Genomic DNA, 230,686 nt, shown 5'->3' on the forward strand with positions numbered 1-230,686 from the left:
TGCTGCATAGGCGCGTAATTGGCTTTAGACCCCATGGTATTTATTTCTCTTCCCATTTCCTGGGAGATAAAACCTAGTTTTTTTCCATTGGATTCCTTAGAGCTCAGCGTGGTGATAAAATATTCCAGGTGATTGGCCAGACGTACTTTTTCTTCGGTAATATCGAATTTTTCAAGGTAGTAGATCAGCTCCTGTTCAAAACGATTAGCATCGACATTTTCCTTGATCTCGGAAACTGCTTTTTCCAGGCGAACCCTTATCTGATCCATACGTTCCGGATCTATCTTTTTTACCTCTTCCAACAGAGCTGTGATATTGTTTACCCTCAATGTAAAATCGCTTTCCAGTGCTTTTCCTTCAGACCCTCTGAACTTATTAATTTCCTCCAGGGCGTCTTTTACAGCTTCCTTGATGGCCTTGTATTCTTTTTCGTCAATTTCATCCCGTTCCGTTTTCAGTGCATCCGGCATACGTACTGCCATCTTCAACAATTCGACATCCTGATCACTCCCGACACCCGGAAGGGATAATCCTTTTAATTGTTTGATGTATTCATTTACAACCCCTTCATTTACCCGGGTAGAAGTTTCTTCCCCGGTAATTTCAATGTACAGTCCAAAATCGATCTTACCTCTGACCAGCGATTTTGCTATCATGTTCCGAAGTTCCAGCTCCTTTTCCCTGTAAATTGAAGGGATACGGGCATTCAAGTCCAGGTTTTTACTGTTGAGTGATTTTAACTCCACTGTTATTTTCTTGGTCGGAAGCTGAATAACATTTTTACCGAAACCGGTCATCGATTTTATCATAGGTACTAATTAAAAGTTGCACAAAGGTAAACAAAACCAAAAGTATTGAAAATATGTAGCTGAGCCTAATTAAGAATCTATTCCTGATTGATAAGAGTCTGGAGATACCCCTCTTGTTTTCTCCCCTCCAGGGGAGAACAAATCCTCCTGTCACCCTGAGCGCAGTCGAAGGGAGGAAGATTCCTGCTTTTAAGTGGGTGGGAGGTTTTTTACACCCCTGAAGTCCCCTCAAGGGGACAATCTGTATAATGAGGAATCATTTAGCAATCGTCAATCCGAAATCGTAAATTATACTAACCCCTCTTTTTTCAAAAAAAGCTCCTGTTTAAAGATATTTATCTCCTCTCCCGCTGGGAGAGGATTAAGGTGAGGGCTGCCCCTCATCCCAACCTGCCTTTTGGCAGGCCGACCTTCTCCCACGGGGAGAAGGGGAATTATATGAAGATCTTTTTCTGTATTATTAAAAACTTTTTAAAACAACCACATAAATAAACAGATCCTTTTCAAAGACTATTCTCACCTCTAGTCCTCAAAAAGGATCCTTCATCAGATCAACAATAACTGGTACGGGAATTTACAGCTCTCGTACCCAGATGTTTCTGTAACTTACAGGATTGCTGTGGTCCTGAAGCTTGATGATATCTTTTCCGTGTGCTGCGTTTTTGGGCCAGCCTATATATTCTGTTGTTCCCTGTATTTCTACATGATCCTGTACAAGAACCCCGTTGTGAATAACCGTGAACGTTCCCGATCTTGTCTTATTTCCCTCCGCATCAAATTCCGGCTCATGAAAAATAATGTCATAGGTCTGCCATTCGGTATTCGGTTTGGTGGCATTCACCAGGGGAATGTGCTGCTTGTAAACAGAGGTTGCCTGTCCGTTAGAATAGGTCCTGTTCTGATAGCTGTCCAGGATCTGCACTTCATACCTGTTCTGAAAGAACACCCCACTGTTTCCGCGACCCTGTCCTTCACCTTCAATAACTGCCGGAGCTTTCCATTCGAGATGTAATTGTATGCTTCCGAATTTTGCTTTGGTCTGTATATCTCCCGTCCCTGGTTTAACGCTCATAGAGCCATCGTCGTTGATGATCCAGCCCGCTGCTTCTCCTGGGCTTTTACTGCTTTCCCAGGCATCGAGGCTGGTGCCGTCAAAAAGCACCACTGCGTCTGAGGGAACATTATTGGCATTAAAGGAAATTGGAGCAGGTTCCGGTTCCCATACTTCCGTCTCTTCAGGTTTGGTAGGTTCCTGTTTCTGCTCTTCCACCTTGGCGGTTTCTTCCTGTTTTTCTTCTTTGGTCTGTGTCTGGCCGCAGGCTGTAACCATGATGGCGGCTATGATAAGAATGCTAAGTTTTTTCATCGTTTTGTTTTTATTCGTTAAGGCCTAATATTTTTCTGAGTTGTTCTTTATCGATATCCCCTCCGGCAAAATCATCAAAAGCCTTCTGCGTGGCTTCTATGATATGGTTTTTAATAAAGGGTGCCCCTTCACGAGCTCCCTGCTCGGGGCTTTTTATACAACATTCCCATTCCATTACCGCCCATACATCGCATCCGTATTGGGTGAGCTTGGAAAAAATGGTCTTAAAGTCTATTTGCCCGTCTCCCGGAGAGCGATACCTTCCGGCACGGTCAATCCAATCGCCGTAACCCCCGAAAGCTCCTTTTTTTCCGGTAGGGTTGAATTCGGAATCTTTTACATGAAAAGCCTTGATGAATTCGTGATAGTGATCTATGTATTCAATATAATCCAGTTGCTGAAGCACAAAATGACTCGGGTCGTACAGGATATTCACCCTTTTGTGATTTCCCGTAGCTTCCAGGAAACGCTCGAAGGTAACTCCATCGTGAATGTCTTCTCCGGGATGTACTTCGTAGCAGACATCAACCCCGTTCTCTTCAAAAACATCCAGGATAGGAAGCCATCGTTTGGCCAGTTCCTCAAAGCCCATTTCTACCAGCCCCGGCGGTCTTTGCGGCCAGGGATGAAATGTGTGCCATAAGAGAGCTCCCGAAAAGGTGGCGTGTACATTTAATCCCAGTCTTCTGCTGGCAACAGCAGCCTTCTTTACGGTCTCTACAGCCCATTCCGTACGGGCTTTCGGGTTGTTCTTAACGGCATCGGGTGCAAAGTTATCGAACATAAGATCATAGGCCGGATGTACGGCTACCAACTGCCCCTGAAGGTGGGTAGACAGCTCTGTGATCTCCAGTCCGTATGAGTTGATCTTTCCCTTGAGTTCATCGCAATACGTCTGACTTTCCGCAGCCTTGTCCAGGTCTATCAGAAAGTTTTCCCAGGTGGGGATCTGTATTCCTTTATATCCTAAATCTGCAGCCCATTTGCACATCCCGTCCAGGGTATTGAAGGGAGCTTTGCTATCGACAAACTGTGCGAGAAAGACCGCAGGTCCTTTTATTGTTTTCATCCTACTATATTAATTGATCTTGGTCCAGGCAGCGTTGTTCTTATCGCTTTCCACTGCCGCGTAAATAAATTTAACTCCTCTTACGCCATCGCTTACCGAAGGGTAATCGGGTCTTTCGATACTATCTCCGTTCATAACGGCCATCAGGTGAGTGGCAAAATTCCTGTATACCGTTGCAAAGGCTTCCAGGTATCCTTCGGGATGTCCTGAAGGGATACGGCTAGCAGAAGCCGCTTCATCATAAAGATCATTTCCTCCCGGGGTGAATACCTTCATTGGTTTGTCCAGCCATCGGGTAAAAAGTTTGTTGGGATCTTCCTGATGCCATTCCAGGCTTCCCTTTTCTCCGTAAACCCGTATTGCCAGGTTGTTTTCCTCTCCGGTTGCGATCTGTGAGAAAGACATGGTGCCTTTGGCCCCGTTCTCCAATCTTAGCAGAAGATTCCCGTCGTCGTCCAGGATCCTGCCTTCTCCGAACCTCCCGAGGTCGGCTGCCAGTTCTTCTATCTGCAAACCGGTAATAAACTCTACCAGGTTTTCGGCATGGGTTCCTATATCCCCCAGGGCACCTCCGATCCCGGAACGCTTGGGATCTACTCTCCATGAGGCCTGTTTCTGACCTGTCTTTTCGACCGCTGTGGCCATCCATCCCTGCAGGTATTGTACCTGCACTTTCCGGATATCCCCGAGGTCGCCTTTGGCTACCATTGCCCGGGCCTGTTTAACCATAGGGTTTCCCGGATAATTATGAGTAAGCCCGAAAAGAAGGCCCGTTTGTTTTACCAGTGCTTCCAGCTCTACTGCTTCCTCAATAGTTAAGGTCATAGGTTTGTCACAAACCACAGGAAAACCGTTTTCCAGAGCCATTTTTGCAGGCGCAAAGTGCATGTGATTCGGAGTTACGATAGAAACAAAATCCATGCGTTCTCCCGGAGCCAATTCCTTTTCTGCGAGGATCATTTCCTCAAAGTTGGCATAGCATCTTTCTTCCGGCAGGAAAAGTGCTTTTCCTGACGCTTTTGATTTTTCAGCACTGCTGCTGAAAGCTCCGCATACCAGTTCTATCATCCCGTCTATAGCGGCCGCTTTTCTATGAACATCGCCGATGAAGGAACCTTGTCCTCCACCTATCATTCCCATTCTGAGTTTTCGCATCAGTTATTGTATTCTATTTTTTCGTTTTTAAACAAGACTCCAAAAAGCAACATCACCGCAAAGGCAAAAGCTGCCGGGTAGATCCAGATGGTTTCCCATACATGGGTGTTATCGGGTCTTGCGAATTCGTCTGTAATTTTTCCGGCTACCCAGAATCCTATCAGCATCCCGACACCGTAGGTGGCAAGGGTAATAAGGCCCTGAGCGGCACTTTTAAATTTTTCTCCTGCCTTGCTGTCCGTATAGATCTGCCCCGATACAAAAAAGAAATCATAACAGATCCCATGCAGAACGATCCCAAGGACCAGCATAAAGAAAAGAGAATCTCCATTTCCGTAAGCAAATAGCACGTATCTGACTGCCCAGGCGATCATTCCCACCAAAATAGTTTTTTTGAAACCGTATTTTTTAAAGAAGAATGGCAACAGCAACATAAAGAGCACCTCCGAGATCTGACCTGCGGATGCCCAGGCGGTTGAATTCTCCACTTTAGACTCGGTGAGGAAAGGACTCAGGTTCTGATAATAGAACGCCAGAGGAATACATATGAGTACCGATGAAATAAAGAACACCAGGAAATTCCTGTCCTTAAGTAATTTCAAGGCGTCGAGCCCCAGAATGTCTGAAACCGTTACTTTTTCATCTTTGTTTACTTTAGGAGGGGTCTTGGGAAGACTGAAACTCAGAAGCCCGAGAATAGCAGAAGCTACTGCAGTCATCATAAAAGTATTTGCCAGCAGGCCATTCTCTATATTTTCGAGAGAATCCCATTTAAATGCAAAGCTTATTAACAGTCCGGCTACGATCCATCCTACAGTTCCCCATACTCTTATAAACGGAAATTGTTTTGCCGGATCTTTCATCTGATTAAAGGAAACCGAATTAACCAGGGCCAGAGTTGGCATGTACAGGATCATATATCCCAGTACATATGGATAAAATACATTAAAATCTGTGGCATTTGACATCTGATACATCAAAAATGCGCCTACCAGATGGAGTATTCCCAGAATACGTTCGGCATTAAAATAGCGATCGGCAATTAACCCAATAATGAACGGGGCGATAATTGCTCCCCAGGACTGCGTGGAAAAAGCTTGGGCTATTTCACCTCCACTGGCATTCAGGTTGTTTCCTAAAAAAGTTCCCAGGGTTACGAACCATCCTCCCCAGATAAAGAATTCCAGGAACATCATTAACGAGAGTTGAAACTGTATTTTTCTATTCATCTGTTTGATTATTTAGCTTAGTTTTTTGGCTGCTGAAATTAAAAGATCCCTTGTGGCAATTATTCCTTCTTCCTCACTTAGCCTGCTTCCTTCGTATTCCACTCCGATAAATCCTTTATAACCGGCATCCTTTACAATTTGAAGCATTTTCTGGTAATCTATAGTAGTTTCATTTCCGTTCGCATCAAAATCATAGGACTTTGCACTTACTGCCTTGGCGTACGGCATAAGTTCTTCAACTCCCTTGTATTTATCGTACTCTTCCACACAGGAAGCTTCCCAGCGGGCGCCACCTTCTCTTTTAAGGCAGAAATTCCCGAAATCCGGAAGGGTACCACAATTATCCATATTAACCATTTTCATCACCTCGGTAAGTAATTGTCCGTGAGACGACAGGTATCCGTGGTTTTCAACCAGGACATTGATATTGCTTTTGGCAGCATAGGCCGATATCTTACTCAGGGAATCTGCAGAGACTTCTTTCCAGATCTCCGGATCGGTCTCCCCGAAAAGATTCACTCGGATAGAATGACATCCGAGTCCGCTGGCTGCATCTACCCATCTTTTGTGGTTTTCAACTGCCTGACTTCGGTCGGCTTCACTCTTAACGGAAAAATCGCCTTCCCCATCAATCATGATAAGCAGGTTCTGTATCCCTGCATCGCTACTTCTCATATTGAGTTCCTTGATCAGCGTATCCATCGGCATCATTAAAGTGCGGTTGTTCTCATCGCCGGTGTTGTATAATTGGCTTACAAACTCGATACCTTCAAATCCGAGTGCTTTTGCCTTGGCAGCAAAGTCCATCGGGTTTAAGGAATTATCGAAAATAGCTTTGTGTAATGACCATTGTGCCAGGGAAAGTTTAAAAAACGGAGCAGCCTCCTGCAATGCGTTTTCTTCCGATAGCTGTTCTTCTTTTTTATCTTTAGATCTTGCACAGGCTGCAAGTCCCAGTACCGATAGCGCCAGTCCGAATTGCGCGCTGTTCTTAACAAAATCTCTTCTTTGCATGATGGTGTGTTTTGGTTGTGTTGAGTATATTAAATTTCGTATTCAGATGCCCTGATCCTGATGCGTTTTCCACCATTATTTATGGCATCGTGGATCTTATAGATGCAAACCTCACTCTTATAAGATTCCACCGCGTCATAGTTGAGGGTTTCATTTCCTCTTACGGTCTCTATAAAGTTCTTCAGGTGAGCGGTATGGGCGGGCAGGTTATATACCACATCCATATCCTTGATCTGATCTATTTTATAACTGATCTGTGGTGCGGTTTCCTTGATCCCGGAATCCCCCACTTCTTTTGCTTTATACTTTGCCAGGCCGGCTTCATTTTCAATATATCCCTTGTCTATATATTTCTGCCATTTACTGGCTTCTACTGCCGATTCCCTGTATATCTTATTGTCTTTGCCTTCAGAAATTATAAAAGCTCCCTGATCGCCAATAAAACGTTCATAGACTCCTATGGCGCGTGAATTGGAGATATTCTCATAGATCCCTATGGCCGGTCCGGAAGGAGTGTCATATTCCAGGATGGTAGCCATGGTATCGGCCTGCTCATAACCAAAATAAGAATTGTTTCCGGTAGCATATACCGTTTTCGGATATGCATTGAAGAACCAGTTAAAGATATCTATCTGATGGGACCCCAGATCGGAAACTACTCCGCCTCCCAGTTTTTTGTAATTCCTCCAGTTGTATACCTGGTCAATAGATTCAAAGCCGTATTTCCTTAATTTATTAAGGTCGATATTGTCCTTTTTATTGGGCATTTGAGTCCATATTTTGGAGCGGTTCCATTGGCCCGTAGCATGGGTGAGGCGCCCGAACATCTTTTCTTTCTGGATGAGGTTCTTATAGGTAAACCTGTACCTGTCGTTGCTGCGCCTCTGTCTTCCTATCTGAAGGTATTTCCCGGTTTTTTTCATGGTTTCTGCCATTTTTCGGGCATCCTTCAATCTGTTGGACATGGCTTTTTCACAATACACGTGCAAACCTGCATTAAGGGCATCGATAGCATGTGGTGCATGCCAGAAATCCGGAGTTGCCAGTACCACGGCATCCAGTTTTTCCTTCTCCAGCATTTCGTAAAAGTCCTCATAGGCATTTACCGTTTTTCCGTGTTGTTCTTTAAAGCGGCGTTTAGCGTTTTCGCGCCTGCTTTCAATAACATCGCATACGGCTACCAGGTTGCAACCCTCTATTTTAGGGATATTGCTGAAGATGATCCCGCTTCCGCGGCCCCCACATCCCACGACGGCTACATTTACCTGGTCAAAAACCGAAAAAGTACTTGCCCTTATTCCGAAAGGTCGTGCCAGAATGATCCCGGTTCCGAAAACGGACGTCTTTTTAATAAAATCCCTCCTGCTTTCTTTGGATGTTTTCTTTTCGGATGGTGTTTGATTTGACATGCTTCGTTCTTTTATATTAAATTTCTAATGTATGTGCGTTATCCGATATAAAATGGATCTCTCCATCTTTACTGTATGCGCCCCAATTAATGGTGTCTGTGCTTTTAATGACTTCTCTTATCTCTGCTTCATTCATTAAAAAGAAAGCTGTGGAATATGCATCCGAATAGGCTGCCTCATCACAGCTTAACCACACTCTTTCGAATTCGGGGGTCTGGTCGTTATTTCCCGTTCTGGGATTAAAAATATGCCGGTCGTTCCAGTAAAAACCGGATGCGCTTACGGCTGTATCTTTTAGTTTTAATTCTTTTTCGCTTTTCATGCTGGCAATTCCGTATTCCCAAAACGGCTTCCGGTCGGGATGATTCTTTACCAGTACGGTACTTTCTCCTGCATTAAGAGCATAGCTGTCTATGCGATGTTCATTCAGGATCAGTGCGATCTGATCCAGGGCATAGCCCTTTCCGATCCCGCCCAGATCTATTTTAATACCTTCTTTTATACAGTATATTTTCTTCTCATCCGGATCCAGGTAAATGCTTCCCTGTTGCTTTTCCTCAAATACTTCCTTAATGGCATTTTTGTATTCGGCCATATTCAGGATCCCTTTTTTAAAGCCTCTGAACACATCCGTTAATTTTGCCATTCCTATATCGAAGATCCCGTTGGTAAGCTGCATGACCTCTATAGATTTTTTCAGGCAGTCATAGGTTTCGTAATCCAGGAGGAGTTCGGTACCATCCTGCATTTTGTTGATCCTGGAAATATCGCTGTCGGGAATAAAGCGACTCAGTTTTAATTCGAGTTCATCGATCCTCATAAAGCAGCTTTGTGCCACACTCTGAGCGTATTCCTTATCCTCATGTATTAACTGGATGGAAAACTGAGTGGCCATTGCCTGATGTTCGAAATGATGAAGCTGATCCATGGTCTTAACTAAAGTCACTTTCTACATTAATTTACTGTAGCGAAAATTTTTTTAAAAAAAATTGAAAAAGGCTCCTTTCGAGGCTCTATTTTTTGGAATTTCTGCCGAAAATGAAAGCGGGCGAAAAAAAGTTTTGTTAAAATTTTAACAACGAAAACGTTTTAGTACGAAATTCTCAATAAACAAGCCAGATAAATGTAAAAAAATAATTTAATTTTTAATAAATTTCAATAATATTCAAAAAACCAATAACATCTTATGTTTTACTATAATGAACCTTTAGAAGAATACGATGCAATAGTGGTTGGAACCGGTATTAGCGGGGGATGGGCGGCAAAAGAGCTCTGTGAAAAAGGCTTAAAAACCCTGGTTTTGGAGCGTGGCCGTATGGTTAAGCATGTGGAGGACTATCCGACCATGCACAAAGACCCCTGGGAGTTTAAAAACGGAGGGCAATTACCTCAGGAAGAACTCCAGAAACAACTTAAACAGAACCGAACCGGATATACTACTAACAAGGCACACAATCACTGGTTTGTTAACGACCTCGAACACCCTTATAATGAAGACAAGCGATTTGACTGGATGAGAGGGTATCATGTAGGGGGACGTTCCATCATGTGGGGACGTCAGAGTTACAGATTAAGCGATTTTGATTTTGAAGCGAATGCGAAGGAAGGAGTAGCAGTAGACTGGCCTATAAGATATAAGGACCTGAAGCCCTGGTATGATTACGTAGAGAGTTATATAGGGGTGAGTGGTGAGAATCTCGGATTACCTCAGCTTCCGGACGGGAATTTCCTTCCGCCTATGGAGCTGAACTGTGTGGAGGATCACCTTAAACAATCTATTGCCAGTAATTATAATGACAGAGTACTTACCATAGGAAGAACAGCACATATTACGCAGGGATCCAAACCCGGAAGAAGCCAGTGTCAGTTCAGGGACCGCTGTATGAGAGGATGTCCGTTTGGAGGATACTTCAGCAGTAACTCCTCTACTTTACCGGCAGCGGCAGAAACGGGAAATATGACCCTTCGCCCTAATTCGGTGGTTTATGAAGTAATGTATGATAAGGATACAAAGCGTGCCACCGGGGTAAAAGTGATCGATGCGGAAACCATGCAGACCTATGAGTTCAAAGCCAAGGTTATTTTCCTTTGTGCTTCGGCAGTAGCTTCTGCTTCTATTCTGATGCAATCGGTATCGGAAAGGTTCCCTAACGGAATGGGGAATGATTCCGGAGAGCTGGGACACAATATTATGGATCACCACTTTAAGGCCGGGGCGGTTGCCAAGTTCGATGGTTTTCAGGATAAGTATTATACGGGAAGACGCCCTAACGGGATCTATATTCCAAGATTCCGGAACCTTGGAGGAGATACGGATCAGAAGGATTTCCTCAGAGGATACGGATACCAGGGTGGAGCAAGCCGCCAGGACTGGTCGGAGAGTATCAGGGAGCTCAGCTACGGAAAAGAGCTGAAAGATGCGATCCTGAAACCCGGAGGCTGGCAGATGGGACTTATGGGATTCGGAGAGACCCTTCCGTACCATGAGAACAAAATGTACCTGGATTACAATAAAAAAGACAAATGGGGATTACCTACAATTACCTTTGACGCAGACTTTAAGGAAAACGAACTTAAGATGCGTAAGGATATGATAGCTCAGGGGATGGAGATGCTGGATAAGGCAGGATTTAAGGAAATTGAACCCTGGGATGATATCGGAGCCATAGGCCTCGGGATCCATGAAATGGGAACTGCCCGTATGGGTCGGGATCCTAAAACTTCGGTGCTTAACGCGAATAACCAATTGCATGCGGTGCCTAATGTTTATGTAACCGACGGAGCGGCGATGACCTCTGCTGCATGTCAGAACCCTTCGCTTACCTATATGGCACTAACGGCAAGGGCCGCAGACCACGCGGTGAAGGAATTAAAAAAGATGAACCTTTAATATTTCAATAATGGATAGAAGAAAGGCGATAAAGAATTTAGGGCTATCGATGGGGTTTGTAGTAGCAACTCCAACGGTACTGAGCATATTACAGAGTTGTCAGAATGAAAAATATCCTGCATGGACCCCGCAGTTCTTTTCGGAAGGTGAAGGCAGGACCGTACAGCAACTGGTAGACATTATTTTGCCGGTAACAGATACTCCCGGAGGAATTGAGGTAAATGTTCCTCAGTTCGTAGATACTTTTGCTTTTGAGGTTTTTGAACCGGAGCAGCAGGTGCTGATGAAGAAAGGTCTGGAGGTTTTTACAGCTAAGGCTTTAAGTGCATCAGAAAAGGAAGATGCCTCTAAATTAAAGGCAGAAGATATTGAAGCTGTTCTGGCAGGATCACTTAAAGTAAGCAAGGAAGAACAGGAAGCTATTTATGAGAAGTTAGGCGAATATATACAGGCTATGGAGGCAGGAGAAGATGCTTCTATTGACGATGATACACTAACCTTTGTCTTTTTAGACAATATTCGTTCTCTGGCCATTTTCGGCTATAAGACCAATGAGATTGTCGGGAAAGAAGTACTGGCTTATGATCCGGTTCCCGGAAGACAGGAAGGTTGTGTTGATCTAAACGAAACTACCCAGGGTAAAGCTTGGTCTCTTTAATTATAAATTATAGTGTTTTTTAGAAAAGCCCTGGCGGTAAAACGTCAGGGCTTTTTGATTTGAATATATTGAGTAAATATCTATTCTACGATAAATTTTCCCTGCATAAGGCCATAGTGTCCGGGAAAGCTGCAAAGGAAATCATAAGTACCCTTGGCAGGGGCCTCAAATTCTATAACATCTGTTTCTCCTCCGCCTATTAGTTTGGTATGTACAATAACTTCGGTAGTGTTTTCCGGGATGTACTCATTATCCCTGGCTGTAGCAGCAACAGTAGCAAATGAAACAAGATCGGTTCCTTGCGTGAGCAGTACAAAATTATGCCCCATGATCTTCTTGTCAAGCTTACCTGTATGCTTTAGGGTTAAAGTAACTTTCTGCCCGGCTTTTACCCTGATCTCCTTCAAATTGAACTTCATCAGGTCGTCGGAAACCAACACAATGTTATTGGAAGTCTTATCCTCTTTTGAAGTTTCTGTTTTTTTAGTTCGGTCGTACTGGAATCCTTCTTTTTTCTCTTCTTTTCCACCACAACTTATCAATAGGGAAAAAACTACAATTGTGGCGGCTTTGTGTAAATTTTTCATAAGGTGATATTTTAGCCTACTAAGATACTAAATAGCGTTCTCATTAATGAATTCCAGCGCTCTTTTTTCATTGTAATAAACCCTGTTTCCGGCATAAAAACCGACATGGCCTCCGTGATCTGGAATTTCGAGGAACAAATTGCTGTTTTTTTCCGCTTCCTTCATCGGGAAACACTCTTCGGAGAGAAAAGAATCGTTCCTGGCGTTGAGGATAAGGGTAGGGATCTTTATGTTGTGCAGATGCGGTAATGAACTGGCTTTTTCGTAATAATCGAGCGCATCCTTAAAGCCGTGAGCCTTTGAAGTGTATACGTCGTCAAAATCCTTTAAGGTTATTATTTTACTGATATCGGTACCGTTTATTTTTTCGGGGAACTTTTTTTGTTTCTCTTTCAGTTTTTCAAGCAAATGTTGTTTGAACCTCCTGGCATAAAGGAAGTTTTTCCTCTTGTGAAGCTCAAGCATCGATCCGTACAGATAACAGGGGACGGATACGGCAATAATGGCTTTTAACTGTTCCGGAATAGGATTCCCTTCTCCGGCATATTTAAGGCTGAGGTTGCCTCCCAGGCTAAAACCGTTAATATAGATATCCGTATACTTTTTATGGGTTGTTATATGATCCATGATCTCCACCAGATCTTCGGTAGCCCCGGAATGATAGGACCGGAACAATTTATTCACCTCTCCGCTGCAACTTCTGAGGTTTACGCATACCGCATCGATGCCGTTCTGATTAAACAGACGGGCCACCCCGGTTACATACGGGCGCTGTGCATTTCCTTCCAGGCCGTGTATGACCACGATCAGTTTACCCGTTTCCGAAGCGGAGAAACTCCAGTCCAGGTCTATAAAATCGCCATCGGAAAGATCTATGCGTTCCCGTTCCTGCCGAATCCCGTTAACCTTTCGGACAAGGCCGGAATAGATGGTTGAAAAATGCCCGTTTTTAAAAAGATGAGGTGGCTTGTAGTCAGATCTGATCAGTGGCATGTATTTAACTTTAAAGGCTCTAAAATAATAAAAGCTCCCTTAGTTGCCGTGTTTTTTACTGATGTATTCTGAAGGCGTCATTTGAGTGTGCTTTTTAAAAGCTCTGTAAAAACTGGCTTTGTTGTTAAATCCGCACTCTTCCCCGATGGCCTGAATGGAAAGTTTCTCCAGGGTGGCAGAGCACAATAACTCCCGGGCCCTGTCTACACGGTATTTATTGATGATATCGTAAAAACCTGCCTGCATACTGTGGTTAAGCACTTGCGAAATATGATGAGAAGGAGTTTCTATGGCTTTTGCCAGATCGCCGATCTTTAAATTGGGATTGAGGTATAGTTCCTCACCTTCTATGGCATTCCGTATTCGCTTCTGTATCTGCCGGCTCTGTTCGTCCGATAGCGGAGAGGTCCTGTATTTGTTTTTGTCGCCCAAAGGCAACACCTGTTTGATGTCTACGATCCAATACCCCAGCAATAATATGCTGATAGATAAAACCCCCGACAGAACGATCTCTGATGTAATGGCAGAAGCTCCCGAAAGGAGGAAGCCCGTTTGCAGTAAAAGATCTAAAAATGCCAGCAGGATCAGAAGAAGACTGATCCTTTTAAGTAATATACTGTTCTTTTTGTCTTTGCGATGTAGGTACACAAAAGAACCGACGGCATATGCAAATAACAGCAGCATATATAAACTGGCGAGGAACCAGTCTGTAAAGGAAACACCTCCCTGAGGCAGGATATTGTAATAATAATCGATGAGTTTTTGCTTCTCTTCTATTCCTTGAAAATGAAGGGGCAGATAGAAAACAAACATGATAAGAAAGGGAAGGATATGGATCAGGTATACCGGTTTAAAGCGGAAAGAACTATCCCCGTAACTCCTGACAAAAAAATAGAAGGCGGGACCCACCAGAAAGAGAAGAGGATAACCAAGCCCGAACAAATGAGGCCACTGTTTTATCAGTTCTGTGGTGAACAGCAAATAGGTAAAGAGATGTTGAATGAGCCCGAAAATTATAAAGGCGAGAAAATAGCGGGAGAATCCCAGACCCGAGCTTCTCAGTACCACACTTAAGATAAAGATCCCGATAAGGATAATACCTCCGAGGAAAAAAGTAACGATAAATGAAAAAGACTCTATGCTGTTCATAGTATAAAAATAGTAATGCTTAATTAAACGAGAACTATAGGGAATTTTAAAAAGGTCTCTAAGGAGTTTCAATTAATTAAGAGCGCCTTATTTCCCGGAAAACGCCCTCTTTTCCGGCTTAATTTTACCTGAAAACAAAAAGATCATGATACGAAAAATTTTAAAGATCACTGTACTGACCCTCGCCTCCCTTATCGTGGCATTGCTGGTCTACGGAGGGATTCAGTACCCTAAGACCAAAGGACTAAATCACTTTACGGCAGAACGGATCGTCCATGCACATGTCGATGAAGTATGGGATATTATTTCGGATGTGGGGAATTACCATGAGGTTACCGCAGCCGGAATAGATAAAGTAAGGATACTGGAAGGAAACGGACTCGGGATGAAACGGGAATGTGCAGACCCTGCCGGAAACAGCTGGGAAGAAGTGTGTACCCTGTGGGAGCCCGGAGTTCAGTTTAAGTTCAGGGTAAATACCGAAAGAGAAGATTACAGATTTCCTTTTAAATCCTTATCGGGTTTATGGAGGGTAGATTCTATTGCGCCTACAAGCACCAGGATCTCCCTGGATTTTGCCTATGAATTCGAAAATCCCTTTCTGAGCGGTTTCTTTATTTCGGCAGGAAGCAAGCAGGCAGAAGAGGATATGAAGATCTTGCTGGACAACTGGCAACAACTGGCCGAAGGAAATACAATCAATTAAAACGAACATTATGAAAAAATCAATCATCATCACACTTTGTGTTTTAAGCTTCCAAATGTATTCGCAGGAAGTTCCGGCCTGGTTTACAGAAAATATGGAAGCCTCCGTAGGAATATGGATTGCAGATAATTCAGCCTATCAGAATGAGAGAGAACCTTTTGATCAATATCTGATGGAATGGGAATGGGGAGTTGGTAAACAGAGTATCAACGGAAAACTCTTCGGAATGATAAAGGGGAAAAAACAGCAACTATTCTGGGAATTCAGGCAGTTTTGGGATTTCGACAGAAAGGAGGGGATCCTTATTCAATACGGAATAGACGGAACCATAGGGAAAGGCCCCTTGCGAATGAGGGATGCCAATATTTCCGAACTAAAGCAGGAGTTCGTATCTTCAAAAGGTGTAAAAAGTATGCACGGGCACCATTCCGATTTACAGGCCGATGTGCTCACCACCACCTCCTTTGACATTGCGAAGGACGGAAGCTGGATCAAAAAAAGAATATATAAGTGGAACCGTAAAAAAAATAAAATGGACTTAGGTAATTTTTCGCTTTCCCTGACGGTAAAGGATATTGGGGAATCTATCTCGTTTTACAAAAAACTGGGCTTTGAGGTCATCGATGGTAACCCCGATCAACGCTGGGTGATCTTAAAGAACAAAGAAAGTAAAATAGGTCTTTTTCAGGGAATGTTCCCTAAAAACACCCTGACGTTTAATCCCGGAAATAATGCGAGAGAGATCTACAGGAGTATGGATGATAACGGGATCAAAACAGTCATGGCCAACGGAATGGATAAAAAAGAAGGCCCTGCATCCTTTATGGTCACCGATCCGGATGGAAATCCGATCTTAATAGATCAGCATTGATAACAAAAAGGGCCTTAAAGCCCTTTTTTTTAATACAGTATATTGTCTTTAGGCTGAATTTTTTCAGGTAATTCCTCTTCATCCAACATATCCCTCAGGTCGATCTCTATGGTTCTGCAAAGAGCGGTCATCGGAACATCATTGATCCTGCCCTCAAACGGATCTTCGCTATTACTGCCCACTTTTTCCATAGTGATAAAGATCCAGGAGATCAATACCGAAAAAGGGATCATAAGGATCAGGAACAACTCCTTCGTAAAGGTTGTTTTCAGTTCACTCAATTCGGATTCGAAAACAGACAGGAGTCCGAAAGGAAGCAACAGGATAAAGATCCATGTGAAGACCGTACTGAAATAAGCATACTGCCTGGGAAAAGGTGTGTTTTTAATACGTTCGCATTTTCCCTGCAAGGTGTACAGCTCTTCCAGGGTTGAGTGAAAGATCTGTTTATCGAACTCGGTGATCTTTTCTTCCTTCAGCAACTGCCGAACAGCCAACCCCTGATCTTTGATAAGATGAGTAGCTACATTCTTTCGCTTTTTTAGCTGATTGAATTCTTCTTCCTCCACAAAAGGGAGGATGGCATCGCAGGCGGGATTTTGTTCGCCATGCCGGTTTACCAGGCGTTCCACATCCGGATTTTCCTTCATGGTAAAAGAGGTGGATTGCCTTAACTGAATTCTCAGGGCATTGATCCATGCCAATTGCCGGTAGATCAGTTCTTTCTTGACTTTATGATCGGCTTCTACCAGGGAAATGACCTGGTTTCCCCAGGTTCTGGAAGAATTGACAATGCCTCCCCAGATCTTCCGGGCTTCCCAGAAGCGATCATAACTCTGACTGTTCTTAAAACCGACGTAAAAGGCTACGGCAATACCGATAACGCTTAGCGGTTGAAAGGGAATGTCAATAAACTTCCATCCTAAATAAAAGTAGGCGCTGTATACAGCACCGGCCCAAAGGGCAAAGAACAGAAGATTGCGCCATGCAAAGCGCAAAATAATTTTCAGGTCTAAATTTCTTTTGATATACATGAGCGAGCTTTTGTGCACTTAAATTTAGTAAAAACACAGAAAGAAATAAAACTATGCATGCATAGTAATTTCTTTTGTATTTTAGCGCAAAATTCCAGGAAGAGATGTACTTAAAAGATTTTGAAATACGATGGAACGATCTGGATGCGAACAGGCACCTTGCCAATGCTTCCTATCTGAGTTTTGCAGCACATACAAGAATGTCGTTCCTAACCGAATGCGGCTTCGACCAGAAGCTGCTGGTAACCCATAATATTGGCCCGGTTGTTTTTTACGAGCATATGTATTATTTCAGGGAGGTGTTTATGGGACAGCCCATTAAGGTTTCCCTCGAACTGGTAGGCCTGAGTGAAGACGGGATGTTTTTTGAATTCAGACATAATTACTACGATCGCAAGGGCCGGAATTTCGGGCATTGTGAGATCCTGGGAGGCTGGATAGACCTGGAAAGCCGAAAACTGATCCCTTTACCACAGGAGATCGCTCACTTTTTTGATAAGATAGAACGTCCGGACGATTTTAAGGTCCTCACCAGGGAAGACACCAGGAAATATGCTAAAAAACCTGTAGATCTAAGCTGATTCTTTTGGCTTTTTGGTTACCAGATATACTCCGAGAAATACCAGCGCCGCTGCCGAGATCTTAACGGGATTCAGGGAGTCTGCTCCTACCATCAATGCAAAAATAATAGCCAGTAGGGGTTGAAGATATATAAAGGCTCCGATGGTAGAGGCCTTTAATTCTTTTAAGGCATAGATATTAAGTAAATAGGTAAGGAAGGTCGTTCCCACAACTACAAATGTCATTTTCCAGATAGCTTCAAAAGGCAGTTCTGCCCATTGTACCGCACTGAATTCTGATATGGTGACCGGAAAATTAAAGAAGATAGCCACCAGGAAGATCCATTTCATCAGAGTGATAGAATGGTATTTAGCGGTTAACGGTTTAACCATTATAAGGTAAATACTGTATGAAATAGCATTAATGATAAAAAGAGAATTACCCAAAGGAATGTTGGGGGCATCCTGCCGCACTTCCGCTCCGAAGAGGATAAGGGATAATGCTCCTGCAAAACCTATGATAATCCCAAGGGTTTTGACCAAAGTGATCTTTTCATTGATCATAATGGCCGAGAGGATCAGTACTATGATGGGGGAAATGGTAATAATTACCGAACTGTTAATAGGAGTGGAAAGGCTTAAACCTTTAAAGAACATCAGCATATTGATCACCATTCCGAAAATAGCAGAACCGATGAGGCGCGGCCAGTCGCTTTTTGCGATCTTTTCCCTGGGACCCCAGAAACTGATGATCCAGAAAAGTACCGACGCCCCGACCACTCTCAGGAGAATGATCCCGAATGCTCCGATATAGGTAGGCATAAGCCCCTTGGCTATGGTATGATTAATAGCGTAAATGGCACTGGCACCAAAGGCAGCCAGTAAGGCCAGCGTTCTCTTACCCATGAATTGCTGTTTTAGCTGCGGCAACCACATTTTTGCTGTTACCGATAAAGATCTGCCCTTCTGTAATGATCACCGGGCGTTTTAGGAATGTGTAGTGTTCCAGAATAAACCCCTTATAATCATTTTCATTCAGCACTTCATTCTTAAGATCACGTTCCTTGTACAGTTTAGCCCTTTTGCTGAAAAGAGACTCATAACTTCCGGAAAGCTCATGCATTTCCTCCAGCTGTTTAACCGTAATTTCTTCTTCTTTAATGTCCTGAAGCGTAAAACCGTTAAGCGGTTGTAACTCGTTAAGGATCCTTTTACAAGTATCACAGGTCTTAAGGTAATAGATCTTTTTCACAGGTCTTTGTTTTAAGAATTAGCATTCCTTGTTTTCCAGTGCAAAGAAAAACCATTTCCAAAGGAAATCTTCTATATTTAGCAAAAAATCACAAAATGGAGACCGCATTTGATATTGCTATGCAGAACAGAAAAGCTTTTTCCGGCTTTCTTAAAAACACCCCTTATGATGACCTGGTAAAAATACCCCCGGGCTTTAGAAATAATATTTTCTGGAATATTGCACATGTGGTGGCTATTCAGCAGCAACTCCTGTACAAAAGGTCGGGACTGGAGATGATGATAGACAGTGATCTGGAAAAGAAATACGGCAATGGTTCCGTTCCTGAAGAAAGGGTTTCACAGGAGGAAATAGAAAGGATAGACAGTTTGTTATTGAACTGTATCCGCCAAAGCAGGGAGGATTATTCCAAAAATATATTCAGGGAATACAAAGAGCTTACCACCCGTGCCGGAGTGGTACTGAAAAATATAGACGATGCCATCCACTTTAACACCTATCACGAGGGGTTACACCTGGGATATATCTTCAGTTTGTTTAAGGCCATTAATAATTGAGGAAACGCTTAACCTCTTCCAGTGGTAATTCGAGGATTTTAGGACCCTCTGCATAGGAAGCTATCTCGTATTGATTGTAGTGAAGGACAATATGACTATCTGTGAATCCGATATTTTCCGGCAGGTGGAATTTATCATTCTCAAACATAAATCCACTGCTGTTAATATTAGAAGCGGCGCTTATATTTTCCTGTTTTCTGAATTCTTTTTCCGCAAGGGCCATAAATCCCTTCCTGTCTTTAAAGAGATCTGAATGTTCCAGTAATTTTCCGCTTTTTGCATCGAAATTAAGGAAAGAGGTCGCCCCGTAACCATGTGCACCACCGGTAAACATATAGGAGTTGATACGAATGCAGATAAGATCTTTTTTCTCCTTGCTCACCTCTCCGTCTATCGTTGCTTCCCAGTCCGGGCTATCCGGAAATTCGTCTTTAAGCTCTTTAAAAGCCGATTGAAATTCTTCGATAGCCTCTTCTATGGTTTCCGGTTGTTTTTCTTCCGCAAAGTTCAGGATCTCGATAACCAGCTCCGAAACTGCCGTATTTATATTCTTCCCGATATCGTCTGCTGATTCGGCTCTGGGGATATTGACTTCTACCGGTAAACAGCTTTCACAATTGACCGGATCAAATGAAATATCATTAAATGTAAGTTTTTGGTTTTCAGAGCAACTAAGGAGCAGGTTCAGTAATAAGAACACCGAGGTGAAGCGTTTCATGATCAGGCGGTTTAAATGAATTTATCTCTAAAGGTATAAGCTTCATTGCAATCACCAAAAGGAAACGGTACATTTGTGAAAATTTTTGAAATTAATTCATCAGATCTGTTATCTGAAAAATAAAATTAACAACAACGTCCATGAAATTTAATACTAAAACAATACACGGTGGGCAGGAGCACGATAAGGCTTACGGTGCTGTAATGCCACCTATCTATCAAACTTCTACTTATGCTCAGACCACTCCCGGAGGGCATAAGGGATACGAATACAGCCGTACTCATAATCCGACCAGGAATGCTTTGGAAAATTCACTGGCGAGTATAGAGAACGGAACATATGGCCTTGCCTTCGGGAGCGGCCTGGCAGCAATCGATGCTGTTCTTAAATTACTTAAGCCCGGAGATGAGGTAATATCTACCAACGATCTTTACGGTGGAAGCTACAGATTGTTTACACAGATCTTCCAGGATTTCGGGATCAAATTCCATTTTACAGGAATGGAAAATGCAGCCAAGATCGAAAGCTTTGTAAATGATAATACAAAGTTGATCTGGGTGGAAACTCCCACTAACCCTATGATGAATATCATAGACATTGAGGCGGTTTCCGGAGTAGCTAAGAAGCACAATTTACTCCTGGCGGTAGATAATACTTTTGCAACACCTTACCTTCAGAGACCTTTGGATCTGGGAGCGGATATTGTGATGCACTCGGCAACAAAATACCTGGGTGGACATAGTGATGTTGTGATGGGAGCCCTGATCGTAAAGGACAAGGAAATTGCAGATAAGCTTTATTTTATCCAGAATGCCAGTGGTGCGGTTTGCGGACCTATGGACAGTTTCCTGGTACTTAGAGGAATAAAGACCCTTCATATAAGAATGCAGCGTCATTGTGAAAACGGAAAAGCGGTAGCCGAATACCTGGCGTCACATCCGAAAATCGAAAAAGTATACTGGCCTGGTTTTGAAAACCACCCGAACCATGATATTGCTAAAAGGCAGATGGACGATTTTGGCGGGATGATCTCCTTTGTTACCAAAGGGAGCAGCTATGAAGATGCTATTAAGATCGTAGAAAAGCTCAGGATCTTTACACTGGCCGAATCTCTTGGAGGAGTTGAATCGCTGGCTGGACACCCGGCAAGTATGACACACGCGAGTATTCCGAAAGAAGAAAGAGAAAAAAGCGGAGTGGTTGATGCACTTATCAGATTAAGTGTAGGAATAGAGGATGCCGATGATCTTATAAAAGACCTCGAACAGGCAATAGGATAAATTCGATACCGAAATAAAATAGATTTACAAGGTCCGCTGAAAGGCGGATCTTTTTTTAATTTTCCAGGTAGAAGATGTAACCTACATTGATAAAAAACATCCAGTCGTTGGCTCTGTTTTCGGGGAAACGGGTTTCATCCGGAGCAAGTCCATCGACAAAATCGGAAAAGAAAAGCTGCCATTTTGCCTGTAACAGGATATCTTCCAACGGGGAGATCTTATATCTTAAACCAAGACTTCCCACCAAAGAAATAGCCGAACCACTATCGTTGGTAAAGGCATCGATAAATTTTTCCGGAGTTACGGCAGGATCTCCCAGAACACCCAGTTCCGAAAAGGCTTTCGGGGTGTAAAAACTATAGTGGATACCTGCTCCTATATGAGGTGAAAGCTTAGGGCCTCCACTTTCAAAATCTTTAATGCTAAAAGGATAGAACTCTATACTTGAACCCAGGCTAAATACCGTGCTCTCTCCTCTCATACCCCTTAACTGCTGGGCGAACAGAGAAGTTTTATCCGGAGCTACAAATTCCCCGAAATGCTGAAGGTTAACATTGGTGTATGAAAGTTCATTACGGATCTTAAAATGATCTTTTATGTAGTTGAGCGGAGAATAGATATCGTATCCGCTGGTATACGAAAAGTTCATATAATGGACCAAACCGATAGAGAATCCTACGTTTCCTATATTCGTATCGAAGTTCTGACGCTGCCCATAGTCGGAATAAAAAGCTACAGGGCCTACATAGGCACCTATCTCATTCGAAAACGATTGGGATTTGACTAGTTGAGGAACCAGCACAAAAGCAGACAGAAAAAAGAATAAATTTTTTTTCATTGGTTATTTCCTTGGGGCGCTACTTAAAGCAAATATATACAAAAACTTAAATAACAAAAAAAAATTGTATTGATCTACAATTTAATACGTAAATACTTCTGGAAAAAAATCTTTTCCTCCAGGATGCTTGCGAATTATTAATTAATTGTGAAATTAAAAAAAATACGCACTTTTTTTTGCATAAAACGTATATTTGCGTCCGAATATTATAAATCGATTAAATACTATATAGTAGAAGCTTTCATATGGAAGAAAAAATAAATGCTTTTTTAGAGCTCGTTAAGGAGAGAAACGGACACGAGCCTGAATTTTTACAAGCAGTAAGTGAAGTTGCCGAGGCGGTAATTCCTTACATCGTTGACAATGATATCTACAAGGGGAAGAATATCCTGTTGCGTATGGTAGAACCGGAGAGAGTTGTGATGTTCAGAGTTCCATGGGTAGATGATTCCGGTGAAGTACAGGTTAACAGAGGGTACAGGATAGAAATGAATTCGGCTATCGGCCCTTATAAGGGAGGTCTTCGTTTTCACCCTTCCGTAAACCTCAGTATATTAAAATTCCTCGCTTTTGAGCAAGTCTTCAAAAACAGTTTGACCACACTTCCTATGGGAGGTGGAAAAGGAGGATCTGATTTTGACCCTAAAGGAAAATCAGATAATGAGGTAATGCGTTTTTGCCAGAGCTTTATGTCTGAACTATACAGGCATATCGGGCCGAATACAGATGTTCCTGCAGGAGATATAGGTGTTGGAGGAAGAGAGATAGGATATTTATTCGGACAGTATAAGAAACTTAAAAATGAGTTTACCGGAGTACTTACCGGAAAAGGTATAAGCTGGGGTGGATCCTTGATCCGTCCGGAAGCAACAGGATACGGAAACGTGTATTTTGCGGAAAACATGTTGAAGACCCAAGGAGAATCCATAGACGGGAAGACCGTAGTGATCTCAGGTTCCGGTAATGTTGCCCAGTATGCAGCAGAAAAAGTAATTCAATTAGGAGGTAAAGTAGTTACCCTTTCCGATTCTTCAGGATATATCTATGACAAAGACGGAATAGATACGGAAAAACTTGCCTTTGTAATGGAGCTTAAGAACGTTAAACGCGGAAGAGTTTCCGAGTATGTTGAAAAATATCCTTCGGCAGAGTTTGTTGCAGGAAAAACCCCATGGGGTGTAAAATGTGACGTTGCTCTACCTTGTGCTACTCAAAATGAGTTAAACGGAGAAGATGCCGAGCAGCTTGTTGCTAACGGATGTATTTGTGTGAGTGAAGGAGCTAATATGCCTTCTACTCCCGAAGCTATTGAGGTTTTCCATAAAGGAAAGATCCTTTTTGCTCCCGGAAAAGCATCTAATGCAGGAGGTGTTGCCGTATCCGGACTGGAAATGGCTCAGAACTCACTTCGTTACAGCTGGACAAGAGAAGAAGTTGATGAGAAACTTAAAGGTATCATGAACGATATTCACAATTCCTGCCTGGAATTCGGAAATAACGGAGATTATACAAACTACGTAAAAGGAGCTAATATTGCCGGTTTTGTAAAGGTAGCTGATGCTATGCTTGCACAGGGAATCGTTTAAGCTTCTTTTTGTATATAAAATAATAGGAGGCTCCTCAGAATATTGAGGGGCCTTTGTTTTTGTAAAAAGAGCATGTATTTTGCAGATGCTAACAATTCACGGCATATAAATGATCGTCGCTACCAAAGCCATAGTAATATCTACCGTTAAATACGGCGATTCCAGTCTGATCGTCAAGTGTTTTACGGCTTCAGACGGGGTGAAATCCTATTTGCTCAAAGGAGTCAGGGCATCCAAAAAAGGGAAACTGAAAGCAGCTTATTTTCAGCCCCTGACCCAACTCGAGATCATTGCCCGTCATAAAGGGAAAGGTACCCTGGAAAGCCTGAGAGAAGCCAGGATCAGCTTTCCTTATGCATCTATACATACCGATATTAAAAAAAATGCCATTGCGTTTTTCCTGGCCGAAGTACTGAGTGTTTCCATCAGGGAAGAGGAAGAAGATGCGGGACTTTTCAGTTTTCTGGAAACTGCCTTTCAATGGCTGGACACTCATGACGAGATCTCTAATTTTCATATCCTCTTTTTGTTTAACCTGACACGTTATTTCGGATTTTATCCGGATGACACTCAAAGAGACCTTCCATATTTTGATCTGGTTGAGGGGGAATTTACCGGAGAACCGTCATTAAATACTGTTAAAGATGAGAATTTAACACTGTTGAGGCAGTTCTTAGGCATAAATTTTGATGATGTCCAAAAGATCAAATTGACAAAAAAGCAAAGACATTCCTTACTTAACCTGTTAATCGTATATTTTGAGTTACATTTGCAGGGTTTTAGGAAACCTAAGTCACTTTTAATATTGAATGAAGTTTTTAATTGAAATGAGAAAGGCCGTAGCGATACTTTTATTCTTTTTTACTTATATATCATATTCCCAATCGGTAAAAGTGATAGATTCTGAAACAAACGAGCCTGTTCCGAATGTTGTAGTTTACAATCAGGGGAAAACCAAGACCCGAAGTACAGATGTTAATGGTGCCGTAGATCTTTCGATTTTCTCCGATAATGAGAAGATCATTTTCAGATTGTTTGGGTACAGGGAGAAGAGAGTGTCGAAAAAACAAGCCTTATCCGATAATGGAGTAGTTAAGCTGATACCTCAGTCTGAAAAACTTGACGAGGTGGTCCTTTCTATTTCCAAATGGGAACAACAGAAGAGAGATATCCCCCAGAAAATAAACAGTATTAAAAGTGAGGAAATTGCGTTTGCAAATCCACAAACCTCGGCAGACCTCCTGCAAAACAGCGGTCAGGTGTATGTTCAGAAAAGCCAGTTGGGTGGAGGAAGTCCGATTATCCGTGGTTTTGCTACGAACAGACTGTTGTTAACGGTAGACGGGGTTCGGATGAACACGGCTATCTTCAGGGGAGGGAATGTACAAAACGTGATCTCTATAGATCCGTTTACCATACAAAGGACCGAAGTGATTTTCGGCCCCGGTTCGGTTATCTACGGAAGTGATGCCATAGGTGGGGTGCTTAATTTTTATACCAAAGAAGCGCAACAGTCGCGAACAGATTCTCTGCTGGTCCATGGAAATGCCTTTACCCGTTATGCAACAGCAAATGATGAGAAGACAGTTCACGCCGATCTGAATTTCGGCTGGAAAAAATGGGCTTTTCTTTCGAGTTTCAGTTATTCCGATTTCGACGACCTCCGTCAGGGGAGACACGGTCCTGATGAATTTCTGAGAACTTTTTTCGTAGATCGTGTAAACGGAGAAGATGTAGTTGTACAGAATGACGATCCGTTAATACAAAGACCTTCGGGCTACAGCCAGATTAACTTTCTTCAGAAAGTGAAGTTTACTCCCAATGAAACATGGGATTTTAACCTGGGTCTTATCTATACATCAACATCAAACTATGCCCGATATGACCGCCTTATAGAACTCATAGATGGCCTTCCCAGATCTGCGGAGTGGTTCTACGGCCCCCAGCGATGGTTTATGGGGAATTTTCAGGTCAACAAAAAAGGAAATACAAAATGGTATGATAATGCGAGGTTGACCCTGGCTTATCAGCATTTCGAAGAAAGCCGTAACGACCGGAATTTTCAGAGCGATATCTTTAACCGCAATGTAGAGAATGTAGATGCCTATTCTGCTAACCTCGACCTGGAAAAGAAGTTTGATGATAAGACCAAGCTGTTTTACGGATTGGAATATGTGTTGAATACGGTAGACTCCGAAGGAAGCGAACGAAATATAGTTAGCGGGGAACTTTCGGAAGCACAATCCAGATATCCCGATGGATCTACCTGGCAGACCTTTGCAGCTTTTGTAAATCTCGAGCATAAAATAAAACCGAATCTGAGCCTCCTGTCCGGAGTGCGTTACAGTTATGTTTCGCTGGATGCCGATTTTGACAATCGCTTTTTCGACTTTCCTTTTACGGAGGCAAACGTAAAAACAGGAGCATTTACCGGAAGTGTGGGGATCAGCTGGTTGCCGGAAGAAAATCTTCAGATCACCTTAAACGGAAGTACCGCTTTCAGAGCGCCAAATATAGATGATGTAGGAAGGATATTCGATTCGGAACCGGGATCGGTAGTTGTACCGAATCCGGACCTGGAGCCGGAATACGCATATAATGCCGAATTCGGGATTCGCAAGAATTTCAATAATCGCGTTTCCTTCAGCTTTGCAACTTTTTACACCTTACTGGACAATGCCCTGGTACGAAGGGACTTTGAGTTAAACGGACAACGGATAATCGATTTTCAGGGAGAACCCAGTAATGTACAAGCGATACAAAATGCAGCAAGAGCTTTCTCTTATGGTTTCGAGTTTGGGCTGGATGCTTATTTTACCGACAGGCTTTCCTTTATGTCAAACCTTACCCTTACCAAGGGAAGGGAGGAACTGGACGACGGTTCTGAAGCAGCTCTTCGCCATGTAGCACCCCTGTTTGCAGATGCACATCTGGTATGGGATAACAATAAACTCAAACTTGATTTCTTTCTGAATTATAACGGGGAAATTTCTTTTGAAGACCTGGCGCCGTCCGAGCGGAACAAGCCTTTTTTATACGCTATAGATGAGAACGGGAATCCGTTTGCCGCTTCGTGGTACACGCTTAATCTGAGATCTCAATACAAGATCACACAAAACCTGGAGTCGAATGTTTCTCTGGAAAATATTACAGACCAGCGATACCGTACCTATTCGTCAGGAATATCGGCCGCCGGAAGGAACCTGATCCTGGGACTTAAATATTATTTCTAAAAAAGAAAAAAGCAGATAGAATACCTACCTGCTTTTTCCAGCTGAAATTGTTCTGTTCTCGTAATTGCTTATTATGCTTGCTCTTTTCCTAAATAAAAAGAGATGATCTTAACAAGGTCTTGCTGCTTGCTGATCTTTAATTTGTTCTTCTTTACGAACTGCTGTACTTCTTTTTCTTTACCTTCAAATAAAGCGTAGAACTTTTTCTTTTTGGTAGAGATTTCTTTTAAAACGCCGTTGGTTCCTTTAAAGAAGAAAACGTCTTTTACTCTCTTGTACTTTGCAGGTTGATCTTTGGAGTAGCTACTAACTGCAGGTTGTCTTGGAATAAATTCTACTCGCTCTTTCAGATACAATCCGCTTTTGGAATCTTCATCATTCCATAACAGTACTGCAAAACCTCTTTTACCGCTGTCGAAAGTAACGGTCTGATAGGTTTTTTTATCTGCAGTTGCAAAAGAAATAGTATACTCGCTTAATTTGTCTAATACCAGGATCTTATCATCGCTGCTTTTAAACTCCATAGCATCAACAGCCCCGTTATAACGTACAGAATAAATTTCGTTAAAGGCGTTTACCTTAGCCGGGATGAAGTTCTCTGAAATATAAGGAGATCCCAATGCTCCGTCTACCGGTTGATTGGAATTATTCCTCAGGATAACATCTATCTGGCCTCCTCTGCTGTTGTCTACAATGTTCTGGGCCTTTACCGGAGCAATAAATAAGATTAAAAGGGTTAGTAAAGCAATTTTTCTCATAATAATTTGAATTGATGTGTTTTAAAAGTGAAACTTATGGTTGCATATCGGTATCTCAAAAAACAGAGACGCGTTTTATGCTTTTTTTAAGGTTTTAACTATGAACCCCAACAAATAAAACCCTTAAACAGGTAAATACCCTACCGGAAATTTTTTTTTAACAGAATTTTAAAAAAAAAGCCAGTTTTTTGTTACAAAAACCGGCTTAAATAAAGGGGAGTGTTATATTTTTTCAATGTCGGAATACCCTTTCTTCCGAATAAAAATGGTCTTTAAGAAAAAATAGCTAAAAGTTTAACTATTCTCCTGAATAAAATTCAATGATCTTAACAATATCTTCCTGTTTGGAGATCTTGAGTTTGTTTTTCTTAACAAATTGCTGTACTTCTTTTTCCTTGCCTTTAAAAGCAGCAAAAAACTTCTTTTTATTTGTGGGAAGTTCAGTCATTTCAGAACCGTCTTTCAGGTACAATACATCCTTAACTCTTTTGTATTTGGCAGGCTGATCTTTGGAATAACTGCTGGCAGCCGGTTTTTTAGGAACAAACTCTATACGCTCCCTTAAAAATAAAGAGGTGTTTGAGTCATCACTTTTCCATAACAATACGGCATAACCTCTTTTCCCGTTGCTATAGGTAACGGTCTGGTAAATTTTGTTCGAGCCGTTAAGTGTTATGGTATAATCGTTCATCTTGTTCAGCACAAGGATCTCATTCTTGCGATTCTTGAACTCCATAGCATCTGAGGCGGCATTGTAACGGATAACGTGAAGGTCCTGGAACTGGTTTATTTTTGCCGGAGCAAAACTTTCCATAACATACGGACTCCCGATAGCGCCTTCAACAGGAACATCTGCTGTGCTCCTCATGATCACATCAATTCCTCCGGCAGCTCCCCTGCTGGTATCCAGGATGTTCTGCGAATACATGCCTGTACTTAATAAAGCGATTAAGTTTAATAATGCAATTTTTTTCATAATGGTTTTAATAATGTTAAATAAATTCTTGTCGTAAAAATAGTACAAATAACTTTTCTGTGCTAAAAGCACTTTAAAAGAAAAGCCAGTCGGAAATTTCTGAATGGCTTTTCTTCGATTCTTCTTCTTATAATTTATTGTTGTACTTCCTTTTTTTGCTCCTGAAAAGTTCAGAGAAAATGGGGAGATCGAACAAGATCAAGAAGTGTAAAAATCCAGGATCTTTATTATATCTTCCTGATCGGTGATCTTAAGCTTATTTTTCTTTGCAAATTGCTGCACTTCTTTCTCCCTGTCTTTAAAAAGGGCAAAAAACTTCTTTTTGCCGGTGGGGATCTCAATTAGCTCAGCACCATCTTTCAGGTATAATACATCCTTAAGTCGTTTAAACTCGGCCGGCTGATCTTTTGAATAGCTGCTTGCTGCCGGTTTTTTAGGAATAAACTCTATGCGCTCCCTTAAAAATAAGGAAGTATTTGAATCCTTGCTTTTCCACAACAATACGGCAAACCCTCTTTTTCCGTTGGGATGAAGTATCGTTTGATACACTTTTCTGGAACTGTTAAGCGTAACTGTGTAATCATTAGATTTGTTCAGGACGAAGATCTCATCTTTGCCGTTCTTGAATTCCATATCATCGGTAGAGGCATTGTACCTTACCAGATGAACGTCTTTAAAATGATTGATTTTAGCAGTGACGAAATTTTCCAGAATATACGAACTTCCGTTAATTTCTTCATTTTGCCCGGTCAGCTGGCTGTAACGGATAGTTTCCAGATACATTCGCTTCAGATCGGTCAGGTCGTCTGTAGAAATAGGGCCGTCAACTCCCTGAAGAGGTGGTTGCGCAAAGATGAAAATAGTGGTGAACATCATTGCCAGTGTGGAAATAAGAATTTTTTTCATAATGGTTTGTTTGAATAAGGTTAAATATGTTTTGTCTAAGGAATAGTATAAATAGCTTTTCGGGGGACAAAAGCACCTTAAAAGAAAAGCCAATCGGAATCCCGGAATGGCTTTTCTTCAATTATTCTTAACGGGATATTAATGTTCCTGGACGAATGCCAGGACTTTTTTAATATCTTCCTGTTTGCGGATCTTCAGATTATTCTTCTTTATATATTGTTGTACTTCCTTTTCCTTACCCTTGAACATTTCGGAGAATTTCTTTTTACCTAAAGGAACCTCTGCAAGGGTTCCGTCAGCACCTCTCAGGTACAGAACGTCTTTGAGTTTTTCGTATTTGGCAGGTTGATCATTGCCATAACTGTTAGACGTTACCTTCTTAGGTATAAATTCCTTTCGTTCTTTAAGGAACAAAGCATTTTCAGAATCTTTATCTCCCCATAATAGTACGGCAAACCCCCTTTTTCCATTGGTATAGGTTACCGTTTGATATACTTTTTTGGAGTTATTAAGAGTAATCGTGTAATCGTTGAGTTTGTTCAGGACCAGAATATCATTTTTGCTGTTCCTGAACTCCATATTATCCGAAGCTGCATTATAACGAACCAGCTGAGTGGTTGTAAAATGATTGATCTTGGCCGGAACAAAATCTTCTGCCATATACGGGCTCCCCAAAGGTTTAGGAAGCTCCGTGTTCAGACTGCTGCGAAGCATATTGTCTATGTATTCACGCTTTCCGTCAAAACCAGGTCTGGTGTCTGAGCTTTGAGCATAGAGCGGAAGGACAAATACCAACAGCAATACAAATAGCCATGTATTTCTCATAATTTCTCGATTTAAGATTGTTGATTTTCAGTGAATTATAAAAATACAAAGAAAATCGGGGAGATCAAAGCTGTGATCAGGAAGTGTAAAAATCAAGGATCTTGATAATATCACTCTCCTTATTGATCTTTAACTTGTTCTTCTTTGCAAACTGCTGTACCTCTTTTTCCTTACCTTCAAATATGCTGAAAAACTTCTTTTTGTTGGTAGGTACCTCGGTCATTGTCCCGTTAGAGTTTTTAAAGAATAAGACATCTTTAAGCTTCTTGTATTCGGCCTTCTTTTCGCTGGAATAACTATTAGTGGCAGCTCTTTTAGGGATAAATTCTACTTGCTGTCTCATATACAAAGCGCTTTTTGAATCGCTGCTCTCCCATAATAATTCGGCAAAGCCTCTGGTGTCATCGCCATAAGTTACACTGTGGTATACCTTTTTAGGATGTGTAAAGCTGATAACATAGTCGTTGGATTTGTTTAAAACCAGGATCTGATCCTTGCTGTTCTTAAACTCCATATCGTCTGTAGAAGCATTGTATCTTACCAGGTGAACGTCTTTAAAATGGTTGATCTTGGCGGTGATGAAGTTTTCCAGGATATAAGGACTCCCGTTAACATCTTCTCCGGCTGCGATCTGCCTGTTGTGCTGGAACGCTTCCAGATATTCTCTTTTAAGGTCGAATTGATTTCTACTTGCGGCTCCGTTGGTTGCTGAAAGAGGAGGTTGTTGAGCTAGAACGGAAATTGTGGTAAATAACATTACCAGGGTGGTCAAAGCAAAGTTTTTCATAATCATTTTGATTTAAATTAGTTATAAAGTTAAAAATTTGTTATAAAACACCACAAAAACTATGCCTCAACTTAAAATCTTTTCAATTTTATATCTCTTTCAATTCACTGAAATTTAGTAATTTCGCACACTTAATTAATTGCACAAAGGAATATTTGAAAATGAAGTTTAGCGAGTATAAAGGACTTGATCTTCCAAAAGTTGCTGATGAAATCCTGAACTATTGGGAGGAAAACAACATCTTTGAAAAGAGTATTACAACCAGGGAAGGAAAAGATCCCTATGTGTTTTTTGAGGGACCTCCGTCTGCAAACGGGCTTCCGGGAATTCACCACGTAATGGCCCGTGCAATTAAAGATATTTTTTGCCGCTATAAGACGCAGAAAGGATATCAGGTAAAACGTAAGGCCGGGTGGGATACTCACGGGCTTCCGGTAGAACTCGGTGTGGAGAAAGAGCTCGGGATCACCAAGGAAGATATCGGAAAGAAGATCACCATAGAAGAATACAACGAAGCTTGTAAAAAAGCGGTAATGCGCTATACGGATATCTGGAACGACATGACCCGTAAGATCGGTTATTGGGTGGATATGGAAGATCCGTATGTGACCTACAAATCCAAATATATGGAGACCGTATGGTGGCTACTTAAGCAGATATACGATAAAGAGCTTTTGTACAAAGGTTACACCATACAGCCTTATTCCCCAAAAGCAGGTACCGGACTTAGTTCACACGAATTAAATCAGCCGGGAACATATCAGGATGTAACAGATACTACTGTAGTGGCTCAGTTTAAGACCATTGCAGATAGCCTTCCGGAATTCCTGAAAGAGGTGGAAGGGGATGTTCATATCCTGGCCTGGACCACTACCCCGTGGACCCTGCCATCGAATACCGCCCTGACCGTTGGTCCGAAAATAGATTATGTACTGGTTCAAAGCTTTAACCAGTATACGCATAAGCCGATTAATGTGATCCTGGCCAAAGCCCTGGTGGGAAAACAATTTTCAGGCAAATTCTTCCAGGCAGAGAATGCAGAAGAACTCGGCAATTATAAAAGCGGAGATAAAAAGATACCTTTCTTTATACTAAAGGAATTTAAGGGAGCGGATCTGGAAGAAATAAGATACGAGCAGTTATGGAGTCAGGGACCGCTTCCGTATCAGAACCCGGAAAATGCCTTCAGGGTAATTACCGGAGATTTTGTAACTACCGAAGACGGTACCGGAATTGTACATACCTCACCTACCTTTGGTGCGGACGATGCCAAAGTAGCCAGGGAAGCTTCACCCGAAGTTCCTCCGCTGCTGGTACTGGATGAAAATAATAACCCTGTTCCCCTGGTCGATCTTCAGGGAAGATTCAGACCTGAAATGGGAGAACTGGGAGGAAAATATGTTAAGAATGAATACTATGCCGACGGAGAAGCTCCGGAGCGATCGGTAGATGTAGAGATAGCTATTCAACTTAAGGAAGAGAACAAGGCCTTTAAGGTAGAGAAATACGTGCACAGCTATCCTAATTGCTGGCGTACCGATAAACCTATCCTTTATTATCCGTTGGATTCCTGGTTTATAAAGGCCACGGATGTAAAAGAAAGAATGTTCCAGTTAAACCAGACCATCAACTGGAAGCCCAAGGCAACCGGTGAAGGGCGCTTCGGTAACTGGCTGGCCAATGCAAACGACTGGAACCTTTCCCGTTCCCGTTTCTGGGGGATCCCATTACCGATCTGGAGAACGGAAGACGGAAAAGAAGAGATCATTATAGGTTCTGTTGAAGAGCTTAAGGCCGAGATTGGGAAAGCGGTTTCTGCCGGTGTAATGGAGAAGGATATTTTTGCCGATTTTGTGGTGGGCGATATGAGTGAGGAGAATTATGACAAGGTAGACCTTCATAAAAATGTAGTAGACAGGATTACCCTCTTATCTCCGTCAGGAAAACCCATGAGAAGAGAACCGGATCTGATAGATGTGTGGTTCGACAGTGGTTCTATGCCTTATGCACAGTGGCACTACCCTTTTGAGAATAAGGAAAAAATAGACGGAGGAAGTTCTTTCCCCGCAGATTATATAGCCGAAGGTGTCGATCAGACCAGAGGATGGTTTTATACGCTGCATGCAATCGGGACCATGGTGTTCGATTCCGTAGCTTATAAGAATGTAGTATCTAACGGCCTGGTGCTTGATAAGAACGGACAGAAGATGTCTAAAAGACTGGGGAATGCCGTAGATCCGTTCGAAACTCTTGAGAAATACGGCCCGGATGCCACACGCTGGTATATGATCAGCAATGCGAATCCATGGGATAACCTGAAATTCGATATAGAAGGTATTGCAGAAGTAAGAAGGAAGTTCTTCGGAACTCTTTATAATACCTACTCCTTCTTCAGCCTTTACGCAAACATCGATAACTTTAGTTATGCCGAAGAGGATATAGCATTGTCTGAAAGACCCGAAATAGACAGATGGATCCTGTCGGAATTGCATTCCCTGATAAAAAAGGTAGACGAATTTTATGCAGATTACGAACCTACCAAAGCTACCAGGGCTATTTCTGAGTTCGTTCAGGAGAACCTGAGTAACTGGTTCGTACGCCTGAGCAGAAGGCGTTTCTGGAAAGGAGATTACGGAAAGGATAAGATTTCTGCATATCAGACGTTATACACTTGTCTGATTAATGTTGCAAAGCTGGGAGCTCCGGTTGCTCCGTTCTTTATGGATCAACTTTACAGAGATTTAACCAGGGCAACACAGAAAGAAAATGTAGAGAGTGTACATTTGGCTGATTTTCCGGTTTACCGACCCGAAATGGTCGATAGTAAACTGGAGAGCAAAATGGAAAAAGCTCAGACGATCTCTTCTTTGGTCCTTTCGCTTCGCAAGAAGGAAATGATCAAAGTTCGACAGCCTTTACAGAAGATCATGATCCCTGTACTGGATGAAGGGCAAAGAGAAGAAATAATGGCGGTATCAGATCTGATCAAGGCCGAAGTTAATGTGAAGGAAATTAGTTTACTTGATGATGCTTCAGGTATTTTAGTCAAGCAGATCAAACCTAATTTTAAAGTATTAGGGCCGCGTTTCGGTAAAGATATTAAGCTGATAGTCAGTGAGATAGCAGGTTTTGATCAAAAAGATATTCAAACAATTGAACAAAACGGATCTATTTCTCTTGAAATTAATGGAAAAAGTATTAATTTAGGATTGGATGAAGTGGAAATTTCATCTCAAGATATCGAAGGGTGGTTGGTAGCGAATTCAGGAGCACTGACCGTTGCCTTAGATGTTACGATCACCGATGAATTGAGGAAGGAAGGAGTTGCCAGAGAACTGGTAAACCGTATACAGAACCTTCGCAAGGAATCCGGTTTTGAAGTAACAGACAAGATAGATGTTAAATTGCAGAAAGACGGCTTTTTAGAGCAGGCAGTTTCGAGTAACCTTAGCTATATAAAGACTGAAACCCTGACTGCAGAGCTGGATTTTGAAGACACTATGGAAAAAGGCACGGAAATAGCTTTTGATGACGTAAATACCAAATTGTTTATTCAAAAACACTAAAACTATGTCAGACACAAAAATAAGATATTCGGATAAGGATCTTGAAGAGTTCAGAGTTCTGATTGAAGCAAAGATCGAGAAAGCAAAAAAAGACCTTGAGCTGTTGAGAAGTTCATACATGAACGATGGTAATAATGGAACCGACGATACTTCTCCTACCTTTAAAGCGTTTGAGGAAGGCTCTGAAACTATGAGTAAGGAAGCGAATACGGCTCTGGCCATCAGACAGGAAAAGTTTATCAGAGATCTTAAGAATGCTTTGTCAAGAATAGAGAATAAAACCTATGGAATTTGCCGTGTAACCGGTAAATTGATCAATAAAGAACGTTTAAAACTCGTTCCTCATGCTACTTTGAGTATTGAAGCAAAAAATATGCAGTCTTAAAAAGTAGAGAAAAACTTATTAGATCTTAAAACGCGCTGTATTCCTACAGTGCGTTTTTTGATCAGACCTAATTTAAAATTGTTGAGACCAAGGTTTATCATAGCGTTCTTTCTTCTGAGTTCCTCTTTACTGTTTGCACAGAAAACAGTAGAGAAGACAGTAGTGGGTACACTTTTAAAAGGTATTAAGGTAGATGCTCATAACTGTTTTAAAATAGAGATAGGAACTCATGCTTCACCTAAGATCAGGGTAGAATCTTCTATAGACGGAGAATATAGCGACGACCTGGTCATATCGGTCCTGGAAAAGGAGGATCACCTGGTGATCAGAGCAGGCTTTAGTCCGCTTTTTAAAAATCCGAACGATAAATTAAGTGCCCATAAGGTAATTTCTATTTACCTGAACATTCTGGTGCCTGAAGGTTTTGAAGTTGACCTGCTGGGCGGAGGTGTGAGAACCGATATTTCGGGGAAAATAAAGGACCTTAAGGTGGTATTGGATAATGGTATTTGCTCTATCCGGGATTTTTACGGCAATGCAGAGGTGTCTACGCGTAACGGGAATATTTTTCTGGAAGCCCGACAGGCGGAAGTAGAATCCGAATCCAGATACGGGCAGGTGAAAAGCGAGGATATAGAACCCGGGAAATCTAAAATCACCCTAAAGACCGTCAATGGAGATATCTATGTCTCCAAACCCAAATAATATTCTTATTTTTGACGCTTTAAATTCATAAAGTCTCAGGAGATTACCGTCTTTATGAAATATCACTGAATTATGTCATTAAAAAAAGCGACACTTGTTATTGTACTGGTCCTTCTGGTAGATCAGATAAGTAAGATATATGTAAAAACGCATTTTGAACTTCACGAACACGTAGATGTGTTTTCCTGGTTTAAGATTTTATTTATCGAGAATGAAGGAGCTGCATGGGGAGCTAAAATAAGTGACATCTTACCGCTTTCAGACAGGGCAGGGAAACTAATGCTTACCATTTTCAGGATCTTTGCGATCATCGGGATCGGCTACTGGCTGATGGATTCGATCAAAAAGAAAGGCTCTCAAACCCTTATCCTGGCCATAGCCCTGATCTTTGCAGGAGCTTTTGGAAATATCATCGACTCTGTATTTTACGGGGTTATCTTTAATGACAGTTACGGGCAGGTTGCTACCATGTTTTCAGACGATCCTTACGGAAGCCTTTTTCACGGTAAGGTAGTAGATATGCTTTCCTTTCCTATGATAGATACGACCTGGCCCGAGTGGGTTCCGGTAGTGGGAGGTGATCCTTTTACGTTTTTCGATCCTATCTTTAATATTGCCGATATGGCCATCAGTATAGGAGTGGGGATCCTGCTGGTATTCAATAAAAAAGCCTTTCCGAAGAAAAAGGAAGCTTAAAAGCTCTTTTTTCTGAAAAGATCTTCGAGTTCTCCCGGCTTTACCGGTTTTATAATATAGCCGGAGATTGAAGAGAGTTTATTGGCTTTACCTATATCGACCGGATCGATGGAGGAACTCACAATGTAGAGGGTAATGATCTTCTTGAATTTCTTTTCTATCTTCATGAAGTGCTCGAGAAACTGCCATCCGTCCATAACCGGCATATTCAGGTCCAGAAAAATAATATTCGGAACCTTATAAGCTTCAAAATTGTTAAACAGGTATTCAAAGTAATCCAGAGCTTCTTTCCCGTTGCTGAAGATCAGCAGATCCTTGCTCAATGCCCTCGACTCAATGACTTTTCGGATCAGGTTTACATATATTTTATCGTCGTCAATTATACAGGCAAGATCAATTACGGGTTTGCTCATTGTGTTTAGAAGTTAATTATAAAAGTGGTTCCGGTGCCTACTTCGCTTTGAACGTCTATGGAACCGTTGAGAGATTCTATCTGGTTTTTGGTCAGAAACAATCCTATCCCCACGGCATTGTCTGCCTGGTGGAAAGTCTTGTACATTCCGAATATTTTGGAGCCGAAAGTTTCCAGGTCTATCCCTATTCCGTTATCACTCACTTCCATCCTTATTTTTTCGCCCTTCCTGTATGACCTGATCTTTATATGAGGGATCCGGTCGGGGTGTTTGTATTTAATAGCATTGGTGATCAGATTAAGCATAATGCTTTCCAGGTAGGCCGGGATATAGGTTAACTCGTCTACCTCGGAGAAATCCGATTCTATAATGGCTTTTTCCTGCATTACGATCTGTTTAATGGAAGCCATCACCAATTGCAGGGTTTTGCTCAGCTGTACCCGCTCCATTTTTTTGTTGATACGGGTATGAATGGCAGCCACTTCATTCAGGTGCTCGATAGTCTTATTCAGGCTGTATGAGATCTCCGTTACCGTATTAAAAAGTTCATCTTTTTCGGCAGGATCGTTGGTTCCTTTGAACAATTCCGAAACCAATTCGAGGTTGCTGGAATGCGAACGCAGGTTGTGCGAAACAATATGTGCAAAATTGTATAACCTGGAATTCTGGGAGGCGATAATATCCATCGATTTCTGAATACTGATCTCCTTGATCTTAAGTTCGTATATATCCTGGATAACTCCCCGGATCCCGATTATTTTTCTGGTAGAAGGCTGGTAAATAGGCCGGCCTATAATAATGGCCCAGAAGGTACGCCCTCTGGAAGTATTCAGTTTAACCTCAATATGAAAAGGGAAACCGTTAAGAGAACAGTCCAGAAAATGTTTCATGGCCTTAAAGCGGTATCCTTTTGCAAAAAAGGAGATCCCGTTCTTTATGGTGGGCTTTACGTCCTTGCCGATCTCGAGTATTTTACGGGTACCCCGGTCCCAATATGTTTTTTTGTGTTCAAAATCTATAAACCAACCACCTGTTCTTGTCATTTCGGCGCTTTCCTGATAGAAGAACTTATTCTCATCATAGCGCATTTTATATTTTTTCTGCGCATTGATATCAACAAAAACAATAAGGTGTTCCTTCGGGCACAGTGTATCGTTTATCTTATCTGCAGATTTGCATTGGAGCCAGTAATAATTGCCGTTCTTTTTGCGAACACGGATCTCCATTTCAAAAGGCGACTGGTACTCCATATAGTTTTCAATGGCCTCGATAAAAGGATGCTGATCGTTCTCGTGAACAAAGCTGATCGTAAATTCGTGTATGGAAAAAGAGGAGGAAGGATCTTCCCGGATAATGTCATAGATCTCACCGGACCAAAATTCTTCTCCCGATATCTTGTTTTTGGTCCAATAGTAAAAGCCCAGAGCTTTTGATAAACCGGAAAGCGTTAAGTCCTTGACCATTTTTTGGCGGTAGGGTTTGAGGTTGTAATGCAAAAATTATGTGACCCGAATATAAACAAAATTTGTTAAAAATTTGAATAATTAGTTACACGTCTAACAATTGTTTAAAAAAACTGATATACTTTCTGGGGGGTCACACAATAATCCAGGTTGACATCATTGATGTCGGTATCTTCTATAGTATCTTCCACCTCAAAGAAGGAAAGTCCAATTTTAAGCGTTTCCTGCCTGCATTTGGCAAGGAACCTGTCGTAGAATCCTTTTCCGTAACCTACTCTGTTCCCATTTTTGTCGAATGCCAGCAGCGGAACAAATACTACCTCTATCCTGTCTTCCGAGATCTCTATCCCGTCCTCAGGTTCGGGGATATTGTATTTGTTTTTCCGGATTCGCGTATTATCCGTTAATAAAAAATGTCTCATCTCCCCGCTGTTAAAATCACTTTGAGAGATGAGTACTTCCTTGTCCTTTCCCTGAAGGACATTTAATATAAAACTGGTTTCAACTTCCTTTTGTTCGCGTATGGATAAAAAAAGATGAAAATATGTTTTGTTCCAGATGGGGAGTGTTAAGATCTGATTTGCTATCTGAATACTATAGGTATCTATAAGCTCTTCCGAGAGTCCTCTTCTAAATAGCTTATATTTTTTCCGCAAATCAAATTTCTTCATTTATTCACTAACAACCAATCCTTTGCTACCTGCAATAGCATTCTTTAACACTGTCCATTTAGTGCCTACAGCCTTTACAAAATCACTGATAAATCTTCTGAAATTTGCACTTGTGAAGTACGTAGATACGATAAAAAGTACAAAATAAATGGCTAAAGCAATAAGATAATAATCCATGATAATAAAATTTGGGTTACGCTAATATAGATATTTATTCCTGTTTGAGCAAATTGTCAACCGTTTTTCGATGAACGGTAGCTTAGGTGTAGACGGATAAAAATGATTTTGGGTTACGGATGGCACTTTATCGACCCTAAAGCCTTTTCCAAACCGCATCAGCTGTCTTCACCTGGCTTTCCCTGTTCAATATTTTAATATATACGGCCCGAAGGCCTTAAACGGTTCATTATCAGTGAAATTTTAAGAAATAAAATCAGAAGCAGACAGACTTGTCTGTTTTTAGAAGTTTTTACTATATTTGCCTTATGATTTCAAATTTGTCGGTACGGGAACGCTTAATTCATACAGCTTCGCAACTTTTCTATGAGAAGGGCTATGCGAATACCGGTATTAATGAAGTTATCGAAAAGGCAGGAGTTGCCAAGGCGAGCTTGTACAGCCATTTCCGGACCAAGGACGATTTGCTTATCGCGTACCTCAATGAAAGAGAGGAGCAGCTGCTTTACAGCCTGGAACAATTTGTAGGCAAAAGAAAGAAAGGAAAGGACAAGATACTGTCCGTATTCGATTTTTTGCTGGATTTCTATAGTTCTGACGAGTACAGGGGTTGCTGGTGTATCAATACCCTGGCCGAAATACCCAAAGACAATACAAGGGTAAAGACGGTTATAAGAGGGCATAAGAAAAAGTTGATGACATTCCTGGATCAACTCATAGACGAAAACCTGGACGCATCGGAAGACCCGGGTCTGGCAAAACAGATCTACCTTCTGTACGAAGCTGCTGTAATGGAGAGTTATCTTCAGGGAGATAACTGGCCGATACAGCAGGCAGCCAATATTACACAAAAGATCATTTAAAATTTTTTATATATAAACCATACAGACTTGTCTGTTCAAAAATTAAATTAACTATGACAAAAAGAGCATTAATTATCGGAGGTAGCAGCGGGATCGGAAGAGCTACTGCAGAAATTTTATTTAACAAAGATGTTGAGGTTCATGTAGTGGGAACCAACGAAACCAAACTGCAATCTGTAAAAGAACAGTTTTCGGGTGATGTACAGACCCATAAGGTGAATATCTCAGACACAGCTGAGGTGGATGGCCTTGTAGGGCAAATAGGTAACTGGGACAATCTGGATTATCTGGTAAATGCTTCGGGGATATTCGGACCCAAAGCTTTTTTGGATCACAGCCGGGAGGATTACGATTCCTATATGAACCTTAACAGGGGCTTTTTCTTTATTACCCAGGCCGCGGCAAAGAAAATGAAAGACACCGGAGGAGGATCTATCGTTAATGTCGGCTCTATGTGGGCGAAACAGGCAGTAAAAGCCACTCCTTCATCGGCATACTCCATGCAAAAGGCCGGATTGCATTCGCTTACCCAGCACCTGGCCATGGAACTGGCCGATCATAATATACGTGTTAATGCAGTTTCTCCTGCAGTGGTTGAGACCCCGGTTTATGAGAGCGTTTTCGGAGGTAAGCAGGAAGCGCACGATGCCCTGCAGAATTTTCACGGTTTCCATCCCATAGGAAGGAACGGAAAGGCACAGGATGTAGCCAATACGATTAACTTCCTGCTTTCTGATGAAGCCGCCTGGGTTACCGGAGCTATCTGGGATACGGACGGAGGTGTTATGGCAGGAAGAAATTAATAGCCGATCGATCTCTTTAGAAAGCTCCTCCTACAGGAGCTTTTTTTGTTTCCAATAAAATGTAAAGAAAGGTGAGTACAGAACCGAATTAATAGTAATTTTGTTTATATGAGTAAGCCGTCTTTAGAATTGCAATTACAAACGCTACCCAACAGCCCGGGAGTGTATCAGTACTACGATAAAGATGATAAGATCCTTTATGTGGGCAAGGCAAAGAATCTTAAGAAAAGGGTGTCTTCCTATTTTCAGAAAACCCATGAGTACGGGAAAACACGTGTGCTGGTAAAGAAGATCGCTACCATTAAACACATTGTGGTACCTACCGAAACCGATGCCCTTTTGCTGGAAAACAATCTTATCAAAAAATACCAGCCCAGATACAATGTAATGCTTAAGGACGATAAGACCTATCCGTGGATCTGTATCAAAAAAGAACGCTTCCCGAGGGTGTTTCAAACCCGTAACCTCTTTAGGGACGGCTCGGAATACTATGGGCCGTATACCAGTGTTAAGACCGTAAGGACCTTACTCGATCTGATCAGGGGGCTTTATCCTTTAAGGACCTGTAATTACGACTTGTCTGCGGAGAAAATAGAGGCGGGAAAATACAAAGTATGTCTGGAATACCATCTTGGCAATTGCCTTGGGCCCTGTGAAGACCTGCAATCTGCAAAAGACTATGACGAGCAGATCAAAGCGATCCGTCAGATCATTAAAGGGAATTTTAAGGATTCTCTTCAGCAGTTCAAACAACAGATGAAGCAACTGGCAGCGGAAATGAAATTTGAAGAAGCCCAGAAGGTCAAGGAAAAGATAGATGTCCTTGAGAACTATCAGGCCAAATCAACTATCGTTAATCCGAAGATCAGTAATGTTGATGTATTCTCCATCGTCTCCGATGAGAGTTATGGCTATGTGAACTTCCTGCAATTGTCTTACGGTTCTATTATCCGGTCGCATACTATAGAGATGAAAAAGAAACTGGAAGAATCCGACCGGGAATTGCTCGAACTGGCCATCACGGAGATCAGGCAGCGTTTCAACTCTCAGTCCAAAGAAATATTTGTGCCTTTTGAAGTGGAAGTGGGTAAAGGCATCAAAGTAAGTATTCCCAAACTTGGTGATAAAAAACGTATCCTCGACCTGTCTGAACGGAATGCGAAATTTTACAGACAGGAACGCTTTAAGCAGGTAAAGATCACCGATCCGGACCGGCATGTAAAGCGTATTATGACCCAAATGCAGAAAGACCTCCGGCTATCGGAAGAACCCAGGCATATTGAGTGTTTCGACAACTCCAATATACAGGGAACCAATCCGGTTGCAGCCTGCGTGGTGTTTAAGGACGGGAAGCCCAGTAAAAAGGATTACAGGCATTTTAATATTAAGACGGTAGAGGGGCCGGACGATTTTGCATCCATGGAGGAAGTGGTGTACCGCAGGTATAAAAGACTGAAGGAAGAAGAGCAACCCCTGCCTCAGCTTATTGTTATAGACGGAGGGAAAGGGCAGTTGTCTTCGGCTTTGAAAAGCCTGGATATGCTTGAGCTTAGAGGAAAGATCGCTATCATAGGAATAGCAAAGCGCCTGGAGGAGATCTATTATCCCGACGATCCCATCCCCATGTACCTCGATAAGAAATCGGAGAGCCTCAAGATCATTCAGCACCTCAGGAATGAAGCTCATCGTTTCGGGATCACTTTCCACAGAAATAAAAGGAGTAGCGCAGCCATAAATTCGGAATTGGAAACCATTGAGGGGATAGGCGAAAAGACCATTGTAGAGCTCTTAAAACACTTTAAATCCGTAAAAAGAGTAAAAGAGGCTTCCCTCGAAAGTTTAACGGCCGTTGTGGGGGCATCCAGGGCACAGAAAATTTATAGTAATTTTCATTAAAAAAATGAATATCTTCATACTGTGAAATAAAAATAAACTTTTTAAGCAAAAATTATCCGCAGCGATATATTCTTAATGATGAAAAACATACTGTTTGCATTACCCTTTTTATTCCTTTGCTTTTCCCTTTCCGCTCAAACGGAAAAAGAAGACGATATTAAGGTAGGGCTGGTATTGAGTGGTGGTGGAGCAAAAGGATTTGCGCATATCGGAGCTCTTAAGGTCATTGAAGAATCCGGCCTTCGGATAGATTATATAGGCGGAACCAGTATGGGGGCTATCATAGGAGCTTTATACGCTTCCGGTTATTCGGCCCATCAGCTCGATTCTATCTTTAACTCTGTAAATTTCGAAACCCTTATTCAGGATCAGATCCCGAGAAGTGCCAAGACATTTTATGAAAAAGCAGATCAGGAACGTTATGCACTGACATTGCCTTTCGATGATTTTAAGATCAAATTCCCTTCGGCTATTTCCAAGGGACAAAATGTATACAATCTCCTTTCCAAACTGCTGCAGCATGTGAGTGATGTGGACGATTTTAATAAGTTGCCCATTCCCTTCTTCTGTATAGCTACCAATGTAGAAACGGGAGAACCCGTGCTCCTGGACAAAGGATACCTGCCGGAAGCTATCAGCGCCAGCGGGGCCTTTCCTTCTCTTTTTGAGCCGGTGGATATAGATGGAAAATTACTCATAGACGGAGGAGTGGTCAATAATTACCCCATAGATGAGGTAAAGGCCATGGGGGCCGATATTATTGTGGGAGTAGATGTTCAGGCAGGCCTGGCAGACCGGGAAACCCTTAATTCTGCCACTTCTGTTTTACTGCAGATAAATAATTACCGCACCGTAAATGCCATGAAGGTAAAATCCAAACAAACCGATATCTATATCAAACCGGATATTGAGGATTTTACCGTGATCTCTTTTGCAGACGGAAAGCAGATCATAGACAATGGAGAGAAAGGTGCCCGTCTTAAAAAGGAGGACCTGGTGGCCCTGGCCAATAAACAGAAGAAGCCGCCCAGAGATCCTATGCAGATGATCGATAATGATTCTCTACTGATCAACCGTTTAACACTTTCGGGAAATGAGAATTACACCCGGGGATATATTAAAGGGAAACTCAGGCTTAAGCTGAATGAGAAAACAACCTATGAAAAATTCCACCAGGGGATAAACAACCTTTCTGCCACCAATAATTTTAGAGGGATCCGGTACAGGCTTACTCCCTTCGAGAATGGCCAGGAACTTAGTATGAACCTGCAGGAAAAAAAGAACAATACCCTTTTGAGGTTGGGAGTGCATTATGACGACCTCTATAAGAGTGCTGCCCTGGTCAATATAACTCAGAAAAACCTTTTGTTCGGCGATGATGTGGCATCCCTCGATATCGTTCTGGGAGATAATGTGCGTTATAATTTTGAGTATTACCTGGATAAAGGCTTCTACTGGAGTTTCGGGATCAATTCCCGCTTTAATTCCTTCGATAAGGATGTGGATTTCGAACTTATAGAAGAAGATGATATAAATACCGGGGTAGAAGTAAACCGCATTAATATTGATGTAAGCGATTTTACCAATCAGGTATATATACAAACAGTAGTGCGGGAAGAATTTGCCTTCGGATTCGGTTTGGAGCATAAGCGTTACAAAATAGAGACCTCTACCATTCGCAACGGGAATGAGAACCTGATTTTTGACCGGAGCGATTACGGGAGTGTGTACAGCTTTCTTAGGCTGGATACGTACGACAATAAATATTTCCCTAAAAAGGGGATCTATTTTGACGGCGATTTTCACCTCTACCTATTCTCTTCCGATTTTAACGACGAGTTTAACGAGTATTCCATCGGGAGGGCAAAGATCGGATTTGCCACCTCCTTTTTTGATCGCTTTGCGCTTAACCTCACCACAGAAGGAGGCTTTACCCTGGGGAACACAAACGTAACTTCTTTTGATTTTGTACTAGGGGGTTACGGGAACGAATTCATCAATAATTTTATCCCCTTTCTGGGATATGATTTTATCAGTTTCGGAGGTGACAGTTTTGTAAAAGCCACGGCATCTCTCGATTATGAGTTTGCCAGGAAGAATCACATTAACTTTACGGCTAATTTTGCCAATGCCGATAATAATATATTTGAGAATGGCGAATGGTTTACCACACCCGATTTTACAGGCTATGCCATTGGCTACGGGTTGGAGACATTTATCGGGCCCGTGGAGATCAAATATTCCTGGTCTCCGGAGAACAGGGCACGCTGGTTCTTTAATGTCGGATTCTGGTTCTAAGCTTTTTTAGAAATCAATCAAATATTTACGATATTTGTATTTAGGGCAGTATCGGGATACACCCGGAAAGCCGTATTCATAATTATTGGAAGATACAGATGATATCTTTTTGGGCAGGATTATTAGCGCATTTACATTACCTCATCAAGAGAAATCCGGAATGAGAAGGTTACTTTTTGTCTTGTAATAAGTATAACCTTTAAAAAATATAATTATGCCATTCTATCATAAATTAGGAGAAATTCCACCAAAACGACATACCATTTTCAGAAAGCCAAATGGAGATCTCTACTATGAACAATTGTTCGGGACCATAGGCTTTGACGGGATGTCCACCAATATGTATCACGAGCACCGCCCCACTCAGGTAAAAGAGATCAAGGGAAGTTACAGTGTGGCTCCCAAAGTTGCTTTAAAGAACCATATGAAATCCTACCGTTTTCACGGCTTCAAGATAAAACCCGAAAAGGATTATCTGGAAAGCAGGAAGGCAGTACTGACTAACAGCGATTGTACCATTATCCTTGCTGCTCCTCAGGAATCGGTAAAGGATTATTTTTATAAAAACACAGATGCGGATGAACTGATCTTCATCCATAAAGGATCGGGTAAACTGAGGACTTTCCTCGGAAACCTGGATTTTAAATACGGAGACTATCTCCTGGTTCCCAGGGGGGTGATCTATAAAATAGATTTCGATACCGATGATAACCGTTTGTTTATTGTCGAGTCGAGAAGGCCTATCTATACCCCTAAAAGGTACAGGAACTGGTTCGGGCAGCTGCTGGAGCATTCTCCTTTTTGCGAGCGCGATATCAGAAGGCCGGAAGAACTGGAAACCCATAATGAAAAAGGGGAGTTCCTTATAAAAGTGAGAAAGCAGGATGAGATCTTCGATATGGTCTATGCCACGCACCCTTTTGATGTGGTGGGTTATGACGGCTTTAATTATCCGTATGCCTTCTCCATTCACGATTTTGAGCCTATAACGGGACGAGTTCACCAGCCGCCTCCGGTGCATCAGACATTCGAGACCGATGCCTTTGTAGTGTGTAGTTTTGTTCCGCGTATATATGACTATCACCCTCAGGCTATTCCCGCACCTTACAATCACAGTAATATAGACAGTGATGAGGTGCTGTACTATGTAGACGGCGATTTTATGAGTCGTAATGATATAGGACCCGGACACATTTCACTGCATCCTGCCGGAATTCCGCACGGACCGCATCCCGGGGCTGTTGAAAGAAGCATAGGTCAGGAAAAAACAGATGAGCTGGCCGTAATGGTCGATACCTTTAAACCTTTACAGGTTACGGAAGAAGCCCTGCAGATCGCAGACGATAATTATCATAAATCCTGGCTGGAATAAGATGCTTAAGAACAGAATAGATATAACCGCTCATTTAAGAGCCATGTGGTAAGTTTGATTGTTATTCGGCTTAGTAGAATTTCAAATCAATAATAATCAATTCCCGTTGGAACGGGATTTAAAAAATATCAGATCATGGCAATTGATAAAACATCTTTAGAATTAGAAAAAACAGTTCCGGACGCAGAAGACTTTCTGCCTTTATTAGGAACGGACTATGTTGAACTTTATGTAGGCAATGCAAAGCAGGCGGCACATTATTATCAGGCAGCCTGGGGCTTCCAGCCTGTGGCCTATGCCGGCCTGGAGACGGGTTTAAAAGACCGGGTTTCCTATGTGTTGCAACAGGATAAAATAAGATTGGTCTTAACGTCTCCCTTGCAATCGGGAGGAGATATTAACCGCCATATAGATGCGCACGGAGATGGAGTGAAAGTAGTGGCCCTTTGGGTAGACGACGCTGCGAAAAGTCACGAAGAAACCGTTAAAAGGGGTGCAAAGAGTTATATGGAACCTGAAAAGTTCACCGACGAACACGGGGAAGCTGTAATTTCGGGAATTCACACCTACGGAGAGACTGTTCACCTATTTGTGGAGCGTAAAAACTATAAAGGAGCTTTCCTTCCGGGTTATAAGGAATGGAACCCTTCTTATAAACCGGCTCCCTTAGGATTGAAATATATAGACCATATGGTGGGGAATGTTGGCTGGAATGAAATGAACAAATGGTGCGAGTTCTACGCCAAGGTGATGGGCTTTGCCCAGTTGATATCTTTTGATGACAGCGACATCTCTACAGATTATACAGCCCTGATGAGTAAGGTGATGAGTAACGGGAACGGACGCATTAAATTCCCTATTAACGAACCGGCAGAGGGAAGGAAAAAATCCCAGATTGAAGAATATATCGATTTTTATAACGGTGCCGGAGTGCAGCATATAGCACTGGCAACCGATAATATCATAGAAACGGTCGGCGAACTTAAAGCAAGAGGTGTTGAATTCCTCTATGTTCCGGAAACCTATTACGATACGGTACTGGACAGGGTTGGAGAGATAGATGAGGACCTGGAGCCTTTAAAGGAATTGGGAATACTCATAGACAGGGATGATGAAGGTTATCTGCTGCAGTTATTCACCAAGCCGGTACTCGACAGACCGACCATGTTTTTTGAGATCATTCAGCGAAAAGGTGCTCAATCTTTCGGAAAAGGAAACTTTAAAGCACTTTTTGAAGCTATAGAACGCGAACAGGAAATGCGAGGTACATTATAAAAACTTCGTTTTTTTGAGAAATTATCAATATTTCGAATCAAAACTTAACAACTTAATTCACATTGTGTTAAAGTCAATTTGAGAGCTTGCAAAATTCAAAAGCGGTCGTACCTTTGCATCCGCAAAAAGGGTGGTGCCTTTTTGTAATTTTAAGTAAAGTTTTCATAATTTAAAGTTTTGGTTGGTTAATAAAAAAAGCCCTGGCGAAAATGTCAGGGCTTTTTTTGTACAATTTTTTGGAACAGAAATTGTTTAACATAGTATTACGACAAATAATGTAGTTGTTTTTTTTATTTTTATGCTATTAAAGAGAATGATGAAAAAAATATTAGGAATTCTGTTTCTATTGTTATTATCAACCGGTTTTAGTGTTCAGAATAACAATACAAACTATAAGGCCTTTAAATCCGGCGAGTGGTTTCAGTTCCGGATACATTACGGGATCTTCAATGCCAGCTATGCTACCTTGGAGGTCAAGGATGAGTATATGGACGGAGTACCTGTACATCATGTTATCGGGAAAGGAAGGACCACGGGTCTGGCAAGGTTGTTCTTTAAGGTAGATGATACCTACGAAACCTTTATAGACAAGGAAGACGGGCGCCCCTATCGCTTTATCAGGAATATAAACGAAGGCGGGCACACCAAGGATGTGGAGATCAATTTTGATTACGAGAATAATACGGCTTTATATCACGATAAAAAAAGGGATAGAAAGAAAATAGTGGCTATTCACGACGAGATCCACGATATGGTCTCTACCTTCTATTACCTGAGGAATGAGGTTAATATCGATAGCCTTCGGATAAACGATGAGTTTACCCTGGATATGCTGTATGACGATGATGAAACCTTTAAGTTTCGTCTGAAATATTTGGGGAAAGAAACTATCAGAACCAAGTTTGGAAAAGTAAATTGCTTAAAATTCAGGCCCTACGTACAATCGGGAAGGGTCTTTAAAGAAAAAGAAAGTTTAACTATTTGGGTCTCAAATGATCAAAATAAGATACCTTTGCGGGTGAAAGCAGACCTTGCTGTGGGTAGTATTAAAGCAGACCTGAATGCCTATAAAGGTTTGAGGCATCAGTTTAAAATAGTAGTTAAATAATTTCCATGAAAATACAACCTGATATTGCTCAGCGTATTCACAGACTTGAAGAAAAATACAGAAACTCAGGTCAGGATCTGGGCTCTTACCTCGATGGATTATTACATCAAAGATATCTTACCTACTGGGATTATATTCACCTGGATACCCTTCTGAGTCTTCAGATCCCCAGAACGCATTTTCCCGATGAGGAAATATTTATCATGTACCATCAGATTACGGAGCTTTACTTTAAACTGATCATTCATGAGCAAAAGCAGATCATTGATGACAAACTTCAGAGAGCCACCTTTTTTACGCAGAAAATAAACAGGATAAACAGTTATTTTAAAACCCTTATTTCCTCTTTTGAGATCATGATCAATGGGATGGAGAGGGAGCAATTCCTGCAGTACAGGATGTCTTTGCTGCCTGCCAGCGGATTTCAATCGGCTCAATTCAGGATGATAGAATTTTATTCGACACCCCTGGAAAACCTGGTGCACTTTACCGTAAGAGATCGCTTTTCCGAAAACGACAGCCCGGAAGACCTTTATGAGCATATGTACTGGAAAAAGGGGGCAACCGATATGGAAACAGGCGAAAAAACACTTACCCTTAAGCAGTTTGAATACCGCTATACCCCGAGATTTATGAGGATCGCCAGGGAAGTGAAAAATGCCACCATTTACCATAAGTTTCTGCAGCTGCCGGAAAAGGAGAAAACCCCGGAACTGATAGAGGCTATGAAGCAGCTGGATACCAATGCCAATGTGCATTGGCCGCTTATGCATATGGGCTCTGCCTATCGTTATTTAAGAAGAGAAAAAAACGCTATAGACGCCACCGGAGGAACTAACTGGAAAGATTATTTACCTCCAAGTTTTCAAAAAGTCATCTTTTTTCCTGAAATTTGGAACAATTCAGAAAAAGAAAACTGGGGAAAACAGTGGGTAGATCATATGTTTAATCCTGAAAAAAAATAATTTGATAGAAATGAAAAGGATACCGGTATTTATGCTAATGGCTTTGGCATTTGCTTGTAAAGGAAAGAAAGAAGAGCTCATTGTTGATCAGACGGAAGAAATAGTTGAGGAGGCCCCTGTGGAGGTTGTGGAGTTCGGTTATAATCTCAATGATTATACAGTACAGAAAGACACCGTTAAATCTGGCGACAGCTTTGGAGAGATCCTTCTTAATCACCGCATCGGCTACAGTAAAATAGCAGAGATAGCGGCTCAGGTGAAGGATACTTTTGATGTAACCAAAATAAGAGCAGGAAAAACCTATACCCTCCTGAAAACAAAAGACACCACCGAAAAGGCACAGGTGTTTATCTATAAGCACGACAATATTAATTACACCATTGTAGATTTCAAGGATTCCCTGGTAAATGCCGTACGCTATAAAAAGCCGGTAAAGATCGTAGAGAGAGAAGCTACAGGAGTTATAGAAACAACCCTTTCGGATGCCGTACTCGAACAGGGAATAGATTATGAGATCATCAATAAGATGTCTGATGTTTATGCCTGGACCGTCGACTTTTTCCGATTGCAGAAAGGAGACAGGTTTAAGGTGATCTATAAGGAAAAATATATTGAAGACAGTATCTATGCCGGGTCGGGTGAGATAATAGCGGCCTATTTTGAGCATAAGGAACAACCATTCTATGCTTTCAGGTATGAGAACGATTCTATTCTCGGCACCGTAGATTATTACGACGATGAGGCCAATACCCTGAGAAGGGCTTTCCTGAGAGCCCCGGTTAAGTTTAGCAGGATCTCTTCCCGCTATAACCTGAGAAGAAGGATTGCCTATTACGGAAACCGTGTACGCCCCCACAAAGGAACAGATTATGCGGCCAATGTCGGAACACCTATTCTGGCTACTGCCAACGGAACCGTAGTAGCTTCGTCCTATACCAGAGGAAACGGGAAATATGTAAAAATAAGACATAACAGCACTTACAGCACCCAGTACCTGCACATGCAGAACAGGAATGTGAAAGTTGGGGATTTTGTAAAGCAGGGAGATGTGATCGGATGGGTTGGAATGACCGGTAATACCAGTGGTCCGCACGTATGCTACCGCTTCTGGAAAAATGGAAGACAGGTAGACCCTTACAAGCAGGATCTTCCCGCTGCAGAACCGATCAAACCGGAAATTAAGGACAGTTACCTGAAGTTTATCCGTCCGTTGGTTACCCAGTTAGATTGTATTGAGTTTCATGAAAAGAAGGAAGTGCAGGAGGAATACCTAACAGAACTAAACGATATAAACGAAACAGATAATGTCACTAACAACCGCCAATCCAAATAAAACCGCTGCATGGAGTAAACTACAAGCCCATTTCAATCAAATAAAGGAAACCCATTTAAAGGAGTTGTTTGCCCAGGATAAGGAACGGGCAGATAAACTGACGCTCCGCTGGAATGACTTCTACGCAGATTTTTCAAAGAACAGAATTACCACAGAAACCTTGGAGTTGCTTTTTGAGCTGGCCAGGGAAATGGACCTGGAGAATGCCATTGAAAAGTATTTTACAGGCGATATAATTAACCAGACCGAGAAAAGAGCGGTCCTGCATACGGCTTTAAGAGCTGCCGAAAATGATGAAATACTGGTAAACGGCCGGAATGTGGTTCCGGAAGTTTACAGGGTAAAAGAACATATAAAAAAATTCAGTGATTCCGTTATCTCCGGTGAACTTAAGGGATATACCGGAAAAGCTTTTACCGATATTGTGAATATCGGTATCGGGGGCTCGGATCTGGGCCCGGCCATGGTTACCGAAGCTCTAGCTTATTACGGGAACCACCTGAAAACACATTTTGTCAGTAATGTAGATGGAGACCACGTACACGAATGCCTTAAAAAGCTCGATCCGGAGACCACGCTCTTCGTTATCGTCTCCAAAACCTTTACTACCCAGGAAACACTGAGCAATGCCACTACTGTAAAAAAATGGTTCCTGAAGCACGGAACCCCCGCAGATATTGCCAAACACTTTGTGGCTGTATCTACCAATCTGGAAAAAATTGCCGAATTCGGTATTGCAGACGAGAATGTTTTTCCGATGTGGGACTGGGTTGGTGGCCGTTTTTCTCTGTGGAGTGCCGTAGGCCTTTCGATCAGCCTGGCGATCGGTTATGAGAATTTCGACCAGATGCTGAAGGGGGCTCATGCCATGGACAAGCATTTCAGGACGACGGAATTTGATAAAAATATCCCGGTCGTTTCTGCCCTGCTTACGGTATGGTATAACAATTTCTTCGGGGCCGAAAGTGAAGCCATCATTCCTTATACCCAATACCTGCACCGTTTTGCCGCTTATCTGCAACAGGGCATTATGGAAAGTAACGGTAAGAGCGTAGACCGCGGTGGGAGCCGTGTTGGTTATGAAACGGGGACCATCATCTGGGGAGAACCCGGAACCAATTCGCAACATGCCTTTTTTCAGCTGATACATCAGGGAACCAAGCTTATTCCTGCCGACTTTATAGGCTATGTTCGCCCGCTTCATGGTGACAAGGAGCATCACGACAAGTTGATGGCTAATTTCTTTGCGCAGACCGAAGCTCTGATGAATGGAAAAACTTCAGAGCAAGTACTTTCGGAGCTAAAAGAGCAGCAATTACCACAGGAACAGATAGATTTACTTCTTCCTTTTAAAGTTTTTGAAGGCAATAAGCCCACGACCACCCTACTTATTAACAAACTCACCCCTCATAGCCTGGGAGCACTGATTGCCATGTACGAACACAAGATATTTGTACAGGGAATTGTATGGAACATTTTTAGCTATGACCAGTGGGGAGTGGAGCTCGGAAAGCAGCTTGCCAATAAAATCTTAAAGGACATTCAGGCTGATGATATTGCAAAACATGACGAATCTACCCTCAATTTATTGCGATATTTCAAGAATTATTAACAATTTTTGTCAATAACTCATTTAACAAGTTAAATCGATGTTAAAGAAACAAGTGTGTTAAATAATTAAATTTGTTGATATTGTTAAAATATTTAACATTGGCTTAATATTAGGATTTCTAAATAGCCGCAATTTTGCATCCACAAACAAATTATAATTAACACATGAAAACAATTTACAATTGGTTTTTGACGGCAGTTTTCACGTTAGTGGCAACTGCTGCATTTTCTCAAGGGGTTACGACCTCTGCTTTAGGGGGTAAAGTTACTGACAATGTCGGAGAGCCATTGGCAGGAGCGAACGTAGTTGCCATTCACGTACCTTCTGGTACCAAGTATGGGGCAGTGACCGATTTTGACGGATTGTATAGAATTTCCAATATGCGTGTTGGAGGTCCTTATACAGTTACTATTTCTTATGTAGGATTTAATGATTTTGTAAGATCAAATCAATTCTTAGACTTAGGTCAGACAAAAAGGATCAGTACACAATTGTCTGAATCTACTACAGCACTAGATGAGGTGGTGATCACCGCTCAGGCTGCTGGAGGGGTATTCAGTGCTAACAAAACTGGTTCTGAAACAACAATTAACAGAAGACAAATTCAAACACAACCTGCTGCTTCGAGATCTATTGCAGATTTCGTAAGGTTAACACCTGAAGCGCAGATCACTGAAGGAAACGATGGTTTCTCAGTTTCTTTTGCAGGACAGAACAACAGATTAAACGCTATCTACATTGACGGAGCGATCAGTAATGACGTATTCGGTCTTGCAGGTTCCGGTACTAACGGAGGGCAGACAGGAGCGAATCCTTTCTCTGTAGATGCTATCGAATCTTTCCAGGTTCAGTTAGCGCCGTTTGATGTTCGTATTGCAGGTTTTGCCGGAGGTGCGATCAGTGCGGTTACACGTTCAGGTACAAACAACTGGGAAGGATCTACTTACTACTTCCTTAGAAACGAAAGCCTTGCGGGAAAAACGCCGCCGGATCTGGTAGGTGACGGGGAAAGCCGTGAAAAGCTTGACGACTTTACTGCTCAGACTTACGGGTTCAGAGTTGGTGGTCCGATCGTAAAAGATAAATTATTCTTCTTCCTGAACTATGAAAGACAGGACGACGAAACTCCACAGCCATTCCAGTTCTCTAACTATACTGGAGATACTGACCAGGCTGGGATCGATAACTTAAGACAATTCCTTATCAATACTTACGGATACGATCCGGGAGGATTCTCAAACAATACACGTACACTTGTAAGAGATAACATTACTGCAAGATTAGACTGGAACATCAACGATAACCACAAACTATCTTTCAGGTATAGCTGGAACAGTATTGATAACCTGGAAGCAAGAAGTTCTAACAACTTCAACATCGGGTTCATTAACGGATCTGAGTTCTTCGAGTCTGTTACCAATACAGCGTCTTTAGAGTGGAATGCACAGTTCGGTAATAAATTTGCCAACAGTCTTATTTTAGGATATACAAGAGTTAGAGATGACAGGGATCCTTCAGGAAGCCCGTTCCCAACTGTAGATATCCGAGATGGTAACGGTACTATTTCTTTCGGTGCTGAGCCTTTCTCAACTGCTAACCTATTAGATCAGGACATCTTCACGATTACGAATAACTTCGAGATCTATGCAGGAAAGCACACTATTACTTTAGGTACACACAACGAGTTTGCAAGCATCAAGAACTTATTCTTCGCTTTCAACTTCGGAGATTATACATATAACAGTGTTCAGGATTTCATCAACAACGAAAACCTTGACTTCTACCAGAGAGGATATTCTTTACTACCTGGAACAGGTATCGGAGATGACTCTTCAGGAGCTGCAGAATTCGATGTTGCTCAGTTAGGATTCTACGTTCAGGATGAGATCCAGTTTACAGATAACTTCAGACTATCTGCTGGTATCCGTTTCGACCTTCCATTATGGGAAGACGGAATTGTAAACGACGACTTTAACAACAGAACTATTCCGATCCTTGAGGCAGCTGGAAAAGACCTTCAGGGAGCAAGAGTAGGTAGAGGAGTAAGTCCTATCCTTCACGTTTCTCCAAGAGTTGGATTTAACTGGGATGTAAACGGAGACAGAAGCACTCAGGTACGTGGTGGATTCGGTATCTTTACTTCAAGACTTCCATTGGTATGGCCTGGAGGTACTTATAACAACAACGGTGTTACCGGTGGATTCGGGGCTAGCTTTAATATCCCCGGAGATATTACCTTCAACCCTGATGTAAACAATCAGCCTGTAAACGTAGCTCCCGGAACTGGTGGAGTAGGTGGAAATGTTGACCTTTTCGCTTCAGGATTCAGACTTCCACAGGTACTTAAGTACAGTGTTGGTGTTGACCAGAGATTACCTTGGTGGGGCTTAATCGCTTCCTTCGACGGGATCTTCAACGACAATATCCAGACTGTATTCTATGAGAACCTTAACATCGGAGACCCTGTAAGTTTCTACGAAGGAGCAGATAACCGTCCGCGTTACAGCGACAGCTTCGGAGATCTTCTTGATAATACTTACGGTAGAGTAATCCTGGCTTCTAACACAAATGCTGGATCTTCTTATACAGCTTCTGTTACCATTAGAAAGCCATTCACAAACGGTTTTGCCGGTAGTGCAACTTACTCTTACGGTAATGCTTTTGCGATCTTCGATCTTACTTCTTCTCAGAACAGTTCTCAGTGGAGAAACCACGAAACTGTTAACGGTAAGAACTCTAACCTTCCAACTACACGTTCGGACTTTGCACAAGGTCACAGAATCGTTGCTAACGTTTCTTACGAGCACAAGTGGAATGATAATGTAAAGAGTACTATCGGACTTTTCTATGAAGGATCTCAGGCGCAGCCATTCAGCTACATCTACAGAGAAGGACCGGATCTTCTTAACGACGATTCAAGAGATAACGCATTGATCTATGTTCCTGCTAACCAGAACGAAATTACTTTGGTAGAGCGTAACGGAGTTAGCCCTGAAGCTCAGTGGCAGGCATTAAACGCTTTTATCGAAGGTAATGACTACCTGAGAAGCAGAAGAGGTGACTATGCTGAGAGAAACGGAGACAGAGGACCATGGAGCCACGTGGTAGACCTTAAGTTCCTACAGGATTTCTCAATCAACGCATGGGGTAAAAAACACACCCTTCAGCTTACAGCAGATATCTTTAACTTCACTAACCTGCTTAACAGCGACTGGGGAGTACGTAGATTCCGTTCCAGGAAGCGTTGGTCTGATCAGAACAGAGAGTACAGGTACTACTCCTACTTTCAGTTTCGATCCTACTATTGTTGACAGACTTGAAATTATCGATGATGCTGGTATCCAGTCTTCAAGATGGCAAATGCAGATCGGTATCAGATATATCTTCGAATAAGGTATAGATACTGACAAGCGTTAAAATATAAAGGAAAAGCCCCTGACTTGAGAGTCGGGGGTTTTTTTATGCATTAAATCCTTATTTTTGTTACACACTAAAAAAATTAACCATGTACGAAACTGTTAGAGTACTTCATTCCTATTGGGCGTATCTGGCCCTTTTAATTTTATTATTTGCCAGTATAAATGCTGTTCTCGGGTTTAGCGGGAACAGAGATTTTAAGAACAAAGACCTTAGAATAAGCCTGTTCGGACTTATCTTCTCGCATATCCAGCTACTTATAGGCCTTGTATTGTATTTTGTATCCGCACGTTTTGCCATGTGGAGCGAAATAGGGATGGGCGGAATTATGAAAGACAGTGTTTCCAGACTGTATCTGGTAGAACACCCTATAGTTAATATCCTGGCCATTGTGCTGATTACCATTGGTTGGTCCAAGCATAAAAAACAGGAAACCTCCAAAAAGAAATTCGGAAAGATAGGCCTCTTCTATACATTGGGGCTGATCCTTATTTTAAGCCGTATCCCGTGGGATGTATGGTTTAGCTAGGGAAATAAGATATAAATACAGAAAAAGCGCCGCTAAGGCGCTTTTTTTATGTGTAGGGTGATGATAATTACCCGTCCGGTGGTATACCTTCGGCATTTCCATGATCCGACCTGCCGCCGTAAATTAGCTGAGGATCCCGGATCTCATATTGTTTAAATGATTCCAACATAATGTATTTGTTAAATGATTAGGAACAAGATAGAAAATAAAAACAGATCTAAGCTTGCTTTAAAAAAGGTGTTTTTTCAGGCTTATCCGTTAGGCGGGATACAAGGCTTGTTCTTTGCCTTTTGCTTTACGGAAAAATCTTTGTCAATACCTGCCTTTACCGCATCGTACTGAAAAGCCGAAATAATTTTTTTGTTGAGCTTAAGGCTCCTGATAGATTTTTTCATTGTATGAAGTTTAATGGTGATTAAAGTATAAATATATCGATAATTAAAAGAAAATACTTACGGAAAAACCACAATATCAGATGCGGTAAAATGCAGGGAAACAATGCGATAAATGCCTGATCTATTGATAAAGCGAATAAATCTACCCGAAAATAATAAGATTTGAACAGGATGCCGGAACCAAAAGTTAAACTATTTATAAAGTAAAGTCAACCCTCTTCCTGCCATAATAAAAATACTACATTTAAAAAGGAGATACACAAGCCGCATCAGGCAAAAAACAGCTTGCCGTATTTCTGTTTAGCCCTCCTTCAATAATGTTTTTAACAGACACAAAATGCGAGTGTCTATAAATGTTCGCACCAACTTTAATTTTTAAAATTATGTTATGTTAAAAGACATTTTGAACTTAAGCGGCTCAAAGAAGCTAAGCAAAGACGAACAAAAGAAAGTAAACGGAGGGGCAGGTCCGATCTGTGATCCTTTTACTCCCTGCCCTATAGCACCTCCATGCCCTCCCGGGACCATTGAAGTTTGCTGCCAATGTGTTCCCTGCTATTAATTAAAGGAACTACATATAAAAAGGAACCCGAGGCAATGGCTTCGGGTTTTTTATTCTGTTTTTCGTATCAGATAAATATATACCGGGAAATGATCGCTATAACCCCCTGTATAACTCCCGTGGGTATAGCCTCGTAAAGGATAACCCTTATATCTGCCGGAAGCAGTGCGCAACCAGAGTTTGTTAAAAATACCGGCTTTCCAGTAACGGTAACCTTCATCTTTTACCAGCAGGGAAGAACTGAGAAAGATCTGATCGAATAGATTCCACGTATCCCGATAAGCCAGGGAACCATATCCTTTTTTATAGAGTTTTTCCATAGGATTAAAAAGAAAAGGCGAATTGCGTAGCTCTTTTTTGCCTCTTACCTGAAGTATCTTCCGAATGCTGCGATCTGTAGGGTTGTCGTTAAAATCGCCCATGCTTATAATCCTGGCCTGAATATCTGTCTTTAAGATCGAATCGATGATCTTTTTGTTTAAACGTGCGGCCTTAATACGCTTATGTTCGTTTTTTAATATCCCTCCTCTTCGGGAAGGCCAATGATTAATAATTAAAAATACTTCCTCTCCATCCAGATAACCGCAGACTACCAATAGATCCCTGCTGTGGTATGAATAACCTGCTTCATTGAGTAATTCCAGAGGATAACTCTTAAAAGCCGATACTATAAAACAGTCCTCCTTATAGAGGAGCGCTACATCAATCCCTCTTGGATCTTTGGAATCCTGATGCACTATTCGGTAAACAACCCCCGCCTTCCTTAATTCCTTTGTGATGTCATCGAGCACGGCTTTGTTTTCAATTTCTGCCAGCCCGATAATGTCAGGAGGGCTGCCGCTGGTTTCCTTTCCAATTTGTCCAATGACTTTCGAAATCTTCCTTATTTTGTCTTTATATGAGATCGAATTCCATTTGTATTTGCCCGAAGGGGTGTATGCATCATCAAAAGTATCCGGATGGTCAATGGTATCGAATAAATTTTCCACATTATAAAAAGCCACGGTTCTTATAAGGTAGGCTGAATTGTTCTGTGAATAAAGATCAAAACCACATAAACAGATAAAAGCAACAGACCAATAATATATGGATTGCAAAACCTCATTATTTAAAGAATACATTGTAATAAAAGTAGGAAAAATAATATAAAAAATTATATATTAGCACCTCAATACACAAGAAATGAGTAAAAGCAATTACACTTTATTGTTTTTAGTCGTTCCTGCTTTTGTCATCTCCCAGTCAACAGCTTCCGTTAGAGGCAGGATTGAAGATAAAAGACTGAAGAAGGGAATAACAAACGCCTTTCTGACCATTGAAAGCCTGGATCTTAAGCAAAGGTCTGATATAAGTGGGAATTTCAATCTCCATGGACTTCCGGAGGGTGTTTTCGTTCTTCTGATCAAAGCTGAGACTTATGAATCTTTGAGGATTCCTGTAAAATTACAGGCAGGTATAAGCCTTGATCTGGGGGTGCTGTTTATGGAAAAGAATATAAGGCAGCAATTGGATAACCTGATCTTACTCTCTGATAACGATTTTCAGGCCGAAGAAGAAGTGAGTTTTTCCCCTGGTATTTTGCAGGCTTCCAGAGATATTTTTGTTCGGAAGGCAGCCTTCGATTTCGGACAGGCTTTTTTTAGGATCAGAGGCTATGATTCGAGAGAAGCCAGGGTATTTATAAATGGAGTCCTCATGAATAAGCTGTTTAACGGCAGGCCCAACTGGAATAATTGGGGAGGCCTGAATACTGTTATGAGCAACCAGGATTATACACATGGGTTATCTCCGGGACCCCACAATATTAATGGGCTTCTGGGAACAACTTATATCTCTACCCGGGCATCTGAATACAGAAAAGGATTCAGGTTTTCGGTTTCAGGATCAGACAGGGCATATTCAGGCCGCCTGATGGCAAGCTATAATTCAGGTTTTAAAGCTGACGGACTCTCCTACTCTGTTTCAGCTTCCAGAAGATGGACTAATGAAGGGTATGTTGATGGTACTTTGTACGATGCTTATTCCTTTTTTATATCTGCAGAATATAAAGCGGGAAACAAATCGGCTGTTAGCCTGACGTCTGTTCTTGCAAATAACAGAAGAGGACAATCCACTGCCATTACCGATGAAGTTTTTAAACTTGGAGGAAGGCGCTACAATCCTTTTTGGGGCGAGCAGGAAGGGAAGAACAGGAACTCCAGGATCAGAACAATTCGGGAACCCGTAATTATGTTGAATTATTTCTTTGATGGTGATAAGGTAAAATGGAATTCAGGCCTTAGTTATCAACTCGGATCTTTTGGTCGCAGCAGACTTGCCTATTTTAATGCTCCCGATCCCAGTCCGGTGTACTTTCGTAAGCTACCAAGTTTCTATATCAATAGCCCTGGCAGTCCTAATTTTGAGAATGCTAAACTTGCAAAGGAAGCCTTTCTGGATGATCCCCAAATAGACTGGAATGCGATCTATCTGGCTAACCGGAACCGTGAAAAAAGCGCGTACCTTATTCAGGAAGACCGGACGGATGATCGTCAGCTTACCGTAAATACAAATGTTTTTTTCAGGATAAGCAATACTTTAAATTTTACGGGAGATTTTTTATACCGAACACTTGAATCAGATAATTATGCGCTGATCAAGGATCTGCTCGGCAGTGACTTTCACGAAGACCTGGATCCTTTCAGCAATACGAGGAATGATATGGAAAACCCTCCGGTAAAGAAAGAAGACGACAGGTTTTCCTATAGTTATCTTTTAAGCGCAAAAGAGTTTATATTTTCTCCCCGTATCCGGTTGAAACCCGGAAAATGGGATGCTTATCTGTCCGGAGAATTTTCCCGGACTTTTTTTGAGAGAGCAGGAGAATTTTTAAATGAACGTTTCCCGCTAAATTCACTTGGGAAAAGCAAAGAGATCGGATTCTCGACTCATAGGGTTAAAAGCGGAATTGAATACAAACTATCCGAAAGGCATTTTGTTAATGCCCATGCAGTATATGGAAAGAGAGCTCCCGTTTTAAGAGATATCTGGATCAATCCCAGAGAACACAATTCTTCTGTTCCCGGGATAAAACCTGAAAGAATATTTGGAACAGAGATCGCATACTTAATGCGTCTTCCGGAGATAAAGGCAAGGCTTACCGCCTATTACACCAGCTTTGCGGACCAGACAGATATAAGCTTCTTTTTTGTTGAAGGAGGCTTTGGTTCTGATTTTGTACAGGAGGTTGTTAGCGGAATAGATAAACAACATAAAGGGTTGGAATTGGGTTTTGAATATCAGGCTTCGCCTTTAATAAAACTTACAGTGGCAGCGGCTCTCGGAAACTTTATTTATAAGGATGATGCATTGCTGAACATAAACTTTGATACAGCCGGAGATCAGCTGCCTATTAATAAGGAAGGGAAATTAGATTTAAGTCTAACCAATATTAAGGGAGCCCGTTTGGGTAATGGCCCACAACAGGCATGTTCTGTTGGTGTTGAGTATCGGGCTCCTGAATATTGGTGGATAGGTCTTAGTGCAAATCACTTAAGCCATAATTACCTCGGTATTTCTAAAATATTGAGAACTGAAAGTTTTAAAACAGATCCGGAAACCGGAAAGCCTCATCCGGATGCTTCCGAAGAAAGCATAAAAAACCTTTTGCAACAGGAGCGTCTGCCAGATGTTTATTTGCTGAATATGACGGGAGGCAAATCCTGGTTGATCAAAAATAAATATATAAGCCTGTTTGCCAGTATTAATAATGTGTTTGATATGATCTATAAGACCGGGGGTTTTGAACAGAGCAGAAAAGGGAATTTCGGGCAATTTGTCCGGGATCGCTCCCGCGAAACTCCTTCTTTTGGTTCCCGATACTGGTTTGGACAGGGAAGAACATTCTTTATCAACCTGGGGGTTAGTTTTTAACAGGAAAGAGAATGTGTATTAAACATACAGCTATATGGATGCTGTTTTTGGCAGTAATTTTCGGCTGTGTTCAAAATAATGATTTTGATACACCAGATGCTATTTGCCTGGAGAAGGGACTGGTGCCGAATGCAACTTTTGCACAGGTCAAAGAACTGTACAATGGGGAGGTGGTTAGGATCAGGAAGGAAATGATCATAGAAGCATATGTGATTTCCAGTGACAAATCGGGAAATTTTTATGGCAGCCTGCATTTTCAGGATGCCCCACAAGATCCTGATGAGGGATTTCAGATAGACCTCGATATGCGAAGCACTCATCTTTTTTATCCCCCAGGGACTAAGCTGTTTATAAAGTTAAAGGGTCTTTACCTGGGTAAAACCAGAGATGTATTCAAGTTGGGAGGGGTATTTACAAACCCGGGCGGGAATCTTTCGGTAGGGAGATTACCTTCAGCTAAGATCAGATCTCATGTATTTGTTTCCTGTGCATCTCCCGAAATTATTATTCCTCAGACAAGAACAATCGCATCTTTAAATGATTCCCTGATCAATACATTGATCCGGTTGGATGGAGTACAGTTTAAAGATACCAAAGGTTTTTATGCCGAAGATCATAGTATCACCAATTGCGATCTAAGCCTGCCGCTGGAAGGGAGTCCCTATGCCGATTTCGCTACAAAGCCGGTCAATCCGTTGAACGGCTCCCTGACGGGTATTGTGTTGCCGTTTAAAGATGGATATCTCCTGCGTATAAGAGATACCAATGATGTTGTTTTTGATAATGAATACAGGATTTGCGCTGTAAACAAGACCGAAAATGTTTTTTTCTCCGAACTGGCCGACCCTGATAATAATCCGGGAGCCAGGTTTATAGAACTGTACAATTCCGAGGAGGTAGACCTAGACTTGCAAAACTGGCAGATCAGAAGATATACGAACAACAGCCCTGAAGTGAGTTCTACTCTGGATCTTTCCGGGCATAAAATAAAGGCGGATGAGACATTTGTAATTGCAGCCAATGCAGAAGAATTTGAGAGTGTATTCGGTTTTGCACCCGACCTGCATGGAGGAGCCAATGGCCCTGCGGGTTCTAATGGTGATGATAACCTGGAACTGGTTGATCCGGACGGTAAAGTAATTGATGTTTTTGGCCGGATAGGGGAAAATGGTTCCGGAACAGATCATGAATTTGAAGATGGGAAAGCCGTGCGTAAACCGGAGATCGTAAAGGGAAATTCAATCTACACTTTTAAAGAATGGATCATCTACAACGATGAAGGGAAGGCCGGTACGATCCGGGCTCCTCAAAATGCTCCTGAGGATTTTAACCCGGGAATACGATAATCTTAAAAACAAAAAGGGAAAAGAAAAGCGAACCGAAGTTCGCTTGTTAATTATTGATGGTTGCAACCGGGTCTTTCCGAAGGTGCCTGTGGACAGTCGTCTGTTCCGCATATACACGACCCTGTACCAAGGCGTCCTCCTTTTAACTCTTGAGATGATAAGTTACTGATCAGTTTTTTCTGAAGTTTTAGACTTTTAAGATTTCTTTTTTTCATGATTTAATGTTTTGATTAAGACATAAATATAGAGTAAAAGCTCATGAAACTGCTGTGGCAAAACCGCAATAATAGTGCGATTTTCTTACATAGAATAAATAGGGTGAAAAGTGGAAAAATTTGCATTCCGATCACAAATTAAAATAGATTATATCTGATCTGATTGCTTTGAAGATTTTAGCCCCGGACGAAAATAAATTTTGCAGGAGTCACTATGTGTTTCATGATACAAAATTATAACTGGTGAATATTAGTAATTTGATTTTCAGTCAATTGAATTTACTTTGGTGAAATTTATTTTTATTTCATGAAAAACAGATCGCCTGTGTTTTTTAAGGATCTAATTTTATGTAAATATCATAAACGCTGATTCTTATGAAAACTTTATCCGGAATTATACGGCTTCTTATCTTTTCGTTTTTGATCCTTGCCTGCTCTCACAATTCCAAACTTCAAAGAGGACAATTTCAATCCAGAGAAATCGTAAACAGGACTACCGAAGAAATGCTAAATCATTACCAGAATGCAATATATCTGGAAGGGGATTTTCAACTAGAGAGATTGGAAAAGGACCAATGGTCCATCTCTACGGGAACCGAAGACTTGCGACATACTTTTTTGATAAGCGGGTTTGATAGTCCGGCCGATATAAATATGGAAATAAACAGTGTTTATTATCTGGAGAACGGGCTGTTGTTAAATAACAACCTGTTTTTAGGGGTAGAAGGAAATATAGACTCGAGACTGCAAAAAGACCTGGAACACTTAACTTCTATGAATAACTCCATTCGTCATCATAAGATAGGTAAACTGGTACATTTATGGAGTCCCGGAGATGACCCGGACTTTAAGCAACCCACTCCTCAGGAATTAAGAGCAAGAATAAATCGCATTGACGGGCATGATGGCGATTGCGAACAGGGAGGAGAGGGTGCTACAAGTTGCAGTGTAACAAGCAGTACCGGTTCAGGTTGTTCGGTTTCCTGCGGTTCCGGCTACTATGCCTGCTGTAATGAAACGGCTTTCGGGCCTAATGACTGCCATTGCCATAGTGATACGGATCAAAATGTGATTGATTAAAGGGAAATAATAGATATCACCTAAAAAAGAAACCTGGTTAATTTATATGCTGCGGTTACGGATCCCTAAATATTTTTTTCATTTAAAAAGATCAGCTACCTTTATGAGTAGATAAAAATTGAATTAGAAAAAATGAAAAATTATAAAGAGACCGCTTCCATGGGCTGGGTTTCCGGAAAGATAAAAGGTTTTCAGGGCAGGGACCTGATAGATATGGAAAACGGCGGTTTAAAAATGATAAAAATAGATCCTTTTGCCTCCTATCCCGTTCATCAGCATCCCGATAAAACAGAATACATCTATGTCCTTCAGGGAAATCCGGAAATAACCGTAGACGGCAAAGTGTACCACGGAAAGAAAGACGACTTTTTTATTTCGCCCAATTCCGTAAAACACAGTATCGCCAATCCTTCCGAAAAAGAATGCCTGCTCCTGGTGGGTGCCATTAAATAGATCGGTAGTAAAGTGCTTTAATGCAGCGAAATAAGGTTTCGCTATCGAAGCACGTCCTGCTATAATCAACGTTTATATAGTGATAATATTAAACGATGGTTCTCCTATAGATCTAAGAGATTATTTGTTGTAATTTTAAGCTTAGAAAGCCCTCGTTATCCCGGAAGTTAAAAAAAATTGCTTCAATATAAATTCAAAGGAGCAAACCACTATGTGTTTGCTCTTTTTTTAATTAATTTTATCACATGGAAACGACTACAGAAACCTTCTTTAATGCTTTGCGTAATGGTAATGTCAGCGAAATAAAAGGAATGCTTGAATCCCGTTCGGACCTGGCAAATACCAGAGATGCCCGCGGATCTACACCTCTGGTACTGGCTACCTACTACAACCATGAAGATGTAGCCGATCTTTTACTCGACTTTAATGCGGTTATAGACGATAAGGACGGAGCCGGAAATACGGCTTTGATGGGCGTTTGTTTTAAGGGATACACCAATATTGCGGAAAGCTTGATTAAAAAAGGGGCCAATGTTAATGCCACCAATGGCAACGGGGCTTCTGCCCTTATATACGCAGCTACTTTCGGGCATGTAGAAATTGTAAAACTCCTCCTGGCCAGCGGGGCTGATACCTTGTTAAAGGACGTAAGGGGAAATACAGCCCTCGATCATGCACGTATGCAGGGACTGGATTCGATCACAGAACTTTTGAGTACTTAATATAATTTAAAAAACTATGGAATTGCTAAAACTGGCCCTGGTCCAGATACCACTCATCTGGGAGAAACCTGTAGAGAACAGAAAGAATATTAAAGGCCGGATCGATGCGATTCAGGATCCCGTAGATATCATCGTGCTCCCGGAAATGTTTACCAGCGGATTTACGATGAATCCGGAACGTGTGGCCGAGACCATGGAAGGCGAGACCGTAAAATGGATGAAGGAAAGAGCCAAAGAGAAGCAGGCAGCGGTTTGCGGAAGTGTGGTGATAGAAGAGAACGGCAACTACTACAACCGTTTTCTTTTTATACGCCCCGACGGCACTACGGAATCTTATGACAAGAGACATACCTTTACCCTGGCGGGAGAACATGAAGTGTACGACCGCGGACAGGAAAAATATATTGTTACTTATAAAGACTGGCGTATCTGCCCTCTTATCTGTTACGACCTGAGATTCCCGGTATGGGCCAGGAATACCGAAGACTATGACCTGCTCCTGTATGTGGCCAACTGGCCGAAACCGCGTGTCAATGCATGGGATGCTCTTCTTAAAGCCCGGGCTATAGAGAATATGGCCTATTGCATAGGTGTAAACAGGGTGGGAATTGATGAGAACGGACATGAATACTCAGGACACACTGCCGCCTATGATGTATTGGGAAATACCATAGCCTTTTCAGAAAAAGAGGAGACTCTTATTGTAACCCTCGAAAAAAATCAGATCGGAAAATACAGAAGCAAATTAAAGTTCCTGGCAGACCAGGACAGCTTTAGTTTACAGTAAAGGTTTGCTGCAACTCCCAGTTAGCCCGTAATTCGATAACATCCGGAAAATAAGCTATTCGCTCCGGCTGGGTTTTAAGAAGGTAACTCCCGCTATCCCATTTTCCGTTTCCGTTGGTATCGAAGATAACACGGATCAGGTAATTTCCCGGATCCAGATACCTGAATTCATAACTCGGCTCGGCCTTATCGACATATCTTTCGGCTTTTACTTCTCCCTGCTCGTCGGTAATCTGAATAATTACAGGGTATTTATCTACATTCCGGAGGGTAAGATTAACACTCCCCAGGTCGGCGTAGCTTTTAGAACCTACCGCAAAGCGGATGGTATCGTTCGTATTCCCGTAAAAGTCCTCCAGGCTGTTGGGATACAGGGTAAGGAGGTAATTCTGAGCAGGCTCTACGTTCCATTTAAGCTTGAATTCATTCCGCTCCTTATCAAGTTCTGCATCAAAAGGAACAGGCACCGAATCCTGTTTAAAAATGCTTATCCTGCTGCTGTCTGTCTTTACCAGCGGGATATTTGCCCGGAAAACATAAGGCTTCTCAAAATGAACGTTTCGCTGATTTACCGGAGAGACCACCAGTGAATCCCGGTAAAGTTCCTTGATCCTTATATTAAAGGTATCGATCTTGGTAGGGTGAGATACCTTAAACAAAAGGGAATCTGCTTCAAAAGGGGTAAACCAGTAATTTAAGGTGTCCTTATCCCTTTCTTTTGTGATAAGCGATTTATAATCGTCGGGAACTGTCGATAACAATTCGATTTCCATCTCGTCTGAAAGTCCTTCGTACCCGAAAATGATCCGGTTCTTGGAAACAAGGGAAGGAGGTGTTGCCCTGAAATCGGGAATTTCTTTAAACAGGTTGAGCTGATAGACAGAATCGGTTGGGATCTGGATGGTGTCTTCCACAAAAGCGATCTTATCCGTCTTCTGGTTAAACAGGTTGTTGTTTCCTATATCTTTTAGCGCAATTAACCTGTATTTCCCGGCTCTCAGGTTACTCAATTGAAAAGAAGTAGTACTGTCGAGCGTATTGGTAATATAGGTTGGAGGCTTTTTATAAATAGTAGAATCTGTAAAAGTAGAATCGATCTCATAGAGCATCACCGAAATAAAAGTATCGGGTTGTTTCGCCTTGGCATCGGTTACAAAACCGGAAAGCGTAAGCGAATCTATGGTTGGCCCGGTAGAAAAGACATATTTAAAAAATGGATAGGCATTCCCCTCATTATTATCCACAATACTCTGCCCGAAGTTGATCACATAGGTAGTGTTTTCCCTGAGGGTGTCCTTTATTACGATTTCCACCACCTTACTGGCACTTCCCTGGGGTTTGATCTGCGGGAGTTGGCTTAAGGGCGGAGAAACGATGAGTTGTTGCTGAAGGTTATTCAGCTTAACGTATTCATCAAAATAGATCCGTATTCTTTTTGCATCAAAATTAGTGGAGTTCAACTCCGGACTGGCTCTGACAATTTTTGGAGGGGTAGTATCCCGGGCTCCGCCGCTGGGAGTTCCTCTTTTGGCACAATTGATCAACGATATCAACATCGCGAAGAACAAACCAATACGAACGATCTTACTTTTCATGAAATCCAGGTCGATTTTCCTGCAAAATAACGATTATTTTTACTAACGCTAAAATTAGACGGTAATTGCCATGGCCGCTATACTTACTTTAACATTTTTAGCATTTCGGAGGGCTTTGATACAGGCTTCCAGAGTGGCCCCGGTAGTAATTACATCATCGGCCAGAAGAATGTGCTTTGCCCCGGTCTGCCGCAACATATCTGCCTCAAAGGAAGAATCTTTGTTATACCATCGCATTACCCTGCTTTTCAGGGTTTGAGTTCCGCTTTGCGAAGATCTTTTCAGCAGTTTTTCGTCGTAATCCGAATTCAGGGCCTTTGCCAGGGAACCGGCAAACAAGCTTACCTGGTTATAGCCTCTTTTTCGCTCTTTCTGTCGATGCAGGGGAACGGGAAGTACCAGGTCTATATCCTTAAAACCGGGAGAAGTAGCCAGTTCGGTCCCCATCCATTCCCCGATCAGAGTACCCAGGGACTCCTGTCCCCGATATTTGAGCTGGTGAATGAGTTTTTGAACAATACCGCTTTTTTCAAAATGTAAAAAAGCAGTGGCCTTTTCAACAGGAACCCGACCGTAAAAGATTTTTTCTACCGGATTGTCTTTAAAGCGATGATAATTGGTGAGTGGAAGCCCATGCCTGCAGGCCGTACAAATGAGATTTTCTTTTTTCAACAGTAGTGAATTACAGCCTAAACAAAGGGCGGGGAAGAATAAACTTTCAATATCATTTAGTATATTTACCACCGTAAAAAGCTATTATCGTTGGGCTTAACCAAAGCTAAAGAAAAAAGAATGAAGCCACAAAACAAACAATTAGGTCAGAAAATTATACTAGGAGCATTATTTCTGGCCATTGCTACCTTGATCAGCCTTACCTATTTTAACTATATGGAAAGCGGTGAGAAGGTTGCTTTTTTGGCGAATGAAAAGGAAATGATCATCAAGGATCTGAAACAAATGCAGGAGAGCTTTGGCGAACTGACCGATGCCAAGGGAAAAATAGCAGATGAGATCAAAGCTAACCGCGAACGTATTACCACTCTTCTGGATTCTCTGGACCTGCTGGAGGTAGATTATAATATCCTTCAGACCTACAGGGGAGAGTTGTCCGTAATGAGAAAGGAAAATGAACGCTATCGTAAGATCATCGATTCCATACAGTATGAAAACCTTTTGCTGGAAAGAGAGATCGATATCAGCAATCTTAAGATCAGTGAGCTGAGCGAGTATACGGAAGCACTTAAAGATACCAATAGTGTGCTTAGCAATTACAAGGATTCCCTTATGACGGCCAATTCCGAGCTTACCGATAAGATTACCGAAGGTTCTATCCTGAATATTTACAACTTAAGAGGAGTGTCTTATAAATCCAGATCTAACGGAAGAGTTGCTCCTACCAGCCGGGCGGCCAAGACCGACCTTATCCGGACCTGTTTTGTAATACTCCCCAACAGGCTGTTAAAAAATCTAAGCAACGATATTTATATCCAGATCATAGATGCTAAGAACAATGTTCTGGGAGAGAAAAAAACAATTCATTTCGACAATGAAGTCCTTACCTACAGCAAGAAGGTAGCCGTTAAAATAAAGGACCAGCCACTGGATGTTTGCGACTATATTACTACAGACGGGAACAGTATGTCCAAAGGGAATTATATAGTAAATGTCTTTTATAACGAAAAATTACTTGCCACCTCTACTTTTCAACTGAAATAGCTGATGAATTGATTGTAAAAATTCTATTTTTGCGCCATGGCAAATCAAGATGAGCAATTCAAGAAGGTTATATCTCATGCAAAAGAATACGGTTATGTATTCCCTTCTAGTGAAATTTATGATGGATTAAGCGCCGTTTACGATTACGGCCAGAATGGTGTAGAGTTAAAGAAAAATATCAGGGATTACTGGTGGAAGGCAATGGTTCAGATGCACGAGAATATCGTGGGGATCGATGCCGCCATTTTTATGCACCCCACCACCTGGAAAGCATCGGGCCATGTCGATGCCTTCAGTGACCCTCTTATCGATAATAAAGATTCCAAAAAAAGATACAGAGCCGACGTACTTGTAGAAGATTACGTGGCCAAAATAGAAACCAAGATCGAGAAGGAAGTAAAGAAAGCGGCCAAAAGGTTTGGAGATGCTTTCGATAAGGATCAGTTTCTTGCTACCAACCCGCGTGTTTTAGGATACAAAGAGAAGGGTGATGCGATCTTAAAACGTCTGGCAAAATCTCTCGATAACGAAGATCTGGCAGATGTGAAAACGCTTATTGAGGAGCTCGGTATTGCCGATCCGGAAACAGGCTCTAAAAACTGGACCGATGTAAAACAGTTCAACCTGATGTTCGGTACCAAACTGGGAGCTTCTGCAGAGCATGCAATGGACCTGTATTTACGTCCGGAAACGGCCCAGGGTATTTTTGTGAATTTCCTCAATGTTCAGAAAACCGGAAGGATGAAGATCCCTTTTGGAATTGCACAAACCGGAAAAGCTTTCCGAAATGAGATCGTAGCCAGGCAGTTTATTTTCCGTATGAGAGAGTTTGAACAGATGGAGATGCAGTTCTTTATCAAACCCGGTACGCAGAAGGAATGGTATGAGCACTGGAAAGATGCCCGTATAAAGTGGCATTTGTCACTGGGGATGGGAGAAGAGAATTACCGTTTTCACGATCATGAAAAATTAGCACATTATGCCGATGCAGCAGCCGATATAGAGTTCAGATTTCCTTTCGGATTTAAGGAACTGGAGGGGATCCACTCAAGAACCGATTTTGATCTCGGAAAACACGAGGAATTTTCAGGTAAAAAACTCCAGTATTTTGATCCGGAGTTAAACGAAAGATATACTCCTTATGTCCTGGAAACTTCTATCGGACTGGACAGGATGTTCCTGGCTGTATTGTCTAATTCTCTTCAGGAGGAGACGCTGGAAGATGGTTCTTCCCGTACGGTATTGAGATTACCGGCAGTACTGGCACCGACAAAAGCAGCGATACTTCCTTTGGTTAAAAAGGACGGTCTGCCCGAACTGGCAAGAAAGATTGTAGATGACCTGAAATGGGATTTTAATGTTCAGTACGACGAAAAGGATGCTGTGGGAAGACGATACAGGCGACAGGATGCAGCGGGAACCCCCTTCTGTATTACGGTAGATCATCAAACTTTAGAGGATAATACCGTAACGCTGCGTCACAGAGATACAATGGAACAGGAACGAATTCCTATAAATGAGCTTCGAAATGCCGTTTTAAAGGAAGTAGATATGCGGAATTGGCTGATGAAAAGCCGATAATAAAAATCAAAAAGACTGCCCGAGAGCAGTCTTTTTTTTTATAAGATCAAAGCATCTTATATTTAAATTGTAAACAGGAACCGAGAAGTTCGGTAACACCTGATAGCTTTAGAAAAGCCTGTAAATAAAGGGTTAACATTGATCTTTTACATTTTTTTTCAAATTTAACTTTACTATAGAGTCGCTGTGATTCCACAAGTAAAATAGTCCGGCTGCCAGGATTTGATTTTTAGTTTTGTTTTCCCGTTTCCCTTACAATTCAATATGATGGTTAATGCAGGCAGAAATTAAAAAAGATTACAAAACGAAGCTTATTTTTTTCTCAATTTAACATTTTGCCCTGCCCGCTGGCTCTAGAACCTGAAACCGGTTGTGATGCCTCCCCTGGGGACGAACTTATCGCCTCCGTTATCCGAATTAAACAAATTACGGCCGACCCCTGCATTGAATTCTACCAGGAAGTTTTTAGTGGTGATCAATTTTACTCCCAGTCCGAACCCGAGAGCAAGGTCTAAAATTTCACCTCTCCTGGCGAAACCACCCCCTGCTCGGACACGGTTATCGACCGTATTAAAGGAGGCAAAACCCTCCGCAAAAAAACCGGCAGCGGGTTTCTTTCCGAAATAGATCCGGTAATAGGGAGTGATCGAATAATTGATGTTAAAATCGCCGTTATCGTATTGCAGAAAACCGGAAAGGCCAACGGCAGATGATGCATTGAGCAGCCGTTCATAGGAAACTTCGGCGCCTATGGTGACCGTGGTCAATGCATTGATTTTCAGCTCATTTTTTTTAAAAGTCTCTGCATCCTGTGCATGCAGAACTACGGAAGTGGCCATAAAGACCAGAAAAGCAATTTTCTTCATAAGTTAATTTTTTTGAGTTACTTACAAAGAGATACTGCCTGAGAACTGAAGTTGCGTTTTGTTAACAGAAAAAGTAGGTAGATTAACAAAAAATTAAAAGAAAATACCTATAAAAGTTAATAAAACCTAAGAGAATTGCTTGCCTGGATCAGAAACGGAAACCGGCATGTATTCCTACTTTCCCGACAAATTCATAGCGTCCTTCATCGGTGTTGAAGAGGTTTCTTCCCAATCCGAGATTTAACTCTACCACAAAATTCCTCCTGGAAATAAATTTCCCCCCGATACCTACTCCGAGGGCAAAATCGGTAACATTATCGTCTACGTTTATTACATCAGCCAGGAAAAGAACATCGATATTAGTTTTGGAAGAATTCAGCATTCCAAAGCCTTCAATAAAAAAGCCGGCAGCGGGTTTGTTCCCGAAGTAAAAACGATAGTAAGGAGATATGTAATAATTAATATCGTCGTCTGAGTCATAAGACACTAAAGTGGATATTCCGATAGCGGATTCTTCGTTCAGAATACGCTCATACGTAACCTCGGCCCCGTTAAAAAGAAGGTAAAGGGCATTGATCTTTAGCTCATTCTTTTTTGACCAGGCAGATTCGTTTTTATCGGATTCATTTTGTGAGTAACTGCTCAGGGCACAGAGCAGCAGGACGAAAGAAAAGATCTTTTTCATTTATTGTTTAAGTGTTTGGTTATAAAATAGATGAACAATCTACGCAATAGTTGCGTTATTTTCTTCATAATTGGCAAAAAAGACCTTTTAGTTGTTCATTTATATTGGTACTTTAGCAGGGGTTCTTTTCGACAAGGACCGGGACGATCAAATACTAACAAAACTTTAATTCGTGAAGATAATTTCCTATAACGTAAACGGTATCAGGGCAGCAATTAACAAAGGTTTTATAGATTGGCTCAAAGCTGCGGGGCCGGATGTAATCTGTATACAGGAAACCAAGGCACAGAAGGAACAACTGGAACTTTCCCTTTTTGAAGAAGCCGGCTATAAATTTAACTATTGGTACAGTGCTCAGAAAAAAGGATATAGCGGAGTGGCAATTTTTAGCAAGACAGAACCCGATCATGTAGAGTACGGAACCGGGATCGATTATATGGACAACGAAGGCAGAAACCTTCGGGTAGATATCAACGGAGTCTCTATCATGAGTATGTACCTGCCATCTGCTTCCAATATTGACAGATTGGATTTTAAACTCCAGTATATGGCAGATTTTCAGCAGTACGTAAACGAACTGAGAAAAGAGATCCCCAACCTTATTGTCTGTGGGGATTATAATATCTGTCATGAAGCAATAGATATTCACGATCCTGTGAGAAATAAGAATGTTTCCGGATTCCTTCCGGTAGAACGGGAATGGATCGGCAACTTTATAAAAAGCGGTTTTATAGATTCTTTCAGACACTTTAACAAAGAGCCTCATAATTACTCATGGTGGAGTTACAGGGCGAATTCAAGGGCCAAGAACAAAGGATGGCGTCTTGATTATGCAATGGTGGCAGAATCATTGCAAGAAAAATTAAAAAGAGCCGTTATATTGTCTGAAGTCAAACACAGCGACCATTGCCCCATTTTAGTTGAAATAGAACCTTAATACGAAATGAAAATGTTAAAGAGAATTTTTTTAGGAGCAATCATTACTGCAAGCTTGTATTCCTGTGTATCTGCTAAGGTGTACAAAGACCTCGAAGAACGCTACGCAACCTTAAAAGGAGAGCGAAACCAACTGGCAGATGACAACCAGGAACTGGAAACCACCAGAAATAAATTAGAAAACGACCTCGATGCGCTTGAGCGTAATTACGAGGAAGCTGCATCAGAGCGGGAAAGACTTAAACAAGACTATGATGCTGCAAAGAATAACCTGGAAAACCTTCAGGCTTCCTACGATGCATTGGAAAAGAACAGCAGCTCGGCAATTGCTGAGAATGTAAAGGCAAACCGGGCACTTCTTACACAACTCGAAGAAAAAGAAAGAGCTCTGGCCGAAGAGAACAAAAGGCTGGAAGATCTTAAAAAACAACTGGAAGCCCGTTCTAAAAGGGTGGATGAACTGGAAAGCGTTATTGCAGCCAAGGATGCGGCTTTAAAACAGTTAAAAGAGGCTATTTCCAAAGCTTTGCTGGATTTTGAGGGGAAAGGCCTTACCGTAGAGCAAAGAGACGGAAAAGTATACGTTTCCCTGGAAAACAAATTGCTTTTCCAATCGGGTAGCTGGGCTGTCGGAAGTGAAGGGAGAAGAGCGGTTGTAGAGCTGGGGAAAGTCCTGGCGCAGAATCCGGAGATAGCTGTCCTGATAGAAGGACATACAGATAATGTTCCCTATAGCGGAAGCGGACAGGTAAAAGGAAACTGGGATCTGTCTACCAAAAGGGCAACAGCTATTGTGGAGATCCTGAAGGAGAACAAATCCATTAATCCGCAGAACCTTACTGCGGCAGGAAGAAGTGAATTTGCACCGGTAGATACGAACAGTACTCCTGAGGGACGTTCCAAGAACAGGAGAATAGAGGTGATTTTAACACCCAAGCTGGATGAAGTTACAAAACTTTTAAACGATATATAAATTACATTTAAATCCTTAATTTTGAGCCTCGCTTTTGAGCGGGGTTTCTTTTTTAAAATTGCTGATAGATGAAATATACCACACTACCGCATACCGATATTAAAGTTAGTAAGATCTGCCTGGGAACCATGACCTGGGGAGAGCAGAATACGGAAGCAGAAGGACATGAGCAAATGGATTACGCCCTGGAGCAGGGAGTGAATTTCTTTGATACTGCCGAATTGTATTCCGTTCCTGCCCGTCCGGAAACTCAGGGCTCTACGGAAAAGATCATAGGAAGCTGGTTTAAAAAGACCGGAAACCGTGATAAAGTGATCCTGGCCTCCAAGATTGCCGGCCCCGCAGAATTTACAAAGCATATTCGTACCGGAGGTTTTTCCAGAGAGGAAATAACCGATGCCATTCATAAAAGCCTGAAACGCCTGCAAACCGATTATATTGATCTTTACCAGCTGCACTGGCCGGAGCGCCCGACCAACTATTTTGGTCAGCGGGGATACACCCATGTAGAAGAAAACAGGTGGGAAGATAATTTTAAGGAAGTATTGGAAAGCCTGGAGGTATTTGTAAAGGAAGGAAAGATACGACAGATAGGAGTATCGAATGAAGTGCCATGGGGAACCATGCGTTTCCTTGAGGAAAGCAGAAAGCACGATCTGCCGAGAATGATCACCATTCAGAATCCTTATTCTCTTTTAAACAGGACTTTCGAAGTAGGTAATGCCGAAGTTTCACATCGCGAAAATGTAGGTTTACTGGCCTATTCTCCTTTAGGCTTTGGAGTGCTTAGCGGAAAGTACCTGGGAGGTAAGATGCCGGCTAATGCACGTATTACCTTATTCCCGGCCTACTCCAGATACCTGGGGCCGGAATCGGTTAAAGCCACTCAAAGGTATTTTGACCTGGCAACGGAGAACGGCCTGTCCCTGGCTCAAATGTCGCTGGCATTCGTAAATCAGCAACCTTTTGTGACCAGTAATATTATCGGTGCCACTTCTATGGAGCAGTTAAAAGAAAATATCGGAAGTATAGATGTTGAGTTGGATAAGGAACTGATCGGGAAGATCAATGCGATCCATAATGAGATCCCTAATCCGGCTCCGTAACATATATTACCTTAAAAAATAAAGGCCGGTTTTTACCGGCCTTTTTTATTTAGAAAGAATCGTCATCCACATCATTGATAAAGTCTACGAGCCCGCTAAAAAATACTTTCTGATCATCGTATTGGGCAAGGTGACTTCCGTTAGGGCAGAATAAATAACGCCCGTTCTGTACTTCTTTGGACATCCACTCCATATGTGCGGGATCCATGGTATCGTATTTGGCCCCGATAACCAGGGTGGGAACACTTATGTTCTTAAGCTGATCCTTTACATCCCATTCTTTCAGGCTGGCATCGCCGCTTATTCCGAATTCACTGTGCCCCTGCATAAAAACATATACCGAGGGGTTGAGGTGATTGAAACAACGGGTAATAGATTCAGGCCATTCTTCTATAGGCATCCTCAGCACGTGTTCTGTATAATGATGCTTAAAAAGAAGCTCGTTATAACGCGGATTCGCAAAATCTTCATTGGCCTCCAGTTCCATGATCTCCTTCAGGACTTCCGGGTCCATCTGAGGCCCCAGGACTTCCTTGGCGTATTGGTTGTATTCCGGAATACTGGACATCATATTGGAGATGATAAGCCCTTTTATATTATCCTGATATTTAAAAGCGTACTCCATGGCAAGGATACCTCCCCAGGATTGTCCCAGCAGGTAGAAATTATCTTTGTTAAGCCCCAGAGCCTTGCGAACCTGCTCTACTTCATCTACAAAATGCTCTATGGTCCACAGGCTGGTATCGCCTTCTTCGGGTTTATCACTGTAATAGGAACCCAGCTGATCGTAGTAAATATACTCTATGCCTTCATTCGGGAGATAGCCGTCAAAGCATTCGTATAATTCATGTGTGGCGCCCGGTCCTCCGTGAAGTAATAATACTTTTTTGGTAGGATTGTTTCCCACCCTTTTGGTCCACACTTTAAAAGTGCCTTTGGGAGTGGTTATGGGGATCATCCTGATACCCCCGGTAAACTGATCTTCACTGCCGGAATAATCCAGGTAGGAAGTTGTTGTTTCCGAAATGTTCTCGGGGGTTTGCTTTTCCTGTTGCTTGCAGCCCGTAAAGAGAAGGCATGCAAATAAGGAGAGGAGTAAAATTCTCATTGTATTTGATTTAGCAAGTTTTATCTCTAAAAATACAATTTATTCGGATACCTAATTCTTAAAGTTTTATCCGAACAACTCACTCACTACGTCCTCTATTTTCCCTGCCAACCTTACCTGAATGGCTGTGTTTTTAATGGAGATCTTGTTGTGTTTGGATACCAGGATCTGTTCGAAGCCGAGCTTCTCGGCTTCCAGGATACGCTGGTCTATCCGGTTTACCGGTCTGATCTCTCCGGCAAGTCCTACTTCTGCAGCAAAACAAATGCTCCTGTCTACGGCAATATCTTCATTACTGGAGAGGATAGCTGCTATTACGGCCAGGTCTATGGCCGGATCATCTACCGAGATCCCGCCGGTAACATTTAAAAAGACATCTTTGGCGCCCAGCCGGAATCCTGCCCTTTTTTCCAGGACAGCCAGAAGCATATTAAGCCTTTTTACATTATAACCGGTGCTGCTTCTTTGCGGTGTTCCGTATACTGCCGTACTAACCAGGGCCTGGATCTCTATCATCAGAGGACGCATTCCCTCCAGGGTAGCGGCAATAGCTGTTCCGCTGAGGTCTTCGTCGTGTTTGGATACCAGGATCTCGGAAGGGTTGATCACCTCCCGGAGGCCGTTGCCCTGCATTTCGTATATCCCCAGTTCCGAAGTAGAACCGAATCGGTTTTTAAGGGCTCTTAAAATACGGTACACATGGTTCCTGTCGCCTTCAAACTGCAAAACGGTATCTACCATATGCTCCAGGATCTTGGGTCCGGCAATATTCCCGTCTTTGGTAATATGCCCGATAAGGATGACCGGAGTAGCGGTTTCCTTGGCAAATTTTATCAGCTCGGAAGTGCATTCCCTGATCTGTGAGATGCTTCCGGGTGAAGATTCAATATAGTCGGTATGAAGGGTCTGGATAGAATCTATGATGACGATGTCGGGCTCAATAGCTTCTATCTGTTTAAAGATATTCTGGGTTTTTGTTTCGGTCAGGATATAGCAGTTCTCACTGTCGGGCTGTATACGCTCTGCCCTCATTTTTATTTGTTTCTGGCTTTCCTCTCCCGAAACGTAGAGTGTTTTGTGTGGAAGCTTAAGGGAAACCTGCAGGAGTAAAGTACTTTTTCCAATGCCCGGTTCTCCTCCCAGAAGTGTGAGCGATCCGGGTACGATCCCGCCTCCCAGAACGCGGTTCAGCTCCGAATCCCTGGTGTCGAAACGCCTTTCTTCTGTGGTATCGATCTCCTTTACCTTAAGGGGTTTTGATACCCGTTTGGCTGCAGATGTATCGCTTTTCCAGCTTTTCTTTTCTTCCTTCTGGACAATCTCTTCTGCGATGGTGTTCCATTCTTTACAGGCGGTGCATTGTCCCTGCCATTTGGGGTATTGAGTGCCGCAGTTTTGACAGAAAAAGGTAGTTTTGGTTTTGGCCATGAAAAAGCAGTTATTCGTTTACAAAATGAATGACTAAAGATAAGTCGCCCTAAGGCAAATTCAAAATAAGATGTAAACAAATAACTGCCTGTATCTATATGGTATTTACCAGCCGAAATCGGCCTTTAATGCATCAATTTTATCCAGGGCCATATCCTTGGTCAGGAAATCGATCTCAGACATTCCGAAAGCTTTTTCATAAGTTCTCAAAGCTTTTTTGGGCTCTCCCATTTCTTCGTAGAACTCCGCTTCGAAATAGAAACCTAACATGGTATCCGGATATTCCTTTTTGGCCAGTTTAGCCAGTTTTTCAAGAGAAGGCAGGTCTTCCTTTTTCTTGATCCCGGCATAGGTGGCCATAATATCGTTAAGACTTACGTGCTTTTTAAATCCGAACAATTCTTCGATGGTTGTGTACTTGGCTTCCAGATAATCGTATATCGGAGCTTCTGCGGTTAGCATTTTTTCACGGTATTCCCTCGGAGATATCGGTTTGTAGATGTCAAAGATCTTATCCAGTGCTCTAGGGATGGCATAAGAAGCAATGGCTGCGTGATTTCCGTTCTTGAAATTGTCAAAGTAATAGTGGAAATTCGCATTATCTACCTTGTTAAGACGCTCATTCAGCGTTTTTATCCTGGTCCTGTTACTTTTCTCATCTTCTTCTGAGGTAGCCAGATAATAGAATTTCTTGTCCTCGAAAGAAGCCATACGATCCGGGATCCTGTCTTCCATTAAAGGAGCAAAGGAAGGACTGAGATTGATATAGGCATCAAACAGCGGATTGTCCTTGTAAAGATAGTAATGAGCAAAGTTGGCGGTCAGGTCATGACCGACGATCGCCTTAAAATTGGCCAGCTTGTATTTCTGGGATAAATAAGGGATCAGTTCTATTCCTATAAACTCAAAAAAGGCATTGGCTTTCTCTCTCGGAAGCCCGTCCTTATCACTGAAGTCGCAATCTTCAGCTCTGATGTTGTTGTAGTTCTGGTTGATACCCACCACAATAGCTTCGGGCATCTCTTCCCAGAACGTATAGAATTTTACGTTAGACACCACAATATCAAACAGATACTCTGCGTCTAACACCACTATTACCGGATAGGTTTTTTCTTCCGAATAGTTTTCAGGAGTATATACCTGAATAGTTCTTTTTTCGTCTAGTTTGTACGAATCAAAGGTCTCTTGATTGACTTGAGCGAATGTAAAACACACGCATAAAAAGCCTAAAAGGGAAAGATAGGTTTTCATGATTTTACTAGATTTGGTAGGTGCAAGTTAAAAAAATTATTTGTTTCTGTTGTAAATAGGGATAAAAAGAAACGATAAAACACCTAAAAATACTACTAAAAGAGTCTGTGAGATCCACATGATCCACCCGAATGCATCTCCGGAAGCCTTAGAGATCCCGTAGGCCGAAAAGATAGTGGCGATAGCTATGGGGTACCAGCCGATACCACCGTTAGAAGCCGACATGGCAAAAGCCCCGGCTATAAAGGCTACCAGCATAATACCGAAGTTGAGTTCGGAAACTTCGGGAACACTGAATTTAATGATCCAGAACATAAAGACGTACATGCCCCAGATAAAAAATGTATGAAATAGGAAAGCCCACCTTTTTTTCATCTTAAAGATACTGACCACTCCTTCCAGCAGCCCGTTAACAAAGGTTTTGAGCTTAAGAGCGATGGGATGGGACGATTTCCTGATAAATTTCACAAAAATAAACAGTCCTACAAGTCCGGCTCCTGCAAGGATAAGCAGGGATTTAAAATTAAAGCCTTTCTCCATCAGAAAGTCCAGGATGGTATCTGTCTGCAGGCTGAGAGCAATTCCTATAAGCAGGAACAGCATAATAAAATCGATCACGCGTTCTGCAACGATGGTTCCGAATGCTTTTTGAAAAGGTACTTCCTCGTAAGATGACAGGGTGGTTGCCCTGAGGACCTCTCCTGAACGGGGAATTCCGAGATTGGCAAAATAAGCAATAGATACCGCCATCAGGTTGTTAAGGAACTTTACCTTATAACCCATGGGTTCGAGCAAAAAGCTCCATCGGTAGGCCCTGGAGATATGGCTTAGCAATCCCATGAAAAGGGAGATCGCTACCCAGAAGTAATCAGCTTCCCGAATATAGCGGTATATTTTCTGCCTGTCCTCTTCCGAAGTTGAGGTATATGAATACCAAACTAAAAAAACTCCCAGAGCTAGTGGGAGGATGATCTTTAATAATTTGATAAACTTCTTTTTTTCCAAGATTAATTTAAAAGATTGTTTTCTTCGTTGGGGAAAACAAGTGAGGGTTTAAAAGTTTTAGCTTCCTCGATATCCATCATCGCATAGGTAATAAGGATCAGGACATCTCCTTTCGCTACCTTTCTGGCCGCTGCTCCGTTAAGTGTGATCTCTCCGCTTCCTCTGGGGCCCGGAATAGCATAGGTTTCAAGGCGTTCTCCGTTATTGTTATTAACGATCTGCACTTTTTCTCCCTGTATGATATTTGCTGCATCCATCAGATCTTCATCAATAGTTATGCTGCCGATATAATTCAGATCGGCTCCGGTAACTTTTACCCTGTGTATTTTGGATTTAACAACGTGTATTTGCATGTTGCAAAGTTAATTAATTTAAGGCGATATTATCTATTAGTCGTATGTCATTTGCATATACTGCAATAAAAGCTCTGTACCTTTTTTCCGGCACTATGCTTTTTACTTTTTTCAAAGTTTCTTCATCTGCGATCTCAAAATATTCGAGGGAGAACAATGATTGTCTGTCAAAATATTTTATTACCCATTCCTCTAACTCTAAAGCACTTTTTGTGCCAAACTCTTTTCTGACATCTTTCAGGCATGCGTAGATCATAGAGGCCTTCTCCCGCTGCTCGGGTGAAAGACGCTCATTCCTCGAACTCATGGCAAGACCGTTTTCTTCCCTTTTTATCGGGCAACCTACTATGTTTACTGGGATACGGTGTTTTTTTACGAGAGTTCTTATGATCTGAAGTTGCTGAAAATCCTTCTCCCCGAAATAGGCATTGTCCGGATCTACGGCTTCAAACAACTTTTTGACGATAGTCCCTACCCCGTCAAAATGTCCGGTTCTGAACCTGCCTTCCATTTCAAATTCAAGTCCGTCAAAGTCAAACTTCTCAGAAACGAGGCTGTCGCCGTACATTTCGTCGGCTTCCGGGCAAAAAACAACAATATCATTGCTCAATGAGCGGAGTGTATCCAGGTCTTTATCGAGATTTCTCGGATATTTCTTCAGATCTTCCGCATTGTTGAACTGGGTTGGATTGATAAAAATGCTGATCACCGTGACATCGTTTTCCTTCAAAGATTGCTCTATTAAAGACAGGTGTCCGGCATGCAGTGCCCCCATAGTTGGCACTAAACCTACAAGCTGATTGTTAAAGCTTTGTAAGTAACTTTTTATAGCACTTTTATGTTGGAATATATCCATTTATGAAAAATTAACAGCCTGCAAACTTATATATTTTAAAGTAATTAGGCATAATTTTTGTAATTTTGCATGCTTTAAGCAGAATTGTAATAAAAATTAAATCAGTTATATGACAGATAAGAAGGTGTTATTTGTCTCTTCAGAGATGGTGCCCTATTTGCCGGAAAATGAAGTTTCATCCATGGCGTACGAGAGCCCGAGAATGGTAAATGACAGAGGAGGACAAATACGGATCTTTATGCCCAGGTTCGGAAACATTAACGAACGGAGGCATCAGCTTCATGAAGTGATAAGGTTATCTGGTATGAACTTGGTGGTAAACGATATGGATATGCCGCTTATCATTAAAGTTGCTTCTATCCCCAAAGAGAGAATTCAGGTTTATTTCATTGATAATGAAGAGTACTTCAAAAGGAAAGCTACTTTTTCCGATGAAGAGGGGAATCTGTTCCCCGACAATGACGAGCGTGCTATATTCTTTGCAAAAGGAATAGTAGAAACAGTCAAAAAACTTAATTGGTCGCCCGATATTATCCACGTTCACGGATGGATGGCTTCTCTTGTTCCCCTCTACCTTAAAAAGTATTACGCAGACGAACCGCTATTTGCCGAAAGTAAAATAGTGACCTCCGTATATAACAAAGATTTTGATGGGACGTTAGATAAAGAGATGATCAATAAAGTGAGATTTGACGGTATCCCCGAAGAAGAGATCGATGTTTTGGAAGAACCTAATTACTCTAATCTGCTTAAAGTAGCTATTAATAATTCCGATGCGGTCATTGTTGCTTCAGACGGTATCCCCGAAGATCTTAACGATCATATTTCCAAACTGGATAAACCTGTTTTGCCCTTTATTTCCATATATGAATTTGAAGAGGCTTATGCGCAATTTTACGATACTAAAGTTTTAAATTAATCTCTTACTGAAGAAAGCAATGATGAATATTTTAAATGGTAAAGGATTAAAGGTTTTAATTCCTGCGTTGATTATTACCTTAATAATATCCTGTGAAGATGATTTTAGCACAGTTGGAACCGATATTATCGGAACTAATAATTTTGAAACAGAACGTGAGAGTTTCGACGTTTTTGCGTCTACAAGAGTTTTAAATTCGGTTCAGTCAAACGGACTGGCCGTTTATCAGCTGGGAAGGCTAACCGACCCGATTTACGGGACTCATGAGGCAGGCTTTGTGTCTCAGCTTTCAATACCCAGTGATAATCCGCGATTCGGGAATAATTCCCAGGAGCAGGAAGATGTGGGCGACAGCGATGAGATCCCGACTACGATTCAGGAGAATGAGGAAGTGAACAGAGTATTTCTGAATATACCTTTCTTCCTGGCAAACAGTGCTGCCAATGACGATGATAACGACGGAGTGGTAAACAGTCGTGATGTTAACCCTAACGACCCGAACAGTGATTCCGACAATGATGGGGTAACCGATTTTGAGGAGAGAGTTAACGGAACCGATCCGCTGAACCCCGATACCGATGGTGACGGAATAGTAGATGGTTCTGATGAGGATACACAGCGTGATATTTTCCCGAATACTTTTGAGTTGGATTCTATTTTTGGAAATGAAGTGGCTACTTTCGACCTGAGGGTAGAACAACTTACTTTCTTCCTTAGAGATCTTGACCCGAATACCGGTTTTCAGGATGCTCAGGAGTATTTTTCAACGATGGACTTTAACAGTTTTACCGGGGCTACCCTTTTTGACGGGAATATTTCTATCAGCCCGAGGGAAACAGTAATTTTCGGAGAAGATGATCCGGATACTCCCGATGTGGATGAGTCGACTTCCGTAACCAGGAGGATCCCCCCAGGAATACGAGTGGAGTTAGATCCAACCTTTTTTCAGGAGAACCTGATAGATATGGAAGGTGATGCGCGTATTGCCAATAACCAGAACTTAAGGGATTTTTTCAGAGGAATAAGAGTAACTACCAGTAATCATGCAGAAGATATCCTGATCCTGTTTAACCTTAGTCAGGCGAACATTGAAGTGGAATATTCTTTCGACAGGGCAAACCAGCAGGGAACCCTTGATGATGAATCGGATGATACCATAGATCGCGTTGAAAACACCTTTACCCTAACCCTTGGAGGGAATATGGTAAATACCTTTAACGGAGATCCTTTGTCTAATGAGATCCTGACAGAGATTAACAGAGGAACCGACGCTTCCCGTTTATATCTTACTCCGGGAGGAACCACTTTTGTGGAGATGAACCTCTTTGACGAAGAAGGATCCAGTACCGTACTGGATCAGATCAGAACAAACGACTGGTTGATCAATGAGGCCAACCTTGTGTTTACCATAGACAGAGATCAGCTGGATATTGCAGGAAGCAGGCTTGAGCCCAACAGATTGTATCTCTATAATCTTGAAAATAATACAACCATTGTTGATTACCTTTTAGACCCGACCCAGCAGGCGTCAGGGAACAATGTAGAATCCCGGACCGTATATGGCGGGATCATTGAGACTAACGACGAGGGAAGAGGAACTCAATACAAAATACGCCTTACCGAACATATTAACAGGATCATCAGGAATGATTCAACCAATGTAAAACTCGGTCTGGCAGTAACAGCAAACATCAATAATTCTAGAAATATTACCGGTGTCAATGCAGATACCGACGAATTCAGAATCCCCCAGGCTTCAGTATCCAATGCATTTGGTACGATTCTCTTTGGTGGTAATACCCCGGGAGAAGAAGACAAAGAATTAAAACTAGAAATCTTTTATACAATACCAAAAAACAATTAACCAATTAAAACAAAACTATGTGTGGAATTGTAGGTTATGTGGGTCACAGAGACGCATATCCCATTATCATTAAAGGTTTACAAAGACTGGAGTACCGAGGTTATGACAGTGCCGGGGTTGCGCTGTATGACGGAACAGATATCAATCTGTCCAAAACCAAAGGGAAAGTCCAGGAATTAAAAGACAAAGCAGAATCAGAGATATCTACTGCCGGAAGCGTTGGTCTGGGTCATACCAGATGGGCTACGCACGGAGTACCTAACGATGTTAATTCCCACCCGCATTATTCAAATTCCGGGAACCTGGTAATTATCCATAACGGGATCATTGAAAATTACGAGCCCTTAAAAAAGGAGCTTACTAAAAGGGGTTATACCTTTCAGTCCGATACAGATACGGAAGTACTGGTTAACCTGATAGAAGATGTTAAGAAAAATGAAGGGGTAAAGCTTGGAAAAGCGGTTCAGATCGCTTTGAACCAGGTAATCGGTGCATATGCCATTGCCGTGTTCGACAAGACCAAACCCGATGAAATAGTAGTGGCCAGACTCGGAAGTCCGCTGGCGATCGGAGTAGGTGAAGATGAGTTCTTTATTGCTTCGGATGCTTCACCCTTTATAGAATATACAAACAACGCCATTTATTTGGAAGATGAGGAAATGGCTGTGGTGCGAAGAGGTAAGAAAGTAAAAGTAAGAAAGATAAAAGACGATTCCCTGGTAGATCTATATGTTCAGGAACTTCAGCTTAACCTGGAGCAGATAGAGAAGGGCGGATACGATCATTTCATGCTTAAGGAGATCTTCGAACAACCCAATGCCATCAGAGATACCTACAGGGGAAGACTGCTGGTTAATGAAGCTATTGTTAAAATGGCGGGTGTTGAAGATAATATGAAGAAATTCCTCAACGCAGAACGTATCATTGTTGTGGCCTGCGGAACTTCATGGCATGCCGGCCTTGTTTCGGAATATATCTTTGAAGAATTTGCACGTATCCCGGTAGAAGTTGAATACGCTTCGGAATTCCGTTACAGAAACCCTATCATTACCGAAAAGGATGTGGTAATAGCCATTTCTCAATCGGGAGAAACCGCAGATACCATGGCGGCCATTAAACTGGCTAAATCCAAAGGAGCTTTTGTGTTCGGGGTTTGTAATGTGGTAGGATCTTCTATTTCGAGAGAAACCGATGCAGGAGCATATACGCATGCCGGTCCTGAGATCGGAGTGGCATCGACCAAAGCATTTACAACTCAGATAACGGTCCTTACCTTAATTGCCTTAAGGTTGGCAAGAGCCAAAGGAACCATGTCGAGTTCGGATTACAGGCTTCATCTTCAGGAGCTGGAGTTAATCCCGGAGAAAGTAGAGAAGACCCTGCTTTCCGACGATCACGTAAAAGAAATATCGGCTATATACAAAGATGCGACCAACTTCCTGTACCTGGGAAGAGGATTTAATTTCCCGGTTGCCCTGGAAGGAGCTCTTAAGTTAAAAGAGATCAGTTATATCCATGCAGAAGGTTATCCTGCTGCGGAGATGAAACACGGACCTATTGCCCTTATTGATGAGCAAATGCCTGTAGTGGTAATTGCTACCAGGAAAGGACATTACGAAAAGGTGGTGAGTAATATCCAGGAGATCAAGTCCAGAAAAGGGAAGATCATTGCTATTGTGACCGAAGGAGATGTTTCTGTAAAAGAGCTTGCAGATCACGTTATTGAGATCCCGGCATCTGAGGAAGCGCTTTCTCCGCTTCTCACGACCATACCTTTACAATTGTTGTCTTATTATATTGCTGTAATGAGAGAATGTAATGTAGATCAGCCAAGAAATTTAGCAAAATCGGTGACTGTGGAATAGTTATAAATTCTATAAATTCGATAGGCTAATGTTAAATAATTGATAATTTTCTGTATATTGTTCTCGTCAAATTACTAATTACTAAATAGAATGATGAGAACACTATTTTCAGCAATTTTATTGCTGTGGGGACTGTCGTCCTTTGCGCAAACTACCATTACAGGTAAAGTTGTGGATGAGAACAATACGCCCGTTCCAGGGGCCAATATTGTAATTACAGGGAAAACTATCGGAACAACCTCAGATTTTGACGGGAAATTTACTCTGACAACTTCGGAGGTACCACCTTTTAACTTAACTGTTTCGAGTATAGGTTATGCTACAACTACTGTTGCGGTTACTGCGAATAATCAGGAGTTGAATATCGTCCTGAATTCTGAGGAGACTTTATTGGATGAGATCGTGGTTTCTGCATCCAGGACTCCTGAACGTATTTTTGAATCTCCGGTTTCCGTAGAACGATTCGGGATAAAAGAGATCAAGAATACAGCTTCTCCTTCTTTTTATGACGGGTTGGAAAATCTTAAAGGGGTAGACCTCAATACAAACAGTTTAACCTTTAAATCGATTAACACAAGAGGTTTTGCCACTTTCGCAAATACGCGCTTTGTTCAGTTGGTAGACGGGATGGACAACTCTTCTCCCGCACTGAATTTTGTGATTGGTAATATTGTTGGAATAAACGAGAACGATGTACAGAGTGTGGAATTACTACCGGGTGCATCTTCTGCTTTATATGGGGCAAACGCTTTTAACGGGATCTTGTTCCTAAGAAGTAAAAGTCCGTTTGATGTTCAGGGAATAAGCACTTATGGTAAGACCGGTATCACTTCTCAGGAAGCAGCCGGCGATAATGTTTTCTATGACTTCGGATTCAGGGCTGCACATGCCTTTAGTGATAAATTTGCTGTGAAGGTTAACTTCTCTTACCTGAGCGGTAGAGACTGGTTTGCGGTGAATGAAGTGGACGTGAATAATCCGGGAGCGACAAGAGCCGATCCTGGTTTTGACGGTTTGAATATCTACGGAGATGAGGTGGCAACCAACTTAAGAGGGGTTGCGGATGCACTCGAGTCTCAGGGACTTATCCCGGCCGGTGCTGCTAACCTGGTTCCGAGTGAAACCGTGAGCAGAACAGGATACAGAGAAAGAGATCTTACTCAATACAATGCAGAAAGTATTAAAACAGACCTGACATTAGTGTATCGTCCTTTTGCAGATGACTTTGAGATCATCTATAACGGACGTATCGGTCAGGGATCTACTATTTACCAGGGAGCTAACAGATATTCCCTGAATAACTTTACGCTTCAGCAGCATAAACTGGAGTTCAGAAACAAGAACTTCTTCCTGAGAGGATATGTAACCAGTGAGTCTGCAGGAGATACTTATGATACCCGTTTTACAGGGATCAACATTAACCGTGCATATAGCGACGACCAAACCTGGTTTGGAGAATATACAGGAGCCTTTATCCAGACCATCCTTGCCGGAGGTACTAACGATCAGGCGCATGCTGCAGGTAGACAATTTGCAGACAGGAACAGATTAATTCCCGGAACTCCTGAATTCCAGGAAGCTTTTGACAGAGTTACTTCAGATCCGGACCTTCTTACAGGTTCCAGATTCCAGGATAATACGAAACTTTACCACGTAGATGCGAATTATAATTTTACACACCTGACCAGCAACTTTGCTGAGATCCAGGTTGGAGGTTCCTTCAGAGAATATCAATTGAATTCTGCAGGAACGATCTTTACGGATTTTGACGGGCCTATCATCTATTCTGAGGTAGGTGCATATACGCAGATCCAGAAAAAGCTGGCAGATGAAAGACTGAAGCTTACGGGATCTGTACGTTATGATAAGAACCAGTTGTTTGACGGTTTCTTCTCTCCGAGATTCTCTGTAGGATATACGGTTGGTGAGGAACGCAATCACAATATCAGGGCATCCGTACAAACAGGATTCAGAAACCCGACTACTCAGGATCTTTATATCGGTCTTGACGTAGGAGCTGCTTTCCTTGTTGGTTCTGCGGAAGGAAATCCTGCAAGATTTGAAAGAACAAGAACGTTGAGCGGTGTTGGTCAGTTGATAAACGGCGGACAGCAAACTGTTACTTTTGACGGAAGCGGAGCATACGAGAATTCATTTACTGCAACTTCTGCACTCTTGTTTGCACAGACACAGAATCCTGCAGACCTTCAGATAGCTAATCCCAATCCGGTAGAACCGGAGCAGGTTACTTCCTTTGAAGTTGGATACAGGGGGCAGCTGAACGATAAAAGGATCATTGTAGACCTTAGTGCTTACTACAACTCTTATAAAGACTTTATCTCTACCGAAAACACGATAGTTCCTCTATACGGAAATGTAAATCTTAGCGATGCTACAGATCTTGGACAAGGACCTATTCCTAATGCGGTTATTGCACTTGCAAACGGAGATACTCAGGTTATCCAGGCATATACCAACTCTGAAGCCGATATCAACTCATACGGAGCTACTATCGGTGTTGATGCCAAAGTATTAGGGAACTTCGACCTCGGAGTGAACTATACTTTTGCGGAGTTCGACTTTGATCAGGCTTCTGATCCTGATTTCAGACCAGGATTCAATACACCGAAGCACAAGGTGAAAGCGTCTTTCGGAAATACTGAACTATTCAAAAATTTCGGTTTCAATGTAAGCTGGAGATGGAGTGATTCATACTTCTGGCAGGCATCTTTTGCAGACGGAAACGTTCCGGCGTACAATGTAGTTGATGCTCAGTTGAGCTATAACATCCCGAAATTAGAGTCTGCGATTAAGATCGGAGCGTCTAACCTGCTTAACGAAGAGTACTTTACTGCTTTCGGTACAGGATTGGTTGGAGCACAGTATTTTATTTCATGGACTTACAGACCATAAATTAATTCTTTAACTTTTAATATTAAGAACCAGATGAGCTTAAAAAATTGCTATAAATGGTTGCCTCTTCTGTTTTTAGGTTTTGCCGCCTGTACTTCAGACGATGATGCAACAACACCGGTGGAACCGGAAGTTCCGATAACTTCCGGAAATGCAGATTTCTCTAACTATGTTTCCATAGGGAACTCCCTGACGGCAGGTTTTACAGACGGAGCCCTGTTCGTTGCGGGACAAACAAACTCTTTCCCGAATATCCTTTCACAGCAATTTGCGATGGCAGGCGGAGGAGAGTTTAATATTCCTTTTACGAATGATAATCTGGGAGGTGCATTGTTAGGAGGAAATCAGATCCTTAATAACAGATTGTTCTTTGACGGTGCCGGACCTGCGGTTTTACCAGGTAACCCGACTACCGAGATATCCAATATTCTAACCGGACCCTTTAACAATATGGGAGTACCCGGAGCCAAGAGTTTCCATATCGGATTACCGGGTTATGGAAATATTGCCGGTATTCAGGCAGGAACAGCTAACCCTTATTTTGTAAGGATGGCTTCTAGCCCGAATGCTACTATCCTGGCCGATGCCCTTGCGCAAAACCCGACATTCTTTACCCTGTGGGTTGGGAATAATGACGTACTTAGTTTTGCAACTTCAGGAGGTATCGGAGTGGATCAGACTGGAAATCCGAACCCTGCAACTTACGGGCCTAACGATATTACGGACCCGACAGCTTTTGCAGGTATTTTTACCGGACTTGTCGATGCGCTTACTGCAAATGGCGCCGGAGGTGCGGTAGCAAATATTCCGGATGTGAACATTATTCCGTTCTTTACTACGGTACCTCATAATCCTGTACCGTTAGATCAGGCTACGGTTACTCAGTTAACCACAGCGCTCTTAGGCCCTGTCGGACAGATCCTGGCCGGTTTGGGAGAAGGAGACAGGCTTGTGGCTCTGGAAGCTTCGGAGTCTAACCCTTTACTTATTGTTGATGAGTCCCTGACAAATTATTCAGCAGAGATCAGCGGTGCGTTACAACTGGGAGGTGTTTCTCCACAGGAAGCAGCACTTATAGGAAATCTTTTCGGTCAGGCAAGACATGCTACCGAGAACGACTTTATCCTGTTAACCACTTCTACGATCATCGGAGGAGAACAAGCAGGTATCCCTGCACCTTTAAATACGATAGGAGTAACCTATCCTCTTCAGGATGCTAATGTACTTACTGCAGACGAAGCAGCTATGATAGGAACAGCTGTAGATGCGTATAATGCAACCATTGCGGCTATAGCTCAGCAAAACGGACTGGCCATCGTAGATGCCAACAGTCTTTTACAGCAGGTTTTCACAACCGGGGTCCCTTACGAGAACCTGGTACTGAGATCTGATCTTGTTTTCGGAGGAGCTTTCGGACTGGATGGAGTACACCCAACATCGAGGGGATATGCCTTTATTGCAAATGAATTTATGAGATCTATCAATGCAACCTATGGTTCTAATTTGCCTATGGTAACGCTGTCGGACTTCCCGACGCTTTTCCCGTTGGCATTGCCTTGATAAAGAAGATATAATTACTAAAAACCAGCACGGATCCGTGCTGGTTTTTTTGTTTTTAAGGGGCTGGAAATACCGTTTAATAAAGGGAAATAAAAATTAAGAAAAAAATCGATAAGAAGCTTATTAATTTTTCAATTAAAAACATATCTTTGCACCGCTAAAAAAGATCGTTTCGGATCAAAAGAAGCTTATAATTGTTTTAGCACATAAAAAACTAAACATTAAATAGTTAAGAATGTCAAAAGTTACAGGTAAAGTTGCACAGATCATTGGCCCTGTTGTAGACGTAGCGTTCTCTTCAGGAAATGAACTTCCAAGAATTTACGATTCCCTTGAAATAACGAATGCAGATGGCTCTAAACTTGTTTTAGAAGTTCAGTCGCATGTAGGTGAGGATACAGTACGTACCATTTCCATGGATTCTACTGATGGTTTAAGTAGAGGAACCGAAGTTGTAGCAAGCGGAAACCCTATTCAGATGCCAATTGGAGAAGATGTTTACGGACGTCTTTTTAATGTTATAGGAGATGCTATCGACGGATTAGGAGATTTACCAAAAGCTGGTAAAGACGGACTTCCGATCCACAGAGAAGCACCAAAATTTGAAGATCTTTCAACTTCTACGGAGGTTTTATTTACAGGTATTAAAGTAATCGACCTTATCGAGCCTTATGCAAAAGGTGGTAAGATTGGTCTTTTCGGTGGTGCCGGGGTAGGTAAAACAGTATTGATCCAGGAGTTGATCAACAATATTGCAAAAGGTCACGGTGGATTATCAGTATTCGCCGGTGTAGGTGAAAGAACACGTGAAGGAAATGACCTTTTAAGAGAGATGCTAGAATCTGGTATTATTAAGTACGGAGATGATTTCATGCACTCTATGGAAGAAGGTGGATGGGACTTATCTAAAGTAGATAAGGCTTCTATGAAGGAATCGAAAGCAACCTTCGTTTTCGGTCAGATGAACGAGCCTCCTGGAGCACGTGCACGTGTGGCCCTTTCCGGACTAACTGTTGCAGAATATTTCCGTGACGGAGCTGGAGACGGACAAGGAAAAGACGTTCTTTTCTTCGTAGATAATATCTTCCGTTTTACACAGGCCGGTTCTGAGGTATCTGCACTTCTTGGACGTATGCCTTCTGCGGTAGGTTATCAGCCAACTCTTGCGACAGAGATGGGTGCTATGCAGGAGCGTATTACTTCTACCAAGAAAGGATCTATTACATCTGTACAGGCGGTTTACGTACCTGCGGATGACTTGACTGACCCTGCACCAGCAACAACCTTTGCTCACCTTGATGCAACAACTGTACTTTCACGTAAGATCGCAGAGCTTGGTATCTACCCTGCGGTAGATCCGCTGGATTCTACTTCAAGGATCCTTACTGCTGATATCCTTGGTGATGATCACTATAACTGTGCTCAGCGTGTAAAAGAGCTATTACAGCGTTATAAGGAACTTCAGGATATTATTGCCATCCTTGGTATGGAAGAACTTTCAGAAGAGGATAAACTGGCAGTAGGTCGTGCAAGACGTGTACAACGTTTCCTTTCTCAGCCTTTCCACGTAGCAGAGCAGTTTACTGGTATTCCTGGAGTACTTGTTGATATTAAAGATACTATCAAAGGATTTAATATGATCATGGACGGAGAGTTAGATCACCTTCCTGAAGCAGCATTTAACCTTAAAGGTACTATCGAAGAAGCTATGGAAGCTGGAGAGAAAATGTTGGCAGAAGCTTAATCTGAAAAACAAAAACTATGTTTTTAGAAATTGTAACACCGGAAGCTACTATTTTTAATGCTGAAGTGGATTCTGTAACGGTACCGGGGATCAACGGTGAATTCCAGATGCTGGAAAATCACGCCCCTGTTATTTCCCTTCTTACTGAAGGAACTGTTAAGATCCATACACACACTAAATCACATCTGGAACTGGATGAACTTCACGGAACGATAGTTCCTCACAACGATGATGATAAGGTACTTACATTAAAAATTGGTTCCGGAACAGTTGAAATGAAAGACAATAAAGTAATCGTATTGGCAGACTAATCCGGTTGCAAAACATAAATAAAGAACCCTGACTTTCCGGTCAGGGTTTTTTTATACACTGTATTCGAGTTCCATTCTGATGTCACACCTGGGTGATTCTATTGGCCCCTTAACCGTTTTAAATCCATAACTGTGGTAAAGACCGATTGCAGCTTCCATTTTATAAGAGGTTTCCAGGATAATTTTTCGGGCATTCCTCCTTCCCGCTTCTCTTATTAGCTCTTCCAGCATTTGCCTCCCGTATCCCTGACCCCTGTAGCTGTTGCTCACATACATCTTGCGAATTTTAAAAAGGCCTTCACCTTCATTTTTTAACGCCCCTGTAGCCATAACAGAGCTTCCATTCTCAAAGATCAGGAAGAGACCACCCGCATTGGTATAGGAGGCTTCAATATCTTCCAGATCGGCCTCCGAACTGTTTTTGGCATAGTCAAAATCAAATTCGGAAAGCCCTTTCAGAACCAATTCTACAATTTGTTCTCTGTCCTTATTTGTCGCAGCTCTGATAATCATAACTTAAAGATACTGTTTCTGTTACTATGTTTTAATGCAATGACCAATAACCAATAACCAATGATCAATGATCAATTACCAATGACCAAATTCCAAACTCCAAATAAGTGAGAGCAAAATTCCCTCCTGTCATCCTGAGCGCAGTCGAAGGAAAAGGAGGGGTGCCTGCCTTTACTATAGGAGCGTTAAACTCCTTATGATGTCATTCCTCCGCAGGTAGGAATCTTCCCGTAACCGGAATGGATTCCGCAACAAGTGCGGAAATCAAAGATTCGACGAAGTCAATGACAATTTTAGTACTAACAACAACCACCAACTAAATCCCAAATTCCAAACTCCAAATTCTAATCGCTAACAACCATCAACTAAAAACCAACAACCGAAAACTACTCAACCCTCATCACATTATCTTCCTGCTTTGTATCCGGGTGGGCGCCAAACGGATCAATAACGATATATTCCGGAAGCTGATCCACCACTATTTTTATACGTGAGTTCTCCTTGTTGAATTTGTGTTGTTTCAGATACACCGGCCGGTCATCAATCCCCATTTCGGAAGGATGCTTCATAAAAGCTCCGATCTGAATAGGATTATTAATGGAAACCCTGGCTGTCTTACCCGATTCGTCCGTTTCGAATTTCCCGGTATGGAATTCCAGGCTCAACTCATAACGCCCGTTGCTCAGTTTTTTGTAGCTGGAAGATCGTACACTGAGGTCGTAGGTCATGATCCTTTTAAACAGGTCGTCTATCAGGCTGTGCTTTTCCTGAGGAGTTATGTTATAGAGTTTTTCCAGCAGATCCGGAGAGGTTACTTTAAACTCCGTTCCTCCGTTATATTCGTCTACCAATTCCTTTAGTACAACATTAAGCTGCGCTTCCCCTATCATTTCTTTCAGGGCCTGCATTACATGATAAGCTTTCCCGTATTGCAGATAAGACTCGCCGCCTACAAGATAAAGGGGAGGCTCAGGATCGGAGCTAAAGGAGCGTCCGCTAAAATAACGTTGAGTTGCATTTTTACTGAGCTGCCATAAAGATCCGCTGCCTTCAATTTTTTCCATAACAGCCGCTTCCGTGTACTTGGTTATTACTTCCACGAAAATGCTGGCTCCATCCGTTAGCTTGGGATAAATAACATGCCCCCACCACTGGTGTGCTACCTCATGTATAGTACGTTTGGCAACCAGGTCAAAAGCTCCGGGATCTCTGAGATCTATAAGGTAGAGGTTGTCTTCCACCATACTGATGGTCCCGGGCATAGCCATCCCTCCAAAAGGCCAGTGCGAGGGTATCTCTGCGATCCGCAGATGATCGAAAGGGTATTTCCCGAAATTCTCTGTGCAATAATCCAGCGATATTTTAGTCACCTCCATGATCCGGTCTATATTAAAATCATGCCCGGGATGATAGTAGAGTTCGATGGAAATACCTTTGTAGATCTCTTTTTTAAGCTGGTAAGCGGCCGAAAAGTAACCTAACAACGGGCTTACCGGAGTATCGCTTTTATAGTGATAGTAATTACGGTTGTTTTCGGTCCATTTGCGAAGGAGGTTTCCCGGTGCAATTGCCATTTGATCTCCGGAGGTCGATACAACGGTTTCGAAAAGGACTTTCCCTATCTTATTATCCGCTTCAAACTGGAGATGACCCGAATCAACTTCATCCACCTCCCGCTTGGAGAGCCCTCTTTTCTGGCGCTCAAAATCGCTTGAGATCTCCCAGCTTCGCTTATAGCCTAGTGAAGGCTCAAAACTCTGATGAAGTATATAGGAGCCGTTATTTACGATATCCCTCCGGGTTTCGAAACCGTCATTGTTCACAAAAGCTTCATAACGGAACTTTAATTGCTCTCCGGGTAGCAACTCCCTGTCAAGTTCGAAAAGGTAAGTGTTAAAGGCTGAATCCTTCTCTACCAGACGTGCATTTTCCAGCCATACCGAACGCAGCGGCTCCCTCTCTGAAATAAGAACGGTCTTTACAGGATTTTCATTCTTGTTCTCGAGGATATAATCGGTTTTTATGACCATCTCGGCTTTTTGGGGAAACATAGCAACTTCTGTCTTCATTGCTACCGGAAATAGTTCTTCGAGCTCCTCATACTTTTTGTATTTACGCTCATAAGCTTCGCTGAAATCCAGACGGTCATCGATGGTAGTGTATTCATTTACCAGATTGGTGTTATAAAAGACAGACCCTCCGGATACAAGCAACAGAAGCAAAGAAGAAAACAGGATAGCTTTTTCGGTCTTTGTCCATTTACTCCTTAATCTTCTCCATCTGAACCTAAGCCCGGAAATAGCTCCTCTTTTCCATAATTTAAAGGATAAAACAGCCAGGATCAGGGCAACGGACAGCCAGTAAAGAGCAAATTGATTAAAGGGTTTGCTGTAATGGCCAAATCCGGTCATATTGGTATAGGTAGTCCGCGGAAAGTTCCCTAACTGAAGCATAGGATGTTCAATACCGATACCTGCGGCCAGAGAACTTCCCATAAGTACGATGAGGAGGCCGGTAATAAACATGCCTATATATTTGTTTGGCGCCAGGCTTTGAATAAAAAGAGCCAGGCATCCGTAAAACAGGCTTCTCATTCCCGAGTGATAGAACAGGAACAGATATTGTGTCCACTCGAATTCATAATATCCCTTGGAGATCTGAAAACCGACTGCGATCAGAATACTCAGAAAGATCAGCATCAGCGGAAGGAGCATCAGGGCAGTGAATTTAGAAACAAAGAACGCCAGGCTGGATGTGGGGGTCCCGTCTATGATACCGTTAAAGTTGGTGGTGCGTTCCTTCCAGGCAAGCTCTCCGCTGTAAAAAATTATAAGAATGGTACTGAGAAGCGGAAGCGGGTCTTTGATCAACCATATTAAAAGATCGGTGGTCGGGTAAAGATCGTTGTTGTAATCTCCTCCTCCGTTAATACGGGTATAGATCTCTGATGCTACAATAACTATCCAGATGAGTAAAATACCTATAAAAGGCAGGCTTCTGGAAATACCTTTCAGTTCCAAACCGATTAAAGTTCTTAGCGTGGCCCATTGAAATTTGTTCCCGGAAGTAAATGCCGGAGTGGGCTTATAAATGGTCTTTTCGGTCTTCGAAGACGAGAATACCTCTTTCTTCCCGGCCTTGCGATCTAATTTCCGGAAAGAGAAGATCTTGTAACTGGCCCAGCTTAAGAGCAATGCAAAAGAGATCCATATAATTCTGTTCCACATAAAGAAACCGGAAAAAGAGAGGTTTTGACTGTTCTTTTGGAACGGGGTCCAATACTGGGTTTGCTCAAAGAATGCAGAGATCCCGAACGGATCGGCCAAAGCGGCAATGATCATATTTTCCGGTGATGGCGGAACTGCCTGTGCCAGGAAAGGAGAATTTAAGAAGATGGCACAAAGCCAGTACAGGGTATAGATCGCTATGGCCGAAACATAAATGGTGAGTGCCTTTCTGCTTAGAATGGCGGTGGCAAATAAAAGAGCGGTCAGGATAAAGATATTCGGTACTATCTGAAACAACCAGATCCTGGCATAGTGCATAACGTTAAATGGCGCCAGGCGTTCCGGGTCGGCCAGAGGTGTATAGGTCCCGATAATATATCCCAGCAGGATAAGGCTAAAGACAAACAATCCGACTGTAAAGACTCCGAGGAAGCGACTTAAGAAAAAGTTTCTCCTGCTGATCGATGTGCTGTAAATAATACCATCCAATCGGTACTGAGCATCACGTACGGCGGCCTGCACACAAAAGAACATAATAGCAAAGACCGAAGTCAGGCTCAACAGATTGACAAAATAAGAAACCTGATAAGGCGAATTGATATTCACGCTGCTGAGACCTCCGAATTGAAGGAGGGTAGCTCCCATAAAACCAAAGAGGAGAAAAGCGATGGAAAATATCAGAAAAGAAAGCTGTTTTGAATGATAAGCCCATTCAAATTTTAATAGTTTAAGGAACATATCAGTATGATTTATGATGGGTTTTTTAATAATTTGGTAAAGTAAACGTCTTCCAGACCGGGAGCGACAAGGTCGAATCCGGCCTCTGGCTTTTCTTCAGCCAGAACGTGGATCTGTGTTTTTCCGGAGAACAAACGTGTGGAAATAAGTTTGAATGCATTTCTGTATGCAGGAAGATCTTCTTTGGCAATTACTTTATGCCATATTTTTCCCTTCAGGTCGTCTACCAGTTCGGATGGAACTCCCTTAGAGATGATATGCCCCTCCCCGAGGATAGCCATTTGGGTACAGAGGTCTCTCACATCTTCTACAATATGGGTGGAAAGGATGACAATAATATTTTCTCCTATCTCACTCAACAGATTGAGGAAACGGTTTCGCTCTTCAGGATCGAGGCCGGCCGTTGGTTCATCAACAATAATAAGTTTAGGATTGCCAAGCAGGGCCTGCGCAATACCGAAACGCTGTCTCATTCCTCCCGAAAAAGTATGTACCGCTTTTTTGCGGTATTGATAGAGATTGGTTTGATGAAGCAGGGCAATTACCTGCTCTTTTCGTTCTTTTTTATCTAAAATACCCTTTAGTATGGCAATGTGGTTTAACAGATCGTATGCCGCAATTTTAGGATATACGTTAAACTCCTGAGGCAGATAACCCAATACATTGCGTATTTGCTGCGGATCTTTAATAATATCCTGATCATTAAAGAGCAATGCTCCTTCTGACGGTTCCTGAAGACCGGCAATGGTTCTCATAAGAGAGGATTTACCTGCTCCGTTCGGACCCAGCAGACCGAACATTCCGTTGTCGATACGCAGGGAAATATTGTTCAGGGCTTTTATGCCGTTGGGATAGGTTTTGGACAGATTTCGAATTTCAAGTGTATTCATGTTTTCAGCATTTTGATTGAAGCACGAACTTAAAAGCGTAAAAACTGTATTAATAATTATTGTGACGGCTTACCATATCTCATTGCAGATAGCATATTAAATGAGTTGAATGACGTTTATCAGGAAAAGAGTGACATTCGCATGTATTTTGATACCGTCTGCGTATTAAATTGTAAGGAGGGAGCGGCTTTAGTATTTTTGAGCTATGTTTTACAAATTGAAGAAATACGATTTTTTGGTTTACGGCTTTGCCCTTACCTATATCCTGAAGGTATATCTCCAGAAAATAGGGCTTATTCTCATCGATAAAGACGAACAGTTGTTTAATATAGCAGGCTTTGTTTTCTGGGGCTTTGTTTTTTCTGTGCTTATCTATTTTGTTTTGTATCACAAGGCAGAGACCTACTTCAGGTATGTGCTTTTAGGGCTTGCGGTAACCATTGGCGGCACGGTTCTTTCCGTTTATTTTAAAATGGAGAGGGCTTCTTTTTTCTTTATAGTCCTTTTTTGGGGCCTTATTTTCTTTCTGGGAGTCTCCTGGTATATGCACAGGTTTAAAAAGAAGAAACTCATTCCAACACTCTTAAAAAAGAAGGAACTTTTGGTAAAGATCGGTTTTTTGCTACTGGTCTTTATCGGTATCCTGATGTCGGAAGGATTGATAGGTATTCCCGACAATCCGCTTACCTTTTCACTGCTGATCATTTTTTGTATCCTGGCGTTTAATATCCTCGCTCCGAAATTTTTTAACCGCTATAAGTTTTTTATCCTCGGGATCTACGGCGGTCTCTTCCTGTTGTATTTCTACTCCCTGAGCAATAATGAATCGGCCTTACTGGTTACCAATGAAAAGGAGAGACAGGAATTCCTCAATATTGCCATGCTATTCCTTTTGCCGGTCCCGTTCTTCATTCTTTTCTGGGTTTATGAACAGTGGAAATGGTTCCGGAATATCAAAGCCGAGAAGACAAAAGCCGAACTGGCACTGCTGAAAAGCCAGGTAAACCCGCATTTCTTTTTTAATACCCTGAACAACCTTTACGGTCTGGCCAAGAAGAAAGCTGATGAAACCCCCGATATCATCCTGAAGCTATCCGAAATAATGAGGTATGTTATTTATAAGGGGCAGGAGCAGGAAGTACGCCTGGAAGAGGAACTCAACTATCTGGAGAACTATCTCGAACTACAGCAGATAAGGCATCATGAAAAAGTAGAGATTGTTTTTGACAAAAAGATCGCCGATAAGGAACTGAAGATCGCTCCCCTCCTTCTGATCGTATTTCTGGAGAATGCCTTTAAACACGGAGTGGATTCCCTTATTAAAGGAGCCTATGTTCATGTAAAGCTGGAAGTAAGCGAAGATGAGCTTTTATTTGAAGTAGATAATAATTTCGATCCGGAAGCCAATAGCAAACCTGCCGGGATAGGCCTGGAGAATCTGCAAAAAAGACTGGAGATCATTTATGAAGACAGGCATCAGCTGGAGCTTAAAAAAGAAGACAATAGCTTTAAGGCCCGCTTAACTTTATTAAATTTATCCTGATGAAATATATTATTGTCGACGACGAGCCTATAGCTCATGATATCATAGAAGAATATGCCGGAGAACTGGATGACATGGAATTGGTGGGCAAATGCTATAATGCGATAGAAGCCATCAGCCTGTTACAAAAAAAGGAGGTAGATCTGATATTCCTGGATATTGAGATGCCAAAACTAAAGGGACTCGATTTTCTCAGGACCCTGAGTAATCCTCCTCTGGTAGTCATTACTACGGCCTATTCGGAGTTTGCGGTAGAGAGCTATGAGTTAACAGTTACCGATTACCTGCTGAAGCCTTTTGGTTTTGATCGTTTCTTAAAAGCTTATACCAAAGTAAAGAAAGCAAAGGAACAGGCAGATGCGGCAGGGAAAAGCAGCCCGGTAAAGGAAGCAACTTCCAAAAGTGTTTTCTTAAAAGGAGATAAAGAGATCTATCATATTAAACTCGACGATATCCTCTACCTGGAGAGCTATGGGAATTATGTAAAAGTGCATGTTGGAAAGGAGGTACTTCTTATTCATGAAACCCTGTCCAATATGGAAAGCACACTCCCCTCCGAACAGTTTTTAAGGGTTCACCGTTCATTTATGATCCAGATCTCCTGTATAGATCGCATCACCGGAAACCAGATCAAAATAGGAGATGCCACTATTCCTATCGGAAGATCTTATAAGGCAATTGTGAATAACAGACTTTTTTAGCAATGAACAATGATCAATAAGCAATAAACAATAAACAATGAGCAATTTCCAAATTAACTCATTTTCAAATCAACTAATCCTGTATACCTTCAACCAACAACCAACAACCAACAACCAACAACCAACAACCAACAACCAAACTCCAAATTCCAATCCCGATAGCTATCGGGACCAAATTCCAGGTTCCAATGGCTAATGGCTAAAAACTAATCACTAACAGCTAACAACCAACAACTAATAACCAACAACTAATAACTAACATCTGTCATCCTTTAAGTTAGAGATGTTAATTTTAACATAGTCCCTCCCCAAAAAGTTTTATATTTCATTGATTTTAAGAACTAAACTCAATTTACCAATCTATAACTCCAGCCAAAATGATCCGGAAAATCACTCTTCTAGCCGTTCTTTTTAGTGTTTCTTTTGTATTCTCTCAAAAGAAAGCCATAAGCCATGACGATTACGACCTGTGGAAAAATATCGGGAATACACAAATATCCGATAAGGGAAAACTAATGATATCAACCGTAGTAACGACAACAGGCCGTGGCGACGGATACCTGATGATCTACAACACGGATACCAAAAGCAAGTTTGTTTTTCACAATGGCTATGACGCCTCTGTTTCTGCCGATGAGAATTATGTGGTCTTTAAAAGGAAACCCAAATATCAGGATGTCAGGAAAGAGAAGAAGAAAAAAGTAAAAAAGGACGATCGGGAAAAGGATATGCTGTTTGTGTATGATGTAAAGAATAACAGGATCTCCGACTCGGTTTCAAGGGTTAAGAAATATGAACTCTCAGAAAAGGGAGCCTGGGCAGTTATTGAAAAATTCAAGAACAAAAAGGAAAAGAAGAAAAAAGAAAAAGGAGAAGAGGGAGATAAGAAAAAAGATACTGTAAAAAAGAAAAAGAGCAAGGTTTTTGAGCAGGACTATGCTTTGGTGTACAACCTGAAAACAGGCGGGAAAGATACCCTTCATCAGATCAAGGATTTTGCATTGGCAGAAGAAGGCCCTTCACTCTACTACTCCCTTAAAAAGAAAAAAGGAAGCGATATAGGAGTATATGCTTACGACCTGGAATCCGGGGCGAAAAAGATGATAGATACCGGCAAATATGCCTATGATAAACTGATTACCGATAAAGAGGGGAAACAGTTTGCATATATGGCTGCCAAGGATTCTACGGAAACCGATTCTCTTAAATTCGAATTATATCACTATACAGGGAATACTCTAAATAAGCTTACCGATATCTCAGGGAAGAACCTTAAAAAAGACTGGGAACTCAGTAAGGACATAAGCCCGTACTTCTCCGAAACAGGAAAAAGATTGTTTTTCTATTCCAGACCGGAAATAAACCTGCAAAAAGATACAACCCTTCTGGATGAAGAGGTTCCTCAGGTAGATGTGTGGAACTGGAAGGACGAACTCATTCAACCGGAGCAGAAATCGAGATTTAAGCAGTTAAAGGAAAGAGCTTTTGTGTCCTATTATTCTCCGGAAAGTAAAAGAGTGACCCACCTTCAGGATGAAGATATGGACTTTGTGTTTTTTGACAGGGAAGGGGAAAACCGCTTTGCCATTGGAGTTAATAGTATCCCCTATAGTATTCAGCGCTCCTGGGAGTCGCCGTGGAGAAGGGATTTTTATGTTATCGATGCGAATACAGGACAAAAACATCTGGCTTTAAGTAAAGCCGGAAATCAACCTGTTTTATCTCCCGATGGCAACTATGCCCTTTATTACGATGTAGATGCAAAGCACTGGTTCTCTATCAGGCTGTCGGACCGTTCAAAAACTAATCTGACCGATGGACTTGGAGTACCGTTTTATGACGAAGATGACGATCATCCGTCGTTACCTCCGTCTCATGGTTTTGGAGGTTTTGATGCTGATGGAAATGCTCTTATCTACGATAAGTACGATGTCTGGAAAATAGCTTTGGACGGAAAGACCAAAGGAGTTAATATCAGCGCAAACGGAAGAAAGGACAATATTGTTTACCGGGTATTGAACCTGGATCCGGAGAACCGCAGAAAAGCGTCTTACCTGAATAAGGAACTCTTGTTAACCGGGTTTGATAAAACAACCAAAGCTTCCGGTTTGTACAGCCTCCGCAAGGGAAAAATGAGAGAAAGAATGAAGGCGGGAGAGTACCTGGTATCGGGTTATGTAAAGGCTAAAGATGCCGAAGTATACGGTTTCAGAAAGCAGAATTTCACAACCTATCCCGACCTGTATCTCAGTAAGGACAGCTTCCGTACCTCAAACAAGGTCACGGATGTCAATCCGCAGCAAAAAGATTTTAAATGGGGAACTGCAGAGCTTTTCTCCTGGAAAGCATACGACGGGACCGAACTGGAAGGAATTATCTATAAACCTGAAAATTTCGATCCTTCTAAAAAATATCCTGTGATCACCTATTTCTATGAAAAGCGTTCGGATACCTACAGGAATTACAGATCCCCTCAACCGAGTGCATCGACGGTTAATTCTTCCTATCTGGTTAGTAATGACTATATCATGTTTGTTCCGGATATTGTTTATAAGGACGGGAAACCGGGTCCAAGTGCGTATAACTGTATAGTATCCGGTGTAGATGCCCTTGTGAAAGAGGGATATATAGACACCGATAATATGGCCCTTCAGGGACAGAGCTGGGGAGGATATCAGGTGGCCTATCTCATTACGGTAACCGATAAGTTTAAGGCCGCAATGGCGGGAGCTCCGGTAAGTAATATGACCTCTGCCTATGGTGGGATCAGATGGCAATCCGGTTTAAGCAGGGCTTTTCAGTATGAACGAACACAAAGCCGACTGGGAAAAAACCTGTGGGAAGGCTTTGACCTCTATATTGAAAACTCACCTTTATTCGGGATCCCCAAGATCAAAACCCCTTTACTGATGATGCATAACGACAACGATGGTGCCGTTCCGTATTACCAGGGGATAGAAATGTTTATGGGGATGAGAAGACTTCAGAAACCGGCCTGGTTACTGGTGTATAATGACGAAGCTCATAACCTGAGGAATGTTAAGAACAGACAGGACCTTTCTATCAGGATGATGCAGTTCTTCGACCATTATCTCAAGGGAGAGCCCGCACCTAAATGGATGACCAAAGGTGTTCCGAGAACCGAGAAAGGTATTGATTTCGGATATGACCTGGATAAGGAATAATGCCAATTGACAATGAACAATTAACAATGGTTGTTGTTTAATTAGCTAGCTGTTAGCAGTTAGTTTGTTTCCATGTGCTCCGTAGCTTGGGCGAAGGAGCAACAATCAACAATCAACATTCCTCCCGCCATTCCCAGTTGATAAGCTCCCAGGAAACGCCATCGCTTGTTTGGGTTTTCAGGACCTTGAAGCCAACACTTTTATGCGCTTCCAGAGATCGTATATTACTGCTGGCCACTTCGGTGAACAGGCAATCGAATTCGTCTTTCAATTCCTCTCTGTAAAAACCATAAAGCCCTCTGAAAATTCCCTGCTTCCGATACGGCCGGTCTATGCAGACCTGGCCCATTACAATATATTTCCTTCCCTTTAATAACTCATCGGCTGTTTCGAACATAGGAACAAGGACCGGGAATTCCTCCCGGAAAGAAGGCAGCATGGCCAGCGCGTAGCCTGCCACCGTATTCCCGTCTTTGGCAATGATATGGGCACAGCTTGTATTCATCTTTTTAAGGGTCTCAAAGCTGTGATGTACCGTTATGAAACCTTCAAGCTGTTGATCTTCTTCAGATAAATTAACCTTAAAGTTCCGCTTCTGTATCTCGAGGATCTGCTGCAATTCGTCATCAGACGAAGCTCTTTTATATACAATTGAAGCGCCCATCTTATTTAGCGTTTATTTAACCAGGCTCCCCTGTTGGAGCGCATTTTATCATTTACAGGGATATTGTCTTTTTCATAAAGAGCAATCGTATAGGCCGGATCTTTACCCAGACTAACCGAGGTTTGTCTTTCTTTTCCGTGACGCGTAAACTTAATACTGATCTCATCTCCGGGTTTCATCCCTTCCAATAGTGAAGCAACAGTAGTGTTTTCATCTATGGTGGTGCCGTTTACTTCAAGAATGGTATCACCGTTTTCAAGACCGGCTTTATAAGCAGGGCTTCCTATCTGAGGATTCCTTCTGATACGTCCGTTCCTGGTACTTGCACCGAGATAAGCTTTGGTGTCATCGGTTTTAAGCGAAACCCCCACATTCTCAAAAAAGCTTTTGTAATCCGGCATCTCACTTTTATGGATATAATTATTAAAGAAATTATCTCCGAATTCCTGGCCGGCGTATTCGTTCAGCACGGAATGAAGGTTATCTATTGTATATGGGATCTCCTCTTTTCCGTAGGTATTCCATACTTTTTTCATATAATCATCCAGGTTGAGGTCTTTCCCTTCATTGCGCAATGCCAGATCGAGCGCCAATCCCAGAACACTTCCATAAGAATAGTAAGAGATAAAAGTATTCTCCCTGTTTACAGGGTCTACAGAGGTGGCTGCGTCTACAAAAGGAGCCTGATAACTCATTTCTATAGGATTAAAAAAGCGGCGTGCAGGCGAATTCCAGACATAATTAAAAGTTCCTGCCAGGCCGTTAACATAGTTTTCCGGAGTAATAATACCGGCACGGCATAAAATAAGACCGGTATAATAACTGGTAAAGCCTTCCGCAAACCATAACTCCCCACTCATATTGGCCTCTTCATAGTCAAATGGCTCCAAAGCCTGAGGCCTTATACGCTCTACATTCCAGGCATGGAAAAACTCATGGGAAACCGTTCCTATATTCCTGCTCATACCTCCGTCTGCAAGACTTCGGGTACTGGTTAATATGGTCGAGTTCCTGTGTTCCATCCCGTCTCCGGAAGCATTACCTATATAACATGCCAGGAAGGTGTATTCCCCGAAATCGAAATCCGGGAGTTCTCCGAATACTTCCTTTTGCTGTTTTACAATTTTCTTTACGTTCTCAAAATAAGCGTCCAGTTCCTCATCGGTACCGTTGTGATGCAATACAAATCTGATATTGTAATCCTTGCCATTGGATGATTCCGTGAATTCACGCACACTGTGATTACTCACTTCGGTAGGGCTGTCCATAAAATAATGAAGGTTGGGCGCCCAATAGGTATTTCCTTCTAAATGCTTTAACTGAGTAGCCACTTTCCAGTTAAGATCATCCCTGGTATTAAAGGTAACTTTAACAGGGCGGTCTCCCAGGCCTCTGGCAAACATAAAAGTTGCCGGAATATTAAGGTGGGCGTGGGTTTCATCTACCTGCGAGTAAGTTCCTCCTCCGCGATTGGCAAAGAGTGTATAGCTTAGGTGAATGGTACCATCGTGTTCATTTACATCCCACTGATAGGGATCGGGTCTTTCAACTTTAAGCTCTTCTCCCTTGCTGTTCGTTACTTTCAGGTCGTATACATTTTTGGCAAATTCATGAAGTGCATATCTTCCGGGGGAAGTACGGCTCATTCTTAGCGAAACTTTACCGGGTTTAAGATCTGTAAAAGTTGCTTTTATCACCGCTTCGTGATGAACGGCATTCTCAAAAGAGATCTCATAGGAGATCTCCTGATCTTCAGTGTTTTTTTCAGGTTGATTGGCACATCCGAATAAAAGAGATATAAAAAATACGGATGCAAGGGTTTTCGAGAGATTCATTTTTAAAAGGTTTTATCAAATGTAATTATTAATAAAGAAAAATGATAAAGAACTCTTTCAAAAGATTGAAAACCATTATTCTTCCGCTGAGAACTCCAGAATGTCGCCGGGCTGGCAGTCCAGTTCTCTGCAAATAGCTTCCAGGGTAGAGAAACGAATGGCCTTGGCCTTGCCCGATTTCAGGATGGAAAGATTAGCGGTAGTGATCCCTATCTTTTCGGCCAGCTCCTTACTTTTCATTTTTCGCCTGGCAAGCATTACATCGAGGTTGACAATAATAGGCATAGATCAAATGGTTAAATCGTTTTCTTCCTGTAATTTCTGAGCTTTTTTAAAGATCTCCGCAAAGGCGTAAAATGCCAGGCCGCAGATAAACAAAAGGGTGTAGCTTTCATCAAATTTATAAAAGTGTTTGGCTATGTTCTTACTGTAAAAGATGAGATGAAATAAAGCTTTAAGCACAAAAACCGCTATGCAGTATAAGAGAAAGACACTTCCTGCCTTCCTGAAGGAATTAATAATGGAAGACGAAAAATACTTTTCCTTTTCAAAACTCCTGAAAATGGTAAACAAATAATACAATCCGAGGAGAAAATAGAATTTTAAAAGCAACAAGGTCCAGTAAATGGAGTTATAAGCGAATTCCAACCATTGCTTGTCGCGTATATTGGCAATGCTTTCTTTCCCTTCATGTTCCTCTGCATTCCATACTTTTAAACCTTTCAGATGATCCAGGTTATAGTACCAGATATCACTTAAAATAGCATTCAGAATGCTGAAAAACATAAATGCCAGAAGTATTTGCAGTATTAATGATTTGTTTTTCATGACTCAAAGAATTGTTTTTCAAGTCAAATATAATAAAATTATCGAAAAACGATAATTAATTATTAAAAAAGAATGTTTTTTGATTAGAGAACGTATTTAAGAATCACTCGAAAGAGATGGCAAATTATTGTATTTTAGCCCTATGGCAGGAGTTCCGGACAAGCTGATGGGCAAGCTTAATGCCCGTAAAGAGCAAAACGCATTCAGAAGTCTTTCGAAGGAGGAGATCGGGATCGATTTCTCCTCTAACGATTATATGGGTATTGCGGGATCGGCTTCTGTTTTTAACGATACTCACCAATACCTGATAGAAAAAAACATAAAAGTAAACGGGGCCACAGGTTCCCGCCTGCTTTCCGGAAACCACCTCCTTTACAGGGAAATTGAAGAGGAGATCGGTAGTTTCCACAGGGCAGAAGCAGCGCTTGTTTTTAATTCGGGTTATGATGCCAATATCGGATTCTTTTCTTCCGTTCCTCAAAAGGGAGATATTGTTTTATATGACGAGTTTATCCACGCTTCCATCCGGGACGGTATCGGGATGTCGAATGCAAGATCCTATAAGTTTAAGCACAACGATATAAACGATCTTTCCGCTCTCCTCGAAAGGGTTAGAAGTGATAATGGAGAACAGGATGTTTTTGTAGTTACCGAATCTGTATTTTCTATGGACGGAGATACTCCCGACCTGTCTGCGTTTACAGCATTTTGTGAGGAACAAAAGCTGCATCTGATCATCGATGAAGCTCATGCTGTTGGGGTTTTTGGGGAGAAAGGCTGCGGGCTGATACAGGAACAGGGATTGGAAAATAAGGTCTTTGCCCGTATTATAACCTTCGGAAAAGCCCTGGGATGCCATGGGGCGGCTGTTCTGGGATCTGCAGAACTGAAGGAATATCTCGTAAACTTTGCGCGAAGCTTTATTTACACAACTGCATTACCACCGCATTCTTTGGCAGCCATCCATACGGCTTATGCTTTTCTTTCTTCGGAAGAAGGAGAACAGAGGCGAAGAAAACTTGAGGAGAATATCAGATATTTCTGGGAGCAGCTGGAAAAACTCAAACTGGTTCCGGAATTCGTAGAAAGCACTTCCGCTATCCATTGTTGCGTAATTGGTGGAAATGAAAAAGTAAAGCGGATAGCAATGAAAATGCAGGAAGCGGGATTTGATGTAAAACCCATCCTGTCACCTACCGTTCCCCTGGGGATGGAACGCCTGAGGTTCTGCCTGCACGTCTATAATTCCAAAGAAGAAATAAAAGAAATTTTACTACTTTTAAAAGAATTAATAGAAGAAAGATGAAAGATAGTTTTTACACCCTGGCCACTTTTGAGTATACGGCGGATGCCCAGATCTTAAAAGGGAAACTGGAATCCGAATCCATATACGTGTATCTGAAAGACGAGCATACCCTGGATTCAGACCCTTTAATAAGTAATGCTATCGGAGGGGTGAAGCTCCAGGTAAAGGATGAGGATAAGGAAAGGGCCATGGAGATCTACGAAAATATCAGGCAGTATACCGAAGACCTGGAAGGGAATCCGATTGTCTGCGGAAATTGCGGAGAATCCAAAATGTTACCCTATCACAATACGCGAAATATATTTTACAAATTGTTCCCTTTTTTCGAAAGACGAAAGTACATTTGCACTCAGTGCAATCATGTAAACAGGAGTTGAGTTGAGAAAAAAGATCTTTATAACCGGGATATCAACAGAAGTAGGAAAAACGGTAGTTTCGGCAATTGTAACCGAGGCTCTTAATGCAGATTACTGGAAACCGGTACAGGCGGGAGAACTGGATTTTGCCGATAAGCATAAGGTGGAAAAACTTATTTCCAACAACCGGAGCAGGATCCACCCCAACAGCTATGCCCTCCACACCCCGATGAGTCCGCATGCCGCGGCAGAAATAGACGGAATAGAGATAAAGACTGGAGAGATCGTAGAACCTTCAACCGATAATCACCTGGTTATTGAAGGAGCAGGAGGTTTGCTTGTTCCTCTGAACAACACCCAGACCATTCTGGATCTGATCAAACCGGACTATAAGGTCATTGTAGTATCCCGCCATTATCTGGGAAGTATAAACCACAGCTTACTGACCATTAAACTTTTAAAGGAAAAAGGCTTTGATGTTTCCGTGATCTTTAGCGGTGACGAACACCCTACTACGGAGGCGATCATTAAAAGCATGGGAGGAGTAAAGATACTCGGACGGATAGATGAGGAAAAAGAATTTACCAGGGAAGTGATCGGGAAGTATGCCCGGATATTCAAACCGGAGCTCGAAAAACTATAAAGGGACATTCCTGCCCCCTTATTTACGGTGTTAAAAAATTATGTTATAGATTACCGCCTCCCCAGAAAATACTGTATTTTTCACAATGAATAAGCAGCGAGGTATAATCATCAATATTGATGTTAGACGGTATTTTGTATGATTGCCCACCTTTAGGGCTCTTTAGTTTTGCTACAAAAACAGCATCTTTTGTCGCATTTTTTCCGTTAACCGATGAGGCCTGTTTCTTGGACAGAAAGAGCTTTAGATCCGGTGCCTTTTTGGTCTTGAAGTCATCGCTCAAAACAATATAGGTACCATCCGATTTTTTAGTGATCTCCCAGCTTCCGCTGATAGATTTATTTTGTTTATCCCATTTTCCTTTTTTCAGGCTCTGCGAGAAAGCTCCCTGCGAAAGGAATAACATGAGGAATACAAGTGCTGAATATTTAAATAATTTCGTCATTTTTATTTTTTTGTTTAAAATTTTGTTTTTAGTTGATTTAAGAGGTTAACAATTACAAAAAAAAGGGCATTTTTGCATAAAATTAACGGAATATGTCGCTCTCTCAAAGGGATAAAAAACATCTTTGGCATCCGCTTACCCAGCACAAAACGCATCCGGAAACCATTGCTATTGCAAAGGCAAAAGGCGCCTTACTTTACGATGAAAATGGAAAGGAATACATAGACGGAATTGCTTCCTGGTATACCTGTATGTACGGGCATTGCAACCCCTATATCCTGGATAAGGTGCAAAAGCAGATGCAGGAACTGGATCAGGTGGTCTTTAGCGGGTTTACACACGAACCGGCAGTAAGATTATCGGAAGCCCTTATGGAGATACTCCCGGAAAACCAGCAGAAACTTTTCTTTTCGGATAACGGTTCTACCTCTACCGAAATTGCCATTAAAATGGCGTTGCAATATCACTTTAACCAGGGAAGGAAAAAGAATGTTATTGTGGCTTTTGAGGAAGGTTTTCACGGAGATACTTTCGGAGCGATGTCGGTTTCAGGCTTATCGGTCTATAACGGCCCTTTTGAAGATTTCTTTATCAGTGTGGAACGGATCCCGGTACCGGACGGGAACAATAATCAGGAAGTGCTTTCCCGCATGAAGGAGTTGATCTCCACCGATAAAGTTGCAGGTTTTATTTATGAGCCCCTGGTACAGGGAGCTGCAGCTATGAAGATCCATGACAGAGAGGGGCTGAACGAGCTTATCGGGCTTTGCAGGGAGAACGATATTGTGGCTATTGCTGATGAGGTAATGACCGGATTCGGAAAGACCGGAACGAACTTTGCTTCCGATCATATGGTTCACCAGCCGGATATCATCTGTATGTCCAAATCGCTTACCGCAGGACTGGTACCCATGGCGATTACCAGTTGTTCCATGAAGATCTACGAAGCTTTTTACAGCGATGAGATCGCCAAAGGGTTTTTTCATGGACATACCTATACCGCTAATCCGCTTGCATGTACTGCAGCCCTTGCAGGAATTGAATTGCTGAGGTCTGAAGGGATGCAGGAAAATATAAAACGGATCATTGCCTCACATGAGGAATTCGATAAGAGTATCAAAGATCATCCGAAAGTAGCATCAACCAGGCAAATAGGGATCATCTATGCATTAGATCTGAACATAGAAATGGACCGCTACGGAAACCTGCGGGATAAATTATTTAAGCATTTTATGGAAGACGGCGTTTTTCTTCGCCCTTTGGGTAGTACCATTTATATCCTGGCCCCTTATGTTATCAGTAAGGAACAATTAGATAAGGTATACGCCAGTATAAAAAGTGTGTTCTCTATTGTTTAACGGTCCTCAAGAAGGTCGATCTTTTCATCTGTGCCTTCAATAAGAAGATGCATTGTCTCGTATGACCATTCTCCATCGGTCTTTTCCCCGACCACAATAAGTACAGCTTCTCCCTTAGGGCCCTTAACAGGTTGCCTGAGATTTACGGTACCATCGTTGTTGTTCAGGGACAGATTCCCCTGCATCAGTCCATTGGTCTCTACCGGATGTCCGATAACTTCTTCTACCTGGACATTGGTGTTGAGCGCTGTAAAAGCATCGGTATAGGGAGTAGATTCTTTAAGCATGGAAGTCACCCCAAAGAATATAGAACCTATAAACACAAAAAACAAAATAATAAGTGTAAGGCAGCCTCCGAGAGGAACAACCCACTTCCAGTTTCTTTTAAACCAGCTCTCTTTTCTTATTTGTTCTTCCATTGGTATTAGTTTTAGTTGAAAAAGGTTCAAAATGATATCCAGAACCTGTATTTTTGCCCCAAATTAAATAAAAAAGTTGAGTCTCGGTAATATATCTATAACGGCAATCGGATCTGTATCACCCCTGGGTACCTCTGAAAATGAGATATGGGAAAATTATCTGCATTCAGGACATTTTATTAAAAATGGAAAAGACCATACCTGCACCGAACTGGTGGCAACCATTCGCGATACTGTAAAGGAAGAGGTAGAATCCCTGCGGAATTCAGATCAGAAATACAAAAACCTGGACGCTTCGGTTCTGTATGCTATCCTGGCTTCCAGAATAGCGCTCAACAAGGCCGGATGGACCAAAGAAGATGTATTCGGGATCAATATCGGATCTTCCAGAGGAGCAACCTCACTTTTTGAAAAATATTACGACGAGTTCCTGCTAAGGAAACGGGTAAGTACCTTAAGCTCCCCGACCACGACCCTCGGAAATATATCATCGTGGGTAGCTCATGATCTCCAGAGCTCAGGCCCGGAGATAAGCCATTCCATTACCTGTTCTACAGCCCTTCATGCCGTACTTAACGGAGCCGTATGGATACAGAGCGGAATATGCAATAAGTTTATGGCCGGTGGAAGCGAGGCATCGCTTACTCCTTTTACCATAGCACAAATGAAAGCTATGAAGATCTATGCAACCGAGGAGGATACATACCCCTGTAAAGCTTTCGATCTTGAAAAGACCAGGAATAGCATGGTGCTGGGCGAAGGTGCTGCCGTAGCCTGCCTGGAAAAAGGGATCAAGGAGAACGCGCTGGCGGTAATTGAAGGAATTGGCTATGCTACAGAACCCCTGGAGCACAATATTTCTATCTCCACCAACGCCGACTGTTTTCAGAAGTCGATGAAGATGGCTCTCGGAGATATTTCCCCAGATGAAGTAGACGTTATTGTAATGCATGCCCCGGGTACTATAAAGGGCGATCTGTCTGAGTATAACGCGATTAAAAAGGTGTTTTGTAACAAATTGCCTGCTTTGACTACTAATAAATGGAAAGTAGGTCATACCTTTGGCGCCTCAGGTATGCTCAGCATAGAACTCGCGGTTCTTATGCTTAAACACCAGACATTTATCGAAATCCCTCTTATTAACTCTCAGAACCCTCCGGAAAAAATTAACAGAGTACTCGTAAACGCGGTCGGTTTTGGCGGGAACGCTGTAAGTGTTTTGCTTTCCAAATAAGTAAGAAATATATTGCATTTACTTCAAAAAGTTGCTATATTTCCATTCACTAACTAACTAAATTTTTGCTCATGGAACAATGGTTTTCTGCACTATCTGTATTTGAAAAAGTTTATTGGGTTACCGCTCTTATTTCGTCGGCTATTTTTATCGTTCTGCTCATCATTACACTTGTTGGTGGGGATATGGATGATATGGGAGATGTTGATGCTGAAATAGACGGGGATTCCGGGATTAATTTTCAGTTCCTTTCCTTTAAGAACCTCATGGGGTTCTTTACAATTTTCGGTTGGGTCGGGATTGCCTGTATCGACAAAGGCCTGTCTACAGGGACCACTATCCTGGTCTCGGTTGTCTGTGGCCTGTTAATGATGGCTTCAATGGCAACCCTCTTCTATTACTTAAGCAAACTTACCAGCAGCGGGACCCTTAAACTCGCAAATGCTGTAAATGCTATCGGAGAGGTCTACCTTACCATAGGGGCTGAGCGCTCCGGAATGGGAAAGGTACAGATTAAGGTACAGGGAGGGCTTAGAGAACTGGATGCCCTTACCGATGAAAAGGAAGACCTTGTCATGGGAAATGTTATCAGGGTAAAAGAAGTTACCGATAACGGGATATTGATCGTTGAACAACTAAAAAAATAATTATATGCTATTACTACCATTACAACTGGGTGAAAGCGGGTCATTAATGGCCATCGGTTTTGCCATATTATTTTTCTTTATTATTATCATTTCTTTTATCCGGCGGTATAAAAGATGTCCGTCAGACCGGATCCTTGTAGTTTACGGAAAAGTGGGTTCGGGAAATTCCGCTAAATGTATTCACGGGGGAGCGGCCTTTATCTGGCCTGTTATCCAGGACTATGAATTTCTGGACCTGACTCCTATTTCTATAGAAGTAGACCTTACCAATGCATTGAGTAAGCAAAATATACGTGTAAATGTACCCTCCCGATTTACTATCGGTATCTCTACGGAGCCCGGAGTTATGCAAAATGCAGCAGAGAGATTACTGGGGCTGGGATTACAGGAAGTACAGGAACTGGCAAAGGAAATTATTTTCGGGCAGTTGCGTCTTGTAGTGGCCTCTATGGACATTGAAGAGATCAACGCCGACAGGGATAAATTCCTGAGCAATATTTCTTATTCTGTTGAAACGGAATTGAAAAAAGTAGGGCTTAAGCTTATTAACGTAAACATCACCGATATCCACGACGAGTCAGGTTATATCGAAGCTCTTGGTAAGGAAGCGGCAGCTCACGCAATTAACGAAGCGCGTAAGTCGGTTGCCGAAAAGAACAGAGACGGTTCTATCGGAGAGGCGAATGCGGTTCAGGAACAGAGGACCCAGGTTGCAGCGGCAGATGCCAAGGCGGTAGAAGGAGAGAACGTTGCGAAAATAGACGTGGCAAATTCTAACTCTTTAAGGAGGCAGCGAGAGGCGGAGGCTGAAAGAACGGCTATTGCTTCGGAAAAAGTCCAGAATGCAAAAGCACTGGAAGAAGCATATGCAGCAGAGCAGGAAGCTGAGAATGCAAGGGCCGAAAGGGTGAGGGCTTCTCAAAAAGCCGATATTGTAGTTCCCGCAGAAATAGATAAACGAAAAGTAGAGATCGATGCCGAAGCGGAAGCAGAAATGATCAGGAGAAGGGCAAAGGGTGAGGCCGATGCGATCCTTTTTAAAGCACAGGCAGAAGCCCAGGGATTGTATGAAGTATTGACCAAGCAGGCGGAAGGTCTGGATCAGATCGTTAAAGCTGCCGGTAACAACTCTAAGGATGCGGTTCTTTTACTGATTGCCGATAAACTTCCGGAACTGGTAAAAACCCAGGCGGAAGCAATCAAGAATATTAAGATCGATAAGGTTACCGTTTGGGACGGAGGCCAGAATAAAGATGGGAAAACATCTACGGCCAATTTCCTTTCCGGGCTCTATCAGTCCGTACCACCTCTGCAGGAAATGTTCAATATGGCGGGAATGAACCTTCCGGAATATCTGAAAGGGAAGGATGAAGAGCCAATAGAAGTACAGAGTGATCAGGAAAAACAGGAAGAATCTGAAGATTAATGGGAAATCCGCTGAAAAGCGGATTTTTTTATGATCTTAAAATAAGGCAAAGACAATTGGTTTTCCTATTTTTGACCCCAGAAGTTTTAGATATTATGAGTGAAATACGACATAACTGGACGAAAGAAGAAATTCTTGAAATATATAATAAACCATTAATGGAACTGCTTTACGAAGCAGCTTCCGTACACAGAAAATATCACGACCCGAATACAGTTCAGGTCTCTACCTTACTTTCCATTAAAACGGGAGGTTGCCCCGAAGATTGCGGTTATTGTCCGCAGGCGGCGCGTTACCATACCGATATTGAAGGAAACGACCTGATGACCGTACAGCAGGTAAAAGCCCAGGCACTCAGGGCAAAGGCTTCGGGAAGCTCCAGAGTTTGTATGGGAGCAGCCTGGCGTAATGTAAAAGACGGCCCGGAATTCGATCAGGTACTGGAAATGGTACGTACGATCAATAAACTGGAAATGGAAGTATGCTGTACCCTCGGAATGGTTACCGAGAATCAGGCTAAGCGACTTGCAGAAGCCGGACTATACGCTTATAACCACAACCTGGATACTTCCGAAGAATACTATAAGGAAGTGATCTCAACCAGAGGATACCAGGACAGACTGGATACCATAGATAATGTACGTAAGACCAATGTAACTGTTTGTAGCGGAGGGATCATAGGAATGGGAGAAAAGGTAGAGGACAGAGCAGGAATGCTGGTAGCTTTATCTACCCTGAATCCTCAGCCGGAATCGGTACCGATCAATGCGTTGGTGGCGGTAGACGGTACTCCGATGGAAGATGAAGAACCCGTAGAGATCTGGGAAATGATAAGAATGGTGGCTGTAACCAGGATCGTAATGCCGGAAACTCAGGTACGACTTTCTGCAGGAAGAACCAACATGAGCAGAGAAGGACAGGCTATGTGTTTCTTTGCCGGAGCCAATTCTATATTTGCCGGAGATAAGCTTCTTACCACTCCCAACCCGGATGTGAATGAGGATATGGAAATGTTCAATAAACTGGGCTTAAATCCGCAGAAACCATTTACTAAAAAAGTTCAGCCTCAAACCGTAGAGGCAGAAGATTCCCAATACCAGCCAACAGGTGAAAAACCTAAATGGAGCAGACCAGGCCATACTATCGAAAGGAACGAAGAGGCCAAGGAAAAGGCCAAAATGTTAAAATAGAGGCGTTTTTCGCATTTGCATAACATTTTAGAAACCTTTTTTTAATTTTGTTTGTCTGTTAAGGGAACATTCAATATGAATTTAAAAAAAATACCACGTGTTCATTCGATCACTAAAGAGGAATTTTTGCGGGATTATTTTAGACCACAAAAGCCTGTAGTTATTGAAGGATTTATAGAGGATTGGCCTGCTTATCAGAAATGGAACCTCGATTATATGAAGGAAATAGCCGGAGATAAAACGGTTCCGCTCTATGATGACAGACCTGTAGATTACAAAGACGGTTTTAATGAACCTCACGCTAAGATGAAAATGAGCGACTATGTTGATCTCCTTAAGCGTGAACCCACCAAATTCAGGATCTTCCTCTGGAATATTCTGAAAGAAGTTCCCGAACTGCAAAAAGATTTCTCTTATCCCGATTTCGGGCTTCGCCTGATGAAAGGCTTACCTATGTTGTTTTTCGGAGGGAGGGATTCCTATACTTTTATGCATTACGATATAGATCTTGCCAATATTTTTCACTTTCATTTTGAAGGGAAAAAACAATGTATCCTCTTTAATCAGGACCAGAGCAAGTATCTGTACAAGATCCCGCATTCCCTTATTACGAGAGAGGATATAGATTTTGCGAATCCCGACTATGACAAATGGCCGGCCCTGAAGCATGCAGAAGGCTATATTGCGGAATTAGAGCACGGAAGTATCCTGTATATGCCCGAAGGTTGGTGGCATTATATGAGATACCTTACTCCCGGTTTTTCTATGAGCCTAAGAGCTATTGCCAGAAAGCCAAAGCACCTGAGTAAGGCGATCTATAACATATTTATAATGCGTCATTTTGATAATGCCATGAGAAGACTCAAAGGACAAGCGTGGATAGATCATAAGAACGAGCAGGCAATTTCCCGTACCCATAAAAAACTGGGGATCATAGCCGGATAAACCTGTATTTAAAGCTCATCCAGTAATTTTCCTGCTTCGGCATAATTAAAATTGGAGGGATCTTCCAGGATCTTTTTCAATACTTCTTCCGCTTTCTTTTTATTGTCCATTTTAAGGTATACCAGGGCCTTGAACCATTGTGCCTTGGAGCGGTCAAGAGCATCCGAATGCAGTAGCAGATCCAGTTCTCCTAAAGCTTTGTCGTAGCTGCCGGTCTGTAAATAGGACAGCCCGAGATAAAGATGTACGGCCGGATCGGTTTCGGAAACAGTTTTTTTGTAGGCTTCAAAAAGATTGACCGCTTCGAAAAAATTGGAATCCCGAAAAGCTATAACCCCTCTGTTCAATTCATCCCCTGTTGCTCCCCGTTTAATTACCGAGGGAAGGTCGTCGGTACTGTAGTATTTTGCAAACAGTTCCTGCGGATTGCTCTCCTGCGTAAATATAAGTGCCAGGGAACTGATGATCAGAAGTCCTGCGATAGCAGCAGCCATCATAAAATACCTTCTTCTCCTGGCTTTTACAGCATCTTTCCTGTATTCATTTTGCACTTTGCGAAGCTTCTCTTCAACAGATCTTGCCTCATCACTCTCTAAAAAGCTCCGGAGATTTCCGGTATATTCATTTTCCGGGACCTCTTCCACAGAAGTGTTATCGGTCAGATAAAGGTTAATTTCCCGGGCGAGTGTTACCTCCCTGAGGAGTTCTTCATTTTCCTCCATTTGCTTTTCAAAAAGCAGTGCTTCTTCCGGGGGCATGGTATTTCCCAGATATGCTTCTATTTTCATTTTCAGATCATCGTTCATGATGTATATAAATTTTTATACCTGGGATCGGTTTTAATTAATTCCGTTAGCTTTTTTTTGCATTTATGAACCCTCTGGAATGCTGCATTTTCAGTAGCATAGGAGAATTTCTTCACTATGATATTGTAAGGGACTTTATTGAAATAGGCCTTTAACAATTTAGAGCAATTTTCTGATAAACGGTTGATCATTTCTTCAAATAATTCCCAGCGTTCCTGTTGGATAACAGCTGCCAGATGATTATCGTCTTTTTCTTTTAGTTCAAAAAACCCCTCATTTCTTATCTCTTTTTTTCTTTTATTGAGTTCTTTTAACCACAAATTCCTGCAGATCGTAAAAAAATAAGCCTCAAAAGAAGACTTTATCAACACTTCCTTTACTTTGGCCCGGCTGATCAGTTGAAACAGTCCGTTGTGAAAAACTTCTTCCGCATCGTTGGCCGTGCCTTTATTGTTCTTTACATAAGACAAAACTTTAGGGTACAGGCTGTCGTAAAGTAAGCGTATAGTCAATTCATCACCGTTCAAAAGTGCTTTGATAGTGGGATGCGTTGAGGAGGGCTCCATAAATTTTTTATCTATTAAAGGGTAAGATTTAAAATTAACAATAACTAATAACTAAAGTACAGTTTTTAAATTTTTTTAGGTAAAATCCTTTAAAATTTAGAGATTTATAGTATTAACCATCAATTTTATTTTATGAAAAAAAAGGTTTTAGCGCTCTTTTCGGCCATTCTGTTAATTGCGGGATGCTCTGAAGAAGAGATAATTGAGCCGGTAGAAACGGTAAATGTAGAAACTTCTGTCCAGAGCCTGGAAGCAGAAAGAGGATTGCAGATAAATGGCCTGGGAGGGACCACTATCCAGATACACTATAATCACAGTCTGACGATAAGCGAGATCGAAGATATCCGGAGGGAGTATTTCCTGGCTTTTCCCTGCCTGGATATGTGCATTCTTCAGCCTACCGATCCTTATCAGGATGTCTGGTGCCACGATTGTAAAGCCGGAGATGAAAATGAAGTACAACAGACGGTAGCCAATGATCCCAGATTAGGAGATTAATACGAATAATTCCCATTTTAAAATATCAATGAAAGACAGACAGGGTCACTCATATCGATTCATCAGGAACGCTTGCTGGGTGATCCTGTTTTTTTCCGGTTCTCTTTTTTCCCAGGGAGTGGGGGAATTAAAACGAATTACAGCCGCAAAATTTTCAACGGAAGAAAAAATTGCCAAAATAGATTCGCTGATCCTTCTGTACGAAAAGGAAAAAAATGATTCTTTGGAGTATGTATATGAAAGGTATGCGGATTGGTTGTATGATGTGAGAGGATTAAAGAGTGCCATCCCCTATTTAAATAAAACACTGGACCTTGCAACATCAAGGCCAGTTAAGGACAGTACGTTTATACAGAATAGTGCCTTGTTCCTGGCATTTTGCTATAATATTAACAAGCAATATCACAAAAGTATTGCGGCCAGCAGGGAGGTACTTCTTATAAATGACAAGAATAGAGCTGCTGTAAGAACCTATGATCAGCTGGGTTTTGCTTATTCCAGGATCCCCGACTACTACAAATCCCTGGAGAATTATGAACTGTACGCTTCCCTGATCAGGGTTGACGAAAAAAGAATAAGATCCCTCAGAAAAGCTCACAAAAATATCATTGCCGTATGCCTGGATATCAATACAGCTGAGAGCTTCAGAAAGGGCTTGAAATATGCCATGACTGCCGATTCCCTTTCTTCCGTATATCCGATTGATTCTGCCACTCTTTATGAGACCAAACTAAACCTGGCAACACTGTATAATCAGTATGAAACACTGGATATCGGGAAGGCATTCGGATATTATAATGAGGCCCTGGAGATCGCCAAAAAGGTAAAAGATACTTCCAAAATAAGGGATATTTATATGCTTATCGGGAATCTGTTTAACCAGACCGAACCCGACAGATCCCTGGAATATCTGGAGAAAGCCCTGGTACTGGCCGAACCGGAAAAAGATCCGTTTAACAGCTACCAGATCTATTCCAATATCAGCTTTACCCACGGACTGAATGAGGAGTATGAAAAAAGCCTGGAATACACACATAAAAGCCTGGAGTATCTGATAGGAGATAACCTCAGGGATCATAAAAGCATTAACCGTAACCTCTTTATAAATTCTGACTATAAAGAAAACCTCCTCAATGCATTACCCAAGCTGGGGGAGACCTATCTTAAGTATTATGAAAAAACCGGAGATCCGGAATTCCTGGATAAGAGTATACATTATTTTAAAGAGACCGATTATGTGATCGATCTGCTGAAAATAAACAGCAGGGAATTCAGATCCCGCCTCTTCTGGCGCAAATTAAGCACAGATATTTACGGGAAAGCTATCAGGGCCTGTTATTTGAAAGGAAATATTGAGGATACTTTTTACTTTATGGAGAAAAACAAGGCACTCCTGCTTCAGGAGGATATAAATACTCAGCAATTCAAAAAGTCCCTGGAGTTACCCGACTCGATCATCCGACGGGAAGAAACCCTGAGAAGAAAATTATTCGGGATAGAAAACGCCTTAAAAGAAACAAAAGAAGTAACTGTGCTCGATTCTCTTAAAAAAGAACTGATCGACCGCAAAAGAGAACTTTCTATCCTTCAGGACAGCATAGGCCCTAAGGAAGGCGTTGCAGGCCTGGAACCGATTATTTTGGACCTGGATGCTGTAAAGAAAAAAATAAAGGAAGATGAGGTGGTATTGGAGTATCATATATCTATTGATGACGGATACGGAATATACACCAACAGGGAGAAAGGGTATTTGCTGATGATCACCCAAAGTGAAACACGGCTCTTTGAGATCCCGGACCTTCCTTCTTTAAAAGAGGAAATTACCTCCCTGCTGAGGTATTTTGAAAGCCCCTTCCGGACCAATGGGGAGATATCCGATTTTACTGCTCTGTCAAACCGGGTCTTTAAACGCCTGCTCCCATCGGAAGAGATCCGCCTAAGCATTAAAAACAAAAAGCTGACGATTGTACCAGATAGTTATCTGTCTCTCCTGCCTTTTGAAGCGCTTTCGGTTTCGGAAGATAAGCTGTCTTATCTGATCCGGGATTGTGATATTCACTATTTGTATTCAAATTCGTTTCTCGAAGGAATGGAAAGGTCGAAACATGTAGAAAATAATTTTCTGGGAGTGGCTCCTTCTGATTTTAATGATAAGGAACTGTTACCCCTCCAGAATAACAAACAGGAACTTTTAAGCCTGGAGCAATATTACAGGGGAAGATCACTGATAAGCGGGGAAGCTTCCAAAGAGAACTTTCTGGAAGCCCTGTCCGGTTCCGGGATCATTCACCTTGCAACCCATGCCAATGCAGAGGAATCGTCTGATCCGTGGATCGCTTTTAATGATGAAAAATTAAAGCTGGAAGAATTATACCTCACTGCAAATAATGCTTCTTTAGTGGTGCTGAGCGGATGTAATACCTCATTAGGGAAACTGGAAACCGGAGAAGGGGTGATGAGCCTGGCCCGCGGATTCTTTTATTCGGGCTCCCGCAGCGTAATTTCAAGCTTGTGGAGTATAGACGATAAATCGACTTCCTTTATAGTTGATGAGTTTTACAGGAATACAAGTTCAGGCCAGTCCAAATCTCAGGCATTACGCAATGCCAAATTAAAATACCTGGACACCTACAGCCATTCGGAAGCATCTCCTCATTACTGGGCATCTCTTATTCTTTTGGGAGAGGACGACCTTTTAAAAGGAACACCTTTTAACTGGATACCATATCTGCTGATAGCGGCTCTCCTTCTGATCTTTTTTATAGCTTTCAGGTACTTCCGGAGGTAATTGCCTTTTTCAAATATCTGCCGGGTCGAAAAAAATATCCTTTTTTTTAAAAAACAGGGTAAGAAATCGGTTTTCAGGGAACAATGAAGTATAAAGCCTGGAAATATGAACGAACTCATCCTGCAATTACTTCACAGATCCCATGTATTTCACATAGATAAAAACGATCTGGAACTTCAGTTGATCTCTCACTCTGCGTACCCCAGCCTGAAAGCGGTAACCGATACTCTCGATTATTTTGGAATAGAAAATATAGCAGCAAATGTTCCGGTAGATGCCCTGGATCAGCTGCCGGAGAATTTCCTGGCGCTTATAGATGAAGAAGGCGAGACGGAACTGGTATTGGTCAAAAGAAAAAAAACAGATATCCACCTGAAGACCGGAGCCGGAAAAAAAGTAAAAATGCCGGCCCGGGAATTTGTAAACAAATGGACAGGAACCATCATTGCCGTTGAAAAAGAAGAGAAAAAAGAAAAGGATGCTGTTTTAAAGCAAATAGATCTGAAGCTGGTATTCGCAGGATTTGCGGCTTTAACCGTGTTACTGACTATTACCCTGAATGGAGAGATCGTCCGGGCATTATATGTGCTGCTGGCTTTTCTCGGACTTGGGGTAAGCTATTTTACGGTGAAGAGCGACCTGGGTATAGAAGACAGATTAGTGACCAGGGTGTGTACTGCCATTTCCGGAAAGGGAGAAGGTTGTAAAGGGGTTATTAACTCTCGTGAAGGCAAACTGTTCAACGCGGTTGGCCTGAGCGATATATCGGTAATATATTTTGCCGGTATCATGGTGGTCCAGGCAATTGCAGGATTTGACAAAGCTTTCTTCAGCTTACTGTCTTTATGCGCTTTACCGTTTATTGCCTTTTCTCTCTATCTGCAGGCTTTTAAATTAAAACAATGGTGTTCTTTATGCATAGTAATATCCTCAGTATTGATCTCCCAGTTTGTCCTCCTGTCATTTGGTTCTGCAAACTGGGATCTTTCTTTGAAATACCTTTTTAATGCAGGTCTGATCTTTCTTATGGTAGCGGGCGGATGGTATTTGCTGAAAAACCTATGGAAAGACAGGGTTCAGTACAGGGCTACTCTTAAGGAATTTTACACTTTTAAAAGAAACGGAGACCTTTTTCTTTCTGCCTTAAAAAGCAGGGAGCCGATGACGCAAAATGCACTGGAAAGCCATCACGGACTTCTTTTTGGCCATCCGAAGGCATCGATCAGGATAACGGCAATTACCAATCCGCTTTGCGGTTTCTGTGAAGAACCTTTTAAAGTATATAGCGGATTATTAAAAGATCAACCGGAAGAAATACAGCTCCATCTTATTTTCAATGTTCCCGACAATGAGGAGAATAAAGCTACTCAGATCGGATTGAAGATCCTCTCCCTTTACGAACAGAACAGGGCCAAGGCTTTTGAAGCTCTGGAGAAGTGGTTTTACAACCGGGATATCGATGCCTGGCTGAAGATCTATGAAAATATCAATATTAGCCCTCAGGCCCGGGAAATGGCAGAAAAACAGCGACAATGGTGTGCGGACCAGGCCATTAATTATACCCCGGAAACCATTGTTAACTCCTACTACTTTCCTAAAAGGCAGTATAAAATAGAAGACCTCCGGTTTTTTACCGAAAACCTCAGGGAGCTCAATGTAGAAAGCAGGAAAAGCGGTACTGCTGTCTGAAAAGAAGGATAAAATAACCTGCGCAGGGAAGACACAAGTCCCAAGTGTCTATAAATGTTTGGGAACCGATTAATCTTTAAACTTTAATTATGTTAAAAAACATTTTAAAACTGGAAGGAACTCAGGAATTGGGTAAAAACGAACAGCGTCAAATCAGTGGTGGAGTGTCCGGCGGGCCGATTTACTGCGACTCCGATGCAGATTGTGCTATTGTATGCGGAAAGTGCGTAGGCTTCGGGATTTGCCTTCATGCTGTACCTGCCTGTGCTTAAATAAATGGTTAAGGGAACAGACAACCTCAATAGTTTATTGGGGTTGTTTGTATTGATTTTACTCGATCACTTCAGATAAGCTAATTCTAAATTCAACGATATGGTAAAAGCAATTTTAAGTTTTGCTGAGGAACTCGGCAAAGAACAACAAAAAAGTATTATAGGGGGCGGGAACACATATACGGAGCGGCAATGTGCCACGCATAGTGATTGCCCTCCGGGTTACTGCTGTAATGACCCCAGAACGGGCATATGTGAGCCATCTGGCGGTGCATGCAGGTAAAAGACCAGACACAAACCCCGGGTGTCTTTAAATGTTCGGGGAATAGCTAATTTAAAATTCAAACATCATGTTAAAAAACATTTTAAATGTAAAAGGAGTTCAGCAACTCAGCAAAGATGAGCAAAGAGCCATCGGAGGTGGGATGCTTGGAGTACAGTGTAACACTTTAAGCCAGTGCTCTCTTAATTGCAACGGAAGTACCGAAGAGTGTGTTGCAATAAGTATTCCTACAGGCGGAGGCCTGATAGAGCACGTCGTATGTTACGAATGTGTAAGTACAATTAACCACCAGTAATGGTAAACCGGGCCTGAAGATATTCGGGCCTGTTTTTTTACAGCTCAGAACTGAGTTCGTTAAGCTTGTCGAAGATCATCTGGCTTTCCCAGCCTCTGTATAACAGGTAGGAGGTAAATTTCTTTTTCCTCAATTGAATATGCTGATCTTTGAGCTGTTCCCATCGCTTTTCGGAAAGCTCTTCAAAAGTATTGAAATAGTCTTCATTACTGATCTCTTTCATGGCAGAGCGGATATTGAACCTGGAGATGTCGCGAAACTTAAGCTCCTGTTCTATTCTTTTTCTCCCCCATTTTTTTATGTTGAATTTTCCCCGGGCAAAACTTCTGGCAAACCGCTCTTCATTCAGGTAATTGTGTTGAATGAGGTGAGTTACTATAAGATCTATAGCTTCCGGGATCATACGCATTTCCTTTAATCTGGCAACAACTTCTTTATGACATCTTTCCTGATAGGCACAGAAGGATTCCAGTTTCCTGGTAGCTTCATCAACGGTATATGATCTTGAATTTCTCACAGGGGCAAAAATAAAAAAACCACGCCATAAGCGTGGTTTTTTCTATTTTAAAACGGCACCGTCATTATCTTTAAAACGGTACTCTAAATACGTGTAAGCATCTCTGGGTAAGACTTTAACCCATTTTTTGTGTTCTAAGAACCACTTAGAACGAATGGATGGAAATCCTTTGGTTAGGTAAGCTGCGATAAAGGGATGTGTATTTAATACAAGCCCGTTGCCGCTTCGCTTATTTTGAATAATTTTTTCCAGATCGGAAGTAATCTGATCAATAATTAATATCGGTGCATCTATTTCACCGTTTCCGTTCGGATCTTCCTCACGGGTCTTGATATTTCTTTCCGGTCTGACTCTTTGTCTAGTAATTTGTATAAGGCCAAATTTACTCGGCGGTAATATTTTGTGCTTCGCTCTGTCATCTTTCATAACTTCTCTAAGATGATCGTAGAGCTTTCTTCTGTTTTCGGAGGTTGACATATCGATAAAATCAATAACGATAATACCACCCATATCCCGAAGTCTGAGTTGTCTCGCAATTTCGGTTGCAGCAATGAGGTTTACCTCCAGGGCTGTACCTTCCTGCGTTTTTGCTTTATTCGATCGGTTTCCGCTATTCACGTCTATTACGTGAAGGGCTTCGGTATGCTCTATAATTAAATAGGCACCCTTACTCATAGAAACCGTTTTTCCAAACGAAGTCTTTATTTGCCTTTCAATTCCGAACTTCTCAAAGATCGGCATTGAAGCCTTGTACAATTTTACTATAGATTCTTTTTCTGGTGCAATTTCCTGCACATAATCTTTAATTTGATAATAAAGCGTTTCGTCATCTACGTGTATTCCGGTGAATGAGTCATTAAAAACATCTCTTAATATGGATGCTGCTCTATTCAGCTCACTTAACACTTTTGACGGGTACTCCGCTTTGTAGATTTTTTTACACATGGCGGTCCATCTATTGACCAGGTTGTGTAAATCTCTGTCCAGTTCTGCGACTTTTTTGCCTTCTGCAACGGTACGAACTATAACTCCAAAGCCTTTCGGTTTAATACTTTGGACTAACCTTTTTAAACGATCCTTCTCTTCTTTGTCTTCTATTTTCTGTGAAATAGAGATCCTTTCGGAGAAAGGTACAAGAACCAGATAACGCCCGGCAATAGATAATTCCGAACTGATTCGCGGTCCTTTTGTAGAAATAGGTTCTTTTACAATTTGTACCAATATAGACTGATTGGCTTTTAAAGCATCTGAGATGATACCATCTTTGTCTATATCTTTTTCAAATGGGAAGTCTTTCAGACTATAGTCTCTTAGTTTACCTGTGCTTACACGTTTTACGAATTTTAACAAAGAAGGGAGTTTTGGCCCCAGGTCGTGATAATGTAAAAAGGCGTCTTTTTCATATCCGACATTTACGAAGGCTGCATTTAAACCGGCAACGGGTTTCCTTATTTTTGCCAGCATGATATCGCCGACGGAAAAACCGTTACTGTCTTCTTCCTTGTGTAATTCTATTAGTTTTCCATCCTTAAGTAAGGCAAAATCAACCTCAGAGGAACCAGATCTAACAATTAATTCTTTATTCACTCTGAATCAATTTGTATCCATACAGCATTGTGTACAGATGGATTAAACAATAATTTTCACAGGATTTTTTATCCCGACGGAACTCTGCTGCTAAACAGCGTTCCTATTTCAATGAACGTTAATTTTTTAAATAGAAAAAGTAGTTAGTGGCAACTACTTTTTCTTGTGGCGGTTAGCTCTTCTTCTTTTTTTACGCTTGTGCGTGGCTACCTTATGTCTTTTTCTTTTTTTACCGCTTGGCATATTAAATAGTTTAACTTATTACTATATGATTGATTACTTTACTTCAACATTACTCTTAACACCTTCAACAAAGACTTTTGCAGGTTTGAATGCCGGAATATTGTGTGCCGGGATCTTAATAGTAGTGTTTTTTGAAATATTCCTACCTGTTTTTTCAGCTCTTGTTTTGATAATGAAGCTTCCGAAACCACGTAAATATACGTTATCTCCGCTTTCTAATGAATTTTTTACTTCATCCATAAAAGATTCTACCGTTGCTTGCACATCACCTTTTTCCATTCCAAGCTTTTCTGAAATCTTTGCTACAATGTCTGCTTTCGTCATTTTTCTATATGTTTTGTTTTACTATATTAAATTTAGGGGTTGCAAATATATAAATTAATTGAACATAATTTAAAGCCTAATTGATTAAAATTTAACCATATAAACTTTTAATTTTGGTTTTTCAATTTTAAAGATGACTTTCAACAAAATAATAAGCCACTGGTATCGCAAAAATAAACGCGATTTACCGTGGAGAAAAACCAGGGATCCATACCGTATCTGGCTGTCTGAAATCATGTTACAGCAAACCCGGGTGGAACAGGGACTTCCCTATTATCTTAAGTTTGTTGATCACTATCCCACCATCAAACATCTGGCAGATGCACCCGAAGATGAGGTCCTGAAGCTGTGGCAGGGACTGGGATATTACTCCAGAGCAAGGAATCTGCACGCTACTGCACGTCATGTTACCTATGAATTGAATGAAAATTTTCCTTCTACCTATAGCGAGATCATAAAATTAAAGGGAGTGGGCGATTATACCGCCAGTGCCATTGCCTCCATATGTTTTGACGAAGCTACTCCGGTAGTGGACGGGAACGTATACCGGGTCCTGGCAAGGTATTTTAATGTAGACATCCCCATTAACAGTACGGAAGGGATAAAATACTTTAAGCAATTGGCCACAGAACTTATAGATAGGGAACAGCCCGCAGAATACAATCAGGCCATTATGGAATTCGGGGCCAGGCAGTGTAAACCCCAGAGCCCGGATTGCGGCATCTGCCCGTTAAATAACAGTTGCGGAGCCCTGGCGGAAAAGAGAATAAAGGAATTGCCCGTAAAGATCAGAAAGGGAAAAATAAGGAACAGATATTTTAATTACCTGGTCATGACCGATAAAGATTCAACCCTGCTGGAACAGCGGAAACAAAAGGATATCTGGCAAAGCCTTTATCAGTTCCCCCTTATTGAAGATGCCAGGGAACTGGAAGAAAAGGATATAGTATCTCATAACCGGTTTTTAGAGCTGATGGGAAACAGGGAATACGATATCTCGCTTTACAATAAGGAAGCCATCGTTCATAAATTGTCTCATCAGCATATACATACCAGATTCTGGATCGTGCATTTGCAGGGTACCCTGGATAACGGGATCAAATCTTCAAGAATTAAAGAGTACGCTGTCCCTGTTCTGATAGCGAATTTTGTTGAAGAATACAGTTTTTAATGTGTGTAAATTTTAGTACATTTGATTAAAACAGAATTGTATTATGAGTGGAACATTAAACAAGGTAATGCTTATTGGGCATTTGGGAGATGATGTAAAGATGCATTATTTTGAAGGAGGAAACTCGGTTGGGCGTTTTCCACTTGCAACCAATGAGACCTATACCAACAGACAAACAGGCGAGCGGGTAACAAATACCGAATGGCACAATGTTGTGGTTCGTAACAAAGCCGCCGAAATTTGTGAGAAATATTTAAGCAAAGGCGATAAGATATATGTAGAAGGCAGGCTTAAGACCCGACAATGGCAGGGAGAAGACGGAAACACCAGATATTCTACGGAAATTCACGTTACCGACTTCACCTTTTTAAGTACGAAGGCAGAATCCCAGCAGAATGCTATGCAAACCGGTACTCGTCAGCAGGATCCGGCAACATCCGAACAACCACAATCGACTCCCAAGAAGGATACATTTGTAGCTCCGGAGGAGGAAGATGATCTGCCGTTCTAAAAGTTTAACTAAAACCCAAACATTTGGACCCGGAACCCTCGAGTTTACTATTTATTTCCCTTAGTTCTATAGACAGTACTGCTGTTTTAAAATTTGGCGTGCTTTTTATTTTATTGGTATGCTCTGCGCTGATATCCGGGGCAGAAGTTGCCTTTTTCTCTTTTTCTCAGACCGATATTAACGAAGAAGAGGCATCCGGAACTTCCAGAGGAAAAATAATTGTAAACCTTCTCAGGAAACCTAAAAAACTCCTGGCTACCATCCTTGTTGCCAATAATTTTATCAATATAGCCGTTGTCTTGCTTTTCAGCTCCCTGGGAGATTATTTATTCGGGAATATACAAAGCGGGGAACTGCGTTTTCTGGCGGAGGTAGTTGTGGCTACTTTCCTGATCTTGCTCTTCGGGGAAATACTTCCCAAGGTATACGCAAGCAGGAACAAGATAAAATTTGCACATTTTATGGCTTATCCTCTGAATGTGCTGGACAAGGTATTTGTCCTCTTTAATGTTCCTATGAGATCGGTGACTATTTTTCTTCAGGATAAGCTCGGGAAACAGAAATCCAATTTATCGGTAGACCAGCTTTCACATGCACTGGAGCTTACTTCAGACGGAGATACTACCAAAGAGGAGCAAAAGATCCTGAAGGGGATCGTTTCTTTCGGAAATACCGATACCCGGCAGGTGATGCGTCCGCGGATAGATATTTTTGCATTGAATGAGGAGGCTAAATTCTCCGAGATCATGCCTGAGATCATCAAGAAAGGATATTCGCGTATCCCGGTATATAAAGACAATGTAGATGCCGTTACCGGTGTGCTTTATGTAAAGGACCTTTTACCCCACCTGGATAAAAAAAGCTTCGATTGGGTCAAGCTGAAAAGAGGACCTTATTTTGTACCCGAGAACAAGAAACTGGATGACCTGCTGAAGGAATTCCAGGAAATGAAAAGTCACCTTGCTATTGTTGTCGATGAATACGGAGGTACTTCCGGACTGGTGACCCTCGAAGATATTATAGAAGAAATTGTGGGTGATATCAGTGATGAATTTGATGATGAAGATCTTATTTTCTCCAAAATAGACGACTATAATTATGTTTTTGAAGGGAAAACGGCTCTAAAAGACTTTTACCGGGTGATGAAACTGGAAGACGAGTCGGATTTTGAAGAACAGAAGGGTGAATCCGAAACCATTGCCGGTTTTGTTCTCGAAATAGCCGGAAGCTTTCCCAAACGGGGGGATAAAATAAATTTTGAAAATTATACGTTTACAGTAGAAGCTTTAGACAGAAAGCGTATTAAACAAATAAAAGTGACATTTACACCATGATACAACGCCTGGTTTTTCTATTTCTGGCCATCCTTTTCTTTTCGTGCAAGAATGATACCCTTCCGAAACCCAAAGCAATGTTGCGTTTGGAGTATCCGAGACCGTATTACAAAGCTATGGAAAACCCATGCCCTTTTGGTTTTGAAGTTAATGAAATAGCCAGATTAAAGGGCAATGCGGACTGCCAGATGGAAATTGAATACCCGAAATTAAAGGCAACCATTCATATTACCTACAGGGAAGTAAAAAATAACATTGACAGCCTGTTAAGGGATGCGCAAAAGCTTACCTACGAACATGTGGTGAAGGCAGATGATATAGCAGAACAGCCCTTTATAAATGAAGATTTCAACACCTACGGAATGCTGTACGAAGTAGGAGGTAATGCAGCTTCCCAGTCGCAGTTCTATATCACAGACAGCAGCAGGCATTTCCTGACCGGATCTTTGTACTTCTATTCCAAACCCAATTACGATTCCATTCTTCCGGCAGCAGCCTATGTTAAGAATGACATCCGAAGGTTGATGGAATCCCTGCAATGGAAATAAGCTATCGCTTTCTTTTCCTTACAAACCACCTGGAGCTTATAATAAACAGGGCAAAACCTGAGAGGATGGTAAAGATCCCGAAAATAGAAAATGCCCTCAGCAGGTAGTTGTTAAAGTTATCCCGCTCCTGATAATCCATAGTATGTAGCATCCACAGGAAATCAAAAACACGCCATTTGGTGCTTCTGAAACTCTGTACGGTACCCAATTCACTGGAAACATATACGGTTGTATTGACCGGCTCACTAAAGGTTACTGCGTAGGCAGGAAGAGGCTTTTCCCGGTACTCATGATGTTTTCCGGTAGCTTCCAGGTATTTGGTCTCTATAACATCGGCTTCCTTGTTTAATTTGGTCCTTGCTACCTCTATGGCTTCCTCTCCGCTTAACGGAGGCCTGAGCTCTCCGGTTTGGGCATCGATCAGTTTTATATGCTTTTCCTTACCCGAATAATAGATCATCTGATAAAAATGCCTTTCGAGTATTTTTTTGAGTTGAATGGAGGCGATAGAATCCGAAGCTTTCAGGAATTCTGAGCTCGCTTCCGTGGGAGAGACCAGGGATATGTTTGCTGCCAGCAGCGGATCTTCCTTTTTTAAGTTGTCTCCTCTTATATCTTCTATGTTGGTCCAGCTGAAGTAGAGGCCTCCGGCCGTCCACAGTAAAAACTGTATGCCTAAAACTACTCCTAAATATCTGTGTGATTTACGAATAAACCGATTGCGTTTTACTTTATTCATTGTGTTGAAGCTTAGAAAAACCCTCCGGAATAGCCCGGAGGATCTCTTTAAAGTTATTTAAATGCATATTGAAGTCCAAATGTCAGGGTCTCTTTTCGCTTTAGCTGAAAGCCATTAAGATCCTGATAAAGAGGGAAAGCAAACTCAAAACCGAAACGCAGGTTTTTAAGTGCTCCCTTAGGAACATAGGTGTTAAATCCAATACCCGAATTAACAAAGGTTCCACCCGAATTATCGGTATCTGCCGTAATCACCATGGCGGGATTTAAAGCAGGGTTTAGCCCGTTTATCTCTCCGGTTATCAATCCCTGTACCCTGGCAGAAAAACTCAACCAGTTCGTAGCCTTAACCGCTACCCAGTTATTGCTTTCATAACGATTTCCCAGTCGATACTCATTGTCGTTGGTTCCGGTTCGGAGCAGGGTCCTGAGCTGAGATCCGAAAGAAAAGAGATCGGTTTGTGCAAGATAGGTGAGTGCCAGAGAAAAATCCCAGGTACCACTACCGATCTGCATTGGGTAAGGCAAAATAACCGAATTGGGAGCCGAAGCGGGGATCACATCTTCTTCATCTATGCTCCCTGTGGGAATGGAGAGTCCTCCCTCGGCATGCAATTGCTGCCTGTTCCGGTTAAAGAACTTATAGAAAGCAGATACTTTGGTGTCTCCAATACCCGAGGAGCTGGTAGTAAAAGTACCGCCCATACGGGTAACGTGATCCATTTCCTGAGAGATATAATTCCCCATGACCATTAGGGTAACCCTGTTACTCGGAGCATACATTACTCCCAGCATATGCATATTCATCGGCATACTGGTGGGAGTTACCATATATTCTGCCAGAGCTGCAGAAAAGGGAACATCATCACTTCCCAGTTTCAGATCTTCCATATTCATATACATATAGCGGTAAGATACCATCCATTCGCCTTTCCCGTGGGTATGGTCTCCCATAACGGATATGGGGGCGTGTCCGTCCGGCCTCGAACCGGACCATTTTTGATCTTTGTTTTCATTTTCCTGGGCATAGATCATGCCTGTTGCCAATAGGATAATGGCAAGATAAATTTTTTTCATCCTGATTTAGATAAATGGTTAAAGTTGAAATAATAAATTTTGAGAAGAGTCTTCTCAAGGCGGTATTTATCTATACTCCGGCCGGGGGATGAAAGATCTCTCCGGAAAAGATCAGAGCGTAATTATTGAGGTAGATCGATCCCGTTTTTTGGACCGGTATTTTATTTTGCGGTTGAAAATCCAATAATTCAACAAAACCTATGGGGTAATCCCTGAGGTCGATAGCGGGCAGGTTCTGTTTTTTCTCTTCAGACTGGGCTTTCAGCTGCCTGAACATATAACATTTCCCGTTGCATTTAAGCTCCGGCCTGTCCTGGTTAATACAGAGGAATTCGGCTATGTAATCCTGGTTGATGATATATGTGAATACAGGGGCTACCGGACGAAGCATCGCCGTCATATAGAGTATCGTAAAGAAAAGTGATCCAAACGAATTCATCCGGAAAGGTTGTTCCTGCAAAATTACGATATTGGGCCCGAAAAAAACAGTTTTTCCGTGTTTTAAACTATAAAATTTATATATGGTTTTATAACAAAATTTAAGTAAAAAGAATAGTTAATACTCGATTAAAAATCAGATTTTTGCATTTTCAACTTTAATTCTATGAACAGACAACAGGCTAAATGGTTTTACCTAATTATTCTATCGTTAATCTGGGGAAGCTCATTTATCCTTATCAAAAAGTCACTCATAGGCTTAACACCCATACAGGTAGGGGCACTCCGCATCATAATTACAGCTATTTTTCTTTTTATGGCTGGGACCAAAACCCTGAAAGAGATCAAAAAGGAGCACTGGAAATGGATTGCCTGGTCCGGTTTTTTAGGTTCATTCTTTCCGCCTTTCCTGTTTGCCGTTGCGCAAACCGAGTTGGACAGTGCTATTGCATCTATTCTTAATTCCCTTACTCCGTTAAATACTACGATCTCCGGAATATTACTGTTCGGTATTATCGTAACCCGGAGACAGATATGGGGTGTTGTTCTGGGGCTACTCGGAACCGTTATCCTGATCGCAAAGGGAGCAGAGTTCAATCCGGATCAGAATTATTGGTATAGCACCCTTATCATTGTTTCATCTGTAGGTTACGCCCTCAATGTGAATATCCTTAAAAAATACCTCCAGGGATTAAGTGCTTTGAGCATTGCCGTGGGGAATTTTCTGGTTATACTGGTTCCCGCTATCATTGTATTGATAAGCACCGGTTTCTTCATTACGGTCTTTTCTAACCCGGAAATGCATACCGGCCTTGTTTATGTGGTGGTACTATCGCTTTTCGGAACAGCTATTGCCAAGGTACTTTTCAATAAACTCGTAAGTGTTGCGAGTCCTGTCTTTGCGTCTTCGGTTACCTATACCATGCCGTTGATGGCTATCTTCTGGGGGGTACTGGACGGAGAATCCCTGAGTGTTTACCAGCTTATCGGCGGGGTGATCATTTTACTGGGGGTTTATCTGGCCAATAAGAAGAATGGGAATAATAATAAGTAGGGGTTGTTGGTTGTTAGTTGATGGTTATTAGTAATTAGTTACTAAAATTGTCATTGACTGCGTCGAATCTTCGATTTCCGCACTTGTTGCGGAATCCATTCTGGTTATGAGAAAGATTCCTGCCTACCGGTAGGCCCTCCTTTTCTTTCGACTTGCGCCTCCGCTATAGCTTCAGCGGCACGCGGGCGCTCAGGATGACAGGAGGGGGATTTTATATATACGACACTCAAAAATTCCTTCCCTTTTGAAGGGAAGGTGGCTTTAACGCAGTTAAAGACGGAAGGGTTAAATAACTCCCGGAGACTTGTTATTCAGTTTAAAAAGAAATGTTATTCAACTCAACAAGAAAGGTTAAACAGTTTAAGAAGAGAAGTTAAACAGTTTAAAGTAAAAGGTTAAACAACTTAAAAAGAAAGCTTAAACCATTTTTAAAGACTTGTTTAACCACTCTAAAAAAGGCCCTGAATACAGGCGTTGCCAAAGGGCAAAAGAAACTTGTAATAGTTGAGAAAAAGATTGTTATACAATACCCCTTCTCCCCGTGGGAGAAGGTCGGCCTGCCGAAAAGCAGGGCGGGATGAGGGATAGCCCTCACCTTAATCCTCTCCCATGGGGAGAGGAGATCATATATCAAAATTAGAATGGTAATAACAAAAAAACGCCCCTTAAAAAAGAGGCGCTTTTCTATTTTGATTAAAGGTTCCGATTAGTTAAAATCCTCATCAGAAACTCCTTCGTTTACTTTGATGTTCTTTACTTTGAACTCTACTTTCTGTGGTCCGAAAGACTGAGAAAGAATGAATGGGAACTGGATTCCGCCAACTTCTTTATAGTCTCCGTAAAGTACTGCCTGCTCGAACGATTGTCCGGCCTGCTCTATTTTGGTTACATCCTTTACTTTAAGCCCCGTCTCTACGTCGTAGTAGCTGGTTCTTTTATCCGTAACCTTAATAGCATAGGCTTTTTTACCTTCAACATCCTCAACACCTTCTAAGGTAACATTTGCATCGTTAAGGTAGTTCAGTTCAGGGAAAGGAACCGATTGCTCTTTCAGGTCTCCCAGTTGCTCACCGGAAAGATCCTGACGCTGTCCCTGCTGTACCACATAACCTTTTTCTCCGTCATATACCTGCTTTACCAAAGAGTTTCCTGCCATTTTCATATCCATTGCAAACTTATTGGATGAAGTAGTCTTTAATTCCAGGTTTAAAACGAGTCCCTGAGTAGAAGCTTCCGCTGTAATAAATACAGAGTTCACTGCTTTTAATTTACTTTCTCCTCCAACGGCAGTAATGTATTTCTGGATCACGGATTTTGCAGATACATCTGCCGGAAGTGCAGCCTCGTAATTCGGCTTTTCCGCTTTAGCTCCGTATTTGTCATAGTACATTACCGGGATCTTCTTCCCGTTAAATTTTACTTTTTCCAGGTTCTCAAGAACTTCTTTTCCTTTTCCAACCACTACGATCCTCGCATTGTTGATCTGGAAGTATTTTTTAGCAGCTCTCTGTACATCCTCTTTAGTCACAGCATTGATATTGCTGAGGTAGTTCTTGTAGAAATCTTTTGGAAGACCTTCGGTTTCGATATTCAGCGCGTAACTCGCAATGGTTTGAGGTCTCTCAAGCGCAAGAACAAAATCACCTACGTATTTTGCCTTGGCATTTCTAAGATCTTCATCAGAAACAGGTTCTACCCCAATTCTGTTGATCTCATCCAGAAAGGCCACTACGGCACTGTCTGTTACCATATTTCGTACACTTGCAGTAGCTCTGAAAGTAGAAGGTGCATTCTTATCGGTACCTATTCCCGAATAAGCTCCGTAAGTATATCCTTTATCTTCTCTCAGGTTAAGGAATAATCTTGCTTCAGCACCACCACCAAGGATCTTGTTGGCAATAAGCGCAGGAAAATAATCCTCATCCTTCATCTCAAGGTTGATGATATTCTGTACAGCCACTTCAGACTGAACCGCATTTGGCATATCTACAAAGTTGATCTGTGTATACTGTGCGTTTGAAGGCTTTGAATAGCTGTAGCTTGGCGGAACCGCTTTGGTCCAACTGCTAAAGTTCTTCTTTACCTGCTCCTGTACATGATCGAAATCTACATCTCCAATGACAACCAGGTAAGCATTAGCCGGTACAAAGTAGTTTCTGTAGAAATCCTTCACATCCTGAAGGTTTACATTGTTTACAGTTTCTTTAGTGGTAAACTCCCCTTTAGGGTGGTTTTTACCGTAAGCCAGTACGTTACGCACCCTTCCTGCTACTGCAGGAACACTTTTCTCACCAGACTTCAGATTGTCTAGAAGAATGGCTTTCTCCTTATCGAATTCTTCCTGGGTAAAGTTAGGATTGATAGCAGCATCTGCCATTAATTCCAGTACCCTGTCTCCGTATTTCGATAAACTTCCTGCAAATGCACCTCCGGAACCGAAATTGATAAAAGCTCCCAGATAATCCACTTCTTCATTAAAAGCATCTTTTTCTATGTTCTTAGACCCTTTTCCGATCATGCTTCCGGTAAGGGCAGCTACACCAGCCTTGTCACCTTCTGCAATGGGTGGGTTATCAATAGTAAGTGAATAGGAAACTCTTGGAAGTTTGTGATTTTCAACCACCAATACCTTAAGTCCGTTACCCAGCTCGAAAGTCTTTGGAGTTCCGAGGTTGATCTCAGGTGCCGGCCCCGGCTTGGGCTGCTTTGACCTGTCTACTTGCGCATTCAGGGTGAAAGCGCTGATCAGTAATAAGCTAAATATTATCTTTTTCATCTGTTCGATATTTTCATTTTGTTGGAAATGAAGGAAATAAAAATTTCTTCACATTCAGGAATTCGCTTAAAAAATTTAATCATGTTAATTGGACTATAATGATGAAATTTGTTTACGCTCATTTCATTTCCTTATTTTTCTGTTTTTTCTTTAGGTAAATATTCCAGTAGTAATCGCTGGTTAGGCTTTAAATACTTGTTTGCAACTTCTTTGATATCTTCTCTGGTGATAGATCTGTAGATATCGATCTCAGAGTTGATAAGATTAGTATCTCCGTACAGCATGTGGTATCTGGCCAAAGAATTGGCAATTCCCGAGATGCTTGAATTAGAGTTTACAAACTGGTTTTCAAACTGGTTCTGAAGTTTCTGATAATCTTTTTCTGAGATCAGTTCGGTCTGGATCTTAACGATCTCATCATCCATCTCTTTAAGAATATCCTTTAGGGAGTTGCTTCCGAGTGGCAATGCAAAAAGTGCATATACTCCGTAGTCTTCCTGGCTCAGGTTTACCGCCTGAACAGCCAGTGCCATTTTCTTCTCGTCTACGATCTTTTTGTAGAGCTTGGAACTGTTACCCTGACTCAAATAAGAAGAGATCATATCCAGTACCCTGGCATCTCTGGTCTTAAAGGAAGGAGTTCTGTAGCAGGCAATGATAGCCGGGATCTGAATATTAGGATCGTAAGCCTTGGCCTCATACTGAGAAGTGATCGGATCTTCCTTTGGGAAGTTACGGGTTACCTCTTTTCCTCTTGGAATAGGCCCGAAATAATCCTTAACCATTTTTTTGGTCTTGGCAATATCTATATCACCGGCCACTACCAATACAGCATTGTTAGGCACATAGAATTTCTTGTTAAACGCAAGGAATTCATCGAGGGTAGCTGCATCAAGATGATCCAGGGAACCGATAGTAGCCCATCTGTAAGGGTGTTTTTTAAAGATGTTCTTTTTTACTTCTGCAAGGATATTCCCGTAAGGTTGATTATCAACGCGAAGTCTTTTTTCTTCTTTAACCACCTCGTTCTGGGTATCTACCCCGATCTGGTTAATAATAGGATGAAGCATTCTTTCGGATTCCATCCACAGACCTAATTCCAGGTTGTTGGAAGGGAATACCTCAAAATAGTAAGTTCTGTCGTCAGTAGTGTTTGCATTGTTGCTTCCTCCGTTAGCGGTAACGATCTTAAACCATTCTCCGCGTTCGATGTTTTCGGTACCTTCGAAAAGAAGGTGCTCAAAGAAGTGCGCGAATCCCGTACGTTCCGGATCTTCATCTTTAGCTCCCACGTGGTACATCACCGAAGTGGTAACCACCGGAGCCGTATTATCCTGATGCAGGATGACGTGCAATCCGTTGTCAAGATCGTATTCTTCAAAAGTTACTTGCTGCGCACCGGCCGTAAAGCTCAGGATGGCTGCAGAAGCAAATAGTGTTAATTGTTTTTTCATTCTGTAAATAACTTAGTGTTTTTATTCAGCTGTTTGACTAAGCATGATCGTAAATGTTACAATATTTAACAATCAATTTAGACACCAACAAATTTAGCTATTTCGGAGGGTTTCTTCCCCCTGGGAAACGAAAAAAATGAATATTGAATAAAGACCCTCTCGATTTTTTTTAGTATTTTAAAGCTGAAAACCAGTTAAATACGAAAAGCTTATGAACGTACAAAGGATTCACATTCGTTATGGTTTGATCATTGCCATAGTGTTGATTGCATATTTTTTGATCGTTAAATTATTCGGCCTTCACGAAAATATCTGGCTCAGAGTAATAAATGGTGTTATTGTTGCTTACGGAATTTATGCGGCTATCCGGTTCCGGAGATTGGTGGAAAAAGATCAGTTTGATTATTACAAAGGATTTAAGACAGGTTTACTGACCGGCTTTATAGCAACCCTGGTTTTTGTGTTCTTCATGTCGGTTTATATGTTTCATATAGACCCTTCTTTTCCGGCTACGATCATGGAGAGCTGGATGAGGGATTATCATCAGGGTCCCGGGATCTTGCTCTTTGTCCTGGCTATTGAAGGTTTTGCATCTACGGTAGTGCTCACACTTACTTTTATGCAAAAGTTCAAACCCAGCTGGAATATGTCAAAAAAAGCAGCTCAAAAGGCCTAAAACATTTGCAGTTTAATGAATTAGCAGTATATTTGCACCCGCCTATAGGAATAGGTATGTTCATTTTATAACAATAATTTAATTAAACGATACGCTATGTATGCAATTGTAGAGATAGCAGGGCAGCAATTTAAAGTTGCGAAAGACCAAAAAGTATTCGTTCATCGTTTAGCTACAGAAGAAGGGAAGAAAGTTACTTTCGATAACGTTCTTTTGTTGGATGATAACGGGAAAGTTACTGTTGGCGCCCCGGCTATAGACGGAGCCGCTGTTGAGGCTAAAGTCGTAAAGCACCTTAAAGGTGATAAAGTGATTGTCTTTAAAAAGAAAAGACGTAAGGGATACCGTGTAAAGAACGGACACCGTCAGTCTTTAACAGAGATCACAATTGAGGGTATCCTTGCTTCCGGAGCTAAAAAATCTGCGGCTAAGCCAAAAGCAGAGAAAGCTGCTCCTAAGAAAGAAGAAGCAAAGAAGGAAACTAAAGCTAAAGCTGCAGCACCAAAAGCTAAAGCGGAAGCTCCAAAGAAAGCAGCACCTAAAAAAGCAGCTGCTGCTACTGAAGACTTGAGCAAGAAAACTGTTGCCGAGTTAAAGGAAATGGCAAAAAGCAAAGGAATTGAAGGGATCTCTTCAATGAAAAAAGCTGACCTTATTGCCGCTTTAAGTAAATAATTAAGAATAAAAACGAAATAAAATGGCTCACAAGAAAGGTGTCGGTAGTTCCAAGAACGGTAGAGAATCAGAATCGAAACGCTTAGGGGTAAAGATCTATGGCGGACAGGCTGCAATTGCCGGGAACATCATCATTAGACAACGTGGTACAGCTCACCACCCGGGTGAGAATGTATACATGGGAAAAGACCATACATTACATGCCAAAGTTGATGGTATTGTAAAATTCACAAAAAAGAAGAATAACAAATCTTATGTTTCTATCGAGCCCTTTGAGGCTTAAGAAACAAGCTGTTATTTAAAAGATAGAGAACCTCTTCCGGAAACGGAGGAGGTTTTTTTGTTATAACTACCCTGGTTCTCCTGTCATCCTGAGCGCAGTCGAAGGAAAAGGAGGGGAGTACAGATAAAGAGGAAGGGTTAATCTCTGTTGTAACAGGAAAATTAAATACTACTCAATAAGTTTTGTCAGTCCTCGTATCCACACAAAGTCCTTCCTATTTTTTTGGCTTTGCTCAATGGCATTTTAACAATCTTGGCTTTACATCGGGAAAGTCCCCTGCAGTCTTTTCTAAAGTGATAGCGTTTGCTGTTTTTGCTGGCGCAAATATAAACCTCGGGATCTTCTGGAGTTCCAAAAGAAAATGAAACTAGAATGACCATCAGAAAAATTAATTTTTTCATTGCTTTAAATTTTTGGTTGATCTTATCTATACATTCCGTTTTTAACGGAAAGTTCTATAATTGGTCATCTGTAACCGCTAATGCAGTTCCTCTTTTGATCATTTACTTAAAGGTAATTCGATTCCGGGCTAATTTCTTGCTTTACTCTGTAAGGAGTCAAAGAAATCGATAAACAAAGAGTGTAGTTATTCAGCAACACCTTTGACCCTCATTGGGTTAGCTGTGTTGTTATTCTAATTTATCCTTTATGTAATAATCAATAGTGGTTAATAGTTGTTCTTCAAATCCGTAAATATCATCGACCGATTGAATAAGTTCTCTGGTTTCATCCTTGGATTCATTAAAAAGACCGATGTACTTTTTTCCACCGTTTAGATGGAGTCTGCATAGAGGTTTTCTATTATTGTTGTCTAAAAGAACCCCAAAATAAGATTGAGTATCACGATGAGAGATTCTATCAATAGAGATCTTACGCCTGAGAATAGCCACTACTACTCTAAAACCTTCCATCTCTTCTTCAGTAGTAACTACTTTGCTTTGTCCATCTTCATTGGTAACTTCTTCTTCGTGTTGTTTTTCGGCTTCCTTATTAATAGCAGCGCTTAAGCGATCATTTACCTTATCACTAATAATTTGATTAGAAGCTTTATGGACAAGTTCTGTGAACTCTTCCATAACTTTTTCGGTCAACCTGCCAGGATACACTTCTGAAGCAAAAAGCCGTACAAAATCCGGAGAGGGCGTTTGCAGTTCTTTATTGATTAATTTTTTGATTTCCCTGGTATATTTTAAAGCACTGGCATTGTTCACTATTTTGTTTACATCGAAATGAGACTTATGGAACTTTGAGATCTCATGAATGGTATTTTCTTTTAATCTGGTGATATCAAATTCCAGAAAAGGCTTTTTATCCATTTTATTTTTTTCTTCCAGATCAGTAAAGAACTGATATTCTATTCCGTTGGTAAGGACTGCAAAACGTGTTTTTGTTACGTGGAAATATCGGAATAGTTGAGAATTATGGTCATTTAGATCTTCCTTCCAATGCTTGCATTCCATGATCAGAATGGGGTTACCTTCCTGAAAAATAGCATAATCTACTTTTTCACCTTTTTTTAACCCTAAATCAGCAGTGAATTCAGGAACTACTTCGGTTGGATTAAAGGTATCATAGCCTAACAGGTTAATAAAGGGTAATACAAAAGCGTGTTTAGTCGATTCTTCGGTTTCTATTTTATCTTTTAGCTGATCTATTTTTTCAGCAAGCAGTTTAAATTGATTAGTTAGTTCCATGATTTAAGTAAGCTGTTTTTTTGCAATTTCAAGCAATTCTAATAATTTATAAAAGTCATCTCTTTTCAAAAGAACAAATGATTTGTTGTCGTGTTTTTTAATTTGTAAAAATGTTCCCCATTCATTTCTACTAAAGAAACACCCTGCTTGAAAACCGCTTCGACTTTTAAAGTTTATTTCAGTATAATTCTTGGGCACCGAACCAAAAACATTATCTCTAATAATAATAATTGATTTAATTAGGCCATCTAATTCATCTATATCCAGAGATGCTACTTTTGTGCCTGAAGAATATTTGTTGATAGTTCTTTTTTCAAACCTCAAAGCACTAAGTGATTCACCAGATATCATATCTGTAAATTGAATGATCTTAAGCTCTATACCTTCTACTTTTCCAATATCTATGGATACTTTTTTAATTAAAGTTCCTGACTTTGAAGAAAAAAGTTCCGCTTTACTTAAGTCATTTTGTTTAGATTCGTTTTGTCCTAAAATGATGTTTATTGTTAGAAGATAACAGAGTAGTATTAGTTTTTTCATGGCGATTGATTTTAACATATCCAATTAAGTTGATCCCCTTTTTTTGCATTATTCTCCCATTGCAATGGTTGCAAATTGTCGAATTCATCACCCCCTCCGTTTGAAACCGGATTAATATGATCTATTTCCCATCCGTATTGTGAATTTCTATTTCCATGCTCAGACCATTTTATAATGCTTTCACATTTATCTTTTCTGAATTCATTTGGCGATTTCCCAGGGACTATTTTCCCATCTTCCCAGACTAGTCTTATTTGACTTTCCGTCCAACTTCCACCGTTACTGTCGGTGTTTGTTTGTCTCATCATTTTTGTTGTGTTTTTAAATTGGTACATCAAACCTATAACCATTAAAAGAGAATCCCTTACGGAAATCCGTAAGGGATCATTATTTCAACAAATAAGAGTTTAATAAAAAGCTCTGTAGATTTTAGCGAAGTCCTGCATTCTTTGCTTCCTTCTTTTCAATCTCCTTCCATTTATTATAGTTCTCCTTATCATTTGCCATTAGGTATGCCTGTGCCGTTAAACCTGCCTGCAAATATGCATCCATAGCATCTCCGTTTTCCTTTGCAATTTTGTATTGCTCTTCAGAATCTCTGGCTAACTCATTTTCAATTCTATCCAATTCCATATCCGTAAAACTTTCAGCTCCGCAGTATAGAATAAGATTGATCAATACAATGAGGATTATTGTTCCGATTCCGATCTTTACACTTTTTTTCATTATTAGATTTATTAATGATTAAACAAATACTTTAGTGATTCAAACTTAAGCTCACCGAAAAAAAATCCCTTACGGTATTTAGTAAGGGATACAACTATTTGTTTAAAAGAATTAAAAAAGATCAGATCAATCCCATATCCTTTATGATGGATACCAGGTGGGTAGAATTCCTGGCTTTAAAATGGATCTTTAATTTGTTAAGACGTTTTTCTATGGTACTGGTACTGTTGGGATATTCTCCCTTCTTTTTAAGATAATCGCCTATTTCTTCCTGGCGAAAACCATCGGAAAGCAGTTTAACCAGGCGGATGTCATAAGGAGAGATCTCTACCACATTTTTTTTGGTCAAGGCATCGGCAACTTCCGAAGAAATGTATTTTTTATGATTATAAACATCTACGACAGCATTTTTTAGTTCTTCAGACCCCTTCCGGCCTTTACATACATAAGCGTCGATCTGTAATTCATCAAAAAGCTTCCGGATCTTCTGAGGCCGGTCTTCTACCGAAAAGATAATAACTTTTAAATCCGGACTTTCCTCTTTTAAGGCTTTGATAAGTTCTTCCCCCGAAGGGTATTTTTGTTCGCGATGGTCCTGTTTAAAGGAAAGATCACTAATAAGCAGTTCAAAAGGAGATCCGTCCAATTCTGCCCTTTTAACCTTTATATACGCATCGTCACAGTACTGGGCAAAAACCGGTTCGGGCATCCCGAGTTCATTAAAAACAGAGGCTACTCCCCGGTTAATATTCTCCAAATCTTCAGCAACCAATACTTTTTTAAACATATACTATTACTTTTAATTAAACAGAAAATCTGATGTTAGCCTTAAATCCTTTTTCGGCTATAGTATCAAAAGTAATGCTTCCTTTTATTGCCCGGATACGGTTTTCCGCATTCTGCAATCCGTTTCCGTTTTCTATGGTTATTCCTGTAATTCCCTTTCCGTTATCTACATAGTGAATATGCATTTTGGAGTCTTCTTTTTTAAAGCTCAGTACCACCAGGCTGGCCTGGCTGTGTTTTTTCATATTTACCATCAGCTCCTGCAGAACCCGGTACACTTCCATCTTTTTATGTTCTGCTATAGCTTCCCAGCTTTCGGGTTCCAACCCGTTTATAACAACTGTTACCCCTTCCGACCCATAGGAGGAAAGCATTTCCTTAAGCTGAGGCACAAAGTATTTTCCGGTTTCTATGGCATTGGTCTCCTTAGAGATATCCCGGGTACGCTGATAGATATTTTCCAGTTTATCAAGGACTTCTTCGGTTCCTTCCTGTTTATCGGATTCCGGATGCTGTAAACGGGTCATCACTCCGTAAACATCATTGGCCAGCTCGTCATGTAATCTTTTAGCCAGTTTTGCTTCGGTTTCATACACTTTTTTGATCTTTTCTTTCTTATGACGAGTAGTTATTATGAAATAAAGAAAGATAAAAGATATTAAGACCAGGATTCCTATCGAGCTAATAAAATTGGATTTTCTTCCCTCTATTTCATTTGCAAGAGCTAATTCGAGATTATCTCCATTTAGCTTTAAAATTTCTTTTTCCTTTTCCTCTGTTTCAAATCGTATTTTGGCGAATTGATCAACAGAGCTTCTTTGCTCAAAAGTCAGACTATCATTTAAGTGCTTGTATCTTGCGGTAATCAAGATTAAATTTTCTTTTAAATCAATTAAATAACCCAGTGCTTCTTTCTCAGCTTCTGGGCTGTTAATTTTTTTACTCAATTCATGAGCTATTTGGGCATGTTTAATTGCTTTGGTTCTTTGGTTAGATGTTAAATAAAATTTGAAAAGATGAATATTGCTAGCGAATTGACCTGTATAATCGTTTAATTTTTTTCTTATTTCTAAGGCTTCTAACATTTCAATTTCCCCTTCCGGAATTTCTAGCTTCCCTTTTGCATAACCTAAATTGTCAAGGTACCTGGCTTTTTTATCCAAGTTTTTTAAAAGGGATATTTTAGGGTGCTTTAATATCTCTTGGAGTAGATCAATTGCTAGATAATATCTTTCTTGTCCAATATAAATTAAAGCTCTTGTGTTCGAATAAATTGCAAGATTAATTGATATAGTGTCCTTCACAGTCTTAATTGCCATATTGTTCCATTTAAGTGCTTCTTCATAATTCTTTAGTTCTTTGGAAGAAACAGAAATGGTATGATACAGATTGCCAATAAATTCATTATTGTCAATGTTTTTCAGAAACTTTAAAGCGTCTGTGGTTGATTTTTCACTTCCATAAAAATCGCCTCTCTTTTTCTGAATATTTGCCATATTCTGTAAGCACTTTGCAACATACAAACTGTCTTTTAAAAGCTCATAATAATGCTTTGCGCTATTGTAGTATTTAAATGACTGGAATTGCTCACTGGATTGATAATTGAGCCCCAATTTGTACAATGCACTTGCTATATTTACTGTGTCATCCACAAACTCAGCATGCTTCAAAAGCTCTAGAGAAGATTGTATAGCAGATTGATAGTCTTTCTTGTTTCTTTGGTACCTACTTAACCTGGAATAAGCTTGAATTATATATTGAGTATCTTTCTTTTTTGTTGAAATATTCAACAGTTGATGAGAGTATTTAAGAGCACTATCATATTGCTTACGTATCCCAAAAAGATATGCCTTGTAATATAGGTTTTTTAACACTAAAGAATCTAGAGAATAATTTTTAGATATAGATAATGCGGTGTCAATATTCTTGAGACGCTCTATTTTGGAAAGACTTTTATCATTAGCTGAATCAAAGTAACTTTGAACATCTGTAATCACATCATGAATAGTCTCCAGTTTTTGTGGAGAATTAGCTTTGTCGCATGAAAGAACAGTACAAAGAATAAGAAAGGAGGATAAAAATAAAAGTTTTTTCATCCTCCTAAATTAAGAAAACTAACTCCGGTTTATATTAAAAATCGACGAATAGCTAGTTACCACCTCCGTTGATATCACCATTTTCTTCCTCTTCCTCCTCTTCTTCCTGATTGGTTTCATCATCTTCTCCAACGGTTGCCAACTCATCCGTATAAAGAGATTCGGTATCGGCTATGGTTTCATCTGTACAGGAAAACATAAAGAGGTTTCCCAAAAAAAGTACTATAATCAAAATTAATTTTTTCATGATTTATGATTTAAAAATTGAACAATGGAGTTGCTGCCCGGGCATTGGCCCGGGATCTGTTTTTTGTTTTCAGCAACCCGTTAAAGGGGGAGTACTCCTTGTTTTGGGAAGTAGAAATCCGATACGGTAGCTTTGGGTTACTTCCCGTTTGACCTTCGGCCAGCCGCATTACGGATTTCCGTATTGATTACTAATGGTATTATGCTTTATTTGCGATTCAACCACTTCATCAATCTTGGATCAAAGTAAATCATGAGGTGATGGACAATTGCAGACAGAATTTGTACAAGATTTTCCAAAAACTGTCCATCGAAATTGTCTAAAGAATGTCTGTAAATTGTCCGGGCTTATTTTTAATTTTAAAGCATATAATCTGAGGAATTTATGGTAGGAAAATTGCTGAGTGACGCATTTAAAAAAGCGAAAAAGCAGAGTGGTAATAGCTCTGATCATGGAGTGGCAAAATACTTAGCCGATATTATGACGGATGATTTCAAATCGCCGATTACGACAAAATCAATGACGAGATATTTTAAGGGAGAACAAAGCCCTAAAAAGGATCTCAGGGATGCTTTGGCTAAATATCTGGAATATGAGAACTATGAAGATTTTGTACTTAAAAATTCAAAGAAAGGATCTTTAAAGTTTTCTAAAAAAGGGATAAGAGCCTTGATCCTGTCAATAGTGGTATTAGTAGCTTATTTTGTTTATTCACAGCTAATCAATTTCGGAAAAAGCTATATGCATTGGATAGATGATCATTACGAAGAAGTAGCTGCCAAAGACACTTTAGGGAAAATCGGAGTAAAAGAACTCGATAAAAAATTACTACAGGAATTTAAAAAAATAAAGGTTTGCGATACCACCACCTTTTTTATTGAAGGCAAGCCTATTATCTGGTATTTTAAATCCAATAATGAGTATGAGTATTTTACGGCACCCGGCCTTCATCCTGTTAATGGAAAAACATTAAAAGTGGTGTCAACAGAACACGCAAGAATTGTTCATGATGAGGTAAAATGTGAATAGACAGGATCTGTACAAAATGAATATAATGGGGTTTTAAAAAGGACTTTCCTTAGGAAAGTAAAAGTGCTGACCTTATCTCATCTTCATTCCGGATACCTATCAAAAACTTTTTTCCGTTTTTTAATTTTATGGATAGACCTTTGTTGCCTCTTATCCTGTAAACGGAACCGTATTTTATACTGATCCTTATCCCGGCACTTAACATCTTATACTCTATAACTTCCATCTTTTCTATATCCTGAATGGGTATTTTTTTTCTGAAAAGAGGAAAAAAATGAATACTGATAAATTTGGCATCAATACTTAAGCTTAAACTCAGAACACATAAAAAACAAAAAACGCCCAGCAGAGAAATTGTAAAAACAACTAAACCGGTATTCGACATTGGATAATCACCCAGAGGAATACCTAAAAATAACTGCTGATAGGTTCTATAGATAAGATATACACCAATAATAAATAAGAATACACAAAGCCAGAGAGGGGCAAATCTTTGCTTTTCTGAATAGTTGATTTCTTTTGTCATTTGGAATAATGTTTTATTGTGATCTAAATAAAATAGAAGTTCTAATTATTTGAAAACCACAATAGATAACTCAATCCTGAATATAAGGAAAAAAGGATGTGAAATTTATTATTTATGTTTTTGCAGTGGCCAGGGGATTGCTTCTCCCGATATCCATTGGGATCGCAATGACCGATTATAAGAATAATGTCTTCGCGAGAGGAACGAAGCGACCTCACAATGCCAGACTCTCCTCTGCAATACGGATGAAACACTTTTCTTAAGCCAATTTCTCAGATTTCATGAAATAATCAGAACAAACTTTGTTGTTAAATGGCTGATTTACAGATTGCTATTTTTGATTTCGTGAAACAAATCTTCTGTTGATGAAAAATACTTATCTGTTATTCATTAAGTAATTAGTTTTAATGTTGAAGGCACCCTTTTGCCTTTGCAACTCTAAACCATTGGGGCGGAAAAAATCCGAACTGAATGAGAACTATAATTTTATACATACTGTTTATTGGGTTTTTGTATCCAAATGCGTACTCGCAAACGGAATTGCCCAATATTGTTCCCTTGAGTCCTAATGCGGCATCGATCGCAAAATATGGTGAAATCCCTATAAGTTATTTTACGGGGCTGCCGAATATCAATATTCCTGTCTTTGATATAGTATCTACAGAATTGAGTCTGCCGTTATCTCTGAATTATCACTCAGGAGGTAATAAGGTAGAGGCTATTGCTTCTTGGGTAGGCCTGGGCTGGTCCCTGAACAATATTCCTTCTATTTCCAGGAATGTCAGGGGGATTCCGGACGAAGGAACAGGAGGGTATTTTTCAAAATTTCAGGGAAAGACCGTCAAAGAGTTGTGGGATGAGAATGATAGCGGGAATAGTACTTCCTATGATCAGTTTCGGGCATATTTATATCAGAGAGAAGTGGATTCGGAGCCAGATATTTTCTATTATAACCTTCCAACAGAGAGCGGGAAATTTTTTTATAACCAGGAATCGGATGAGTTTGTGACTTTCCCAAAGTCTAATGTAAAAATAACGAGAAACGGAAATAACTATAATTTACGGACCCAGGACGGAGTGGAATACGTTTTTGATATAAGGGAAATGACAACTGCCAGAGGAGGGGCTTTATTCAACCCGATTATTTCGAGTTGGTATTCTTCAAAGATGATCTCTGCCAACCGTAGAGATACAATAAGTTTTAGATATATATCGGAAAATCAATTTTATAAAACAAAATCTGCAATAACCAAATATCAGTGGATCGGGGGAGATCCGGTTAGTATACCTTCCAGTCTGGAAAGCATTAATACTACAAATACGATTAATGCAAAGATACTTTCGGAAATAAGGTTTAAAAAAGGCTATATCCGCTTTAACAGAAATACCGAAGAAAGAGAGGATCTGCAGGGAGGACATAGTTTAAATAATATCTCGGTTTATAATTATAAAAATGAACTGATCCGTAAATACCATCTCACTTTTAAATATTTGCAAGCTAATAACAGCTGTTCCAGGGAGAGCAGTTATTCTCATAAATGGATGTTACTTGAAAAACTGGAAAATACTTCTCCTGATTTAGTTACCAAATTAACACATCGGTTTTCCTATAACGAGAACTCCACTCCTCCATGCCGATTAAGTCCTGCACAGGATTATTGGGGATATTATAACGGTCGTATTTCCAATGTGAATCTTATTCCTACCGTAAATATTCCGAATTCAAATCCCCCATTACAAATTGCAGGAGCTAATCGAGAGGTAAATTCTGTAAGATCGCAATTCGGGATCATAGAAAAAATAATATATCCAACGGGTGGCTATACTGAATTTGACTTTGAAAACAACGAAGCAGATGCCGAGGATCTGCCACCACAATACACAACCGATTTTGCATTTCTGGAAGGTGAGGGCGAAGGTACTCCGACAACAGATTATTATGAGCAGGCTTTTACGATCAATAACCCTTCCGATTCTTTTCTCAATGGTAATAACCCGAATGGCGGAGCTACCGTAAGTTTTGAAATAGGATACCCCGGTTGCGATATTTCTGCCGGGGCCAATTTCTGCGCTGTATTCAGACTAAGAGGGAATTCTTCGGAGAATTCCAGCGTTAACTATTCCTTGCATACCGATAGAAATTTTTATTTGCCTAACGGCGATTATAAAATAACGGCTTCCTTTAACCAGGATCCTCCTCAGTATCAGGAATTCTATTTTACGGCCACATGGAATATAATAGATACAACTGCTGAACAGGACAATAGATATGCAGGAGGTTTAAGGGTAAAAGAGATCAGAAGCTATGTTAACTCATCTTCCGTACCGATAATCAAAAAATATAAATATACTACTGCTTATTCATCTACCGAATCTTCAGGTGATATCTTTAGTGAGCCGAATTTTAGCTTTTCAGACGAGATGGAATACCATGTTTGGACTTATGATCCCAGATTGGCGGCTTCAAGTGTTAAAAGGGGTAATTATCTTAGAATAAGATCTTTCAGTAACACTCAACAAATAAGTCATTCCGGTGCATTTGTAGGGTACAAGAATGTAATTGAAGAAACCAGCAATGCAGATGAAACAGGATATACGGAATATAAATTTTCACACCTGAGAGATATTCCTTTCGGTGGGTTTCCTTATCCACCGGCGCAGAGTAGTGAACTGGACAGAGGGCAATTATTAGAGGAGATCAATTATAAAAAACACAATGATATCTTTATTCCGGTTCAAAGAAGATTATTGGAATATACGAGTCAATCTTATGATCTGAGCGGCACTTCCTATCCGGTTTATTCTTTTGGCCTTAAATGGGAGAATAATATCATATCCAACGATCCGAGCCAAAATACCCTCTTATACGAGTATGCCCAGAACCTGGTAGAGTATGAAGTAGATGGTGGTTGGAACAGTTTGTCCAGAGAAACGGTAGAAAATTATTATGGAAACGATACCATAAAAAGAATCACCAACTATTATTATGATAATTCAACTCATCTCAACAGGACCAGAACAGAAATAACAGATAGTAATGGTAATACACGATTAGATAAAATAAACTATCCTCAGGATATTGCCGATCCCAGCTCTTCCGTTACCGCTTTAATCAATCAAAATCGTTTGAAGATACCAATTGAAGAGGAAACAACTCAAAATGGAGCGGTTCAGAAACAATCTACTGTTTTCAGAGATTGGGGTAGTAACATTATCCTTCCGGAATTTGTTCAAACTTCTAAAAACGGAAGTGCTTTGGAGAACAGGATCGTATTTAAAGATTACGATTCGGAAACTAATATTCGTGAGATCTCCAAGGCTGATGGTACCTCCATCAGTTACATTTGGGGATACAATAACCAATACCCGATTGCCAAAATAGAGAATGCAACCCTGGGTGAGATCGCTTCGGCATTGAATATTACGGAAGAAGTCTTAAAGACTTATGACGAATCCAATCTATCTGAAATTAACGATTTGAGGCAAAGCCTGCCTAATGCCATGATCACTACCTACACCTACAGGCCTTTGGTAGGAGTGACCAGCATGACCGACCCCAGGGGTTATTCTGTCTTCTATGAATATGATGGTTTTCAACGCCTGATCCGGATAAAGGATGCGGATGAAAATATATTGTCAGAATACACATATCACTACAAAAACGAGGATTAACTCTGTGTGATTTCATGAAACAACCAAAACAGGGTTCATTATTAAATAACTGATTTACAGTTGTTTGTTTTTGATTTCGTGAAACAAATCCTCTGTTGATGAAAAACACTCAACTGCTGTTCTTTAAGTAACTAGTTTTAATGTTGAAGGCATCCTTTGCCTTTATCAACTCTTAAACCATTGGGGCGGAAAAAAATCCGAACTGATGAGTATAAAAAAATATGTATTAGTAGTAGTATTGAATTTTATGTGTTTAACCGCTTTTACTCAGGAAGAAATCCCTTTGAATTCCCTCATAGAAGATTTTCCTGCTGAGGATTGCCCGTATGTAAATTCGGCACCTTCTGTGACCAACCATTGTGGATATACCCAACTATCGTGGTCTGCCGTTCCCCCTTTTAATGTTTCCTGGTATTGGCAAAGTACTCCTAATGGTACCAGTACAGCAAACTCTTCTACTACTATAAACAGGACCAGTGGTACGGTTTATTATATCAGAGCAAAAAATTATAATACGAATTGTTGGGGAAATTCCAGAGCAGTTAATTATACGGTGAATGCCAGTCCGGCAATACCTCCTTTACCCACAGTAGCTAATGGTTGTGGAAGCGTCAGGATCACCCGTGATACGCCTCCTTCGGGCCAGACCTGGTACTGGCAAAGCAGTGCTACCGGAACCAGCACTGCCAATTCTTCCAGCAGTATACTAAGGGCCGGAGGAACCGTAGCTTATTTACGTGCAAAAAGCAATAGCGGAAATTGCTGGGGCCCGACCAGAACCATTCGTTACAGTGTTCCCCGTGTTCCTTCGATGCCGGAAACTGTTTCAATAAACAGAAGCTGCGGACGAACCACTTTAAGCAGAAGCAACCCTCCACATGGGATCACCTGGTATTGGCAAAGCAGTGCTAATGGTACCAGCAGGGCCAATTCGGGTACAACTATTACCCGAACCTCAGGCACCGTGTATTACCTGAGGGCCAGAAATAACAGTAGCGGCTGCTGGAGTGCAGCAAGAAGAGTAAATTACAGTATTATCCCCACTCCCGTGATCCCCAGTATGCCCACCATTACCAATAATTGCGGGAGTACTGTCCTTAGAAGGAGGACTCCGCCCAGCGGGCAGACCTGGTATTGGCAAAGTAGTGCCAATGGAACCAGCAGGGCTAATTCCGGGGCAAGTATTACCCGAACCTCAGGGAGTGTATATTATCTGAGGGCCAGAAATAACAGCAATGGCTGTTGGGGCCCTTCCCTGGCAGTTTCCTATACGATTGATGAAGTACCACCTGCGCCCAGAAATATCAGGGTAACGGATGGTTGTAATAATGTTATACTTACGGCGGGCCTCCCCCCAGCAGGAGAGAGCTGGTACTGGCAGGATTCTCCTGCAGGTACCAGCACCTCCATTTCTACACTTAGTATTATCCGCACCACCGGAAGTATCTATTATATAAGATCTAAAAGTAACAACAGCGGCTGTTGGAGTACTGCTACAGAGATTAACTACACTGTACCGCGACCCGTTTCCTGGTATGCAGATACCGATGGAGATGGTTTTGGAGATGATTCGGAAATGATCTCCTCCTGCAACCAGCCCGAAGGTTACGTAAACAATAACCGGGACCGTTGTCCGGATACCTATGGATTGTATAATGGCTGTGAGTATATTCCGGTCGTCCTTAGCAGTAACAGGAACTATATCTATACCCGGACACCTCAGGTAGCGATGAGTGTTATAGACAGCACGACCATAAAGAACAACACCGACCTTATAGAAGAGGTGGTTTATATGGATGGCCTGGGCAGACCGGAACAGCAAATTGCTTTAAAACAATCGCCCGATAAAAAAGATATTATTACACCTGTATTTTATGATTCTCTGGGCAGGCAGCCTAAAACCCATTTGCCATACAAAGCAACGGGTACTATAGGGAACTACCGAACCAACGACCAGGAACTGGCAGTACAGAACTATTATAATGTTCATTACCCGGCAGATTTCTCGGAGGTGGCTATAGAAGATATTAATGCCTATTCGGAGATACTTTTTGAAGCTTCTCCATTAAACCGCCCGTTAAAACAGGCTGCTCCGGGTAAAGCCTGGAAGCTTGACAGCGGTCATGAAATAGAGTTTGCATATCAAGCCAATAGCGCGAATGATTCGGTGCGTCTTTTTAGGGTTGGTTTTACCGATAACAATACCGCAGCTCCGTATCTGATCAGTTCTTCGAGCTATTATTCCCCTGCCGTATTGTATAAGACCATTACCAGAGATGAGAATCACCCCGGTGGTGAAACAAAGAACCATACCACGGAAGAATTTAAAGATAAACAGGACAGAGTGATCTTAAAGAGAAGTTATAATTACTCCTCTCCCTCAGGGGGAGGCCGGGAGGGGGTGTACGATACCTATTATGTTTATGACGATTTTAATAACCTGACCTATAGTATTCCACCCGGGGTAGATATTTCTGATGGGGTGAGTACTACGGAACTTAACGAACTCTGTTATCAATACAAATACGATCACAGAAACCGGATGATCGGAAAAAAAGTACCCGGTAAGGGATGGGAAGATATAGTATACAATAAACTGGACCAGCCAATTTTAACGCAGGATGCGAATATAAGAACACAAAACAAATGGATATTTAGTAAATATGATGCTTTTGGGAGGTTAGCGTATAGCGGAATGTACAACAGCAACAAAATAAGGGATAGCCTTCAGGTAGCGGCAGATGCTGTTAGCGATCAGTACGAGCTTAAAACCACTACCGCTGATACCCTGGCGGCTACTCCCGTTTATTACAGCAACCATGCATATCCTGTTGATAATCTGCAGGAGATATTCACCATAAATTACTATGACAACTACCTGTTTAACAGGGACAGTCTTTTAGTCCCGTCCGATAGTATTTATGGACAGGCAATGGTAGCCAGTGTCAGAGGGCTGGCAACCGGTAGTAAAATACGGGTATTGGGTAGTGATACCTGGATTACTACCATTACCATCTATGACAAAAAAGGCAGGCCTATCTATACGGCCAGCAAGAATAACGAATTGCATACTACCGACATTACAGAAACAAAACTGGATTTTACCGGAAGGGCCCTGGAAACCAGAAGTACTCATACCAAAGGCAGTAACGACTCGATCGTAATCGTAGAAAAGTTTAGTTATGATCATGTGGGACGTTTAAAAAAGCATACCCATAAAATAGGAGAGCAGGAAGAAGAACTGATAGCTGAAAACACCTATGACAACCTGGGGCAGCTAATACAAAAGAAGGTTGGTGGGCTTTCCTCTCCCTCTGGGGGAGGTGCCGAAGGCGGAGGGGGTCTACAAACGGTGGACTATGCCTACAATATAAGAGGTTGGTTAAAGGCCATTAATGATACAGATGCCATTGGAGATGACTTGTTTGCATTTAAGCTGCACTATAATGATCCGGTTTCGGGTGCAGCCCTGTATAACGGGAATATCAGTCAAACCCGATGGAAAACAAAAAATACGGATCAAAGCTTAAAATCTTATAGCTATACCTACGATGCTTTAAACCGTATAAAGACAGCTACAGATAATACGGGTCGTTATAGCCTACAAAGCATTGACTATGATAAAAACGGAAATATCCTTTCACTAAACCGGAGAGGGCATCTGGTAGAAACCCCGGATCCGGATATACTTTCAGACTGGGGAATTATGGATAGTCTGAGCTATAATTATGATAACGGGAACAAACTGCTAAAGGTTAGGGACAATGGAAATAACACCTATGGTTTTAAAGATGGCAGTAATACCAACAATGATTATGAATACGACCTGAACGGGAACCTAAAACTGGACAGGAACAAGGGAATAGACTCCATTGCTTATAACTACCTGAACCTCCCGGAAATGATAGTAAAAGCAAACGACACGATCTTCTATGTGTATGATGCCAGCGGGATGAAACTTAAAAAAACCGTCAGGGAGGGAGGTTCCTTAACCACTACCGAATATGCCGGTAATTATATTTATAAGAATAACAATCTGGAGTTTATCCATACTCCGGAAGGCTATATAGAACCCGGTGTTACGTCGAGCGCCTTGTCTGCTGACAGGCAGGGAGTCCAGACCTATGATTATATCTATCAGTATAAAGATCATCTGGGGAATATACGATTAAGCTATCAGGATAACCCGACTGTACTTGCTAATGACACCTTTGAAAGTGAAACGCATGGCTGGCTGGGAAGTTCTGCAACCATAACACCGGAAAACGGTAGGTTAAAGGTAAGTGTTAGAGATAGATGGAGGGGCGCTCAAAAATTCCTGGATGTTGAAGTTGGTGACACCATAAACTATAGACTGGAACTGGATAAAGCTACTACGGGTAGGCTTTTGCTGGTGTTATTTGAACATGACCAGGATTTGATTAAACTAAAGACCACTGTTGTGAACTACGATGCCAATGGTATTTTAAGTGGTGAATATATAATAACCCATGGCTCCAAGCTCAGAATAAAAATAGAAAAGACAGACGGAGGTGATCTTGGGGTACAGACCCATTATTATCTGGATAATGTAAGAGTAACAAAAAAGAATATTCAGATACGGGAAGAAAACAACTATTACCCCTTTGGGTTAAAACATAGGGGGTATAATAATTTGATAAGCGGCCGGGATCATAAGTTTGGATATAATGGAAAAGAGCTGGATGAGGAATTAGAACTTAATTGGAGTGATTTTGGCGCAAGACGTCATTTACAGGAGTTGGGTAGATGGATGAGCATAGATCCGTTGGCAGATGAATATGATAGTTATTCACCATTTAACTCCATGATGAATAACCCGATTAATTTTATTGACCCTGATGGAATGGCTGCCAGATGGATTCCCAGGGTTCTGGAAGATGGAACTGTAGTTTATATTGCAGAAGCCGGAGATAGCGCAGAAACACTCTCAAGCCAGTATAATATTAGCCAGGATGAAGCAGAAGCAATAACCGGAACTGAAGGAAATACCAAAATTAAGAAAGGAACCCAAATATCCGGGCAAACTGTGAAAGATGCAACAGGGAGCGAAGTGCTTAAACTAAACTTGAAATCAGAACTTGCTACTGAGCAAAGGCAATTTGAGCAGATATTATTTGCTTTCGATCATAGTAAAACAAAACCTTCTGAAGGTGATTTGTTCAGAACAAACTTCATAACAGACCCTGAAAATTACTTTAGGAATACGACGGGAGTTGGTTCATTATCTGGAACTGCATCAGTAGATTTAGGTGATAGAAATGTAAAAGTAACATATGATTTCCCACTATACAGACAAGGAACGTTGGAGAGCAACCCAGGTGTCTTTTTATGGGTAAATAATTTTAATATGACTCACCAAAGAGGAATAAAATCCCCTTCTTTAAGACCTTTTGGTGCTAATACTGAAGGTTTTATTGGAGAAACTTTAAACCCAAATACAAGACGAAGAGGGCCATACGACGGAAATTGGAATATAAATGTACATTCAAGTAATTATAATGCTATAAAGAAAAGAATAAGGAAAAAATTTCCTATTAATATTTCTTATTTTAAAAATTAACTATGAAACAAAATATTTTAATCCTTCTATTATTATTTTCTTTCAGTTTGAGTAAGGCTCAACAGAAAGAATATTTACAAAAATTAAATGACTGTATTAATGAAAGAGTAAATCTTAAGATAAAAAAAATGTATGGGATTGACTCTTTTGATTATTACAAATTAATTAATAAGGTTGAAGCTGTTGTTTTTAATAACCCTAATAAGGAAGGTTATATGGAATATGTCAAAAAAATTGAAAGCGGGAATTTTTCGAAAAATAAATTGATTGAAGAAGGTTTAGATGAAATGAATAGGACGGGCTTTTTCGTAAGTACACATATTGTCGATATTCTAAATAACTGCCCTTACATTGCTTTGAATGCAAATCAATTAGGAGAAACACCTATGAGCAAAAGGCAGAAGGTTATAGAACAATCCTATTCGAATTCGAATGCAAAGAATACTTTAATCGATTACTTTAATTTGACCTCTATTAAAGACTTTGAACATATAGAATTCAGATCCCCTATACTAATAATGATTTTGGCTAATTATTTAAAGTTAAATCCTAGGTGATTGATTTAGTATGATAATATTCTCGTTTGCTAGCACAGGACGTTTCTGACACTATAACTAATGATTTTTGATAACAGGTTTTTATTCAGAAATAGTATTTCTAAAACGTATGGCACTAGTCTCAGACTAGTGCCAACCGAAGACCTTTTTGCAAAGGCACATCCTATTGCGGCTCAAGTTCTTGACTTGGTGGTTGGCGGTACTGAATAAAGAAAATTATATGAAAAATTATGTAGTCCTAATTTTAATATTGTTAACCATAGGTTGTAGACCTTACGATGAAAAAGAAGTAACCATAACAAAGGATTATGTTATTAATCCCAATTGGGATAAGAATAGCAATAGTTTTGATGTGATAGTAATGAGGTCAAAAGAAGATTCTGAAAAAGTAAATCCCTCAACCGCAACATCACTTGAGCTTTTAAATAATTTAGTGAAAGATATGGAGTCTTCTTATGGAGCCAATGTTAAGTACAATGGTACAGATTATTCCAAAAGAAAGGTATACTTTAATAGGGACAATGGCTTTCTTTGGTGGGCAGATTTTCATAATTCAAAATCAACAAAAAAAGTTTTAGGCGAATTAAAAAAAGAAACTTGGTATTTACTTGCAGGATTATCTAAAGTGAATACTTTATACTACGTTTATATAGATTCCACAGGTGAGTTGTATACAGTAAAAGTACCGGCATCAGACTGGACGAATATTTAAACTATAACCGCTCAAATAGTGGTTTTTTAATGTATAAGTCTTTTTAACTTGCTATGTTATTTACTCAGGCTTTGATGTAAAAAAGTGAGGAAAAGTTATTTAGCGCAGAGTGTTTCTGGCGCTATGACTAATGATTTTTGTTAGCAGGTTTTTTATTCAGAAAGCGTATTTTTAAAATGTATAGCGCTAGTCACAGACTAGCGCCAACTTAATCGTATTTATCCTAAACTAATTCTCCTGTATTTCTTCAGTTTTCATGAAGCAATTTTATATCATTAAAATATTAACGTATTGAAAATCAGTATCCTATTTTTATTTTCATGAAAGAAAAATCACATTCATGTAAAAGGAAATAAACTACCATTTTTAATGCTTACTTTGGCTTTATGAATTTCAATTCATAATAAAAAATGGTGGCTGTTTTCAACAGCTTCATCATTGGTGTTTAGTAATTAGCAAAGGTGGAACTTTCCGGGTTCTGATACGATCTTTTCAATTTAAAGTTAAATACCAGACGGTTACAGAATTACTTTTGTTGTTTTTAGACTATTCTTCTAAAAGTTTTTCGATAAGCTTTGTCCGGTAAAATAGTTAGTTACAAAGTCGTTCAGACATATCATATACCCGGGTTCCGCCTTTGTTTTTTATGTTTCTTCAAATAGCAACAGCATAATCTCCGTAGTAAAAGAAAATATAAGCCAGGATATTCCAATGATAATTGGAATACTCCTGTAAAATGTTATATGCCTAAACCTTATTTTACCCGGTATTTTTTTCAATTTTCATGAAACGTCTTTGTGTCATCACATTATCAACTAATTAATAATCAGTATCTTATTTTATTTTCACGAAAGAAAAATCATATACATGTAAAAAGAAATAAACTACGGTTTTTAATGATTAATTTGGCTACGTAAACTTTAATTTCATAATAAAAGGTGATTGTTGTTTTTTCAACATCATCAGGTATTTAGAACTTGCAAAGGTGGAGCCAGAACATCCACCTTTGTTTGTTTATGCCATTCCCTCCGGATCGCCATTATACAGATCAGCATAGAGTAAAATACATTATTCAGTATTCCATCACCATCCCAGCATTTTAATACAGATAATAGCCTTCTAAGCTTTTTAATTGCATGTTTTTCCCGGTTTTTCATGAAGTAACTTTTTATCATCAAATTTTTAGTGAGTTGATATACAGTGTTTTATTTTGATTTTTATGAAAGAAAAACTACATACGTGAAAATGAAATAAAACTGTCCTTTTAATTCCTAATTTAGTACCAGTTAGTTTATGATCACTGTTAACGCAGATGTTCAATTTGTGTATTATTTAAAGCTTGTTTAGTGATCATGCCCGGGCGGGATTTCGGAATTAAAACTCTGAAATTCCGCTTTTTTTTGTGATAGGAATGGATTCCAAATTCCAAGATCCAAGCACCAAATTCCACCTCTCGACGAGCCTGTATCGAGCGCCCGCGTGCCGCTGAAGCTAAAGCGGAGGTGCAAGTCGAGATGCTCGAGGTGACATTCCTCTTAATACTTAGTACTACTACTCTACAACACCCCTAAGGTCCCCTCAAGGGGACAATGCTAACAACCACCAACATACACCGAAGCCTAAGCGAAGGAGTAACAACCAGCAACCATCTTTGTACTCACTACTCAATACTCATCCCGATAGCTATCGGGACTCACTACTAAACACAAAAAACCCTCACTTTTCAGCAAGGGTCTCTTCTAATATCTCAAATCTGATATCTCAGATCTAGTATCTATAATACTCAGGCTTATAAGGTCCTTCAACCTTTACACCGATATATTCTGCCTGATCTTCTTTTAGCTCGGTAAGCTCAGCACCTACTCTGGCAAGGTGAAGTTTAGCTACTTTTTCATCCAGATGCTTAGGAAGCATATAAACTTCATTCTTGTAGTTCTCACTGTTGTTCCAAAGCTCGATCTGTGCCAGTGTCTGGTTAGTAAAGGAGTTACTCATTACAAAACTTGGGTGTCCGGTTGCACAACCTAAGTTTACCAGTCTACCTTCTGCAAGAAGAATGATATCGTTTCCGTTTACAGTGTACTTATCTACCTGAGGCTTGATCTCTACTTTACTGTCTCCGTGGTTGTCGTTTAACCATGCCACATCGATCTCGTTATCAAAGTGTCCGATATTACAAACGATAGCTTTATCTTTCATAGCCTCGAAGTGCTCTCCTCTTACGATATCCTTGTTTCCTGTAGTGGTGATAACAATATCTGCATTCCCAACAACAGTTTCCAGTTTTTTCACTTCGTATCCGTCCATTGCAGCCTGAAGCGCACAAATAGGATCGATCTCGGTAACAGTAACGATAGAACCTGCTCCACGGAAAGAAGCTGCCGTACCTTTACCTACATCTCCGTATCCACATACTACCACACGTTTTCCGGCAAGCATAACATCTGTAGCTCTTCTGATAGCATCTACCGCACTCTCTCTACATCCGTATTTGTTATCAAACTTAGACTTGGTTACAGAATCGTTCACGTTAATGGCAGGCATTGGCAGAGTTCCGTTCTTCATACGATCGTACAGACGGTGAACTCCTGTAGTTGTTTCTTCAGACAGACCTTTAATTCCGTCTACCAGCTCAGGATATTTATCCAGTACCATATTAGTAAGATCTCCTCCGTCATCAAGGATCATATTTAACGGCTTTTTGTCTTCCCCGAAGAAAAGGGTTTGCTCAATACACCAGTCAAATTCTTCTTCATTCATTCCCTTCCAAGCATATACAGGAACACCTGCTTCTGCAATCGCAGCAGCAGCCTGATCCTGGGTAGAGAAGATATTACATGAACTCCAGGTAACCTCTGCTCCGAGGGCCACTAAAGTTTCGATAAGAACAGCAGTCTGTATGGTCATATGCAGACAACCTGCAATACGAGCCCCCTTAAGCGGCTGCTCATTTTTATATTCTTCACGAAGCGACATAAGACCAGGCATTTCAGCCTCTGCCAGTTCGATTTCTTTTCTTCCCCAGCTGGCAAGAGAAATATCTTTTACTTTATAAGCTACATAAGGAGCTGTTTTTGTACTCATATCCTTTTTTATTTTTACATTCGTTAAATAAACAGGTTCGACCTGTTTTTTTGCGATTTTCAGTTTGCAAAGTTACGTAATAACATTTAGAATTAATGCCTCTTTACAAAAGTATAACAGATCACCCGGCTACTAAAGTTCTGATTTGGAAGATAGAAGAATCTGAGGAGGCTCTTCAAAAGGGTATCCAACTCACCTCTCATTGTCAAAATCGCCTGGATTCTATGAAATCGGAGATCCACAGAAGGGGTTTCCTGAGTGTCCGGCAATTGCTGAGAGAAGCAGGCTATACTCCCTCAGATCTTTATTATGATACGGAAGGAAGGCCGCATCTGAGAGACGGAAAAAAGATCTCCATTACACATTCCTTTATTTTTTCTGCCATCATAGTCAGCGATAGCATTATCGGGATCGATATCGAAAAACAAAGGGAAAAAATTAAGAATATAGCTCATAAATTTGTAGATTATGAGATGTCCTATCTCCGGAACGGGGAGATGGTACGGATGCTTACCGTAATCTGGTGTGCCAAGGAAAGCCTGTACAAGGCTTATGCTACCAACGGGGTGAGTTTTAAAAATAATATCAAGGTGATCCCGTTTAACTTGGAAGAACCCGCACTGATCGCCTGGATACAATACGAAGGGGATTTGCAGAAATACGCACTGAATTTCCTGGAATTTGAAGGATTCAGCTGCGCTTATGCCTTAAAACTATGATAAACAACCTGTATCGCCATATCGCTAATGCCCGGGTTAACGGAGAAAAATTACTGGCGGTCCTGATAGACCCCGACAAGATCTCCCCGGAAGAGATACCTTCTTTTATTAAGAATGTCAACCAGTCGGTGGCCACCCATATTTTTGTGGGTGGGAGTACGGTAGAAGAAGGAATGACCGAACAGGTGGTAAAAGCGATCAAAAAATATACGGTACTCCCGGTTATTTTGTTTCCCGGAGATGAGAGCCAGATCACCGAAGAGGCTGACGGACTGTTGTTTTTATCTCTTCTCTCCGGAAGGAATCCGGAATACCTGATCGATCAGCATGTTCGCGCTGTTCCAAAACTGATTTCCTCCGAACTGGAGATCATTCCCACCTCCTATTTGCTTATAGACGGAGGGAAGAAAACCTCGACCCAGAAGGTAAGCAGGACCAGTCCGATAGATCCGGAAGACAGAAAGCAGATCGTTCATACGGCTCTGGCAGGAGAATTTCTGGGACATAAACTTATTTACCTGGAGGCAGGAAGCGGAGCAAAATATCCAATCCCTCCCGACCTGATCGGGGAAGTCTGTACAGCTGTATCCATTCCTGTTATTGTGGGAGGGGGGATCAGACAGAAAGAACAGATAGATGCTGCCTATACTTCGGGAGCAGACATGGTAGTTATCGGAACTGCCTTCGAACAGGACCATAACTTTTTTAAAGAATTAAAGAAAGCACATGAAGATATCCGTTGAACTGACCCTGACTCCGCTTCAGGACGATTTTGAGACTCCGATAAAATCTTTTATAAAACAACTGAGGGCTTCCGGTTTTACGGTGCTGGAAAATCCGTTAAGTACACAGGTTTTCGGAGATTATGACGACCTGATGCCCTTTCTGACCAGAGAGATCAAAACTACTTTCGCGAATACCGATCACGTACTTTTGAATATGAAAATTGTTAAGTCAGACAGAAGCGATTATGAGCCAGATTTTTGATTTTTTCATCGAAGCATACCGGGAAACACCCACCTCTTTTATCCTGCTTGAAGCCATTGCTTTTCTATTCGGAATTGCCAGTGTCTATTATGCAAAAAAAGAGAATATCCTCGTGTATCCCACGGGATTAGTAGCGACTGTCATAACGGTTTACCTGCTGTACAAGGCACAATATTTTGGCGATATGACCATGAATTTCTACTATTCTGTCATGAGTATTTACGGCTGGTATAACTGGGCAAGGAAGAAGGACAATAAATTTGTGGTTCCCATCTCCCGGACCAATTCCCGGGAAAAAATGATAGGAATAGTACTATTTGTCCTGACCATGATCATTACCTACGGAGTTTATAAATTCTTCGACTATGAGTTGAAAACCGAGAATTATATTGATATTTTTACTTCTGGTGTATTTTTCACTGCCATGTGGTATATGGCAACCAAAAAAATAGAGAATTGGACGCTCTGGATCCTCGGAGACTTGATCACCGTACCTCTTTATGCATACAGGGGACTGGGAATGTTGTCTCTGCAATATTTAATTTTTACCATACTGGCAATTCAAGGCTATTTAGCATGGAGGAAAAGTTTAGACAACAGGCAAGTAATATTGTCAAAATAGTATTGTTCGGTCCCGAATCTACCGGGAAAACAACGTTATCACAACAGCTGGCAAGGCACTACAATACCGTTTGGGTGCCCGAATATGCCCGGGAATACCTGCAGAACAAATGGAACAATGAACGCAAGACCTGCGAGCCGGAAGATCTGTTGCCTATTGCCGAAGGTCAGATAAAACTGGAGAACGATCTTGCAACCAAAGCATCTCAGGTACTGATCTGTGATACCGATTTGCTGGAAACCAAAGTGTATTCCGAAGCTTATTATATAGGATCCTGCGATCCCGTCCTCGAAAAATATGCCCTGGAAAACACCTACGACCTCTATTTTCTAACTTATATAGATGTTCCCTGGGTAGAGGACGACCTGAGAGATAAGCCTAATGAGCGAAAGCAAATGTTCGAGCACTTTAGAAATGCGCTCGAAAAATACGATCGCCCCTATATTTTGCTAAAGGGTGATAAAAAAACCAGATTGGAAACAGCCGTAAAAGCCATAGATAAACTCCTAAAAAAGTATGATAAGCATGCTGGATAAAAGAGATTTGGAGCTCCTTGAGAAAAAGGGGATCACGGAAGAGAAATTATATCAGCAAATAGAAACCTTTAAAAAAGGTATTCCCTTTGTACGTCTGGCTGCATCGGCTACCGTAGATAACGGGATATGCCCCTGCCCTAAAGAACAAAAAGACACCTATATTGAGCTATTCGACCGATCTAAAGATACTCTCGACCTCCTGAAATTCGTTCCCGCATCGGGCGCAGCTACCAGGATGTTTAAATCCCTGTTTTCTTTCCTGTCGGATTTTGACCCGGAAAAGGAAAGTTTGGATAGCTATATACAAAGAGAACAAGCTTCGGATATCAAAACTTTTTTTGACAGGATAGAGAATTTCCCTTTTTACAGGCAGATAAAAGACAAGCTGACCCATAGCATTGATGAGGATAAGGGAAAGCATCTTTTCGTAAAGGAAATGCTGGACTCCGATGCCTTGAATTTTGGCGATTACCCTAAGGGATTGCTCCCTTTTCACTTATATCAGGGCCGGATGGCGACCGCTTTTGAAGAACATTTAAGAGAGGCGGCGGTTTACAGCACTTCCGGTGGAAATTCAACGCTGCATTTTACAGTTTCTGAGGCTCATAAGGAGCAGTTTCAGGATGAATTTAAAAAGTTGAAGGAAGAAGTGGAAGCAGGAACTTCGGTGAATTTTAAAGTGTCTTTTTCCTGCCAGAAACCTTCAACCGATACGGTTGCTGTAGACCCTGAAAACAATATCTTCCGACAAGATGATGGTTCTATTCTTTTCAGGCCTTCAGGTCACGGAGCCCTGATAGAAAACCTGAATGAGCAGGATGCCGATATTATTTTTATTAAGAATATAGATAATGTGGTGGTCAAAACTTATAAAGATGAGGTTTGCGATTACAAAAAGGTCCTGGCCGGAAAATTACTGGAAGTACAGAAAACAGCTTTTCGGTTTGCGGAACTTCTGGATAGGGAGGCCGATATTCCCGGAGAAGAATTAAAAAAGATCAGGGAGTTTGTAGAAGATCAGCTTCATGTTTCTCTGGGAGACGACTTTAAAGACATGGAAGCAGGAGATCGCAGGGCTATCCTGCAAAGAGTGATCAACAGGCCTATCAGGATTTGCGGTATGGTAAAGAATGAGGGAGAACCCGGAGGAGGGCCCTTCTGGATAACCAATAAAAACGGGAATACTTCCTTGCAGATCATAGAATCGGCCCAGATAGATATAAATGATAAAGAACAGAAAGAGATCCTTCAGGGTTCAACACATTTTAATCCGGTAGACCTGGTTTGCGGGGTGCGGAATTACAAAGGTGAAAAATACAACCTGCTGGATTTTGTAGATGCTTCACAAGGATTTATTACCGATAAAACAAGTCAGGGAAGGAAGTTGAAAGCTTTAGAACTCCCCGGACTATGGAACGGGGCCATGGCTCGCTGGAATACTCTTTTTGTTGAAGTTCCCTTAATAACATTCAATCCGGTAAAAACAGTAAACGACCTGTTGAAGCCTGCCCATCAGATGAGTTGAATACTGTGGAAATATTCCCCAAAAAGGAACAGAAAGACCACAGTTTTCTACAATTGGAAAAACCATTGTAATCAGATCTATTTTTTTAAAATACTGATATTTAGGTATTTGATCGAAAAATCCTGCCTGATATTCTTTTTGGTACAATAATTCCTCTTAAAAGGGTAATTTAGTTTAAAATATCCATTAAAAATTAAACCTATTTATTATGAAAAAAGTATTTATCGTTTCTGCATTTATGTTAGGCTTTGCAACAGTTTCAGGAGTTTATGCAGATACGGCAATTAATGATGAGATTATTTATGTTCAGGACGGATTTGTAGCTATTGCAGGTGAGGAGCTACCCGACGCCGTAAAAAAAGCTTTAGCCAAAGACTATCCGAATGCCGAGTTGGTAAAAGCCTATGTAAATAAGGATAAACAATACAAACTTGAACTTAGCGTAGAGGGCGAAGCCAAGACTGTTTATGCTAACGAAAAAGGAGAATGGATAGATGTTGAATAAGAGTTGAGCATATATTCAATTGTTCAGGTTACTATTTGGTAAGAGGTCGCTTTATGCGGCCTCTTTTTTTATTGTTTTTTTAAAGTCTTGCCCCGGCCTTTTCAACGTATATTAAACAAAGTGTAACCTGATGCCTAAGATCCTGCTTATTGAAGATGATGTAGCATTTTCTAAAATGCTGGCTTCCTTTTTAACCAAAAAAGGATACCTGGTTTCTACAGATTTTAATGCCCGGAATATTTCACGAACCATAAAAGAAACCGGTTTCGACCTGGTACTCACCGATATGCGCCTGCCCGAAAAAGACGGCATTGCGGTCCTGGATGAGATCAAAGCGGTAGATCGCCAGCTTCCGGTAGTGCTTATGACAGGTTATGCCGATGTTCCCACCGCTGTAAAAGCTATGAAAAAAGGAGCCTTCGATTATATTTCCAAACCCTTTCGCCAGGATGAAGTACTGAGTATTATTTCAAGGGCCCTGGAGCAGAAAAGTAAATTACGGGCCGAAGAAAAACTGCCTGCCAAAAAGCTTCCGGAAACCTTTGTTCCCGGGACCAGTGCAGAATCCCTGAAACTTCATGAGCATATTCAGTTGGTGGCTCCTACCGATATGTCGGTCCTTATCAGGGGAGAAAGCGGTACGGGAAAGGAAGTGGTTGCAAAGACCATTCACATGCTAAGCAATAGAAGCGATCGTAATTTTGTGGCCGTCGATTGCGGAGCCATTCCCAAGGAGATCGCAGCCAGCGAATTTTTTGGTCACCTCAAAGGTGCTTTTACCGGGGCTATCGACAATAAGACCGGAAGTTTTGTGGCTGCCGATAGAGGTACGATCTTCCTGGATGAGGTAGGTAACCTTTCCTATGAGATCCAGGTGCAGTTATTAAGGGCACTTCAGGAACGAAAAATAAAACCCATAGGGAGTAACGAAACAATAGATGTTGATGTACGGGTACTGGCAGCAACCAATGAAAACCTGGAAGAGGCGGTAGAAAAAGGACATTTCAGGGAAGATCTTTTTCACAGGTTAAACGAATTCTCGGTAATTGTTCCCGGATTGTGTGATCGCCGGCAGGATATCGGAATATTTGCTGATCATTTCCTCAGATCGGCTAATGCCTCCCTCGGAAGGAATATTAAAGGTTTTAGCCCGGAAGTACTGCAATTGTTCAATGAATATCGCTGGCCGGGCAACCTGAGGGAGCTTCAGAATGTCATTAAAAGGTCGGTACTACTCTCACGCGGAGAGCAGATCACCAAAGAAGTTTTACCTCCCGTTCTTTTTGAAAAAGGAAAAAAGGTGATCAAAGAGTTGTTTAACGAAGAGGAAGAACGCAGACTGATCGTAGAGACCCTCAAACAAACCGGAAATAACAAAAGCAGGGCGGCTCAGCTTTTAAATATCGACCGCAAAACACTGTATAATAAACTCAAAAAATACGACCTGATCAGTTAATCTCCTTTCTCAGGGATCGAATCAGCTTACCGATAAGATCATCCAGCTTGCGGATCACTCCACCACTCATCGAAATTTCATCGGTATTTTCGAGTTGGTTCAGGTAAAAAACAACATCATTGGCCTTTATCTGAACATACATGGGCTTCATTTTATGGGCCGTTTCCCGTATGGCATTGAGGTCTTTGCTTTTAAAGGCTTTTTTAATCCGGCTGAGGTCCTGTTTAGTGTTCTTGAGGAAGGTGCCGAGTACTTCCTTTACCAGGGCATGATCGTTCTGCAGGAACTGGAGCAGGTCGCTTAAATTATAGCTCTCTCCGTTCAGACTGATTGCCTTAACAGCTTCCGTTCTATAGGAGAAATTAACATCTTCGAAATGGGTTTCCAGGCAGTTTTTTATATCCCCCGGACTAAAGGGTTTTTTAATATGGCCTGTAAACAACTGCGACTTGTCTGCCGGGAGCTCTTCACTCAGGGCGCCGCTAATGGCAAAGACGGGCTGCTGCTTGTAATGAGGACTTTTTTTAAGAGCCGAAACAAAGCTGTAACCGTCCATCTGCGGCATCTGAATATCGGTAAAGACAATATCATAGGTAAAGGAAGGCAGTTCCTTTAAGGCGAGAGAGGCATCCTCAAAATCAAATACCAGGATATTCCATTTCTGAAGGATCTCTTTAATAAGCCGCCTCAAAGCATTATTGTCATCAATAACAATAGCAACCAGACCTTTGGAAGATTCTGTTTTTTCCGTAGGAGGAAGAGTTTTTTTCTTTTTTCTCCTGGCCTTTTCCAATGGGAGTTGCAGGTTAAAAACACTGCCCTTACCTTTTTCACTCCGTACCGAAATATCACCGCCCATGGCTATTGCCAGTTTTTTAGAAATGGCTAATCCAAGGCCGCTGCCCTCATAGTTTTTCTGTATTTCCTCATCCACTCTGGTAAATTCCTTAAAAACAGATTCCAGTTTATCTTTAGGGATGCCGATACCTGTATCTTCAACAATAATATTAATAAGCAGCTTACCGTCCTCTTGTTCTTTTTTGGTTATTTCCAGGCAAATATTGCCTTTGTGGGTGTATTTAAAGGCATTGCTAAGCAGATTGGTTGTAATTTGTTTGATCCGTAGCGGATCGCCTTTAAAGAAAGTGTTTTTCATCCCCGAAGGGAGTTTAAGCTCAAAATTCACCGCCTTTTTCTGATATACCGGCCGGACCGAATGAATGACCTCTTCTATCAGTTCACGTAGTGAAAAAACTTCTTTCTGAAGATAGAGGCTACCCGATTCCAGTTTGGAAAATGCCAGAAGGTCTTCTACCAGTTTTGTAATATATCCGGCAGAATTCTTTAGTTGATGCACATACTTTTGTTGCTTGTTGCTGATAGAACTGTCCGACAGGAGATCGGTATAGCTGATAATGGAGCTCAAAGGAGTTTTAAGGTCGTGGCTTACCATCCTGATGAGTTGTTCCCTGCTGTTCAGAACAGATTCGGCATAGTTTTTTGCTTCTTCCAGCTGTTTGCGGTACGACTGACTTTTCCAGAAATCGCTGAGAATAAGGAAGGAGAAAAGGATAATAAGGAGAAACCCAAGGATCCCCGCCAAGGTAATTATATGATTGGTCCGCTTTTGGGCGGTTTCCATGGCAATGTCTTTCTGAAGGGAATTCAGGAAGATCTCAGACTCTATATGGGTAATGATCTTTCGCAGTTGTTCAGAGAGGACAAAATCGTTTTCCACAAGCTCCTTCTCCTTTGCCTGGAGGGAAACCCTCGCATTTTGAGCCTCTGCACGCAGATCTTTCAGCAGTAATTTGGAAGCCGTAACGATAGAATCCACCGTCTTTTTACCGGGAGCATTCTCCGGATCTTCCTCCAGATTCTCATTCAGGATACCCACCAGTTTATCGATCACTTCCCGCTGATAACTTTCCAGTTTTTCGGGTTCTTCCACCAGATGATCTATAGTGATCTTCCCAAGGGAGGATTCCATTTTAGTAAGTTCTTCTATCCCGACCTTAAAGGAAATATCGGTTTCGTTGTTTATTTTGATGCGTCTCAGTTCCTTAATATTCTCATATTTTCTTTTTAAGAGGATGGAAATACTGTCTAATTGCTGAAGCTGATAACTGATGTCGATAGATCTTTTAAGGGTATCTATCTCGTCAATAATGGAAGTAACACTTTCGGTGTACATGTCAAAATTGTGCTTGGTAGCCGAGTATAGCGTAGCCTTTGCCAGGTTTTCGTTTTCATACATATGGGCCAGCAGGGAGCTTATCTTCAGGAGTTTTTCACTCTCTCCTGAAGAATTGCTTTTGGTGTAGAAGGCAGGCGATTCCTTATAAATAAACCAGGCTGCAACGATAACCAGGATACCGAGGAGGAGGTAGCTGAAGAACACTTTCAGGGTTATATTTGTTTTTTTGGGATACGCCTTCATTAAAAGCTTTTCTATTAAATACGATCAGAATTCCCTAAATAGTCTTTATCTTTGCGCCGTCTCATAAGGGGTGCCTGTCTTGACTTTTTAAGATAAGCTGAGATCATACCCAATGAACCTGGGCAGGTAATGCTGCTAAGGGAGGACCGAGCGCTTTAAAAACGTACGGTGTACGTTTTTAGCGAGGGGCCAGCCGATGCGTTGGCGATTTCCCGAAAATGCGTTTTTGGTCAATAGAGCGGAGAGTTTGTAAGAGATTAATTTTAACAAAGAATCATCGTATTTATGAACTCGCTATCTTCATTGGAAATGTCAATAATTTAAATTACAACCTGATTAATAAAGAATAATAACCCCTTTTATTCGTAAAGAATTTTACGGATGAAAAATAGATTTTTTCTGCTGCTGCTTGCTATTTGCAGCAATGTGCTTTCGGCACAGGAATTTGAAATAAGGGGAAGGGTCGCAGATCAGAACAATACTCCTCTGGCAAACGTAAATGTCCTTATTAAGGGAACCACTACCGGAACAAATACCGATACCAACGGAAATTATAATTTTTACCTCGAAAAAGAGAGCTATACGCTTGTCTTCAGTCATACTGGCTATGAAACCGTCGAGCGGAAAGTAGATCTTTTCCAGGATATGGTTCTCAATATCAGGATGAAAAAGAAAGTGGAGATCCTGGATGAGGTTTTGGTATCTGCAGTAAGGGCCAATGTACAATCGCCGGTAACCTTTTCAAATCTCTCCAAAGAGGAATTTGCTCCAAGGAACCTGGCGCAGGATATTCCATTTCTGGTAAATTTCCTTCCTTCGGTAGTTACGACCAGTGATGCCGGGGCAGGGATAGGATATACCGGGATCAGGGTCCGCGGAAGCGATGCAACCCGGGTAAATGTTACCATTAACGGGATCCCTTACAACGATGCGGAATCGCAGGGAACCTTCTGGGTCAACCTTCCGGATTTTGCCTCTTCGGTAGAAAACCTGCAATTACAAAGAGGAGTGGGAACATCCACCAACGGAGCTGGAGCATTTGGAGCCAGCCTTAACCTGCTTACCGATGCGGTTTCGGATAAAGCCAGCGGAGAGATCTCCAATTCCTACGGAAGCTTTAATTCCAGAAAACATACTATAAAATTCAATACCGGAAAATTAAACGATCATATTTCACTGGCCGGAAGGCTTTCGCTTATCAAATCGGATGGATATGTGGACCGTGCCTCATCAGATCTGAGATCGTATTTTCTTCAGGGTTCCTATGTGGACGACAATACCCTGATCAAAGCTTTGGTGTTCGGCGGACAGGAAATTACTTATCAGTCCTGGTTCGGAATAGATGAAGAAACATTAAGAACCAACCGGACTTTTAATCCGGCGGGGCAGCAGTTTGACGATGAAGGAAATCCCATAGGTTTTTACGAAGATCAGGTAGATAATTACAAACAGGATCATGCACAGTTATTGTGGAATGAAAGATGGAGCGATAACTGGAGTACCAATATCGCTTTGCACTATACCCTGGGAAGAGGCTTTTTTGAGGAGTATGTGGATTCTTTTGCCGATCCGGATGAAGCTTCTTTCGACTTTTTAGGTCTCACACCGATTACTGTTGACGGAGAACTGGTGAATACCACAGATAATGTAAGGAGGCGATGGCTGGATAACGATTTTTACGGAACGACCTTCTCGGTAAACTACAAAGAGAATGACGTAGATATAATTGTGGGAGGAGCCTGGAACAGGTATATAGGCGATCATTTCGGAGAGATCATCTGGGCCAGATTTGCCGGGAATACGGAACCCTTCGACAGGCTTTATGAGAGCACTTCCTTTAAAACCGATTTTAATCTTTACGGGAAAATCACATATGACCTTTCCGATAAGATCGTACTCTTCGGAGACCTGCAGTGGAGAAATGTAAATTATGAGGCAGACGGGGAATTATTGGGAAGAGTGCCTTTTAGTGTAGATGACAGCTTTGATTTTTTCAACCCCAAGGCGGGGATCACCTATCGCCTGAACAGTGCCAATAATATCTATTTTTCCTATGCACGTGCCAATAGGGAGCCCAATCGTTCCGACTATGAGAACGGAAACCCGAAGCCGGAGAAGCTAAACGATTTTGAATTGGGATGGCGTTACAGAAGCCCGAATGTAAAGGTTAATACCAATGTGTACTACCTGAGGTTTAAGGATCAGCTGGTACTTACGGGGGAACTGGATAATTCCGGATTCCCGCTCAGGGAGAACAGCGGAGATAGTTTCCGTTTAGGACTGGAAATAGATGCAGCTATCCGTATCTCCGATAAATGGGACCTAAGACCCAATGTGGCATTGAGCACCAATAAGAATATCGATTTTATCTTTGAGAGAGACGGTGTCCTGGAAAACCTCGGGAATACCAATATCTCATTCTCTCCGGGCATCATTGCCGGAAATACTATCAATTTCAGACCTGTGGAGAATCTGCAATTCTCTTTCCTGTCTAAGTTCGTGGGAGAGCAATATCTGGGGAATATCGATGCGGAAACTTCCAAGCTCGACAGTTATTTTGTGAATGACCTCAATGTACAGTATGAAATAAAGACCAATAGCATTTTTAAATCCATCATCTTTAATGCTCTGATCAACAACATTTTTGATGAGGAATATGTTTCTAACGGTTTCTATTTCACTTTTGATGTGGATAATCCAGACGGAACCCGTACTACTTTAGACGGTGCAGGCTTTTACCCTCAGGCCGGGATCAACTTCCTTGCAGGAGTGACTTTGAAGTTTTAGGTGTTGGTTGTTAGTTTTTAGTTGATAGTTGTTAGTTTTTAACTATTAGTATTGTCCCCTTGAGGGGACCGCAGGGGTGTTACTCTTTCACAAATGTTTCGGGGTATTGGAATTTGGTACTTGGAATTTGGAATTCAACCAGTCATCGCGAGTACAGCGAAGCGATCCCCTTAAAACATATAAAACCTCCTCCCGTCATCCTGAGCGCAGTCGAAGGACAGGGAGGAGTGAATTCTTTAACTGCTAATTCGAGATAATAACAATATTGTCATTTACCCTGGTACGGTAGTTCAGCAAGCCGAACCTTCTTTCGTTTCCGGGGGTCTCGGTAAGTAACTGCCCGTTAAACAAGCTGTATTCGAAATCGTCGCAGGGGCATACTGCCATAGTACCACCCTGAATATTCATGGTAGAACAACCGCTGGGCGCCTGGTTAGGACAACTGGCTTCCCATGCCAGGAAATTCCCGAAACCGGTGTTGATTACAAAAACACCGCGTATTCCTACTCCCTGATTCCCTATATAAACAGCATTTCCCGTAGTGTTGAGACTGCTGTATAAAGGAAGGTTAAGATTTACTTCAAAACTAAAGTTCACTTCTCTTAAAAATGGATTTCTGTCTGTAGAATCTCCACTGCATGATAACACGGCTGCAAGCACAAAAACCATTAAGAATTTTTTCATCATTTTTTACTTTTTAATGCAATTTACAACAAAACTATGTTGTATAAAAAATTTGTATATTTGTTATAAATCCTCTCTTAGAGGGGATTTTTTGTATTTATAAACGATGAAGTTATGAGTAACGTATCTTATTACACGGCGGAAGGATTAAAAAAATTAAGGGACGAGTTAAATCAGCTTAAAGATATAGAAAGACCAAAGGCTTCGCAAGCGATAGCGGAAGCAAGGGATAAAGGTGATTTATCGGAGAATGCCGAGTATGACGCGGCCAAGGAAGCTCAGGGACTTCTGGAAATGAAGATATCCAAATTAGAAGAAACCCTGGCCAATGCCAGACTAATAGACGAATCTCAATTAGATACCTCCAAAGTATTGGTGTTATCTACAGTTAAAATAAAGAATCAAACCAACGGAATGGAGATGAAATATACCCTGGTGGCAGAAAGTGAAGCCGACCTGAAAACGGGTAAGATCTCTGTTAGTTCCCCCATAGGGAAAGGCCTTCTGGGAAAATCGGTAGGAGATATTGCCGAGATAAGTGTACCTAACGGAACCTTGAAGTTTGAGATCATGGACATCACCAGAGAGTAAAAGAATTGTTTTATATAGTAGTCCTTTCTGTTTTTTGATGGAAAGGATTTTTTTATTCGGTAATTTTATAGTCTAATATTTAAGTTAAAAGCTCATGGCAAGTATATTTACAAAGATCGTTAACGGAGAGATCCCTTCCTATAAAATTGCAGAAGACGAACATTTTTTTGCATTCCTGGATATCAATCCCAATGCAAAAGGACACACCCTGTGTATTCCGAAGAAAGAAGTGGATAAGATCTTCGATCTGGATGAAGAACTTTATGCAGGACTGATGAGTTTTTCAAGAAAAGTGGCTCATGCTCTTGAGAAATCGGTAGCCTGCAAAAGGGTTGGAGTAGCTGTAGTAGGCCTGGAAGTTCCGCATGTACATGTGCATCTCATCCCCTTAAACGATATGAAGGAGATGACCTTTCAGCACAAAGTGAAGCTTTCCCCGGAAGAATTTGAGGAGACCGCTTCTGCGATCAGATCCCATCTTAAATAATTTCTTTATACCACAAAAAGAACATAGTCCCTGCAAGGGCAATGATCGTTAAGGTTGTGATATAAAAGAAAGAGGTAAAGCGCAAAGAAGGTTTTTTGGGCTCTACCATCTTATTGTAATAGTCAAAAACCCGTTCAATATCATCTGTCCAGTCTACCGGATAGATCACAGAACTGCATTTTCTACACTGTATGGTCTTGACCAGATTGCGGGTTACTTTTATAAAAAAACGGTTTTTAATTAATTTTTGATGGACCAGTAGCACCAGATCTTCATTAGAATAGCAGACCGGGCAATTATTGGTCAGTTCGGCTTCTTTAATAAGCACTAGTTTTTCTTTTGAGGCAGCCATCATGTTGATTTTTAAAACATTAAGTTACAACTTTTAATGAAATTTGCATAGTAGTTCCTTTCCGGGAAGAGGAATGTACTTTTACCTTTCCCTTGTGATAGTCTTCAACGATTCTCTTAACCAGCGACAGACCGAGACCCCAGCCTCTTTTCTTGGTGGTGAACCCGGGCTCGAAAATGATCTGGTGGTTGTTCCACGGGATCCCTTTACCCGTATCGGTAACCCTGATCTTTGCAAAGCCTCCGCCTGAGGAGACATCTACAGAAAGAGTTCCTTTCCCTTTCATGGCGTCTATACCGTTTACCACGAGATTCTCAATGGTCCAGCTGAACAATTGAGCATTCAGGTCGGCATAGATTGGTTTTTCAGGAGCTGTAAAATTAAACTGAACCAGTTTAGAGCTTCGGGTCTTCAGATAATCGTAAGCATCTCTTGTTTGTTCAATAACATCCATTTTCTCCAGAATAGTTGCAGAACCGATCTTGGAAAAACGATCGGCAATTACCTGCAGCCGGTCGATATCCTTTTCGATCTCCTCCACAATGGCCTGATCTACCTTTTCGGTCTTCAGGATCTCTGCCCATCCGAGTAAAGAAGATAAAGGTGTACCGATCTGATGTGCAGTTTCCTTGGCCATCCCTGCCCATAATTTATTCTGCTCCATAACGGTAGAGGCACGGTAAAAGAAATAAACCACTCCGCTAAAGAGGATAATGATGAGTAAAAGTGCCAGAGGATAGTACTTTAATTTGTTAAGCAGGCTGGAATTACCGTAGTACAGAGTAGCAAGCACCTCTCCGTCATGCATTATTTCGATGGGAGTGTTCACACCCGAAAACTGACGGATCTTCCTTTGGATAAAAATACTGTCGTTCACATTCTCATCATCCCCGAAGTTACTGGTAAAAATATTTCCTTCAATATTTACCAGGATCATAGGATTAGAGGTGTTGGAAGCTATGATCTCAAGCGGTAACTGCATTTCCGTATTACCCGAAGCTGTGCTCAGGGTTCGCTGAGCGGATGCCCATACCTGCATTTTCGTCCTTTCTTCATCCTTGAACTTCTGAAAAAAAGAATAGGTATTCCATAAGATAAGTGAAACGATAAAAAAGGAAGCCACGATCAATATCCAGCGAATAATATTTTTTTGTTTGCTAAAAGACATTAAGAAAATGGTTGTTAGTTTAAATATAAGGTAAAAGCTTTAAAAATATTGTTCTGTTACTAAAATCATTTTTTAAGCTCTCTTACTTTAGCTACTTTTGTCAAAACAATTATTCAGGAAAATGGTATCAATTAGTCCGTCCGAAATTCCTACAGCAAAATTACATGGGTATTTACTTGGCGCAGTGGCTCCAAGGCCCATCGCCTTTGCCAGTACTATAGACGAGAACGGAAACCCCAACCTGTCTCCCTTTAGCTTTTTTAATGTGTTTAGCTCAAAACCTCCTATGATGATCTTTTCACCAAACAGGAGGGTACGGGACAATACCACCAAGCACACCCTGGAAAATGCTAAAAAAACAAAGGAAGTGGTCATCAATGTGGTGAATTACGATATTGTTCATCAGATGTCGCTGTCCAGTACGGAATATCCGGAAGGGGTAAATGAGTTTAAAAAAGCTGGGCTTAGCATGCTGGAATCGGAGTTGGTAAAACCTTTCAGGGTTGCTGAATCTCCGGTACAGTTTGAGTGTAAGGTAAGAGAGGTTATCGAACTCGGACAGGAAGGAGGAGCAGGCAACCTGATCCTTTGCGAAGTACTTAAACTTCATATTAAGGAAGAGATCCTGGATGAAGAAGGGAAAATAGACCAGCATAAGATAGACCTGGTAAGCCGTATGGGCGGAAACTGGTACGGACGCTCCAATGTAGGCCTGTTTGAAGTGCCTAAACCCATATCTACTCTGGGGATCGGTGTAGATCAGATCCCGGCACATATCAGGTTGAGTAAGGTACTTACCGGAAACGACCTGGGAAGGCTTGGAAATATAGAGGTCCTGCCCAGTACGGAGGAGATTGAGGAATTTGTGGGGAATTCTATCGAAGTAAAAGCAGTTTTAAGTGCCGATGATGAAATTAAGCTTCATCAGAAAGCACAGGAATTTATAAATAAAAATGACGTACTTTCGGCGTGGAAAGTACTTTTAGCTAAATAATTTATGGAAATACAAGGAAAGATCAAGCAGATTGATGAGACCAAAACATTTGGGAACAACGGTTTCAGGAAAAGAGAAATGGTAATTACCACCGAAGAGCAGTATCCGCAGCACATCCTGGTTGAGTTTGTTCAGGACAAATGCGATATGCTGAATAATTTTCAGGTAGGACAGGGAGTGAAAGTAAGTATTAATTTAAGAGGAAGAGAATGGGTAAACCCTCAGGGGGAGACCAAGTACTTTAACTCTATACAGGGTTGGAGGATAGAAAACCTTCAGGAGGAAGCTCCTCAGGGAATGCCACCTGTACCTCCAATGGATGCTTTTGAGCCTGCCAAGGATTTTAATGAGGAAGAACACGACGACCTGCCGTTCTAGACGCAGTGAATGATACGAAAATAACAGAGGAGAGGCTTTAACAGCCTCTCTTTTCTTTTTAAGCGAATTTGTACTAAATTCAGGCAAAAAATTAGAATGGGTATAAACAAAATTACCTCTGCTGTTGAAACGCTTTTCAGGAAGTACCTTCCTTCTCCCTTTACCATAGCCGTCTTTTTAAGCCTTATAACCATGTTATTGGCTTTCTTTTTTACTTCTTCCCCGGAGGGAGAGAATCATGCGGTAAACATCCTTAAATACTGGGAGAGCGGGATATGGAATAACGGACTGCTGGTATTTGCCTATCAGATGATGCTCATCCTGGTTTTAGGTCATGTACTGGTATTGAGTAAGCCCGTAAGCTGGATCATCCTGCAGATCACCAAATATGTACGGAATACGGCAAATGCTGTGGTGATCGTAAGTGTGAGTACCATGTTGGTTTCCTTTTTTAACTGGGGGCTCGGACTTATTTTCGGAGCGATCCTGGCACGTAAGGTAGGTGAATATGCCCAGAAGAACCAGATCCCGGTTAACTATCCGCTTATCGGTGCGGCAGGTTATGTGGGATTGATGGTATGGCACGGGGGAATAAGTGGTTCTGCTCCGCTAAAAGTTTCAGAATCGGGTCATTTGCAATCCCTTATGGAAAGTATTTCGGAACCTGCTGTACTGGCACAACTCCCGGATTTTATCCCGTCTTATGAAACGATCTTCAGCTGGTGGAACCTCCTGCTTTTTGCCGTTGTATTGATCCTGATCCCCTTGGTGTTGTACAGAATGGGGAAGAAGCTCCCGGCTACGCCGCTTTCCCTGGATGAATATGAATTTGAGCCTGAAGATGTCTCCACCAAAAAAGGAGCTGAAAAACTGGATTACTCGAGATTGCTGGCATCTTTCTTCGGACTCATCATCCTGTTGGCATTTGTTTTTCAATACAGTCCGTTGCTGAGGTCTTTTAACCTGACCCCTAATTTGCTGAACTTTTTTATGCTGGGGCTGGCTATTATCCTTCACGGGAATTTCCGGAATTTTTTAAGCGCACTGGATGAGGCCATAAAAGATACTTCGGGCATACTGATACAGTTTCCTCTTTATTTCGGGATCATGGGAATTATGAGTAGTAGCGGGATGGTAAACCAGATTGCAGAGTTTTTTACATCCATTGCTACGGAAACCACGCTACCCATCTTTACCTTCTTCAGCGCCGGCCTGGTGAATATTTTTGTTCCCAGCGGAGGCGGTCAATGGGCAGTACAGGGTCCCATTGTTATTGAATCTGCCCTGAAACTCGGAGTTCCGCTTCCAAAAGCGGTAATGGCACTGGCATACGGAGATCAGATCACGAATATGCTGCAACCTTTCTGGGCATTACCCTTATTGGCAATTACGAAACTAAAAGCAAGAGAGATATTACCTTATACCCTGATCATGATGATTTGCGGGGTTCTGGCCTTTTTACTGGGCTTGTTTTTTCTTTAAAGTAAAAAGTCCCGATATTTATATAAATACCGGGACTTAATGTTGTGGTTTTAGGTTTTGCCTTTGCTATAAACTCAAAAAGCAATGATGAAAATAAAAATTAGTCGCAAAGGCAGTAACAAATTTGAAGAAAATAATTAACATGACAAAGAAAAGAGCAACGTTTTTTAACATTTTTTTAGGTTTTTTTAACTAAATCATCCTTTTGTTATGTACTTTCTTACGGATAAACTGGAATTCCCATCGGTAGAAAACGCTTCTGAAGAAGGGATCGTAGCCGTCGGGGGAGATCTTTCTCCCGAAAGATTGCTATTGGCATATCAAAAAGGGATCTTTCCATGGTTTGATGAAGATTCCATCATTATGTGGTGGAGTCCGGACCCCAGGATGGTTTTATTTCCCGAAAAGCTCAGGATCTCCAAAAGTATGAAGCAATTGCTGCGTAAACAGGAGTTCAGGGTGAGTTTTAATGAAAACTTCAAAGAGGTGATCACTCAATGTTCCCTGATCGAAAGGGAGGGCCAGGAAGGAACCTGGATCACCAAAGATATGATCGAAGCCTATTGCACCCTGCATAAAATGGGATATGCGGCATCGGTAGAAGTGTGGAAAGAGGACGAACTGGTAGGCGGACTCTACGGAGTAGACCTCGGTAATGGCGTGTTTTGCGGGGAAAGTATGTTCTCCAAAATAAGTAATACTTCAAAAATTGCTTTTATTCACCTGGTAGAACAAGGGAATTACCGCCTGATCGATTGCCAGATCTACACACCTCACCTTCAAAGCCTGGGAGCCGAAGAGATCCCGAGAAACCGCTTCCTCGAACTTCTGGAAAAAAGCTAAGTCTGCTGTACTTCCTTATACCTGAAACAACCTGTTTCATGATCGTTCACCATTCCGGTAGCTTGCATATGGGCATAGATCACTGTAGTCCCCACAAACTTAAAACCTCTTTTCTTCAGGTCCTTGCTGATAGCATCGGATAAGGGAGTATTAGCAGGAGCGTCCTTGTAATTCCCGAAACTGTTCTGAATGGGCTTATTATCTGTAAACGCCCAGATATATTTACTGAAGCTCCCGAACTCTTCCTGGATCTTCATAAAATTCTGTGCATTGGTAATGGTGGCCTTTATTTTTAATTTATTCCTGATAATACCCGGATCCTGTAGCAGGGATTCATATTTGGCCTCATCGTAAGTTGCAATCTTTTTATAATCGAAACGGTCAAAGGCTTTTCTGAAATTCTCTCTTTTGCGGAGGATAGTGATCCAGCTCAGGCCTGCCTGAAAGGTTTCCAGGATCAGGAATTCAAACAATGTATCATCGTCATATACAGGCACTCCCCATTCCTGGTCGTGATAAGCCTCATATAGCGGATCGCCTACGCACCATCCGCATCTGTGTTTCTCCATTTTGTAAGTTTTTTCATTTCTTACTACTAATGTATGGAATAAGAGTTTTTAAAAAAAGGATATTAATTTTAAGTTTGCCACTGAATTATGGAAATTTTAATAGACGATATACTTACGGAGAGCCTGGAAAAGGCCATTACATATAAAGAATACAGAGAACTGGTTACTGCCCTGGTAGAAGAAGGGAAATCAACAGGACTGGTTCAGAACGAATCCCTGAGTAACTATTCCGTGCTTAACGACAAGCGTATGAAGCGTTTGGATAAAACGGTTAAGCTAACGGAAGAGATCCTGGAAAAAGCCAGGGAGTTCGACGGAGATGTTAGCTGGCTGGTACTTACCGAAAGCTGGTGCGGAGATGCTGCTCAGACGATGCCTGTAATGGAGAAAATTGCAGAACTGAATGAAGGTATAGATTTTAAGGTAGTACTGAGAGATGAGAATGAGGAGCTTATGGACAGGTTCCTGACCAACGGAGCCAGATCTATTCCCAAGCTGATCGTTGTGGATAACAAGAGCAAGGAAGTTCTCAATACCTGGGGACCAAGACCTTCGGTTGCCACAAAAATGGTACAGGACTACAAAGAAGAGCACGGAAGCCTTACTCCTGAGTTCAAGCAGGACCTTCAGGTATGGTACAATAAAGACAAAGGGCAAAACACTGCAGAAGATCTTGCAGATTTGCTTTAATGATTCTGGAACAAGTAGGTAATCGTACCTATTTGTTCTCTTTTTCCCGAATTGTTTTCGAATTTAGCTTTTAAAGCGTAGGCGATGGCATTGTCTACCAGACAACCGTTCCTCGAATTGGAACTGGCCTGGTTAAATGTCGCTTCAATAACATTCCCCTGATTATCCACTTTAATATTGATAACGATCTTCCCGTTCTGCGCACAAGTGTAGATAGGATTAGGTAACTTTCTGTGCATCCTGTCTTTCAGGGAATAGGAAATAGAGGTGTTCCTGTTGGCTACATTGTTCTTTGAGATCTCCTCAGTAGTGTTATTCCCATCAGAATCCAGAGTCCTCTTTTTAACTTTTGAAGCAGAATTGATACTTCCGCTTCCTCCCGATGAGGTGAGGAAATCCTTTTCATCGTCGTTATTTTCATTATCTGAATCCTCGTTGGAGGTGTCATCTGTATTTTCGGTGTCTTCAGATTCGGCCTCTTTTGCTTCTTCCATCAACTCCTCCAGGGTCTTGAATTCATCCAGCTCTTTATCGAATCTGCTTTTAGCCGCTTCATTATAGGCCATATGCGTCTTTACCAGCTCCTGCTCAACCTTCTCTTCAATAATAGGCTCGGGGATCTCCTCCCATAATTCTTCCGGAGCTAATTCCAATAAATACTCGGGCTCTTTGATACCGCTGAGATGGATATTAAAGAGCACTAATGCCACGATTGACATGACAAAAAATGTAATGATAAAGGATAACTGTTTATCGTTTAAGCTCATACAATTAGTAACTATTTGGGCGCAAAATTATTTTAAATATAAGAAATTAAATTTTTCTTAATCAAAAAGCTGTGTAACAAAGCTTTCCGGCGCCACCGAGTTATTTACGTTAAAATCACCTATTTTGGTTCTTCTCAATGCAGATAAATATGCTCCTGAATCCAGGGCTTTCCCGAAATCATGGGCTAAAGATCTGATATAAGTGCCTTTACTGCAAACTACCCTGAAATCTACTGCGGGTAATGCAATTCGCGTGATCTCGAATTCGCTGATGGTTATTTTCCGGGCTTCGATCTTTACCTCTTTCCCTTCTCTGGCGAACTCGTATAAACGCTTACCGTCCTTTTTTAAAGCAGAAAATATGGGAGGATACTGCTCAATCTCACCTGTAAACTGCTCTGTAGTCTTCCTGATCAGTTCTTCACTGATATGTTCGGTGGGGAAGTGTTTGTCGATCTCGGTCTCCATATCATAGGAGGGCCGGGTTGCTCCCAGGGTAAACGTACCTGTGTATTCTTTTACCTGTCCCTGGTATTCGGGGATCTTTTTGGTAAACTTCCCTGTGCAAATGATCAGCAGGCCGCTGGCAAGCGGATCCAGGGTACCGGCGTGCCCCACCTTTATTTTTTTAAGGTTGAATTTTTTACGGATTGCCCATTTTATCTTATTCACCGCCTGAAAAGAAGACCATTCCAGGGGTTTGTCTATCAACAATAGCTGTCCGTTCTTAAAATCCTCCTCTGTTAGCATCTTGTATCAATTTAAAAAAGCATAAATAATGGCAATAGCTCCTACGATAAGGCAGTATACCGCAAAATAGGTAAGCTTGCTCTTTTTTACCAGTTGTATCATCCAGGTACAAGCCAGCAAACCGGATAGAAAAGCGGCAATAAAGCCTATGATCATTGGGGTAAGCTGTTTGCTTTCGTAGGTGATCCCTCCATCCATGATGGTTTTGGCAATACTTCCGAAAATAAGGGGAACGACCATTAAAAATGAAAATCTGGCTGCTCTTGTTTTATCTATCCCCAGTAAAACCGAAGTAGAAATAGTGGCCCCACTCCTGGATATACCGGGAAGAACGGCAATTGCCTGGGAAACACCAATAATAAAGGCATTGTTATAGGTGACATTTTTAGTGGTGTCTTTAGCTTTATCTGCAAGGAAAAGCAACAGGGCAGTGATCATCAGCATAAAACCTACCAGTTGTATGTTCTCTCCGAATAATTCCTCTAGCTGTTCTTCGAAAAACAGACCTATAAAAACCGCCGGGATCATAGATATAATGATCTTTAGCGAGAATTTCGATTCCTCGTTCCATTTAAACTGAAAAAGCCCTTTTATAATTTCCATCACTTCTTTTCTAAAGACCACTATGGTACTCAGTGCAGTTGCAAAATGCAGTACGATAGTGAATAACAGGCTTTCTTCCGGAACGGAATTGTCTCCCAGAATGGCTTTTCCCAATTCGAGGTGACCGCTGGATGAAACAGGGAGGAATTCGGTTAATCCCTGAATGATACCCAGAATGATCGCATCAATAGTATCCATGAATGCTTTTGGTTTTCAGATGGTAAAAGTTGTTTACCTGCAATTATTTATTTGAATCAGATGATTTGCTTTTGTCCGGATTTAAAAGGATGGCATATACTTCTATGGCAAAACCGATAAGTACAAGGGTGGGAGCAAGACGGATACGTCTGAAACTAAAGATCTCCGGATTAAAGACATTAGGATCCTTGCTTCCTCCGCCACTCATCAGAAAAAACCCGAGAGCAATAAATGCCAGGCCTATAAACATAAACAGATAGTTCTTCCTCTGAAAGATAAAGACAGAAGGTTGTGTTTTCTTAGCCTGGGGATTGTTTTTATTCTTGCTCATAATGCAAATTTAATAATATAAATCGTCTGTTCTTAAGTTTAAAAAGCGCTGGGTAGCAAAAAAAGTACTGATCCAGGTAATTACCACCCCGGCAATAAAGATCCCGGAGAAGAGAACCACCAGTAAAATAGGGTCTTCCAGTAAGCGCAGTTCCGGGAGTTTAGTGTCAAAATAATACAGGACACCTGCCATAGCCATAAGGGCAACAACAGACCCTATCATTCCCAGCTGCACACTCTTTATAATAAATGGCTTACGAATAAATCTCTTCGTGGCACCCACCATTTGCATGGTCTTGATGATAAAACGCCTTGAGTAAATGGAAAGCCGGATTGAACTGTTGATCAGCAATACCGCAATCAGCATAAAAACGGCACTGGTAACAAGGATCCACAGGCTTAGCCTTTTTACATTATCGCTTAGCAGGGATATTAAAGGTTTGTCATAGGAAACTTCGGCAACATAATCTTTGGTAGTGATCTCGTTGGCAATCTCCTCTACCTTATCGGGAGCAACATAATCTGCTTTTAAATGCACATCCATAGAATTCTGAAGAGGATTGTACCCCAGGAATTCCATAAAATTCTCGCCGATATCCTTACTGTGGGATTCCGCAGCGGCTTCCTTGGAAATAAACTCTACAGATTTGGTGTATTCGGCCAGGGTAAGGCTCTTCTGAAGCTGATTGATCTCTACCTCCTTGGCATTGTCCTTAATAAAGACAGTAATAGCTACCTGTTCCTTAAAATGATCGGCCAGTTTTTTGGTATTGAGAACTAACATGCCCAGAACCCCTAATAAAAAGAGTACCAGGGCAATACTTAGTATCACCGAAAAATATGAAGAAATCAATTTTCTTTTCTGATATTTTTCAAAAGATCTACTCATGCTGAACTGCTGCTAATTCGCGTAAAAATAGTAAAAAGCTTTGTTTTAAATCTATTTTTCCGGAAGTTAAATTAAGTGGATTGTTGTTACAATATGGCGTCTCGATCGTTTAACAACAAAACCGCAAACAATGATACAACCAATCATTAAAACAGAAAATCTTTGCTTTTCGTATTCAAAATCTAAAAATGATATTTCTGCCCTGGATCTGGAAGTGCCCAGGGGAAGTGTTTATGGCTTTTTGGGACCTAACGGATCGGGGAAAACCACCACTATCAGGCTCCTTCTCGGTTTACTGAGAAAACAAAAAGGAAGCATTTCATTATTCGGACAGCCGTTTGAGGAAAACCGGATCGACAATCTGGCCCGGGTGGGAGCACTCATCGAAAACCCTTCACTTTACGGCCATCTGAACGCCAGGGAGAACCTGAAAATAGCTGCCAGGTACAGGGGAGGTGTCCCGAAAAACAGGATAGAAGAGGTTCTGGAGATCGTCAAGCTTTCTTATGTGAAAAAGAAAAAGGTAAAAGCTTTTTCCCTCGGAATGAAGCAACGGCTTGGTTTGGCCATTTCCTTGCTGAATAAACCGGAATTACTCATTCTGGATGAGCCTGCAAACGGATTGGATCCAAAAGGGATCATAGAAATGCGGTCCCTGATCCGGGAACTCAATGAACAGCACGATACCACCATTTTTATCTCAAGTCACCTCTTAAGTGAAATAGAGAAGACCTGTTCTCATGTGGGGATCATCAGGGAAGGTAAGATGCTCTTTCAGAACACGGTTGCGGCCCTGAAGAATTCTCAAACAGGAAAACTGGTTGTAGAGATCGAGACCAATGATACTTCTTCTGCAAGTGAAATAGCGAAAGAGCTGCAAATGAACCCGGATATTGCCGATGAACAATCCCTCAATGTGGTGATTAATCGTAAGGATGAGATCCCCGGGCTTATTGATAATCTCAGAAACCGTCAGATTGCAGTTTATCAGGTAAGGATCAAAGATAACCTGGAAGAATTATTCCTTTCTCTAACCGAAAACTAAAAACCATGAATTCATTATCATATTTTCTTTCGAGTACCAAGAACGAGACCGTTAAATTAAAGAGGACATTTGCCTTTTGGCTATCGGTGATAGGGGCTTTTTTTATTCCGCTGATCTATCTTCTATATTACCTGCTTAAATACGAGAAACTGATCCCTAAAGAAGGAGAGAATCCGTGGGACAGCTTTATGACCAGTCAAATTACGGCGGCTTCCCCTTTGCTTATCCCCATGTTTATTATTCTGGTAACCAGCCTTATTGTTCAGATTGAGCATAAATCCCTGTCCGTAAAGCATCTTTTTACCCTGCCCATTCCCAAATGGAGTGTGTATTTCGGGAAACTCTTCATCGTATTGGGACTGGTGTTGTTTACCTATGTTTTATTTGCATTGCTGGTTTTTATAGTAGGATATACTGTTGGCGGGGTTCACGGAGAACTTCAGATGTGGGAGCATACTCCAAATGTTTCCCTGTTTGTAAAACTACTCTTCAGATCTTTTATCTCTGTTCTGGGGATCATCGGACTTCAGTTCTGGCTGAGCTTCAGGTTTAAGAATTTTATCGTTCCCCTGGGAATAGGAATGGTCCTTTTTATAACAGGCCTTATTGTTTATCAGGCAAAAGAATCAATATACTACCCCTATGCATATAGTATGCTGAGTTTATTCCCGCTGGACAGCAAAGATGTAAATGCCATGGTCTGGTTCCCGAGGGTGGCCTTGTACAGTATAGGCTATTTTCTGTTGTTCTCGGTTTTAGGTTTTCTGGATATCAGGCGAATGAATATAAAGTGATTTTTAATCCCTAAAATGAGTACATTTATTCTGTTGAATTTAAGACAGACTAAATGAATATAGCGATCTACGGAATCGGAGGTGTTGGAGGGTATTTTGGAGGAAAACTTGCCAAAGCCGGTTTTAATACCACTTTTATTGCCCGGGGAGCACATCTGGAGGCGATCCGGAAAAACGGACTGGAAGTAAAAAGTATTTACGGCGATTTTAAGACCAGCCCTACTCTGGCTACCGATGATATAAGTACTCTTAAGGATGCAGACCTGATCCTTCTGGGAGTTAAATCCTGGCAGGTTGAAGATATTGCCAGACAGATAAAACCTTACCTGCATAAAGAGACTGTGGTACTTCCGTTGCAGAACGGAGCGGATAATGCCGATAAATTGCTCAGCGTACTGGAAGATCATCAGGTACTGGCCGGACTCTGCAGGATCATAAGCTTTGTGGAAAGCCCGGGCATTATAAAACACGCGGCATTTCATCCGCAGGTACTCTTCGGGGAAATGAATAATGAAAAAACAGATCGGGTTAAAGAGATAAAATCCGTTTTCGATCAGGCTGATTTTGATAACCGAATTGCCGATGACATTCACCTGGAGATATGGAGGAAATTCCTCTTTATTGCAACCATAAGTGGGATAGGTGGCCTGACCAGATCTGTAATAGGAATAATGCGGGAAAGCAAAGGGATCCGGAAGATCATGGAGGATACCGCACAGGAGATCGTGCAGGTGGCCAATAAAAAAGGAATTGCCCTGAGCCATCAGGATGTGGAGAATACATTTAAGGCGATTGATAAACAAACTTACGATACAACAGCCTCCATGCAACGCGATATTATGGAGGGAAAAGCTTCGGAACTGGAGAATTTTAACGGCTATATTGTAAAAGAAGGGGAGCGTCTGGGAGTTTCTACTCCCATAAACGCTTTTATTTACCATTGCCTTTTACCTATGGAAGAAAAAGCAAGAGAAAAAAGCTGAAGTTTTTTCTGCTTGACTGTCAGTAACTTATAGGTTTTTACTTACTTCTTGTTCAAAAATTTCATGATAATGGCACAGTTCTTGGAAAATGTGCTGGAAATAAATAAAAACCCATTATTATGAAAAAACTATTATTTTTTTTGAGTGTAAGTTTATTGGCAGTAGGTGCAAATGCGCAGGATGTAAAATTCGGTGTTAAAGGCGGACTTAACGTAGCTAATATTACAGGTTCGGATATCAGCCTTGATTCCAGGATCAGCCTTCACCTGGGGGTGACCTCCGAAATTAGCCTGACCGATAAATTCTCACTCCAACCCGAATTACTGTATTCTGCCCAGGGAAGCGATATAGGAGACCTGATTACCATCGAACTGGATTATCTGTCCTTACCTATTCTGGCAAAGTACTATATAGCAGATGGCTTTAGCGTGGAAGCAGGACCGCAATTCTCTTTTTTGGTAAATGACAATGTTTCTTTTGACGATGGCCTGGGAGGGCAAACTGTAGATATAGACGCTAACAGTTTTGACCTGGGAGCCAGCCTGGGACTGGGGTATAAATTTGATATGGGGATATTTACCCAGGCAAGATACACTATAGGAATTACCGCCCTGGATGAGAATCCGGATATCAGGAACGGGAACTTCCAGCTTTCTGTAGGATATCAGTTCTAGGAAGAAGCTGAATTTTAAATATAGAGGCGGTCGGAAGTGATAATTTCCGGCCGTACTTTTTTATAAGCCTTTTAAACTTTTCTCTTTCAACTAATAGGCTTATTTTTGCGGAAATTTTAATGTAATGCAATGTCAGGCTGTAACTGCCGGGATCCCGGCCCAAGCAGTGTGACATTAGTTTTTTAGTAAACGGGATGAAGTACGATTTCAACGAAATTGAAGCCAAATGGCAAAAATTCTGGGCAGAGAACCAGACCTTTAAAGCAGAGAATAATTCAGACAAGCCGAAATATTATGTTTTGGATATGTTTCCTTACCCTTCAGGGGCAGGACTGCACGTAGGGCATCCGCTGGGATATATTGCCAGTGATATCTATGCGCGTTTTAAGCGTCATCAGGGCTTTAATGTACTGCATCCGCAGGGATACGATTCTTTCGGACTTCCGGCAGAACAATATGCTATCCAGACCGGGCAGCATCCCGCAATTACAACAGAAACCAATATAAAAAGATATAGAGAGCAACTGGATAAGATCGGGTTTTCATTCGACTGGAGCCGGGAGGTACGTACATCCGATCCGGCCTATTACAAATGGACGCAGTGGATCTTTATTCAATTGTTTAACTCATGGTATAATGAGGATACGGATAAGTCGGAAGATATTTCAACCCTGACCACCCGTTTTGAAAATGAAGGGAATAAGACCGTAAATGCCAGCTGTGATGCCGATACTCCTGAGTTTACAGCCGAAGAATGGAAGGCATTTTCATCCGAAGAACAACAAAGGATATTATTAAAATACAGGCTTACCTATCTGGCGGAGACTGAAGTAAACTGGTGTCCTGCTTTAGGTACTGTACTTGCCAATGACGAGATCGTAAATGGAGTTTCCGAAAGAGGAGGGCATCCGGTGATCCGTAAAAAAATGACGCAGTGGAGTATGCGTATCACTGCCTTTTCAGAACGCCTGCTTCAGGGACTCGAAACCATCGACTGGCCGGAGCCTTTAAAGGAAAGTCAACGTAACTGGATCGGCAAGTCGGTAGGAGCTTCTGTAAAATTCAAGATAGACGGACACGACGAGTGGATCGAGGTATTTACCACCCGCCCAGATACTATTTTCGGGGCGAGCTTTATGACCCTGGCTCCGGAACATGATTTCGTGGCTAAGATCACTACTGCAGAACAAAAGGAAGAAGTTGAGGCTTATGTGGAAGCAACCGCGAAGCGCAGTGAGCGGGAACGAATGGCCGATGTAAAGACCATCTCAGGAGCCTTTACCGGAGCTTATGCCATACATCCGTTCAGCGGAAAGAAAGTACCGATCTGGATAGGAGATTACGTCCTTGCCAGCTATGGTACTGGAGCAGTAATGGCCGTACCTTGTGGAGATCAGCGCGATTACGATTTTGCAAAACATTATAATATAGAGATCCCCAATATTTTTGACGGGGTAGACATTAGCGAAGAAGCTTTTGCCGATAAGGAAAACACCCGTATTGGGAATTCAGACTTTCTTAACGGCCTTGGTTATAAGGAGGCAGTTAAAAAGGCTATTGAAGAACTGGAAAAAATAGGCCAGGGAAAAGGAAAGGTAAATTACCGCCTGCGTGATGCGGTATTCAGCCGTCAGCGTTATTGGGGAGAACCTTTCCCGGTATATTATGTGAACGGACTTCCGCAGATGATAGATGCAGCGCACCTGCCATTGGAATTACCGGAAGTAGAAAAGTACCTGCCTACGGAAACGGGAGAACCGCCTTTAGGGAATGCAGAACTATGGGCCTGGGATTCCGAAAACAACCGTGTGGTAGCCAATGAGAAGATAGATCACAAAACCGTTTTCCCGCTGGAGTTAAATACCATGCCGGGATGGGCCGGAAGTTCCTATTACTTTAACCGCTATATGGATGCGGCCAATAAAGATGAGATATTCTCTGAGGAAGCTATTGACTACTGGAAGCAGGTGGACCTTTATATAGGTGGAAGCGAGCATGCCACAGGGCATTTGCTTTACGCTCGTTTCTGGCAGAAGTTCTTATTTGATAAGGGGATAGTACCTGTTGATGAATTTGCTAAAAAGCTTATCAACCAGGGAATGATCTTAGGAACAAGCGCTATTGTTTACCGAATTAGCGGAACCAATAAATATGTTTCCAAAAACCTGAAGGACGACTATGAGGTTGAAGAATTGAGGGTAGATGTAAACATGGTGAATGCTTCTGATGAAATTAAAATAGAAGATCTTAAGAACTGGCAGCCTCAGTTTAGTGATGCGGAGTTTATTTTGGAGGATGGCAAATACATTGTCGGACGGGAGATCGAAAAAATGTCTAAACGATGGTTTAATGTAGTTAACCCGGATGATATCTGTGAAGATTACGGTGCCGATACCCTACGTCTGTATGAGATGTTCCTCGGGCCACTGGAACAGGCTAAACCATGGAATACAGCAGGAATTACGGGAGTATTCTCTTTCCTTAAGAAATTGTGGAAGCTTTATCATAACGGAGACGGCTTTAATGTTTCGGACGCGGAACCTTCCAAAGATTCTTTAAAGACCCTGCACAAGACCATTAAAAAGGTAACCGAAGATATAGACAACTTCTCCTTTAATACTTCTGTGAGTTCCTTTATGATAGCCGTAAACGAACTGACAGCTCAGAAATGTAACAGCAGGGCTATTCTGGAGCCACTAGCTATTGTTATTTCGCCTTATGCACCTCATATTGCCGAAGAGCTGTGGCAGAAGCTGGGTCATACTACATCTGTAGCCTATGCTCCCTTCCCGGTATTCGAGAAGAAACACCTGGTGGAGAGCAATAAGGAATACCCGGTTTCCTTTAACGGGAAGATGCGTTTTAAGATAGAATTGCCGTTGGATTTTGGAAAAGAGGAAGTGGAAAAAGCGGTTCTTGCAGACGAACGTACTCAAAACCAATTACAAGGACGTGAGCCGAAGAAGGTTATTGTAGTTCATGGGAGAATTGTGAATATTGTCGGATAATTTTGGAAAACTTTAACGTATGGTGATATGTTTGGGAAACCAAATCTAAAAACCCATACTTAATGAAAAAGTTTTACCCCCTGGCAATTATTGCCATTAGCTTTTTTATGCTGTCCTGTTCAGACGACAGCGAATCTCCAGACACAATTGCAGAACAAACATTAATGGGCACCGTAATGGGCGATCCTTTTCTGGCTACCGGAGGCAAGGCCTTTGTAAACCCGAACGGATCTATTTCGTTATCTGTTACCAATACGGTGGCGGACTGCAGTACCGATATTCTGGATTTTGTTTATTACGTATCTGCCGACGTTCCCAACAGGATCGGCTTTCACAGGAATGTGATCGTCATCTTCGGAAAGGAGAACGAAGCACCTTTAAATGTGCTTAACTCTATTGTAGAGATCACCGAGATCACTGCAACCGAGTTGACCGGAAAGATCAAAAGTATTTCTTCAACCGACGACAACAGGGTTGAAGGCTCATTTACGATAAGTTTATGTACATCCTGATAAGCTGAAGAGCTGTTTTCGGGATTTTCCTGACAAAATATCAGTTTGTTAAAACCTCGCCAAGATTGGCGGGGTTTTTGCTTTTTATATCGTATCTTTAATTGTAAATTTTAAATTATGTGGATAGGGTATTATATATTGATAGGAGCTATTGGTTTGGTAAGTATGCTTGTAAGCCAGAAGCTGAAAAGTAAATTCAGGCATTACTCTAAAGTACAATTGAGAAATGGAATGAGTGGTGCGGAGATTGCAGAGAAAATGCTACAGGATCACGGGATCAATGATGTAAAGGTCATTTCTACCCCGGGGATGCTGACAGATCATTATAATCCGAAAAATAAAACAGTTAACCTCAGTGAAGGGGTATATCATCAGCGAAATGCGGCGGCAGCTGCAGTTGCTGCACACGAATGCGGGCACGCGGTACAACATGCCCAGGCCTATGAATGGCTGCAAATGCGGTCCAGGCTGGTACCTGTGGTAAGCGTGGCTTCGGGAATGTCTGTATGGGTTATTTTCGGAGGTATTGTACTGGGAGCTTCAACGGCACTCGGATATTGGGTGGCCATTGCAGGTCTTGTGATGTTTGCCTTCGGAACTCTTTTCAGTTTTGTTACCCTGCCGGTAGAATACGATGCGAGTAACAGGGCGTTAGCATGGCTGAAAAATAAGCATATGGTAAGCCAGGAAGAATATAAAGGAGCCGAGGATTCCCTGAAATGGGCGGCAAGGACCTATGTGGTTGCTGCAATCGGATCTCTGGCTACCTTACTTTATTTTGCCTTAAGGGTAATGGGGAGCAGAGATTAAACAGAAAGAAGATATTATAATTAAAAAGCCCTGACATGACCGTCAGGGCTTTTTAGTACCAAACAAATTAATTAAATTATTCTCAAATTACTAGTGGATTATACGTAGCTATCAAATCTTCTTTTTCATTATACTAACTCTTCACTGCTGCTTTTAATTCCCAGGTCGTTGTGAAGATAAATTTCTATTGCTTCCATAAACCTTTCTTCTTCCAGAAGGCGGTATACATTATCTAAAGCTTCTCTTTCGAAATTCATTGTTTTTTTCTTTTGGTCGGGCAAAAAATAAAAACCTAACAGGCTGTGGGTAAATTAATTATAAGTATTGTTTGAATAAAAAAAGAGTCCTGAGACTTTAGAATGTAAAGTGAACTCAGGACTCCTTGTTTTTGCGGATACCTCTGCGGGTATTCCGGTTCTTTATGCGTGGTAATAACGCTCTCTGTAGATCTTACCATCTCTCCAGGTAGTTGCAACTGCCTGTTGTGAAAGCATGGTTTCTCCGTTTTTAAGTTTTAATTCCATCTCTGCAGTATAGAACGATTTATCTCCGTCAACAGCTACATCATATACATCGTATCTTACGAATTCTGCAAGTTGCTCATCAATAAATTTCTGCTCGAAATCAAGGTTGAATTGTTTCCCTGCTTTAGGAGCATCATTAGCTTCTCTTAACTCTACATCGTCGTGCAGATATGTTTCCATAGCTTCAATGAATTTCCCTTCTCCTAATAGTTGATGAACGTGGTCTAAAGACTCTTTTATTGTTTTACTCATTTGTTTTGTATTTTGATTTTTTACTTTGATTTTAACTCGAAAATTTAGTCGCAGGAAAAAACCATCCTTACAAAACGGCTGTTCTGATGGGTTGAGAAAACAGAGGTTTATATTTTTATCTGCCTGTCTATCTGTTGGTTAAGGGAGATAAAGGTTTCTGTGCGGGAAACCCCTTCTATAACCTGTATTTTGTGATTGAGCAGGCTCATCAGGTGTTCGTTATCGCGGCAGAGGATCTTGATAAGGATACTCCAGTTTCCGGTTGTATAATGGCACTCCAGTACCTCGGGAATATCTTTGAGCTGTCTTACCGCTTCCGGATTCCGGATGGCCTTGTCCAGGTAGATCCCGATAAAGGCCATGGTAGAATAACCCAGGACTTTGGGGTTAATGATAAACTTGGAGCCCGAAATGAGCCTGGAGGCTTCCAGTTTTCTTAATCGCTGATGGATGGCGGCTCCGGATATTCCTATTTTACGGGCAATTTCAAGGATGGGTTTTCTCGCATCCTTCATAAGATAACGAAGGATCTCTTTGTCGATCCCATCGATTTCTACAGTTTCGTTAGTTATTTTCATAGTTTATGTTTCGAATATTAACGAAATATAGAAAAATAATATCAAACAGGAAGGTCAGCCCGCTACATTGTCCGGATTATAACCCAGATAGGGAACTTCACGTTCCTTAAAAATTATACCGTACTCCTGTAATTCTTCAAGGATGGGCTCGTAAACCTCCTTGTTTATGGGGATCTGCACTCCGGGGCTCTTTATAATGCCGTTAAGGATCTGTAAAGTAGCGATCGCTACCGGAAGGCCCACAGTTTTTGCCATGGCTGTATAGGTCCTGTCTTCTCCCAGGGCTACCATATGCGAATCGACCTGATATTTTTTACCATCCAGTTCGTAACCGAACTTGTGATACATCATGATCATATCTTTATCTTCCGGTTCCAGCATCCAGCTGTCCTCGAGTATCTTCTGAAGCATTTGGGCCGGTGTGGCATCTTTGAGTCCTACTTTTTTGTTTTTGTCAAAAAGATTAAGCTCCAGTAATTTCCCCCACATAATATCGTCCTGATCTATTTTGAGGTAATGCCTCAATTTGAGTTCTACGGAGTCGGTGGGTGAATACGGAAGGAAGGAATTGGTAAAATCGCGATAGCTCATGTTTTCACTGCCTTCCAGGATATAACTGTCGTCGGTCATTCCCAGTTGCACGAACATATTCCAGGCTTTGGAAAAACCTACCCTTCGGATGGTTCCCCGGTAGAGGGTCAGGATATCGTTTAAACCGTATACAGATCTGTATTTAAGCGAATCCCTGTTGGCATAAGCTTCAAAAATGCCATATCCGTTAATATCTAGGAATTCCGTACGCCTGAATAATTTATGATACGGAATATATTTATAGGCTCCTTCCTGAATGAATTTGGCGGCACCTCCCTGACCGGCAAGAACTACATTCCTCGGATTCCAGGTAAATTTATAGTTCCACAAGTTGGTATCGCTTTCCGGAGCTACCAGTCCCCCTGTAAAGGATTCGAACAGGATCATCTTCCCGCCTTTGGCCCTGATATCATCTATCACCTGCATGGCACTCATATGATCGATTCCAGGATCTACTCCTATTTCATTCATAAAAACCAGTCCTTTGGCTTTTACTTCTTCGTTTAAGGCTTCCATTTCCTTACTCACATAAGATGCGGTTACCATATTCTTATTATGGGCAACACAATCCTTGGCCACTTCTATATGCAGCCTGGCCGGAAGCATAGATACCACGATATCTGCATTCTGAATAGCTTTTTGACGCTCTTCCTTTTTAAAGATGTCCAGTTTAAGCGCTGTAGAATTGGGATGGTTATTAAGGATGGCCTGAGCATTTCCCAGCTCCAGATCGCCCACAATAAGGTGTAAATTCTCCTTTTCGGATTTATCTAAAAAATATTGAATGAGGTAGGAAGTAGATTTTCCTGCTCCTATGATCAAAATATTTCTCATAACGATTTTTGTTCAGTAATTTTGTGTCGAAAATAATAACACGAATGTAGCAAAATGTTACATTTATAATGAAAAGATGAGTTGAAGTTATGAACAAAACAATTTTGAGTGTTGCTGCTTTATTGGGTTTTTTAACTGTAGCGATAGGAGCTTTCGGAGCTCACGGCCTGGAAAAATTAGTAGCGGCAGACGATCTGGCCACTTTTGAGACAGGCGTAAAATATCAGATGTATCACACTTTGGTCTTATTGTTTTTGGGAATTGTTCCTGTTCTGACCGAAAAAACAAAAAAAACACTTTTCTATCTCTTCCTTTCGGGAATAATTTTGTTCTCCGGATCCATCTACGGATTGGCTACAAATGAGCTCAGTTCCTTTAACTTTAAAAGCATTGGTTTTGTAACTCCGATCGGTGGAACATTGCTCCTAATCGGTTGGGGGATAATGTTCTATAAATTTATAAAACTCAAGACCAAATAAAATTCTTCCTCAAACGTTTGAAATATAATTAATTCTTACTTTTGCAGAGTAAATCACAACACAATCAGCTATATCTATGGCAACGAATACACTTTTTTCGAAATCGATTTCGCTTGAAGAGTACGGAATCAAAAATTCTAAGATCTTTTATCAGCTAACGCCAGATCAATTACATCAGATAACTATTGAAAAGGAACAAGGGAAGGAAGCTTCCTCAGGAGCCCTGGCGGTAAACACAGGAGAGTTTACAGGACGATCCCCTCAGGATCGTTTTATTGTTAAGGACGATATTACAGCCGATAAAGTTTGGTGGGGAAATATCAATATCCCTTTTGATGCAGATAAGTTTGATAAGCTTTACGATAAAGTAACTGCTTATTTGTCTGAAAAAGAAGTATTCGTAAGAGATTGCTTCGCATGTGCAGATCCTAATTACAAGTTGAGTATCCGTGTAATTAACGAATACCCGTGGTCTAATATGTTTGCAAACAATATGTTTATCAGACCAACGGAAGAGCAACTTAAGGATTTCGATCCTACATGGACCGTGATCAATGCTCCCGGCTTTATGGCCGATGCAGAGATAGACGAAACGCGTCAGCACAACTTTGCTATCCTGAACTTTGGTAAAAAGATCGCGCTTATAGGAGGAACAGGTTATACGGGAGAGATCAAGAAAGGGATCTTCTCTGCATTGAACTTCGAACTTCCTGTATTTCACAACACCCTTCCGATGCACTGTAGTGCCAATGTAGGTGAGGATGGTGAAACGGCTATTTTCTTCGGACTTTCAGGTACGGGAAAAACAACGCTTTCTGCTGATCCTGATCGCAAACTTATCGGAGATGATGAGCACGGATGGACCAATGAGAATACCGTTTTTAACTTTGAAGGCGGATGTTACGCTAAAGTGATCAACCTTTCTCAGGAAAATGAACCGGATATTTACAATGCCATTAAAAAAGGAGCTATCCTGGAGAATATCATCATGGATGAGAATGGCAATGTAGATTTCGAGAATACTTCTATCACACAGAATACAAGGGTAAGTTACCCGATAGATCATATTAATAATATTCAGGTACCTTCTATAGGTTATAAACCTAAGAATATTTTCTTCTTAACAGCAGATGCTTTTGGTGTTCTGCCTCCGATCTCCAAGTTAACTCCGGGACAGGCGGCATATCACTTTATCTCGGGATATACGGCCAAAGTGGCTGGAACGGAAGCAGGGATCAATGAACCTGTACCTTCCTTCTCAGCTTGCTTCGGAGCGCCGTTTATGCCTTTGCATCCTACCAAATATGCAGAGATGCTAAGTAAGAAGATGCAGGAGGCCGGAGTAAATGTATGGCTGGTAAACACTGGATGGACCGGAGGTCCTTACGGTGTTGGTCATAGGATGAAACTTAAGTACACCAGAGCTATGATCGCTGCAGCTATGAACGGAGAGCTTGGAGAGGTTAATTATGAGAATTACCATATCCATTCTGTTTTCGGTGTTGCACAGCCCAGAACATGTCCTGGTGTTCCGACAGAGGTGTTGAGTCCGAGAAGGACCTGGAATAATGACGAAGGTTATTATGAAAAAGCACACCAGCTGGCAAATGCGTTTAAAGAGAACTTCAAGAAATTCGAATCCTTTGCAAATAAGGAAACCTTAGAAGGGGGACCTAAATAGGAAAGAGAAGAATAATGATATAAAAAAACCTCCGGATCCGGAGGTTTTTTTTATTCGGCTTATTTTTTATTGACCGAACTTATATATTTTTCTAGAGCCATGGTCATAGATGGGGTCTCCGGGGTCGGAGCCTGAATATCTATTCTGAGGCCTGAATCATTCGCAGCTTTAACTGTTGTATTTCCAAAAACAGCAATACGGGTATTGTTCTGCTCGAAATCGGGGAAATTCTTAAATAAGGATTCTATTCCCGACGGACTGAAGAAAACGAGGATATCGTAATATACATTTCTTAAGTCAGATAGGTCACTGATCACCGTCTTGTAAAGGATAGCTCTTTTCCAGTCTACTTTCAGATCGTCAAGCGTCTGAGGAACGATAGGTTTTAGAACATCCGATGACGGAAGAAGGAATTTCTCATCCTTATACTTTTTGATAAGGGGAGAAAGATCGTTAAAGGTTCTCTTGCCTACGTAGATCTTACGCTTTCTGTAAACAACGTATTTCTGAAGATAGTAAGCCACAGCTTCAGACTGACAGAAATACTTCATCGTGTCCGGCACTTTGAAGCGCATTTCTTCGGCAATCCTGAAAAAGTGGTCTACAGAATTTCTGCTGGTAAGGACAATAGCAGTGAAATTAGAGAGATCTATCTTCTGCTGTCTTACATCTTTTGCGTTAACACCTTCTACGTGGATGAAAGGTCTAAAATCGATTTTAACTTTTTGCTTTTCTATAAGCTGCAAGTAAGGCGAATTTTCTACTTTAGGTTCGGGCTGAGAAACCAAAATTGTCTTCACTTTCATATAACCAAATAGTTTTAATTCTTAGTTATTAAAACACCAGCTTAAACGCTATTAAATAAGGTGCTATTTCAAGAGCGCAAAGATACAAAATAAAATAAAACAATCTGTTAAGGATTAATTTTTGATGATTTTTCAGTGTCAGAATAAAAGCTGTTGTATTTAGCAAGAGAAAAAGCCCTATCGTTATTACAATGATAGTTTTTTGAGGTAAAGGGCTATAAATCAGCAATGTGATAAAAGGAAGTAAAACAATGGAAATCAGGCTTCGATAGCTAAGCTTGTGAAAATTGTATCTCTCAGAGAAGAATTCTATATTGAAAATATTTGCGATCAATTTTTCAAAATAATACTTAAAAAGGACCAGCAATGCAATGGCAGAAATAATGATGCCAATATGAAAAGAAGTGGTCCCTTCAAAATAAATATTTACATAATGCAGAAAAAAACCGAATACGATAATCTGAACCAGGAATAAAAGGATATTGAACGAGCTGAAATTAAGATTGTGCTCCTTCCCGTAGATCTTCAGGTATTTATTGGAAAAGAACAGCTCCAGAAAGGTTTGAAACCTGAGCTCGTTACGCACTTTTACAATGGTGATCAGCGCAAAACAACTCAACAGTAAGAGCGTTTCAACCGTATTGGATTCGATATGTCTGCTTATAACCTCCATTTACTCTTTTACGGGAACAATATTCCCCTGAAAGCCCATAGATAATATATTTTCGGCTATGGTGATCCTGAAAAATTCCGCCTGTTGTAATTTTTCCGTATCCTTTAAATCGACCCTGATCTCCAGGCTGCTTTTAGCCGGGATCCTGCCGTTGAGGAAGCGGTTTTCCAATTCCACCTTAAGTGTGTCCAGAACTGCTTTTTTTCGGTTTAATGTCAGGCCGTAAAACTTCAGTTCTCCAAATGCTACCTCCTCATTATACGGATTGTCCAGTTTGAAGCTTACCGAATTACTGCCCGGATCTATTTCCTCCTCCTGCAATGTAACCTTTAATTTCCTCCATGGCCGGAAATCATCGACAAAAATCCCCTTCCATTTCAAATTTCTGAATTTTCTGGTATATCCGAAAGAAGAATCCGCTCCTTTTTGAGAAGAGAGGTACACTACTTTTTTATGCCTGAAATTACTTTCCGAGCTGTCCAGGTCGTATTGGTTCTTCCTGAAAGGATACCCGTTGGCCGACATAGCTTCCACTCCCGAATAAAAACTGTACATGGAAGCTTCGCTATAGGAATTCCTGAATACCACAGGTCTTCCTTCCGATTTTTGGTGCAATTCGGCTACCCATTCCTTATTTCCGTGCGATTCGTACACAATAGGCGAGATCCGCTCTTCAACAAGAGCAATTCTCAGAAAGGAGAGCAGTACCAGGGTTGCGAGGCTGAACCGGAACAGCCATTTTTTAAACTTCTCATGCTTCAGAGCATAATTAAAAGCAATGATTATTAAGGGTAAACTAACCAGAAGCGGCCATTGTGCCTGAGTCCTCCTGTTAAAGGAAGAGATCAGGAAGAAAACAAAAATACCATAAACCACAACCGAAAGTCCTCTGTCAAAAGCGGTCTTTTTCTCGTATTTAAAAAAGGCCTTGAATATAAGGGGGAAGGCCAGTCCCATAACCCCGAAAAAGCCTGCAACATAGTCGAGAGTATAGTTGATCTTGTATTTACTGTTGGCTCGCTCTACCAGGTGATATCTGAGCGAATTAAAATCGTTTTCATACAGCCAGTACAAATGCGGACTGTACAGCAACAGGGCAAGGATACCGGCAAGCCAGAAATTCTTTTTGCCCAGGATCTTCAGGTTAGAGAGAATGATAAAACCAATAAGCAGGACAGCGTGGTATTTGCTGTACATCATTCCCGCCATACTAACGGCCAGTATCAGGATGCTGATTATATTTTCTTTCTCCAGGAATTGCTTGTAGGACCACAGGAAAAGGGCCGCAAAGAACAGGAGGGGTGTATCGGGAAGCATAAAAAAGCCGTATACGTTAAAGAGGGCAACAGATGCCATCAGTACACAGAATAAGGCTGTATTTTTGTATTTGAGATCATCATCAATGGTACGCCATAAAAAATAAACGGTTCCGGTAAATAAAAAACTGGCAAAGAAGCGTACTCCCAGCTCTCCGCCAAACAGGAGTGTACCTGCCTTAACAAAAAAAGCAACCATCGGCGGGTGGTCAAAATACCCCCAGTCCAGGTTTTTAGAAAAGTACCAGTAATAAGCCTCGTCAAGGATAAGTTCGGTAGCAAAACTCTGAATTAAGTTGACAAGGGTAAGAAGTATTAAAAAACCATAAAATAAGTTTACAGATTTCCGTTTTTGAGACATATTTCCTTAGTAAGTTTGGGCAAAAATACTCATTTAAATTCAAGCTTTCGGAGTTAAATTCATCATAATCCACTTATTATAGTATTAAAAGTGTTTGAATGTTTTATTTTTGCTCTTACTTTTAAAAAAGGCTCATGCATTCAGACAGTTTGGTAATCATCCCAACGTATAACGAGATTGAAAATATAGACTTGATCATCGATGCTGTTTTTCAATTGGATAAAGCGTTTCATATCTTAATTGTAGATGATAATTCTCCGGACGGAACCGCTCAGAGGGTCAAAGAACTCCAGAAGCAGAATGAGGGCCGCCTCTTTTTAGCAGAGAGGGAAGAAAAGGCAGGCTTGGGTACGGCTTATATTCACGGTTTTAAATGGGCGCTGGAACGCCATTACGAATATATTTTTGAGATGGATGCCGATTTTTCCCATAACCCGAAGGACCTGGTACGCCTGTATGAAGCATGTGCAGAACAGGGAGCAGATGTAGCTGTCGGATCGAGATATGTAAAGGGAGTGAATGTGGTAAACTGGTCGTTAGACAGGGTACTTTTATCCTATGGAGCCTCCTTTTATGTTAAGCTGATCACCGGCATGCGGGTACACGATCCTACGGCAGGTTTTATCTGCTACAGAAGGATCGTTATCGAAAATATCAAACTCGATAAGATACAGTTTGTGGGCTATGCTTTTCAGATAGAAATGAAATACAAAGCACACCTTAAAAAGTTTAATATTAAGGAAGTACCTATCGTATTTACAGACCGGATAAGAGGAACTTCAAAAATGAACAGCAAGATCATCAGCGAAGCAGTTTTTGGGGTCTTGAGTATGAAATTCAGAAGTATTTTTAATAAAAAGGATTTTTAGCGGATGGCAACACTAATCAAAAATGCCCGTATCGTAAACGAGAACAGCATCACAGAAGGAGATGTGCTTCTTGAGGGGGAGTTTATCAGTAAAATAGCGAGTTCGATCACTGCCGAAGAGCATATGACGGTCATCGATGCGGAAGGAAAGTATCTTATGCCCGGAATGATTGACGATCAGGTGCATTTCAGAGAGCCCGGACTTACGCATAAAGGTAATATAGCCACCGAAAGCCGTGCAGCTGTTGCCGGAGGGATCACTACTTTTGTTGAACAACCCAATACAAATCCGCAGACCACAACCATAGAGAAACTAGAAGAGAAGTTTTCCATAGCAGCGGAGACTTCCCATGCTAATTATTCGTTTATGTTTGGCGGGACCAACGATAACCTTGAAGAACTTAAAAGGCTGGATCCGAAGGCATGCGCCGGAGTAAAGCTGTTCCTGGGATCTTCTACGGGGAACATGCTGGTAGATAACGAGGTGGTCCTGGAAAAGATATTTTCCAATACCGAAATGGTGATCTCCACCCACTGCGAAGATGAAAAGACCATCAGGGAAAACCTGGAAAAATATAAAGAGCAATACGGAGATGATATCCCGATAAAATACCATCCGGTCATCAGAAGTGAGGAAGCGTGTTATCTGTCTTCTTCCCGAGCCATTGCGCTGGCAGAAAAAACAGGGGCGAGGCTTCATATTTTTCACGTGTCTACCGAAAAGGAGACCGGGCTTTTCAGAAATGATATCCCGCTTGAAGAGAAAAAAATAACCGCAGAAGTATGTGTGCATCACCTGTGGTTCTCCGATGAGGATTACGATACTAAAAAGACGTTTATAAAATGGAATCCTGCAGTAAAAAAGGCATCAGACAGAGAAGGTCTGTGGAAAGCCCTTTTGGACGACAGGATAGATATTATAGCAACAGATCACGCTCCGCATACGCTGGAAGAAAAGCAGTCTGTTTATACCAAGGCGCCTTCGGGAGGTCCTTTGGTACAGCATGCGGTAACAGCCTTGCTGGAGGCTTACCAGAACGGGCGAATCAGCCTGGAGAGAATTGTACAGAAAATGAGCCATAATCCGGCTATTCTGTTCCAGGTGAAAAAAAGAGGATTTATCAGAGAAGGTTATTATGCAGATCTGATACTTGCCGACCTGAATTCGCCGTGGACCGTTACCAAAGAGAATATTTTGTATAAATGCGGATGGTCTCCTTTTGAGGGTACTTCTTTTAGATCGGGAATAAGCCATACCTTTGTAAATGGAGAGCTGGTGTATGAGAACGGAAAACTTTCCGGGATTAGGAATGCAAAACGATTAGAATTTAACCGATGAGAAAAAGTGTAGTATTGTTTATAGGGGTTCTGTTGATGCTGATGTCGTGCGAGGTGGATCGTTATGAAAAACCCGATAACCTTATCGATGAAAATACGATGAGCGATATCCTCTATGAGCTTTCTATCTTCTATGCAGCCAAGGGAATAAACGTTCAGAGGTTTCAGGCAGAAGAGCTGGATCCCGAATCTTTTGTATACAGCAAATTTAAAATAGACAGCACCCAGTTTGCTGCCAGCAGCGTGTATTACGCTTCAAAACCGGATATTTATATCAAGATCTACGAAAGAGTTGAAGAACGCCTTAAAGCGAGAAGAGAGCAACTGATAGAGTTGAGTGAGAAGAAAAAGGCAGAGCTGGATTCCGTTCGTAAATCCAGGGTCACAGATACTACAAGGCTAAAGAAAGGAGTGGTTAAGGAGCAGAAACCCGGGAACAAATAGTTTCTATACTTTTCTCCAGGGGCTGAAAGGAAATATTCAGGTCTTTTTTTATCTTTTCATTGCTGTAATAATTCCTGTTCAGAGCAGCATCTATCGTAGCTTTGGTAAATACCTGCTCTTTTCCGTTAAAAAAGCTCCGTATCGCATCCATTCTCCTTAACAGATTAAGTGTAAAAGCAGATAACTTTTTTTGAGGCGCCGGCTTGTTAAGGTATTTTGCAATAGAGCTAAAGAGCTTTCTGAAACTTCTGTTCTCTCCTATCAGGATATACTTTTGATTACTGTGTTCGCTTTCCATCAGCTTTATCATACATTCTGCCACGTCCTCCACATCCACAAAACCACATTCACCTTCGGTATAATAATTCATTCCCTTTTGAACCCTGCTGAATAGCTGTCCGCTCCCGGTATCGGGAAAACCTGCTCCCAGAATAACTCCGGGGCATACGATAATTGCTTTTATCCCTTCCTGGGTACCTCTCCATACTTCCATCTCGGCCCCGTATTTGGAAATGGCGTAACAATTATTTTTCGCTTCAGGATTCCAGTGAGTCTCCTCACTAATGATATCGCCGTTCAGCGTTTCCCCCAGGGTTGCAATAGAGCTGACATAACAAAGCTTTTCCACATTGTTCTCTATGCAAAGGTTAACTACATTGGCGGTCCCTTCGATATTGGTTTTTCTCAACTCGAAGTAATACCTGCTGTCGAAACTTATAAAAGCCGCTGCGTGATATACATGGCTAACCCCTTTAAAAGCCAGGCTCAGGCTTGGAATATCGTTCAGGTCTGCTTCCATCCATTCTATTTTGGAAAAGAGCGTTTCTACATCGTCCGTATAGAATGAAAAGACCTTTTTTACAGCATTGAGATTGCTGTTATTTCTGTAAATAGCCCGGACAGGCTCTTTTTTCCGAACCAATTGATACAGTAGGTGAGAACCTACCAGGCCTGTTCCTCCGGTAACTAAAATCATAGTGCGAAGTTAAGATATAATGGGCGGGAGATAAAGGAATTTGAATTAAAACTTTTCCATCAGCTTTTTCCTATTTGCTTTTATGTTTTAGGCGATTAAAGCTATCTTTGCGCTTATTTAAATTAAAGCAGGATATTATGCTTAAGAATTTTGTAGAAGAATTACAGTGGAGGGGAATGATCCACGATGTGATGCCGGGAACCGAAGAACACCTGATGGAAGAGATGAGGACGGCTTATGTCGGGATAGATCCTACTGCAGATTCATTACATATAGGACATTTGGTAGGGGTGATGATGCTGAGGCATTTTCAGTTATGCGGACACAAACCCTTTGCTTTGGTTGGAGGAGCAACAGGAATGATCGGAGATCCTTCCGGGAAATCCAATGAACGTAATTTGCTGGATGAAGCCACGCTTCGCAGCAATGAAGAAGCTCTTAAGAACCAATTGTCCAAATTTCTCGATTTCGATTCAAATGCGGCCAATGCGGCACAACTGGTAAATAACTACGACTGGATGAAGGAATTCAGTTTTCTTTCCTTTATCAGGGATGTTGGGAAGCATATTACCGTTAATTATATGATGGCTAAGGATTCGGTAAAGAAAAGATTGTCTTCAGATTCTTCCGAAGGAATGTCTTTTACCGAGTTTACCTATCAGCTGGTTCAGGGATACGACTTTTTACAGTTGTATCGCGAGTCTGATTGTACCCTTCAGATGGGAGGAAGTGACCAGTGGGGAAATATCACTACAGGTACGGAGCTCATCAGGCGTATTGGAGGGGGTAAAGCATATGCACTTACCTGTCCGCTTATTACCAAGGCAGACGGAACCAAGTTCGGAAAGACCGAAGGCGGAAATGTATGGCTCGACCCGAAAAGGACCTCTCCTTATAAGTTTTACCAGTACTGGTTAAATACATCCGATGAGGATGCGGAAAAGTATATCAAGATCTTTACTTTCCTGGACAAGGAAACGGTAGAAAAGCTGGTAGCAGAGCATAAAGAAGCACCTCATATGAGAGCACTGCAGAAAAAACTGGCAGAAGAGATCACGGTGATGGTCCATTCGGAAGAAGAGCTGGAAAATGCGATAAAAGCGTCCAATATCCTTTTCGGAAAGTCCACATCAGAAGATCTGAAAGGATTGAATGAGGAAACCTTCCTCGATGTGTTTGAAGGAGTTCCTCAGGCAGAAGTTGCCCTGGGTGATATTGAAGGTGGATTGGATATGATAGGTGCCCTGGCAGATAAAAGCGGTTTCCTGAAATCGAACGGAGAAGCCAGACGTGCCCTGAAGGAGAACTCTATTTCCGTAAACAAGGAAAAGGTAAAGGAAGATTACCAGATCACGGCTTCAGACCTGATCAACAATAAGTTTGTACTGCTTCAGAGAGGGAAGAAGAATTATTTCGTTCTTAAGGCAGTTTAAATAGAGATAGATTCCGGAGTTTAACGGAATGGATATAAAACAGATCCCGGTATTTATTACCGGGATTTTTTTGTTGATGTTCTTTCCCTTCGACTTGCGCCTCCGCTATCCACATGTCGTCGAAATTTTAGTGGAGACACTAGCTTCAGCAGCACGGGGGCGCTCAGGGTGACAAGAGGGGAATTTAATATTACCGCACTTAAAAATTCCTTCCCTTAAACAAGGGAAGGTGGCTTTAACGAAGTTAAAGACGGAAGGGTTGATTTCAAACTTAGCTGCTTTCTCAAGGAGACTTAGCAAGTAACTCAGGAAGACTTAGCTGGTAAGTCACGAAAACTTTGCAGGTAACTTAAAAAAAGTATGCAGCTAACTCTTCAAGACTTTGCAGGTAACTTTTTTTGACTTAGCAGGCAAGTCTAAAAAATGCCCTGAATATGGGGCCTGCCACAGCCCAATATAGCCTTTTAAAATTGATGGTTTAATCAGAAAACCCGGCCTATTTTTAATTCCGTAAGAAATCAAAAAGATTTTACGATGGGAGACGGAAGCTGTCCAAAAAGTATTTTGCAGAGCAAAAACGACCTGGACTGTGCGGCTGTAAAAACTTTGTAGGATTTCAAGGAATTTAAAATCAGCCTTGACTTTTTTGGTTCGTTTTTGGGTCAAGCCAAAAATGAACAGAACCTTTTTATCACACCCCTAAAGTCCCCTCAAGGATTTTGTTCTCCCCTGGAGGGGAGAAAACAAGAGGGGTGTAAAGAACTACCCCCAGGCACACCCCTCCTTTCCCTTCGACTGCGCTCAGGGTGACAGGAGGGGTAATAAAAAAAGCCCCTGACAATGTTGCCAGGGGTTCTTTATTATAATCAACTTAACCTAATCTATGAAAAAAACTTTAGTTTTTAATCTTTTTCCAGTTGCTGTCTGCCTGTGGCTTCAGCTTGTCCGGTCCTTCTTCCTTCCAGGATTCAAGGGTATTGTTTCCCCAGGAATTATAGAAAAGGAATAATTTACCGTCACGTATTTCGTAAGTCTCCGGATTAATGGATACTTTTTTTCCTGTTTTTGCAACTGCATATGCACAGTATCCTCCGTATTGAGGCACGTATTTCTTTGGGTTTGCCTTAAATTTCTCGAGGTTTTCCTGAGAAGAGAAGCTGAATTTTACACCGTCGTATTCGCTAACGATCTTTTTGTCTCCTTTTGCCGGTGTTCCGTCAAAATATGCTACTACATCATAACCGTTAACTGCCAGTCCTTTTTTTGTATTGTAATGGCTCTTCTGTGCAAAGGCCGTTGTTGCTACTCCCAGGAATAATATCAATAATAACTTTTTCATTGTATCAAAATTTAAGTAAGATGTTTTTTCTGATTACATAGTCGACCGCAAAAGATCATACTTACTTTTTATTTTCATAAATAAAACAAAAAAGCACTTTTTTATTTAGTGGGATAACAAAGAGTGTCTAGTAGATAGCGGAGTCTTTCCCGAGGGTTTCTATATCCGAAATATCTATTCTCATTACATACCAGTCCTCCATTTTCTCTACGGTACCTTTTACTTTGGAAGGTTTCCCTATATGAGGTAGAACGGCCTGATTAATCGGGTTTCCATCAGTATCTGTAAGCAGGAAATACTCAGAAATATTATTGTCGTCTGTAGTAACCAATACAGGTGGGATCCCTCCCGAAATACATCTTACGGCACAACTCCTGTGTATCTTCCCTTTTCCGGGCTTCATAACCCCGAAATAGCATTTGGGATCTACGATCTCTCCTTCCAGACTGTATTCACCCACAGAGGACAGCGCATTGAAAACCCTTGTTTCAGACGATCTGAGCGAGATCTTCTGATCGTCCGTGATCTGCAGGAGGGTCTTCCCGTTAAAATAGATGAGGTTTCCTTCTATAACGAGTTCCTTGTTTTCCAGACTGCCTTCCTTTTCGCGTAAAGCATCCAGGTATTTATTGGCTCCGAATTTCCCGAAGCCCAGTAAAACAACATTCTTATAGGCGTCTTCCCCGATCTGAACCCTCAGCATCGGATAGGGGTTTTCGTGGTATATCCCGCTTATTTTAGTGTCGCTGCCAAGCTCAAACGTACTGTTGACAAAAGGCTTCTGAGACAAACTGAAAATAGCTGCCGTGGCAATAATGACCAAAGCGAGAATGAATACGGTCCGCTTTAAGAATTTTTTGGTAGCGGGGGAAACCGCATCTATATAGCCAATGTAAAAATCATCTTTTTTACTCATCATTAACAATTTACGGGTTGAACTTCCGTGCCTTCGGGAAAGGCTTCCGGATTTAGATAAATTTTGTCTGCAGCCAGTTTCAATTCGTAGGTAGCTACTTTTTCCGTGAAAGGAGGCGGCGACTGCCCGTTACCGGGTAAATACTGGTATCCGTGCCATGGACATGTAATGCATCCGTCTACGATCTTTCCTTCTCCCAGCGGCCCACCCTGGTGTTTACATACATTGTGTATGGCCGAGAGTTTCCCTTCGTATTTAAAAACTGCAACACGTTCTTTGCCTACAGTAAATATTTTGGCTCTGTTTTCCTCAATTTCATCCACCGTACACACATACAGCCAGTTTACTTCGTCTTTTTCGGCTTTTGCGATATCTGTTCTTCGTTCTTTAAAGCCTGCAGCAAGATGCAGCACGGCAATGACCACAAAACCAATGCTCAGAAAACCAATGGTAAAAGGAGAGGTTTCCTGCTGAAATGCTCCCAGAAATACATGCAGGATGATGAGCGCATAGGCCAGATATACCATCATATGCAGTCGTTTCCATGTTTTAGGTGATAGGTTTTTCAGCCAGAAATCATGACTGGTCGCTGCCATAAAGAATAAAATGATCAACGCCAGAAAACCCAATACCTGAAAGGGGAAATTCGCCAGTGAATTATAATCGAGATTGGAGGTGAACACCGAATAAATGGGATTCACATTTCCCAATGTATGAAACTGTATGATAGAAAATACTCCGTGTACCGCTGCTGCCAGAAACATACTTACTCCCAGGTGCCTCCTGTTATACAGCAAGGGCAGAAAGCGGGTATTTAACCTGGAAAGCGGCCCGATGGCCAGTATAATATGAAGCATAATTACTGCCAGGGTCCCGAAGGCTCTTATGATAAGAGTCTCGATAGTGGTTTCTCCGTTAAATGCAAAAGTCAGTCCTGCAAAGAGGATGATATAGATAAGCATAAAGGCCACAATAAGCTTGTCGTAAACCTTTTTGTGTTTGTTCCAGAGTACGGTTTGATAATTTAATCCCATTAGAATTGAATTTTAGTGATCTCCTCCTCCTTAATAGTGTCGAAAACAGATATCCCGCTCAGGTTCCCGGCTGCGGGAAAGCGATACGGTCCTTTAGATCCTATCTGTCCGATAAAAACGCCCTGAGAGAGGTCATTATTTAAAGCATAAACGGCAGTTGAAGACGATTTCAGAGGCTGTAGTACCTGTACTTCCAGGAAGGTTCCCGATCTCAATTCGAGCAGCCTTAATCGCAGGCTTTCCGCCTCTACTGTTTTTAATACCGTTTCCCCGTTAACTGTTAGCCCCTTACTAAGCTGATTGTCTTTGGGGTAGTTGGGAATATTTATAACCGCAATGACCATTAATGCAGGAATAATGGCAATAATGCCTATCCACATGATCAAATGTCTTTTTCGAAGATCTGATGTCATTGTTTTTTGTTTTTAAATAGTTTGGGAAGAAGGAAGATCCAGGTTGCTATTGCTCCCGGAAGCAACAATAAACGTACGGTCCATTTACTGTCTTCAATAAGCGGATCTATCCTCCTGGCTCCCGCCAGGAAGAAATAAATTCCAAACAATACTCCTATCCCGAAATAGGCTGCCAGTACAGTGATAAAAACATCAATTACAGCAATCATAATTAAATCAGATTAACATCGGTTACAACTTCCAGTACGGCAGGGCCTTTTTGCTCGAAAAGTGCTTTCATGGCCTCGTCAAGATCTTCCGCTTTGCTAACCTGTTTTCCCCAGGCTCCGCAGGAACGTGCAAATTCTGCAAAATCAGGATTGGAAAGAGAGGTTTTCCAGACATCCAGCTGGGCAGCTCTCTGTTCTTTAGATATTTTTCCTAATTCGTGATTGTTAAGGATAATGAGTTTTACCGGCATATTGTACTTGACCAAGGTAGTGATCTCTGCCAGGTACTGGCACAGACCTCCGTCTCCGGCAACCGCAACTACGGGCCTTGAATCGCCTACAGCGGTATAAGCCCCTATAGAAGCAGGAAGTGCAAAACCTATAGATCCGAGATAACCCGACATCAGGAAATCGTGTTCTTCAGGCTCAAAATAACGCCCAAAAGAATAAGCGTTGTTCCCCACGTCTACACACATAACTGCATTTTTGGGTGCCAGCCTGTTCATGGCTTCGAATAATGCTATAGAACTCACTCCCTTATCGGAAGTCTCTGTTAATCTCTTTGCTTTTTCAGCCTTCCAGATATCCCATCTTTCAGCTATTTCCCCACGCTGGTCTTCGGTCTGTGTTTTTCCTTTTAATTCTGATGAGAATATCTCCAGGGTTCTGGAGATCTCTCCCCATACGGCAACATCTACCTTGTGGAACTTACTCAGTGCCAGCGGATCGAAATCTACCTGTATGAGTGGTTTTTTAGGAGTGATCCCGGTATGATTGGAGAAAGATGCTCCGAAAACGATCAGCAGATCGGATTCGTTCATAAACCAGGATGCTATCGGAGTACCACTTCGTCCGAGAACACCACAACCCAGCGGGTGACTGTCCGGAATAAGGCCTTTTCCTTTAAATGTGGTCAGAACCGGAGCATTGAGGCTCTCTGCAAAAGCAACCACCTCTTTCTTATTAAAACGGGCTCCGTGTCCCATAATGATTACCGGGCGTTTTGATTTTTTGATCAACTCAACAGCAGCATCGGCCATTTCCTTCGGAGGAGCGATCTCCATAGGAGTTATTCTTCCTTCAGGAGTTTGCGCTTTGGCATTGGCTTTTGCAGGTGTTTCCTGAACTTCATCCGGAAAGGTAAGGTGAGAGACATCTCTTTTCAATATAGCGTGTTTTACCGCCAGCGACATCAGATCGGCATGTTTGCTGTCTGACTGAACCCTTTGGTTGAATTCGGCCACCGTATTAAATGCCTGTACCAGGTCTACTTCCTGAAAGTTTCCTGTTCCCACAACCTGTGTGGCCACCTGTCCGGTAAGTGCCAGGAAGGGTGCCCTATCTACTTTGGCATCCCACATTCCTGTAAAAAGATTGGTGGCCCCGGGACCTGCAATGGTAAAACATGCAGCCGGTTTTCCGGTTAGTTTCCCGTATGCGGAGGCAGCAAAAGCAGCTGCTCCTTCATGACGTATTCCGTAAAAATTAAGTTTTCCTTTTTGTTCCTGGCGCTTCATGGCATCGGCAAAACCGAGATTGGAATGTCCTACCATTCCGAATACTTTGGTCACTCCCCAGTTTACCATGGTCTCTGCCATAATATCGGAGATCGTGGTTTCGTGCTCCGCTTCTTTCTCTACCCCTACATAAACGGCATCGCCTTCTTCTTTTACAGGGAAGGTCTTGATCCCGTCGTCATAACCTCCGGGAGGAAGTCCGGTACAGGGATGGAAATCCCATCCGTGCCATGGGCATCTGAGCATTCCGTTCTCTATGGAACCTTCTCCAAGAGGCCCGCCCTGATGCGGACACCGGTTGTCCAGAGCAGAGAATTTCCCCTCAAAATGCGTTAAACATATTCCCTGATGCTCTGCAGTTACGGTTTTAACCCTTCCTTCAGGCAGGTCTTTTTTGTTATCTAATACACGATGCCAAACAATATTTTTGTCTTCCATTTTAATTTATTGATTCGTTAAACTGATCCTGTCTGATCCTTACTGCTTTGAATGAGAAGGTAATTAAAAAGCCGATCGAGATGAAAAGGCTTATGGTACCGATAAGCATGGAAACGGTTGCAAGATCTTTTGTTAATGCGATAAAATTCTGGATCCCTGCCAGTATTCCGGCTATTACCATGCTCCCTGCTCCTACATATAGACCTACCAGGCCTTTGGTAAGAAGGTTGAGCTGACTTAGTTTTCGTTTGGTCATTAACGGATCTATATTCTGCTTGATCCGATCCGCTATCTCATTGCTCAGGGCAATAAGGATATTGGAGGTCGACAGAATAAGCAACGCAATGCCGGGTAATATGGTTATGGGAATATACCAGGTATTCATATAATTTTTATTTGAGTAATCTGGTTACCAGTTTCTCTATGGTCAACCCTTGTACAATAATTGAAAAAACAACTATACAGTAGGTGACGAAAATAATAAGTTCTCTGAATTCACTTTCCGGGAGGGTGAGGGCCAGAGCTATTGAAATACCTCCTCTCAATCCTGCCCAGGTTAATATCGTTATCCGTTTGCTGTTATTTCGATGTTCTTTTTTGAGAAAGACATTCGATATAAATATAGTGATGTATCTCGAAGCAAGTACAACAACAATAGAAATAATTCCGATGATCAGATAGTCCAGGTTAAAATTAAGGCTCAGGATCTCCAGGCCTATAAGTACGAAGAGTACGGCATTAAGGATCTCATCCAGTACCTTCCAGAAAATGTTCATATTGATCTTTAAAGCCTCATCTTTGCAGGTAGAGTTCAGGTAATTCCCGATAATAAGACCTGCTACTACCATTGCCAGTGCTCCCGATACATGAAGCATGGAAGATAAACTATATCCGCCCATTACAATGGCTATACTGATATGGATAGCAACGATGGGAGCATTGTAAATATATTTGAGGAATATACGGCCCACATAGCCCAGAACAAATCCCATCAGGACACCTCCGAAGGCTTCCTGTCCGAATTCTTTCAGGATATGATCGGCATGAAATCCTCCACCCATGGTTGCAATAGACAGCAGGGAGATAAATACAACTATCCCAACCCCGTCATTAAATAAAGATTCCCCCACGATCTTGATCTCCATATCCTTGGGAGCTCCTGCTTTTTTCAGCAGTGCCAGAACCGCTATGGGGTCCGTAGGAGAAATAAGTGCCCCGAAAACCAGGCTATAGGTATATCCTACCTGCATTCCCAGCAGGCCGGTGATATAATAAAAGGCAGTACCTATTATAAAGGTAGACAGCAATACCCCGAAGGAGGCAAAGATGATTACCGGTACTTTTTCTTTGATAAGACTGTGCAGGTTTACGTGAATGGATCCTGCAAAAAGCAAAAAGCTCAGTAGAAAATCGAAAAGGATGGTCCTGAAATCGATCTCATGTACAATAGAACAGACATTCAAAAAACTCTGCTTGTCTATAAGGTACAAGGAGCCAATGCCCAGAGAGGCCACAATGGCCAGAATCATTACACCAATGGTGTCGGGTAGCTTTAGGAACTTCTTATTGAGAAAGCTCAATAAAGAAGAGAGCGCCACAATTCCTGTAAATATTTGAAACATAGTTAATGGTTTTTTACATCACACCGGCATAATTGATCCCGGTCAGACGGTGCATATCAAAATTAAATGTGGACAGGTCGTCCTGGTTGAATTTTGAAATATCGTCATAACCACAGGACCTGGCGATTACCTTGATAAGATTATTGGTGGCATCAAAGTAATTGTGTAATTGCCTGGCCGAAGACTCAATGATCAGCCTGCTTCTCAGCGAATCTTTCTGAGTAGCGATCCCTACCGGACAGTTATTGGTTCCGCAGGCACGCATTCCCAGACATCCTATGGCCTGTAAAGCCGAATTGGAAACCGCAATGGCATCTGCCCCCAGCATCATCGCTTTTGCAAAATCTTCTGCAATTCTCAAACCTCCGGTAATAATAAGAGTGACATCTTCAGCACCTCTTTTGTCCAGGTATTTCCTCGCCCTGGCCAGGGCAGGAATGGTAGGGACATTAATATTGTCTCTGAGAACTGTAGGCGCCGAACCGGTTCCTCCACCGCGTCCGTCCAGAATAATATAATCTACCCCCACCTGGAGTGCAAATTCTATATCCTGCTCAATATGACTTGCTGCAATTTTAAAGCCAATAGGGATTCCTCCGGTACGCTCTCTTACCTTCTCTGCAAAATCCTTAAAATCATCTACTCCGTGAAAATCAGGGAAGGTAGCAGGAGAAATAGCTGTCTCTCCTTCTTTTAATCCACGTACCGCGGCAATTTCTTTACTTACCTTGCTTCCGGGAAGGTGTCCTCCCGTACCGGTCTTGGCTCCCTGACCTCCCTTAAAGTGAAAGGCCTGTACATTATCGAGCTTATCCCATGAAAATCCGAATTTGGCCGAAGCGAGTTCGTAAAAGTATCTTGAGTTGTTCTCCTGTTCCTGCGGAAGCATACCTCCTTCACCGGAGCATATTCCGGTACCGGACATTTCCGCTCCTTTAGACAGGGAGATCTTGGCTTCCCTGGAGAGGGCCCCGAAACTCATATCCGATACGAATAGAGGAATATCCAGGGATAATGGTTTTTTGGCTTTGGGTCCGATAACCACCTTGGTGGAAACTTCATCTTCATCCAGCAATGGCCTTGTAGCCAGCTGGGCAGGAAGGAACTGAATATCATTCCATTTGGGAAGGGTATTCCTGTCTACTCCCATAGATGCTGAAAAACCGTGGTGCCCCAGATTCTTCAATCCGTTTCTTGCCAATTCCTTGATGTAGCCCGTATAAGGCTCCGTATCTTCCGGATGCGTATCTGCATAGGTGCCTAAATATTCATCTCTCTGAAAAGGCTGAGGATGCAGGTGCTCAAATTCTGCTACTTCATTCTCATCTACCTGGAGGGAATCGCCCTCTATATATTCCTGGAATTTGTGTAGTTGTTCATCGTTGTTGTATTCGCTGATACCGGTATCGTATCTGTAATCCCAGCCGTGAACCCCACATATCAGGTTCTGTCCGTCAATATGCCCGTCTGCCAGCAGTGCACCGCGATGGTGACATCTTCCGTAAAGCACGGAGATCCCTTTTTCGTGTTTTATGATAACTAAATCGGTGTTTCTTACTAAGGCATAGGCTGGTTTTTTCTCTTCAAGTGAAGAGACTTTTGCAATTTCTATAAGTTGCTGTGACATTTGGTTGCTAAGAGTTAAAGTTAGTGATCGTTAAGTTACTTATTTTAAGTCGAAAATCCATAGACCTTATTACAGAGCCGGGATATTTCGAATCAATATAAATAATACATCTTCTCCTTTCGGAGAGGAAATAAGGATATAAAGGTAATTCAACAGAGAGGGAAAGAGGGTATCAAAATTTCCCTAAGGTATAACAGCTTTACCTGAACAGGGGATACTTATGCTAAAAGATGGTTAAAGCTTTAGAGGAGCATCAGGTTACAACCTCTGATATCGGAATGGTCAAAACGCCCGAGGATCTCAAAACTTCCGTCCTCGTATACTTTCCCGAGGTCCTGGGTGGCAATAAAAGCACAGGAATCAATATTTGCCAGATCGGTAATATTTATCCCGCCGGTCCTGCCATAGGGCTGCAGGGAAAGGGCATCTTCCGTATCGCGGGTGCTTATCCTCATCCACGGAGGGCAATCAAAGATCCCGTCGCCTTTGGAATAGGCCTGGGAAAGCAGTTCGGTCATTCCGTATTCGGAGTGGATCTCATTTACTCCAAAACCTTCGCATAGCTGTTGATGCAGTTCCTGGCGGATCAATTCTTTTCTTCTCCCTTTCATACCACCTGTTTCCATAATAATGGTATGCCGGAGCTTCAGCTTAAAGCTTTCTACGAAATCGAGCAGGGCAAAGGACACTCCGATCAGCAGTGTTTTTTTTGCTTGCTTTTCCAATCGGAGCAGGGTGTTTTTCAGGGCTTCCAGATCGTTGAGGTAAAAGCCGCTGTCCGGTTGAGAAGAGCGTTCTATCAGATCGTTTACCATATAGATAAGGGAAGAGCCTTCTCTTTCCAGATAGGAGGGTAGAAGGGCCAGAACGGTATATTCTTCAATGGCGCCGTAAAACTGCCCGAAAGCCTTCAGATAACTTTTTTCATAGTGTTTTATATCGCTTACATAGTGCTTACTGGTCTGGCTTCCCGTGGTCCCGCTACTGGTAAATATACGGTCGGGTTTCGAGTTCCCGCTAACTACCTTATGCGATTTAAAGAACTGAATCGGTAAAAAGGGGATGGCGCTATGCTTTGTTACCTGCAGAGGATCCGTACCCAGATAGTCACAAAACTCCCTGTACACATTGTTGTGCTCATACTGATATCGGAAAAGCCCGATGGAGGTTTCTTCAAATTCTTCTTCGGAGGTAATATTAAAAATAGCTTCCCTGTTCATTGAGGCAAAAATATACAATATGCGGGGTATATAAAGCGCTTTTGCTTAAATACAAAAAAAGCCCCTTTTAAAGGAGCTTTTTTATTATATAGAATTATAAAAATCTTATTTGATCACTAGCTTGCGTATAGACTGGCTATTTGCTTCGGTAACCTTTAGAAGGTATACTCCGGGAACCAGGGTAGATACGTTAAGCGTATTGGTGGTAGTAAGCGTGGTACGCATTACTTCTTTTCCTAAAACATTGTAAATTCTAATGTTTTTTGTGAGGTTTCTGTTAGATGTAATAGTCAACAGCCCGTTAGTTACGGGATTGGGATACATCTTAAAACCATCGATTTCTTTTTGCTGATCCGGGTCCGAATCAGAAACGGCTTCAACGCTGAAGCGGTCTGCATCTATAAAATCAGGTGGGGAATCCTGATAAAGATCCGACTGTCCTATGGACAGGTGCATGACTAGTAGGGCGATAAAAGTCAGCAAGTAATTTTTTTTCATGGCACAATTAAGTTAAGTTATGAACAAATATAATAATTTTAGATTTGCTTCGTTCTCCAGCGTTTGATTTTTTTGTGAAATTACAGTTTTTTGTGGTGAAACACTCAAAAACAACTATATACTGCTCAAAAACGTAGGTGAACGGTAGGGCGAAAAAGACGATTTAAAGAGGCTGAAACAGGGTCAAAAAAGAAAACATCCCGCAGAAAACGGGATGTTTTTTATAAATAGACTGCTTTTTTGCAGTTTTTACCGACTAGAAATTGTTAATAAAGCCTTCGCTGTCAAAGCGTGACCACCCTTCTGCAAAAGAGGTGCTGGCACCTGTTGCATTTGCATCTTCGGTAATGGCAGAAGAAAGATCAACTCCGCCTTCTACTACCACATTAACATCTACTATATTATTAAAGGCAATTCCGTTGATCACTAAGGTACCTCCCTGTGCATTGGCAATAGTTTGGTTGTCTCTGATATCAAGACCCTGATCGAAATTAGTGATCACCACATTAGAAAAATTACCTGCAGTTCCTCTTCTTAATCTCATCCCGTCATTAAATCCAAGACCTACAAGCGTAAGATCGCTGATGGTTGGGCTTGACAGAGGAGTAAGCGTGTTATCATCTTCGTTATTATCAGCCTCGATTCCGTTGTCTCCAACACCGTCCTGAACTGCTATCCAGTTGCTTCCGCTTCCTGTCCATCCTTCGGCCCAGTCAAAAGAATCATCTTCATTGGCAATAGAAAGAAGATTGTCACAACCATCTACCGTACCTCCGAACCACTCAAATCCGTCATCAGAACCTGAGTATGCTTCCAGGTTGTTAATAGTAGTGCTGTTTCCGACAGCATAGAATGAGAATCCGTTGTATTCTACAGAACCTTCAATTACAGAAGCTCCTGCATATTCAACACGTACATAAGTGAGGGTTCCTGAATTGTCATCTTCTGCAGTACCTCCGTATGAAAGGCTGGCGTCGAATTCAGGAGAAGAAGTACCTCCGGCAACGTTAATCGGAGCTCTTCCAAGAAGAACAATTCCACCCCATTGTCCCGGTTGAGGAACGATAGAAGTAAAGACGATAGGATCATTGGCTGTTCCGGTAGCATTGATCATTGCTCCCTGGTTAATGATCAGTGCATCAAGACCATCGTTAGGATCTGTAGTAATCACAGTTCCGGCAGGAATAGTTAAAGTAGCTCCTTCCTGAACGATCACACTTCCCTGAAGGGTATAGGCAATATTGGCATCAAGAGCCGTATTGGTGGTAATTTCTCCCGACAGGATAGCGGTTGTTTGCTGCCCTGTGTTAAAGTTAGTGGTCCATCCTGCAAAGACGCTGGCATCAGCACCTGTAGCAGAAGGGTCGATAGTGATATTGCTGGAAACATCGCTTCCGTCTTCCACAATAATTGTTCTGGTTACGTTCCCGAAACGGATCCCGTCTATACTTAAAGTACCGGCCTGAACATTGGCAATAGTAGCGTTATCCCTGATATCAAGTCCGTCGCTAAAGTTAGTGATCACTACATTTGAAAGTTGTGCTCCTGTACCTCTTCTAAGACGCATCCCGTCGTTGGAACCAAGACCGGTAAGAGTGATATCGCTGATCGTTGGATTTGATGCCGGAGTTGCAGTATTGTTGTCCTCATTGTTATCAGCTTCAATTCCGTTGTCTCCAACAGCTTGCTGAACCGCTATCCAGTTGCTACCACCTCCGGTCCAACCTTCGGCCCAGTCAAAAGAGTCATCTTCGTTACCTACGGAAAGTAAGTTGTTACATCCGTCAATAGTACCTCCGAACCACTCGAATCCGTCATCAGATCCGGCAAATGCCTGAAGGTTATTTACAGTTGTTCCGCTACCTACTGCGTAGAAAGAGAATCCGTTGTATTCTACAGAACCTTCAATTACTGAAGCTCCACCGTACTCTACTCTTACAAAGCTTAGGGTTCCTGAGTTATCATCTGCAATGGTACCTCCGTAAGTAAGGCTGGCATCGAACTCCGGAGAAGAAGTTCCACCTGCCACATTAATAGGAGCTCTACCTAAAAGAACGATTCCACCCCATTGTCCCGGTGCCTGTACATTGGCAGTAAATACGATAGGGTTACTGGAAGTCCCAACTGCGTTGATCTGAGCTCCCTGATCGATGATCAAGGCATCCAGTCCGTCTGCAGCAGAAGAAGTAATAACTGTTCCGGCAGGGATCGTTAATGTTGCTCCGCTTTCAACTCTTACAGAACCTTCCAATGTATATGCTACGGAAGCATCTAAAGTTGTATCGGAAGTAATGTTACCTGTAATTACGTTCTGGGAAGAAGGAGGGTTTCCACCATCGTCTCCTGTAATTCCACTGTCATCTTCATTACTACAGGAAGCGATCATTGCTCCTGCAAGGATTGTAGAAAATAAAAATTTTAAGTTTGATTTTTTCATGATTCTAAAATTGATTTCTCTGCGAAATTATAGCATCAAAATGTCGGTTTCATTAAGCCAGTTTTAATTAATGATTAAGATATTTTTGGCTTGTGAAACAGTTGTTTATATTAAAATTTATATCCTAATGAAAGAGAGAAATTAATACCTCTTGTGCTTCTCAGGATGCCCAGATCCTGGCCTTGAAGGCTTCCGCTGGCAACCTCCTGAGTAAACTCGGATACATCGTTAAGAATGTTTTTAACGGCTATATCCAATGTAAACTTTTTGTTAAAGGAGTTTTTCCAGACAAGATCAAGTTGATGGAATGAATTTTCTTCAATATCATTCAAACCATTTACCCCTAAAGCATCGATCCTTTTTCCAAAAACATTATAGGCCAAAGTGGCAATACTGTTCCATTTTTCACTGAAGTCTTTTGTCCAGCTCAAATCGGCATTTACCAGGAATGGAGATGCTCCCTGAAGCTTTCTTTCATTACTGGTAAGGAAACCGGTATCGATATCATCTGCCAGGCTAACATTAGAATACATCAGGGTTCCGTTAAAGCCGAAATTAAGATCTGAGAAATGTTCTCCGAAGAGCTTGTTTAAAGGAGTAATATACTCTACTTCCAGCCCCAGGATCTCTGCCTGATCATTGTTCACAAAAGTGATAAATCTACTCCCTGCAATTGGCTGAAGGATCGTCTCAATAGGATCCTGGATCAGCTTTCCGAAAGCAGTAAAGGAGATAAGCCCTCCGTCTTCCGGGAAGATCTCGTATTTAAAATCGGCATTGAAGTTGGTAGAGTTATCGATATTCGGATTACCCTGAACTCCGGTCCCATCTCCTTCGTTTCTCAATACGGGAAGTATCTCACGAATCCTTGGCCTGGTTGCTGTTAAGGAAGCAGCAAAACGCAGGTTAGAGGTCTCGTTAAGCTGGTATTTGATATTCATGGACGGGAAAACATTTACAGGATCCAGATTGATCTCACGGAAAGGACTCTGAGGTCCATCCAGTCTGAAATCCCTGAAGAAAACCGTTCTGTCGGTAGCTTCTACCCTAAGACCGGCAGTTATGTCCCATTTTTCAAGTGCTACGCTGTAATTTACATATCCTGCATATAGCAATTGCTCGATTTCCACTCTGTTGGAAGCATCGGTCACATCGTTGTAGAAAAGTCCGTTAGCTGTAAACCCTCTTCTGAAAAAATCTTCAGGATCATCCGTATTCAACGACTCTGTAAGTACATTGAAGTTGGAGTTGAAGTCCAGACGAATAGTTCTGTTAAAGTAATCGTACTCCAGGTAATCTGCTTCCGCACCGAAGGTAATGGTGTTTTTAAATTTACCTAGGTCATCAGCTTCTCCGAAACCGTGCTTGAAGTTTACGAAACCGCTGAAATCCTTGATCTTTACATCAGCAAAGAAACGGAACGGCTGACTGTTGTTAGAGATAAATAATCTCGCATCATTTCCGATCCCTTCAGCTCTTAAAACCTTTCTGTCCGGTTCTTTAAATTCTCCGCTACCAAAGGAAGTACCAAAGCTTAAAGTGTTCTTTTTATCATCGTCAAAGAAGAAGTCACCTAAAAGCTGCAGGTCCAATAAGGTACTTTCGGTATAACGCTGTCCTCGGAAGAAGAATTCATCATCAGCTTCCTCGAACAAACCGAATTTCTCTTCGGATGTATTCTCGGTTCCCTGAATAAATATGGTATTTACTTTTAATTTGAATTTGTTGATATCCTGATAAGCAAGGGATAGCAATCCGGTTTTTTGGGTGCTGAATTTATAACTGTTAAAGTTAAGGTCTCTGTTTACCTCTCCCGTTGTATTATAGGTAGCATCCTGACCGTTCAGGAAAGTTCTGTAACTGTTCTGGAAAACAAGCCCGGTATAGTATCCGAAGCTTCTCTCACCATCTTCTCCAAGTCTGATGGTATTTCCGTGTGTTATTTCATAACTGTTGTCAAGGAAAGCATCGTTATTGTCGAAGTTATAATCCGTATTGAAAACCCTTGAAGATTCCTCGGAAGTAAGGTCTCTTGCCTGACCTACAGTACCTTTATCATAGATGCCCGGGATATTGGTTCTCTGACCGGAGATCCCGAAAAACTCAGACCCTGCCTCGTCATCTCTTCTGAACTCTTTAAAGGAAGTCTGCGAATTGGCTCCGAACCCTATCTTAACAGTAGTGGTTGGAGTTTTAGGAATGTCCTTGGTGATGATATCTATAGAAGCTCCTGCAAAATCTCCGTAAACATCGGGATTAAAGGTTTTATAGATATTTACGTTTCTAACAATATCTGTAGAGAACTGATCAAGAGGAATGATCTTTTTATCAGGATCTACGGAAACAATAGGAAGTCCGTTTACCGTTAAAAAGTTATATCGGTCATCAAGTCCTCTTACAATAAGTCCCCTGGAACCTTCCTGCTTGGAAACCCCGGTTACTTTGGTAAGTCCCTGCTCTACATCACCCACACCTTTTCTGGCTAATTCCTGAGCTCCGATAGATTGTTTGATCTCAATGGCTTTTTTCTGCTCCAGGATCAGGGCAACTTCAGATTCCCTGGAAACCGTAGTGGTAATGACCACTTCGTCCAGTGCCTGGGCATCAGGTCCCAAACCGGTATTGATCTCTGTTGTTTTATCTGCTTCAACCACTACATTGGGGATCTCCAGTGTTTTGTACCCCACAAAACTGATGACCAGAGTATAGGTTCCCGGGTCAACATTCCCGATTTCGAATAAACCGTCGATATCGGTCGTAGTTCCTTTTGTGGTTCCTTTAATAAGTACATTGGCAAAAGGAAGTGGTTCGTCATTTAATTCTTTATCGGTGATCTTACCAACAATAGAACCTTTTTCCTGCGCGGCTAATGCGTTGATTACAAGGAAAAAAGAGGTGAGTAATACAAAAAAATGTTTCATCTATATACAGTAATAATTTTATGGTGCAAATAAACAGGCGTACTGTAAAGGTGAAGTTATGCGCGTATTAAAGATTTGTAAGTTTCATGTTACCCTTATGTTACCATATTAAATGAATGTTAAGTGCTTTTGTTTTTTAATATTATCTTTACTTTTGAGGTATAAAAACACAACCAAAACACAATGAAAAAAAGAGATATTAAGATCCTTTTAGTTGATGATGAGCCAGATATTTTAGAGATCGTCGGTTACAATTTAAGTACCGAAGGTTATCAGGTTTCTACAGCTAAAAATGGGGTGGAAGCTGTGGCTAAGGCCAAGAAAGAGCGCCCCCACCTGATCATTCTCGATGTGATGATGCCTGAGATGGACGGGATGGAAGCCTGTGAGCAGATCAGAAAAATACCGGAACTGAAAGATGTGATCATTACCTTCCTTACTGCACGAGGGGAAGATTATTCCCAGGTAGCAGGTTTTGATGCCGGGGCAGACGACTATATTACCAAACCCATCAAACCTAAGGTATTGGTAAGTAAAGTAAAGGCATTGTTAAGAAGGCTTAAAGAAAGTGAGGAAGATGGAGAAGCGATTAACAAGGTTGGGGATATAGAAATTAACAGAGATGAATACAAGATCATCCAGAAAGGAAAAGAGATTATCCTGCCCAGAAAAGAATTTGAATTGCTATCTTTACTAGCTTCCAGACCGGGTAAAGTGTTTAAGAGAGAAGATATCCTGGATAAAGTTTGGGGTAATGAAGTCATAGTCGGAGGAAGGACCATAGATGTACACATCAGAAAACTCAGAGAAAAAATTGGCGATAATCACTTTAAAACGGTTAAAGGAGTAGGTTATAAGTTTGTACTCTAAATGGCCATAAAACTAAAGAAATCATATAAATTTTCATTCCGGTCCTCCCTGTTTATTACCTTGCTTTCCAGCATTGTAATGGGGCTGACACTCTACGCTTTTGGGATATTTAACCCCTATGTGATCCTGATCTGCGCCATTGTTATCTATGCCTTTTCATTTTTTATACTTCAATACAGGGTAGAGAAATTTATTTACCGACGGGTAAAGCGTATTTATGACGATGTTTCCCTGTTGGAATCGACTACTTTTCAGAACCAGCCCATCACTACAGATATGGCTACACTGACCAGGGAGATCGAAAAGTTTGCAAAAGACAAAAAAGTAGAGATAGAGACCCTGAAGGTGAGAGAAGCTTACCGGAAGGAATTTATGGGGAATGTATCCCACGAATTAAAAACCCCTCTTTTTACCGTACAGGGTTATATCCTTACCCTTCTGGATGGAGCGATGGAGAATGAAGCCCTGAGAGATAAATACCTTCAGAGAGCCGAAAAAGGTGTGGAACGCCTTATTTATATCGTAAAAGACCTCGATATGATCACTAAACTGGAAGTAGGAGATCTGCGACTGGATTATGAGGATTTCGATATTATTGAGCTCATCCGTAATGTCTTCGAGCTTTTCGAAATGAAATCTGCCAAGAAGAATATCACCCTTACCTTCGATATGGAATATGAAAAGCCTGTATATGTATATGCCGATAAAGAGCGTATACAACAGGTGCTGACCAACCTGGTGGTCAATTCTATCAAATACGGGAAAAAAGGAGGTACAACCGAGATCAGTATTGAGAATCTGATCAAGAACAAAGTAATTGTACGGGTAACCGACAATGGCGAGGGTATTGAAAAACAGAATATCCCACGTCTTTTTGAACGTTTCTTCAGAGTTGACAAGAGTGGAAGCCGAAAGGAAGGAGGCTCAGGTCTTGGACTTTCTATCGTAAAACATATTATTGAAGCCCATGATGAGAAGATCTATGTAGAAAGTGTTTACGGGGTCGGATCTGAATTCTCATTCACCATGGAAAAGGCTAAATAAGTCTGAATAATCAACCTCCGCAGAAAAACTACTAAAACCTTTATAGGTCTTGACCTTTGACAATTTGGAAAGAGTAAACTTTTCCTGAGAAGAATAAGGTGCCAATCCCTGCTTTTTTAATCTTTTGGCAAGGTACTCCTGTTCGTACTGGCCCGGGGTGGGGATAAAGAAAGCTTTCTTCTCCAGCTTGGCTAGATCCATTACAGTGGTGTAACCGGAACGCGACAGCACCATCTTACTTTCGTTAAAAGCGATCTCCAGTTCTCTGGAATCCATAAAATTATAGATGGTCAGCTGTTCCTGCCTGCTTACAGTCTGTTCCTTTTCTACTTTTCCTTTTACAAAGAGTACATTTCCTTTAAATTTTTTAACCTCCTCCAGGAGTTTTTCCTCCAGCATCCCGCGTTGAGGTTCCGGGCCTGAAAGAATGACCATCAGATCATAAAGCTCCGGAAGATCTTTTTTGGAAAGCCGGCTTAGCGGGCCCAGATACCGTATAGGGAGCCTGGAGTTCTTAAGATGCCCCAGTTTCCCGCTCAGATTAGGTTTTCCCTCAGTGTCGGGAACCCAGCATTCGTCGAATTTTTTTATGATAGACTGGTGCATCTTAGAGCTTAGCCAGGTAGTGTTTCCCGTAAGCACATTGAGCTGGTGCGTAATAAAGACAGAAGGCACTTTTTTGCTTCGCACCCCGAAACGATTATCCGAAATGATCCCGTTTAGCCGCTCTTTTTCTATCAGTTTGTCGACCTCTTTTTTTTCCTTTTTGATCGCCTGTAGTATCTTCGGGGAATCCCAAAGCATTTTAAGTTTGAAATTCTTTCCTTTTTTAGAGTATTCAATCCGGTACGAAGGCAGTTCTATGGCCTTGAGTTCAGGGAATTCTTTTTTTAATAATTCCAGGGCCTGTCCGTCAGATGCAATAATGGGTTCAAAATTATTGGCAAGCAGAGAATTTATAATGGGAATGCATCTTGTGGCATGCCCGAGGCCCCAGTTTAAAGGGGCAACTAAAATACGTTTCATTTCATGCATTAATACAAAGATAACTACATTTTCAAGTGATAAAGATTTCCTTAATTTTGCTAAAATTTTAAATTATCGTTGTGGGGAGTAAAAACAAACTGAAACGCTTCAGAGAGAATGAGACTTTTAAGAATGTTATCCAACCGGAAAGAGATGAGGTTTTAAACGGAGAGTTTGAACTGAAGGGGAACTGGAAAAGTACTTTTTTCAGAAATTCCAACCCCCTGGTCCTGGAACTGGGTTGTGGTAAAGGAGAGTATTCGGTCAATCTTGCCAAAAAATATCCAAATAAGAACTTCCTGGGAGTCGATATTAAAGGAGCCCGTTTCTGGAGAGGCGCAAAGACTGCCCTGGAAGAAGGGATAGACAATGTGGGCTTCCTGCGTTCCCAGATAGAGCTCATAGATATGCTCTTTGCCGAAAATGAAGTAGATGAAATATGGATCACCTTCCCGGACCCGCAGATCAAGTACAAAAGAACCAAACACAGGCTCACCAATACCGATTTTCTGGATAAATACAAAAAGATCCTGGTAAAGGACGGATTGATGCACCTGAAAACGGACAGCGAATTTATGCATGGGTACACGCTAGGCCTGCTTCACGGACTCGGATATGAGATCCTTTATGCCCATCACGACGTCTATAGCAACGAATATTCACCGGAAGAGGTGACAAGTATCCAAACTTTCTACGAAATGCAGTATCTTGAACAGCGAAAACCAATAACGTACATAAAATTCAAACTTAATTAATGGAGCATATTTTTATTCTCTTTTTTGCCACCTACTCTGCAGCTTTTATGGGAGTTGTCCCCCCAGGGCTCATTAATATGACGGCTGCAAAGACCAGTGCAAAAAAAGGAAAAGCAAATGCTGTTCTCTTTGCCTTCGGAGCCTCTTCGGTGGTTGTTTTGCAGGCTTATCTGGGTGTAATGATCTCGAGATATCTGTATAACAACCCGATCGTTATAGATATTCTGCTCAAAGTAGCGCTGATCGTATTTGCGGTTTTTGCCGTTTACTTTTTTATCATTGCCAGGCGTAAAAAGGAAAAAAAGATCAATGTTGTAGAAGTAAGCCGGAAGAACAGCTTTTTTAAAGGAATGTTCCTGGCTACCCTTAATGTTTTACCGATCCCGTATTTTTCCGGATTAAATGCCGCCTGGAATGTATCTGGCTGGATTAAATTCGAGCTTTTAGATACGCTTACCTTTATCCTGGCAGCCGGCCTGGGTACTTTTTCTACCCTTTATATCTATATCATTTATTTTAGCCGCCTGGAGTCTAAAACAGATCGATTTTCCAAATATTCAGACTATATTCTAAGTGTTTTGATGCTTATCCTGGTTATCATTACCCTGATCAGGATATTCTACGGATAAAATAAAATTGCTAAAAAAAGAAAAATGAAACAGGACAACCAAAATTTCTTTGAACGCGTGTACGATGTGGCACGTTTAATTCCCTACGGAAGAGTAACTTCTTACGGAGCGATTGCCAAATACCTGGGAGCGGCCAGAAGTGCCCGAATGGTAGGATGGGCGATGAACGCTTCCGGACTTAAGGAAGATGTTCCCGCACACAGAGTGGTAAACAGGATAGGAGTACTCTCCGGAAAGCACCATTTTCAGGGAACCAATCTTATGCAGCAATTGCTCGAAAGTGAAGGGGTGGAAGTAGAGGATAATCAGGTAATGGATTTTGAAAAGGTTTTTTGGGATCCCGCAGCCGAACTACTCTGATATTTAACCCGATAGATGACTTTTATCAGCTTATTGAGCTTTTCAATTTCATAACTTTATTATCTGAATGTTAAGCGTTATCTTTGCGTTTTAAGACGGTTTTTAGTGCGGTTTACGACTAAAGACCCATTAATGCGGTAGCAGGGATAATGCGCTGCTGATGAAAAACAAAACGGATAGATGAAATTAAACAGAAAAGACATATTAAAGGCATTGGAAAGCATTTCTGCTCCCGGAGAAGGTAAGAATATGGTGGAGAGCGGTGCGGTGACCAATGTAATGACCTTTGGAGATGAAGTAGTGGTAGATATTAATATTTCCAACCCTACCCTTCAGGCTCGCAAGAAGACGGAGGTAGAGATCATGAAGACCATTCATGACAAGGTTTATGAGAAAGCAAAGGTAAAGGTCAATGTAAAGGTAGAAGCTCCCGATAAACCTACCATTAAAGGAAAGGTTATTCCGGGAATCAAAAATATAGTGGCCGTAGCCTCCGGAAAAGGTGGTGTAGGTAAATCTACGGTTACAACCAATCTGGCGGTAAGCCTTGCCAAAATGGGCTTTAAAGTAGGTCTGCTGGATGCGGATATCTACGGGCCTTCGGCGCCGATCATGTTCGACGTGGAAGGAGAAAAACCCCTGGCGGTAAACGTAGACGGAAAATCCAAAATGAAACCGATCGAGAGTTATGGGGTTAAGATCCTGTCTATCGGTTTCTTTACCCAGCCTAACCAGGCAGTGATCTGGAGAGGGCCTATGGCAGCAAAAGCATTAAATCAGATGATCTTTGATGCCGCATGGGGAGAGATCGATTTTCTGCTGCTCGACCTGCCTCCGGGAACAGGGGATATACACCTCAGTATAATGCAGTCATTACCCATTACGGGAGCTGTGGTGGTAAGTACTCCGCAAACGGTGGCGCTGGCAGACGCGCGTAAAGGAGTTGCTATGTTCCAGCAGGAAAATATTAACGTCCCCGTTTTAGGAATTATAGAAAACATGGCGTATTTTACACCAGAGGAGCTACCCGATAACAAATACTATATTTTCGGAAGGGAAGGCGCCAAAAACCTGGCAGAAGACCTTAAAGTTCCGTTTTTAGGTGAGATTCCCCTGGTTCAGAGCATACGAGAGGCGGGAGACATAGGTAGACCTGCAGCACTGCAGACTGCTACCCCTCTGGAAGAAGCCTTTGAAGGCCTGACCAGGAATGTGGTACAGGAGGTGGTAAACAGGAATAAAAGCCTCCCTCCTACAGAAGCAATTAAGATTACTACTATGGCAGGGTGCTCTGCTGTAAACAAGAAATGATATGACAACAGAAGAAATTAAGATTAACGTAGAAAAAGCCCTGGAGGAGATCCGCCCGTTCCTGGAAAGCGACGGAGGAAATATCTCTCTGGTTTCCATCGACAACGACAAGTCGGTTAAGGTAAAACTGGAAGGGGCTTGCGTAAGTTGCAGCGTTAACCAGATGACCTTAAAGAGCGGAGTAGAAATGACCATCAAAAAGTACGCCCCGCAGATCGAAGAGGTCATTAATGTAGAATAAATTTTAATGCTGGCCAGCCATTTGAGCAAGCGGTTCGTAATGTGGGAACATAGAAAAATGGCTGCCGGGCTATGCACTGTATCTTTTGCTCAGCAAAAGGATGCCGTTCCTATCCCTGCCAGAATATATATGTGTAATTTGTCATTCCGCAAAAGTCTGTGAATTAGCAGATGAAAGCGGAATCCATTTTTTAACGGATTTCCCGCCCCGCGGATGACCCCAAGAAAAAATAGATGATCAAAACAGATATTCTTATCATTGGTGCCGGACCTACAGGACTCTTTGCGGTTTTTGAAGCCGGACTGCTAAAACTAAAATGTCACCTTATAGACGCTCTGCCGCAACCGGGCGGACAATGTGCCGAGATCTACCCTAAAAAACCCATTTACGATATTCCGGGATTCCCCGAAGTACTTGCCGGAGATCTGGTAGATAACCTAATGGAGCAGATCAAACCTTTCGAACCCGGATTTACCCTGGGGGAAAGGGCAGATACCATAGAAAAGCAGGAAGACGGTACTTTTATCGTTACCACCAATAGAGGGACCAAACATCAGGCGCCGGTAGTGGCTATTGCCGGAGGATTGGGAAGTTTTGAACCCAGAAAACCCCTTATAGACAATATTACCGACTACGAAGATAAAGGGGTAGAATATATTATCAGAGATCCTGAGATCTACAGGAATAAAAGAGTACTCATTGCAGGAGGTGGAGATTCCGCCCTGGACTGGAGTATCTTCCTTACCGATATCGCTTCGGAAGTAACCCTGGTTCACAGGAGAAATGAGTTCAGAGGAGCTTTGGATTCCGTAGAAAAAGTACAGGAACTTAAAAAACTCGGGAAGATCAACCTGATCACCCCGGCCGAGATCGTCGGCCTGAAGGGCGACGGGAAGATAGAAGCGGTGGTTGTAAAAAAGGAAGGCGAGGAATTCGAAAAAGAAACCGATCATTTTATTCCCCTCTTCGGACTTTCCCCTAAATTGGGACCCATTGCAGACTGGGGACTGGAAATAGAAAAGAACGCTATTAAGGTGGATAACGCCCTGGACTATCAGACCAATATTCCGGGTATCTATGCCATTGGCGATATAAATACCTATCCCGGAAAACTCAAACTGATCCTTTGTGGCTTTCACGAGGCTACCCTCATGTGTCAGAGTGCCTATCAGCGTATTTTCCCGGATAAAAGATACGTAATGAAGTATACGACCGTAAGCGGAATTGACGGTTTTGACGGAAGCCGAAAGGAAGCCGAAAAAGCAGTTGTAAAAGCTATTGAATAAAACCTGTTAATAATCTACTAAATGAGTAGATTTTATTTTATTTCAGGAAACTTTTGCTAATTTTGCTGCCTAAATTTCACCAGATGGCTGACGTTACAATCAAAATCAAAGACAGAGAAGGTGTTGTACACGAAGTAGAAGCACCTACAGATATGGCTATGAACCTTATGGAAGTTTGCAAAGCATATGAACTTCCGGTAGAAGGTACCTGCGGAGGAATGGCCATGTGTGCTTCCTGCCAGTGCTATATCCTTTCTAATGATGTTCAGTTACCCGAAATGAGTGACGATGAAGACGCCATGCTGGCCGAGGCCTTTTACGTTCAGGATAACAGCCGCCTCGGATGCCAGATCCCTATTACCGAAGACCTGGACGGACTTGAGGTAGAACTGGCTCCGGAATCGTAGATTTTAGTTGTTAGTTGTTAGCCATTAGTTGTTGGTTGTTCGATGACTAAAGGGGTTAAATTCCAAGCTCCAAATTCCAAACACCAATCTTTTACAGGCCGAAGCCTAAGCAAAGGCATGCCAATCCCAATAACTAAAAGCTTGCTTCGCATACGCTCGCAAAGACAGGAAATGTTGAATTTTGAGTTTTAAATGAGTAATCTTCAACCATCAACCATCAACCATCAACCATCAACCATCAACCATCAACCATCAACCATCAACCATCAACCATCAACCATCAACCATCAACATGCTCTGAAGCTTATGTCTTCTCGAGCGCAGTCGGGAGATTTTAAGCATAGGATCTACCCGATTTAATAAAACATTTTCTTTATTTTATTCTAACTTTAAGTGAATAGTAAAAGAAAATCGACAACCTGTGTCCGGGAAAAAACTAACTGAGTCCTATTACGTAAATCGTATAAATGTTGTTATTAACTACATTGAACAGAATTTAGACAATGATCTGTCGCTAAAGGTAGTTTCTGAAGTAGCCTGTATTTCACCATACCATTTCCACAGGATATTTTCGCTTGTTTGTAAGGAGACCATCCATCAATTCGTTAATCGGAAAAGAATTGAAAAGATCACCTCCCTTATTATCAATCGCAAGGAAATATCCCTAAAAGAGGTTAGCCTGAAATACGGTTTCGATAACGCAACCAGTTTTTCAAGAGCGTTTAAAGCTTATTATGGCATGAGTGCTTCCGCATTTAAAAAAAACTCCGAAGGAAGCTTTAACCGGATCAAAAAACAAAAAAGCAAGATTTGTAAAGAAACTATAACCCTTGAAAAATACATTTGTGATGTAGAGGAGATAAGGCAGTGGTCAAAGCAACATGCCCGGATTGAAATGTCTTTATTAACAGAGCAAAAAATAGCTTATATCCGGCATAAAGGAAGTTTTGATAAAGTAATAAACTCATTTATCGAGCTGCGTCAACGGGCAGAACCTTTAGGCTTATTGGAAAAGGACGTAAAATGGTTGATGCTTATTCACGATAACCCGGCAATTACAGAAGAAAGACTGATCACTCAGAGCGCCTGTATTAAAATTGACGATGGTGTTTCCCTGAGTAGTGATATTTCCAAAATGAGTATTCCGCGAGGAAAATATTTGAAAGGAGAATTCGAAATATATGAAAAGGATTTTAAAAGAGCCTGGGATGCCATGAGTGTCTGGATGATTGATAATAATTGTGTTGCAGGAGACGGATACTATTTTGAGTTGTTTCATACGAACAGCCTTTTCACACCGAATGAAAAGCATAGAGTAGACATTTTTATTCCATTATAATTCTTAATAAGCAGAGAATGAAGAGCAAAGCAAAAAACGTAGACCAATATTTGAATGAGGTTCCTGAAAAACGTGTAAAAG

Annotated in this window: 216 protein-coding genes (2 of these 216 only partly in view); 116 read left to right on the forward strand and 100 right to left on the reverse strand. The window is 41.6% G+C overall.

Annotation, left to right across the window (positions count from 1 at the left end):
* The 8 genes from GWK08_RS13250 to GWK08_RS13285 all read right to left on the reverse strand — a co-directional run.
* Positions 1-809, reverse strand: the 5' portion of a protein-coding gene (locus tag GWK08_RS13250) for a YicC/YloC family endoribonuclease (protein WP_163607707.1). It extends 64 nt beyond the left edge of the window; 809 of the gene's 873 nt are visible here — the first part of the coding sequence; its start codon is at positions 807-809; its stop codon lies off the left edge, out of view.
* 574 nt (positions 810-1,383) lie between these two features.
* Positions 1,384-2,175, reverse strand: coding sequence for a 3-keto-disaccharide hydrolase (locus GWK08_RS13255; protein ID WP_163607708.1), 792 nt, complete (start codon positions 2,173-2,175; stop codon positions 1,384-1,386).
* A 10-nt stretch (positions 2,176-2,185) separates the two neighbouring features.
* Positions 2,186-3,244 (reverse strand): sugar phosphate isomerase/epimerase family protein, encoded by a 1,059-nt coding sequence (locus GWK08_RS13260; RefSeq protein ID WP_163607709.1) that lies wholly within the window; start codon positions 3,242-3,244, stop codon positions 2,186-2,188.
* Positions 3,245-3,253: 9 nt separating this feature from the next.
* On the reverse strand, positions 3,254-4,399 hold the full coding sequence (locus tag GWK08_RS13265) for a Gfo/Idh/MocA family protein (RefSeq protein ID WP_163607710.1): 1,146 nt from the start codon (positions 4,397-4,399) through the stop codon (positions 3,254-3,256).
* The gene (locus GWK08_RS13270; RefSeq protein WP_163607711.1) at positions 4,399-5,628 is read right to left on the reverse strand and encodes a nucleoside permease; all 1,230 of its coding nucleotides are present in this window, start codon (positions 5,626-5,628) and stop codon (positions 4,399-4,401) included. The genes GWK08_RS13265 and GWK08_RS13270 overlap by 1 nt, the downstream gene beginning before the upstream one ends.
* Before the next feature lie 12 nt (positions 5,629-5,640).
* Positions 5,641-6,642 carry a sugar phosphate isomerase/epimerase family protein gene (locus GWK08_RS13275; protein ID WP_163607712.1) on the reverse strand — a complete coding sequence of 334 codons (1,002 nt, stop codon included), beginning with the start codon at positions 6,640-6,642 and terminating at the stop codon, positions 5,641-5,643.
* A 29-nt stretch (positions 6,643-6,671) separates the two neighbouring features.
* Entirely contained in the window at positions 6,672-8,051 is a 1,380-nt protein-coding gene (locus GWK08_RS13280; RefSeq protein WP_163607713.1) for a Gfo/Idh/MocA family protein, read from the reverse strand.
* 16 nt (positions 8,052-8,067) lie between these two features.
* Positions 8,068-8,997: an FAD:protein FMN transferase gene (locus GWK08_RS13285; protein ID WP_163607714.1), complete on the reverse strand. Its 930-nt coding sequence runs from the start codon at positions 8,995-8,997 to the stop codon at positions 8,068-8,070.
* Positions 8,998-9,237: 240 nt separating this feature from the next.
* On the opposite strand from GWK08_RS13285, the gene GWK08_RS13290 reads away from it, so the two are divergent.
* Entirely contained in the window at positions 9,238-10,941 is a 1,704-nt protein-coding gene (locus GWK08_RS13290) for a GMC oxidoreductase (protein ID WP_163607715.1), read from the forward strand.
* Positions 10,942-10,951: 10 nt separating this feature from the next.
* The gene (locus tag GWK08_RS13295) at positions 10,952-11,599 is read left to right on the forward strand and encodes a gluconate 2-dehydrogenase subunit 3 family protein (RefSeq protein ID WP_163607716.1); all 648 of its coding nucleotides are present in this window, start codon (positions 10,952-10,954) and stop codon (positions 11,597-11,599) included.
* An 80-nt stretch (positions 11,600-11,679) separates the two neighbouring features.
* Here the strand turns inward: GWK08_RS13295 and azu are convergent, their stop codons facing one another.
* Genes azu through GWK08_RS13310 form a run of 3 tightly spaced genes read right to left on the reverse strand, consistent with a single transcriptional unit; the run spans position 11,680 to position 14,328 of the window.
* Positions 11,680-12,186, reverse strand: coding sequence for an azurin (gene azu / locus GWK08_RS13300; RefSeq protein WP_163607717.1), 507 nt, complete (start codon positions 12,184-12,186; stop codon positions 11,680-11,682).
* A 27-nt stretch (positions 12,187-12,213) separates the two neighbouring features.
* Positions 12,214-13,179 (reverse strand): YheT family hydrolase, encoded by a 966-nt coding sequence (locus GWK08_RS13305; RefSeq protein WP_163607718.1) that lies wholly within the window; start codon positions 13,177-13,179, stop codon positions 12,214-12,216.
* Positions 13,180-13,218: 39 nt separating this feature from the next.
* Positions 13,219-14,328: an AraC family transcriptional regulator gene (locus GWK08_RS13310; protein WP_163607719.1), complete on the reverse strand. Its 1,110-nt coding sequence runs from the start codon at positions 14,326-14,328 to the stop codon at positions 13,219-13,221.
* A 145-nt stretch (positions 14,329-14,473) separates the two neighbouring features.
* On the opposite strand from GWK08_RS13310, the gene GWK08_RS13315 reads away from it, so the two are divergent.
* On the forward strand, positions 14,474-15,034 hold the full coding sequence (locus GWK08_RS13315; RefSeq protein ID WP_163607720.1) for a type II toxin-antitoxin system RatA family toxin: 561 nt from the start codon (positions 14,474-14,476) through the stop codon (positions 15,032-15,034).
* Between the two features lie 10 nt (positions 15,035-15,044).
* Positions 15,045-15,905: a VOC family protein gene (locus GWK08_RS19410; RefSeq protein WP_317168156.1), complete on the forward strand. Its 861-nt coding sequence runs from the start codon at positions 15,045-15,047 to the stop codon at positions 15,903-15,905.
* Between the two features lie 29 nt (positions 15,906-15,934).
* Here GWK08_RS19410 and GWK08_RS13325 read toward each other — a convergent pair whose 3' ends face one another.
* Positions 15,935-16,939, reverse strand: a complete 1,005-nt coding sequence (locus GWK08_RS13325; RefSeq protein WP_163607721.1) for a bestrophin family protein — start codon at positions 16,937-16,939, stop codon at positions 15,935-15,937.
* A 104-nt stretch (positions 16,940-17,043) separates the two neighbouring features.
* Between GWK08_RS13325 and GWK08_RS13330 the strand changes: the two genes are divergently transcribed.
* On the forward strand, positions 17,044-17,520 hold the full coding sequence (locus GWK08_RS13330; protein ID WP_163607722.1) for an acyl-CoA thioesterase: 477 nt from the start codon (positions 17,044-17,046) through the stop codon (positions 17,518-17,520).
* Here the strand turns inward: GWK08_RS13330 and GWK08_RS13335 are convergent.
* Both GWK08_RS13335 and GWK08_RS13340 read right to left on the reverse strand, forming a co-directional pair.
* The gene (locus tag GWK08_RS13335) at positions 17,512-18,405 is read right to left on the reverse strand and encodes a DMT family transporter (RefSeq protein ID WP_163607723.1); all 894 of its coding nucleotides are present in this window, start codon (positions 18,403-18,405) and stop codon (positions 17,512-17,514) included. The genes GWK08_RS13330 and GWK08_RS13335 overlap by 9 nt on opposite strands.
* Positions 18,398-18,751: an arsenate reductase family protein gene (locus GWK08_RS13340; protein ID WP_163607724.1), complete on the reverse strand. Its 354-nt coding sequence runs from the start codon at positions 18,749-18,751 to the stop codon at positions 18,398-18,400. Before GWK08_RS13340 ends, GWK08_RS13335 begins: the two co-directional genes overlap by 8 nt.
* A gap of 95 nt (positions 18,752-18,846) precedes the next feature.
* On the opposite strand from GWK08_RS13340, the gene GWK08_RS13345 reads away from it, so the two are divergent.
* Entirely contained in the window at positions 18,847-19,308 is a 462-nt protein-coding gene (locus GWK08_RS13345; protein WP_163607725.1) for a DinB family protein, read from the forward strand.
* Here GWK08_RS13345 and GWK08_RS13350 read toward each other — a convergent pair.
* Complete coding sequence (locus tag GWK08_RS13350) at positions 19,298-20,026, reverse strand: DUF3298 and DUF4163 domain-containing protein (protein ID WP_163607726.1); 729 nt, start codon at positions 20,024-20,026, stop codon at positions 19,298-19,300. The genes GWK08_RS13345 and GWK08_RS13350 overlap by 11 nt on opposite strands.
* Positions 20,027-20,166: 140 nt before the next feature.
* Here GWK08_RS13350 and GWK08_RS13355 point away from each other — a divergent pair, with 140 nt between their 5' ends.
* The gene (locus GWK08_RS13355) at positions 20,167-21,306 is read left to right on the forward strand and encodes a cystathionine gamma-synthase (RefSeq protein WP_163607727.1); all 1,140 of its coding nucleotides are present in this window, start codon (positions 20,167-20,169) and stop codon (positions 21,304-21,306) included.
* A 55-nt stretch (positions 21,307-21,361) separates the two neighbouring features.
* Here the strand turns inward: GWK08_RS13355 and GWK08_RS13360 are convergent, their stop codons facing one another.
* Complete coding sequence (locus tag GWK08_RS13360) at positions 21,362-22,144, reverse strand: THC0290_0291 family protein (protein ID WP_163607728.1); 783 nt, start codon at positions 22,142-22,144, stop codon at positions 21,362-21,364.
* Positions 22,145-22,389: 245 nt separating this feature from the next.
* On the opposite strand from GWK08_RS13360, the gene gdhA reads away from it, so the two are divergent.
* The 3 genes from gdhA to GWK08_RS13375 all read left to right on the forward strand — a co-directional run bounded on the left by gdhA (position 22,390) and on the right by GWK08_RS13375 (position 26,963).
* Positions 22,390-23,730, forward strand: a complete 1,341-nt coding sequence (gene gdhA / locus GWK08_RS13365; protein ID WP_163607729.1) for an NADP-specific glutamate dehydrogenase — start codon at positions 22,390-22,392, stop codon at positions 23,728-23,730.
* Between the two features lie 109 nt (positions 23,731-23,839).
* Positions 23,840-24,556, forward strand: a complete 717-nt coding sequence (recO, locus tag GWK08_RS13370; RefSeq protein ID WP_163607730.1) for a DNA repair protein RecO — start codon at positions 23,840-23,842, stop codon at positions 24,554-24,556.
* Positions 24,540-26,963 (forward strand): TonB-dependent receptor, encoded by a 2,424-nt coding sequence (locus GWK08_RS13375; RefSeq protein ID WP_239524922.1) that lies wholly within the window; start codon positions 24,540-24,542, stop codon positions 26,961-26,963. Before recO ends, GWK08_RS13375 begins: the two co-directional genes overlap by 17 nt.
* 71 nt (positions 26,964-27,034) lie before the next feature.
* Here the strand turns inward: GWK08_RS13375 and GWK08_RS13380 are convergent, their stop codons facing one another.
* The 5 genes from GWK08_RS13380 to GWK08_RS13400 form a co-directional block, all read right to left on the reverse strand.
* Positions 27,035-27,721, reverse strand: a complete 687-nt coding sequence (locus GWK08_RS13380; protein ID WP_163607731.1) for a hypothetical protein — start codon at positions 27,719-27,721, stop codon at positions 27,035-27,037.
* Positions 27,722-28,019: 298 nt separating this feature from the next.
* Complete coding sequence (locus tag GWK08_RS13385) at positions 28,020-28,697, reverse strand: hypothetical protein (protein ID WP_163607732.1); 678 nt, start codon at positions 28,695-28,697, stop codon at positions 28,020-28,022.
* 198 nt (positions 28,698-28,895) lie between these two features.
* Positions 28,896-29,603 (reverse strand): hypothetical protein, encoded by a 708-nt coding sequence (locus GWK08_RS13390; protein WP_163607733.1) that lies wholly within the window; start codon positions 29,601-29,603, stop codon positions 28,896-28,898.
* Positions 29,604-29,741: 138 nt separating this feature from the next.
* Positions 29,742-30,428, reverse strand: coding sequence for a hypothetical protein (locus tag GWK08_RS13395; RefSeq protein ID WP_163607734.1), 687 nt, complete (start codon positions 30,426-30,428; stop codon positions 29,742-29,744).
* Between the two features lie 76 nt (positions 30,429-30,504).
* Entirely contained in the window at positions 30,505-31,215 is a 711-nt protein-coding gene (locus tag GWK08_RS13400; RefSeq protein ID WP_163607735.1) for a hypothetical protein, read from the reverse strand.
* A 161-nt stretch (positions 31,216-31,376) separates the two neighbouring features.
* Between GWK08_RS13400 and ileS the strand changes: the two genes are divergently transcribed.
* The 4 genes from ileS to GWK08_RS13420 all read left to right on the forward strand — a co-directional run bounded on the left by ileS (position 31,377) and on the right by GWK08_RS13420 (position 36,567).
* Positions 31,377-34,781: an isoleucine--tRNA ligase gene (gene ileS, locus GWK08_RS13405; RefSeq protein WP_163607736.1), complete on the forward strand. Its 3,405-nt coding sequence runs from the start codon at positions 31,377-31,379 to the stop codon at positions 34,779-34,781.
* A gap of 4 nt (positions 34,782-34,785) precedes the next feature.
* Positions 34,786-35,166, forward strand: a complete 381-nt coding sequence (locus GWK08_RS13410; RefSeq protein ID WP_163607737.1) for a TraR/DksA family transcriptional regulator — start codon at positions 34,786-34,788, stop codon at positions 35,164-35,166.
* 81 nt (positions 35,167-35,247) lie between these two features.
* Positions 35,248-35,871, forward strand: a complete 624-nt coding sequence (locus tag GWK08_RS13415; protein WP_163607738.1) for a DUF4097 family beta strand repeat-containing protein — start codon at positions 35,248-35,250, stop codon at positions 35,869-35,871.
* Between the two features lie 72 nt (positions 35,872-35,943).
* The gene (locus GWK08_RS13420; RefSeq protein WP_163607739.1) at positions 35,944-36,567 is read left to right on the forward strand and encodes a lipoprotein signal peptidase; all 624 of its coding nucleotides are present in this window, start codon (positions 35,944-35,946) and stop codon (positions 36,565-36,567) included.
* Here the strand turns inward: GWK08_RS13420 and GWK08_RS13425 are convergent.
* The 4 genes from GWK08_RS13425 to GWK08_RS13440 form a co-directional block, all read right to left on the reverse strand.
* On the reverse strand, positions 36,564-36,980 hold the full coding sequence (locus tag GWK08_RS13425) for a response regulator (RefSeq protein WP_163607740.1): 417 nt from the start codon (positions 36,978-36,980) through the stop codon (positions 36,564-36,566). The two genes, GWK08_RS13420 and GWK08_RS13425, sit on opposite strands and share 4 nt — an antisense overlap.
* A gap of 5 nt (positions 36,981-36,985) precedes the next feature.
* Positions 36,986-38,443 carry a PAS domain-containing sensor histidine kinase gene (locus GWK08_RS13430; RefSeq protein WP_163607741.1) on the reverse strand — a complete coding sequence of 486 codons (1,458 nt, stop codon included), beginning with the start codon at positions 38,441-38,443 and terminating at the stop codon, positions 36,986-36,988.
* Between the two features lie 104 nt (positions 38,444-38,547).
* The gene (locus GWK08_RS13435; RefSeq protein WP_163607742.1) at positions 38,548-39,114 is read right to left on the reverse strand and encodes a 5-formyltetrahydrofolate cyclo-ligase; all 567 of its coding nucleotides are present in this window, start codon (positions 39,112-39,114) and stop codon (positions 38,548-38,550) included.
* Positions 39,115-39,291, reverse strand: a complete 177-nt coding sequence (locus GWK08_RS13440; protein WP_163607743.1) for a hypothetical protein — start codon at positions 39,289-39,291, stop codon at positions 39,115-39,117.
* Between the two features lie 308 nt (positions 39,292-39,599).
* Between GWK08_RS13440 and GWK08_RS13445 the strand changes: the two genes are divergently transcribed.
* From GWK08_RS13445 to GWK08_RS13500, 12 genes are all read left to right on the forward strand, one after another.
* Positions 39,600-40,154 carry a TetR/AcrR family transcriptional regulator gene (locus GWK08_RS13445; protein ID WP_163607744.1) on the forward strand — a complete coding sequence of 185 codons (555 nt, stop codon included), beginning with the start codon at positions 39,600-39,602 and terminating at the stop codon, positions 40,152-40,154.
* 53 nt (positions 40,155-40,207) lie between these two features.
* Positions 40,208-40,957: an SDR family NAD(P)-dependent oxidoreductase gene (locus GWK08_RS13450; protein ID WP_163607745.1), complete on the forward strand. Its 750-nt coding sequence runs from the start codon at positions 40,208-40,210 to the stop codon at positions 40,955-40,957.
* Between the two features lie 108 nt (positions 40,958-41,065).
* Positions 41,066-42,853 (forward strand): excinuclease ABC subunit UvrC, encoded by a 1,788-nt coding sequence (gene uvrC, locus GWK08_RS13455; RefSeq protein ID WP_163607746.1) that lies wholly within the window; start codon positions 41,066-41,068, stop codon positions 42,851-42,853.
* A gap of 78 nt (positions 42,854-42,931) precedes the next feature.
* Positions 42,932-45,151: a patatin-like phospholipase family protein gene (locus GWK08_RS13460; protein WP_163607747.1), complete on the forward strand. Its 2,220-nt coding sequence runs from the start codon at positions 42,932-42,934 to the stop codon at positions 45,149-45,151.
* 214 nt (positions 45,152-45,365) lie between these two features.
* A complete protein-coding gene (locus GWK08_RS13465) occupies positions 45,366-46,523 on the forward strand; it encodes a homogentisate 1,2-dioxygenase (protein WP_163607748.1) in 1,158 nt (385 codons plus the stop codon).
* A gap of 135 nt (positions 46,524-46,658) precedes the next feature.
* A complete protein-coding gene (gene hppD / locus GWK08_RS13470) occupies positions 46,659-47,798 on the forward strand; it encodes a 4-hydroxyphenylpyruvate dioxygenase (RefSeq protein WP_163607749.1) in 1,140 nt (379 codons plus the stop codon).
* 316 nt (positions 47,799-48,114) lie between these two features.
* The gene (locus tag GWK08_RS13475; RefSeq protein ID WP_163607750.1) at positions 48,115-48,906 is read left to right on the forward strand and encodes a DUF3108 domain-containing protein; all 792 of its coding nucleotides are present in this window, start codon (positions 48,115-48,117) and stop codon (positions 48,904-48,906) included.
* A gap of 5 nt (positions 48,907-48,911) precedes the next feature.
* Positions 48,912-49,871, forward strand: coding sequence for a tryptophan 2,3-dioxygenase family protein (locus GWK08_RS13480; RefSeq protein ID WP_163607751.1), 960 nt, complete (start codon positions 48,912-48,914; stop codon positions 49,869-49,871).
* Between the two features lie 10 nt (positions 49,872-49,881).
* Positions 49,882-51,204, forward strand: coding sequence for a M23 family metallopeptidase (locus GWK08_RS13485; protein WP_163607752.1), 1,323 nt, complete (start codon positions 49,882-49,884; stop codon positions 51,202-51,204).
* Entirely contained in the window at positions 51,176-52,816 is a 1,641-nt protein-coding gene (gene pgi / locus GWK08_RS13490; protein WP_163607753.1) for a glucose-6-phosphate isomerase, read from the forward strand. The genes GWK08_RS13485 and pgi overlap by 29 nt, the downstream gene beginning before the upstream one ends.
* A gap of 164 nt (positions 52,817-52,980) precedes the next feature.
* Positions 52,981-56,127: a TonB-dependent receptor gene (locus GWK08_RS13495; protein WP_317168157.1), complete on the forward strand. Its 3,147-nt coding sequence runs from the start codon at positions 52,981-52,983 to the stop codon at positions 56,125-56,127.
* A 194-nt stretch (positions 56,128-56,321) separates the two neighbouring features.
* Positions 56,322-56,762, forward strand: a complete 441-nt coding sequence (locus GWK08_RS13500) for a hypothetical protein (protein WP_163607754.1) — start codon at positions 56,322-56,324, stop codon at positions 56,760-56,762.
* 251 nt (positions 56,763-57,013) lie between these two features.
* Here GWK08_RS13500 and GWK08_RS13505 read toward each other — a convergent pair whose 3' ends face one another.
* Positions 57,014-57,157 (reverse strand): hypothetical protein, encoded by a 144-nt coding sequence (locus GWK08_RS13505; RefSeq protein ID WP_163607755.1) that lies wholly within the window; start codon positions 57,155-57,157, stop codon positions 57,014-57,016.
* A 388-nt stretch (positions 57,158-57,545) separates the two neighbouring features.
* Between GWK08_RS13505 and GWK08_RS13510 the strand changes: the two genes are divergently transcribed.
* Complete coding sequence (locus GWK08_RS13510; protein WP_163607756.1) at positions 57,546-57,719, forward strand: hypothetical protein; 174 nt, start codon at positions 57,546-57,548, stop codon at positions 57,717-57,719.
* 50 nt (positions 57,720-57,769) lie between these two features.
* Here the strand turns inward: GWK08_RS13510 and GWK08_RS13515 are convergent, their stop codons facing one another.
* The gene (locus GWK08_RS13515) at positions 57,770-58,840 is read right to left on the reverse strand and encodes an endonuclease/exonuclease/phosphatase family protein (protein ID WP_394352004.1); all 1,071 of its coding nucleotides are present in this window, start codon (positions 58,838-58,840) and stop codon (positions 57,770-57,772) included.
* Between the two features lie 61 nt (positions 58,841-58,901).
* Here GWK08_RS13515 and GWK08_RS13520 point away from each other — a divergent pair, with 61 nt between their 5' ends.
* Together GWK08_RS13520 and GWK08_RS13525 are read left to right on the forward strand one after the other, a co-directional pair.
* Positions 58,902-61,631, forward strand: coding sequence for a TonB-dependent receptor (locus tag GWK08_RS13520; RefSeq protein WP_163607757.1), 2,730 nt, complete (start codon positions 58,902-58,904; stop codon positions 61,629-61,631).
* Between the two features lie 11 nt (positions 61,632-61,642).
* Positions 61,643-62,977, forward strand: coding sequence for a DUF5689 domain-containing protein (locus tag GWK08_RS13525; protein WP_163607758.1), 1,335 nt, complete (start codon positions 61,643-61,645; stop codon positions 62,975-62,977).
* A 50-nt stretch (positions 62,978-63,027) separates the two neighbouring features.
* On the opposite strand, the gene GWK08_RS13530 is transcribed toward GWK08_RS13525, so the two are convergent.
* Positions 63,028-63,192 (reverse strand): hypothetical protein, encoded by a 165-nt coding sequence (locus GWK08_RS13530; RefSeq protein WP_163607759.1) that lies wholly within the window; start codon positions 63,190-63,192, stop codon positions 63,028-63,030.
* A 375-nt stretch (positions 63,193-63,567) separates the two neighbouring features.
* Here GWK08_RS13530 and GWK08_RS13535 point away from each other — a divergent pair, with 375 nt between their 5' ends.
* From GWK08_RS13535 to GWK08_RS13550, 4 genes are all read left to right on the forward strand, one after another.
* Positions 63,568-64,272, forward strand: coding sequence for a hypothetical protein (locus GWK08_RS13535; protein WP_163607760.1), 705 nt, complete (start codon positions 63,568-63,570; stop codon positions 64,270-64,272).
* Positions 64,273-64,404: 132 nt separating this feature from the next.
* Positions 64,405-64,725: a cupin domain-containing protein gene (locus GWK08_RS13540; protein ID WP_163607761.1), complete on the forward strand. Its 321-nt coding sequence runs from the start codon at positions 64,405-64,407 to the stop codon at positions 64,723-64,725.
* A gap of 245 nt (positions 64,726-64,970) precedes the next feature.
* Entirely contained in the window at positions 64,971-65,447 is a 477-nt protein-coding gene (locus tag GWK08_RS13545) for an ankyrin repeat domain-containing protein (protein WP_163607762.1), read from the forward strand.
* A gap of 16 nt (positions 65,448-65,463) precedes the next feature.
* Positions 65,464-66,234, forward strand: coding sequence for an amidohydrolase (locus GWK08_RS13550; protein ID WP_163607763.1), 771 nt, complete (start codon positions 65,464-65,466; stop codon positions 66,232-66,234).
* Here GWK08_RS13550 and GWK08_RS13555 read toward each other — a convergent pair.
* Both GWK08_RS13555 and GWK08_RS13560 read right to left on the reverse strand, forming a co-directional pair.
* Positions 66,221-67,828, reverse strand: a complete 1,608-nt coding sequence (locus GWK08_RS13555) for an Ig-like domain-containing protein (protein ID WP_163607764.1) — start codon at positions 67,826-67,828, stop codon at positions 66,221-66,223. The genes GWK08_RS13550 and GWK08_RS13555 overlap by 14 nt on opposite strands.
* A gap of 54 nt (positions 67,829-67,882) precedes the next feature.
* On the reverse strand, positions 67,883-68,500 hold the full coding sequence (locus GWK08_RS13560; protein ID WP_239524923.1) for a ComF family protein: 618 nt from the start codon (positions 68,498-68,500) through the stop codon (positions 67,883-67,885).
* A 120-nt stretch (positions 68,501-68,620) separates the two neighbouring features.
* Here GWK08_RS13560 and GWK08_RS13565 point away from each other — a divergent pair, with 120 nt between their 5' ends.
* Entirely contained in the window at positions 68,621-69,544 is a 924-nt protein-coding gene (locus tag GWK08_RS13565) for a hypothetical protein (RefSeq protein WP_163607765.1), read from the forward strand.
* 36 nt (positions 69,545-69,580) lie between these two features.
* A complete protein-coding gene (locus tag GWK08_RS13570; RefSeq protein ID WP_163607766.1) occupies positions 69,581-71,125 on the forward strand; it encodes a glycine--tRNA ligase in 1,545 nt (514 codons plus the stop codon).
* A gap of 353 nt (positions 71,126-71,478) precedes the next feature.
* Here the strand turns inward: GWK08_RS13570 and GWK08_RS13575 are convergent, their stop codons facing one another.
* Both GWK08_RS13575 and GWK08_RS13580 read right to left on the reverse strand, forming a co-directional pair.
* On the reverse strand, positions 71,479-71,991 hold the full coding sequence (locus GWK08_RS13575) for a DUF3575 domain-containing protein (protein WP_163607767.1): 513 nt from the start codon (positions 71,989-71,991) through the stop codon (positions 71,479-71,481).
* Positions 71,992-72,139: 148 nt separating this feature from the next.
* The gene (locus GWK08_RS13580) at positions 72,140-72,676 is read right to left on the reverse strand and encodes a DUF3575 domain-containing protein (RefSeq protein WP_163607768.1); all 537 of its coding nucleotides are present in this window, start codon (positions 72,674-72,676) and stop codon (positions 72,140-72,142) included.
* 172 nt (positions 72,677-72,848) lie between these two features.
* On the opposite strand from GWK08_RS13580, the gene GWK08_RS13585 reads away from it, so the two are divergent.
* The 3 genes from GWK08_RS13585 to GWK08_RS13595 all read left to right on the forward strand — a co-directional run bounded on the left by GWK08_RS13585 (position 72,849) and on the right by GWK08_RS13595 (position 75,691).
* On the forward strand, positions 72,849-73,613 hold the full coding sequence (locus GWK08_RS13585; RefSeq protein ID WP_163607769.1) for an exodeoxyribonuclease III: 765 nt from the start codon (positions 72,849-72,851) through the stop codon (positions 73,611-73,613).
* Positions 73,614-73,625: 12 nt separating this feature from the next.
* Positions 73,626-74,585: an OmpA family protein gene (locus tag GWK08_RS13590; RefSeq protein ID WP_163607770.1), complete on the forward strand. Its 960-nt coding sequence runs from the start codon at positions 73,626-73,628 to the stop codon at positions 74,583-74,585.
* Positions 74,586-74,653: 68 nt separating this feature from the next.
* Positions 74,654-75,691: an NADP(H)-dependent aldo-keto reductase gene (locus GWK08_RS13595; RefSeq protein WP_163607771.1), complete on the forward strand. Its 1,038-nt coding sequence runs from the start codon at positions 74,654-74,656 to the stop codon at positions 75,689-75,691.
* Positions 75,692-75,740: 49 nt separating this feature from the next.
* Here GWK08_RS13595 and GWK08_RS13600 read toward each other — a convergent pair whose 3' ends face one another.
* The 6 genes from GWK08_RS13600 to panC form a co-directional block, all read right to left on the reverse strand.
* Positions 75,741-76,799: a proline iminopeptidase-family hydrolase gene (locus GWK08_RS13600; RefSeq protein WP_163607772.1), complete on the reverse strand. Its 1,059-nt coding sequence runs from the start codon at positions 76,797-76,799 to the stop codon at positions 75,741-75,743.
* A gap of 66 nt (positions 76,800-76,865) precedes the next feature.
* Positions 76,866-78,227, reverse strand: a complete 1,362-nt coding sequence (gene radA, locus GWK08_RS13605) for a DNA repair protein RadA (RefSeq protein ID WP_163607773.1) — start codon at positions 78,225-78,227, stop codon at positions 76,866-76,868.
* A gap of 105 nt (positions 78,228-78,332) precedes the next feature.
* Positions 78,333-79,478, reverse strand: coding sequence for an alpha/beta hydrolase (locus GWK08_RS13610; protein ID WP_163607774.1), 1,146 nt, complete (start codon positions 79,476-79,478; stop codon positions 78,333-78,335).
* Between the two features lie 36 nt (positions 79,479-79,514).
* Positions 79,515-80,483, reverse strand: a complete 969-nt coding sequence (locus tag GWK08_RS13615; protein ID WP_163607775.1) for a lysylphosphatidylglycerol synthase transmembrane domain-containing protein — start codon at positions 80,481-80,483, stop codon at positions 79,515-79,517.
* A gap of 2 nt (positions 80,484-80,485) precedes the next feature.
* Positions 80,486-80,836: an aspartate 1-decarboxylase gene (panD, locus tag GWK08_RS13620; RefSeq protein ID WP_163607776.1), complete on the reverse strand. Its 351-nt coding sequence runs from the start codon at positions 80,834-80,836 to the stop codon at positions 80,486-80,488.
* A gap of 13 nt (positions 80,837-80,849) precedes the next feature.
* Entirely contained in the window at positions 80,850-81,692 is an 843-nt protein-coding gene (gene panC / locus GWK08_RS13625) for a pantoate--beta-alanine ligase (protein ID WP_163607777.1), read from the reverse strand.
* A 109-nt stretch (positions 81,693-81,801) separates the two neighbouring features.
* Between panC and GWK08_RS13630 the strand changes: the two genes are divergently transcribed.
* From GWK08_RS13630 to GWK08_RS13660, 7 genes are all read left to right on the forward strand, one after another.
* On the forward strand, positions 81,802-82,611 hold the full coding sequence (locus tag GWK08_RS13630) for a glycogen/starch synthase (protein WP_163607778.1): 810 nt from the start codon (positions 81,802-81,804) through the stop codon (positions 82,609-82,611).
* Between the two features lie 19 nt (positions 82,612-82,630).
* Positions 82,631-84,475 carry a DUF4270 domain-containing protein gene (locus GWK08_RS13635; protein WP_163607779.1) on the forward strand — a complete coding sequence of 615 codons (1,845 nt, stop codon included), beginning with the start codon at positions 82,631-82,633 and terminating at the stop codon, positions 84,473-84,475.
* Positions 84,476-84,492: 17 nt separating this feature from the next.
* The gene (glmS, locus tag GWK08_RS13640; RefSeq protein WP_163607780.1) at positions 84,493-86,340 is read left to right on the forward strand and encodes a glutamine--fructose-6-phosphate transaminase (isomerizing); all 1,848 of its coding nucleotides are present in this window, start codon (positions 84,493-84,495) and stop codon (positions 86,338-86,340) included.
* A 93-nt stretch (positions 86,341-86,433) separates the two neighbouring features.
* Entirely contained in the window at positions 86,434-89,253 is a 2,820-nt protein-coding gene (locus tag GWK08_RS13645) for a TonB-dependent receptor (RefSeq protein ID WP_163608263.1), read from the forward strand.
* Between the two features lie 33 nt (positions 89,254-89,286).
* The gene (locus GWK08_RS13650; RefSeq protein WP_163607781.1) at positions 89,287-90,813 is read left to right on the forward strand and encodes an SGNH/GDSL hydrolase family protein; all 1,527 of its coding nucleotides are present in this window, start codon (positions 89,287-89,289) and stop codon (positions 90,811-90,813) included.
* Between the two features lie 235 nt (positions 90,814-91,048).
* Entirely contained in the window at positions 91,049-92,557 is a 1,509-nt protein-coding gene (gene atpD, locus GWK08_RS13655; protein ID WP_163607782.1) for a F0F1 ATP synthase subunit beta, read from the forward strand.
* Positions 92,558-92,574: 17 nt separating this feature from the next.
* Complete coding sequence (locus GWK08_RS13660) at positions 92,575-92,868, forward strand: F0F1 ATP synthase subunit epsilon (RefSeq protein WP_163607783.1); 294 nt, start codon at positions 92,575-92,577, stop codon at positions 92,866-92,868.
* 51 nt (positions 92,869-92,919) lie between these two features.
* Here GWK08_RS13660 and GWK08_RS13665 read toward each other — a convergent pair whose 3' ends face one another.
* The 3 genes from GWK08_RS13665 to GWK08_RS13675 form a co-directional block, all read right to left on the reverse strand.
* Positions 92,920-93,381: a GNAT family N-acetyltransferase gene (locus GWK08_RS13665; protein WP_163607784.1), complete on the reverse strand. Its 462-nt coding sequence runs from the start codon at positions 93,379-93,381 to the stop codon at positions 92,920-92,922.
* 386 nt (positions 93,382-93,767) lie between these two features.
* On the reverse strand, positions 93,768-97,346 hold the full coding sequence (locus GWK08_RS13670) for an ABC transporter permease/M1 family aminopeptidase (RefSeq protein WP_163607785.1): 3,579 nt from the start codon (positions 97,344-97,346) through the stop codon (positions 93,768-93,770).
* A gap of 11 nt (positions 97,347-97,357) precedes the next feature.
* Positions 97,358-98,236 carry an ABC transporter ATP-binding protein gene (locus GWK08_RS13675; RefSeq protein WP_163607786.1) on the reverse strand — a complete coding sequence of 293 codons (879 nt, stop codon included), beginning with the start codon at positions 98,234-98,236 and terminating at the stop codon, positions 97,358-97,360.
* Positions 98,237-98,441: 205 nt separating this feature from the next.
* Between GWK08_RS13675 and GWK08_RS13680 the strand changes: the two genes are divergently transcribed.
* The 3 genes from GWK08_RS13680 (at position 98,442) to GWK08_RS13690 (ending at position 103,665) form a co-directional block, all read left to right on the forward strand.
* Positions 98,442-99,779, forward strand: a complete 1,338-nt coding sequence (locus tag GWK08_RS13680; RefSeq protein ID WP_163607787.1) for a sensor histidine kinase — start codon at positions 98,442-98,444, stop codon at positions 99,777-99,779.
* Positions 99,779-100,480 (forward strand): LytR/AlgR family response regulator transcription factor, encoded by a 702-nt coding sequence (locus tag GWK08_RS13685; protein ID WP_163607788.1) that lies wholly within the window; start codon positions 99,779-99,781, stop codon positions 100,478-100,480. The genes GWK08_RS13680 and GWK08_RS13685 overlap by 1 nt, the downstream gene beginning before the upstream one ends.
* A 377-nt stretch (positions 100,481-100,857) precedes the next feature.
* Complete coding sequence (locus tag GWK08_RS13690; protein WP_163607789.1) at positions 100,858-103,665, forward strand: S9 family peptidase; 2,808 nt, start codon at positions 100,858-100,860, stop codon at positions 103,663-103,665.
* Between the two features lie 112 nt (positions 103,666-103,777).
* Here the strand turns inward: GWK08_RS13690 and GWK08_RS13695 are convergent, their stop codons facing one another.
* The 4 genes from GWK08_RS13695 to GWK08_RS13710 form a co-directional block, all read right to left on the reverse strand.
* On the reverse strand, positions 103,778-104,329 hold the full coding sequence (locus tag GWK08_RS13695) for a GNAT family N-acetyltransferase (RefSeq protein ID WP_163607790.1): 552 nt from the start codon (positions 104,327-104,329) through the stop codon (positions 103,778-103,780).
* Positions 104,330-104,334: 5 nt separating this feature from the next.
* Positions 104,335-106,164 (reverse strand): M61 family metallopeptidase, encoded by a 1,830-nt coding sequence (locus GWK08_RS13700; RefSeq protein WP_163607791.1) that lies wholly within the window; start codon positions 106,162-106,164, stop codon positions 104,335-104,337.
* Between the two features lie 75 nt (positions 106,165-106,239).
* A complete protein-coding gene (locus GWK08_RS13705) occupies positions 106,240-106,449 on the reverse strand; it encodes a helix-turn-helix domain-containing protein (protein WP_163607792.1) in 210 nt (69 codons plus the stop codon).
* 3 nt (positions 106,450-106,452) lie between these two features.
* Positions 106,453-106,992: a DUF2975 domain-containing protein gene (locus tag GWK08_RS13710; protein ID WP_163607793.1), complete on the reverse strand. Its 540-nt coding sequence runs from the start codon at positions 106,990-106,992 to the stop codon at positions 106,453-106,455.
* A 142-nt stretch (positions 106,993-107,134) separates the two neighbouring features.
* Between GWK08_RS13710 and GWK08_RS13715 the strand changes: the two genes are divergently transcribed.
* From GWK08_RS13715 to bioD, 3 genes are read left to right on the forward strand one after another with little or no spacing between them, the layout of a single operon-like run.
* The gene (locus GWK08_RS13715; RefSeq protein WP_163607794.1) at positions 107,135-108,298 is read left to right on the forward strand and encodes an aminotransferase class I/II-fold pyridoxal phosphate-dependent enzyme; all 1,164 of its coding nucleotides are present in this window, start codon (positions 107,135-107,137) and stop codon (positions 108,296-108,298) included.
* Entirely contained in the window at positions 108,295-108,675 is a 381-nt protein-coding gene (locus GWK08_RS13720; RefSeq protein ID WP_163607795.1) for a putative signal transducing protein, read from the forward strand. Before GWK08_RS13715 ends, GWK08_RS13720 begins: the two co-directional genes overlap by 4 nt.
* Before the next feature lies 1 nt (position 108,676).
* Complete coding sequence (gene bioD / locus GWK08_RS13725) at positions 108,677-109,297, forward strand: dethiobiotin synthase (RefSeq protein ID WP_163607796.1); 621 nt, start codon at positions 108,677-108,679, stop codon at positions 109,295-109,297.
* Positions 109,298-109,340: 43 nt separating this feature from the next.
* Here bioD and GWK08_RS13730 read toward each other — a convergent pair whose 3' ends face one another.
* Positions 109,341-109,742: a DM13 domain-containing protein gene (locus GWK08_RS13730; protein WP_163607797.1), complete on the reverse strand. Its 402-nt coding sequence runs from the start codon at positions 109,740-109,742 to the stop codon at positions 109,341-109,343.
* Positions 109,743-109,834: 92 nt separating this feature from the next.
* On the opposite strand from GWK08_RS13730, the gene bioA reads away from it, so the two are divergent.
* Entirely contained in the window at positions 109,835-111,100 is a 1,266-nt protein-coding gene (gene bioA, locus GWK08_RS13735; protein WP_163607798.1) for an adenosylmethionine--8-amino-7-oxononanoate transaminase, read from the forward strand.
* Here bioA and GWK08_RS13740 read toward each other — a convergent pair.
* Positions 111,097-111,519 (reverse strand): cytochrome c oxidase assembly factor Coa1 family protein, encoded by a 423-nt coding sequence (locus GWK08_RS13740; protein WP_163607799.1) that lies wholly within the window; start codon positions 111,517-111,519, stop codon positions 111,097-111,099. The two genes, bioA and GWK08_RS13740, sit on opposite strands and share 4 nt — an antisense overlap.
* Before the next feature lie 76 nt (positions 111,520-111,595).
* On the opposite strand from GWK08_RS13740, the gene GWK08_RS13745 reads away from it, so the two are divergent.
* The 5 genes from GWK08_RS13745 to GWK08_RS13765 all read left to right on the forward strand — a co-directional run bounded on the left by GWK08_RS13745 (position 111,596) and on the right by GWK08_RS13765 (position 116,961).
* Positions 111,596-112,753 carry a beta-ketoacyl synthase N-terminal-like domain-containing protein gene (locus GWK08_RS13745; protein ID WP_204336070.1) on the forward strand — a complete coding sequence of 386 codons (1,158 nt, stop codon included), beginning with the start codon at positions 111,596-111,598 and terminating at the stop codon, positions 112,751-112,753.
* 71 nt (positions 112,754-112,824) lie between these two features.
* Positions 112,825-113,400 (forward strand): hypothetical protein, encoded by a 576-nt coding sequence (locus GWK08_RS13750; protein ID WP_163607800.1) that lies wholly within the window; start codon positions 112,825-112,827, stop codon positions 113,398-113,400.
* Positions 113,401-113,404: 4 nt separating this feature from the next.
* Complete coding sequence (locus GWK08_RS13755; protein WP_163607801.1) at positions 113,405-114,826, forward strand: flotillin family protein; 1,422 nt, start codon at positions 113,405-113,407, stop codon at positions 114,824-114,826.
* Between the two features lie 95 nt (positions 114,827-114,921).
* Entirely contained in the window at positions 114,922-116,016 is a 1,095-nt protein-coding gene (bioB, locus tag GWK08_RS13760; RefSeq protein ID WP_163607802.1) for a biotin synthase BioB, read from the forward strand.
* Between the two features lie 75 nt (positions 116,017-116,091).
* Positions 116,092-116,961 (forward strand): cupin-like domain-containing protein, encoded by an 870-nt coding sequence (locus GWK08_RS13765; protein ID WP_163607803.1) that lies wholly within the window; start codon positions 116,092-116,094, stop codon positions 116,959-116,961.
* Positions 116,962-116,969: 8 nt separating this feature from the next.
* Here GWK08_RS13765 and GWK08_RS13770 read toward each other — a convergent pair whose 3' ends face one another.
* Both GWK08_RS13770 and GWK08_RS13775 read right to left on the reverse strand, forming a co-directional pair.
* Complete coding sequence (locus tag GWK08_RS13770; protein ID WP_163607804.1) at positions 116,970-117,767, reverse strand: hypothetical protein; 798 nt, start codon at positions 117,765-117,767, stop codon at positions 116,970-116,972.
* Positions 117,764-118,333: an RNA polymerase sigma factor gene (locus tag GWK08_RS13775; protein WP_163607805.1), complete on the reverse strand. Its 570-nt coding sequence runs from the start codon at positions 118,331-118,333 to the stop codon at positions 117,764-117,766. The genes GWK08_RS13770 and GWK08_RS13775 overlap by 4 nt, the downstream gene beginning before the upstream one ends.
* Positions 118,334-118,465: 132 nt before the next feature.
* Between GWK08_RS13775 and GWK08_RS13780 the strand changes: the two genes are divergently transcribed.
* From GWK08_RS13780 to GWK08_RS13800, 5 genes are all read left to right on the forward strand, one after another.
* A complete protein-coding gene (locus tag GWK08_RS13780; protein ID WP_163607806.1) occupies positions 118,466-118,831 on the forward strand; it encodes a hypothetical protein in 366 nt (121 codons plus the stop codon).
* A gap of 28 nt (positions 118,832-118,859) precedes the next feature.
* The gene (locus GWK08_RS13785; RefSeq protein ID WP_163607807.1) at positions 118,860-121,619 is read left to right on the forward strand and encodes a CHAT domain-containing protein; all 2,760 of its coding nucleotides are present in this window, start codon (positions 118,860-118,862) and stop codon (positions 121,617-121,619) included.
* A 105-nt stretch (positions 121,620-121,724) separates the two neighbouring features.
* Entirely contained in the window at positions 121,725-123,308 is a 1,584-nt protein-coding gene (locus GWK08_RS13790; RefSeq protein ID WP_163607808.1) for a vitamin K epoxide reductase family protein, read from the forward strand.
* An 89-nt stretch (positions 123,309-123,397) separates the two neighbouring features.
* Entirely contained in the window at positions 123,398-123,580 is a 183-nt protein-coding gene (locus tag GWK08_RS13795) for a hypothetical protein (RefSeq protein ID WP_163607809.1), read from the forward strand.
* Between the two features lie 350 nt (positions 123,581-123,930).
* Positions 123,931-124,158, forward strand: a complete 228-nt coding sequence (locus GWK08_RS13800) for a hypothetical protein (protein ID WP_163607810.1) — start codon at positions 123,931-123,933, stop codon at positions 124,156-124,158.
* A 37-nt stretch (positions 124,159-124,195) separates the two neighbouring features.
* Here GWK08_RS13800 and GWK08_RS13805 read toward each other — a convergent pair whose 3' ends face one another.
* The 3 genes from GWK08_RS13805 to GWK08_RS13815 form a co-directional block, all read right to left on the reverse strand.
* The gene (locus tag GWK08_RS13805; RefSeq protein ID WP_163607811.1) at positions 124,196-124,675 is read right to left on the reverse strand and encodes a regulatory protein RecX; all 480 of its coding nucleotides are present in this window, start codon (positions 124,673-124,675) and stop codon (positions 124,196-124,198) included.
* A 42-nt stretch (positions 124,676-124,717) separates the two neighbouring features.
* Positions 124,718-126,262: an Rne/Rng family ribonuclease gene (locus GWK08_RS13810; RefSeq protein WP_163607812.1), complete on the reverse strand. Its 1,545-nt coding sequence runs from the start codon at positions 126,260-126,262 to the stop codon at positions 124,718-124,720.
* Between the two features lie 276 nt (positions 126,263-126,538).
* Positions 126,539-126,829, reverse strand: coding sequence for an HU family DNA-binding protein (locus tag GWK08_RS13815; protein ID WP_163607813.1), 291 nt, complete (start codon positions 126,827-126,829; stop codon positions 126,539-126,541).
* A gap of 133 nt (positions 126,830-126,962) precedes the next feature.
* On the opposite strand from GWK08_RS13815, the gene mutY reads away from it, so the two are divergent.
* Genes mutY through gldD form a run of 4 tightly spaced genes read left to right on the forward strand, consistent with a single transcriptional unit; the run spans position 126,963 to position 130,393 of the window.
* Positions 126,963-128,000, forward strand: a complete 1,038-nt coding sequence (gene mutY, locus GWK08_RS13820; protein ID WP_163607814.1) for an A/G-specific adenine glycosylase — start codon at positions 126,963-126,965, stop codon at positions 127,998-128,000.
* Positions 128,001-128,043: 43 nt separating this feature from the next.
* Complete coding sequence (locus tag GWK08_RS13825) at positions 128,044-128,511, forward strand: single-stranded DNA-binding protein (protein ID WP_163607815.1); 468 nt, start codon at positions 128,044-128,046, stop codon at positions 128,509-128,511.
* Positions 128,512-128,534: 23 nt separating this feature from the next.
* Complete coding sequence (locus GWK08_RS13830; RefSeq protein WP_163607816.1) at positions 128,535-129,845, forward strand: gliding motility-associated protein GldE; 1,311 nt, start codon at positions 128,535-128,537, stop codon at positions 129,843-129,845.
* Positions 129,842-130,393, forward strand: a complete 552-nt coding sequence (gene gldD, locus GWK08_RS13835; RefSeq protein ID WP_163607817.1) for a gliding motility lipoprotein GldD — start codon at positions 129,842-129,844, stop codon at positions 130,391-130,393. Before GWK08_RS13830 ends, gldD begins: the two co-directional genes overlap by 4 nt.
* Before the next feature lies 1 nt (position 130,394).
* On the opposite strand, the gene GWK08_RS13840 is transcribed toward gldD, so the two are convergent.
* From GWK08_RS13840 to GWK08_RS13850, 3 genes are all read right to left on the reverse strand, one after another.
* Complete coding sequence (locus GWK08_RS13840) at positions 130,395-131,132, reverse strand: hypothetical protein (RefSeq protein WP_163607818.1); 738 nt, start codon at positions 131,130-131,132, stop codon at positions 130,395-130,397.
* 53 nt (positions 131,133-131,185) lie between these two features.
* Positions 131,186-132,208 carry a transporter gene (locus GWK08_RS13845; RefSeq protein WP_163607819.1) on the reverse strand — a complete coding sequence of 341 codons (1,023 nt, stop codon included), beginning with the start codon at positions 132,206-132,208 and terminating at the stop codon, positions 131,186-131,188.
* 70 nt (positions 132,209-132,278) lie between these two features.
* The gene (locus tag GWK08_RS13850) at positions 132,279-132,647 is read right to left on the reverse strand and encodes a hypothetical protein (protein WP_239524924.1); all 369 of its coding nucleotides are present in this window, start codon (positions 132,645-132,647) and stop codon (positions 132,279-132,281) included.
* Between the two features lie 165 nt (positions 132,648-132,812).
* On the opposite strand from GWK08_RS13850, the gene GWK08_RS13855 reads away from it, so the two are divergent.
* Entirely contained in the window at positions 132,813-133,700 is an 888-nt protein-coding gene (locus GWK08_RS13855) for a DMT family transporter (protein WP_163607820.1), read from the forward strand.
* A gap of 706 nt (positions 133,701-134,406) precedes the next feature.
* Here the strand turns inward: GWK08_RS13855 and GWK08_RS13860 are convergent.
* Together GWK08_RS13860 and GWK08_RS13865 are read right to left on the reverse strand one after the other, a co-directional pair.
* Positions 134,407-136,476 carry an insulinase family protein gene (locus GWK08_RS13860; RefSeq protein WP_163607821.1) on the reverse strand — a complete coding sequence of 690 codons (2,070 nt, stop codon included), beginning with the start codon at positions 136,474-136,476 and terminating at the stop codon, positions 134,407-134,409.
* Positions 136,477-136,607: 131 nt separating this feature from the next.
* On the reverse strand, positions 136,608-137,930 hold the full coding sequence (locus tag GWK08_RS13865; RefSeq protein ID WP_163607822.1) for a M16 family metallopeptidase: 1,323 nt from the start codon (positions 137,928-137,930) through the stop codon (positions 136,608-136,610).
* Between the two features lie 211 nt (positions 137,931-138,141).
* Here GWK08_RS13865 and GWK08_RS13870 point away from each other — a divergent pair, with 211 nt between their 5' ends.
* The 3 genes from GWK08_RS13870 (at position 138,142) to rpmA (ending at position 139,564) form a co-directional block, all read left to right on the forward strand.
* Positions 138,142-138,606, forward strand: a complete 465-nt coding sequence (locus GWK08_RS13870) for a DUF4199 domain-containing protein (protein ID WP_163607823.1) — start codon at positions 138,142-138,144, stop codon at positions 138,604-138,606.
* Between the two features lie 96 nt (positions 138,607-138,702).
* Positions 138,703-139,281, forward strand: a complete 579-nt coding sequence (gene rplU, locus GWK08_RS13875; protein ID WP_163607824.1) for a 50S ribosomal protein L21 — start codon at positions 138,703-138,705, stop codon at positions 139,279-139,281.
* A 22-nt stretch (positions 139,282-139,303) separates the two neighbouring features.
* The gene (gene rpmA, locus GWK08_RS13880; RefSeq protein WP_163607825.1) at positions 139,304-139,564 is read left to right on the forward strand and encodes a 50S ribosomal protein L27; all 261 of its coding nucleotides are present in this window, start codon (positions 139,304-139,306) and stop codon (positions 139,562-139,564) included.
* A 185-nt stretch (positions 139,565-139,749) separates the two neighbouring features.
* Here the strand turns inward: rpmA and GWK08_RS13885 are convergent, their stop codons facing one another.
* From GWK08_RS13885 to GWK08_RS13920, 8 genes are all read right to left on the reverse strand, one after another.
* Positions 139,750-139,965, reverse strand: a complete 216-nt coding sequence (locus tag GWK08_RS13885) for a hypothetical protein (protein WP_163607826.1) — start codon at positions 139,963-139,965, stop codon at positions 139,750-139,752.
* A gap of 228 nt (positions 139,966-140,193) precedes the next feature.
* Entirely contained in the window at positions 140,194-141,258 is a 1,065-nt protein-coding gene (locus tag GWK08_RS13890; RefSeq protein WP_163607827.1) for a type I restriction endonuclease, read from the reverse strand.
* A gap of 3 nt (positions 141,259-141,261) precedes the next feature.
* On the reverse strand, positions 141,262-141,798 hold the full coding sequence (locus GWK08_RS13895) for a hypothetical protein (protein ID WP_163607828.1): 537 nt from the start codon (positions 141,796-141,798) through the stop codon (positions 141,262-141,264).
* Positions 141,799-141,809: 11 nt separating this feature from the next.
* Positions 141,810-142,106, reverse strand: coding sequence for an HNH endonuclease signature motif containing protein (locus GWK08_RS13900; protein WP_163607829.1), 297 nt, complete (start codon positions 142,104-142,106; stop codon positions 141,810-141,812).
* Positions 142,107-142,227: 121 nt separating this feature from the next.
* Positions 142,228-142,524 (reverse strand): hypothetical protein, encoded by a 297-nt coding sequence (locus tag GWK08_RS13905; protein ID WP_163607830.1) that lies wholly within the window; start codon positions 142,522-142,524, stop codon positions 142,228-142,230.
* Between the two features lie 121 nt (positions 142,525-142,645).
* Positions 142,646-143,311: a DNA-binding response regulator gene (locus tag GWK08_RS13910; RefSeq protein WP_163607831.1), complete on the reverse strand. Its 666-nt coding sequence runs from the start codon at positions 143,309-143,311 to the stop codon at positions 142,646-142,648.
* Positions 143,312-143,327: 16 nt separating this feature from the next.
* Positions 143,328-145,406 (reverse strand): tetratricopeptide repeat-containing sensor histidine kinase, encoded by a 2,079-nt coding sequence (locus tag GWK08_RS13915; protein ID WP_163607832.1) that lies wholly within the window; start codon positions 145,404-145,406, stop codon positions 143,328-143,330.
* A gap of 52 nt (positions 145,407-145,458) precedes the next feature.
* Positions 145,459-145,653, reverse strand: a complete 195-nt coding sequence (locus GWK08_RS13920) for a hypothetical protein (protein ID WP_163607833.1) — start codon at positions 145,651-145,653, stop codon at positions 145,459-145,461.
* Positions 145,654-146,037: 384 nt separating this feature from the next.
* Here GWK08_RS13920 and GWK08_RS13925 point away from each other — a divergent pair, with 384 nt between their 5' ends.
* Positions 146,038-146,682 (forward strand): hypothetical protein, encoded by a 645-nt coding sequence (locus GWK08_RS13925; protein WP_163607834.1) that lies wholly within the window; start codon positions 146,038-146,040, stop codon positions 146,680-146,682.
* A 49-nt stretch (positions 146,683-146,731) separates the two neighbouring features.
* On the opposite strand, the gene GWK08_RS13930 is transcribed toward GWK08_RS13925, so the two are convergent.
* The gene (locus GWK08_RS13930; RefSeq protein ID WP_163607835.1) at positions 146,732-147,208 is read right to left on the reverse strand and encodes a hypothetical protein; all 477 of its coding nucleotides are present in this window, start codon (positions 147,206-147,208) and stop codon (positions 146,732-146,734) included.
* A gap of 98 nt (positions 147,209-147,306) precedes the next feature.
* On the opposite strand from GWK08_RS13930, the gene GWK08_RS13935 reads away from it, so the two are divergent.
* The 5 genes from GWK08_RS13935 to GWK08_RS13955 all read left to right on the forward strand — a co-directional run bounded on the left by GWK08_RS13935 (position 147,307) and on the right by GWK08_RS13955 (position 157,730).
* Positions 147,307-147,471, forward strand: coding sequence for a hypothetical protein (locus GWK08_RS13935; protein ID WP_163607836.1), 165 nt, complete (start codon positions 147,307-147,309; stop codon positions 147,469-147,471).
* A 208-nt stretch (positions 147,472-147,679) separates the two neighbouring features.
* Positions 147,680-150,880, forward strand: coding sequence for an RHS repeat domain-containing protein (locus GWK08_RS13940; protein WP_163607837.1), 3,201 nt, complete (start codon positions 147,680-147,682; stop codon positions 150,878-150,880).
* A gap of 205 nt (positions 150,881-151,085) precedes the next feature.
* Complete coding sequence (locus tag GWK08_RS13945) at positions 151,086-156,461, forward strand: DUF6443 domain-containing protein (RefSeq protein ID WP_163607838.1); 5,376 nt, start codon at positions 151,086-151,088, stop codon at positions 156,459-156,461.
* A gap of 2 nt (positions 156,462-156,463) precedes the next feature.
* Positions 156,464-157,018 carry a hypothetical protein gene (locus GWK08_RS13950; protein WP_163607839.1) on the forward strand — a complete coding sequence of 185 codons (555 nt, stop codon included), beginning with the start codon at positions 156,464-156,466 and terminating at the stop codon, positions 157,016-157,018.
* Between the two features lie 220 nt (positions 157,019-157,238).
* Positions 157,239-157,730, forward strand: a complete 492-nt coding sequence (locus GWK08_RS13955; RefSeq protein WP_163607840.1) for a hypothetical protein — start codon at positions 157,239-157,241, stop codon at positions 157,728-157,730.
* 962 nt (positions 157,731-158,692) lie between these two features.
* Here GWK08_RS13955 and GWK08_RS13960 read toward each other — a convergent pair.
* Positions 158,693-158,887, reverse strand: coding sequence for a hypothetical protein (locus GWK08_RS13960; protein WP_163607841.1), 195 nt, complete (start codon positions 158,885-158,887; stop codon positions 158,693-158,695).
* A gap of 610 nt (positions 158,888-159,497) precedes the next feature.
* Positions 159,498-160,814: an adenosylhomocysteinase gene (gene ahcY / locus GWK08_RS13965; protein WP_163607842.1), complete on the reverse strand. Its 1,317-nt coding sequence runs from the start codon at positions 160,812-160,814 to the stop codon at positions 159,498-159,500.
* Positions 160,815-160,909: 95 nt separating this feature from the next.
* On the opposite strand from ahcY, the gene GWK08_RS13970 reads away from it, so the two are divergent.
* The 8 genes from GWK08_RS13970 to GWK08_RS14005 all read left to right on the forward strand — a co-directional run bounded on the left by GWK08_RS13970 (position 160,910) and on the right by GWK08_RS14005 (position 167,164).
* Complete coding sequence (locus GWK08_RS13970) at positions 160,910-161,533, forward strand: 4'-phosphopantetheinyl transferase family protein (protein WP_163607843.1); 624 nt, start codon at positions 160,910-160,912, stop codon at positions 161,531-161,533.
* Positions 161,530-162,276, forward strand: a complete 747-nt coding sequence (locus tag GWK08_RS13975; protein WP_163607844.1) for a geranylgeranylglyceryl/heptaprenylglyceryl phosphate synthase — start codon at positions 161,530-161,532, stop codon at positions 162,274-162,276. Before GWK08_RS13970 ends, GWK08_RS13975 begins: the two co-directional genes overlap by 4 nt.
* On the forward strand, positions 162,260-162,520 hold the full coding sequence (locus tag GWK08_RS13980) for a thiamine-binding protein (protein ID WP_163607845.1): 261 nt from the start codon (positions 162,260-162,262) through the stop codon (positions 162,518-162,520). The genes GWK08_RS13975 and GWK08_RS13980 overlap by 17 nt, the downstream gene beginning before the upstream one ends.
* A complete protein-coding gene (pnuC, locus tag GWK08_RS13985; protein ID WP_163607846.1) occupies positions 162,504-163,142 on the forward strand; it encodes a nicotinamide riboside transporter PnuC in 639 nt (212 codons plus the stop codon). The genes GWK08_RS13980 and pnuC overlap by 17 nt, the downstream gene beginning before the upstream one ends.
* The gene (locus tag GWK08_RS13990; protein ID WP_163607847.1) at positions 163,097-163,678 is read left to right on the forward strand and encodes an AAA family ATPase; all 582 of its coding nucleotides are present in this window, start codon (positions 163,097-163,099) and stop codon (positions 163,676-163,678) included. The genes pnuC and GWK08_RS13990 overlap by 46 nt, the downstream gene beginning before the upstream one ends.
* Entirely contained in the window at positions 163,668-165,203 is a 1,536-nt protein-coding gene (locus GWK08_RS13995; protein WP_317168158.1) for a DUF4301 family protein, read from the forward strand. The genes GWK08_RS13990 and GWK08_RS13995 overlap by 11 nt, the downstream gene beginning before the upstream one ends.
* A 208-nt stretch (positions 165,204-165,411) precedes the next feature.
* Positions 165,412-165,708 carry a hypothetical protein gene (locus tag GWK08_RS14000; protein ID WP_163607849.1) on the forward strand — a complete coding sequence of 99 codons (297 nt, stop codon included), beginning with the start codon at positions 165,412-165,414 and terminating at the stop codon, positions 165,706-165,708.
* 130 nt (positions 165,709-165,838) lie between these two features.
* Positions 165,839-167,164, forward strand: a complete 1,326-nt coding sequence (locus tag GWK08_RS14005) for a sigma-54-dependent transcriptional regulator (protein ID WP_163607850.1) — start codon at positions 165,839-165,841, stop codon at positions 167,162-167,164.
* Here the strand turns inward: GWK08_RS14005 and GWK08_RS14010 are convergent.
* Positions 167,157-169,604 (reverse strand): hybrid sensor histidine kinase/response regulator, encoded by a 2,448-nt coding sequence (locus GWK08_RS14010; protein WP_163607851.1) that lies wholly within the window; start codon positions 169,602-169,604, stop codon positions 167,157-167,159. The genes GWK08_RS14005 and GWK08_RS14010 overlap by 8 nt on opposite strands.
* A 381-nt stretch (positions 169,605-169,985) precedes the next feature.
* Here GWK08_RS14010 and GWK08_RS14015 point away from each other — a divergent pair, with 381 nt between their 5' ends.
* Complete coding sequence (locus GWK08_RS14015) at positions 169,986-172,391, forward strand: TonB-dependent receptor (RefSeq protein ID WP_163607852.1); 2,406 nt, start codon at positions 169,986-169,988, stop codon at positions 172,389-172,391.
* Positions 172,392-172,634: 243 nt separating this feature from the next.
* On the opposite strand, the gene GWK08_RS14020 is transcribed toward GWK08_RS14015, so the two are convergent.
* A complete protein-coding gene (locus tag GWK08_RS14020) occupies positions 172,635-173,078 on the reverse strand; it encodes a Rieske (2Fe-2S) protein (RefSeq protein WP_239524925.1) in 444 nt (147 codons plus the stop codon).
* A gap of 111 nt (positions 173,079-173,189) precedes the next feature.
* On the opposite strand from GWK08_RS14020, the gene greA reads away from it, so the two are divergent.
* Both greA and GWK08_RS14030 read left to right on the forward strand, forming a co-directional pair.
* The gene (gene greA, locus GWK08_RS14025; RefSeq protein WP_163607853.1) at positions 173,190-173,666 is read left to right on the forward strand and encodes a transcription elongation factor GreA; all 477 of its coding nucleotides are present in this window, start codon (positions 173,190-173,192) and stop codon (positions 173,664-173,666) included.
* Between the two features lie 94 nt (positions 173,667-173,760).
* Positions 173,761-174,153, forward strand: coding sequence for an HIT family protein (locus GWK08_RS14030; protein ID WP_163607854.1), 393 nt, complete (start codon positions 173,761-173,763; stop codon positions 174,151-174,153).
* Here GWK08_RS14030 and GWK08_RS14035 read toward each other — a convergent pair.
* A complete protein-coding gene (locus tag GWK08_RS14035; protein ID WP_163607855.1) occupies positions 174,146-174,505 on the reverse strand; it encodes a hypothetical protein in 360 nt (119 codons plus the stop codon). The genes GWK08_RS14030 and GWK08_RS14035 overlap by 8 nt on opposite strands.
* A 19-nt stretch (positions 174,506-174,524) precedes the next feature.
* Complete coding sequence (locus GWK08_RS14040; RefSeq protein ID WP_163607856.1) at positions 174,525-175,673, reverse strand: sensor histidine kinase; 1,149 nt, start codon at positions 175,671-175,673, stop codon at positions 174,525-174,527.
* 121 nt (positions 175,674-175,794) lie between these two features.
* On the opposite strand from GWK08_RS14040, the gene GWK08_RS14045 reads away from it, so the two are divergent.
* The 4 genes from GWK08_RS14045 to aat all read left to right on the forward strand — a co-directional run bounded on the left by GWK08_RS14045 (position 175,795) and on the right by aat (position 179,370).
* On the forward strand, positions 175,795-176,667 hold the full coding sequence (locus GWK08_RS14045) for a flavin reductase family protein (RefSeq protein WP_163607857.1): 873 nt from the start codon (positions 175,795-175,797) through the stop codon (positions 176,665-176,667).
* A gap of 3 nt (positions 176,668-176,670) precedes the next feature.
* Positions 176,671-177,045: a DUF3127 domain-containing protein gene (locus tag GWK08_RS14050; RefSeq protein WP_163607858.1), complete on the forward strand. Its 375-nt coding sequence runs from the start codon at positions 176,671-176,673 to the stop codon at positions 177,043-177,045.
* A gap of 96 nt (positions 177,046-177,141) precedes the next feature.
* On the forward strand, positions 177,142-178,527 hold the full coding sequence (locus GWK08_RS14055; protein ID WP_163607859.1) for a short-chain fatty acid transporter: 1,386 nt from the start codon (positions 177,142-177,144) through the stop codon (positions 178,525-178,527).
* A 210-nt stretch (positions 178,528-178,737) separates the two neighbouring features.
* Positions 178,738-179,370, forward strand: a complete 633-nt coding sequence (gene aat / locus GWK08_RS14060; protein WP_163607860.1) for a leucyl/phenylalanyl-tRNA--protein transferase — start codon at positions 178,738-178,740, stop codon at positions 179,368-179,370.
* Here the strand turns inward: aat and GWK08_RS14065 are convergent.
* Entirely contained in the window at positions 179,367-179,939 is a 573-nt protein-coding gene (locus tag GWK08_RS14065; protein ID WP_163607861.1) for a DNA-3-methyladenine glycosylase I, read from the reverse strand. The genes aat and GWK08_RS14065 overlap by 4 nt on opposite strands.
* Before the next feature lie 87 nt (positions 179,940-180,026).
* Between GWK08_RS14065 and GWK08_RS14070 the strand changes: the two genes are divergently transcribed.
* Positions 180,027-180,629 (forward strand): thioredoxin family protein, encoded by a 603-nt coding sequence (locus GWK08_RS14070; protein WP_163607862.1) that lies wholly within the window; start codon positions 180,027-180,029, stop codon positions 180,627-180,629.
* Here the strand turns inward: GWK08_RS14070 and GWK08_RS14075 are convergent.
* The 5 genes from GWK08_RS14075 to GWK08_RS14095 are packed head-to-tail and all read right to left on the reverse strand — an operon-like array spanning position 180,626 to position 184,166.
* Positions 180,626-181,396 (reverse strand): RPC7 family DNA-directed RNA polymerase III subunit, encoded by a 771-nt coding sequence (locus tag GWK08_RS14075; RefSeq protein ID WP_163607863.1) that lies wholly within the window; start codon positions 181,394-181,396, stop codon positions 180,626-180,628. The genes GWK08_RS14070 and GWK08_RS14075 overlap by 4 nt on opposite strands.
* A gap of 57 nt (positions 181,397-181,453) precedes the next feature.
* The gene (gene truB / locus GWK08_RS14080; protein WP_163607864.1) at positions 181,454-182,146 is read right to left on the reverse strand and encodes a tRNA pseudouridine(55) synthase TruB; all 693 of its coding nucleotides are present in this window, start codon (positions 182,144-182,146) and stop codon (positions 181,454-181,456) included.
* Between the two features lie 6 nt (positions 182,147-182,152).
* Positions 182,153-182,947 (reverse strand): undecaprenyl-diphosphatase UppP, encoded by a 795-nt coding sequence (uppP, locus tag GWK08_RS14085; protein WP_163607865.1) that lies wholly within the window; start codon positions 182,945-182,947, stop codon positions 182,153-182,155.
* 43 nt (positions 182,948-182,990) lie between these two features.
* Entirely contained in the window at positions 182,991-183,278 is a 288-nt protein-coding gene (locus tag GWK08_RS14090; RefSeq protein ID WP_163607866.1) for a DUF3098 domain-containing protein, read from the reverse strand.
* Positions 183,279-183,287: 9 nt separating this feature from the next.
* Positions 183,288-184,166, reverse strand: coding sequence for a cell division protein FtsX (locus tag GWK08_RS14095; RefSeq protein WP_163607867.1), 879 nt, complete (start codon positions 184,164-184,166; stop codon positions 183,288-183,290).
* A gap of 130 nt (positions 184,167-184,296) precedes the next feature.
* Between GWK08_RS14095 and GWK08_RS14100 the strand changes: the two genes are divergently transcribed.
* From GWK08_RS14100 to GWK08_RS14130, 7 genes are all read left to right on the forward strand, one after another.
* On the forward strand, positions 184,297-185,211 hold the full coding sequence (locus GWK08_RS14100; RefSeq protein WP_163607868.1) for an ABC transporter ATP-binding protein: 915 nt from the start codon (positions 184,297-184,299) through the stop codon (positions 185,209-185,211).
* A gap of 5 nt (positions 185,212-185,216) precedes the next feature.
* Positions 185,217-186,005, forward strand: a complete 789-nt coding sequence (locus GWK08_RS14105) for an ABC transporter permease (RefSeq protein WP_163607869.1) — start codon at positions 185,217-185,219, stop codon at positions 186,003-186,005.
* Between the two features lie 53 nt (positions 186,006-186,058).
* Positions 186,059-186,988 (forward strand): ketopantoate reductase family protein, encoded by a 930-nt coding sequence (locus GWK08_RS14110; protein ID WP_163607870.1) that lies wholly within the window; start codon positions 186,059-186,061, stop codon positions 186,986-186,988.
* A gap of 119 nt (positions 186,989-187,107) precedes the next feature.
* A complete protein-coding gene (locus tag GWK08_RS14115) occupies positions 187,108-187,662 on the forward strand; it encodes a porin family protein (RefSeq protein WP_163607871.1) in 555 nt (184 codons plus the stop codon).
* Positions 187,663-187,856: 194 nt separating this feature from the next.
* Complete coding sequence (gene leuS / locus GWK08_RS14120) at positions 187,857-190,670, forward strand: leucine--tRNA ligase (RefSeq protein WP_163607872.1); 2,814 nt, start codon at positions 187,857-187,859, stop codon at positions 190,668-190,670.
* A 62-nt stretch (positions 190,671-190,732) separates the two neighbouring features.
* On the forward strand, positions 190,733-191,182 hold the full coding sequence (locus tag GWK08_RS14125) for a hypothetical protein (protein WP_163607873.1): 450 nt from the start codon (positions 190,733-190,735) through the stop codon (positions 191,180-191,182).
* A gap of 117 nt (positions 191,183-191,299) precedes the next feature.
* Positions 191,300-191,992 (forward strand): zinc metallopeptidase, encoded by a 693-nt coding sequence (locus GWK08_RS14130; RefSeq protein ID WP_163607874.1) that lies wholly within the window; start codon positions 191,300-191,302, stop codon positions 191,990-191,992.
* A 128-nt stretch (positions 191,993-192,120) separates the two neighbouring features.
* On the opposite strand, the gene GWK08_RS19340 is transcribed toward GWK08_RS14130, so the two are convergent.
* The 4 genes from GWK08_RS19340 to GWK08_RS14145 form a co-directional block, all read right to left on the reverse strand.
* A complete protein-coding gene (locus GWK08_RS19340) occupies positions 192,121-192,249 on the reverse strand; it encodes a hypothetical protein (protein ID WP_262887812.1) in 129 nt (42 codons plus the stop codon).
* Between the two features lie 162 nt (positions 192,250-192,411).
* Positions 192,412-192,768 carry a hypothetical protein gene (locus GWK08_RS14135; RefSeq protein WP_163607875.1) on the reverse strand — a complete coding sequence of 119 codons (357 nt, stop codon included), beginning with the start codon at positions 192,766-192,768 and terminating at the stop codon, positions 192,412-192,414.
* Positions 192,769-192,875: 107 nt separating this feature from the next.
* A complete protein-coding gene (locus GWK08_RS14140) occupies positions 192,876-193,346 on the reverse strand; it encodes an Lrp/AsnC ligand binding domain-containing protein (protein WP_163607876.1) in 471 nt (156 codons plus the stop codon).
* Between the two features lie 54 nt (positions 193,347-193,400).
* Positions 193,401-194,771, reverse strand: a complete 1,371-nt coding sequence (locus GWK08_RS14145) for a saccharopine dehydrogenase family protein (RefSeq protein ID WP_163607877.1) — start codon at positions 194,769-194,771, stop codon at positions 193,401-193,403.
* Positions 194,772-194,860: 89 nt separating this feature from the next.
* Here GWK08_RS14145 and GWK08_RS14150 point away from each other — a divergent pair, with 89 nt between their 5' ends.
* Entirely contained in the window at positions 194,861-195,250 is a 390-nt protein-coding gene (locus GWK08_RS14150; RefSeq protein WP_163607878.1) for a DUF423 domain-containing protein, read from the forward strand.
* Between the two features lie 76 nt (positions 195,251-195,326).
* Positions 195,327-196,931 (forward strand): phosphoenolpyruvate carboxykinase (ATP), encoded by a 1,605-nt coding sequence (pckA, locus tag GWK08_RS14155; protein ID WP_163607879.1) that lies wholly within the window; start codon positions 195,327-195,329, stop codon positions 196,929-196,931.
* Positions 196,932-196,990: 59 nt separating this feature from the next.
* On the opposite strand, the gene GWK08_RS14160 is transcribed toward pckA, so the two are convergent.
* From GWK08_RS14160 to GWK08_RS14170, 3 genes are read right to left on the reverse strand one after another with little or no spacing between them, the layout of a single operon-like run.
* Entirely contained in the window at positions 196,991-197,737 is a 747-nt protein-coding gene (locus tag GWK08_RS14160; protein WP_163607880.1) for a uroporphyrinogen-III synthase, read from the reverse strand.
* 28 nt (positions 197,738-197,765) lie between these two features.
* Positions 197,766-198,410: a DUF4271 domain-containing protein gene (locus GWK08_RS14165; RefSeq protein WP_163607881.1), complete on the reverse strand. Its 645-nt coding sequence runs from the start codon at positions 198,408-198,410 to the stop codon at positions 197,766-197,768.
* A complete protein-coding gene (locus GWK08_RS14170) occupies positions 198,411-200,087 on the reverse strand; it encodes an ArnT family glycosyltransferase (RefSeq protein ID WP_163607882.1) in 1,677 nt (558 codons plus the stop codon).
* 134 nt (positions 200,088-200,221) lie between these two features.
* Here GWK08_RS14170 and GWK08_RS14175 point away from each other — a divergent pair, with 134 nt between their 5' ends.
* Genes GWK08_RS14175 through GWK08_RS14185 form a run of 3 tightly spaced genes read left to right on the forward strand, consistent with a single transcriptional unit; the run spans position 200,222 to position 202,737 of the window.
* Positions 200,222-200,956, forward strand: a complete 735-nt coding sequence (locus GWK08_RS14175; RefSeq protein ID WP_163607883.1) for a polyprenol monophosphomannose synthase — start codon at positions 200,222-200,224, stop codon at positions 200,954-200,956.
* A 3-nt stretch (positions 200,957-200,959) separates the two neighbouring features.
* On the forward strand, positions 200,960-202,294 hold the full coding sequence (locus GWK08_RS14180) for a dihydroorotase (protein ID WP_163607884.1): 1,335 nt from the start codon (positions 200,960-200,962) through the stop codon (positions 202,292-202,294).
* On the forward strand, positions 202,291-202,737 hold the full coding sequence (locus GWK08_RS14185; protein ID WP_163607885.1) for a DUF4296 domain-containing protein: 447 nt from the start codon (positions 202,291-202,293) through the stop codon (positions 202,735-202,737). The genes GWK08_RS14180 and GWK08_RS14185 overlap by 4 nt, the downstream gene beginning before the upstream one ends.
* Here the strand turns inward: GWK08_RS14185 and GWK08_RS14190 are convergent.
* Positions 202,709-203,713, reverse strand: a complete 1,005-nt coding sequence (locus GWK08_RS14190) for an NAD-dependent epimerase/dehydratase family protein (RefSeq protein ID WP_163607886.1) — start codon at positions 203,711-203,713, stop codon at positions 202,709-202,711. The two genes, GWK08_RS14185 and GWK08_RS14190, sit on opposite strands and share 29 nt — an antisense overlap.
* Before the next feature lie 137 nt (positions 203,714-203,850).
* On the opposite strand from GWK08_RS14190, the gene tyrS reads away from it, so the two are divergent.
* Positions 203,851-205,146 carry a tyrosine--tRNA ligase gene (gene tyrS / locus GWK08_RS14195; RefSeq protein WP_163607887.1) on the forward strand — a complete coding sequence of 432 codons (1,296 nt, stop codon included), beginning with the start codon at positions 203,851-203,853 and terminating at the stop codon, positions 205,144-205,146.
* Between the two features lie 895 nt (positions 205,147-206,041).
* On the opposite strand, the gene GWK08_RS14200 is transcribed toward tyrS, so the two are convergent.
* From GWK08_RS14200 to GWK08_RS14260, 13 genes are all read right to left on the reverse strand, one after another.
* Entirely contained in the window at positions 206,042-206,485 is a 444-nt protein-coding gene (locus GWK08_RS14200) for a YHS domain-containing (seleno)protein (RefSeq protein WP_163607888.1), read from the reverse strand.
* A 127-nt stretch (positions 206,486-206,612) separates the two neighbouring features.
* Positions 206,613-207,401, reverse strand: coding sequence for a hypothetical protein (locus GWK08_RS14205; protein ID WP_163607889.1), 789 nt, complete (start codon positions 207,399-207,401; stop codon positions 206,613-206,615).
* A gap of 2 nt (positions 207,402-207,403) precedes the next feature.
* Positions 207,404-208,435 (reverse strand): Rieske 2Fe-2S domain-containing protein, encoded by a 1,032-nt coding sequence (locus GWK08_RS14210; RefSeq protein ID WP_163607890.1) that lies wholly within the window; start codon positions 208,433-208,435, stop codon positions 207,404-207,406.
* Positions 208,435-208,848: a hypothetical protein gene (locus GWK08_RS14215; protein ID WP_163607891.1), complete on the reverse strand. Its 414-nt coding sequence runs from the start codon at positions 208,846-208,848 to the stop codon at positions 208,435-208,437. Before GWK08_RS14215 ends, GWK08_RS14210 begins: the two co-directional genes overlap by 1 nt.
* Positions 208,845-209,057: a hypothetical protein gene (locus GWK08_RS14220; RefSeq protein WP_163607892.1), complete on the reverse strand. Its 213-nt coding sequence runs from the start codon at positions 209,055-209,057 to the stop codon at positions 208,845-208,847. Before GWK08_RS14220 ends, GWK08_RS14215 begins: the two co-directional genes overlap by 4 nt.
* A 2-nt stretch (positions 209,058-209,059) precedes the next feature.
* Complete coding sequence (locus GWK08_RS14225; protein ID WP_163607893.1) at positions 209,060-211,012, reverse strand: thiamine pyrophosphate-dependent enzyme; 1,953 nt, start codon at positions 211,010-211,012, stop codon at positions 209,060-209,062.
* A gap of 1 nt (position 211,013) precedes the next feature.
* Positions 211,014-211,397, reverse strand: coding sequence for a hypothetical protein (locus GWK08_RS14230; RefSeq protein WP_163607894.1), 384 nt, complete (start codon positions 211,395-211,397; stop codon positions 211,014-211,016).
* A 7-nt stretch (positions 211,398-211,404) separates the two neighbouring features.
* A complete protein-coding gene (locus tag GWK08_RS14235) occupies positions 211,405-212,634 on the reverse strand; it encodes a cation:proton antiporter (protein ID WP_163607895.1) in 1,230 nt (409 codons plus the stop codon).
* A 13-nt stretch (positions 212,635-212,647) separates the two neighbouring features.
* Positions 212,648-214,261, reverse strand: coding sequence for a glutamate synthase-related protein (locus GWK08_RS14240; RefSeq protein ID WP_163607896.1), 1,614 nt, complete (start codon positions 214,259-214,261; stop codon positions 212,648-212,650).
* Positions 214,262-214,503: 242 nt separating this feature from the next.
* On the reverse strand, positions 214,504-215,481 hold the full coding sequence (locus GWK08_RS14245) for a LuxE/PaaK family acyltransferase (RefSeq protein ID WP_163607897.1): 978 nt from the start codon (positions 215,479-215,481) through the stop codon (positions 214,504-214,506).
* A 105-nt stretch (positions 215,482-215,586) separates the two neighbouring features.
* Positions 215,587-215,979: a T9SS type A sorting domain-containing protein gene (locus tag GWK08_RS14250; protein WP_163607898.1), complete on the reverse strand. Its 393-nt coding sequence runs from the start codon at positions 215,977-215,979 to the stop codon at positions 215,587-215,589.
* Between the two features lie 256 nt (positions 215,980-216,235).
* Complete coding sequence (locus GWK08_RS14255; RefSeq protein WP_163607899.1) at positions 216,236-218,416, reverse strand: hypothetical protein; 2,181 nt, start codon at positions 218,414-218,416, stop codon at positions 216,236-216,238.
* A 110-nt stretch (positions 218,417-218,526) separates the two neighbouring features.
* Positions 218,527-221,337, reverse strand: a complete 2,811-nt coding sequence (locus GWK08_RS14260; protein ID WP_163607900.1) for a TonB-dependent receptor — start codon at positions 221,335-221,337, stop codon at positions 218,527-218,529.
* Positions 221,338-221,520: 183 nt separating this feature from the next.
* On the opposite strand from GWK08_RS14260, the gene GWK08_RS14265 reads away from it, so the two are divergent.
* Both GWK08_RS14265 and GWK08_RS14270 read left to right on the forward strand, forming a co-directional pair.
* The gene (locus tag GWK08_RS14265) at positions 221,521-222,207 is read left to right on the forward strand and encodes a response regulator transcription factor (protein ID WP_163607901.1); all 687 of its coding nucleotides are present in this window, start codon (positions 221,521-221,523) and stop codon (positions 222,205-222,207) included.
* Positions 222,208-223,251: a sensor histidine kinase gene (locus tag GWK08_RS14270; RefSeq protein WP_163607902.1), complete on the forward strand. Its 1,044-nt coding sequence runs from the start codon at positions 222,208-222,210 to the stop codon at positions 223,249-223,251.
* Here the strand turns inward: GWK08_RS14270 and GWK08_RS14275 are convergent.
* Positions 223,225-224,277, reverse strand: coding sequence for a glycosyltransferase (locus tag GWK08_RS14275; RefSeq protein WP_317168159.1), 1,053 nt, complete (start codon positions 224,275-224,277; stop codon positions 223,225-223,227). The genes GWK08_RS14270 and GWK08_RS14275 overlap by 27 nt on opposite strands.
* 80 nt (positions 224,278-224,357) lie before the next feature.
* Here GWK08_RS14275 and trmB point away from each other — a divergent pair, with 80 nt between their 5' ends.
* The 9 genes from trmB to GWK08_RS14320 all read left to right on the forward strand — a co-directional run.
* Positions 224,358-225,032: a tRNA (guanosine(46)-N7)-methyltransferase TrmB gene (gene trmB, locus GWK08_RS14280; protein ID WP_163607904.1), complete on the forward strand. Its 675-nt coding sequence runs from the start codon at positions 224,358-224,360 to the stop codon at positions 225,030-225,032.
* On the forward strand, positions 225,032-225,661 hold the full coding sequence (locus GWK08_RS14285; protein ID WP_163607905.1) for a LysE family transporter: 630 nt from the start codon (positions 225,032-225,034) through the stop codon (positions 225,659-225,661). The genes trmB and GWK08_RS14285 overlap by 1 nt, the downstream gene beginning before the upstream one ends.
* Before the next feature lie 24 nt (positions 225,662-225,685).
* Complete coding sequence (locus GWK08_RS14290) at positions 225,686-226,021, forward strand: MGMT family protein (RefSeq protein WP_163607906.1); 336 nt, start codon at positions 225,686-225,688, stop codon at positions 226,019-226,021.
* Between the two features lie 180 nt (positions 226,022-226,201).
* Complete coding sequence (locus GWK08_RS14295; protein ID WP_163607907.1) at positions 226,202-227,332, forward strand: Mrp/NBP35 family ATP-binding protein; 1,131 nt, start codon at positions 226,202-226,204, stop codon at positions 227,330-227,332.
* A 1-nt stretch (position 227,333) separates the two neighbouring features.
* A complete protein-coding gene (locus GWK08_RS14300) occupies positions 227,334-227,573 on the forward strand; it encodes a NifU family protein (RefSeq protein ID WP_163607908.1) in 240 nt (79 codons plus the stop codon).
* 233 nt (positions 227,574-227,806) lie between these two features.
* Positions 227,807-228,859, forward strand: a complete 1,053-nt coding sequence (locus tag GWK08_RS14305; protein WP_163607909.1) for an NAD(P)/FAD-dependent oxidoreductase — start codon at positions 227,807-227,809, stop codon at positions 228,857-228,859.
* An 83-nt stretch (positions 228,860-228,942) separates the two neighbouring features.
* The gene (locus tag GWK08_RS14310) at positions 228,943-229,266 is read left to right on the forward strand and encodes a 2Fe-2S iron-sulfur cluster-binding protein (protein WP_163607910.1); all 324 of its coding nucleotides are present in this window, start codon (positions 228,943-228,945) and stop codon (positions 229,264-229,266) included.
* 421 nt (positions 229,267-229,687) lie between these two features.
* Positions 229,688-230,605 carry an AraC family transcriptional regulator gene (locus GWK08_RS14315; RefSeq protein ID WP_163607911.1) on the forward strand — a complete coding sequence of 306 codons (918 nt, stop codon included), beginning with the start codon at positions 229,688-229,690 and terminating at the stop codon, positions 230,603-230,605.
* A 17-nt stretch (positions 230,606-230,622) separates the two neighbouring features.
* On the forward strand, positions 230,623-230,686 hold the 5' portion of the coding sequence (locus tag GWK08_RS14320; protein WP_163607912.1) for an iron chaperone. Its footprint extends 299 nt past the window's final position; the window shows 64 of its 363 coding nt (coding positions 1-64); its start codon is at positions 230,623-230,625; its stop codon lies off the right edge, out of view.

It is taken from the genome of Leptobacterium flavescens (assembly GCF_010671605.1).
In the GTDB taxonomy this organism is placed as follows: Bacteria; Bacteroidota; Bacteroidia; order Flavobacteriales; family Flavobacteriaceae; genus Leptobacterium; species Leptobacterium flavescens.

Bases quoted from the DNA above. Each gene is read 5' to 3' on its own strand.
- GWK08_RS14110 (WP_163607870.1), top strand. From the start codon at position 186,059: ATGAATATAGCGATCTACGGAATCGGAGGTGTTGGAGGGTATTTTGGA.
- GWK08_RS14295 (WP_163607907.1), top strand. From the start codon at position 226,202: ATGAAATTAAACAGAAAAGACATATTAAAGGCATTGGAAAGCATTTCT.
- GWK08_RS13545 (WP_163607762.1), top strand. From the start codon at position 64,971: ATGGAAACGACTACAGAAACCTTCTTTAATGCTTTGCGTAATGGTAAT.
- GWK08_RS14105 (WP_163607869.1), top strand. From the start codon at position 185,217: ATGAATTCATTATCATATTTTCTTTCGAGTACCAAGAACGAGACCGTT.
- GWK08_RS13665 (WP_163607784.1), bottom strand. From the start codon at position 93,381: ATGATTATCAGAGCTGCGACAAATAAGGACAGAGAACAAATTGTAGAA.
- GWK08_RS13510 (WP_163607756.1), top strand. From the start codon at position 57,546: ATGTTAAAAGACATTTTGAACTTAAGCGGCTCAAAGAAGCTAAGCAAA.
- GWK08_RS14240 (WP_163607896.1), bottom strand. From the start codon at position 214,261: ATGTCACAGCAACTTATAGAAATTGCAAAAGTCTCTTCACTTGAAGAG.
- GWK08_RS13380 (WP_163607731.1), bottom strand. From the start codon at position 27,721: ATGAGAAAAATTGCTTTACTAACCCTTTTAATCTTATTTATTGCTCCG.
- GWK08_RS13525 (WP_163607758.1), top strand. From the start codon at position 61,643: ATGTGTATTAAACATACAGCTATATGGATGCTGTTTTTGGCAGTAATT.
- GWK08_RS13630 (WP_163607778.1), top strand. From the start codon at position 81,802: ATGACAGATAAGAAGGTGTTATTTGTCTCTTCAGAGATGGTGCCCTAT.
- GWK08_RS13980 (WP_163607845.1), top strand. From the start codon at position 162,260: ATGAAGATATCCGTTGAACTGACCCTGACTCCGCTTCAGGACGATTTT.
- GWK08_RS13975 (WP_163607844.1), top strand. From the start codon at position 161,530: ATGATAAACAACCTGTATCGCCATATCGCTAATGCCCGGGTTAACGGA.
- GWK08_RS14005 (WP_163607850.1), top strand. From the start codon at position 165,839: ATGCCTAAGATCCTGCTTATTGAAGATGATGTAGCATTTTCTAAAATG.
- GWK08_RS14040 (WP_163607856.1), bottom strand. From the start codon at position 175,673: ATGTCTTTTAGCAAACAAAAAAATATTATTCGCTGGATATTGATCGTG.
- GWK08_RS19340 (WP_262887812.1), bottom strand. From the start codon at position 192,249: ATGAATTTCGAAAGAGAAGCTTTAGATAATGTATACCGCCTTCTGGAA.
- GWK08_RS13635 (WP_163607779.1), top strand. From the start codon at position 82,631: ATGATGAATATTTTAAATGGTAAAGGATTAAAGGTTTTAATTCCTGCG.
- GWK08_RS13715 (WP_163607794.1), top strand. From the start codon at position 107,135: ATGGCAGGAGTTCCGGACAAGCTGATGGGCAAGCTTAATGCCCGTAAA.
- leuS (WP_163607872.1), top strand. From the start codon at position 187,857: ATGAAGTACGATTTCAACGAAATTGAAGCCAAATGGCAAAAATTCTGG.
- GWK08_RS13710 (WP_163607793.1), bottom strand. From the start codon at position 106,992: ATGAAAAACAAATCATTAATACTGCAAATACTTCTGGCATTTATGTTT.
- truB (WP_163607864.1), bottom strand. From the start codon at position 182,146: ATGCTAACAGAGGAGGATTTTAAGAACGGACAGCTATTGTTGATAGAC.
- GWK08_RS14075 (WP_163607863.1), bottom strand. From the start codon at position 181,396: ATGAGCTTAAACGATAAACAGTTATCCTTTATCATTACATTTTTTGTC.
- GWK08_RS14050 (WP_163607858.1), top strand. From the start codon at position 176,671: ATGGAAATACAAGGAAAGATCAAGCAGATTGATGAGACCAAAACATTT.
- GWK08_RS13890 (WP_163607827.1), bottom strand. From the start codon at position 141,258: ATGGAACTAACTAATCAATTTAAACTGCTTGCTGAAAAAATAGATCAG.
- GWK08_RS13440 (WP_163607743.1), bottom strand. From the start codon at position 39,291: ATGGATTATTATCTTATTGCTTTAGCCATTTATTTTGTACTTTTTATC.
- GWK08_RS13325 (WP_163607721.1), bottom strand. From the start codon at position 16,939: ATGTATATCAAAAGAAATTTAGACCTGAAAATTATTTTGCGCTTTGCA.
- GWK08_RS13565 (WP_163607765.1), top strand. From the start codon at position 68,621: ATGAAGCCACAAAACAAACAATTAGGTCAGAAAATTATACTAGGAGCA.
- mutY (WP_163607814.1), top strand. From the start codon at position 126,963: ATGACTTTCAACAAAATAATAAGCCACTGGTATCGCAAAAATAAACGC.
- GWK08_RS14020 (WP_239524925.1), bottom strand. From the start codon at position 173,078: ATGATGAAAAAATTCTTAATGGTTTTTGTGCTTGCAGCCGTGTTATCA.
- GWK08_RS13925 (WP_163607834.1), top strand. From the start codon at position 146,038: ATGGTAGGAAAATTGCTGAGTGACGCATTTAAAAAAGCGAAAAAGCAG.
- GWK08_RS13595 (WP_163607771.1), top strand. From the start codon at position 74,654: ATGAAATATACCACACTACCGCATACCGATATTAAAGTTAGTAAGATC.
- uvrC (WP_163607746.1), top strand. From the start codon at position 41,066: ATGAGTAAGCCGTCTTTAGAATTGCAATTACAAACGCTACCCAACAGC.
- GWK08_RS13275 (WP_163607712.1), bottom strand. From the start codon at position 6,642: ATGCAAAGAAGAGATTTTGTTAAGAACAGCGCGCAATTCGGACTGGCG.
- GWK08_RS13705 (WP_163607792.1), bottom strand. From the start codon at position 106,449: ATGCCTATTATTGTCAACCTCGATGTAATGCTTGCCAGGCGAAAAATG.
- GWK08_RS14305 (WP_163607909.1), top strand. From the start codon at position 227,807: ATGATCAAAACAGATATTCTTATCATTGGTGCCGGACCTACAGGACTC.
- GWK08_RS14230 (WP_163607894.1), bottom strand. From the start codon at position 211,397: ATGAATACCTGGTATATTCCCATAACCATATTACCCGGCATTGCGTTG.
- GWK08_RS14035 (WP_163607855.1), bottom strand. From the start codon at position 174,505: ATGGCTGCCTCAAAAGAAAAACTAGTGCTTATTAAAGAAGCCGAACTG.
- GWK08_RS13850 (WP_239524924.1), bottom strand. From the start codon at position 132,647: ATGAATTCGTTTGGATCACTTTTCTTTACGATACTCTATATGACGGCG.
- GWK08_RS13430 (WP_163607741.1), bottom strand. From the start codon at position 38,443: ATGGTCAAGGACTTAACGCTTTCCGGTTTATCAAAAGCTCTGGGCTTT.
- GWK08_RS13480 (WP_163607751.1), top strand. From the start codon at position 48,912: ATGAAAATACAACCTGATATTGCTCAGCGTATTCACAGACTTGAAGAA.
- GWK08_RS13485 (WP_163607752.1), top strand. From the start codon at position 49,882: ATGAAAAGGATACCGGTATTTATGCTAATGGCTTTGGCATTTGCTTGT.
- GWK08_RS14145 (WP_163607877.1), bottom strand. From the start codon at position 194,771: ATGAGAAATATTTTGATCATAGGAGCAGGAAAATCTACTTCCTACCTC.
- GWK08_RS14030 (WP_163607854.1), top strand. From the start codon at position 173,761: ATGGCAAGTATATTTACAAAGATCGTTAACGGAGAGATCCCTTCCTAT.
- GWK08_RS13445 (WP_163607744.1), top strand. From the start codon at position 39,600: ATGATTTCAAATTTGTCGGTACGGGAACGCTTAATTCATACAGCTTCG.
- GWK08_RS13355 (WP_163607727.1), top strand. From the start codon at position 20,167: ATGAAATTTAATACTAAAACAATACACGGTGGGCAGGAGCACGATAAG.
- GWK08_RS14095 (WP_163607867.1), bottom strand. From the start codon at position 184,166: ATGAGTAGATCTTTTGAAAAATATCAGAAAAGAAAATTGATTTCTTCA.
- GWK08_RS13400 (WP_163607735.1), bottom strand. From the start codon at position 31,215: ATGAAAAACTTTGCTTTGACCACCCTGGTAATGTTATTTACCACAATT.
- GWK08_RS14045 (WP_163607857.1), top strand. From the start codon at position 175,795: ATGGTATCAATTAGTCCGTCCGAAATTCCTACAGCAAAATTACATGGG.
- GWK08_RS14135 (WP_163607875.1), bottom strand. From the start codon at position 192,768: ATGAGTAAAACAATAAAAGAGTCTTTAGACCACGTTCATCAACTATTA.
- GWK08_RS14200 (WP_163607888.1), bottom strand. From the start codon at position 206,485: ATGAAAAAGTTATTATTGATATTATTCCTGGGAGTAGCAACAACGGCC.
- GWK08_RS13265 (WP_163607710.1), bottom strand. From the start codon at position 4,399: ATGCGAAAACTCAGAATGGGAATGATAGGTGGAGGACAAGGTTCCTTC.
- GWK08_RS13840 (WP_163607818.1), bottom strand. From the start codon at position 131,132: ATGAATAAAGTAAAACGCAATCGGTTTATTCGTAAATCACACAGATAT.
- GWK08_RS13670 (WP_163607785.1), bottom strand. From the start codon at position 97,346: ATGTTCCTTAAACTATTAAAATTTGAATGGGCTTATCATTCAAAACAG.
- GWK08_RS13580 (WP_163607768.1), bottom strand. From the start codon at position 72,676: ATGAAAAAGATCTTTTCTTTCGTCCTGCTGCTCTGTGCCCTGAGCAGT.
- panD (WP_163607776.1), bottom strand. From the start codon at position 80,836: ATGCAAATACACGTTGTTAAATCCAAAATACACAGGGTAAAAGTTACC.
- GWK08_RS13910 (WP_163607831.1), bottom strand. From the start codon at position 143,311: ATGTTTAAAAAAGTATTGGTTGCTGAAGATTTGGAGAATATTAACCGG.
- GWK08_RS13795 (WP_163607809.1), top strand. From the start codon at position 123,398: ATGTTAAAAAACATTTTAAAACTGGAAGGAACTCAGGAATTGGGTAAA.
- GWK08_RS14265 (WP_163607901.1), top strand. From the start codon at position 221,521: ATGAAAAAAAGAGATATTAAGATCCTTTTAGTTGATGATGAGCCAGAT.
- pckA (WP_163607879.1), top strand. From the start codon at position 195,327: ATGGCAACGAATACACTTTTTTCGAAATCGATTTCGCTTGAAGAGTAC.
- GWK08_RS13375 (WP_239524922.1), top strand. From the start codon at position 24,540: ATGAAGTTTTTAATTGAAATGAGAAAGGCCGTAGCGATACTTTTATTC.
- GWK08_RS13645 (WP_163608263.1), top strand. From the start codon at position 86,434: ATGAGAACACTATTTTCAGCAATTTTATTGCTGTGGGGACTGTCGTCC.
- GWK08_RS13920 (WP_163607833.1), bottom strand. From the start codon at position 145,653: ATGAAAAAATTAATTTTGATTATAGTACTTTTTTTGGGAAACCTCTTT.
- GWK08_RS13675 (WP_163607786.1), bottom strand. From the start codon at position 98,236: ATGAATACACTTGAAATTCGAAATCTGTCCAAAACCTATCCCAACGGC.
- GWK08_RS13345 (WP_163607725.1), top strand. From the start codon at position 18,847: ATGGAGACCGCATTTGATATTGCTATGCAGAACAGAAAAGCTTTTTCC.
- GWK08_RS13505 (WP_163607755.1), bottom strand. From the start codon at position 57,157: ATGAAAAAATCTATCAGGAGCCTTAAGCTCAACAAAAAAATTATTTCG.
- GWK08_RS14185 (WP_163607885.1), top strand. From the start codon at position 202,291: ATGAGAAAAAGTGTAGTATTGTTTATAGGGGTTCTGTTGATGCTGATG.
- GWK08_RS13315 (WP_163607720.1), top strand. From the start codon at position 14,474: ATGATACGAAAAATTTTAAAGATCACTGTACTGACCCTCGCCTCCCTT.
- GWK08_RS14220 (WP_163607892.1), bottom strand. From the start codon at position 209,057: ATGATTGCTGTAATTGATGTTTTTATCACTGTACTGGCAGCCTATTTC.
- GWK08_RS13860 (WP_163607821.1), bottom strand. From the start codon at position 136,476: ATGAAAAAGATAATATTTAGCTTATTACTGATCAGCGCTTTCACCCTG.
- GWK08_RS13780 (WP_163607806.1), top strand. From the start codon at position 118,466: ATGAAAAAAAAGGTTTTAGCGCTCTTTTCGGCCATTCTGTTAATTGCG.
- radA (WP_163607773.1), bottom strand. From the start codon at position 78,227: ATGGCCAAAACCAAAACTACCTTTTTCTGTCAAAACTGCGGCACTCAA.
- GWK08_RS13500 (WP_163607754.1), top strand. From the start codon at position 56,322: ATGTACGAAACTGTTAGAGTACTTCATTCCTATTGGGCGTATCTGGCC.
- GWK08_RS13280 (WP_163607713.1), bottom strand. From the start codon at position 8,051: ATGTCAAATCAAACACCATCCGAAAAGAAAACATCCAAAGAAAGCAGG.
- GWK08_RS13815 (WP_163607813.1), bottom strand. From the start codon at position 126,829: ATGACGAAAGCAGACATTGTAGCAAAGATTTCAGAAAAGCTTGGAATG.
- GWK08_RS13730 (WP_163607797.1), bottom strand. From the start codon at position 109,742: ATGACGAAATTATTTAAATATTCAGCACTTGTATTCCTCATGTTATTC.
- GWK08_RS13420 (WP_163607739.1), top strand. From the start codon at position 35,944: ATGTCATTAAAAAAAGCGACACTTGTTATTGTACTGGTCCTTCTGGTA.
- GWK08_RS14250 (WP_163607898.1), bottom strand. From the start codon at position 215,979: ATGAAAAAAAATTACTTGCTGACTTTTATCGCCCTACTAGTCATGCAC.
- GWK08_RS13885 (WP_163607826.1), bottom strand. From the start codon at position 139,965: ATGAAAAAATTAATTTTTCTGATGGTCATTCTAGTTTCATTTTCTTTT.
- GWK08_RS13685 (WP_163607788.1), top strand. From the start codon at position 99,779: ATGAAATATATTATTGTCGACGACGAGCCTATAGCTCATGATATCATA.
- GWK08_RS13785 (WP_163607807.1), top strand. From the start codon at position 118,860: ATGAAAGACAGACAGGGTCACTCATATCGATTCATCAGGAACGCTTGC.
- GWK08_RS13775 (WP_163607805.1), bottom strand. From the start codon at position 118,333: ATGGAGCCCTCCTCAACGCATCCCACTATCAAAGCACTTTTGAACGGT.
- GWK08_RS13255 (WP_163607708.1), bottom strand. From the start codon at position 2,175: ATGAAAAAACTTAGCATTCTTATCATAGCCGCCATCATGGTTACAGCC.
- GWK08_RS13360 (WP_163607728.1), bottom strand. From the start codon at position 22,144: ATGAAAAAAAATTTATTCTTTTTTCTGTCTGCTTTTGTGCTGGTTCCT.
- GWK08_RS14260 (WP_163607900.1), bottom strand. From the start codon at position 221,337: ATGAAACATTTTTTTGTATTACTCACCTCTTTTTTCCTTGTAATCAAC.
- GWK08_RS13305 (WP_163607718.1), bottom strand. From the start codon at position 13,179: ATGCCACTGATCAGATCTGACTACAAGCCACCTCATCTTTTTAAAAAC.
- GWK08_RS14290 (WP_163607906.1), top strand. From the start codon at position 225,686: ATGAAACAGGACAACCAAAATTTCTTTGAACGCGTGTACGATGTGGCA.
- GWK08_RS14150 (WP_163607878.1), top strand. From the start codon at position 194,861: ATGAACAAAACAATTTTGAGTGTTGCTGCTTTATTGGGTTTTTTAACT.
- GWK08_RS14245 (WP_163607897.1), bottom strand. From the start codon at position 215,481: ATGAACAGGGAAGCTATTTTTAATATTACCTCCGAAGAAGAATTTGAA.
- GWK08_RS14115 (WP_163607871.1), top strand. From the start codon at position 187,108: ATGAAAAAACTATTATTTTTTTTGAGTGTAAGTTTATTGGCAGTAGGT.
- GWK08_RS13755 (WP_163607801.1), top strand. From the start codon at position 113,405: ATGCTATTACTACCATTACAACTGGGTGAAAGCGGGTCATTAATGGCC.
- GWK08_RS14190 (WP_163607886.1), bottom strand. From the start codon at position 203,713: ATGATTTTAGTTACCGGAGGAACAGGCCTGGTAGGTTCTCACCTACTG.
- rplU (WP_163607824.1), top strand. From the start codon at position 138,703: ATGTATGCAATTGTAGAGATAGCAGGGCAGCAATTTAAAGTTGCGAAA.
- GWK08_RS13915 (WP_163607832.1), bottom strand. From the start codon at position 145,406: ATGAAAAAACTTTTATTTTTATCCTCCTTTCTTATTCTTTGTACTGTT.
- GWK08_RS13930 (WP_163607835.1), bottom strand. From the start codon at position 147,208: ATGACAAAAGAAATCAACTATTCAGAAAAGCAAAGATTTGCCCCTCTC.
- GWK08_RS13260 (WP_163607709.1), bottom strand. From the start codon at position 3,244: ATGAAAACAATAAAAGGACCTGCGGTCTTTCTCGCACAGTTTGTCGAT.
- GWK08_RS13335 (WP_163607723.1), bottom strand. From the start codon at position 18,405: ATGGGTAAGAGAACGCTGGCCTTACTGGCTGCCTTTGGTGCCAGTGCC.
- bioA (WP_163607798.1), top strand. From the start codon at position 109,835: ATGTCGCTCTCTCAAAGGGATAAAAAACATCTTTGGCATCCGCTTACC.
- GWK08_RS13770 (WP_163607804.1), bottom strand. From the start codon at position 117,767: ATGAACGATGATCTGAAAATGAAAATAGAAGCATATCTGGGAAATACC.
- GWK08_RS13520 (WP_163607757.1), top strand. From the start codon at position 58,902: ATGAGTAAAAGCAATTACACTTTATTGTTTTTAGTCGTTCCTGCTTTT.
- GWK08_RS13570 (WP_163607766.1), top strand. From the start codon at position 69,581: ATGGCAAATCAAGATGAGCAATTCAAGAAGGTTATATCTCATGCAAAA.
- GWK08_RS14170 (WP_163607882.1), bottom strand. From the start codon at position 200,087: ATGTCTCAAAAACGGAAATCTGTAAACTTATTTTATGGTTTTTTAATA.
- GWK08_RS13475 (WP_163607750.1), top strand. From the start codon at position 48,115: ATGAAAAAAATATTAGGAATTCTGTTTCTATTGTTATTATCAACCGGT.
- GWK08_RS14205 (WP_163607889.1), bottom strand. From the start codon at position 207,401: ATGAGTAAAAAAGATGATTTTTACATTGGCTATATAGATGCGGTTTCC.
- recO (WP_163607730.1), top strand. From the start codon at position 23,840: ATGATCGTCGCTACCAAAGCCATAGTAATATCTACCGTTAAATACGGC.
- GWK08_RS13740 (WP_163607799.1), bottom strand. From the start codon at position 111,519: ATGGAAGAACAAATAAGAAAAGAGAGCTGGTTTAAAAGAAACTGGAAG.
- GWK08_RS13800 (WP_163607810.1), top strand. From the start codon at position 123,931: ATGTTAAAAAACATTTTAAATGTAAAAGGAGTTCAGCAACTCAGCAAA.
- GWK08_RS13270 (WP_163607711.1), bottom strand. From the start codon at position 5,628: ATGAATAGAAAAATACAGTTTCAACTCTCGTTAATGATGTTCCTGGAA.
- GWK08_RS14300 (WP_163607908.1), top strand. From the start codon at position 227,334: ATGACAACAGAAGAAATTAAGATTAACGTAGAAAAAGCCCTGGAGGAG.
- GWK08_RS13555 (WP_163607764.1), bottom strand. From the start codon at position 67,828: ATGAAAAGTAAGATCGTTCGTATTGGTTTGTTCTTCGCGATGTTGATA.
- GWK08_RS13825 (WP_163607815.1), top strand. From the start codon at position 128,044: ATGAGTGGAACATTAAACAAGGTAATGCTTATTGGGCATTTGGGAGAT.
- GWK08_RS13895 (WP_163607828.1), bottom strand. From the start codon at position 141,798: ATGAAAAAACTAATACTACTCTGTTATCTTCTAACAATAAACATCATT.
- GWK08_RS14310 (WP_163607910.1), top strand. From the start codon at position 228,943: ATGGCTGACGTTACAATCAAAATCAAAGACAGAGAAGGTGTTGTACAC.
- GWK08_RS13425 (WP_163607740.1), bottom strand. From the start codon at position 36,980: ATGAGCAAACCCGTAATTGATCTTGCCTGTATAATTGACGACGATAAA.
- GWK08_RS14125 (WP_163607873.1), top strand. From the start codon at position 190,733: ATGAAAAAGTTTTACCCCCTGGCAATTATTGCCATTAGCTTTTTTATG.
- atpD (WP_163607782.1), top strand. From the start codon at position 91,049: ATGTCAAAAGTTACAGGTAAAGTTGCACAGATCATTGGCCCTGTTGTA.
- GWK08_RS13865 (WP_163607822.1), bottom strand. From the start codon at position 137,930: ATGAAAAAACAATTAACACTATTTGCTTCTGCAGCCATCCTGAGCTTT.
- GWK08_RS13970 (WP_163607843.1), top strand. From the start codon at position 160,910: ATGCCTCTTTACAAAAGTATAACAGATCACCCGGCTACTAAAGTTCTG.
- GWK08_RS13310 (WP_163607719.1), bottom strand. From the start codon at position 14,328: ATGAACAGCATAGAGTCTTTTTCATTTATCGTTACTTTTTTCCTCGGA.
- bioB (WP_163607802.1), top strand. From the start codon at position 114,922: ATGAGTGAAATACGACATAACTGGACGAAAGAAGAAATTCTTGAAATA.
- GWK08_RS13845 (WP_163607819.1), bottom strand. From the start codon at position 132,208: ATGAAAAAAATTTATCTTGCCATTATCCTATTGGCAACAGGCATGATC.
- GWK08_RS13695 (WP_163607790.1), bottom strand. From the start codon at position 104,329: ATGGGCGCTTCAATTGTATATAAAAGAGCTTCGTCTGATGACGAATTG.
- GWK08_RS13660 (WP_163607783.1), top strand. From the start codon at position 92,575: ATGTTTTTAGAAATTGTAACACCGGAAGCTACTATTTTTAATGCTGAA.
- greA (WP_163607853.1), top strand. From the start codon at position 173,190: ATGAGTAACGTATCTTATTACACGGCGGAAGGATTAAAAAAATTAAGG.
- GWK08_RS13535 (WP_163607760.1), top strand. From the start codon at position 63,568: ATGAAAACTTTATCCGGAATTATACGGCTTCTTATCTTTTCGTTTTTG.
- azu (WP_163607717.1), bottom strand. From the start codon at position 12,186: ATGAAAAATTTACACAAAGCCGCCACAATTGTAGTTTTTTCCCTATTG.
- GWK08_RS13905 (WP_163607830.1), bottom strand. From the start codon at position 142,524: ATGAAAAAAAGTGTAAAGATCGGAATCGGAACAATAATCCTCATTGTA.
- GWK08_RS13600 (WP_163607772.1), bottom strand. From the start codon at position 76,799: ATGAGAATTTTACTCCTCTCCTTATTTGCATGCCTTCTCTTTACGGGC.
- GWK08_RS13870 (WP_163607823.1), top strand. From the start codon at position 138,142: ATGAACGTACAAAGGATTCACATTCGTTATGGTTTGATCATTGCCATA.
- GWK08_RS14275 (WP_317168159.1), bottom strand. From the start codon at position 224,277: ATGAAACGTATTTTAGTTGCCCCTTTAAACTGGGGCCTCGGGCATGCC.
- GWK08_RS13765 (WP_163607803.1), top strand. From the start codon at position 116,092: ATGAATTTAAAAAAAATACCACGTGTTCATTCGATCACTAAAGAGGAA.
- GWK08_RS14130 (WP_163607874.1), top strand. From the start codon at position 191,300: ATGTGGATAGGGTATTATATATTGATAGGAGCTATTGGTTTGGTAAGT.
- GWK08_RS13650 (WP_163607781.1), top strand. From the start codon at position 89,287: ATGAGCTTAAAAAATTGCTATAAATGGTTGCCTCTTCTGTTTTTAGGT.
- pnuC (WP_163607846.1), top strand. From the start codon at position 162,504: ATGAGCCAGATTTTTGATTTTTTCATCGAAGCATACCGGGAAACACCC.
- GWK08_RS13390 (WP_163607733.1), bottom strand. From the start codon at position 29,603: ATGAAAAAAATTCTTATTTCCACACTGGCAATGATGTTCACCACTATT.
- uppP (WP_163607865.1), bottom strand. From the start codon at position 182,947: ATGGATACTATTGATGCGATCATTCTGGGTATCATTCAGGGATTAACC.
- GWK08_RS13590 (WP_163607770.1), top strand. From the start codon at position 73,626: ATGTTAAAGAGAATTTTTTTAGGAGCAATCATTACTGCAAGCTTGTAT.
- GWK08_RS14215 (WP_163607891.1), bottom strand. From the start codon at position 208,848: ATGACATCAGATCTTCGAAAAAGACATTTGATCATGTGGATAGGCATT.
- GWK08_RS14140 (WP_163607876.1), bottom strand. From the start codon at position 193,346: ATGAAAATAACTAACGAAACTGTAGAAATCGATGGGATCGACAAAGAG.
- GWK08_RS13995 (WP_317168158.1), top strand. From the start codon at position 163,668: ATGCTGGATAAAAGAGATTTGGAGCTCCTTGAGAAAAAGGGGATCACG.
- GWK08_RS14180 (WP_163607884.1), top strand. From the start codon at position 200,960: ATGGCAACACTAATCAAAAATGCCCGTATCGTAAACGAGAACAGCATC.
- GWK08_RS14090 (WP_163607866.1), bottom strand. From the start codon at position 183,278: ATGAGCAAGAATAAAAACAATCCCCAGGCTAAGAAAACACAACCTTCT.
- panC (WP_163607777.1), bottom strand. From the start codon at position 81,692: ATGGATATATTCCAACATAAAAGTGCTATAAAAAGTTACTTACAAAGC.
- GWK08_RS13330 (WP_163607722.1), top strand. From the start codon at position 17,044: ATGTACTTAAAAGATTTTGAAATACGATGGAACGATCTGGATGCGAAC.
- GWK08_RS13290 (WP_163607715.1), top strand. From the start codon at position 9,238: ATGTTTTACTATAATGAACCTTTAGAAGAATACGATGCAATAGTGGTT.
- GWK08_RS13955 (WP_163607840.1), top strand. From the start codon at position 157,239: ATGAAAAATTATGTAGTCCTAATTTTAATATTGTTAACCATAGGTTGT.
- GWK08_RS13950 (WP_163607839.1), top strand. From the start codon at position 156,464: ATGAAACAAAATATTTTAATCCTTCTATTATTATTTTCTTTCAGTTTG.
- GWK08_RS13550 (WP_163607763.1), top strand. From the start codon at position 65,464: ATGGAATTGCTAAAACTGGCCCTGGTCCAGATACCACTCATCTGGGAG.
- GWK08_RS14235 (WP_163607895.1), bottom strand. From the start codon at position 212,634: ATGTTTCAAATATTTACAGGAATTGTGGCGCTCTCTTCTTTATTGAGC.
- GWK08_RS14010 (WP_163607851.1), bottom strand. From the start codon at position 169,604: ATGAAGGCGTATCCCAAAAAAACAAATATAACCCTGAAAGTGTTCTTC.
- GWK08_RS13720 (WP_163607795.1), top strand. From the start codon at position 108,295: ATGAAAGATAGTTTTTACACCCTGGCCACTTTTGAGTATACGGCGGAT.
- GWK08_RS14070 (WP_163607862.1), top strand. From the start codon at position 180,027: ATGGAAATTTTAATAGACGATATACTTACGGAGAGCCTGGAAAAGGCC.
- rpmA (WP_163607825.1), top strand. From the start codon at position 139,304: ATGGCTCACAAGAAAGGTGTCGGTAGTTCCAAGAACGGTAGAGAATCA.
- GWK08_RS13350 (WP_163607726.1), bottom strand. From the start codon at position 20,026: ATGAAACGCTTCACCTCGGTGTTCTTATTACTGAACCTGCTCCTTAGT.
- ileS (WP_163607736.1), top strand. From the start codon at position 31,377: ATGAAGTTTAGCGAGTATAAAGGACTTGATCTTCCAAAAGTTGCTGAT.
- GWK08_RS13385 (WP_163607732.1), bottom strand. From the start codon at position 28,697: ATGAAAAAAATTGCATTATTAAACTTAATCGCTTTATTAAGTACAGGC.
- aat (WP_163607860.1), top strand. From the start codon at position 178,738: ATGTACTTTCTTACGGATAAACTGGAATTCCCATCGGTAGAAAACGCT.
- GWK08_RS14270 (WP_163607902.1), top strand. From the start codon at position 222,208: ATGGCCATAAAACTAAAGAAATCATATAAATTTTCATTCCGGTCCTCC.
- GWK08_RS13900 (WP_163607829.1), bottom strand. From the start codon at position 142,106: ATGATGAGACAAACAAACACCGACAGTAACGGTGGAAGTTGGACGGAA.
- GWK08_RS14065 (WP_163607861.1), bottom strand. From the start codon at position 179,939: ATGGAGAAACACAGATGCGGATGGTGCGTAGGCGATCCGCTATATGAG.
- GWK08_RS13700 (WP_163607791.1), bottom strand. From the start codon at position 106,164: ATGAATCTCTCGAAAACCCTTGCATCCGTATTTTTTATATCTCTTTTA.
- gldD (WP_163607817.1), top strand. From the start codon at position 129,842: ATGATACAACGCCTGGTTTTTCTATTTCTGGCCATCCTTTTCTTTTCG.
- GWK08_RS14285 (WP_163607905.1), top strand. From the start codon at position 225,032: ATGGAGCATATTTTTATTCTCTTTTTTGCCACCTACTCTGCAGCTTTT.
- gdhA (WP_163607729.1), top strand. From the start codon at position 22,390: ATGGAAGAAAAAATAAATGCTTTTTTAGAGCTCGTTAAGGAGAGAAAC.
- GWK08_RS14165 (WP_163607881.1), bottom strand. From the start codon at position 198,410: ATGGAGGTTATAAGCAGACATATCGAATCCAATACGGTTGAAACGCTC.
- GWK08_RS13940 (WP_163607837.1), top strand. From the start codon at position 147,680: ATGAGAACTATAATTTTATACATACTGTTTATTGGGTTTTTGTATCCA.
- GWK08_RS13690 (WP_163607789.1), top strand. From the start codon at position 100,858: ATGATCCGGAAAATCACTCTTCTAGCCGTTCTTTTTAGTGTTTCTTTT.
- GWK08_RS13495 (WP_317168157.1), top strand. From the start codon at position 52,981: ATGAAAACAATTTACAATTGGTTTTTGACGGCAGTTTTCACGTTAGTG.
- tyrS (WP_163607887.1), top strand. From the start codon at position 203,851: ATGCTTAAGAATTTTGTAGAAGAATTACAGTGGAGGGGAATGATCCAC.
- pgi (WP_163607753.1), top strand. From the start codon at position 51,176: ATGTCACTAACAACCGCCAATCCAAATAAAACCGCTGCATGGAGTAAA.
- GWK08_RS13945 (WP_163607838.1), top strand. From the start codon at position 151,086: ATGAGTATAAAAAAATATGTATTAGTAGTAGTATTGAATTTTATGTGT.
- glmS (WP_163607780.1), top strand. From the start codon at position 84,493: ATGTGTGGAATTGTAGGTTATGTGGGTCACAGAGACGCATATCCCATT.
- GWK08_RS14160 (WP_163607880.1), bottom strand. From the start codon at position 197,737: ATGAAAGTGAAGACAATTTTGGTTTCTCAGCCCGAACCTAAAGTAGAA.
- GWK08_RS13435 (WP_163607742.1), bottom strand. From the start codon at position 39,114: ATGAAGAAATTTGATTTGCGGAAAAAATATAAGCTATTTAGAAGAGGA.
- GWK08_RS13855 (WP_163607820.1), top strand. From the start codon at position 132,813: ATGAACAGACAACAGGCTAAATGGTTTTACCTAATTATTCTATCGTTA.
- GWK08_RS14100 (WP_163607868.1), top strand. From the start codon at position 184,297: ATGATACAACCAATCATTAAAACAGAAAATCTTTGCTTTTCGTATTCA.
- GWK08_RS13575 (WP_163607767.1), bottom strand. From the start codon at position 71,991: ATGAAGAAAATTGCTTTTCTGGTCTTTATGGCCACTTCCGTAGTTCTG.
- GWK08_RS13460 (WP_163607747.1), top strand. From the start codon at position 42,932: ATGAAAAACATACTGTTTGCATTACCCTTTTTATTCCTTTGCTTTTCC.
- GWK08_RS14015 (WP_163607852.1), top strand. From the start codon at position 169,986: ATGAAAAATAGATTTTTTCTGCTGCTGCTTGCTATTTGCAGCAATGTG.
- GWK08_RS14225 (WP_163607893.1), bottom strand. From the start codon at position 211,012: ATGGAAGACAAAAATATTGTTTGGCATCGTGTATTAGATAACAAAAAA.
- GWK08_RS13540 (WP_163607761.1), top strand. From the start codon at position 64,405: ATGAAAAATTATAAAGAGACCGCTTCCATGGGCTGGGTTTCCGGAAAG.
- GWK08_RS13530 (WP_163607759.1), bottom strand. From the start codon at position 63,192: ATGAAAAAAAGAAATCTTAAAAGTCTAAAACTTCAGAAAAAACTGATC.
- GWK08_RS14175 (WP_163607883.1), top strand. From the start codon at position 200,222: ATGCATTCAGACAGTTTGGTAATCATCCCAACGTATAACGAGATTGAA.
- GWK08_RS13295 (WP_163607716.1), top strand. From the start codon at position 10,952: ATGGATAGAAGAAAGGCGATAAAGAATTTAGGGCTATCGATGGGGTTT.
- GWK08_RS13790 (WP_163607808.1), top strand. From the start codon at position 121,725: ATGAACGAACTCATCCTGCAATTACTTCACAGATCCCATGTATTTCAC.
- GWK08_RS13680 (WP_163607787.1), top strand. From the start codon at position 98,442: ATGTTTTACAAATTGAAGAAATACGATTTTTTGGTTTACGGCTTTGCC.
- ahcY (WP_163607842.1), bottom strand. From the start codon at position 160,814: ATGAGTACAAAAACAGCTCCTTATGTAGCTTATAAAGTAAAAGATATT.
- GWK08_RS13410 (WP_163607737.1), top strand. From the start codon at position 34,786: ATGTCAGACACAAAAATAAGATATTCGGATAAGGATCTTGAAGAGTTC.
- GWK08_RS13610 (WP_163607774.1), bottom strand. From the start codon at position 79,478: ATGAAAACCTATCTTTCCCTTTTAGGCTTTTTATGCGTGTGTTTTACA.
- GWK08_RS14255 (WP_163607899.1), bottom strand. From the start codon at position 218,416: ATGAAAAAATCAAACTTAAAATTTTTATTTTCTACAATCCTTGCAGGA.
- GWK08_RS14000 (WP_163607849.1), top strand. From the start codon at position 165,412: ATGAAAAAAGTATTTATCGTTTCTGCATTTATGTTAGGCTTTGCAACA.
- GWK08_RS13465 (WP_163607748.1), top strand. From the start codon at position 45,366: ATGCCATTCTATCATAAATTAGGAGAAATTCCACCAAAACGACATACC.
- GWK08_RS14210 (WP_163607890.1), bottom strand. From the start codon at position 208,435: ATGGGATTAAATTATCAAACCGTACTCTGGAACAAACACAAAAAGGTT.
- hppD (WP_163607749.1), top strand. From the start codon at position 46,659: ATGGCAATTGATAAAACATCTTTAGAATTAGAAAAAACAGTTCCGGAC.
- GWK08_RS14055 (WP_163607859.1), top strand. From the start codon at position 177,142: ATGGGTATAAACAAAATTACCTCTGCTGTTGAAACGCTTTTCAGGAAG.
- GWK08_RS13990 (WP_163607847.1), top strand. From the start codon at position 163,097: ATGGAGGAAAAGTTTAGACAACAGGCAAGTAATATTGTCAAAATAGTA.
- GWK08_RS13960 (WP_163607841.1), bottom strand. From the start codon at position 158,887: ATGAAAAACCGGGAAAAACATGCAATTAAAAAGCTTAGAAGGCTATTA.
- GWK08_RS13450 (WP_163607745.1), top strand. From the start codon at position 40,208: ATGACAAAAAGAGCATTAATTATCGGAGGTAGCAGCGGGATCGGAAGA.
- GWK08_RS13395 (WP_163607734.1), bottom strand. From the start codon at position 30,428: ATGAGAAATACATGGCTATTTGTATTGCTGTTGGTATTTGTCCTTCCG.
- GWK08_RS19410 (WP_317168156.1), top strand. From the start codon at position 15,045: ATGAAAAAATCAATCATCATCACACTTTGTGTTTTAAGCTTCCAAATG.
- GWK08_RS13515 (WP_394352004.1), bottom strand. From the start codon at position 58,840: ATGTATTCTTTAAATAATGAGGTTTTGCAATCCATATATTATTGGTCT.
- GWK08_RS13750 (WP_163607800.1), top strand. From the start codon at position 112,825: ATGGAACAATGGTTTTCTGCACTATCTGTATTTGAAAAAGTTTATTGG.